Raw genomic sequence first — 195131 nt, forward strand, 5'->3', positions numbered from 1 at the left:
ACTCCACAGCCTGTCCAATATGGTGGTCGATCATTTTCTGTCGGACCTGATCGACTCGTCGGACGGGCGGGTAGCATTGCGGACGACGATGGGTGGGACGGGGGACGGCGCTGCGCCTTGCGTCGCGGGCCTGTCCCCGCGTGAGGAGCAACTGGCCGCCCTGCTGTGCCGTGGCTTGCAGAACAAGACGATCGCCTTCGAGATGGATCTGTCGGAAAATACGGTCGAAAATTACCTCCGCCGGCTTTATCGCAAGCTGGGGGTGCGCAACCGGGCGGGCCTCGTCTTCCGCATGACGCAGCGCCTGCACTGAGCGCGGGAAAGGGAGGACAGACCATGTTCCATGTCGATCTCAAATTGCTCCGCAGCTTTGCCGCCGTCGCCTGCGAATTGTCGGTCACGCGCGCGGCGGAGCGGTTGCACCTGACCCAGCCGACCGTGTCGGGCCAGATCAAGGAACTGGAGCAGGCGCTTGGTTTCTCGCTGTTCCATCGCACCACCCGCCATATCGCGCTGACGCCGGAAGGGGAGCGGCTATTGCCGCTGGTCCAGTCACTGCACCAGTGCGCGCAGGCGGTGCGGACGGAGGCGGAGGGCATGCAACATGCGATGAAGACCCGTTTTCGGCTGGGCGCGGCCATGTACAGCATGGATTTTCTGGACCGGGTCGAATTGATCGACGCTTTCGTCGCGGCCCGATCGGACGTGCGGTTGACGATCGACAATCGCCTGCAATCGGATCAGGTGCGCGACCTGCTGACCGGGAAGCTGGACGCTTCGCTGTTGCTGGGCGTGCCGCTCGACCGTCCGGTGGCGGAATTTCTGGCCGACATGAACCCCGGCGAGATCGCCAATGAGGTGCAATTTCCCGCGTCGCTGGAGCATGTCGTGCTGCGGCGGCGGCGGATCGGTCTGCTGGTGCCGGAGGATAGCGATCTGGCCCGTTATGATGTCATCCCCGTCAGCCAGTTGATCGGGCGCCGGGTCGCGATGATCAGCGCCGAACATGGCGAGGCGTTCGTCAACCCGATCGCCAATTTTCTGCTGCAATGCGGCGCTGTGCCCTCCGTATCGGCGGAGGGCAACGCCATGGCGGTGGAGCGCCATGCGCAGCGGCACGGCATTTGCGCGATCGGTATCGGCTGGTTCGCGACCCTGCCCGGCATGGTGCGGCGGCCGGTCGACGGCATGGATTTCCACATGGACCTGTCGCTGGTTCTGGGGACGTCGCCCAATCCTGCCGCACGGCGCTTCTTCGATTTCGCCGTCCGCTGGCAGGCGGCGCGCGATGCGCTGGGCACCGGTGGCGTGGCGGGCGATCATTTCGCCGACCCGCCGATCGCCAGTACGCAGATGGCGTTCGCTTGATCGGCGTCAGCCGAGTGCGAACACCGCCTTCACATGGGCGGAATCGCTATATTCCTTGACCAGGGCGATCCGATCGCCGGCAAAGCGGAACAGGAAGACGTAGCGATTGTCGTAGAGCGTCCCGTTTTTGAGCAGGCTGTGCGACGTCGCTTCCACGAACAGATGTTCGCCCGCTTCCATGATCAGGCCGGGGGTGACGTGGATGCCGTCCGCCATCTGGGCATGCAGTGTGCCAAGCAGCGTGTCGAATTCCGCCACGCTGATATCGATGCCGCCATTCCACCACCAGCGCGCATCGGCGGTGAACCGGTCCAGCGGAATGCTGCCGGTTGCGATGGCGGACAATATCGTGCGGGCAGTCTCTTCACGGCTGGATGGCATGCGGCGCTCCTTTTTCCTGCTCCGTCCAGCATGTCGGCGGCGGTCGGGTGACGCCAATCATATCGGCCGCCTCATTCATCGTGCGCGCCGATGACTGGTCCGCAAAGCCCGATTGGACCCGTTCGGGCAGCAGCTTCACTCTCCTCCCCAGTCAAAACAAAAGCATGTGAGGAGAGCCCATGTCGATCGCGCCGGCCGATCTGATCCATCCCACGCCCTTGCCCCGCCCCGAACAGGTCGATGCCGACTGGCTCAACAGCCTGTTGTCCGGCGACGGGTCAGTCGGCAAAGTGGCGGCCGTGACGGTCACGCCGGTCGGTGCCGGCCAGATTGGCGAGACGGCGCGCTTCGCGCTGACCTATGTACCGGGCGCGACCGGGCCGGCCAGCCTGATCGGCAAATTCGCCTCGACGGATCCGGCGAGCCGGGAGGTGGCGCGCGGCTGGTCGCTTTATGAGCGGGAATTGCGCTTCTATCACGAACTGGCGCCGCGCGCGGGCATCGCCACGCCGCGCTATCATGGCGCGCGGATGGACGGGGAGGGCAGCTTCATCCTGTTGCTGGAGGATCTGGCCCCGGCCGCGCCCGGCGACCAGTTCAAGGGGCTGGCGCGCGACCAGATGGGGCAGGCGGTGGCGGAGGCGGCGCGGCTGCATGCTGCCTTCTGGGACGCGGATGCCGATCCGGCGCTTGCTTGGCTCGATGCCGGGCATATCGCCCAGCCTTTCTACCAGCCGGAGATTTTTCGTGCGACCTGGCCCGCCTTTCGCGACCGCTATGGTGCGCAGCTCGAACCCCGGCACCTGCGCGTCTGCGATGCGCTGGCGGAACGCTATGAAAGCTATGCCGCGCCGCTTTCCAGCCCGCGCTGCGTCACTCATAACGACTATCGTCCCGACAATATGCTGCTCTTGCCGGATCGGCTGACGGTGGTGGATTGGCAGTCGGTGGCGCTCGGCTGGAATGCGGTGGACATCGCCTATCTGATCGGCGGCGCCTATGGCGCGGCGGAGCGGCAGGGAGTCGAGGATGACCTGCTGCGCCATTATCATGCCGAACTCACCCGCTGCGGCATCACCGATTATAGTTTCGCCCAGTTGCGCGCAGATTATCGCCATTTCACCTTCGCCGGCATCAATGTCGCGGTCGGCGCCGCCATGCTGGTCAAGCGCACCGAGCGCGGCGACCGGCTCTTCCTCACCATGCTCGATCGCTTCGTATCGCATGTGATCGACCAGGATGCGCTGGGCATCCTTCGCCAGCCCGCAGGAGTATGAAGATGGCCAGTCTTGCCGATCCCGCCTTCGCCATGTTGATAAATGGCTGCGCTGTCGATGCGTCGCAGACGATCGCTGTCGTCAATCCCGCGACAGAGGCTCTCATCGCCCATGTGCCCGATTGCGACGAGGCCGGGCTGAATGCCGCGGTGCGGGCGGCGCGCGGGGCTTTCCCCGGCTGGCGCGATACGCCCTATGCGCAGCGGCAGGCCGCTCTGCGCACGATCGGCGCGACGCTGGCGGCCCATGCCGATACACTGGCCGCGATCCTGACCGCCGAACAGGGCAAGCCGCTGGCGGCTGCGGTGGGGGAGATACAGGCCGCCGCCTGGTGGATCGGCGTAGTGGCGGAGCAGGAACTGCCCGTCCATGTCAGCGAAGCGCTGCCCGGTCAGCGCAGCGTCACGCGGCATGTGCCGCTGGGCGTGGTCGGGGCGATCGTGCCGTGGAATTTCCCGCTGCTGCTGGCGATATGGAAGATCGGCCCGGCATTGCTGACGGGCAACACGCTGGTCCTGAAACCCTCGCCCTTCACGCCGCTGGCGACGCTGCGGCTGGGGGCGTTGCTGCGCGACCTTCTGCCGCCCGGCGTGCTCAATATCGTGACCGGCGGCGATGCGCTGGGACCGTGGATGACGCGCCATCTTGATATCGACAAGATCAGCTTCACCGGCTCCACCGCGACGGGGCGCCGGGTGATGGAAAGCGCGTCGGCCAATCTCAAGCGGCTGACGCTGGAACTGGGCGGCAATGATGCGGCGATCATATTGGACGATGCCGATGTGGACGCGATCGCCGAGCCGCTCTTCTGGGCCTGCTTCGCCAATAGCGGGCAAGTGTGCGTCGCGGCCAAGCGCGTCTATGTGCATGACGCCGTCTATGATCGGCTGGCGGCGGCATTGGCCGACATTGCCGCGCGGATGACGGTGGGGGACGGCGCGGTGGACGGCTCGCAATTGGGACCGGTGCAGAACCGCGCCCAATATGACCGGGTGCGCGCGCTGATCGCGGACTCTGTGGCGGCCGGCCATCGCTTTCTGGCGGGCGGCGATGTGCCTGACGGGCAGGGCTATTTCATACCGGTCACCATCGTCGACAACCCGCCGAATGACGCGCGCGTCGTGCAGGAGGAAGCATTCGGCCCCGTCGTCCCGCTGATCCGCTACACCGATCTGGACGATGCGATCGCGCGCGCCAATGATTGCGACTATGGCCTGGGCGGATCGGTCTGGTCGAGCGACATGGACCGCGCGCAGGCGGTTGCTGCGCGGATGGAGACCGGGACGGTGTGGATCAATTCGGCGCAGGGCTTGTCGCCCTTCGCCGCCTTTGCCGGACATAAGCAATCGGGGCTGGGCGTCGAAAACGGCCCGGACGGCCTGCTGGAATTTACGACGCCGCAGAGCGTCTATCAGCCGGTGGTCGGCTGATGCTGCTGCGGGACAAGGTCGTGTTCGTGTCGGGCGCCGGGTCGGGGATCGGCCGGGCGGCGGCGATCCTCTTCGCACAGGAAGGCGCGCGCGTCGGCGTGCTGGACCGCGATGCGGACAGCGCTGCCGCAACGGTGGAGGCGATTGCGCAAACGGGCGGGGCGGCGATGGCGCTAGTCGCGGATGTGACCGATGACGCTGCGATCGAAGGAGCCATCGGCGCGCTGGTCGATCGCTATGGCGCGCTGCACGGCGCGTTCAACAATGCCGGCATCGAAATGGCGAACCGCTTGCTGCCCGATCTGACGGCGGCGGAATGGGGGCGGATGATGGCAATCAACCTGACCGGCGTCTTTTCCTGCATGAAATATGCGACCAAGGCGATGGCGCCGGGCGGTGGGGCCATCGTCAACAATTCGTCGGGCGACGGCATTATCGGCGCGCCCTATGCGGCCGATTATGTGGCGGCCAAACATGGCGTCATCGGCCTGACCCGCGCTGCCGCCTGCGAGGCGCGCCATACCGGCGTGCGCGTCAATGCACTGCTTCCCGGCCTGATCCTCACGCCGATGGTGGAGGAAAGGCTGATCGGCAATCCGGCGTTCGAAAAACAGATGGCGCCGATGGTCGAGCGCCACTCGATCGGCCGCTTCGGCAAGCCGGACGATGTGGCGGAAGCCGCCTGCTGGCTGCTGTCCGACCGATCCGCCTTCATCAACGGCGCGCTGCTGACGGTGGATGGTGGATATACGGCGCGGTGATGGAGCAAGATCAATGACAGGCATGCGGATCATCCGACTGGCGGCGCAACCGACGCTCGACACGCTGGCGGTCACGCGCGCGCCGATCCCGCAACCCGGCCCCGGCGAGCTATTGCTGCGCCTGCGCGCCTCGTCGCTCAACTTCCACGATTATCTGGTAGTCGCAGGCCATATCCCGGTTGCGGAAGGGCGCGTGCCTTTGTCAGACGGCGCCGGCGAAATCGCCGCATTGGGTCCGGGCGTATCCGGCTGGACGGTCGGCGACCGCGTAATGGGCGCCTTCTTCCCGCGCTGGATCGATGGACCGCCCAACCGCACGAACAACAACGCGATCAGCGGCGAAACGGCGAACGGTTTCGCTGCCGACCATGTCGTCGTGCCGGCCGCCTCGCTGACCGCCATTCCCGATGACTGGTCCTTTGCGGAAGCGGCGACCTTGCCCTGCGCGGGCCTCACCGCCTGGCGCTTCCTGGTGGCGGAGGGGCAGGTGCAGGCCGGGGACAGCGTGCTGCTGCCCGGATCGGGCGGCCTCTGCCTGTTCGCGCTGCAAATCGCCAAGGCGCTGGGCCTCACCATCTGGTCGACCACATCGTCCGATGCGAAGGCGGATCGGTTGCGGGCGATGGGCGCGGACCATATCGTCAATTATCGCGCCGATGCCGGCTGGGGCGGCACGATCCGTGCCGGCACCGGCGGGGAAGGGGTGGACCTCGTGCTCGAGATTGGTGGCCAGTCCAGCTTCGTGCAGTCCGTCCGCGCCTGCCGCATGGGCGGCAAGGTCGTTGTCGTCGGGACCACCGCCAACGGCGCGCCGGAACTGCCCCTGAGCGATGTGGTGATGCGCCATATCCGTGTCGATGGCATCGCCGTGGGCAGCGTGGCGCAACTGCGCGGCCTCGTCGCCTTCCTGACCGTGCATGACATCCGCCCTGTCATCGACCGGCATTTCCCGCTGGAACAGCTGGCCGACGCCTTCCGTTATCAGCTTTCCGGCGCGCATTTCGGCAAGATTATCCTCGACTTCTGACCGGTTGCGTAGCGTCGCCGGGCAAGAGACGGAAATCCGTCTGTCTTTTAAGATTGTCAGACGATATTGATCGACTATAAAGTCTGTACGAATCAAAAAGAACATGGAGAGGAGAGCATCATGGCTGTCGTCACAGGCCGGGGACCGGTGGACAAATGACGCTGGATTATGTGCGATTGCTGGAGGCGAACAACGCCATCCAGACCATCGGCGACGATACCTATTGGCTGTGCGTGACGCGTACGGTGCAGGAATCGAAGCTGTTTCCCGTGCCATCCTATATGCTGCTCTCCTATCTCTGCTGCTATTATCGCTACCCCGCCTTGCTGCGGAAGATCGAAGCCAAGATGAAGGCGGAAGAGATTGGCGACCGTGCGCGGGCCATGGGCGGCAAGTTCGGCAATCTGCCCGGCTGGGCGCTGCCGACCTTCTTCCTGCTGGGGCGCGAAACGCTGATCAACATGGGGCTTCAGACGCCGGCGGACGATGCCGAGGATGTCGCCTATGTCATGGACTTCTGGCGCCGCTTCAAACTGGCGCAGCAGCGCGAGGACGGGCATCTCAACGCCCGCGAGTTCGGCCAGCGCGTCCAGCTTCTGCCCGAACGGCGCATTCAGCGTTTTCACGCCGACCTGCATGCCTGCAAAAATGGCGACCGGCTGCACAAGGCGGCGCAGACTTTCCTCGCCACTATCTCCCAATATGGCTTCCTCGTGTCCTGCGAGAGCCGCTGCACGCTCAACAATAGCGGCCCCTATAAGCTGGCGGACAATCGCGAACTGGTGATCCGCGATTTCACCGATCTGGCGCAGGGCGACTATCCCTGGCTGGATGGCGTGGCCGACGCCATTCCCTATCCGAATCTGACCGTCACGATGGAGGCGACCGACTGCCATTTCTACCTGATGGACGATTGGGGCAGTTTTGAATCCAAGCCGGAATTCACGGCGGAAAAGCTGACCGGCGTGGGGCTTTATACATCGGACGCGCTGACCGAAAATTATGTGCCGGTGGGCATGGAGTCGCCCGATCAGCTGGCGGATACTTTCGAGAATCTGACCGACATCTTCCGTACCGCCACGGTCGAGCTGTGGAAGAATATGGCCGGCTGGTCGCGCGACCAGATGATGGACGCGGGGGCGCTGGTCTATTTCAGCCTGATCAAGGATTTCGCCCATGTCGCGGGCGTCTATGACGTCGACGACTGGATGAAGATCGACGAGCGGGCCGATCGCTTCCGGCCGCTGCTGAACGACGAATACGGTCGCGATTTCCTAGGCGAACTGGTGGGGCTGGTCGACCTGCCCAGCCAGCAACTGCACGATTATGCGATGATGATGCATAACGGCCGCCCGGCCCGCTATATCTCGCATATTCCCCATGGCGTGTTGAATGGCGACATTCCCGCCAGCACCGCGCATGTCGCGCCCGGCGTCACCCATCTGACCGAGAAGGTCGATCGCTATGTGACGAGCGCGGGGGCGCTGAGCCTGGCCGATTATAATGCGCGCGCGGCGGCATTCCGCCCGGCGCAGATGCAGCAACCCTATCGTTTCCTGTGCGACAGCAGCGTGCGCGGCGCGCCGGACAGTGCGGACGTCGCGGCGCTTTATGCGCTGGAACAGGAACAGTCGCGCCTCCTGAAGGGCAGGGGCGCCGGGCTGACACGCGACCAGATAGAAGCCCTGCGGGAGAATAAGGCATGAGCGGGCCGAAAACAGAGGCTGCGGCGCTGGCGGATATCGAGGCGCTGATCGCCGATTTCCAGGCATCGGGCATGCGCGAACTGCATGTGCGGGCGGGGGAATTTGAAATCTATCTGTCGACCGATGCGTTGGCGCCCGGATTGGGGGCGCAGGCCGTCGCCGTGCGGGTGGAGCCTATCGCCCCCGCTGCCGCTGCACCGGCGGCTGCGGCGCCAGCACCAACCGCTGCGCCGCCCATTGCCCCGGCCGCCGCGCCGTCCAGCCTGCCCGACAATGCCGTGATCGTCCGTGCGCCTTATCTCGGCACCTTCTATCGCGCGCCCAAGCCTGGTTCGCCAGTCTATGTCGATGTCGGATCGGTCGTCACCGCCGACACCGAAATGTGCCTGGTCGAGGTGATGAAACTGTTCACCGCCGTTCGTGCAGGGCTGTCGGGCACGGTTCATGCCATCCTCGCCACAGACGGCGCGATGGTGGAGGCCGACCAGCCGCTCTTCGCCGTCATTCCAGGGTAAAGACGATGGCCGTCAATCGCCTCTTCATCGCCAATCGCGGTGAAATCGCTCTCCGTATCGTCCGCGCCGCGCAGGGCCTGAACGCCGAAACCGTGGTCGGCATTTCCGACGCCGACCGGGGCAGCGCGGCGGCAAAGCTCGCCGATCGCGCGCTGGTCCTTGGTCCCGGCCCGGCGGCGAAATCCTATCTCGACCCGCGCCTCGTCGTCCATGCGGCCAAGGCGGCCGGTTGCGACGCGCTGCATCCGGGCTATGGCTTCCTGTCGGAGCGCAGCATCCTGCCGCGCCTGTGCGCGCAGCATGGCATCGCCTTCGTCGGCCCCGAACCCGACATGATCGACGCGCTGGGCGACAAGCTGCAAGCCCGCGCCATGGCGAAGGCGGCCGGCGTGCCGCTAGTGCCGGGCAGCGAGGAAATTGCGTCGGCCGCCGATGCCCGCCGTGAAGGCGACCGCATCGGCTATCCCGTGCTGCTCAAGGCATCGGCCGGTGGTGGCGGGCGCGGCATGGTGATCGCCAACAATGCGGACGAGGTCGAGGCCGGTTTCCATAAAGCCAGCGCCGAAGCGCAAGCCGCCTTCAACGACGGCCGCCTGTTCATGGAACGCTTCGTGCCGCAGGCCCGCCATGTCGAGGTCCAGCTGATGGGCGACGGCACCGGCAAGGTTGTCCATTTCGGTGAACGCGATTGTTCGGTCCAGCGCCGCTACCAGAAGCTGGTCGAGGAAGCGCCCTGCACCGCCATGCCGGACCGGGTGCGCAAGCAACTCCATGACGCCGCCGTCGCGCTCGCCGCCAGCGTCCGGTATCGCAATGCCGGCACCGCCGAATTCCTCTACGATGTCGCGCGGGAGGAAGTCTATTTCATCGAGGTCAACGCCCGCATCCAGGTCGAGCATCCGGTATCCGAAATGATCACCGGCTTCGATTTGGTACAGGAACAGATACGCATTGCCGGCGGGTCGCCACTGTCGGTCAGTCAGGCGGATGTCCGCGTCACCGGCCATGCCATCGAATGTCGCATCAATGCGGAGGATGTGGGGGAGGGGTTCATCCCCGTCCCCGGCCGCATCACCGGCTGGCAGGTGCCGACCGGCGAGGGGGTACGCCTGGACAGCCATATGTCGCAGGGTGCGATGATCCCGCCCTTCTACGACAGCATGATCGGCAAGCTGATCGTCCATGGGGCGACACGCGCCGATGCTGTGGCGAAGCTGACGGAGGCCCTCGACGCCTTCAAGGTGGAGGGCGTGCCCACGACCATCGACCTGCACCGCCGCATCGTGCGCCACCCCGACTTCATCGAAAACCGCATCCACACACGTTGGCTTGAGCAGACCTTGCTCGCTTCCCCGGAGTAACAGGCATGGCCCATATCACCTTCCTCGACGAAACCATGCGCGACGGGCAGCAAAGCCTGTGGGGCATGCGGATGCAGGCTGGCATGGCGCTGCCCGTCACGCCGATCATCGACCAGACCGGCTATAATATCATCAGCCTGGCCGGCTCCTCCCTGTTCGAAGTGCTGACCCGCCATTGCCAGGAAGATCCCTGGGCGGGCCTTGACCTGCTGATCGGCTCCATGCCCAATACGCCGCTGCGCGCGGGCTGTCGCTCCAACGGGTCGGTGACGTTCGGCTTCACGCCTGACGTGCTGATGGACCTTTGGGTGGATCGCCTGTGCATCCATGGCATCCGCAGCTTCTGGCTCTACGATGTGCTGTTCAACATCGACAAGATGCACCGGCTGGCGAAGATCGCCAAGGGCCATGGCTGTCAGGTCGCGGGCACGATGCTCTTCACCCTCTCGCCGGTCCATACCGACGACTATTATGCGGACAAGGCGGACAAACTATCGGCGCTGCCCGAAGTCGACAGCCTGCTGCTCTACGACACGGGCGGCGTGCTGGATCGCGATCGTATCTCCACGCTCGTCCCCGCCATCGTCGCCAAGGCGCGCGGCAAGCCGATCGAGATGCACGCCAACAACATGCTGGGCCAATCGGCCAAGACCTATATGGATGCGATCGAGTTCGGCGTGACCGTGCTGCATACCGCCGTGCGCCCGATGGCCAACGGCCCGTCCATCCCCTCGATCGAGATCATGACCAAGAATGTCGAGATGATGGGTCACACCCATAATATCGACACGTCCAAGCTGAAGCCCGTCGCCGATCATTTCGAGCGGGTGGGGAAGGCCGCCGGCTTCCTGGTCAACCAGCATTTCGAATATGATGTGACCGCGCTCAAGCATCAGATCCCCGGCGGGATGATGGGCACATTGCGCGCGCAGCTGGTGCAGCAGAATATGCTCGACCGGTTGCCCGACGTACTGGCCGAAGTGGCGCTTGTGCGGCGGGAGCTGGGCTATCCCGGCATGGCCACGCCCTTTGCGCAGCTGGTGGGCACGCTCGCCGTGCTGAACATTGTGACCGGCAAACGCTATTCGGTCGTGCCGGACGAGGTGATCCAATATGCGGCCGGCTTCTATGGCGATCCCGTCGCGCCGATCGACGGCGACGTGCTGGACCAGATATTGTCCAAGCCGCGCGCCAAGGAAATCCTGGCCAATCCGCCCGAACAGCCCGACCTTGCCGAACTGCGCCGCCGTCATGGCACCGGGGAGGATGACGACGAACTCATCCTGCGCGCGCTGGTGCCCGCGTCCGACATCGACCGGATGCGCAAGGCCGGCCCGGTGGCGCGGGATTATCCCACGCTCTCCTCGCCCGAACTGGCGCAGGTGCAAAAGCTGATGAAGCTCGCGACCGCGCCGCTGGTGCAGATCAAGTCGAGTGCGCTGGGCCTGACGCTGCGGCGGTAGGGCGCGCAATCATAAACAACGCCGTTCGTCCTGAGTAGCCATTGAGCGGAGCCGAAATGGCGTATCGAAGGATTGAGCGCGACGCCGGATGCTTCGATACGGGCCTTCGACTTCGCTCAGTCCCTACTCGGCACGAACGGGTGTCTGGGAGTTAACCCATGCGAATGATCGACTATTTCGATCGCGGCCTGCGCATCGCGCATGACAAGCCCTGCATGATCGAGGGCGACACGCAAAAAACCTATGCGCAGGTCGCGACCCGCGTGAATGCCATCGCCGCGCTGTTGATCGCGGACGGCTTCGCGCCGGGCGCCCATGCCGCCGTGCTGAGCGGCAACGCCATGGTCGCGTTCGAGGCGGTGCTGGGCATACTGCGCGCCGATGGCGTGTGGGCGATGGCCAATAACCGGGCCAGCACAAGCGAGAACGCCTATCTGTTCGACCTGCTCGATATCGACACTTTGTTCGTCCATTCCGAAGTGGCGGACCGCATCGTCGAGTTTCGGGCGCAATGCCCGAACATACGCCGCTATATCGCGCTCGACCGGGCGTTCGACGAAGCCGACTTCTTCCTCGAAGATCGCCTTGAACCAGACGCCCCACCAGTCCTGCAACGCCGCACCGGCGACCCGCAAGAACTCGGCTTCCTCGCCAATACCGGCGGCACCACCGGCCGGTCGAAGGGGGTGATGCTGACCAACGGCAATTGGCAGGCGCTCGTCTCCAGTCTGGTCGCGTCGATGCCGATGACCATGCCGCCTGTGAATATGGTGGCCGCGCCCATGACCCATGCCGCCGGCCCGCTCGCGCTGGCCAGCATGGCGCTGGGCGGCACGGTCGTAATCCTGCCCAAATTCGAACCCGGTCCGGTGATCGACGCGATCGAACGGCACCGCGTCACCTATATGTTCCTGCCGCCCACGGCGATCTACATGCTGCTCTCGCACCCCGGCGTGGCGCAGGCCGATTTCTCCAGCCTGCAATATATCAGCTATGCCGGCGCGCCCATGTCGCTCGACCGGCTGAGGCAAGCGATCGCCATCTTCGGTCCGGTCATGAACGCCAGTTTCGGCCAGACCGAAGCGCCCATGTGCGTCACCGCCATGCCGCCGCACGAACATCTGAACGCGGCGGGCGAGCTCGCCCATCCCGGCAGTTGCGGCCGCCCCAACCTGCTCTCCATCGTCGAGATCATGGATGATGAGGGCAACATCCTTCCCCCCGGCGAGCGCGGCGAGATCGTCGTGCGCGGGCCGCTGGTGATGGCGGGCTATTACAAGAATCCGCAGGCGACAGCCGAAGTCTCGACCCATGGCTGGCATCACACCGGCGACATCGGCGTACGGGACGAAGACGGCTGGTTCTATGTCGTGGACCGCAAAAAGGACATGATCATATCCGGCGGCTTCAACGTCTATCCGGCCGAGGTGGAAAAGGCGTTGCTGGCCCATGATGCCGTGCAGGATTGCGCCGTCGTCGGCATCCCCGACGAAAAATGGGGGGAGGCGGTGATCGCCTTTGTCGAGGCCCGCCCCGGCCACAAGCCACAGGAAGCGACCCTGATCGCCTTCGCCCGCGAGGCGCTGGGCGCGGTCAAGACGCCCAAGCGGATCGAGATCGTCCGCCAGCTGCCCCGCACCAACGCAGGCAAGGTATCGCGCGCGGAATTGCGCAAACCCTATTGGGAAGAGGCCGGAAGGAAAATCTGATGCGCGACGTCCATATCATCGGCGTCGGCATGACGCCCTTCGGCCGGCATCTCGACCGGATCCATAGCGACCTGGCGCAGCAGGCGGTCGGTGAAGCGCTGGCCGATGCCGGGGCGAAGGCTAGTGATCTCGGCATGGCGATATACAGCAATGTCATTCAGGGCTTCTTCGCCGGCGAAATGTCGATCCCCGGCGAATATGCGCTGCGGCCGCTGGGCATTCAGGGCGTGCGCGTGCTGCATGTGGAGGCCGCCTGCGCCAGCGCGACGATCGGCCTGCATGTTGCGGCAGACTATATTCGCGCCGGCCTGACCGATGTGGCGCTGATCGTGGGCGTGGAAAAGCTCTACAGCGCCGATCGCGCAAAGCGTTTCGCCGTGTTCCAGCAGCCGCTCGATGCGATCGAGGCGCAGCGCTATATCGACGGTACGAAGGGCATGCTGGCGCCCGCGCCGGATGGGCTGGACGGCCCCGGCCCCAATATCATGATGGACGCCTATGCCGCGCAGGCGCGTCTTTACATGGCCACATACGGCACGACCCAGCGCCAGATCGCGGCCGTCTCCGCCAAGAACCATAGCCATTCGCAGTTCAACCCGCTGTCCCAATATCGCAATGCCATGAGCATCGAGGAGGTGCTGGCCGCGCCCAATGTCAGCTGGCCGCTGACCGTGCCGATGTGCGCCCCGATCAGCGATGGCGCGGCGGCGGCGGTCCTGTGCGCCGGCGATTTGCTCGGCCGCTTTCCGCAGGCGCGCGCGGTCCGCGTGCTGGCGACCGAATCGCAGAGCGGCACCGACCGCGCGCCCGACGATTATGCCAATCATGTCACCCGCATCGTGTCGGCCCGCGCTTATGAGAAGGCCGGCATCGGCCCGCAGGACGTGCATGTCGCCGAAGTGCATGATGCCAGTTCATCGGGTGAAATCGTGCAAGTGGAAGCACTCGGCCTCAGCGCGCCTGGGCAGGCGGGGCATGATGCAGAGGCTGGCGTGACGGCGCTGGGCGGGCGCATTCCGGTCAATGTGTCGGGCGGCCTGGTGTCGAAGGGGCATCCGCTGGGCGCCACGGGGCTGGGCCAGATCCACGACCTGGTGACGCAGTTGCGTGGAGAGGCCGGCCAGCGTCAGGTGGACGGCGCGCGCGTCGCGCTGGCGGAAAATAGCGGTGGTTTTTATGGGGTTGAGGATGGGCTGAGCGCTGTGACGATCCTTACTTCATCCTGAAAAACTCGTCATTCCCGCGAAGGCGGGAATCCATCTCCGATGCTCTCCTCATGGACAAAGTTGGGAGATGGGTTCCCGCTTTCGCGGGAATGACGATTATTGGCGAACGGGTGAGCGGGAAGCCCTCACTCCACATCGAACGCCACGTCCGGCAATTCGTCCACCATCGCATTGGTTTGCGCAAACAGCGCCGCGACCGCTGCCTCCGCTGCCTCCACATCGCCATCATTCACCGTCTGCGCGATCGCCCGATAGCCTTCGGTATGCGAATCCTGCTGCGCGCGGGTCTGGTAGGGGCGGATCTGCGCACGGAACAGGTCGGCGCGACGCAGCGGCGTCACCCGCGGCAATTCCCGGTTGCCCGCCACCTCGAACAGGCAGTCGTAGAAGGCCTGCCGCACCGCGATATAGCTGCGATGGTCGCCATCCTCGTCATGCCGCCGTGCCGCATCCAGCGCCGCGTCCATCAGGCTGCGATTGGCATGGCCCGACGCCGCGCCCAGCCGTGCGGCCAGCCGCACCAACTGCTCCAGCACCTCCAGCAGGTCGCGCACCTCCCGCCGGGTCAGCCGGTTGATATGCGCGCCGCGATAGCGATGGATCGCGACGATCCCGTCCCCCGACAGATGCCGCAAAGCCTCCCGCAAGGACGATCGGCTGATCCCCAGCCGCAGCGTCAGTTCCGCCTCGACCAGATGCTGGCCCGGCACGAACTGGCCGGTGCGGATGCCGGATCGGATGGCGTCGGCGACCTTTTCGGTCGTGCCGATCGTGGCGGGCGCGTTCATGCTCCCACCGGTTCGGTTTCGAACAGTGTGCGGAAATGCGCCAGCTGGTCGTGCGCGGTCATGTCCAGCTGCATCGGCGTGATCGACACCGCATTGTCGCGCGCGGCGGCCAGATCATTGCCCTGTGCCGCGCCGCCGTCCGGGAAGGCGATCTTGATCCAATAATAGGGCACATGCCGTTCATCGATGCGCGGGATCGGGCGGAAGGAGCCGGGTGGGCGCATGCCTTGGCGAGTGACCCGCACGCCGCTCACCTCATCCAGCGGACAATGCGGGAAATTCACGTTGACGAAACTGCCCTGCGTCCATTCCAGACCAAGCAGCTGCGGCAAGATCTGCGCCGTATAATGGCGCGCCGTATCCCAATGCACCGGCGTCTGATAACTCCATATCTGGCTGAGTGCGATCGACGGAATGCCCAGCATCGCGCCCTCGATCGCCGCCGATGCCGTACCCGAATAGGTGATATCCTCCGCCAGGTTCGGCCCGCGATTGATGCCAGACAGCAGCAGGTCGGGCCGTTTGTCGCCCAGCAATTCATAGACGCCCAGCAGCGCGCAGTCGGTCGGCGTGCCCTTGACCGCGAAATGCCGCTCGTCGCGCTGCTTCACCCGGATCGGGTAGGATAGCGACAGGCTGTGCCCCGCACCCGACCGTTCCTCGTCCGGCGCCACCACCCATATATCGTCGGTGAACTGGCGCACCACCTCTTCCAGCAGCAGGATGCCGGGCGCGTCTATGCCATCGTCATTCACGATCAACACGCGCGGATTGGGCTTGGCGGTCACACATTCTCTCCCGGATCGACTTGTTTGACGCCCAAGCTAGATGAGTCGAAGTTTGCCGTCAATATCGTCCTACGATTTCATCTGTCAGATGCTTGACAGAAATGCTACGACCCGGCACATCGAGGGGGAGAGCGCAGACTCGTGAAAAACAGGAGAGATGTATGGGGTTGCCCATCGATAGCGCGCACAAGGGGCGCCCGCCGGCTTCGTCGCTGGTGGAGGCGACGCTGAGCCTTGTGCAGGAAAGGCTTCGCGACCGTTTCGCGCAATCGGGACAGGATTGGGACGGCTTTCGCATCAGCGGCGCGGCCCTGACCAAGGCGGATCTGGCGGATGTGGAGCGGCGCCTGCTCGCCACCGGCCATCGCTTCGACTGGTCGGCCGGCATTTCGGTCGCGGAACGGCCGGATATCTATAAATCGCGCGGCGATGGCGATCAGGTGGATGAGAGTTTCTCCCACCCCGACGCGCCGCAGGGTGATCCGGACGAAACCGGCCGTGCGCTCGCCGGCGTGGGCGACAATGTGGTACGTCATGACGCCGACATCACCGGTATCGCCCGCTTCATCCGCACCAATGAACGGGTGCTGGATTATCTGACCAACGGCGTTCCGCCCGGCATCATCGCGGTGATCGACGATAGCGGCGGCACGCTGACCGCGCCGATCATCGAGCAATTTACCGGCGTCATCTGCGCGGGCGGCACGGTGCGATCGCATTTGGGCATCCTGACCCGCGAATATAATATTCCCTGCCTGATGAACGCGAAGATCGCCGGCATCGCCGATGGCGACATGGTCACGATCGAAGCGACGGCCGCCGCCAAGACGACCGAGGATTATCAGCAGGGCGTCGAGCGCGTCGGCCGCGTCTGGCGCCTCGTAAAAGAGGAGGCGACGGCATGATAAATGACCGCGATCTGGTGTTCCACGGCGTCGCCATCAAACGCCACGCCGGCGCCGCCGCCATCGCCGCTCTGGTAGGCTTGCCCGAACCGCGCGTATCGACCCTGCTCGCCGACGCCGTGGCGACCGGCCGGGTGGTCGATACCGGTAACGCCTTCATCCTCGCCCCGCTAACCCGCGTGGCACTGGAGGCGCGCTATGGCCTGCACTTCGCGCCGCTGCGGCAGGACAAGGCGTTCGAGAATGCCTATCTCGCCTTCGAGCGGGTGAACAAGACCCTGAAACAGGTCATCACCGATTGGCAGACGATCAGCATCGGCGGCAACAAGGTCGCCAACGACCATAGCGACCGCGCCCATGACGAAGCGGTGATCGATCGCCTGGGCGAGGTGCAGGAGCAGGTCGAACCGATCCTGGCGGCTTTGTCCAAAGGCTGGCCGCGCATGAACTTCTACGCGCAAAAGCTGCTCGCCGCGCTCGAAGCCGCCGAAGATGGCGAGCATGAATGGGTCAGCGACATCCGACGCGACAGCTACCACACCATCTGGTTCGAACTGCACGAGGATCTGCTCCGCATCATGGGCCGGGTCCGGGAGGAATAAGCTGATGTCATCCAACTGGACCGTCCTGCTGGACGGCACGAGCCTGCCCGACCGCAGTCTGATCGGCGGCAAGGCCTGGTCGATCGCGCGGATGCGCGGCATGGACCTGCCCGTGCCCCCGGCCTTCGTGATCACGACGGCGGCCTGCAACGCCTATCTGGCGCAGGGCGATTTCCCTGAGGGGCTGGAGGCGGAGATAGAGGCGGGCCTCGCCTGGCTTAATGACGCGACCGGCCGCCATTTCGGTGGCGCGGACAAGCCGCTGCTGCTGTCGGTCCGGTCCGGTGCCGCCATTTCCATGCCCGGCATGATGGACACGGTGCTGAACCTGGGCATCGACGATGCGGCGGAAAGCGCGCTCGCCGCCGAATCCGGCCTGCCGGATTTCGCGCGCGACACGCATCGCCGCTTTCTTGAACTTTACGCCTCGATCGTGCTGAAGATGCCGGTCGAGCTGGATCATGACGCCAACCCGGCCGACTGGCGCACGCAGGTCGATGTGCCCGCCACCCCGCGAGAATGCCTGACCGGCGCCGTCCGCGCCGTGTTCGACAGCTGGAACACCCGCCGCGCGAAGAAATATCGCGAGCATAATGGGATTCCGCACGACATGGGCACCGCCGTCACCATCCAGGCGATGGTGTTCGGCAATCTGGACGATCGCAGCGGCACCGGTGTCTTGTTCAGCCGCAATCCGCTGACCGGCGAAGCCTTGCCCTATGGCGAATATCTGCCCCGCGCGCAGGGGGAGGATGTCGTGTCCGGCAAGTTCACGCCGCTCGCCCTCGACGCCATGCGCGATCTCGATCCGGCCGCCCACACCGCGCTGCTCGACGCGACGGCCCGGCTGGAGCGCGAGCATCGCGACATGCAGGATATCGAATTTACCGTGCAGAGCGGCACCCTCTATCTGCTTCAGGCCCGATCGGCCAAGCGCGCCCCCGACGCGTCGGTGCGCGCGGCGGTGGAGATGGTCGGTGAAGGGCTGATCGATATCGATCAGGCGCTGTCCCGAGTCAGTCCCGAACAGGTACGCGCGCTGCTGCTGCCGCGCCTGGGTACCGGCGCGCAGGATGCCGCCATCGTCGCGCAGGGGGAGGGGGCCTGCCCCGGCGTCGCCTGCGGCACGGTCGTCACCGATCCCGACGAAGCCGAACGGCGCGCCGCCGCTGGAGAGGCCGTGATCCTGGTCCGCGCGACCACCAGCCCCGACGATATCCATGGCATGATCGCGGCAAAGGCGGTGGTGACGGAGCAGGGCGGGTCCACCTCCCACGCCGCCGTCGTCAGCCGCGCGCTCGGCCGCCCCTGCGTGGTCGGCGTCGGCGATGGTAGGGGGCCGCAACCCGGCGCCCTCGTCACCGTCGATGGCGAAACGGGCCGCGTCTATGCTGGCGAATTGCCGGTCGAAATGCCCGATGAGGCGGGCGACAGCCGCCTTGCTCAGCTGATCATATGGGCGCGCGAACGCAGCCCGGTGCGCGTCCTGCGCCCGGCCGACGCTGCGGGCTTGGACGGGGTGATCGATATTGACGCGCTCTGGTCGGGCGGGGAGCCGGACGAACTGCCCGCGCTGCTGAATGGTGCGTCTGCCGCGCGGGGCGCGACGCTGGCCAATCCCGACACAGCCCGCATCGCCCGCGCGCAGGGGGTGCAGACCATCGTAACGGAGCCGGTGCTGCCCGCGCTGCTCGCCTTGCTGGGGGAAGCCGCATGACCGATATCATCACCGACACGCGCGCCCTGCTGCGCCTGTTCCGCCAGTCGGGCTATGCCGACATTCATCTACGCTCCGGCGACTATGAGTTGTTCGTCGCGACGCCCGGCGGCGGCGCCAACCCGCTCCATGCGCCGGTCGCTGTGGAGGCTGCGCCTGTGCCTGCCATACTGGTGGAGGCGGCCAAGGCGGAGCAACTCGTCAGCGCCCCGCACATAGCCTCCTTCGTGTCGGCTCTGGCCGTGGGCAGCGCCGTGGCGGCGGGCGATGCGGTGGCGCGGATCGAGTTGCTGGGTGAACCGATCGACCTTTGTGCCGATCAGCCTGGCCTCGTTACCGAAGTCCTTGCGGAACCCGGCGCCCTGATCGAATATGCCGCCCCGTTGGTACGTTTGCTGGCGGCGTGACGCCATCTAAGATCATATAGGCGTCTAACTTTCACCGTCACCCCGGACTTGATCCGGGGGCCCGCCTGTCTTCACCCATTATGTTCGGAAAGAAGCGGGATGCCGGGTCGCGCCCGGCATGGCGGGACATGGTGCAGAACGACAAGTCAGCGTGACGAATGAATAGGGCGGCACACTGTTACCCGTCTCCCTCAATTCCCGTCCGCATCCACCGTGAACACGACCGGCTTGCCGCGCGACGTCGGTTCCCATCCCGCCGCCAGCGCCGCGCGGATACCGCGTGAGACGATCGCGTCGTTGATCTGGAGCCGCCCGCGCTGCAAGCCCTTGAGCAGCCGCTTGGGCGGCGGAAATTCGAGCACTGCCTCGCGCTGCGTATCGGTCTGCAACAGGGCGATCGTCATGCCCCGCCAGCCGTCGGCGTCGCTCCATTGCGGCTCGCGCCGGAGTTCCCATTCATATGTGACCTCGTCGACGAGGACGGTCCCGGCCTGATTGTGCATGTTGAGCATCGCGCCGCCATAGCAGGCGCGGGCCGGCAAGCCAGCCTTATCGACCCGACCAAGCTGGTCATCGTGCGCCCGCGCCCGTTCGTCGCAACTGTCACGAGCAACCACAAGGGCTGTGCCACCCATCATCCCGAACAAGGAGGATGATGATAATGGCCAATAAAAGCTCGTTCCGGATCGCCGCGACCGGCGCCGCGCTCTTCGCCTGCGTTGCTGTCATGACGCCCGCCCATGCGCAGGCGGTTCTCGAAGGATCGGGCGAACACTCCACGCTCGACTGCGCGGCTGGCAAGGCGAGCGTGACGGGCACCGATAATCAGGTGACGGTCGAAGGGGCCTGCACCCATCTGACCGTCGAAGGCTCAGGCAACGTCGTCACCGCGCAGATGGCCGCCCAATCGACGATCAAGGTGGAAGGGATCAGCAACAAGGTCAGCTGGCGCACGCCCGGCAAGACTGCGCCCAAAGTCAGCAGCGCTGGCGTCGGCAACAGCGTGACGCGCGCGCGCTGACATATCATGCCGCCAAACACCGTTCGGACCGATCCTGTCGGTCGAACGGTGTTTGGCGGCGGACTCTATGACTGTCAGGCCGCCGCCATCGCCCGGCTCACCAGCAATTTGGTGTAGGCCGGCAGCACCGCGCCGAACGCCTTGAACCGCACGTCCGCCACCTTGCCGCTGGTGAAGAGATAGGCGCCCAGGGCGATGATCGCCGCGACCTTTGCCTGACCCAATACGGTATAGCGGGCGACGTCCACCGCCGTGCGGCCCGTGCCCTTCTCCCATTCCGCGATCATGCGTTCGGGCGACCACCATCCGGGTTGCTCGAACCCTGCATCGGCCAGAGATGCTTCCCCCTGATCATGGAACATCAATATATAGCCCAGGTCGAGCAGGGGTTCGGAAATCTGCGCCATTTCCCAGTCGAGCAGGGCGGTCAGCCGCCCCTGATGCCACAAACAATTCCCATGTTTGGGGTCGCCATGCACGGGAGTCGGTGCGCCTGATGGGCGTGGCGGCCGGGCGGTCAGATCCTCCAGCACGCCGATCAGGTCGGTGGTCGCCTCGGCGGAGCGGGCGACGTCCAGCCAATGCTGCGCCTCCTGCTGCACGGTCCGCCCGCCCGGCGGCATTTCGCGTACGGGCATAGTGTGCAGGCCGATCACCGCGTCGAACCATTGGCGGCAGATGCTGTCGGGCACCGCCACCGGATCGGCCTTCACCCAGTCGGGCGTGACATATTCGAAGGCATCGCCAGGCACACATTCCATCAGGAAAAACTCGTCGCCGATCACCGATGGATCGGTGCTGAGTTCCAGCATCGCGGGCAGCGGCACCGAAGGCGCATGCGCCTTCACCGCCGACAATACCGCATGCTGCCGCGCCATGTCGTACGGCGGCAACAGCCCCTCCTCGGACGGGGGCATACGCAATATTTCGTTCAGCCCCTCCACCAGATAGGTTTCGTTGCTGTGGCCGGCCGACAGGGTCTTTACCCCCGTAATGCCGGCGCCACGGGGCAGAAAGGCGCGCAGCCCTTCCGCAAGACGGCCGGTGTCGCGCGCCATATGCCAGGCCTCCTTACAGGATCGAATTGTCGGCGGTCAGGCCGATGTCGGGGTGGGCGCCATGGATGATCGTTTCCATGATGCCATGGCCGGTCGCGTCACCCTCCCGAACCAGGATCGGGCAATCGCGCAGCTGGCGCATGCGCTTCAATGTGGTGAGGTCGGTATAGTCGTCGAACTTTTCGCCCTCGACCTCCAGCGGTCCTTTCCAGGCGCCATGCTTCTTGCCGTCGAAGCCCAGATAGAGGCCCGGCCCCAGATGCACGGCGGTCGGCCCGGCAACCGCGATCTCGACCGTGTGGGTGCCGCCCTGCATCATGTCGAAATGCACCTTGCCGCCCAGCAGGCGCCGGCCGACATCGTTGAACGTCAGTTCCGGCCGCACCCGCGCGACCTTTTCCTGCCGCCCGTCGGGATGGTTGCGATAGCCCGACGAATAGAAGATGCGGCCCTGCTTCGCCATGAAGTAGAAATGATAGGCATGCTTGTCGCCATTTGGCGCAGTCAGCATGAAGGGCGACCAGAGCAGCACGAATTCGCCCTCGCCGAATTTGGCATCGCCAAAGTCGGAGGAGGGGCGCACGTCCGGGCTGTGCGCGCCGACGTCCAGCCGCTGGCCCCAGCTATGGTCGCGATATTCGGTCCATTCCTCGGGATTCACCTCGATCCGCTCACCCTCTATCTCGACCCAGCCCGACGGCACGCCGATCTGATGATAGCGCACCACGTCGGAGCCGATGCGGAACCCGTCCTTCTCGCGCTGCTTGTGCCGGTCCTCGAAGAAAGGCGGCATTTCCGACGTGAAGGTGATGTCGAAGGCGATCGGCTGCGCGTCGTTCTTTTCGAGCGCGTAGCGAACCTTGTGCAACGGCTCGATAATCTCGTAAATTAGCGGGCCGACCGTCGTTTCGGTGGGGTCGTCGCGCAATTCGCGATTGGCGCGCACGGTCCACTGGCTGTCGTCGCGCGCGACGGCGGCCCAGCCATCCATAACTCCACGGTTATGATAACGACCCAGGCCGAAATCGATCGACAGGCTGCCATCCTTGCGCACCAGCGCGGTCCAGATCTTCTCGGTCCAGCCCAGATCCGCCGTGGCGGTGGAGGAGAAGGTGTCGACGATCTGGTGGTTGAGCAGCTCGTCCAGCCCGATCAGCTGGCCGATATCGTCCATTTCATGACGCACGAAGTTCCGCATCGCATTCTCCCGGATTTTATGGTGTCAGGCGTCGATCAGGCTGCTGATCTGCAGCACCGGATCGACATTGGTGTAGCGGGGAGCGTCCCCCATCAGCGCCGCGCCACAGATGCCCATGGCGCGATCGAAACTGTCGCGGTCGTCGAAGATGAGTTCGCTGAGCGCCCAATAGGGCGGCGGCGCGCCGTCCAGCGCGGCGGTGCCGATCGTGATGCGCAGGGCGCGCAGACCGAGCGGTTCCAGTAGGCCGCGCGCGAAGGGGGCATGGCGGCCGACATAGTCGTCGCCATCGAAATGGCTGCCCGGCAGGTTCGGATAGGTGGCCGAAACGCGCAGCATGAAACTCTCCTGACCGATGCCCCGATTCGTTCGGGGTCGGCTGGAAGGCTAAATGTGTCTGACGATTTCGTCCAGCCAAAACATCGGCTAATCTACGCTGGCTGGGCTATGTCTAACCCGCAAGGCGCGGATTAGCCCATGGTCGGGAATATATCTTCCGGCAATTCGGTCATCGTCTTGCGCGTACCGTCGAAATGTTTCTTCACCGCCAAGTCGGCTTTTTTCGGGTCGCCGGCGATGATCGCCTTGGCGATCGGGCCATAGCCCGATGCATGGCGCTTGCGCTGCGTGTCGGACTGGACCGTCTCGATCTGCGCGCGGAACAGGTCGGTGCGGGACAGGGGGATGACGCGCGCCAGTTCGCGGTTGCCGCCCAGGTCGATCATCGCGTCGTAAAAGCGGCGCCGCGACTCCAGATAATGGGCGCGGTTGCCGGATCGTGCCGCGCGATCCAGGTCGGCGATCGCCGTCTCGATCTGGTTGCGCGCCGCGGCGCTCGTGCAATTTTCCGCTGCCAGTCGTGCCGCCAGCCGCGCCAGCGGCTCCAGCGTATCGAGCAGTTGCAAGGATGCCGTGCGGTCGAGGAGGCCGATATAGGCGCCGCGATAGCGGTTCAGCGTGACGATGCCGGCCGCCGCCAGATGCTTGAGCGACTCGCGTAGCGACCCCCGGCTGATGCCCAGGCGGCGCGTCAGGTCCGGCTCCAGCAAATGCTGCCCGGGCACGAACACGCCGGTACGGATGCCCTGGGTGATGGCTTCGGCCACCTTGTCGGTCGCGCTTTCATTCTCCGTCACGGGAAGGGAGTCTTTGGCGCTGGGTGCCTGTTTCGTCGCGGCTTTGGTCATCGTCGATCCATCAAGTTTCTGATCCGGCAATACCGTCCTGCGGGCGCCGCGTCCATATGGTGGCGCAAAGGGTCGAACTTCATGGTTCGGCGTTTTTCTCCGATAAAATCGTCGAACGATATTGACGAACAAGGCTGGATGTGAAAACACAAGCCATCCGGAGTGATTGGGCCTCCGGCACCGACCTGCACAGCAGGCACATTTCTGGAGAGGAAGACCCATGCGACTGATGTCCCCATCAGCCTGGCTGCTTGGCTGTTCGTTTACGGCCCTGGCGGCTGCTAATCCCGTGCAGGCGCAGGACAGCGGTGCGCCGCAATCCGCCGGAAACTATGCCGATATCATCGTCACCGCCAACAAGCGTGAGCAGAATATCAACGATGTCGGGCTCAGCATCACCGCCCTGTCCGCCGACGCGCTGGTCAACAAGGGCGTGGCCAGTTCGCAGGATCTGGCGCGCGTGGTGCCGGCCCTGACTGTGGCGGCGGCGGCGGACGGCACGCCGGTCTACACATTGCGCGGCGTCGGCTTCAATTCCTCCAACCTCGGCGCGCAGCCGACGGTCAGCATCTATCTGGATCAGGCGGCGCTGCCTTATGGCCCGATGACGCAGGGGCCGATATTCGACCTGGAGCGGGTCGAAGTGCTGAAGGGGCCTCAGGGCACCTTGTTCGGGCAGAACAGCACCGGCGGCGCGATCAACTATATCGCCAACAAGCCGACGAAGGATTTCACTGCCGGCGCGACCGGCACCTTCGGCCGGTTCAACACATTTCAGGGCGAAGCCTTCGTCAGTGGGCCTATCAGTTCCACCCTGTCGGCGCGGCTTGCCGTGGGCGGCACCCGGTCGGGCGACTGGCAGGAAAATTATACCCGCAGCGGCAGCATCGGTGCGCAGCGCAAGGTCGCCGGCCGCCTGCTGCTCGATTGGCAACCCAGCGATCGCCTGACAGTGTCGCTCAACCTCAACGGCTGGATCGACACGTCCGACAATCAGATCCCGCAATTCTTCGCCGCCTCGCCGCGCGTCGCGACGCAGGCCAGCCCCGCGCTCTTCACCCAGCCAAGCCCGCGCCGTAATGCGCGTCAGGCCGACTGGGATGCCGGCCGCGATTTCGAACGCGACAACAAGATGGGGCAGGCGATCCTGCGGGTCGATTATGAAGTGGCGGACAAAGTCACGCTCACATCCCTGTCCAACTATGCCTATGCCAAGATCCATAGCGTGTTCGATAATGACGGCACCAGCCTGGGCCTCAGCTACGTCACGACCAGCGGCCATGTGGAGGCGTTCAATCAGGAATTCCGTCTGGCGGGCCAGTTCGGCGGCGCGCTGGTGACGGTCGGCGGCAATTACAGCACCGACAACAGCTATGAAAGCTCGCTCCAGGATTTCGGCGGCATATTGTCCAGCACCACCAATGTCGGCGCGACGCCCGGCAATCCCGATGGCGTGGGCGACATATTCTTCAACGAGAATCGCGGCCGCCAGACCAACAAGAGCTGGGCGGCGTTCGGCAATGTCGAATATGCGGTGACCGACCAGATTACCCTGATCGGCGGTATCCGCTATACGTCGCTCAAGCACAGCAATCAGGCATGTAGCGCGGATGCCGGCGATGGCAGCTTTTCCAATGTCATCAACGGGCTGTTCGGCGGGCCTCTGACCGTGCCGGGCGGCTGCGTGACGCTGGACAATGCGACCTTCACCGCGCCATTCCCGGTGCAACGTTTCAAGGAGGATAATGTCAGCTGGCGCGCGGGCGTGAATTTCAAGCCCAGCCGCGATACGCTCCTCTATGCGCTCGTCAGTCGCGGTTACAAGGCGGGCAATTATCCCGTCATCAACGCCACGGCCCGGTCGCAATTCGCGCCCGTAAAGCAGGAACAGCTGACATCCTATGAAATCGGCACGAAGCTGAGCCTGTTCGACCGCATGGTTCAGTTCAACCTGGCCGGCTATTATTACGATTATCGCGACAAGCAATTGCTGACCAACACGACCGATCCGGTCTTCGGCCTGCTGCCCGTGCTGGCCAACGTGCCGAAATCGACCGTCAAAGGCTTCGATCTGGATGCCGTCGTCAAGCCGTCGGACGGGCTGACGCTGCGCGGCGCGCTGTCCTATGCGGACTCCAAGATCAAGAATTTCGCAGGTTTCGATGCGTTCAACATGCCGACCGACCTGTCGGGCAAGTCGTTCAACTTCTCGCCCAAATGGACCAGCACGGCCGATATCGAATATCGCCTTCCCATTCAGGGCGGTGGGACCGACCTGATCATCGGCGGCGACATGACCTATAACAGCGCCACCTATGCCGATCTGGCGCAGACGCCGTCCTTGCGCATCGATGCCTACACCTTGTTCGGCGCGCGGGTTGGGGTCGGGTCGCGGGACGGTCGCTGGTCCGCTACGCTGTGGGGCCGCAACGTCACAAACAAATATTATTGGTACAATGTGCAGGTCGGTTACGACACGATCTGGCGGTTGACCGGCATGCCGGCCACCTATGGCGTCACCGCCAGCTTCAAGATGTGAACCTATAAAAAGGCCCGCCATGGCAAGCCCATGGCGGGCCTTTTCGCAAGATCATGAAGGCGACCTGCAAGAAGCGGGCGCGAAATCTGGGAGAAGGACAATGGGCATGATCCGCACAAGCAGCATGGCATATTGCATCGGCGCATCGCTGATCGCACTGGTCGGCGGGACCGGCACGGCCGGCGCGCAGGCCGCCGATCCGCAGGCGAGCGGGGGCAGCAACAACGCTTATGCCGACATCATCGTGACCGCCAACAAGCGCGAACAATCGCTGTCGGACGTCGGCATTTCCATCACGGCAGAAACCGGCGACACGCTGCTTCAGCGCGGCATCAATTCGCCGACCGACCTCGGCAAGATCGTGCCGGGCCTGACCGTTCAGCCTTCGCCGTTCAACACGCCGGTCTATACGCTGCGCGGCGTCGGCTTCTACGAAACGACCCTGTCCGCCGCGCCGACCGTGGCCGTCTATACCGACGAAGTCGCGCTACCGTTCAGCGCGCCGACGCGTGGCGCGGCCTTCGATATCGAGCGTGTCGAAGTTCTCAAAGGGCCGCAGGGCACGCTGTTCGGCCAGAACACGACCGGCGGCGCGATCAACTATATCGTCGCCAAGCCGACCGATGATTTCAAGGCGGGGGCGACCGCCAGCTTCGGCCGTTTTTCCACCTATGACGTGCAGGGCTATGTGTCCGGTCCGATGAGCAATACTCTCAAAGCCCGCGTCGCGATACGCACCATCCAGTCCGGTCCCTGGCAGAAAAGCTTCACCCGGTCGGACGAACTGGGCAAGCAGGACATGCTTCAGGGCCGCGTGCTGCTTGACTGGCAGCCGAGCGACAAGGTCAAATTCCTGCTCAACGTCAATGGCTGGCGCGACAAGGGTGATACGCAGGCGGCGCAGATCGTGTCGGACAATTGCGCCGGATCGGTCGAGGGTACCTGCGGCAGCCCGGATGCCACCAATTTCAAAAATTATCCGCGCAGCCCGCGCACGCCGCGCGCCGCCGATTGGGGCTATGGCATTTTCGGTCGCCGCCCGGCCCGCGACGACAGTTTCTGGCAGGCCAGCCTGCGCGCCGATTTCGAACTGAACGACAATCTGACCTTCACCTCCATCTCCGCCTACTCCCATTACAAGACGGACTCGGTGCAGGATTTCGACGGCACCACCTATGCCTCGGTCGACACCAATACGACCGGCTATATCAAGGATGTCGCGCAGGAACTGCGCCTGACCGGGGAGTTTGACAGCCTGACCTTCATCGTCGGCGGCAATTACAACAAGTCCAAGACGTTCGACCGGCTCTTCTACAATTTCAGCGAAGGCCCCTCGTCCAATCCGCTCTGGATGATCCCCGGCGCGCCGCGCGGCATATTGACCTTCAACTATTCGCGGCAGGACGTGAAGAATCTCGCGGCCTTCGCCAATGCGGAATATAAGGTCACGCCCAACATCACCCTGATCGGCGGCATCCGTTATACCGACAGCAAGCGCAGCTTCGAAGGCTGCACCAATGATTTCGGCGGCGATACCGCGACATGGTGGAATGCGATTTTCGGCACCAATGTCCAGCCCGGCGGCTGCCTGACCTTCACGCCCAACTTCCCGGAGATTTTCGATCCGGCCGCGTTCGACAATCTGAACGAGGATAATGTCAGCTGGAACGTCGGCGCCAATTACAAGACGGACGGCGGCACGCTCTTCTACACCCGCGTCGCGCGCGGCTATAAATCGGGCAGCTTCCCGACCGCCTCGGTGGCCAGCTATTCGGGCTATGTCCCGGTGAAGCAGGAATCCGTCACTGCCTATGAAGTGGGTATCAAGGGGCCGCTGGCCGATCGCCGGATCGAATATGCGCTGGCCGGCTTCTATTATGACTATAAGGACAAGCAGTTGCGCGGTCGCAAGCCCGATCCGGTCTTCGGTACGCTCGATGGTCTGGTGCAGATACCCAAGAGCCGCATCTGGGGCGTAGAAGCCTCAATCGTCGGTCGGCCGGTCGATGGCCTGCGCATCAGCCTGGGCGGCACCTATATCAACACCAAGATCACCGAGTTCGAAGGCTATGATGCCTTTGGCGACCTGCGCAATTTTTCGGGTCAGAAATTCCCCTACGCGCCCAAGCTGACGGCAGTGGCGGACGCGGAATATCAGGCGCCGATCAGCAGTTCGGCGGAGGGCTTTATCGGCATATCCCTGACCTATAACAGCAAGACGACGACGGCGCTGGCCAACACCACCACCGCCTTCGTCGATGCCGATCCGCGCTTCGACATGAAGGCCTATGCGCTGGTCGACCTGCGCGCCGGTTTCGAATTTCCGGACAGCAATGTGCGGGCCGGCATCTACATCCGCAACGTCGGCAATACATATTACTGGACCAATGTGCAGGACAATCTGGCGTCGATCTCCCGCTTTGCCGGCATGCCGCGCACCTATGGCGTGCAGGTCAGCTGGCATATGTAACGCGATCCTCGCCCAAAGGATCAAGATGCGGACGGGGCGCTATGGTGCGCCGTCCGCCATGGGATATGGACGGTTGCACGTCTAACGTAATCGTCCTACGATGATAGCAAGATTCCCGGCTCGATCAGGAAGAAAAAGGAGAGGTCCATGACCGCCCGAACGCTAGCATTTGAAGCGGATTTCATTCCACAAGACGCCGTGCCTTCGCTGGCGCCGCTGGTCGATCGCATCCCGCCTATCCCGGAACGCAAGACGGTGCACGGTCCGCTGACGGCACGGCGGCTCTATCGCTTCTATGCGATGCTGGGCCTCGTCTTCCTGATCGGCGTGGCGCCCATGCTGCTGGGCATGAGCGCGCAGTGGAAGGCCTTCGGCTTCGGCCTGATCTTCCCCGGCGCGGGTTTCCTTTATGCCGGCGACGGTGTCGGTATCTTGGGCGCCGCGCTCTCCATGGCGGCTTTTGCCGTCATCATGTTCATCTGGTGGGCACGCGGCGTCATCCTCGCGCCGCCGGCGGTCCTGGTCGGCACGGCCCTGCTCTCGGCTGCGTGGATCGAGGGGCGCAGCGGCATATCATGGATGGAATGGGCCATCCCGGCCGCCGTGTTGGCACTCCATGGCTGGTTCGCGCTGGGTCGCCGCAAGGGCTTCGCCGCTGCCAAGGCGCGGGGCGCGCAACTCAACACCATCCTTGCCAAGACGCAGCCGGTCATGCGCGACGCGCCGATCACCGCCGAACCGGAAATGCCGCTGTCGCAGGTCGCCGAATTTCGGCGCATGATGGACTTGGCACTGCAACCGGTCGACAGCTGGAACGGCTTTTCGACCGAGGATACATGGCAGGACGGCGCGCTGCGCTATCAGATCTGCACCATGTCTTGGAACCTGTCGCTTGGCCAATATACGCGCCTGCCGGCCTTTCACGGCTATCTCAACACCGCGCAGGAAAATCTGATCCGCAAGCATATCGACCGCAAGACATGGAATTACTGGTATTGGGAAAGCCTGTGGGGCAATTTCAAGATCGAGAAGAACCCGGTCACGATCGACAATATCATGCTCTCGGGCTTTCTGGGCGTCTCGCTCGGCCTGTTCGAAACGGCGAGTGGCACGTCGCCCTTCACCGCGCCGGGATCGCTCACCTTCCGCTGGGATGAAAAGACCGCCTTTCCCTACAGCCATGAGAGCATGCTGGAAGAGGTGGTCAAGAATTTCAAACGCTATGATCTGGGCTGGTTCCCCTGCGAACCGCGCTGGATCTATTCCATGTGCAACCTGGTCGGCCGCACCTCGCTCGCGCTGCACGATGCGCGGCACGGCACCGACATGCTCGCCCGCGTCGGCGACCGGTTCGACCGGACGATGGAAGAGGAAATGATGATGGCCGATGGCCGCATCAAGGTGTGCACATCCTCCCCCTTCGGCTTTGAGGTGCCGAGCCTTTCCGGCCTGTTCGGCGAGACTTGGGGCGTACGTTTCATGACCCCCTATGATCCGGCCGGGGCGGAGCGGCTGTGGGAAGTGATGAAGCAGGATTTCATCAGCGTGAAGCCTGACGGTTCGCTCGACTTCCGCTTGCTGCCGCTGGGCTGGGATACCCGCAAGCCGGCCGATTTCTCGCGCTGGCCCGAACTCAACCCGCTGATGGTGACGCTGTGGGCCGCGCAGGAAATGGGCGACGATCGCATCATCGAAGCCACGATGAAAGCGATCGACCAGCGATCGGGCGAGGGTGTCGCCGCCTCGCAAAGCTGGGGCGGGCGCAACACGATCCGCGACATGGTGAACCGGGGCCTGCCCGACGCCTGGGCCAGGGGGCCGATCTTGGCCGATGCCGTCTATCCCGATGTGATCGTCGGCCGTGCGGTGACGGACGGCACGGCACTGGAACTGGTGCTGCATCCCGGCGCAGAAGCGGTGCGCAGCGACATCGGTCTCGACCGGCTGGTGCCGGGTCGCAGCTATCGCATCATCGAAACGGACGAGCGCTTCACCGCGGGTCTGGATGGCAAGGCGCGGCTGACCGTCGCTCTGGCCGGCCGTACGCCGCTGACGATCGTGCCGGTGGCCTGACATGGCCTGCTGCCTCATCGCCGCCTTTCTGGTCGCGCAGGCGATGGCGATGTTGCGGCGCTGGGCGGTCTTTTGGGGCCTGATGCCCGTGCCGGCGGGGGAGGTGGCCGACACCATCTTCACCCGCATCGCCGCCGTCCTGCGCCGCCCGCGCGTGCGGATGGCGGTGGCGGCGCTGCTGGTGGTGGAATTGGCTGGCGTGGGCATCTGGCTCTATCGCGACCATGGCACCCATATCGCCCAGCTGGCCGATATCGGCTGGTCGCGGCTGCATGGCCAGCATGTCGTCTATGCCGCCATGTGCGGCATGAACGGGGAACAGAGCGTGCGGCTGGTGATCGACGCCGACGGCACGCGCCATCGCACCATCAGCGGATAGGCGAGGGGACATGATGGGGGAATTTGCGGGCAAGACCGCCATCGTCACCGGCGGCTCCAGAGGCATCGGTCTGACCGTCGCGACCCTGCTGGTGGAGCGCGGCGCGCGGGTGGTGCTGGTAGGGCGGGATGGGGTTGCGCTGGCTTCGGCAGTTGAAGGCCTGGGCGAAGCCGCCACCACGATTGCCGGCGACATAGCGCAGGCCGACACGGCATCCCGCGCCGTCGCAAAGGCGATCGACCATGGCGGCGCCCTCGACATCCTCGCCAATATCGCGGGCATTTTCCCCACCGCTCGGATCGAGGAGACGAGCGATGCGCTTTATGCCGACACGATCGCCGCCAACCTGACCGGCACCATGACCTTCTGCCGCGCCGCCTTCCCTGTCCTGCGCGAGCGAAACGGCGCGATCGTCAACATGTCGTCCACCGCCGCCCGTTTTCCGACGCCGGGCCTGTCCGCCTATGCCGCTGCCAAGGCCGGGGTAGAGGCCTTCACTCGCGCGCTGGCGGCGGAAGGCGCTCCCCATATCCGCGTCAACGCGGTATCGGCCGGCCCCACCCGCACCGAAACCGTCGACGCGCTGATGGCGTCCGACACGACCGGCGCGGTTCACGCCGTGACCAGCGCCTTGCCGCTCGGCCGCCTCGCCGAACCGCGCGAGATCGCCGAAGCCGTCCTCTTCCTCGCCTCGTCCCGCGCCAGCTTCATCACCGGCCAGATACTCCACGCCAATGGCGGCGGGCTGATGGCCTGAACGATCATGCGTCCGGCCAGTAGCGCGCCCGCACGATCCGCTTGAGCAGCTTGCCATTGGGATGGCGCGGCAGGTTCGGGTCGAAATCAATCTGGCGCGGCAGCTTGATCCGCCCGATCCGCCCGGCCAGATGCGCCATCAATTCCTCGGCCAGCGCAGGGCCGGCCTCTTCCCATCGGGCCGGCTCCACCACCGCCACCACCCGCTCGCCCATTTCCGGGTCCGGCGCGCCGATGATCGCGACGTCGGCCACCTTGGGATGGATGATCAGCGCATCCTCTATCTCCTGCGGGTAGATATTCACGCCGCCCGATATGATCATGAAGCTCTGCCTGTCGGTCAGATAGAGGAAACCGTCCTCATCCACCCAGCCGACATCGCCCAGCGTCGTCCAGCCATGGCGATTGCGGCTCTGCGCGGTCTTGTCCGGGTCGTTATGATATTCGAATGGCGCCCCATCGGCAAAATAGATGGTGCCGATCTCGCGCGGCGGCAACCATTCGCCATCCTCGTCGCAAATACGCACCTTGCCCCAGATGGCGCGCCCGACCGATCCGGGATGGGTCAGCCATTCGGCAGGACCGATGCTGGTCAGGCCGTTGGCTTCGGTCCCGGCATAAAATTCATGCAGGATCGGTCCCCACCAGTCCAGGATCGCCTGCTTCACCTCGACCGGGCAGGGGGCCGCCGCATGGAAGGCCGTCACCAGCGAGGACAGATCATATCGCCGCCGCACCGCTTCGGGCAATTTCAATATCCGCACGAAATGGGTCGGAACGAACTGCGCATGGGTCACGGAAAAGCGCTCGATCAGCGCCAGAGTCGCTTCGGGATCGAATTTTTCCATCACGATCACCGTGCCGCCCAGCTTCTGGATCGACATGCACCAGCGCAGCGGCGCGGCATGATAGAGCGGGGCGGGGGACAGGAAGATGCTGCTTGCATCCATGCCATAGCTGGTCCGCCCATAGTCGGTCAGCGCGTTGCTCTGGTCCAGCGACCCTTCCGGCAAGGGCGGCTTTATCCCCTTGGGCCGGCCGGTCGTGCCGGACGAATAGAGCATGTCGTTCCCCGGCGATTCATCGGCGATCGGCGTCTCCGGCATGGCTGCCCGCTCGGTCAGGAAATCGCGGACAGCCGGTGCGAAGACGATCAGCCCCTCCGTCGGCAGGTCGGCCGGCACCGGCTGCGACGCGATCAGCAGGCGCGAACCGGAATCGGCCAGGATGAACGCGATTTCCGGCGTCGCCAGCCGGGTCGACAGGCAGGTATAATAAAGCCCCGCCCGCTGCGCCGCCCAGACGATCTCGAAAAAGGCCGGCCCATTGTCCAGCAGCAACGCGATGCCGTCGCCGCGCCGCAGCCCCAGCGCACGAAACAGATGCGCCCCCTGATTGGAGCGCGCCTCCAGTTGCGCGTAGCTGACGCTCTCACCGGTTCCGGCCATGGCATAGGCCGGCTTGTCCGGCGTCGTGCGGGCGTGGATGGACGGGTGCATATCTATGCGCCTTCGCCTGCATGAATGATGGGCATCGACCGCTCTCCCGGGCTATGGTTCTTGGCCTGTGAAGCTAGGCAGCCCGGTCCCGCCGTCCAATCGCGATTGCCCGCGCATCCATAGCGGCCGGCAATGAATGGGGTGCAGGCGGCCAAGTTGATCGACGCCCTCGATAAATAGCCCGCCATCGCCGATTGGACCGGCTCCCCTCCCGCTCCCAGAATTGCGGGCAAAGAGAGGAGACACGCCTGTGACGGACGCTTTGCCAGAGGATATTGACGACATCATCGTCGATCCGCGCACCTATGGGGACGAACATAGCTATCACCGGGCCTTCGCGGCGCTGCGACAGCATGACCCGGTCCATTGGGCGGAGCCGCGCGACTATCGGCCCTTCTGGGCGGTGACGCGCCATGCCGACATCATGGCGGTCGAATTGAACGCGAAGAATTTCCTCAATGATCCGCGCCAGTTTCTGGTGACGAAAACGGATGAGGACATGCTGCTCGCCCAGTCAGGCAGCAGTAATTTCGCCCGCAACCTCGTCGCCATGGATGATCCGGACCATCGCGCCTATCGCGCGCTGACCTCCGCCTGGTTCGGGGCCAAGAGCGTGCGCGCGCTGGAGGAGGAAATTACGGCCCTCGCGCGGGAAACGGTCGATCGCATGATCGAGAAGGGCGACAGTTGCGACTTCGCCAAGGAAATCGCCGCCTGGTATCCGCTGCGCACGATCATGATCGTGCTGGGCGTACCGCGCGAGGATGAGCCGCTGATGCTCGCGCTTTCGCAGAAGGTGTTCGGCGGCACGGACAGCGACAGCGGCGGCGGGGACGGGATGGCGTCGATGGTGGAGGCTTTCGAGGCCTTCAACCGCTATTTCAATGCCATCACCCTGGATCGCCGCACCAACCCGCGCAACGACGTCGCGACCATCCTGGCCAATGCGACGATCGATGGCCAGCCGATCGGCGAGAAAGAGCGCAACGCCTATTATCTGATCGTCGCGGCGGCGGGCCATGACACGACCAGTTCGGCCATATCCGGCGGTCTGCTGGCGCTGATCCAGAACCCGGACGAGATGGCCCGGCTACGCGCCAATCCCGATCTCATCGGCAATGCGGTGGAGGAATTCATCCGCTGGACCACGCCGGTGAAGCATTTCTTCCGCACCGCGCTGGGCGATTGCGAGGTCGGCGGCAAGGCGATCCGCGCGGGCGATTCCCTGATGATGTGCTACCCGTCGGGCAATCGCGACGAGGCGGTGTTCGACACGCCCTTCGCCTTTCGCGTGGAGCGGCCCGACGCGCGCAAGCATATCGCCTTCGGCTATGGCCCGCATCTATGCCTGGGCAATATGCTGGCGAAGCTGGAAATACGGATCTTGTTCACCGAACTGCTCGCCCGCATCGACGATATCCGGCTGGCCGGCGACCCCGCCTGGGTGGAGGCGAATTTCGTGTCGGGCCTCAAGCGGCTGCCCATCCGCTACACGGTCCGGACCTGACATGGTTCGGCGCCCCGTTATCCGGGGCGCCACCATTCACCGACCCAACCAGTTTGGCGCACGCTTCTCCGCGAACGCTTTTGGCCCCTCGACAAAATCCTCCGAAGCCAGCAGCGCCTTCATCATGGGATAGTCCCATTCCGCTTCCATCCCGTCCTGCACGGATATGGTCAGGCCGCGATGCGTCGCTTCCTTGGTCGCGCGGATCGACATGGGGCTGCACGCCAATATCTCGCCTGCCCAGCGACGGGCCGCGTCCAGCACATCGCCGTCCGTCACCTTCGTCACGAAGCCGAGCGCATGGCCTTCCTGCGCACTCACGCGCCGTCCGGTCAGCAACATGCCCATGGCGCGCTGCAAGCCGATGATGCGCGGCAATCGCTGCATCCCGCCCGCCAATGCGGCAATGCCCACTCGCGGCTCCGGCAGCGCGAACAGCGCGTTCTGCGACGCGACCACTATGTCGCACGCCAGCACGATTTCGAAACCGCCGCCCATCGCCACGCCATTGACGGCCGCGATGACCGGCTTGTTGAGGTCGAACCGGCTGGCCAGACCACCAAAGCCGGTGGGTGGTGTCGCAAAGCCGCCGCCCGATGCCTGCTGCTTCAGGTCATGCCCCGCGCAGAAGGCTTTCGCCCCCGCGCCGGTGATGATCGCGACCCACTGGCTGTCATCGGCCGCATAATCGTTGAACACATCCTGCAATTCCAGCTGCGCCGCCGCATTCAGCGCATTATGCGCTTCGGGACGGTTGATCGTCACGATCGTCAGCGGGCCTTCTCGCGACACATCGACATATTGGTAGGTCATGCGGCCATCTTTCCGGGCTGGCGTTGCAGAAATCCGGCCAGGCGACCGGCGATGATCCGCTCGGCGTCGCCGACGATCTGCGCCAGCAGATCCTGACAGGTCGGAATATCGTGGATCAGCCCCTGAACCTGCCCGGCCCAGACCAGCCCTGCGTCCAGATTGCCCGTCTCCAGCGCCTCGCGCCCCTTGGCCCCGGATACGAAGGGGCGGATATCCTCGAACACCGCCTCGGGCTGCTGGCTGATCGCAACGACCTGATCGGACACGCTGTTCTTCGCGACGCGACCGGTATTGTGGAACCGGCGGAAGATCAGGTTGGTCGCGCGCTCGTCATTGGCGACGATGAATTGCTTGATCGCGTTATGGATCGGCGCTTCGACCGTCGCGCAGAAGCGGGTGCCCATATTGATCCCCTCGGCCCCCAGCGCCAGCGCTGCTGCCAGCCCGCGCCCGTCGCCAAAACCGCCGCTCGCCAGCATCGGTATCTTCACCTTGTCCGCCGCCGCGGGGATCAGGATCAGGCCGGGGATATCGTCCTCGCCCGGATGGCCGGCACATTCGAAACCGTCGATGGAAATGACGTCCACCCCCATCCGCTCCGCCGACAGCGCATGGCGCACGGCGGTGCATTTGTGCAGCACGGTGATGCCATGACCCTTGAAATCCTCGACATGCTCCTGCGGCTTGTGCCCGGCCGTCTCGACGATCCGCACACCGCTATCGACGATCGCCTTGCGATAGTCCGCATAGGGCGGCGGCGTCACCGACGGCAATATGGTCAGGTTCACGCCGAACGGCTTGTCGGTCATGGACCGGCAACGGTCGATTTCCCGGCGCAGATCGTCGGGCGTCGGCTGGGTCAGCGCCGTCAATATGCCAAGCCCCCCGGCATTGGAGACGGCAGCGGCCAGTTCCGCCCGGCCGACCCACATCATGCCGCCCTGCACGATCGGATGCTCGATCCCCAGCAATTGGGTGATGCGTGTGCTGATCGCCATTACAGCGCCTCCACGATGGTCACATTGGCGATGCCGCCGCCCTCGCACACGGTTTGCAGACCGTAACGCTGGCCGCGCGCGCGCAGTTCATGCACCAGCGTCGCCATCAGCTTCGTGCCGGTCGCGCCCAGCGGATGGCCAAGCGCGATCGCCCCGCCATTGACGTTGAGCTTCTCCGGATCGGCGCCCAATGCCTGAAGCCATGCCATCGGCACCGGCGCGAACGCCTCGTTCACTTCATACAGGTCGATGTCGCCGATCGTCAGACCCGCCCGCTCCAGCGCCTTGCGCGTGGCAAAGATCGGCTCCTCCAGCATGATGATCGGGTCGCCGGCCGTCACCGTCATGTTCACAATCCGCGCGATCGGGGTCAGGTTATGGGCCTTCAACGCCCGTTCGTTGACGACCAATATGCCCGACGCGCCGTCGCAAATCTGGCTGGCATTGGCGGCCGATACCACGCCGCCGTCCTTCAGCAGCTTGACCGATCCGATCCCCTCCAGCGTGGCGTCGGCGCGAATGCCTTCATCCGTGACATGCAGGCCGTTTTCGGTTTCCAGCGGCACGATCTGCGATGCGAAGCGCTTGGCCTGCGTCGCGGCGGCGGCGCGCTGGTGGCTTTGCAGCGCGTAGCGATCCAGCGCGTCCCGATCGAAACCATATTTGGCGGCGATCATTTCTGCGCCCTCGAACTGGCTGAACGTCTCGACGCCGAAGCGCTGCTTGATCCGGTCGCTGAACGGCCCCACGCCCACGCCTTCGCGCTGATGATAGCTGATGTTGGAGAACATCGGCACGCGCGTCATGCTCTCCGCACCGGCGGCGATGACAACATCCTGCGTGCCGGACATCACTGCTTGTGCCGCGAATTGCAGCGCCTGTTGCGACGATCCGCACTGGCGGTCGATGGTGACGGCGGGCACGCTCTGCGGCAGGCGCGACGCCAGCACGGCGTTGCGGGCAAAGGCGAAACCCTGCTCGCCCGCCTGCGTCACGCAGCCCAGGATCACATCCTCGATCGCGGCCGGATCGATCCCGCTGCGATCGACCAGCGCGTTTAGCACCTCGCCGCCCATGTCGGCCGGGTGCCAGCCCGCCAGCGCGCCATTGCGGCGTCCGCCGGCGGTTCTGACGGCTTCAACGATATAGGCGTCGGTCATGTCATGCGTCTCCTGAAAAGTCTGGCTTGCGGTGGCCAAGGAAGGCGGCGACGCCCTCGCGACATTCGCCGCTGCCGCCTGCCGCGGCGATGCTGCGTGTCTCGCGCTCCAGCTGCGCTTCGAGCGGGCTGCTGGCGCTTTCCAGCAGCAGCGCCCGCGCGCCCGCGATCGCGCCGGTCGGTCCATCGGCCAGCATCCGGGCGGTCTTCGCCACCTCCGCCGCGAAATCATCGTCGGTCACGGTGCGCGTCACCATGCCGATCGCGGCGGCTTCGTCGGCCGTGACCTTGCGATTGGTCAGGATGATCTCCTGCGCGCGGCGCAACCCGACATGGCGGGGCAACAGCCAGGACATGCCGCCATCGGGCGTCAGGCCGACGCTGCCATAGGCCGCGATGAAATGCGCCGATTGCGCCGCGATCACGACATCGCCCGCTATGGCGAGGCTGAGGCCCGCGCCCGCCGCCGGGCCGTTCACCGCCACCAGCAAAGGCTTGCCCATCCGCAGCAACCGGCTCACCGCCATATGCAGCGTACCGGCCAGCCGGCTGAGAAAAGCCGGCACTTGATCGCCCGCCGCGTCGAAGGCGGATATGTCCCCGCCGCCGCAGAACAGCTTGCCATTGCCGGTCAATATGACGCAGCGAATGGCCGGATCATTGTCGCACAGGATCGCCGCATCCAGCAGCGCATCGGCCAGCGCCTGATTGACGGTATTGCCGGCCGCCGGCCGGTTCAGCGTCAGCGTGGCGATGGAGCCGTCGATCGCGACGGAGACAGGATTGGGCGGGACAGGCGTATCGCTCATGCGCATTTCTCCATGGATTGGCGCGCCAGCGCGGACAGGCGGGGCAGGGCCTTGGCCCGTTCGCGCGCATGGGCGGACGCCGCCGTGCCCCGGATCACACGCCCCTTGATGCCGTGGAAGATCGCCGCCAGCCGGAAATAGTTGAAGGCGATGTAGAAATCCCAATTGGCGATGCCGGTCCTCCCGGTCCGCGCGCAATAGGCCGCGACATAGTCCGCCTCGCTCGGAATATTCAGCGCGCCGATTTCCACGCCGCCCAGCCCCGCCACGATATCGGGCGGCATCTGGTACATCATCGCATGATAGGCGAAATCGGCCAGCGGATGGCCCAGCGTCGACAATTCCCAGTCCAGCACCGCCAGCACACGCGGTTCGGTCGGGTGAAAAATCATATTGTCGCAGCGGAAATCGCCATGGACGATGCTGCTTTCCTCACCCGCCGGAATATTCTCCGGCAACCAGGCGATCAGCGCATCCATGTCCGGATCGCGCCCGGCATCCTGATCCTCCAGATATTGGCGGGACCAGCGGCCGATCTGCCGCGCGAAATAATTTCCCGGCTTGCCATAGTCGCCAAGGCCGATCGCGGCATAATCGATGCCATGCAGCCCGGCGATCGCTGCATTCATCGCATCGAAATAGGCCGGTCGCTCCGCGTTGGAGACGGTCGGGAAGGTCGCGTCCCAGAAGATGCGCCCCTCGACCATGTCCATCACATAGAACCAGCTGCCGATAACGCTTTCGTCGGTGCACAGGCCAAAGACATGCGCCACCGGAAAGCCGACGCCGCCCAGCGCGCTCAGCACCCGCGCCTCGCGATCGACCGCATGCGCGCCTTTCAGCGTGTCACCCGGCGGCTTGCGGCGCAGCACGTAATTGCGGCCCGGCGTCACCAGCTTGTAAGTCGGATTGGACTGTCCGCCCTTGAACTGTTCGACGGTCAGCGGCCCCCGATAGCCTTCGACATGATCCGCCATCCAGCGCGCCAGTGCGGCCTCATCGAAACGATAGGCATCGCGCACCGCCGTGGTGCCGGCATTGGCATCGTCGCCCAAAGCGCTCATGCCACCGCCTCCTGCGCCTTTTTCCAGTCGCGCTTGATCTTCTTGGCCAGGCTCCATTTATGCACCTCGGTCGGGCCGTCATAAATGCGGAAGGCGCGGATTTCCCGGAACACCTGTTCCACGATCGTGTCGCTGGTCAGGCCCGTGCCGCCCATCACCTGCACGCATCGGTCGGCGACCCGCATCAGCGCTTCGGACACCGCAACCTTCGCCATGGAGCTTTCCGCCGTGCCGAGCGATCCGCCATCCAGCACGCCCGCGCACCAATCGATCATCAATTCGGCCTGTTTCAGGTCGATCAGATTGTCCGCCAGCATGAAGCCGACGCCCTCATGATCGATCAGCGTCTTGCCGAACGCCATGCGCCGATTGGCATAATCGCTCGCAATCTCATTGGCACGGATGCACGCGCCCAGCCAGCGCATGCAGTGCGACAGCCGCGCCGGGCTGAGCCGCACCTGCGCATATTGGAAGCCTTCGCCCGCATGGCCCAACATCTGGTCGGCGGGCACGCGCAGATTGTCGATGGTCAGCACGGCGTGGCCGCCCGGCATCGAACTGTCGATCGTGTTGGGAATATGGTCGATACGGATCGCCGGGTCAGGCAGGTCGACCAGGAACATGCAGGCGCCGTCCGCAGACTTCGCCATGACGATGCCGACCCCGGCCCCCTGTGCCCCGGTGATGAACGCCTTGCGCCCGTTGATCACCCAATGATTGCCGTCCTGGACGCAGGTCGTACGCATCATCGACGGGTCGGATCCGGCGCCGCCCTCCATCGCCGGCTCGGTCATGAAGAAGGCCGAACGGGTGCGCCCCTCCACCAGCGGCTTCAGGAAGCGATCCTTGATCTCCGCGCTGCCGACCTTGCCCAGCAGATACATGTTGCCCTCGTCGGGCGCGGCCGTGTTGCAGGCCAGCGGCCCCAGCGGCGACAGGCCGGTCTTTGCCAGCACGACTGCGGTTTCCCGCTGGTTGAGGTGGCTGCCGTCGCTCAGGATATGCGGCGTCAGCACGCCCGCTTCACGCGCCTTCTCCTTCAACTCGTCGATCAGCGCCTCGCTGGGGCAATCATGATGGTCCCTGCGCGGATCCTGCTCATAGGGGGCGACGATATCGCGGACGAAGGCTTCGACCTTCGCGGCGATGGCCGCCGTGCGCTCCGCGCCTGCCCCATTTTGGGTGCCGCTCATCGCGGTGCCATCCGGATCGCGCCGTCCAGCCGGATGACTTCGCCGTTCAGCATCGGATTGGCGACGATCTGCTCGACCATCAGCGCGAACTCGTCCGGCTGGCCGAGGCGCGTGGGGAAGGGCACCTGCTTGCCCAGCGAATCCTGCGCTTCCTGCGGCAATGTCGCGAGCAGGGGCGTCAGGAAGATGCCCGGCGCGATCGTCATGACGCGAATGCCGTAGCGCGCAAATTCGCGCGCGATGGGCAGGGTCATGCCGACGATGCCACCCTTGGACGCGCTATAGGCCGCCTGACCGATCTGTCCGTCATAAGCGGCGACGCTGGCGGTGTTGATGATGACACCGCGCTCCTCGACGCCCACCGTGTCCGCATCGATGATGCGCGCGGCGAATTTGGACAGGACGTTGAAGCTGCCGATCAGGTTGACGGTCAGGATTTTCGAGAAGTCTGCCAGCGGGATCGCCTTGCCGTCGCGGTCGATGACCTTGGCCGGCGGGCCGATGCCGGCGCAGTTGGCCAATATGCGCGCCTTGCCGTTCAGCGCTTCGGCCTGCTCGATCGCCTGTTCGATCGCCGCTTCATCGGTGACGTTGACCGGTACGAAGAGCGCGCCGATCGCCTTGGCATGGGCCTCGCCCATCTGCGCGTTCAGGTCGAAGATCGTGACCTTCGCGCCGGCTTTCGCCAGTCGTGCCGCCGTGGCGCCGCCCAGGCCCGAAGCCCCGCCGGTCACGATCGCGCCCACTCCGTTGATGTCCATCGGCAATCCTCTTCTCGCTTCGGTCGAATCAAGAAACTTGTTCGATCAATATGCACTCACGAGTGTATTGTGCTTCTACGGGTTTCCTGTCAATGGTCGGGCCATGCAGAATTCACCCTTCAGAAATGCGGCACAGAAAGAAGCGGACAGGGCGGCCAAGCGCGACGCCGTGCTGCGCGCGGCCGTGCGGATGTTCAACGAACGCGGTTTTTTCGCGACCTCGCTGGACGATGTGGCGGCCAGCCTCGGCATATCGAAACGCACCATCTACCATTATCTGGCGAACAAGGATCAGGTGCTGCTGGAGTGCATCACCATCGGGCTGGAGCAATTGCTGGCAGCGGCCGACGATGCGCGGGCGGAGCCGGGCAATGGCCGGGACAGGCTGGTGAAATTCCTGCGCCGCTATGTCGAAATCAATATGGACGATTTCGGCATCTGCGTGTCGCGCACCGGGGAGGAAGCGCTCTCGCGCGAAAGCCTGCCGCGCTATCGCGCGCTCAAGAAGAAGATCGACGTCGCCATGCGCCAGATCTTGACCGAGGCGGTGGAGGATGGATCGATCGGCCCGATCGACGTCAAGATGACCGCCTTCACCCTGGCTGGCGCGCTCAACTGGCCGGGCCGCTGGTATGATCCCAAGGGGGCGCTGACGCCCGCGCAAATTTCGGAGGCGATGGTGAAGGTGCTGATGGGCGGGCTGGACCCAAGGCCCAATTGATCCACGGAAATAGGAAAGGGGGCCGGCGATCGCGATCGCCGGCCCCCTTTATTTTTACGCTGCGCTCTTTGCCGATTGCGCCGCAGTGTAGCGATTGTCTGGCACCGGCAGGCCCAGATGCTCTCGGAAGGTCGTGCCTTCATAGTCGGTGCGGAACAGGCCGCGCGCCTGCAGGATCGGGATCACCTTGTCCACGAACAGCTCCAGCTGGCCCGGCAACGGCTCGAACAGGACGAAGCCGTCCGCCGCGCCGCTTTCGAACCAGGCCTGCAACCGGTCGGCCACCGTCTCGGCCGACCCGACAAAATCGCCGCGCGGGGTCGCCAGCCGCTCGGCGATCTGGCGCAGGGTCAGATTTTCCGCCCGCACCTGCGCCAGAATGCGCAATGTACCGCTCTGCTGGCTGTTGAGGCCGATATGCTCGACGTCCGGGAAGGGCGCGTCCAGATCATATTGGCGGAAATCATGGTCGTTGAAGGTGCGCGACAGATTGCCAAGGCCGGTGTCGATCGACTCCAGCGCCGCCAGTTCGCGATAGCGCGCCTCGGCGTCCTCGTCCGTATCGCCCACGATCGGCGCGACGCCCGGCAGGATGAACAACTGGTCGGCATCGCGACCAAAGCCCTTGGCCCGGCCTTTGACGTCGGCATAATAGGCCTGCCCATCCTCCTGCGTGGCGGCATGGGTGAAGATCACCTCCGCCCGCTTGGCGGCAAAGGCGCGGCCGTCATCCGACGCGCCCGCCTGGAAGATGACCGGCTGCCCCTGCGGCGTGCGCTTGATGTTCAGCGGCCCGCGCACCTGGAAGAATTCACCCTTATGATCCAGCCGATGCAGCTTGTCGGGATCGACGAACTGGCCGCTTTCCTTGTCCGCCACATGGGCGTCCTGTTCCCAGCTGTCCCACAACCCCTGCACGACATCCAGATATTCGCCCGCGATGCGATAGCGCACGGCATGGGCGGGATGTTCGGCCTTGCTGAAATTGGCGGCGGTATCGCCCAGCCAGGAGGTGACGACATTCCAACCCGCGCGCCCGCCGCTCAGATGATCGAGCGATGCGAACTGGCGCGCGACGTTGAAGGGTTCGGAATAGCTGACCGTCAGCGTGGCAACCAGGCCGATGCGCGATGTGGTGGCCGCCAGCGCGGACAGGATCGTGATCGGCTCGAACCGGTTGAGATAATGCGGGCTGGATTTCTCGTTGATCGACAGGCTGTCGGCGACGAACAGGAAATCGAACTTGCCGCGCTCTGCGGTCGCAGCCTGCTTCTGATATTGGGCCAGGTTGGTGCTGGCATTGCCGTCGCGATCGGGGTGGCGCCAGTCATTCCAGGTGCGCCCCACGCCATGCAGGATGAAGCCGAGCTTGATATGCCGCTGTTGGGCCATGGAGCGTCCTTTCCAGGAGAAATTGAAAGACGCAAATTAGGCCCCGGCCGGGCAAGGCACCAACGCGGACTGGTCGGTCATTTATGATTTGGATAAATACTAAAGGCCCTCCGCCTCCACCCAATGGGCGCTGGTCAATTCACGGGCCAACGTCCAGACCTGCCGCCTTATGTCCGGCACGGCGACGATTTCCCAATGGGCGCCGCGGGTCATCGGGCCGACGATATGCAACCGCGCCTGCGCGTCGCCATGGGCGGCGATGGCGCGGCACTGGCGATCCACATCGATGCCGATCGCCAAAGGATCGGGCCGGATGTCGCCCCGGTCGAACAGGTTGCGCAGCAACGGATCGGTCACGCGCCGCAGGTCGCCCAGCGGCCCGGTACAATTGACCACGCGCGCCACTTTCAACGTTTCGCTGCCCGTCGCGCCACGCGGCCGCAAACCTACTATCAGCCCGTCGCCATCGATCGTTGCCGTCGCCACCTTCGCGGCCCGCACCTCCAGCCGACCCTGTGCGCGCAACCCGTCCAGCCGTTCCGCCACGCCGGGTGCCACTCGATGGCGATGCACGTCCCAATAAGGACGCATATGGCGCAGGAAGCGGCTGCGTTCGTTCGCACTGGCCGCGCGCCAAATGTCGGGGGTGAAGGGGCGCAGTTCGTCGACGGCATTACGCCAGCCAATCTCGACCGCTCGATCGCGCACCGTGCGCACCAGCGCGGAGGCCGGGCCGACGGGGCGTTCCTGGCGCGCGGCATAGGGCTGGGCGGGGGCATGGGCCTGCGGGGCCAGGCCACGGCGCGACAAGGCGACGATCTTGCCCTTATAGCCCGCACTATCCAGGCTCAGCGCGCAATCCACGGCGGTCAGACCGCTGCCCAGCAGCAGCAGGACGTCGTCCTGCCCGAGGCCCGTGGCGATATCCGCCGCCCAGGGATCGTTGACATAAGCGGGGCGATCAAGCCCGACAAAGGCGGGCAGGTCATGCGGCGGCAGATTGCCCGGCGCGATCACCGCGACGTCCGCTTCCAGCATGTCGCCCGATCGCAGCGCGACAAAGGCGCCATCCTCCCGCACGGTCAGGTCGATCGCTTCATCGGCCAGGATGGCGAACCGCTCGCCCGCCGTTGCCCGCGCTTCGTCCAGCATCGCGCATAGATAAGTGCCATAATCGCGCCGGGTCGCGAAACTGCCCGCCTGACCCAGTCCCTGCGCCGCCAGCCAGTCCACGAAATGGCCAGGCTGGTCGGGCAGCGCGCTCATGTTCGCGGCGCGCACGTTCAGGATATGGTCCGCCTGCGCCGCGCCATAGGCCAGGCCGCGCCCCAGTCGATCGGGCCGCCGCTCCACCAGCGTCACGCGCACATTGCCATGGCGCAGCAGGTTGATCGCCAGCAACACGCCGCTGAACCCGCCGCCTATGATGGCGACATGATCGACCTTCAGCATGGATCAAGCATTTCTAATGGTTCCACCAGCATTGCTTGTGGGACATATCTCTACTGCTAAAATAGATAAAGTCCTATCTGCATTTGAAGGAAGGACGATCATGCCCCTGTTGCGTTCCCTGGCCCCGCGATGGGCGCGCCTGCGCGAAGCGGCACGCCGGGAATTTCTGCGCGATCCGGACGTCGTCCTGTTCGAACGCGCCGGCGGTCCGATCCGTGATGGTGCGCATGGTCGCTGATCGTCTGTCGCGGCGCGCGTTCATCGGCGCGGGTGCGGCCTCCTGCCTGATCCTGGCCGGATGCAGCGCGGGCAAGGATGGCAAGCCGAAATTGCGTATCTCCATCACCGGCAAGGGGGATGGCGATGCGCGGCTGTTGTTCAAGGCAGCGGGCATCGTGCCCGAAGGGTTCGACCTCGCCTATAGCGAATTTCAGTCCGGCCATCTGGTGGTAGAGGCGCTGAACGGCGGTTCGCTCGACTTTGGCGGAATGAGCGAAATTCCGCCCATTTTCGCGGCCGCCTCCACGATCCAGAGCTTTCGCCAGATCGCCGTCACCCATGGCGACGTCAATAATCAGGTCGTGCTGGTGCCTAAGGGATCGAAGGCGAAGGGCATCGCCGACCTCAAGGGCAAGCGTGTCGGATACGTCCGCGCCACCACATCGCAATATTTCCTGATCCGCATGCTGGAGGAGGTCGGCCTCAGCTGGGACGATATCACGCCGGTTGCGATGGGCGTGTCGGACGGCGCGGCCGCCTTCTCGCAGGGTGCGCTCGATGCCTGGGCGATCTACGGCTTCCCGATCCAGCGCGCCATCGCGACGGAGGGCGCGCGCGTGCTCAAGACCGCTTATGGCATATTGTCGGGCAATTATCTGGTGTCCGCCCATGTCGATGCCCTGGCCGATCCGGAAAAGTCGAAACTGATCGGCGATTATCTGGCGCTGCTGCAAAAAGCCTATGGCTGGGCGGTGGCGCATCAGGATGAATGGGCCGCCATCATCGCCAAGGATATCGGTGTACCGCTGGATTATGTGCTCGACCAGTTCAAGCGCAAGAGCGCCAGCTATGAACTGCGCCCTGTCACGGACGAGGCGATCGCCTCGCAGCAACAGGTCGCGGATCTTTTCTATCAGCAGAAGCTGCTGCCAAAAGCGGTCGATGTGCGACCGCTCTGGGACGCGCGCTTCAATGATGCCATTCCCGAGAGAGGCTGAACCATCATGGCCACACAGGCAATTCAGCAAGACGATGCGCAGATCCAGCCGACCGGCCCCCTCAGCGCGGACCAACTGGACCGACTGACCCGGCGTCTCGCCGAAAAAGCGGAACATTACGATCGCAGCGGCGAATTTCCCCGCGCCAGTTTCGATTATCTGGCGAGCGAAGGGCTGATCGGCCTGACCGTGCCGCGTGAACTGGGCGGCCGGGGCGCTGGCCTGGTCGAGGCGATCCGGGTGCTGGGCGCGGTGGCGAAGGGCGACCCGTCGACGGCGCTGATCCTCTTCATGACCTATCATTATCATGCCACGCCGACCCGCGCACGCACCTGGCCGCAGGAAATTTACGAGCGGCTGGCGCGCGATGCCGTGGCGGGCAGGGGCCTGATCGGCGGTCTGCGGGTTGAGCCGGAACTGGGCACGCCGGTGCGCGGCGGCCTGCCCGCGACCATCGCGCGGCGTACCGCCGATGGCTGGGCGCTGACCGGCACGAAAATCTATTCCACCGGCTCGACCGGCCTCGACTGGTTTTCGGTCTGGGCCAAGACGGATGAGGCAGAGCCGCGCGTCGGCAATTTCCTGGTCCGGTCGGACAGCGCGGGTATCGATATCGAACCCGCCTGGGATCATCTGGGCATGCGCGCCACGGTCAGCCATGCGGTGCATTTTACCGATACGCCCACGCCGCTCGACCATGCGGTCGATATCCGCCTGCCTGCGCAATGGGCGACAGGGGCGGGCGATCCGGGCCTTGCCATCTGGAACGCGCTGGCCATCTCGACCATCTATGATGGCGTCGCGCGGGCTGCGCGCGACTGGCTGCGCGCCTATCTCAACGATCGGGTGCCGACCAATCTGGGCGCGTCGCTCGCCACCCTGCCGCGCGTGCAGGAAAAATTCGGCGAGATAGAGGCGCTGTTGCAGGTCAACCGCACGCTCATCCGCGACGCCGCCGCCCGGCATGAAGCCGGCGATCCGCCCAGCGCGATCGAAGTGAACAACATCAAATATCTCGCCACCGCCAATGCGATCCGCGCGGTGGAAATCGGCCTCGAACTCACAGGCAATCCCGGCATCAGCCGGAAGAACCCGCTCGAACGCCATTATCGCGATGTGCTGTGCAGCCGCATCCATTCGCCACAGACCGACACCATATTGATCGCCGCCGGCCGGGCGGCGCTTGGGAACTGACATGTCATTGATCATCGCCAGCCAGCTTGACGCCGATTTCAACCAGGGCCTCAGCCAGCATCCGATTGCGCCCACCCTGATCGACGTGGCGGAGGATGAACCCTGGGCCGCCGCTGCCCAGGCGGATCTGCTGTTGATCCGTCCGTCGCCGTCCTGGCGGCAGCCGTCCATTCAACGTCCTCCCGCCTGGCCGGGCCGGCTGAAATGGGTCTATAGCGCATCGGCCGGGATCGATTTCTATCCGCAATGGCTGCTCGACGCGCCGCTCGTCACCTGCGGCCGCGGCGTCGCGTCGGACGAGATTGCCGACTATGTCATCGCCGCCATCTACGCCCATGCCAAGAATTTGGAGGCGATCACCGCCCGTTCGCGCGCGCAATGGGTAAACGTTCCGCTCGGCCGGGTGTCGGGCACCACGATCGGCATCGTCGGTCTGGGCGCCATCGGTCAGGCGGTGGCGAAACGCGGTCTGGCGCTGGGCGCACAGGTCGTCGGCCTGCGCCGCACGGGTGCGCAATCGGGCATCAGCGGCTTGGAGCATGTCGGCGATATCGACACGCTGGTATCGCGCGCCGACCATATCATCATCGCGGTGCCGGCCACGCCGCAGACGCGCCACCTGTTCAACGCGGAGCTGCTCGCCAAGGTGAAGCCCGGTGCGCATATCATCAACGTCGCGCGCGGATCGGTGATCGATCAGGACGCGCTGATCCAGGCGCTGGACGGGGAGGGCGGACCCGGCTTCGCGACACTGGACGTCACCGATCCCGAACCGCTGCCCGAGGGGCATCCGCTCTACACCCATCCGCGCGTACGCCTGACGCCGCATGTCTCCAGCAACCATACGCTGGTGCGCCATCGCCTGCTGGATAAGGTGCGCGACGATATCTCCCGCTTCGCGCGAGGCGAGGCGCCGAGCGACATCGTCGATCCGGCACGGGGATATTGAGGGCAGTAGAGGAGGCGATCCTCTGATTGATATGTAGCGTTCCCCGGCGCAGGCCGGGGTCCAGTTCAGACGGTGGATCTGGACCCCGGCCTGCGCCGGGGAACGTGAAGCTACAAGTTCACATAACGGCTTGTCGCTATCAGAGCGCCTCGACCGTCTCCCGCGCCAGTTCGGCCAGTCGGTTCGCGGCCTTGTCCAGCTTGTCGCCCGACCGCAGGATCGCGGCCACGCGCGGCAGCGGCGGCAACCGGTCATGCTCCAATGCCTGCGTCTCTTCCAGGAACAGATGCGTGCGGCATGTCACGCCCAATCCCGCGCCCACGGCGGCCTTCAATGTCGCCAGATTGGGCGTCTCCACCGCGATGCGCCATTGCAGCCCGGCATCCTCCAGCGCCCGGATAGCGGCCTCGCGGAAGCGGCACGGCTCTTCCAGCACGGCCAGAGGAATGACCTCCCGATCGACCAGATGCGTGTCGCCATACCAGCTCATCGGCGCGACCGTCACCGCATGCGCATCATTGGGCGCCGCAAAGCCCAGCACGATATCCAGCTCCCGCCGCTCCAGCAGCGCCTGCAACTCTGCCGTCCCGGCCACGCGTGCATAGATTTGCGCATCGGGGTGCAGTTCGGCAAAGCGCGACAGCAGCCCGGACAGCAGCGTGTCGGCGAAATCCTGCACCATGCCGATCCGCGCCGGCCCTGCGAAGCGCCCGGCACTGACCGCGGCAACCGCCTCGTCATGCAGCAGCAGTACGCGCCGCGCATAGTCCAGCAGTACCGTGCCCGCCGCCGTCAGGTTCAGCCGGCGCCCTTCGCGCAGGAACAGCGTCTGCTGCACCAGCTCCTCCAGCCGCTTGATTTGCAGGCTGAGGGCGGATTGCGTCACGAACACCTGTTCCGATGCGTTGAGCATCGACCCGGTGTCGACGATGGCGACGAAGCTGCGCAACAAGTTGGTCGGCAAATTGACCGGCACGATGAACCCCTTGATTTTTCGAAATGGGAGGAACCGATCCGATGCCGGAAACGGAATATGGCTTATCGCCGATGCTTATATATCAATCAAAATAGTAGAGATGTAAAAGCCCGAGGAAAAACTTGGCCAGAACGAGCCATGCCCGGAAAACCGCCTATTCCGGCGACAATGCGCCCCGCAACGGCGGTGAAATGCCACCTATGATCAATGCTGATAGGTCGACCAAGAAAAACTTAATTGAAACGGTAGACAATACATGATGGGCTTGTCCGCAGTTAGATAAAGGGCCGGACATGGCGGTTTTGACGATCAATGATACATCACAGGCGGCGCGGGGCCGGTCGGCATCGACGCGCCGGCCTTTCTCGCTGTCGCGCTTCGGCGGGCGCTGGCTGTCGCCGGTGCTGCTGCTGCTCTTGTGGGAGGCCGGCTCGCGGATCGGCCTGATCCCGGAGCGGACACTGGCGGCGCCGTCCGCTGTGCTGGGCACCCTGCTGGAGATGGTGATTTCCGGCGAACTGCCCTCGAACCTGCTGGTGTCCTTCGCCCGCGTCGCGGTCGGCCTGCTGATCGGCGTTGGTTTGGGCCTTGCGCTCGGCCTGATCGCCGGCCTGTCCCGCTCGGGCGAGCTGGCGGTCGATCCGCTCATGCAGATCAAGCGTACCATTCCCGCGCTGGCGCTGACCCCGCTCTTCATCGTGTGGTTCGGCATCGGCGAAACGCCCAAGGTCGCGCTGATCGCCTTCGGCACCATTTTTCCGGTCTATCTCAACCTCTATAGCGGCATCCGCAGCGTGGACCTGCGCCTGCTCGATGCGGCCAAGAGCTTCGGCCTCAGCCGCTGGGAGCAAATCTGGCACGTCGTCCTGCCCTCGGCCCTGCCACAACTGCTGGTCGGCCTTCGCTACGCCTTGTCGGTGTCGATCCTGGTGCTGGTCGTGGCGGAGCAGATCAATGCCTCGGCCGGCCTTGGCTATCTCATCAACAATGCCCGCGATTTCATGCGGACCGACATCATCGTCGTCTGCCTCATGGTCTACGCCATTCTCGGCCTCGGCGCCGACTGGCTGGTCCGTGCCATCGAAGCCCGCGCCCTGATCTGGCGCCCCAGCATAGTGGAGCAATAAGCATGAACGCTCACCTCGGTTTTTCCACGGTGGACCTTGCGGCTCACCAGTCCCATCCCGAACCCGTCGTTCGCCTGCGCGACTTTACGCGGCGCTTCGGCGCCAACACCATCATCGACGGTCTGGACCTCGACATTGCGCCGGGTGAATTCATCGCCCTGCTGGGTCGCTCCGGGTCCGGCAAGACCACGCTGCTGCGCACCCTGGCTGGCCTCGACGAAGTGCGCGGCCAGGATGTGGAAGTCCCCGACTCCCGCGCTGTCGTGTTTCAGGATGCGCGCCTGTTGCCTTGGAAGCCGGTGTGGAAGAATGTGTCGCTTGGCCTCAAGGGCAATAACGGTCGCGATCGCGCCGAAGCGGCGCTCAAGGAAGTGGGCCTCGGCCATCGCCTGGACGCCTGGCCGCTGACCCTGTCGGGCGGCGAAGCGCAGCGCGTGGCGTTGGCCCGCGCCCTGGTGCGCGAACCCAAGCTGCTGCTGCTGGACGAGCCGTTCGCCGCGCTCGACGCACTCACCCGATACCGTATGCACGACCTCGTCCTCTCGCTCTGGCGCGCGCACAAGCCCGCCGTGCTGATCGTCACCCATGATGTCGAAGAAGCGATCGCGCTGGCCGACCGGGTGCTGGTGCTCGACAAGGGCCGGATCGTCGCCGAGGAACGCATCACCGCTCCGCGTGGCGAGCGCGCCAGCTTCGCCGGCCGCCTGCGTGAAAAGCTGCTGTCCCATCTGGGCGGCGACGACCATGGCGAGGGCGTCGTGCCCTTCGCTATCGCTGCCGAATGAGCGCGCTTACCGCCCTCGACCGGCCGGTGACAGCACCCAACACGAACCGCCTGCGCGGTTTCGTGACCGCCTTCGCCGACCTGCTGGCCGCCACCCGTGACGAGCAGGCGATATTGGAAAGCGGCCGCGCCTTGCTCAGCCGCCTTATCGCCACCGACGACTGGCTGCCTGACGAATTCGCCCAGCCCAATCCCGACCGCTACCAGCAATATCTGCTCCACTGCGACAGTCGGGAACGGTTCAGCGTCGTCAGCTTCGTCTGGGGACCGGGCCAGTCCACGCCGATCCACGACCATAGCGTCTGGGGCCTGATCGGCATGTTGCGCGGGGTGGAGAAGGTGGAAAGCTTCCGCCGCCTGCCCAGCGGCGCGCTGGTCGATGAGGGCGAGGAACTGTTGCACGAAGGGGAGGTGGACGCCGTCTCCCCGCGCATCGGTGACATTCACCGCGTCACCAATGGCCTGACCGACCGGCCCTCCATCAGCATCCATGTCTATGGCGCCAATATCGGCGCGGTCGAGCGCGCGACCTACGCCCTCGACGGCACGCCAAAGACCTTCATTTCGGGTTACGCCAACAGCGTGATCCCCAACCTCTGGGACAGATCGAAACAGTCATGACCATCGACACGCTGGACAAGATTCAGACCGCCACGCCGCAGGATATCCGCCACGCCCTGCTGGTGGGTAGCGAAATCGCCGTCATCGACGTGCGCGAGGAACATGAATTTGCGCAGGGCCACCCGCTCTTCGCCGCGCAGATCCCCTTGCGCCGCATCGATGAGGAAGCCCGCTGGCGCATCCCGCGCCTGGCGACGCCGATCATCGTCTACGACAATGGCGAAGGGTTGGCGCACAAGGCCGCCGTCCGCCTCGAAGCGCTCGGCTATACCGACGTGCGCGAGCTGGATGGTGGTCTGTCGGCATGGCGCGACGCCGGCTATGAACTGTTCGAGGATGTGAACAGCTATAGCAAGGCATTCGGCGAGCTGGTCGAACATCGCCGCCATACGCCCAGCCTCGCCGCCGAAGATGTGCAGGCGCTGATCGATGAAAAGGCCGACATCAAGATCCTCGATGCCCGCCGCTACGACGAATATAATACGATGAGCATCCCGACCGGGACCAGCGTGCCCGGCGCCGAACTGGCGCTGCGTGCCCGCACCATCGCGCCCGATCCCGACACGACGATCATCGTCAACTGCGCCGGCCGCACCCGCTCGATCATCGGCACCCAGTCGCTGGTCAATGCCGGCGTGCCCAACAAGGTGTTTGCGCTGCGCAACGGCACGATCGGCTGGACGCTGGCCGGGCAGCAGCTGGAAACCGGCCAGACCCGTGTCGCGCCGGAAATCGACGATGTCGCTACGCAGGAAGCCCGCAGCCACGCTCGCGACGTCGCCTATCGCGCCGGCGTCAAGCGGATCGGCTGGGCGGAAGTGGAGGCTTTCAAGGCCGACACGGCTCGCACCCTCTACCTCTACGATGTGCGCCAGCCGCGCGAATATGAAAGCGGCCATCTGCCCGGCTTCCGCAATGCGCAGGGCGGTCAGCTTGTGCAGGAAACCGACCATAATGCTTCCGTGCGCGGCGCCCGCATCGTCGTGACCGATCCGACCGGCGTGCGCGCGGACATGACCGCATCCTGGCTGGCGCAGCTGGGCTGGGACGTATCCGTGCTGGACGTCGACTGGTCGGCGGCGACGCTGGAAAGCGGCCCGGACGGCGCACCGTCCCCGCGCGGACCGGAAGGCCGTTACAAGCGCCCCTATGAAGGCACCGACAACAAGGCCGCCGCCATGCAGGCCTATCTCGACTGGGAATATGGCCTCGTCGCCCAGCTGGAGCGCGACGGCACCCACGGCTTCTACGTGATCTAGCTCCCGCTGCCCGTTCGTTTCGAGCGAAGTCGAGAAACAGGAAGCCTTGCGCTTGCCGCTTCTCGACACGCTCGAAGCGAACGGATCGGGGCAATGTCTCGCATCAATTTCAAGGAGAGCAACCATGAGCGTCAAGTTCATCGGCTATATCGGTTTCAACAACGGGTCGGAAACGCAGGCGGCGGTGCGCAGCCGTGCGCTCGACACCGACTATGTCAACGCAGCGGCCAAGGCACAGGAAGAGGGCGGCTTCGACCGCGTCCTCATCCCCTTCGGCTCCAACAGCCCGGAAAGCCAGATCGTCGCGGCCCATGCCGCCGCCATCACCACCAAACTCGGCTTTCTGGTCGCCCATCGTCCCGGCTTCACCCAGCCGACGGTCGCCGCGCGCCAGCTGGCGACGCTGGATCAGCTGTCGGGTGGCCGCGTCGCCGTGCACATCATCACCGGCGGCGCCGATGAGGAAATGGCGCGCGATGGCGACACTAAGTCGGTCAAGGCGGAGCGCTATGCCCGCACCGACGAATATCTGTCGATCCTGCGGCAGGAATGGACGGAGTCCAAACCCTTCGACCATCAGGGCAAGTTCTACGACATCCGTCAGGCGTTCAGCGCGATCAAGCCCGACAATCTGCCGGTCTTCTTCGGCGGATCGTCGGAAGAGGCGATCGACGTCGCCGGCCGCCATGCCGACGTCTATGCGCTGTGGGGCGAAACATTGGAAGCGGTGCAGGACACGGTGCGCGCCGTGCGCAAATCGGCCGCGCGTTATGGCCGCAATCCGGGCTTCTCGCTTTCGCTGCGCCCGGTGATCGCCGATACGGAGGAAGCCGCCTGGAAGCGCGCGGCGGAGATCGAAGAGCAGGTGCGCGAAAACCGCACCGCTGCCGGCCTGCCGATCACCGGCCATCGTCCGCCCAATGTCGGCGCCCTGCGCCTGCTGGAAACCGCCAGCGCCAATCGGCAGGACAAGCGCCTGTGGACCGGCGTTGCGGCCCTGACCGGCGCGGCCGGCAACAGCACCGGCCTGGTCGGCACGCCTGAACAGGTGGCCGACGCCATGCTGGATTATTATGACATCGGCATCGACCATTTCCTGATCCGCGGCTTCGATCCGCTGGGCGATTCCATCCTCTACGGGCAGGAATTGCTGCCCGTCGTGCGCCGCCGGGTTGCAGAGCGCGAGGCGGCCGGCCTCGCACTGGCGGGCTGATCCATGCCTAAGAAAAACGTCGTCATCCTGTCGGCGTCCCTTATCGCGGTGGCGGGCCTCGGCCTTGCCGCCGCGACTTTTAAGGGCGGCGATGACAAGGTCTTGCGGGTCGCCAATCAAAAGGGGCAGGTGAAATCCATGATGATCGCGTCGGGCGTGCTGAACGGCGCGCCCTATACGGTCGAATGGTCGGAGTTTCCGTCGGCCCAGCCTTTGCTGGAGGCGGTCGGCGGCGGCGCGGCGGACTTGGGTCTGGCCGCAGACGCCCCCTTCATCTTCGCCTATCAAAGCGGCAGCCCGGTAAAGGCGATCGGTGTGCAGGCGCCCGCGCAGCAAGCCGGCGAAGCGCTCGCCATCCTGGTCAAGAACGGATCGCCGCTCAAAAGCGCGCAGGATCTGGTCGGCAAGTCGGTGGCGACCACGCGTGGATCGATCGGCCATCATCTACTGCTTCAGGCGTTGGAGCGCGCCCATATCCCGGCCGACAAGGTGCGCGTCACCTTCCTGCCGCCGGGCGACGCAAAGGCCGCCTTCGACAGCGGATCGATCGACGCCTGGGCGATCTGGACGCCCTATACCAATGTCGCGATCAAGGAAGGCGCGCGCGCCATCGTCGATGCGAAGGACTATGGCCTGCCCATCTATATCGACATCGCCCATGCCGACAGCATAGCGCCGAAACGCGCGCTGCTCGCCGACTTCCTGCAACGCGAGGCGAAGGCCGTCGCCTGGGCGCGCGCGCATCCTGACGATTTCGCGCAGGTGCTGGCGAAGGAAACCGGACTCCCGCTCGACATCGCCCGTGCCAGCTTCGACCGCAACAACCGGGTGTCGCAACCGATCGATGCCAAGATCATCGCGCATGAGCAGGATATTACCGCGCGGTTCCGCAACGCCGGGCTGACGGACGGCAAGCGCGACGTCGCCCAGGCCTTCGATTCCAGCTTCGGAAAAGCGGCCCTGAAACAATAAGTTTGAATGGGCAAAGATCATCTAAACTTTAGCGATACTCATGGATCTGGCTCCAAATTCATTTCTCAACTAAAGAAGTAGAAAATACTGAGGCCCCAAGAATTGTTGGGGGAATATGTCCATGAAGAACGCCGCTCTCTATCTCGCCTCGTCGGCGCTCACGGCTGTCGCACTCGCTGTCTCACCGGCGTCGGCACAGTCCGTCAGTTCGCCTGAGGATGCCGCCGCTGCGGACGCGGGGACGATCATCGTCACCGGTGTTCGCGGCGCACCGCGCACCATCGCCGAAAGCCCGGCGCCGATCGACGTGGTCAGCGCGGACAAGCTGCAGGCGACCGGCGCGGCGGAGTTCGGCGAAGCGCTGTCCAAACTGCTGCCCTCGCTCAATTTCGGATCGACCCATGCCGGCGTCTTTTCGGTCGGCCGACCCGTCACCAACCGGGGTCTGGCGCCGGCCTATACGCTGGTGCTGGTGAACGGAAAGCGCCGGCACAACGGCGCCTTCCTCAACAATTCTACCACCGACACGTCGGGCGCCAACCCGGTCGATGTCGATATGATCGCGACCAGCGGCATCGACCGGATCGAAGTGCTGAAAGACAGCGCCGCCGCCCAATATGGCACCGATGCGATCGCCGGCGTCATCAATATCCAGCTGGCGCAGAAGGAAGGGCTGAGCGGCGATTTCACCTATGGCACGCTCTATTCGGCCAATGGCAAGCCCGACAGCTGGAAGGGCACGATCCGCTACGGCACGAAGATCGGCGACGATGGCGGCTTCCTGACCGTTAGCGGCGACATTCGGAAACGGGGCGGCGCCTGGTGGAATCTGGCCGCGACCGACACCAACCTTTACGGCCTTCCATCGGGCCGCACGATCGACCAAGTCGTGGCCTCCAGCGGCCTGACCCGCGCGCAGGTGGAGGCGAACATCGCCGACGCCAATGCCCGCAACGCCGCCTGGAACCGCGACGGCGCCCATAATGGCGACCCGCAGATCAAGGCGTTCAACCTGGGCTATAACGCCCAGCTGCCGGTGACGGACAATGCCACCCTCTACAGTTTCGGCACCTATGGCGAGCGTGACGCCCAGATCGGCAACAATTTCCGCCGCCCCAACAGCACCGCCAATTTCACCGCGCTTTTCCCGAATGGCTATTATCCGCTCAACAATATCGACGAGACGGATTTCCAGTTCGTCGGCGGCCTGAAAGGCACGCTGATCGGCTGGGACTATGATATTTCCACCTCGTTCGGCCGCAACGCCAGCCGGCAATTTTCCAAGCTCTCCATCCGCCCGTCGCTCGGCCCGGACAGCCCGACCACTTGGCCCAATCTGGCCAATTTCGAATTCCGCCAGTGGACCCACAATGTCGATCTGCATCGCGAATATGACATCGGTTTCGCCAAGCCTTTGCAGGTGTCGATCGGCGGCGAATATCGCCTCGACCGTTTCCGCACCTTCGCCGGCGATCCGCTGGCCTATCAGCCGGCAACCTACACGTTCCAGCCGGGCGACCAGCAATATGACTGGAATGTCGGCCGTGTCGCCTCCCCGGTGGTGCAGGGCGCGATCGTCCTGTCGCCCGCCGACGAAGCCGACATCAGCCGCAAAGTCTATGCCGGCTATATCGACCTTGGCCTTTATCCGACCGACGCCTGGTATATCGGCGCGGCGTTGCGGGCCGAACATTATAGCGACGGCTCCGGCAGCCCGATCGGCCTGAAGCTCAACAGCCGCTATGAAATCTCCCCGGCGCTCGCCGTTCGCGGCACCGTGGGCACCGGCTTCCGCGCGCCGTCGCTGACGCAGATCGGCTATGCCCAGACGGACGGGCGCACCTCCTCCTTCTTCAACGCGGCGACCGGCCAGACCGAACTGCGCCCGACCGTCGCAAAGCTGGTGACGGCGGACAGCAATGTCGGCCAGTTGCTCGGCGCCAAGCCGCTCAAGGCGGAAAAGACCTGGAATGCGGGCCTTGGCATCGTCTTCACGCCCTTGCCTGCGCTCTCGATCACGCTCGATGGCTATTATATCAAGATCAAGGATCGGATCGAGCGCACCGGCCGCCTGTTCGGCACCGGCATTTCCGCGATCCTGGCCGCCAACGGCCTGTCCGATGTGGAGCAGGCGGAATATTTCATCAACGCCGCCGATACGGAAACGAAGGGCTTCGACCTCGTCGCCGACTATTCGACCGGCCTGGGCGATTTCGGCAAGCTCGGCCTCACCTTCGCCTTCAACTATAGCAAGACCAAGGTGACGGACATCGTCGCCACCCCGGCGCAGTTGTTCGCGGCCAATGGCACGTCCTTGCTGGGTGCCGGCTCGGTCTTCTTCGGCGGCGACAAGATCGGCGAGCTGGAAGTGCTTCAGCCGCACACGAAGCTGGTCAGTACGCTGAACTGGAGCAAGGGCATTTTCGGCTTCAGCCTGACCAACACCCGCTACGGCAAATATACGCAGCGCACCGCGGCGGGCGACGACCGCTATTTCGGCGCAAAGATCATCACCGACGCCAGCATCAGCGCGAAGGTGACGGACTTCGCCACCCTCTCGGTCGGCGCCACCAACCTGTTCGACGTCCGCCCCGAAACCAACGGGCCGGGCAATCCCCAGACGGGGCAGGGCTATTATGGCCCATCGCCCTTCAACCCAGCGGGTGGCTATTATTATGGGCGGATCGCTCTTGCTTTCTGATCGACGCACGTTCCTCGCCGGCGCCGCGGCGCTCGGCCTTGCCGCCTGCGGTGGGGCCGGGAAGGGCGCACGGACGAAGCTGGTCCTGGGCGATCAGGTCCACCTCCTCCAGTCGAAGGCGGAGGCGGCGGGTACGCTCAAGGATCTGGCTTACGACATCGAATGGGCCAATTTCGTCGGTGCCGCGCCCTTGCTGGAGGCGCTCAATGCCGGGGCGGTCGATACCGCGCCGGCGGGCGACCTGCCGGTGGTGCTGGCGGCGGCGGCCGGCGCCCCGCTCAAGATCGTCGCCGCTTCGGTGTCCTCCACTCGCGACATCGCCATCATCGTGCCGCCCGGTTCGCCGATCCGCACTGTCGCTGATCTGGCCGGCCACCGCGTGATCGTGTCCAGCGCGCGGGGCAGCATCTCCCATTATCTCCTGCTCGAAGCGCTCAAGGAGGCGAAGGTCGATCGCAAGGCGGTCGATATCGGCTTCATGCTGCCCAATGACGCCGCTGCCGCCTTCGCCGCCGGACGGATCGAGGTCTGGGCGACCTTCGGCACCTATCAACTGGCGGCGGAGCAGCGCGGCGCGCGGGTGCTGCGCGACGGGCAGGGGATCAACACCGGCCTGCTCCTGATCGCCGCGTCGCAGGCGGCGCTGGACGACACTGCCAAGCGGGAGGCGCTGACGAACATGCTCGGCCGCTTCCGCGCGGCCGGCCAATGGGCGCAATCGCATAGCGAAGCCTATGCCGGCGTCTTTGCCAAGGCGACGGGCGTGGACCCGAAGCTGGCGAAGCTGATCGTGGATCGACAAAGTTCGGTTCTGGTCGCGCCCGACGCGGCCGTCATCACGCCGCTGCAACGCGTGGTCGATCGATTCCATGCCGATGGCGAATTGCCCGTCCATGTCGACGTCGCAAGGATCGTCGATGCCAGCGTCTTCCCGGCATGAGCCACGCTCGTCCATCCATCAGACATTCTCATTGGGCGGCTCCCTGCCGCCTGCCTACATTTGCCCATAAAGGAGCATCCCCATGGCCACAGTCCTGAAAGACGATCGTTTTCGTGCACCCGGCATCAGCGAAGCGGAATGGAAGGTCCGTGTTGATCTCGCCGCTTTCTATCGCCTGTCCGCCCTCTATGGCTGGGACGATTTTCTCTATACCCATATCTCGGCGCGAGTACCGGGTCCGGATCATCATTTCCTGATCAACCCGTTTGGCCTGATGTTCGATGAAATCACCGCGTCCAGCCTGGTGAAGGTCGATCTCGACGGCAATGTCATCGGGGACAGCGACTATGGCATCAACTATGCCGGCTATGTGATCCATTCGGCGATCCACGCCGCGCGCGACGATGCCCATTATATCGCCCATTTCCACAGCGCCGACGGCATGGCCGTATCCGCCCATGCCGAAGGGCTGCTGCCGCTCAACCAGCGCGCGCTCGCCCTCATCCCGCGCATTTCCTATCATGATTATGAAGGCGTGGCGCTCAACCTGGACGAGCGGGAACGCATCGTCGCAGACCTCGGCGATACCAAGGTGATGCTGCTGCGCAATCACGGCACGCTGGCGCTGGGCGCTTCGCCCGGTGAAGCGTTCAGCGGCATTTATCATCTGGAGGAAGCCTGCAAGGCGCAGGTCCGCACGCTCTCCATCGGTCGCGACAATGTGTTGATCGCACCTGAAGCCGCGCAGGAAGAAGTGCGCCGCCAGATCAGCCGCGAACGCAAGCCGGTCGAAGGGGGCAAATCGCATCACGACCTGGTCTGGGAAGCTGCGTTGCGCAAGGCGGGCCGCCATTCGCCCGGCTTCGACGCGTAAGGACAGGGTAGGGGCATGTCGCAACGCCAGTTGAAACTTGGCCTCGTCCCGACCGGCGTGGGCGGCCCCGGCGACAGTAATCGCTGGCTGGACACGGACATTCCGATCGACGCCAGCGTCAATATCGACTGGTATATCGATGTCGTGCGCCAGGCGGAGGCCGCGAAGTTCGACCTCGTCTTCATCGTCGACAGCCAGTTCATCACCGCCCATTCGCCGCCCCATTATCTTAACCGGCTGGAACCGCTCACCCTCCTGTCGGCACTGGCCGTGGCGACCAGGCATATCGGCCTGGTCGCCACGCTCACCACATCCTATAACGACCCGTTCAGTCTCGCCCGCCGCTTCGCCTCGCTCGACCTGATCAGCAAGGGGCGCGCCGGCTGGAATGTCGTGACCAGCGGAGACGCCGGCACGGCCGGCAATTTCAGCCAGCCAGAGCATTTCGACTATGACACCCGCTATCGTCGCGCGGTCGAGTTCCTTGATGTGGCGCGTGGCCTCTGGTCCAGCTGGGAAGAAGGTGCACTGGTCCGCGATCGCGCGACCGGCCAATTTCTCGACCCCGACAAGCTGCACCGGCTGGATCACAAGGGCGAATTTTTCCAGGTCGTCGGCCCGCTCAATCTCCAGCGTTCGCCACAGGGCGAGCCGGTCATCTTCCAGGCGGGCGACAGCGATCAGGGCCGCGATCTGGGTGCCGGCATCGCCGACGCCATCTTCACTCACGCCGCCACGATCGAGCAGGGGCAGGCCTTCTATGCCGACTTGAAAGGCCGGGCCATACGCCAGGGCCGCAACCCGGATGAGATCGTCATCCTGCCCGGCTTTACCGTCTATGTCGGCGATACGGATGCGGACGCGCAGGATATCCAGCGCCGCTATCGCGAACTGGACCAGAGTTTCGATCAGGCGCTGGCCGAATTCGGCCGCCCGTTCGGCTGGCATGATTTCCGCCAATATGATCCCGACGCCCCCTTCCCGGTACAGGCGCTGGAAGCCGCGAAGAACAGCTTCTACACGCAGGCCAAGGCGGTCACGGATCAGGCCGTCGAACAGGGGCTGACCCTGCGGCAGGCGGTCGAGCGGGCGCGGGCCGGGCGCGGCAGTCCCTTCGTGGGATCGGCGGAAACGGTCGCAAACGAAATCCAGCGCTGGTTCGAAGGGCGCGCGCTCGACGGCCTCAACGTCCATCTGGGCCATCCGGCGCAATTCAAGCGTTTCGCGGCGGAGGTAGTACCGATCCTTCAGGACCGCGGCCTGTTCCGCACGGACTATGAAGCGGACACGCTGCGCGGCAATCTGGGCCTGCCGATCCTGCCCAGTCAGCACCGGCGGGAGGGCCGCCGCCGCGACGCAGCCTGAGCCAATCGCCTGAAACTATGAAAAATCTTCGATCCTCATCCGCCAACTCTCATTGGCGGCGATCGCCTACGCTTGCCATCATGGCCTCAACTCCAGGAGATCATGATGGCCACACTTCTCATTGAACCGCTCAAGGATCGTTTCGCCGCGTTGCAGGCGGATCGGGCGCGCAGCTGGGCGCCGGCACAGCTGGAGGCCAATGCGGCCGTGCGCCGCCAGCTTGTCGATCGGTTCGACCCTGCCGATGTGGCGCAGCCGGGCGACAGCCTGCCGCCCTTGTCCTTCACGGACGTCGGCGGCGATACGCTGACGCTGGACGCGCTGACCGCCGAAGGGCCCGCGCTGCTGCTCCTCTTCCGCTTCGCCACCTGCGCGGCTGACAATATCGCCTTGCCCTATTATGCGCAGGCGCTGGCGCCGGCCTTGGCCGATCGCAACATTCCGCTGCTGGCGCTCAGCCCGCAAATCCCCGATCGCCTGCGTGAGATCAAGCAGCGCCACGGCCTGCCTTTCCCGGTCGCGACCGATGCGGATAATGGGCTGGCGCGGTTGCTCAACGTCGCCTTCCGACCCGAAGATCGGCCTTCGCCACCGCCGGCCGGATGGATCGGCGAAGTGACCGGCACAGATAGCTGGGAATTGCCGCAACCCACGGCATTGCTGGTGGGGCCAGGCCGGATCGTCCAATGGCTCCATGTCAGCCCCGACTGGCTGGACCGACCAGAAGCGGCGGACATTCTTCGCCAGATCGACGGCAGGGTTTGAGATGAAAAGGGGGCGGAAAACGCCTCCTTTTCTTATCCCCGATCGGCCTTGAAGGCGGCATAGCGCCGCGTGGCGATCTCCGCCCCTTCGCGCAGCAATGGCCCCAATCGCCAGAAATCGCTCAAATGCCCTTCGCCCGGCGCGGCGTCCTGATCCCATCCATAATCATGGCGCAACCGCCCCAGCTGGCCGCCGTCCAAAATCGCCTGCGGCGTGATGGTCGGCCGGGCCAGCTGGTCGGGATCGACATAGATGGCGTCGGACTCGCAATAGAGCTCGCACATATAACAGGTCTGGCACTGGTCGATCCGGGCGATCACCGGGGCACCATCCGTCCGCGCGTCCAGCACATGGGTGGGGCAGGCGGCAACGCAGCTATTGCAGCCGTCGCACCGCTCCTCGAAAATATGGGCGATCATGCGGCGACTTCCTTTAATTGGGTCTGGGATATGGCGTGATCGAAGCGGGTCCAGACTTGCTCCAGCCCGCCGGTCAGCAGACGTCGGGCCTGCGCCGGATCGACCAGCGGCCTGTCCTCGCGCATATGCAGCCCCCGGCTTTCGTCACGCGTCAGCGCGGCGGCCCCGACCCAGCGCGCGCTGGCCAGCATCGCCGCCTGCTCGCGCAAGGCAACCCGGCCCAGACCCCGGGCATGGCCATGATCGGCCATATCCCGCCACAGTTCATCGAGCCGTTCCTGCGCCGCTTCCAGCTTGGCCGCGCTGCGCCAGAGCGTCCCGTCGAAGGCGATGGTGAAGGCCTGCACGGCCGGAACCACAGGTGTCAGGTCGATGGCGCGCACGGTCGCAGCCGGCCGCAATCCTGCCCGCCCGATCGCCTTGCCGGGTGCGGCTTTACCCATCCGTAACGCCGCCAGCGCGGCCGCCTTGCCAGCTACCCGGCCGGATGTCAGCGCCCAGGCGGCATTTTGCGCGCCGCCGCCGCTGGTCGCCCCGGCGATCAGTTCACGCGTCGCGCAATCGCCCACGGCATACAGGCCCTCGACGCTGGTGCGGCAATCCTCGTCGATAATCTGCAAGCCCCCGGTCCCGCGCACCGTCCCCTCACCGAACAGGCGGATGGGGAAGCGATTTTCGAACAGGTCGATCCCGCGCCGCTCGAACGGCGGCAACGATGCCGGCTGGATGCGGCGCAGCAATTGCTTCAGCAGGTCCGGCGCATCGCTCAGGTCCGCCAGCACCGGCCCGGCATCCATCGCCCGCGCCAATGCCTTCAAATGCGCAGCCTCGCCGCTCATCGGCGGCGGCACGTCCAGTTCCTGCCCCTCCGCATCGAAGAAGCGCGCCGCGAAATAGGGCAGGGTGCGCGTCGAATTCCAAGCGGGCGACAGCGAATAGGAGGCGGAAAATTCCATGCCCGACAGCACGGCCCCGGCCTCCGCCGCCATCAGCAGCCCGTCGCCGGTATTGCCATGGCTGCCGATCAGCCCCGACCGGAAAGCGCAGCCACCCGTCGCCAAAATCACCGCCGGCGCGCGCACGCGCCAGTCGCGATCGTCCAGCCGCGCATGACCAGCCGCACCGACGATGGCGCCATCATCATCCTGCAACAATTCCAGCGCCGGATGATGGTCCAGGATCGTCACGCCCCGATCGACCGCAAAGCGGCGCAGCGCCCGCATATATTCCGGCCCGCGCACGCCCGAATAGAAAGTGCCGCCCTTCCCATCGGTATCGAACGGATAATAGGGCGTCAGTTCGGGCAGCGCGCGCCATGTCTCCTCGATGATCCGCGCCATCCAGTCGCGCTCGGCCAGGTCGAAGGAGCGCGCATGCCGCTCTTCCACCGCCTGCGCCCGCTTGTCCGGCGCCACCGACCAATGATTGGGGCCGCCTGTCGCCGTGACGCCGCTGGTGCCGACAAAGCCCTTGTCCGCCAGCACGACGCGCGCCCCGGCTCGCGCGGCCGATGTCGCCGCCCAGCATGCCGCCATCCCGCCGCCGATGATCAGCACATCGGCGGTCAGGTCCAGCCCGTGCGGCTCGCTCATTCGGCCGCGATCGCCTGCGTCTGCCGCGCCGCCTCGCTATGGCGGTTCTCCGGCACCGGCAGGCCCAGATGGCTGCGCAGCGTGTCGCCTTCATAGTCCGTGCGGAACAGCCCGCGTTCTTGCAGGATCGGCACCACCCGTTCGCGGAACAGCGCAAAGTCGCCCGGCCGGGTGACGCGCAGAATGAAACCGTCTGCGGCGCGGCCGACGAACCAGCGTTCGATTTCCGCCGCGATGGTTTCGGGCGATCCCACGAAATCGGACTTCCACTGGCCGAACCGATAGGCCGCCTGCCGCAGCGTCAGCTTTTCCTCGGCGGCGACGCGGATGATGCGCTCGGCCTGCCCCTTATAGCTGTTGAGCGTCACGCCCGACAGGTCGGGGAAGGGGGCGTCCAGATCATAGACGGAAAAATCATGATAGTTGAACGCCCGGCCCACCTGCGTCAGCAGCTTGCCGATATCCAGCGCGCCCTGCGCCGCGGCGGCGATGGCCTGTGCTTCCTCGTCGGTTTCGGCGATGGTCGGCACCAGCCCCGGCAAAACCTTGATCAGGTCGGGGTTGCGACCCAGCGCGGCGGCCCGCGCCTTCAGGTCCGCATAATAGGCCCGGCCAGCCTCGAAATCCTGCGATGCGGCAAAAGTGCCCTCGGCGATCGCCGCGCCCAGATTGCGGCCTTCGCTGCTGTCGCCCGCCTGGAAGATGACCGGCTGCCCCTGCTTCGACCGGCTGAGCGCCAACGGCCCGGCGACCGAGAAATGCGCACCCTTATGATCCAGCCTATGCTGCTTGCTCTTGTCCAGGAAAGTCCCCGTCGCCCGATCGCGCGGGAAGGCGTCATCCTCATAACTGTCCCACAGGCCCTGCACGACATCCACGAATTCGCGAGCGCGGGCATAGCGGACCTTATGGTCGAAATGCTCCTCCCGCCCATAGTTGCGCGCCGCGCCCTCAAGGCCCGTCGTCACCACATTCCATCCGGCGCGGCCCCGGCTTATCTGGTCGAGCGAACCGAACTGGCGCGCCACATTATAGGGCTCCCAATAGGATGTGGTGAGCGTGCCGACGAGGCCGATATGGGATGTCGTCGCCGCCACCGCCGACAACAGGGTCAGCGGCTCCAGCCGATTGAGGAAATGCGGCGCCGTATCGGGCGTGATGTAGGGGGAATCGACGATGAAGACGAGGTCGAACTTGGCTTGTTCGGCAAGGCGCGCATGCTCGATATACCAGTTGATGTCGATGCTGGCATCGCTGGGCAGGTCGGGATCCTGCCAACTATGATGGTCCGCGCCGACGCCTTCCAATATCGCGCCCAGATGCAATTGCCGCTTTGCCTGCTCCACCATCTTCATATCCTCATATCTGTCAGAGGATCAGGCTAGGCGCACTGCATCGCCCTGAATAACGAGGGCTGCTCAATCGCTGCTGATTTTGTCCAATATTGCGGATCCTTCATCCGCGCTCGATCGCAATGGTCGGACGGGTGTTGGGATAGATGCGTTCGACCGCCGGTTCGCCCGCCGCCAGATCCGGCTTCTTCATCCCATAGGCGTTGACCGGCTGCGACCGGTTCACCCACAGCGCATAGTGAAGATGGTCGGCGCGCGGGTCGTCCGTATTGGGATGGATCAGGATCGTCAGCCCCAGGCTGTTGAGTTGCAGCCAGGGCAGGATGACCGGCTGCAAATCGGTGCCGAAACCGAAATAGAAGGACGGCGTGACATGCGGGCCGCGCGGTTCATGGTTCCAGTTGCCCAGTTCGATGGCGAACCGGTCGGCCGACCATTTGCGGATCAGCACGGCCTTTTCGTAGCTGTCCTCATCGAAATAGATATGGGCGTGATAGCTTTTGATGTCGGTAAAGGCGCGCGGCCGGTCCGGCAGGCCGTTTTCCTCACCCGGACGCACCGATTTGGGGCGCGGGGTCGGCTCCCGGTCCGTCTCATAGCCCCAGGGGCTTTTGCCGGTCCGCGCGGCGACGGCGGCGGGAGAGAGTTTGGGCGTCTGCTCGGCGGCAAAGGCCTGCCCCCCGATCAGGCCGGCGGTCGCGGCGATCCCGCCGCCGCGCAGCAGGTTGCGCCGGCTTGGCGACAACAGGTCGGCCCAATGCTGGTCTACAGGATCGATCATATCATGTCTCACATTGTCTGATGGGCTTGGCGACCTGCGCAATGTCTCCAGCGCCGGGCGGACGATGATGAGACAGCGACATGGACAGGTCTTTCGCAGGACGGGACGGATAAAGGACGACGACGCTTCCCGGCTGATCTCCGGGTCGCAATGAAGGGAAGGAGGGAAGCGTCGTCGTAGGAGGGCGACGCCCATCAACCGCAAAAGGGCACACGGTGCAGGGCGGAGCCGAACGGATCGTCTGTCTGATGGCCATCCCTTTTCTGGCCGGAAACTGGTCCACCGGAGGAGCAGTCCTTCCCCCGGCGGTTATTTATCTACTAATATGGTAGATTATTGAGACAATCGAGTTTTGCTCATGGTTGGGTGGCTACCGCCAAACTACTGTCCAACTCGCCGTCTCGCTTGCGCCGTTGCGCGCCATAGCGGGCATAGAGGGTGGGCAGCACGAACAATGTCAGCAGGGTCGCCGACAGCAGCCCGCCGATCACCACCGTGGCCAGCGGCTTCTGCACTTCCGCGCCAGCGCCGCTGCCGATCGCCATGGGCATGAAGCCCAGGCTGGCCACCAGCGCGGTCATCACCACCGGCCGCAACCGCTGCACCGCGCCCAGCCGCGCCGCCTCCAGCCTATCCATGCCTGATCGCATCAGATCCTGGATCGACGACAGCATGACCAGCCCGTTCAGAACGGCAATGCCGGACAGAGCGATGAAGCCCACCGCCGCGCTGATGGAAAAGTCCATGCCGCGCAGGAACAGCGCCAACACCCCGCCGACCAGCGCCATCGGCACGCCGGTAAAGACGATTGCGGCGTCCCGCACCGACCCCAGCGCGGCATGCAGCAGCAACAGGATCAGTATGAAGCAGGCCGGCACCACCAGCATCAGCCGGTCGCGCGCCGACGCCAGATTTTCGAACTGCCCGCCCCATTCCAGATAGCTGCCCGCCGGCAGGCGGACGTCCTTCGCGATGGCCGCCTGCGCATCGTCGACCACGCTGGCGATGTCGCGGCCCCGGACATTGGCCTGCACCACGACGCGGCGCTTGCCATTTTCGCGGCTGATCTGGTTCGGGCCGTCGATCACCCGGATCTGCGCGACGCTGGCCAGCGGCACGAAGCCGCCGCCCGCGACCGGCATCTGGATCTGGGCCAGGGCGGGCAGGTCCGCCCGCTGCGTGTCGGACAGGCGGATGACCACCGGAAAGCGCCGGTCCCCTTCGAAGATCATGCCCGACGTCCGCCCGCCGATGGTGGCGGTCACCACATCCTGCACATCCTGCGCCGTCACGCCGACCCGTGCCATCGCATCGCGATCGACGCGAATGTCCAGCATCGGCAGGCCGGCGGTCTGCTCCACCTTGACGTCGGTGGCGCCCTGCGTCTTGCGCAGCACGGCGGCGATCTTGTTGGCCGTGCGGTTCATGGCGTCGAAATCCTCGCCGAACACCTTGACCGCCACGTCGCCGCGCACGCCCGCGATCAGCTCGTTGAAACGCATCTGGATCGGCTGGGTGATTTCATAGGCATTGCCGGGAAACTGCGCCAGCTTCCCTTCCAGTCGCGCAATCAGATCCGCTTTGCTCAGGCGCGGGTCGGGCCATTGGCTGCGGGGTTTCAGGATCACGAACATATCGGTGGCATTGGGCGGCATCGGGTCGGATGCCAGCTCGGCCGTGCCCGTCTTGGAAAAGACGAACTGCACTTCGGGCTGCTTGCCGACCATCTGCTCGATCGGCTGCTGCATCGCCTGGCTCTGCTGCACCGATGTCGCCGGGATGCGCAGCGCCTGGATCAGCAGGTCGCCCTCATCCAGTTGCGGCAGGAACACTTGTCCCAGCGACAGGAACGCCGCGACCGCGACCGCGCAACCGGCGATGCCCGCGCCGATCGTCACCGTCGCCCGCCGCATCGCCCGATCGAGGCCAGGTTCGTAACGCGCCTTGAGCCAGGCGATGATCCGCCCGTCCTTCTCCTCGACCCTGTTCGACAGCCAGATGGCGATCGCGGCCGGCACGGCGGTCAGCGACAGGATGAAGGCGAAGGCGAGCGCGATGATGACCGTGGCGGCCATCGGCACGAAGCTCTTGCCCTCCACCCCGGTCAGTGTCAGCAGCGGCACATAGACCAGCATGATGATCGCCTGACCATAGACGGACGGCCGGATCATCTCCCGCGAGGCCAGCGCCACCATATGCAGCCGCTCATTCTTCGTGAGCAGCCGGCCCTGCTGATGCTGCGCCTCCGCCATGCGGCGCAGCGCATTTTCCACGATGATGACCGCGCCGTCGACGATCAGGCCGAAATCCAGCGCGCCCAGGCTCATCAGATTGGCCGATACGCCGATCTTCAACATGCCAAAGCCGGTGAGCAGCATCGTGACCGGGATCACCATCGCCGCGATCAACGCCGCGCGCCAATTGCCGAGCAGGGCGAACAGCACGACGATGACCAGCAGCGCGCCTTCGGTCAGGTTCTTCGCCACCGTCCCGATCGTCGCGTTGACCAGCGCGGTGCGATCCAGCACCGGCTGCACGATCACGTCGGGCGGCAGGGATGCGTTGATGCTCTTCAGCCGATCGGCCACGGCGGTCGCGACGGTCCGGCTATTCTCGCCGATCCGCATGACGGCGGTGCCGACCACGACTTCGGTGCCATTTTCCGACGCCGATCCCATCCGCACGGCCTGACCCGTCTTCACGGTCGCGACCTGGCCCAGCGTGATCGGCACGCCCCCGCGCGTCGATACGACGATGCGCGACAATTCGGTGGCGTTGCGGATCAGCGCGTCGGATCGCACCGCCAGCCCCTCGCCATTGCGGTCGATGAAGCCGCCGCCTACGGCCGTGTTATTGCGCTCCAATGCAGTGCCAAGGTCGGTCAGCGTCAACCCCAGCGCGGACAGCCGCTGAACATCGGGAATGACCATATATTGTTTGCTGTACCCGCCGATCGCATCGATCCCGGCCAGCCCCTTGGTGTTCTTGAGCAAAGGCGCGACGATCCAGTCCTGCGCCGTGCGCAAATAGGTCGCCTTGTCGATGTCGGTGGTCAGCCGGTCGCCCTCGGGCGTGATATAGCTGCCGTCGGGCTGCATCCCCGGTTCGCCGGGCAGATGCGTGTCGTCGCCGCGATGCTCCAGCCGCACCGTCCACATATAGACTTCGCCAAGGCCGGTGGCGATCGGTCCCATTTCCGGGCTGACTCCGGCGGGCAGGTTTTCGGCCACACCGTTCAGCCGCTCGCCCACCTGCTGGCGGGCGAAGTAGATGTCGGTGGATTCATCGAAGACGGCGGTGATCTGGGCAAAGCCGTTGCGGCTGATCGACCGGCTATGGTCGAGGCCGGCGATGCCCGCCAGCGCCGTTTCGATCGGATAGGCGACCTGTTTTTCGACCAGTTCGGGCGACAGGGCCGGGGCGCGGACGTTGATCTGCACCTGATTGTTGGTGATGTCGGGCACCGCGTCGATCGGCAGGCGATGCAGGGCGATGCCGCCGATGACGGCGGCGATGGCGGTCAGCAGCAGGACAAGCCAGCGCTTGCGGACCGCCCAATTGACGATAGGAGCGATCATGGCTCAATGATCCTCATGCGTGGCTTCGCCCTTGCCGAGTTCGGCCTTGAGCGTGAAGCTGTTGGTGGTGGCGATCGTTTCGCTGCCGTTCAGGCCCGACTTGATGATCACCATCGCGCCGCTGGTCTGGTCCAGTATGACGGGCACACCCTGGAAACCGCCGGGCGTCCGCACGAAGACCATCGGCTTGCCCTCGACCGTCTGGACGGCGGTGGATGGCACGGCGATCGCCTTGTCGCCGCCTTCGCCCGATAGCTGGACGGCCGCCGTCACCGGCTCCCCCGCGCGCCACTGGCCATCGCGATTGTCGAGGATCGCGATGACCGGCACCAGCCGCGTCTGCGCATCCAGCACCGGCGACACGAAGCGCACCCGCGCATTGGCCTGACGCCCGGCCGCCGTCACCGTGACGCTGTTGCCCGGCTTCACCCGCCCGGCATCGGCCGGCTGCAACTGAAGCGCGAGCGACACGGTGGACAGGTTGGCGACGCGATAGAGTTCGGCATTGGCATCGACCGTCTGGCCCAGCGCGACGCTGCGCGAAATCACCTGCCCGGACGCCGGCGCGACGATGCCGATCCGGTTGAGGCCGCCGCCACCGCCGCCGGTCGCGGCCAATTGGCCCGTCGCTTGGTTGTAGGCGATGCGCGCTTCCGTCGCGGCGGTGCGGGCTGCGATCAGATCCTGCTGCGGCGACACGCGCTGCGCGAACAGCCTTTGTTCGCGGGACAGGTTGCTGTTGGCCAGCGCCAGCCTTGCGCGCGAAGCCTCGACCTCGCCCTTCATCAGCGCCGCTTCCCGGCTTTCGATCACGGCCAGCGTCTGGCCGCGCCCGACCGTCTCGCCCAGATTGCGGGTCAGCGACACGATCCGCCCGCCGATCGCGGCGGACACGACCTGCATCGCCTGCGGATCGCTTTCGATCGTGGCGGGCAGTTCCAGCGTGCCGGACCCGCCGATGGTCGGCCGGCCGATCTGGATCGCGGCCGACCGGATCTGTTCGTCATTCAGGACGATCTTGCCCTCATCCGCATGGCCTTCCTCGCCATGCTCTTCTTCGCTGGCGGCCGTGGCATTGCTCGCCTCCGTGCCGCCACCACAGGCGGCCAGCATCAGGGCGAGGGGGACCGGCAGCAACGCCGCATACATAATCTTCTTCATGGTCAATTTTCCTCCTGCGGCGCGGGAGCGGTCAGCCGCTCCAACCGGGCCTGGGCATTATGATGGGCGGCGAGCGCGTCGATCGCGGCCAGCCTATTGTCGGCCAGCGTCCGCTCGGCATCGAGCAGGTCGAGCTGCCCGAACTTCCCCTCGCGGTATCCGATGCGGGCGATCCGCGCGGCCTCCTGCGCGGCGGCCATCGCCGGCCCCTGTGCGTTGCGGGCGAGCGTGGCGGTGATATCCGCTTCGGCCTGCGCGTCGGTGATCGCTTGCTCCACGTCCAGCGCGGTCATGCGCTTTAGCGCCTGCGCCATCTGCTGCTGCGCCCGTGCCTGCGCCACGCCGGCGCGGCCGGCATTGAACAGCGGGATGGGCAAGGAGACGCTGAATACCGCCGCGACATCGTTGGTGGCCGACAGGCGCCGCACACCCGGTCCGACCGTCAGGTCCGGCACGCGTTGCGACCGGGCGAGGCGGACACCGGCGTCGGCGGTGGACAGGTCGGCATCGGCCGCCGCCATCGCCAACGTACCGCGACTGTCCAGCTGCTGCGGCCCCTGAACCGCGACGGGCAGCCGGTCGAGCAACCCCTCGTCCAGCGGCGCGTCGATCGGCTGGCCGATCCGCCGGACCAGATTGGTGCGCGCCGCCATGGCCAGCCGCTGCGCCCGGTCGGCATTGGCCTGCGCATTCAGGCGGGCGACATCGGCGCGCTGCTCCTCGATCGGGGAGGCACGCCCCGCCCGGACCCGCAGCGCGGCGGCATCATAGGCGTTGCCGGCAATGCGCAGCTGATCGGCGGCGATGGTGCCGCGGCGCTGCGCCGCCACCGCCTCGATATAGAGCAATGTCACCTGAAGCCGGACATCGGCCTGCGCGATCGCCGCGCCCAACAGGGCACGATGTGCCTGCGCATCGGCCACCGCCACGCGCGCCGGCCGCTTGCCGCCCAGTTCGATGGGAATGCTCAGCCCGACCGTGGTTTCGGCCTGATCGAAGCCGTTATAGGCGCCCGACCCGCCGACATTTTCCAGCTCGGTCTGGATGGTGGGATTGGGGCGCAGGCCCGCGACGGTGCGGGCGGCCTGCGCCGCCTCTACGCCGGCCTTTGCGGCATCGGCGGCGGGTGCGCTGGCGCCGGCCGCGCTCAGCGCCTGTTCGAGGGTGAAGGCTATGGCGGCAGGGGCGGATGTCGATGCGACATCCGTCTGCGCCTGCGCCATCGCGACGCAGCTTGTGGCGGCCCAAAGGACCGCGATGATCTTGTGCATTGGAAAACATCCTGATCGAATCGCATCAGGCCGCGATCCGCAACTGCGGTCACGGCCGGTGAGACAGGATCAGGCGATGGGCGGCCGCAAATCGGGGCCGGAAATCCAGCGACCCAGCGCGGACCGGTCCTGCGGTCGGGCGGGGCTGTTCAGGAAGGCGAAGATATTGGGTGCTGTGCTGCGGGCGGGTAGAAAAGCGGCGGCGCCATGGCAGCTGCCATGATGATGGGTCACGGCCTGATCGCTGTCGCCCGGTGCGCGATCCTCATTCGTATCGCTATGCACATAGCCGGAACATTCGATGTCGAACGCCCCGGCCTGTTCGCGCGCATGGATCGCCGTCGCCATGGTCAGCGACGCGAGCAATATGCACATGAACAGGAAGGCCCCGCGAAACATCGCCGCCGTCCTAGCCGATTTTCCTACCCCTGTCATCGCATACCCATGGCACCCCAACGTCACCATGTGCCGATTTCGGTGCTGGACGCGGGACAATCTATGGAACATAAAGTGAACATAGTGAGCGATTCGAGATATGGCAGGCAGGGTTCCCATATATGGCACAGGTCCGTCAGGACGACAGGCGCCAGCGACGCAAGCGTCCTTCCGGGCGCTTGAACGGGGGCATTTGCATGAAATTCACGCCGCCGCGCCGGATCGGGCGGCGGCGCTGGCCTTCGCCCTTTCGCATGGTGCGTCCCAAGCCGTGTCTCAGGGCATGGGCGCGCAGGCAGGGGCGATCTTCGCCCTGCGCGCGACGCGGCGGCAGCGTTTGCCCACGCTCTTTTCCGGCGACGGGCTGGCCCTGCTGGGGATCGATCCCGGCCGCCTGACCCTCGTGGAAACGGGCAGCGAAGTGGAGATGCTGCGCGCGGGGCTGGAGGCCGCGCGCTGTCCGGGCGTTTCTATGGTGCTGATGGAAAGCGAGGGACGCTTTGCCGACTATGATCTGACCGCCAGCCGCCGGCTGGTGCTGGCGGCCGAAGCCTCCGGCGTCACCATTCTGCTGCTGCGCGGCGATGCGGAACAGCGATCGAGCGGCGCGCAGACCCGCTGGTCGATCCGCAGCGCGCCCTCGGTCCCGCTGGAGGCCGATGCCCCCGGCCTGCCGGCGGTCGAGGCCGAATTGCTCCGCTGCCGAAGCGGGCCTGCGGGCGGGCGCTGGTTGCTGTCATGGGATGCGGAACATGGATGTTTCAGGGATAGGGACGCAGGCGAGAGGGACGGGCAACCGTCTGTGCCTGGCGCTGTGGTTCCCTTTTCTCGCCTGCGAACGGATGCAGGCAGCGACAGCCAGCGACAGGTCGCCTGACGCGGAACCGGCACCCTTCGCTCTTGTCGCGCGGGTCGGCAATGCGCTGCGGCTGGCCTCGGTGGACAGGATCGCGTGTCGGCAGGGCTTGGCGGCCGGCATGACGCTGGCCGATGCGCGGGCGCGCTGCCCCACGCTGGTCACGCACCCGGCCGATCCCCCCGCCGACGCGCGCGAACTGGATCGCTTGCTGGAGGCGATGCGCCATTTTACCCCGATGGTCGCGCTTGATGCGCCCGATGGCCTGATCCTGGATATCAGCGGCTGCACCCATTTGTTCGGCGGCGCGCAGGCGCTCGCGCGGCAGGCGCGGGCCATGGCCGGCTATGCCAGCCGCCCCGGCTTCGGCACCAACGCCATGGCCGCCCGCGCGCTGGCGCGTCATGGCCGGGCGGACGGCGATATCCACGCCCTGCCGGTTGTGGCGCTCGATCTGGACGATGGCGCTCTGGCCGCCCTGCGCCGGGCGGGACTGCGCAGCATCGGCGATCTCGCCCGCCGGCCCATGGGCATGATCGCCGCACGGTTCGGGGAGCAGGCCGTCACCCGCCTGCGCCAGATATTGGGCGAAGCGCCCAGCCCGATCGCGCCGCGCCGCCCATCCGCCCCCATCCGCGCCGAAGCCCGCTTCCCCGAACCCATCGCCCGGACCGAGGATGTGATGGACGTGATCGAAGATCTGCTGGGGCAGGCGGCGCGGCAGATGGAGGCGCGCAAACTGGGCGGGCGGCGCTTCGTCATCCGCCTGCTCCGCAGCGACGGCGCGCGGCAGGGGTTGGCGATCGAAACGGGCCAGCCGGTGCGCGATCCCGCCGCCGTGCTGCGCCTGCTGCGCGAACGGATCGATACCATGGCCGATCCGCTCGACCCCGGTTTCGGCTTCGACGCGGTGCTGCTGGCGGTCCCGCGCGTCGAGCCGCTGGTCGAGCGCCAGCAGGCGATGGAGGGCGAAGAGGCCAGGGCTGGCGAGGAGAGCATCGTCGCCCTGATCGACCGGCTCGGCATCCGCCTTGGCCCGGACAAGGTCCGCCGTCTTCAGCCCCGCGACCGCCATATCCCCGAAAGCGCGCAGGCCTTTATACCCGCGACACAGGCAAAGGCGCATCCATGGCCGGCAACCTCGCATCATGCTCCCCGGCCGCTGCTGCTGTTCGACCCGCCCCAGCCGGTGGCGGTGATCGCCGGCGTGCCCGACGGCCCGCCCCAGCGCTTCCGCTGGCGCGACCAGCTGCATGAAGTGCGGCTGGCCGAAGGGCCGGAGCGGATCGCGGCCGAATGGTGGCGCCGGCGCGACGGGCATCAGCCGGGTGGGGCAGGGCGCACCCGCGACTATTACCGGATCGAGGACAAGGATGGTCGCCGCTACTGGATGTTCCGCCACGGCCTGTTCGGCGAAGAATCCGACATAGGCTGGTATCTGCACGGCCTGTTCGCATGACCGGCTTTGCGGAAATCGTCGCCGCCACCAATTTCAGCTTCCTGCGCGGCGCCTCCCATCCCCGCGACATGGTGGTGCAGGCCGCGCATCTGGGCATGACCGCCATCGGCATCGCCGATCGCAATACGGTCGCCGGCGTCGTCCGCGCGCATCAGGCGATGAAGGATCTGGGCGCTCTCGCCGGCGGCATGCGCCTGATCGTCGGCGCGCGGCTGGTGTTCGCCGATGGCACGCCCGATATCGTCGCCTATCCGCGCACGCGGTTCGGCTGGGGCCGGCTGACCCGCCTGCTGACGCTGGGCAACCGGCGCGCGATCAAGGGTGACTGCACCCTCAACCTGCCCGACCTGATCGACCACGCACAGGACATGGCGCTGATCGCCATGGATGGCGACGCCGCGCTGCTGGCGCAATTGCGCACGGTGACGCCCCATCTCTGGCTCGCTGCGACCATGGGCCGGTCCGGCCGCGACGCGCGGATGCTGGCCCGGCGGAAGGCGCTGGCCTTGCAAACGGGTGTCCCGCTGATCGCCACCAATGACGCGCTCTATGCAGAGGCCGACGACCGCCCGATGCAGGATATCCTCACCTGCATCCGCGAAGGGCTGACCATCCAGACAGCCGGCAAGCGCCTTGCCCCCAATGCCGAGCGCCATCTGAAGCACCCCGATGAAATGGCACGGCTCTTCACCGCTTGCCCGCAGGCGATCGCCGCGACGCAGGATCTGCTCGAATGCATCGCCTTCACGCTCGACCAGCTCGTCTACGAATATCCGCACGAGCCGGTGCCCGAAGGCTGGGCGCCGCAGGACTGGCTGGAACATCTGGTCATGGAAGAGGCGCAGGCGCGCTTCCCCGACGGCTTGCCGCCCCGCTATCGGGAAACGCTGGATGAGGAATTCACCCTGATCCGCAGCCGAAAATACGCCTATTATTTCCTAACCGTCCACGACATCGTCGCTTATGCCCGCAGCCTGAACCCACCGATCCTGTGTCAGGGGCGCGGGTCCGCCGCCAATTCGCTGGTCTGCTACCTGCTGGGTGTCACCCCGATCGATCCCGTCAAAGAGAAACTCCTCTTCTCCCGCTTCCTCTCCGAAAACCGGCATGAGCCACCCGATATCGACGTCGATTTCGAACATGAACGGCGCGAGGAGGTGATGCAATATATCTACCGCCGCTACGGCCGCGAGCGGGCGGGCATCGCCGCGACCGTCATCCGCTATCGCTCCCGCAGCGCGCTGCGCGAAGTCGGCAAGGCGCTGGGCCTGACCGAGGATGTGACGGCGCGCCTGTCCGGCACCATCTGGGGCAGCCATAGCGGGGAGGATGTGCCTGAAAGCCGCGTCAGCGAAGCCGGCTTCGACCCCGCCAATCCCGAACTGGCGCGATTGCGCGACATGGCGAGCCGACTGCTCGAATATCCCCGCCATCTCTCGCAGCATGTCGGCGGCTTCGTATTGAGCCAGAGCCGGCTCGACGAACTGGTGCCGATCCACAATGCCGCCATGCCCGACCGCACCTTTATCGAATGGGACAAGGATGATCTCGACACGCTCGAACTGATGAAGGTCGATATCCTGGCGCTCGGCATGCTGACCGCGATCCGCAAGAGCTTCGACCTGATGCGCCTGCACGGCCTTGGCGACCTGACGCTGGACCGCGTTCCGGTAGAGGATGAAGCCACCTACAAGATGCTGCAAAAGGGCGACAGCATCGGTACCTTCCAGGTCGAAAGCCGTGCCCAGATCGCCATGCTGCCCCGCATGAAGCCCAAAGTGCTTTACGACCTCGTCATTCAGGTCGCGATCGTGCGACCCGGCCCGATCCAGGGCGGCATGGTCCACCCCTATCTGCGGCGGCGTAACAAAGAAGAAGCGCATGATTATCCGGGGCCGCCCGGTAATCCTTTTGAATTGAAGGATGTGCTGGAAAAAACGCTGGGCGTACCCCTGTTTCAGGAACAGGCGATGAACCTTGCGATCAAGGCGGCCAAATTCACGCCGGCCGAGGCGGACGGCCTGCGCCGCTCCATGGCGACCTTCCGCAATCGTGGCGACATTGGCAACTGGCAGGAAAAATTCATCACCGGCATGACTGTGCGCGGCTATCCGCTCGATTTCGCCGAACGTTGTTTCGAACAGATTAAGGGGTTCGGCGAATATGGCTTCCCCGAAAGCCATGCGCAGGCGTTCGGCTGGCTCGCCTACGTCTCCTCCTGGCTGAAATGCCATTATCCGGCCGTCTTCACCTGCGCCCTGCTCAACAGCCAGCCCATGGGCTTCTACGCCCCCGCGCAACTGGTCCGCGACGCGCAGCAACATGGCGTGGAGGTCCGGCCGATCGACGTGCAGGCCAGCGAATGGAACAGCAGTCTGGAGGGCGAGCGGATATTGCGCCTCGGCCTCGACCGGATGGATGGTTTCCGCGAGGAATGGGCGAACGCCCTGATCGCCGCGCGGACGCAGGCGCCGATCCGCGACATGGAGGATCTGGCCCGCCGCGTCGGCCTGCCGTCGCGCGCGCTGCATCTGCTGGCCGATGGCGACGCGCTCCGTTCGATCGGTCAGAGCCGGCGCGAAGCCGGCTGGGAAGCGCGCCGCGTGCCCTCCGCCCAACTCCCGCTGTTCGCGGCGCAGGATTTGCCCGAACTCGGCCGCGAAGCCGACGCCGCGCTCCCCGCCATGCCCCTGTCGGAGGAAGTGGCGGTCGATTACGCCACCCATCGCCTGTCGCTGAAGGGCCATCCGATGCAATTTCTGCGCCGCCATTTCGCGTCCCAGGGCGCGATCGACTGCGCCGGCGTCAATGCGGCAAAGGACGGTGCGAAGGTCCGGGTGGCGGGCGTGGTGCTGATCCGCCAGCGGCCGGGCAAGGGCAATGCGGTCTTCATCACGATCGAGGATGAAAGCGGCATCGTCAACGCGCTGCTCTGGACCCGCGACATGGAAAAGCAACGCCGCGCCGTGATGGCCGCCCGCCTGATGCTGATCGACGGCGAAGTCCAGCGCAGCAAGGAAAATGTCGTCCACCTGATGGTCGATCGCGTAACGGATGCGAGCGAGACGCTGGCCCGGCTGAACGAAGGGCAGGACAGTGGGAAGCCGGAACGGCCGTCCCCACGCAGGCACCCGCGTGACGTGCGGATATTGCCGAAGTCACGGGATTTTCATTGAGGTCGGAGGGGGCAGCTTTGGTTGGAAACAAGACATAAGCCCCTCCCCTTCAGGGGAGGGGTTGGGGTGGGGGAACGCCGCGTCAGCGGCGCTCTATACTGAGAGATTGAAGCTCGCTTCGCTCGCACCCACCCCAACCCCTCCCTTGAAAGGGAGGGGCTAATTATGTCCATTTCTAGCAGCTTGCTGCCTTAGGGGGTAGGGAGAACCTCGCGACAATATGCCACACTCGCGCCGACCTCCGCCTCAACTTCCTGTCAAAATCACCTACTCACCCAGCTTCATTGACCCAATCCTCAACGCGCAGGCCGGGCACGCGGTCGAATTCGCGCAGATTATTGGTGACGAGGATCATGCCGCATGAGCGGGCATGGCCAGCGATCATCTGGTCATAGGGGCCGATCGGCGTACCTGCGCGTGTCAGTTCTGCACGCAACTGCCCTGTATGGGCGGCAGCCTCCCGGCCGTAGTCAAGCACCTCCAGCCGCGCGGCGAAGCCTTCCACATCCATGAGATTGCGCTGTGGATTGGCGGATTTTTCAGCGCCGTAAATCAGCTCCATCAAGGTGACGGAACTGATGCACATCTGGTCATGATGCCGTTTGAATGCCGCGCGCACCTCTTGCGGCCTGTTCTTGATCGTGAAGATGCAGATATTGGTGTCGAGCATGAATTTGAGCATCAGAAGGCTTCGCGCTCCTGATGATCCGGCTGCTCGCGATCTGTCATGAAGTCGGCGGTCACCCCTGCGCCGTCGAACCAGCTATCCCAGGCTTCGCCTGCCGGGGTGATGATCCGGGTGCGGCCCAGAGCAATCACATCGACCCGCTTCACATCGTCGGGCAGGGCGACCGCCTTGGGCAATCTTACCGCCTGGCTGCGGTTGCTCTGAAATATAGAGGCTTGTGGCACGACATATCTCCTAGATCATCCCAATTTAGGAACCGCATGGGATATGTCAATGGGATATGCCGGCCATCCGGTCGCGTCCCTCCAACATCCTTCCAAAGTAGGATTTCTTCTGATCTATCCTTGCGGATGCACCCCATTCGCCAGCCCTTGCCCCCCAAACCCGATCGGTTGCGATCCGGGCGCAAGGCGGTCGCGTTCCCGTCGCGGCCCTCTGACCTAAGTGGCGCGTTGCAGGCGCGGGCCTGTGACCCAGATGGCGCGCACCCGTCGCCTTCCTGTCGCATTCCGGGTGTGCGCCTGTCGCAACTCGCCGATTTTGCCCTGCAACAGTGTGAACTTCGCCCTGTCGCGTCGAAATGCGCCGCGTCGTCTCTCGCCCTATCGCTTCAACGCGAACCAGATCACATGGCGCGGCCCCTTGCCATTGTCGCGCGCCTTGACCGCCACTTCGTCCACCAGAAAGCCCGCATTGCGCAGGCGATTGGCGAAGACATCGTCCGATCCGGCCGACCATACCGCCAATATGCCGCCCGGCTTCAACGCCGCCTTGGCCGTTTGCAGTCCCGCCCGCGAATAGAGCCGGTCGTTCGCCGCCGCCGTCAGCCCGTCCGGCCCATTGTCCACGTCCAGCAGGATCGCATCATAGGTGCCATGGCCCGCCGCGATCACCGGTACGACATCGTCGATCACCAGGTCGACGCGCGGATCGTCCAGGCATCCGGCCATCAGGTCCACCATCGGCCCGCGCGCCCATTCGATGATCTTGGGCACCAGTTCGGCCACGGTCACTTTCGCCGCCCCATCCAGCACGCCCAGCGCCGCGCGCAGGGTAAAGCCCATGCCATAGCCGCCGATCAGAATATGCGGCGCCTTGCGCCCGCGCAGCCGTTCGATCGTCATCAGCGCCAGCTGCTTTTCCGATCCGCTCATCCGGCTGCTCATCAATTCGTTGCGGTCCAGCACGATCATATGATCGGCGCCGCGCCGATAGAGTTTCAGCTCCTGCCCGCCCGGCACCTGTGCCGAATCCAGATATTCCCGCGGGATCATGTCACGTCCTTCCATTCATCGCACAGCCTGTCGCGCGGCACGCGCATGGCAGCTTGGCTTCCGTCACGCAAATGCTACAGGCACCCGGGCATCGCATCATCCTACCACGGCAGGCAGTTTCTTCCTTCATGCGCTATTTTCTCGACACCGAATTTAACGGCTTTGGCGGCACGCTCATCAGCGTCGCGCTGGTCCCCGAACATGAAGGGGATGAGGAATTCTACGTGTCGCTGCCGCTGCCCGACGATATCGAGCCTTGGGTCGAAAAGCATGTCGTCCCCTATCTGCGCCATGTGCCGCCCGCCATCGACCTGCAACTGGGCCGGGTCGAAGCGGCCGACCATGTCGCCGCCTATCTGGAGGGGGATAGCGATCCGGTCATCATCGCCGACTGGCCGGAGGATCTGGCCCATTTCTGCGCGTTGCTTGTCACCGGGCCGGGGCGAATGGCGGGGGTCGATTTCGGCCTGCGCCTCGAACTCATCAACGCCGCGGGTTTCAGCGCGGCGGCCAACAGCCGCGTACCGCACAACGCCCTGCACGACGCACGGGCGCTGCGCGACTTCTACATGGCGGATTGAAGGAAGGGGCGGCTCAGAAGCCACCCCAATAGGTCTTGCTGCCGGCGAAATCGACCACTCGGCCGACCTCCTTCAACTTGGCCTGCACTGCCGGCGCGGCGCGGGCCGCATCCATCACGCCATTCAGCCGCGCGTCGAAGGTGGAGGGCATGGGCGACTGGCGCGACCGCACAAACAGGCCCAGCGCGGCCATGCGGTCGTCCGGCTTGTCCAGCCGATCGACCAGCAGCGTCTCGATCATTTTTTGATCGCCGCGACAGGCTGCCGCCATGGACACGGCCGCCTTGTTGTCGTCCTGCGTCGCGGTCAGCTTATCGTCCAGCGCTTTGGCCTCATCGGCGCGGTTCAGCGTCCGCAGCGCGCAGGCCTTGCCCGCCCACATCCACATCTTGCCATATTGGCTGGCCTTGCCGCCATATTTCTCGTCGGCCTCGGTCATCGCCGCCAAAGCGCGATCGGGCATGTCGGCATGGTTGAACATCTCCGCCCGATTGATGAGCTGCGACACCAGAGCGGGATATTGGTCGATCCCCAGCGCCAGCACCGCGTCCATCTGGGCGATGGCGTCCGCATGCCGGCCCGCATCGGCTAGGGCGGAGGCATATTCGTTGACGAACCAGAAGGCCGGCTCCCCCGTCGCCTCGATCCGGTCGCGCCCGGCGCCCAGCTTCTTGCCCGCCGCGATCGCCTCCTGCGGCTTGCCGGCGGTGCGTAACGCCCGCATCAGGGCGGTGGCCGCGCCGAAATCGTCGGGGGCCTTGTTCGCGGCGGCGCGGGCCAGGGAGACGGATTGATCGATGCTCCCTGCAAACCCATCGGCCTGCGCCTTTGTCAGATCCGGCCAGACCGCCTGATAGCGTTTGTCCATCGCCAGCCCAACCAGCGTATCGGGCGAGGGTTGCAGTGCGATCAACCTGCGTGCCTCGGCGACGTTGCCGCGCTTGAGATGGGCACGAATGGCGCCGCCCAGCACGCTGACGCCTTCGTCGGTCCGCGGGTCCATCCGCCATCCGGCCGCTGCTAGGATGACATTGAGTTCGTCCCGCGCGTCCTGCCGCTTATCGGCTGGCATGAGATTGATGCGCTGAGACAGATATTGCATCCAGTTGAGGTCGAATGCCTTGATCAAATCGGGCTGCTTGTCCTGCGCGATCTTCATCGTTTTAAGGATGACAGGCGGTTCGTCGCCATTGAGTTGCAGCGCGATCAGGGTCTGGATCATGTCCGCATTGCCCTGATATTGTTCGATGCTCGATTGCAGCGCGGTCTTGGCAGGGGCGGCCCTGTTGAGGCTCGTCAGGATCAGCCCCTTCAGCCCGTCGAACAGGCCCGCGACTACGGATGGGCGTTCGGGCTTGTCGGCGATGCGATTAATGATCGACAGCGCCTCGATCCGCGATGCCTGATCGCTTTTCTCGCCGGTCAGTTCCACGATCCGGTCTAGATCAGCGCGATAGGCTTGCAGGTCGGCAGGGTCGATCGCACCCACCGTTTCCGATGGGCGGCTGGACTTGTCGATGAAGAAGCGCAGGCCGTTCTCATCGCCGATTTTCTCGCTGATCGCATAGATAGCGGCGGCCTTTTCGGCCGGCACGACAGAGTTGTCGTCACTGACGAGCGTGTAGGTCATGCGCACGCCATCGTTATCGCGTTCCGACTTGCGCGTGAAATGGACACCGTCGGCCAGCATGTCGATATCGTCGGGCGCCCAGAGCCGACGGTCCTTGGCACGGACCTCTATCACCTGATTACGGTGGATATTGGCAGGCAGATAAAGTGGCTGCTTGCGTGGGCCGGACTGTTTGCCGGGCAGCAGGTCGTCGACCGCATAGGCGGTGGTGTTAAGGTCGGACAGGATCTTGCCCTTGTCGAACTCGACCTTGGTCAGACTGTAATCTTCACCCAATATGACGATATTGGCGTCGCGATCGTCGCTGATCGCCAGCGCCTTGCCTTCTGCCAGGCCCGGAAAGCGCTTCTGATAATATTCCAGATTGCCGCGCGCCACCTTCGCTGCCGATTGCGATGCCAGACGCCCGCGCATCCAATCGGCCATGCTGCCACTATAGCGCGTCTCGACACGCAACGTCAGCGCGGTTGCCGCTGCCTCATCCACGTCATAGCGTTCCACCACATCCATCGCCCCGGCACGGGCGGGATAGCCTTCCATCTTCTCCAGCGCCTGCTGCCCGTCCCGCACCGGCAGGGCATAGCCAAGGTTGGACGGGGTGATGGCCAAGCCGCGCCCGCCGCGATGGGTGGCGGTGGGGTCGATCCATGTCGTCTGCCCGTCGATCGCGACGCGTACGATCACATGGTCGAACATCAGCGGCGACGCCAGCCGATCGGGCAAATCGCGGCCCGGCCGCGTCGATACCAGCGCCGGCACCGCGTCGATCCCCAGCAGTCGCAACGCGACGGTCAGCAGCAGGCTCTTGTCCTTGCAATCTCCATAGCCCCGCTCCAACACCAGTTTCGGCCGGCGCGGCACGTAAGATCCTTCTCCTAGTTCCTCTCCGACATAACGGATATTATCCTGTATATAGCGGCTGATTTCGGTCAGCCGGTCCTGCGCTTTGGGCCAGCGGGCGGCGATATCGGCCAGCTTCTGCTCAAAGTCCGGGGTCAAGCTGTCGTCGCCGGCATAAAGCGGCACGGCCCAGCGCGCGACGGTCGCCCAATCGGGCATCGTGGATACATCGACCCGGCCATATTGCGGATGCCAAGCTGGCACATTGTCTTCACCCGGACCGAACGGCCGGTCGCGTCCGGTCCATTCCCAAACGGTCATGTCGCCCAGCGTCTGCTGGGTGAAGGTAATGTCGCTATTGGTCGGCTTGAACCGCAACGGCTGGCTGGTGGGCCATACGAATCGGATCGCGCGCAGCCCCAATGGCTCGGAAAAGCGGTCGGTGAAGCTGGTAAAATAATGGCCAGGCCACAATGCGGTGCGAACATGCTGGGTCATGCCATAATCCACGATATCGCCGACGCGCACATCCTTTAGCGTGGCGATGGCGCGGAGCGATCCGCTGATGATGCCGTCGTCCAGATCATCCTCTCGCTCGACCACGCGGAAACTGGCGTCGGCCGTTCTGTCGATGGTTTTGCCGTCGCGGATGATGTGGACGAAATTGAGCGCAACGGTTTCGAACGCCGGGTCGTAGCTGGCGGAGATGCGGCCCGTATCCTCCAGCCCGCTGCGATCCACCACCTTGGTCGCGATACGATAATAGCTGTCATAGCCCTCCGCCGTGGCGCGCACCTGCCAGTCGGTAAGGACGAAGGCGACGCCGTCCTGTGCATGTGCCGACTGGTCGGCCGTCAGCGGAGGCAGCGCGCGAGGGGCCAGCCACTCGGGGCTGACTTCGCGCAGAACAACAGGAGCCTGTGAGGTGGCTTGTGGTGTCTGAGCGATGGCAGCACCGATGCTGGCGATGGAAAGTCCCGCGACGGATGTGGACAGCAAAAACAGGCAACCGCCGGTCGCCGACAGGAAACGCATTGAAATAACCCCCGTTTTCGGACCGAACGGTCCGGTCCCCTTGCTATGGCGCAGAAGAAGCGGATGCAAGGGCGCTGCGCGACTGCTACATGGCGGATTGATCGGGGACCGGCATTCGCCGTCCCAGCCGCGACCGTTCCAGCCACCAGAGCAGCGCGCTCGCCGCCAGCCAGGCAAGCCAGGTCGCCCATATTGGCCAGGCAGCAGCGGGCATGGTCGCTGCCGCAACGGACGGCACATCGCTGCGCAGCATCGCCATCGCCTGCCTGTCGCGCGCCGCGCTCATCACCGGCAATGCGTCACGCGGCTGCACGTAGAAGGGGCGCGTTTCACCCTTCGTGCGCAGCCTATGCCAACCTGGCTTGGCCGCCCAGAAAGCACCACAGCCGGCCACCGGCAGGACACGCGCCTGTGTGCCATCCGGCGTTTCGACGCGAGCATCCCCGGTCAGGCCGCACAGCGCCATCCGATCACCGACCCAGACCGTATCGGTCGCCATGCGGCTGGCCGGAGCAGGGCGGGCGACCGTGCCCAGCATATCGCTCCACCAATCGCCATACAGATCGCCACGCCCCGTCAATGTCAGCCCATAGCTGTCGATCGCGGTGAACAGCGCGACACGCCCCGCGCCGATGGCGCGCCATGCCGCCAGGCTGGTACCGCCCGCATCCTGCAACAGGGGCACCGCATCGCTGCCACCGGGCACCAGGCCGACGCGGCTGATATCGGGCGCCAGTTCTTCCGGCAGCGCCATGTCCACTGGCGCGTCGACGCTGCCGATGCCATGGCGCGTGCGGGCGATCGCCTGCTCGGGCACTTTGGGCAAAGCCAGCGGCGCGATGCCGCCCGGACCGCTCAGGCCAAAGCCCAGCGCCTGCCATTGCGATCGGGTCGCGCCGTCGATCGCCCCGCCCGCGCGCAGCACCAGCCCCATGCCGCCCCGCACCGCTGCCAGCATCGCGCCGCGCGCGCCGGGCCAGCTGCGTTCGTCCACCACCGCCACATCGAAACGGCGCAGGCTGCCCGCATCCAGCGCGACCGGCGCATCGCCCAGCGCGATCCCGCCGCCCGCGCTCATCTGCGTGGTGACATCATATCCGGCATCGCTCGCCCAGCGGCGCAGATATTTGACCTCCGGCCCAGGCGCGCCGGCCAGGATCAGCAAGCGGGGGCGGGCGTTTTCGACAATCCAGACCGGCACGTCCGCCTGTTCGACGATCCGCCGGCCCGATCGCACCCGCACGGTGAAGCCGACCGACCCGGCCGCGCGCGCCGTGCCGGCCAGTTGGAAATGGCTGTCCTTGTCCGCTGCGCCGCTGTCCGTGACGCGCCCGGCCGGGTCGAGCAATTCTATCGTCGCGTCTGGTAATCCATTGAGCGTCCCGCCCATGATGAAGCGCGCGCCCGGTGCGACCTCTGCCGGCGGCGCGATGTCCACGATCCCCGGCCGCATTGGCGGCGGATCGAACCGCACCGCCAGCCCTTTCGCGACATCCATGTCGCGCGGTTCCAGCCCATGGCCCAGCACATGGATCTGCGTCACGCCGGGATGGCGGCGCAGCGCGGTGGACAGGTCCGGCACCGCTTCGCCGCCGCCGATGGCCGGGGCTTCGGGCAGCAGGATCAATGGCGCCCCCGCCTGCGCCCCGATCATGCGAGACGTGCCCGCCGTCGCGATCCGCAGGCTGGCCGCCTCTCCACCAGCCACGGGCGGGAATAAAGCGAGATATAGCAAGCCGGCGCAAAGCGGCTGGAGCAACGCCAGCGCCCCGGTCCGGCCGGTCGAAGCCTGCCCGCTCGTGATCGCGGCCCGATGCCATAGTCCCAACCGCACCCAGCCCAACAATATGGCAAGGCTCAGGATCAGCGCGACGGCGATCTCCATGCTCATGGCGTCCCCCCGATCGCGTCCAGATAGCGGGCGCCGGTGGCGTCGGCCGGGCGCCGTCGCGCCGGGCGAGCGGTCCGCTCCATCGCCGTCCACAACAAGGCGCGCAGCTTGGTGCGGCACGATTGGCAAGCAGGATCGCTGCGCACCGTATCGATCGCCCCGCTCAGCGCCAGCGCATCGGGCAGCCGCGAGGCATTGGCCCGTGCCCAGCCTTCCAGCGCGCCGAGCGCGATCGGTCCCCGGATGGCATCCGGCCCGTCGCCCAAGGCCCGCCATGCAGCGGCGGCCGGTCCATCGTCGCCCTCGATGGGGGCGATCGGCAAGGCGCGGCTTTCGAGCCCCTCGCGCTTGCCGGTCATGCGGCGGCTGGCGTCGATCGGCGGCAATTCCGGCCCGACCCGCGACAGGAAGATACGGGTCGCCTGCTGCACCTCCTTGATGAAGCGCAGCGCCTTATAAGCATAGGGGAGCGCGGCATCGGGATGGCCGGTCTTGAGTTCCCGTTCGGACTGCCACATTTCATCGACCGCCTGCTTCAATATCGCGCGGGTTTCGGGGTCCAGACTGGATGCGGGGCTTTCGTCATGCGGATGGCCGAATTCCGCCAGCACATCTTCCTTTTCACCAAAGACATTCGGCTTGGCGACCGGCGGGCCATGGTCGTGACCGTCGCCGTCCTGATGTCCGTCCGCATCGGCGGTGGGCAATTGCGGTTGGCCTTCACTCTCGCCGCCCAGAAACTGGCTGTATCGGCCGCGCAATATCTGCTGGTCGCCGCCAATCGCGGCGGAGCGGGACAGGGTGCGGTCAGGCGCCAGGCCGCGTTTTTCCTTCAACAGCTTTTCGATATCGATGATGATCTGGCGCTGGCTGCGGAAATAGGCGGGCAGGGTGGTGTTGACCATGCCGGTCAGGCCACTGCTTTCGGGTGCCTTGGGTGAGGGCCAGCGCAGGATCAGGCTGGGGCCGCGCACCTCCTGCGGATTGGGCGATCGATTGTCGCGCACGATCAACTGCACCACCATGTCGCCGCCAGCCGAAAAGCCGAAGGTCGAGAAATCGAGCCGGGGCGCAAAGCGACGATCGCGCGCCGGGCCGGTCCCGGTGACGGCGATTTCCCGCTCGCTGAACGTCACATTCTCACCCTCGCCAATGGCCAGCGTCACGCGCAGCCGTGCGGTGGCGGCCACGCCATAATCGTCGGTCGCGGCGAAGACCGGGCTCCAACTGCGCTGGCCGGCGCCGACCATGGTCAGGCTGGCGGCGGGGGAGAGCGCCTTTATCTGTGGCGGGTTGTCGGTGATGGCGTCGATCCGGTGCAGCGGCGGCGTAACGCCATTCGCAGCGCCGGGATCGACACGGTAAAGGAAGGAGGCGTCGAGCATCCGGCTGGCGATCCATGTATCGCCTTCGCGGCGCAACGGGATCGGGGTGCCGCCGGGCAAAGTGAGAGCCGGCGCGCTGGCCTGCGGATCGAAGCGCAGCGTCCATTCCAGCCGCGACCCCGACGGCGCACGGGTATCGAGCGTGGCGGAATCGCGCACCGGCAGGCCGGTATAGGCCGGTGGAATGACGCGCAGATTTTGGGCGATCAGGCGCGGGATGCCGGGGCGGATCGGCAGGCCTTCCTGTGCGGGCGCCAATGTCGGCGGGCCTTCGCCCGCGCGGGGCCAGAGCAGGGCAGCCGCGATCAGGCCGGCGGCTATCAGGCTGAGGATCAGAATGGCCCGCCGCGACCAGAGCGGGGCCAGATCCTGCGGGTCGCCCTGATCCAGCCGGACGGCGATGCGGTTGCGCTGGAGCGCGTGCAGCGGGGAGGTCGGCGGTGCGTCTGCGAAGAGGAGGGCGCTACTGTCCTCCAGTTCGGGGCGCGTATCGTCCAGGCGGCGGATCAGCCAGGGCCGGTCGAAACGGGCCGCGCGCCGCCGTGCGACACTATATGCGACAACGAGTGAGACAGCTGCAATGACCAGCGCGGCGGCGGGGCCGGCCAATCGCCAGCCGATGGCCGTCAGGGCAAGCAGCACCGGCGCGGCGATCGCAAGCGTGTCGGCAGTGCGCCGGCGGCGGGCGGGCGTGACCCATTGGGTGAACAGGATATCGCCGCTCATGGCGCGATGCTCCGGCTGCGGCGGGTGGCGATCCAGCGTTCGACCAGAAGCAGCAAGGCGATCAGCAATGCCAGCCAGGAACGCAGCGATTGCGGCGGCTGATCATAGGCGCGGTCACCGGTCAGAGGGGCATAGTCGGCAGCGGCGACGCGACCAGGCGTTGCCGCAGGCGTCAGCAGACTACGCAATTGTGTAGGAAAGTCCGCTTCCAGCAATTCGGGCATTTGCGACGGCATCAACGGACGCGTGAAGCGGATCAGGCGACCACGGCCCAATGCCCGCGCTTCCGCCAGCGGCAGCCCCTGCGCATCGCGCCAGACCGGCACCATCGCCCGATCGGTCGGGACCATGGCATCGCTGGCGACGATCATCGTCCCGCCGCTCCGAACCCATTTGACAGCGCTGTCCAGCAGCGTGCCGCCTGCAAGCCAGACCAGCAGATGGTCTTTATCCGGCAAGGGCTTGTCCGTCGGAAAGCTGTCCAACTCGCTGTCTCTTTTCATCGATGCCAGTGCAGCGGCACGGATGTAGCGCAGGGCCGCGCGATGATTGTCGTCGTAGCGGATCGACAACTGCGGCGTCGGCAGGGGCTTGGCTGTGGATGTCATGGCGCCATCGGTGACGCGCCACGTCACCTTGCGCGACAGGCGCAGGCGGTCCGCATCGGCGCCTTCGATAATGGCGGGCACCACTATCGTCAGCGGGGTGTCGGCCGGCAGTTCTGCGTCGATCTGGCGGATCAGGCTGGCGAGCGGGATGGGGCCGGCAGGCTGGGGGGCAGGTTGGGCCCGGTCGATCGCGGGAAAGCCCGGCGCCAGCCAGTGTAGCCGGCTATCCTTGTATGCTGCTGCATCGAAAGTGGCGCCGGGCACGATCGCGACATAAGGGCTGCGATCGGCCGCGCCGAACAGCACGGGCTGGGCCAGCCACAATGTCGCGAGCGCCAACAGCGTCAGCCGGATCAGCAGCAAGGGCCATTCGTCGAACCGCAGCCGCGATCGCGGCCGGGGCTTTTGCCGCAACCAGCGTAGCGCGGCAAAGTCGGTCGGCACCTGCTCGCTGCGCCGGGCGATGTGCAGGATCAGGGGGACGATCAGCGCCGTCAGCGCGGCCAGGGCCGCCGGGAAAAGCAGGGCCATGCTCATCCATATTCCGCCGCTTCATGGGCCGCGAACAAGCGGCGCAGGGGAAGGTCGACCGGCTCGTCCAGGACATGCGCCGCGTGGCGGATGCCGATCGCCTCCAGCCGTCCGTGCAGCGCCACGCGCGCCTCAGCAAAACGCGCCAGAAATTCGGCGCGCAGGGCGGCGCCGTCTGCCAGCAATTCGTCGCCCGTTTCGGGATCGCGGAAACGATAGCCGCCATCGAAGGGGAAATCCCGTTCCGCGACCGTCAGCATCTCAACCACCAGCGTTTCGCGCCCCGCCGCCGCCAGCTTCTCCGCCAGCGCCACCGCGCCTTCGTCGAAACAGTCGGACAGCAGGATCACCAGATCATGTGCGCCGATCCGTTCCCACACCGGCCCCAACTGGCTTTCGGGCGCAAAGCCGCGCGCGGGCTGGACGTTCAGCAATTCGAGCAACAGCCGGTCGCGCTGGCGCAGGCCGGTGGCGGGGGGCAACAACGTCAGGCCACCGTCGCCCAGCGCCATGACGCCGAAGCGATCGCCCTGTTGCATCGCCAGTTCGGCGATGGCGGCGGCGATGCTCTTGGCTGCGTCGAGCCGGCTATAGTCGGGGCGTGTCGCGTCGGCTTGCCCCATGGAGGCGCTGGCGTCGATCAATATCCAGACCGCGACCGGGCTTTCGCGCTCGGCCTCCCGCACGAAGAATTTGTCCGACCGGGCATAGAGTTTCCAGTCGATCTGGCGCAGCTCGTCGCCCGGCTCGTAGGCGCGATACTGGGCGAATTCCAGCCCGGCGCCCCGGCTGTGGCTGCGATGCAGGCCCAGCCCATGTGACCCCACCGCCCGGCGCGTGACGAGGCGCAGGCCGCGAAGGCGGCTGCGCACGTCTGGAGGAAGAAGGTCGACCATGGCGGAAGGATCAGGCGAGCGGGACGGCGCGGATCAGGGCGGCGACCACATCGTCGGCGCTGCGGCCTTCGGCTTCGGCGGCGAAGGACAGCAGGAGGCGATGGCGCATGACCGGCGCGGCCAGCGCCGCGATATCGTCGCGCGTCGCGGCCAGACGACCATGGAGCAAGGCCCGCGCCTTGGCCGTGAGGATCAACGCCTGTCCCGCGCGCGGGCCGGCACCCCATTTCACATATTTGCGGATATCGTCCGGCGCGCCATCGCCGGGGCGGCTGGCGCGGACGATCCGCGTCACCCAGCCGAGCAGGTCGTCGCTCAGATGCACGTCGCGCACCAGCTTTTGGAGCGCCAGCACCTCTTCGCCCGCCATCACGGCGGGTACCGTGCCAGGCGCTGCACCGGTGGTCTGGGCCAGGATCGCGCGCTCTTCCGCCTCGGTCGGATAATCGACCCGGATATGGAGGAGGAAGCGGTCGAGTTGGGCTTCCGGCAGGGGATAGGTGCCGGCCTGCTCCAGCGGGTTCTGCGTCGCCAATACGAAGAAGGGCTTGGGCAGGACATGGGTCACGCCGGCATAGCTGACCGTCTTTTCCTGCATCGCCTCCAGCAGCGCGGCTTGCGTCTTGGGCGGGGTGCGGTTGAGTTCGTCGGCCAGCAGCAGATTGGTGAAGACCGGGCCCTGTTGAAAACGAAAACTGCGATGGCCGGTGCCATGATCCTCCTCCAGCAATTCGGTGCCGAGAATGTCGCTGGGCATCAGGTCGGGCGTGAACTGGACGCGGCGGAAATCGAGCTTCAGCGCTTCGCCGAGCGAGCGGACGAGGAGCGTCTTGCCAAGGCCCGGCACGCCCTCCAGCAGGCAATGGCCGCCCGCCAGCAGGCCGATCAGCAGCTGCTCCACGACGTCGCCTTGTCCGACGATCGCCTGGCCGATCGCGGCGCGCAATTGGGTCAGCGCGCCAAGGCGGCTCTGGATGTCGGCTTCGGTGAGGTCGGTCATGTCATGTCCCTTGCTGGGGAAAATATGCTCCGTCATTCCCGCTGAGGCGGGGATGACGAAAGTGGGGCGGGGCGAAGGCATCACACCGACAGCGCGTACATCACGATATTGACCGCGAATTTGGTATTGTCCTCGGCCAGGAAACGCTTGTTGCGCCAGTCATAATCCCATTCGCAGCCATAATCCTTGTTGCTGTATAGAAGGCCCAGCCGCCCGTTGACCTCTATCCCTTTCAGATAGTCGTGGACCAGATCGTCGCCCCAGCCATTCAATTCCAGCCCGGTATTGGGCGGGCCATCGAACTTGAAGAAGCTGCGATAGAGGCCGTGGCTTTTGGGCAGTGCCTTCAAAGCTTTCGGTCCGAAAATCTTCGCCATCTGCGCCTCGAAGGAGCGGGCGAACAGGCCGTCTATGTCATGGTTGCAATCGTCCACCATGACGAAGCCGCCATTGCGGACATAGCGTTCGAAATTGCGCCGCTCGGCGGGCGAAAATTCCACCAGCTTGTGCCCCGCCATGTAGCAGAAGGGCGCGGTCAGCATCTTGGGGTCCGAAAGGGCGACGACATGCTCCTTCGGATCGACGCGCAGGGTCGTGTAGTCGATCAGCGAAGTGATGATGTTCGACGGCGCGCGCTGATCCACGTCCCAATCGCCACTGTCGTAGCGCAGGCGCGTGAACCAGAAATCAAACCCTCCGGCAGCGGCAAGGGGGCGGGCCAGCAAAGTGCTGGCCAGACCACCTGCCATCAATCGAAGAAATTCGCTGCGTGTCATGAAAACCGATCGGGCCCGGCCATGCTCCATCCTGCGGCATGGATCGTTCCCCGGCGAAGGCCGGGGTCCAGATTGGGCCGTGGAACTGGACCCCGGCCTTCGCCGGGGCACAGATTGGTCATGGCAGGCCCTGTCGTCACACCGCGTCCGACAGCGAGGTGAAGGTGAAGTCGCGCAGTTTCATCGGCGGCACGACGATGTTCATCGACACTTCGTCCGGCGGCACGCGGACCGGCTTGCCCAGCTCTTCGACATTGTTGAGCATGATGACCGGGCTTTCGTTGAACCGGAAATTCTTGATCGGATATTTGATCTGCCCGTTCTCGATATAGAAAGTGCCATCGCGGGTCAGGCCGGTCAGCAGCACCGTCTGCGGATCGACCATGCGGATATACCAGGTGCGGGTGACGAGTACGCCGCGCTCGGTCGATCGGACGAGGTCGGCGGTCGACTTGGTGCCGCCCGTCATCAGGATATTGCCCATCTGGCCGGCAGCGGGCTTGCCCTGTTTCTGCGCCCAGTAACGGCTATAGTTGAGGTTGGTGATCTTGCCGTCCTTGACCATGTCCATGCGCTGGCGGGCCAGGCCGTCATCGTCCCATGGTTCGCAGGCCGCGACCGGATCCCAGGGATCGGTGTAGAAATTGACCTGCGGACCGAACACCTGCTCGCCCAACTTGTTGCCGCCGCCCTTCTTCGACAGGAAGCTGCGGCCTTCATCCGCTTCGCGCGCGCCGAAGAAATAGAACATGAAGCCGATCAGGCCTGCGGCCGCCATCGGTTCCAGGATCACCGTATATTTGCCCGGCTCCAGCGCCTTGGCTTCCGAAGAGGCCGACGCTTTGCGCATGGCGATCTGGATGTCGGCGTCCGCCTTGAAGCGGGTGGCGTCCTGCGTGTCGGTGCCGACCCAGCCGGAACCCCGGCCATCTTCGGTCCGGACGGTGCAGGTGTAATCGAGCACGGTCGAGCGCTGGTAACCGAAATTGCCCTTGCTGTTAGCGATCGCCTTGAAGCTCTGACCGTCCTCCAGATAACCGGCCGCGATCAGCTTCTGCGACTTGCAGGCGTTGATCGAGGTAGCGGCGACCTGCGCACGATAAGCGGGCGTGATGTCGGCGGTGGACTGGGCGAAGGTGGGGCTGGCCTTATAGGCTTGCTTGTCGACGGCCGGCATGAATTCAGGGTTGTCGGGTGCCAGTTGCGCCAGCGTTTCGGCCCGGCGCACGACGCGCTCCAGCGCCGCGTCGTCGAACTGGTTGATGGTCGCGGTGCCGACCTTCTTGCCATAGGCGACCTGCACGGCCAGCTCGATATCATCGGTCTGGCCAGCGGTGGACACATTGTTGCGGGCGAAGCGGATATTGCCCTGGATCTTGCCGGTGAGTTGCGCGGTGCATTCGTCGGCCTTGGACAGGGCGACGACCTTGGTCAGGATGGCCTTGGACTGCGCTTCGGTAAGGATGCTCATGTTATTTTCTCCCCTAAGCGATCAGCCGAGCGAACGCGCGGTGTTGATGACGTTGATACCGTTGAAGCGCGCGGTCGACGACCCGTGCGACACGGCGGAGACTTGTGCCGGCTGGCCCTTGCCATCGAAGAAGGAGCCGCCCAGGCGATAGTCGCTGGCGTCGCACACGCCCACGCAGGCGTTCCAGAATTCCGGGGTGCGGATCTGATAGGCGACATCCTCGATCTGCTGGGTGATCTTGCCGTTCTTGATCTCGTAGAAGAGCTGGCCGCCGAACTGGGCGTTGTAGCGCTGCTGGTCGATCGAGAAGCTGCCGTCGCCCACGATGTAGATGCCGTCCTCGACACCCGCGATCATGTCGGCAACGCTCTTCTTGGCCTTGCCCGGCTCCAGCGACACATTGGCCATGCGCTGGAACTGAACGTTGGACCAGCTGTCGGCATAGGCGCAGCCGTCCGATGCGGCCTTGCCCTCGATATGGGCCTGATCGCGGATCGCCTGATAGCCGACCAGCTTGCCGTCGCGGATCAGATCCCACTTCTTGGTCTTGATGCCTTCATCGTCATAGGCGACCGCGCCCAGGCTGCCTACCTGCGTCTTGTCGGCGACGATGTTCACATTGGGGCTGCCATATTGGAAATGGCTTTCCAGCTTGTCCATCGTGGCGAAGCTGGTGCCGGCATAATTGGCTTCGTAGCCCAGCACACGGTCCAGTTCGAGCGGATGGCCGACCGATTCATGGATGGTAAGCCAGGTGTGCGACGGGTCGAGAACCAGGTCGTACTTGCCCGGCTTGACCGAAGGCGCCTTCAGCTTCGCGCGCGCCTGCTTGGCGGCGGCGATCGCATCTTCCTTCATGTCATAGCTGTTGCCGTAGACGATCACGCCATTGGGCAGCACGGTCTTGCCCGACGCGGCGCCGTCCAGATATTCGTAGCCCAGACCCATCGGGGCCGACAGGCCTTCGCGCGTCCGGAACTTGCCGGTGGTCTTGTCGACCGCCGTGATGGTGGTCGGCGCCCAGATGCGGTGGACGTCCTGGTCGATATAGCTGCCGTCGGTGCTGGCGAAATATTTCTGCTCGTTGACCAGGAACAGGATGGAATTGATGAAGTCCGCGCCCGCGTCCATGGCGGCGGCGTTGACGTCCGTCAGAAGCGCCACCTTATCCTTGATGGGTACGGCCATCGCGTTCTTGACGATCGGCGTCTTCCAACTGACTTCGCCCACGCCCTTGGTCGGGGCCAGCTCGACAGGCGCGGTCTGCGCCGGGGCGTTGGCCTTGGCGATGGCGACGGCCTGCTGCGCGGCCTTGGCCACGGCGTCGGCGGTCATTTCATTGGTGGCGGCAAAGCCCCAGGCGCCATTGGCGATGACGCGGATGCCGACGCCCGACGATTCTGTGTTGACGATATTTTCGACATTGCGTTCACGCGTGATGACGAACTGGCGCAGGTAGCGGCCGACGCGCACGTCGGCATAGCTGGCGCCCGCACTCTTGGCCGCGTTCATCGCGGTGTCGGCCAGGCTCTTCTTCGCCGCCACGTCGATGGCGCTGTTCAATTCTTCTGCGGCAATAACTTTGCCGAACATCGAAGGAAGGACGAGTCCCCCCACGCCCATGGCCCCGAAGGCCAGAAAATCGCGTCTGTGCAAGGCTTGTCTCCCGCCTGATATGCCCGCCTGTCTGCGGGTCGGATTGTCGCTGGATTGCGGCAGGTCGCCGCACCGGCTTGATGGGGCGGATCATTGCGGCGTGGACAGGCCGGGTCAAACATCTTTTACGGATGCACAAGAACCATCCGCATAGTTTCGACACATGTCATCTGTCGAAAAATTGCACCGGTTGCACACCGGGCTGGAGGGAGAGCAGACGCAAAAAATCGGCGGCGATGGCTATGCCATCCCGCTGATAATTTGCTTCTTCCTGTGAAGAAAGTTGGTCGGGGAAAGAGGATTCGAACCTCCGGCCCCTGCCTCCCGAAGACAGTGCTCTACCAGGCTGAGCTATTCCCCGACCGATGCCGAAGCCGCTTTGTGGGCGGCCCCGTAAGGCAGGAGTGCGCCTATAGAGAGGGGTTTGTGGGCTGGCAAGCGGGCAATGACGTTTTTTTGCAATGATCGCAAAATCATCAGAGCAGCCCCGCCGCGCGGAAGCTGAAACGGGCGGGGCCGGCCTGAATGACATGGTCGGCAAGCTGCATGTCGAGCGGGCGCAGGCGGCGGGCGAGCAGGCGGGTCAGCATGATGTCGTCGGGGCGGGGCAGGGAACTGGCGCCGGCGGCGCGTTGCTGGATCAGGGCCAGCCAGCGGCCATCCGTTGCCAACAGCCGGCCGAACGTCCCGCGCCAATCGGATTGCAACGGAATGACGCCGTTCGGCCGCCAGTCCGCATCGAGCAACGCCAGCAGGAAGGTGTCGCGATCCGTCATGGCGGCAGCATGATGGAACGGGCAGGGCGCATGCCAGCACAAGTTGATCCATTATGGTGGAGTGGACATCGGCGATCGCCCAGGATTGGGGTGAGGACGATGTCGACTTATGGCCCGCCCATCCAGATTCGCATGCCCATATATCAACTGTACCGGCATCGGTACGCGGTCGATCCTGAGCGCCAAGATGTGATTCGCGCCAGGCCCAGATCGCGCCAGCCACTCTTTCACCGGCTGAAATGTGGCGGACGCTTCGCCAAAAGGGCTGCTGCCCTGCCACATTCACGCCGCCCGATGGTCAAGCGCAATCAATGGGCGTCGGGTAATCGGACGTCGGGCTGCGATTGTGCGTTTGATATCGTGTTTGCATGCGCTCTCCCTTATACAGGCGACTGTTGGTAGCGGAGGCATTTGAGTTGGTAGCGCAGAACGGGCATCCCGAGGGTCAATATCTGGACCTGATGCGACATATTCTGGAGAATGGCGACGAACGTGTCGACCGGACGGGCGTGGGTACGCGCTCAGTCTTTGGAGCGACGGCGCGATTCGACCTGTCGGACGGGACTGCGCCGATCATCACCACGAAGCGGGTCTACTGGAAGACCTCTATCAAGGAGATGCTCTGGTTCCTGAAGGGGGGCACGAACATCCAGGATCTGCTGCGCGATAATGTACGGATCTGGAGCGATTGGCCGCTCGCCACCTACCGGCGCGAGACTGGGGAAGACATCGATCAAGACGCATTTGAGCGCCGTATCGTCGAGGACGATGATTTTGCTGCGCGCTGGGGTGAATTAGGGCCTGTCTATGGCAAGCAATGGCGGCGTTGGGCCGGCCCTGACGGGCAGGAGCATGATCAGATCGCTCAACTCGTCACGACGCTCAAGGACAATCCATCTAGCCGCAGGATGTTGTTCCACGCCTGGAATGTGGCCGAGTTGGGCGAAATGGCGCTTCCCCCCTGCCACATGGTCTATCAATATCATGTCACCTCGGACGGGCGGCTGAACTGCCTGATGTTTCAGAGGTCCGTCGATGTCCTGTTGGGGCTGCCCTTCAACCTGGTGGGCGCCACGGCTCTTCAGATGATGCTGGCGCAACAGGCCGATCTGCTTCCCGGTGAGTTTGTGTGGATGGCCGGCGATGCCCATCTCTATCTGAACCACCTCGATCAGGCGCGAGAGCAACTGACGCGAGAGCCGCGGCCTTTCCCCAAAATGCGCCTGGTCCGCCGGCCTGATAGCATTGATGGCTACAGGATCGATGATTTCGAGGTCGAAGGCTATGATCCGCACGCTGCCATCAAGGCCGACGTGGCCGTCTAGCTTGTAACGCCCTGCTACATGGTCATGCTGGTGCGGCGACCGTTCGGGCTTGGGCGAGAGTTCGCTCGCATGCCCGGACGACGCATCGCCATGGATCGTCTCGGCCGTGTCGCTCGACAATTATCGCCCTGGTCGCAAAGAACCCATCGATCGCTCGAGAGTTATCCCTGCGATGAACGGACGGTCGCATCCTGCGGTCGCCAAGATCCAAAGGACATGATCGATGCCGCTCAAGGCCCTGGCGCTCAATTGCACCCTCAAGGCGGATACCGGCGAGGATAGCTCGACCGATGCCATGATCGCCGTTCTGGCAAAGGCTTTCGGGGAGAAGGATGTTTCCGTCACCGAAACCGTTCGGATCGCCGCGCTCGATATCAAGCCCGGCGTCACCTCCGATGAAGGCGATGGCGACGCCTGGCCGGCGCTGCGGGAAAAGATCCTGGCCCACGATATCCTGATCTTTGGCGGGCCCATCTGGATGGGCCAGATCAGCAGCGTCGCCAAGCGCGTGCTGGAGCGCATGGACGCTTTCCTGTCCGAGACGGACGACCAGGGACGAATGCCCAGCTATGGCAAGGTCGCGGTCGCGGCCATCGTGGGCAATGAAGACGGCGCACATTTCTCGTCGGCCCAGCTTTTCCAGGCGCTCAACGATGTCGGCTGGACCATTCCGGCGGTCGCAGCCTGCTATTGGGTCGGCGAAGCGATGGGATCGACCGACTTCAAGGATCTGAAGGACACGCCCGAAATGGTGACGAAGACCGCCAAGATGGTGGCAGGCAATGCCGCGCATCTGGCAGGTCTGCTGCAATCCAGCCCCTATCCGGGTTGAGCCGCATGGCGGGTCTGTCGGGCAGGTTTCGCGAGAATATAGTTCTATACGGCGCCCTGCTAGCTAATGTCGGAATCGCTATCGCCAAATTCGTGGCGGCGGCGATCAGCGGCTCCTCCTCCATGCTGACCGAAGGCGTGCATTCCCTGGTGGACAGCGGCAATCAGTTGTTGCTGCTTTATGGACAGGCCAAGGCGAAGCGTCCCCCCGATGCCAGCCACCCGTTCGGCTATGGGCGCGAACTGTATTTCTGGGCCTTCGTCGTTGCGATCCTCATCTTCGCGGTGGGGGCTGGTGTATCGATCTATGAAGGCTGGGTGCATATCGCCCAGCCGGAGCCGCTGCGCGATCCGACGATCAACTATGTAGTGCTGGGCGTCGCCGTGCTTCTGGAAGGGACGAGCTGGGCCATCGCCGTGCGCGAATTCAACGGGAAGCGCGGTGCGAGCAGCTGGTGGCAGTCGATTCGCCGGTCCAAGGATCCGGCAGGGTTCATCGTTCTGTTCGAGGACAGCGCGGCCCTGATCGGGCTTGGTATCGCCGGTGTCGGCGTCTGGGCCAGCCATCATTATGCCGATCCCCGCATCGACGGTGTGGCGTCGATCGCGATCGGCCTGATCCTGGCCGGTGTCGCCGCCCTGCTCGCGCGCGAGGCCAAAGGGCTGTTGATCGGCGAGAGCGCCGACCCCGCCATCGTCGCTGTTGTCTGGGCGATCCTCGACAAGCGGCCGCAGATCAGCGCGGTCAACCATGTCCGTACCATTCATACCGCGCCCGACGCCGTATTCGTAGCGATCAGTGCCGATTTCGTCGACGATTTGCCGATGGGTGAGGCGGAAAGCCTGATCGAGGATATCGAGCGCGAGATGAAAGCACGCGTGCCGGAGCTGACTTCCATCTATATCCGGCCGGAGAAACAGGCCGATGCGATCCGCCAACCGCCGCCGATCTAGCTTTTCTCGTCCGCCTCCATTGGCGGGATGAAGCTGACCTGCGCCAGTCGCCAGGCTCTATCCTCATCGTCGGGCCAATAATGTCGGGGATGGCGACATTCCGATGGTGGGTGGGTATCATGTACTTCGGCCCGGATCAGCCGCCCGGTTTCGCGCAGCCGGACGGTGGCATCGGGAAATTCCGCCTGCAACCGATCGCACACCTTCTGCGCGTCCTGGGACAGGTCCGTGCTGGACAGGGCGCGCGGCGCGCCGTCGACCAGTTCGGCGGTGGAGGAGCGTAGAGCCTTGATCCCGTCATTGAGCACATCGACTGAAATGATCGCCGCCGCGAGCGAATCCGCCCACCACCAGCCAAGGCCGAGGCCGATGATGCCGGCCAATCCCGCCGCGCCCGTCAGCCAGTTGGCCTTGTTCATCAGCGCGTCGGTATGGAGCAGCTTGTCATTGAGCTGCTTTGCCAGCGGCAATTCCTTGCGGCCGATGAACAGGGGCGGGATCAGCGAATAGATTTGCGCAGCGAGCATCAGCCAGCCGAGCCACAGATCGTGCCCCAGAATGACGATCGAGCCGACGGTCGCATGCTCCTGCGTGCCGAGCGCCATCAGCGCATTATAGAGCAACAGCGCGCCGACCGCCGTCAGCGCGACCGCCGCCACGAAAAACCCAAGCCCGTTGACCCGCTCGAAGCCGAAAGGGAAGCGGCGCGAGCGATGGCTGTGGCGCTCCATATGCGCGGCGATCAGGAACATGATCGGCGGGACGAGACCCAGCGTGTCTTCGATCCAGGCGGTCTTCATCGTCTCGCTCTGACCCAGCACCAGCCCCATCGTGACGATGATGGTGAGCGTCCAGAAGATGTTCCAATATTCAAGGCGGATCGCCCTGGCCATCGGCTCGCGCAATTCCTGCGGCAGGCTGCTCTGGCTCATTGGTCGCGTGCCTCCCGCGATATCGCGCGGCTGGCGCGCTCGACCGTCATGATCCACCGATTTTCGCCGTTACGGATCGCTGCTTTCAGCTCGATCGGCGCGTCTTTGGTGCCGCTTGTCGAAAGGGCAGGCGCGAAGGCGACGTCCGCCGCCCATGGGCTGTCCGCCGTGAAGCGGCCGATGACGAGGTCGATCCTGCCTTCGTCCAGTTGCTGGAACAGAGGCTCTCCCGAACCGCTGCGCCATTGCGCGCGCGCTTTGGTGCGCCGCTCGATTTCTTCGACAAGCCTGCCGACCTGCGGCGCGGAGCGAAGGGCGGGATCGGCCAGTGCTACGGTGAAGATGCGGTTACGCTCGATCCGTGCCGATGTGCCGGCCGGGTCGCGCGGCAGCGCGTCGCAGGCGCCGAGCAAAAGTAGCGCGAAGGCGGCTCCTCGCATCATTCGGCAGCTTCCTTGTGCGCGGGGCTTCGATCGAAGCGAGACATGGTTTCTTTCTGGATCGTTGCTAGCGAACAACGCGCGAAACGACGAAAGGGCCACATGGCATGCACAGCAGCAGCTCTAGATAGCAGCGGCCGATCGAATTTTTGCGATGGATGCGCTTGCCTTGGCCCGGATCGCTGGCAGATCTACTCGCACCAACTGGCCGTCGCGCTTGTGCGCAACGCCGTCGATCAGGACGAGCGACACATTGTCGGGGCGGGCGGCATGGGTCAGCAGCGATGGCAGATCGGCGGCGGGTGCGGTGTTCAGCGCATCCACCCGGACCGCAATGATATCGGCGCGCATGCCCGGCGCCAGCGCACCGACCTGCTGCCCCATACCCAGGCTTCGGGCGCCATCTATCGTGGCCCAGCGCAGGGCTGTCATGTCCTCCATCAACAGCGGATTGCGAGAGAGCCCGCGCGCAAGATCCGTCGACAGGCGCATCACCGAGAACATGTCTGCCTGTCCCGCCAACACCATATTGTCGACGGACAGGCCAAGCAGCAGACCCGCGGCGATCATGTCGGCTATGGGAGGCACGCCATAGCCGACCTCCAATTCGGTCCAGGGGCTGATCGACACGGGCGATCCTGCCTGTGCGACGCGATCCATGTCGGCGCGCGATGCGGCGGTCAGATGGACGAGTTGTACGTCGGCCCCCAGGCCTTCGCGCGCCGCCAGTGCCGCGATGCCGCCACTTGCGGCCGATTTCGGATCGGACGCCATATGTGTGGAGATCGGCAGCCCAAGCCGGCGAGCGACGTCCCATTCCGCCTGCCAGACAGACGGGGCCGAACGATCCGGGCCACGCGCGCAGATTCCGATGGAGACGAGATCCGATGGCGGCCGACGTGCGATCGTGGACAGATGGTCGAAGTCCATCGGCTGGTCCTTGCCGACATCTTGGGCGTAGCCATAGGCGAAGCGACCGCGAACGCCGGATCGGATCATGGCGGCGATTTCCGCATCCGCATGGGCGGGGCTGCGCACATTATGCGCCCAGTTGTGCACGGTGGTGATGCCGCTGTTCACCGCCTCGGCGAGCGCCAGATCCACGCCGATCGCGACGTCGGCAGACGTAAAATGGGGCGATATCGCGGCCATGGTCGGCATGAAGCCGCCCTTCGCGCTGCGCCATAGCCCACGCGCGGCCGTGTTCCACATATGCCAGTGGGTATCGACGAAACCGGGCATCAGGACATGGCCGGACAGATCGATCACGTCCGCATCGCCTGCAGGCAGGCCGGGACCGATCGCCTCGATCCGCCCTTGGTGGACCAGCAGGTCCGTTTTCGCGCGCGGCGTTTCGGTCATCGTCAGCAGATGATCCGCACCACGCAGCAGCAGGCGGCGAGGGGGTGCTGCTCGCGCCGGTATGGTCATCCCCCATGCAGCGGTCGCCAGCATGGCGCTTGCCTGTCTGCGGTTGATGATGGTCGACAATGGCAATCCTTTCCGGTCGGGCAAGCTCATGGTTCAGCAAAAGCGGCGGCGATCGCGTCGATCTGATCCGGCGGAATCCGGCGCGCGATGACGGCCATGCCATCTGCGGGCTTGCGCGCGTCGACCACGGTCGGATCGCCCTGCCATTGGCGCAGGCGGGCGGCGAGATAGGTGCGTTTTTGGCCGGATAGCGCAGGCGCGTCCTTGCCGGGCGCATGGCAATTGCTGCAGGCGGGAAGCTGCCGTGCAGGATCGCCTTTCGCTATGATGGGCAAGGTCGGGATGGGCCGCTGTGCAAGCCCCGGCATGGCGGCGAAATGCGCTGCCAGCCGCTGCATCTCTTCCTCGGTCAGTGTCGCAGCAGCCACCTGCATCGGCGCGCTCTTGCGAGTGCCGGACGCATAATTGCGCAGAGCCGCAAGAAGAGAGGCCGGTTTCTGGCCACCCAGCACGGGAATATCGGGCTGGCCACGACCGCGCCCGTCGCTGCCATGGCAAGAGGTGCAGGCGGCCAGCGTGCCGGGACGTGTGCCCGGCAGATCGACGGGCAAGGGTTCCTCAATCAGCGCGCGATATCGTTCCGGCGTCATGCCGGGCAGGCGGCGCACGAAACCGACCATTCGCCAGACCTCGTCATCGCGCTCCGTGGCGGGCCAGGCTGGCATGGCGGTGAATTTGACGCCGTGCCGGATGATCCAGAACAGTTCGCGATCGGTCCATTCCTGCGCGGTGACGGACAGGTCCGGGGCAGGGGGCGTGGACGCCTGCATGACGGGGGATGGCTTCACGCCCGGCGCACCGTGGCAGACCTGGCAGGCCTGACGGAAATGGCCGGCGGCGCTGACCAGGTCGCGATCGGGCGCCTGGCCTTTTGGGGTCTGGAACGTCGAATAGGTCCGCACCGAATTGCGCATGACCCAGTGCAGGAACCAGTCGGTGACTTTCCAGTGGCCCGAGGACGCCGATATCTGCATCGCGCCCGACCAGGCGAAGACCATGCCCGCCGCGAACAGGATGGCGATCGTCAGGATCACGCGTTTCCAGGTGATACGGATGGTCATGCCGGCGCGTCCTCCCTTGCCGTGAGCAATCCGGCGAGCAGGACGAGGCCGCCGATCATGTAGCTAGCGCCGCCGATGACGAGCATGATCACGCCGCCCAATTGCTGGTCGGCCAGCGTATCGAGGCCGAAATAGGTGCCGTGATGGGCGTAGAGCGGGCGCGGCGCGAGGCCGATCAGGACGCCCAGCAGGGTCATGTGCATGGAGGTCAACAGCAAGGCGCCGATGCCGGCGATCCGCTGTGGCGCATGCAGGACGGATGACCAGAGCAGCAGGCCAGCTACGAGGAAGCAGGCCTGTTCGATCGCCATGACCATCCACGATCCATGGGCGGCGGCGCGCAGGGCGGGCAGGTGCCAGAGCCAGACGGTGGCGAGTTCGACCAGCATCATCGCCATGGGAGAAACGACGTGCGGCAAACGCATCGCCGGGTCGGCGCGCGTGCCAGACATGCCAAAGGCGATCAGCGGCGCGGCGACAGCCACGGCGGTCATGTGGGCAACCATATGCCCCGTCATGCCCATGTCGCTGGCGATCAGGCCCAATGGCAGGAGCGCGAGGCCGGTGAAGAGACACACCTGCTTCACAGGCAATCTCGCAGAAAGATGACGGGTAGGGACGTGAAGAGCACGCCCACGAAGCTGAGGCACGCGAGCAACAGCGTCGATTTCGCAAGGAAGCGCTGCCGGTCGATATCCGTCGCATCCTCATGCGGCGGGCTGGCACCGGGTATGCGGCCTTGGTTCCAGGCGATCCAACCGGACAAAGCGATCAGGATGAGGGCAAGAACAGTGCCGACGACGAACAGCGTAGGGAAGGTCGCAAAGGCGCCCGCCTTCGCGCAGGATACGGCCGCCCAGAGATAGGAGAAGAGGAAATGTCCGGCCCAGATGGTCGGCGGCACGATCAGCGTCCACAGCGTGACCTTCAATCGTTCGGACCAATGGGGGCGGCGATCCTTCATGACAGGTTCGGGAACAGGCCGATGGTCGCATAGGCGACGATGGCGGTGAGGGCGAAAAAGTGCATGTAGACGGTGACGTTTCGGATGTCGGCGTCATGCTGCGGGTCCATGCGGCGGGCGATGCTGCGGGCCAGCGCGTAACTCTGCATGATCGCGGCGATGCCGGCATGGGCGACCGTCCAGACGGTGAGCGTCCACACGATCGCGGGGTAGCTATGGTTTTCCGGGTCCATGCCGTGGGTCCATGGCCCGGCAAGCCCTGCGGCGATCCCGGCGAGGCTGGTCGCTATGCCCAGCATCAGCAACAGGCGCGCGATCCCGACGTCGCCCCGCGCATGGACTTCACGCGCGGCGATGGTGGCGAGCCAGCTTGCCACGCCGAGCACCAGCGCCACCATCGGCCAGTACATGCCCGGCCCGTCCGCCATGGCCATCGGTGGGAAATCGGCATGTCGGGTCCAGAAGAAATAATAGCCGAAGACGAGGCCGGAAAAGGCGGTCGCATCCGCCATCATGGTGATGAACATCGCCCACCATCCCGGCGCGGCGGGGCCGGAGATGTAGAGCGGCAGTTCGATCCCATGGCCGATCGGCTTGCACGGCTTTTCCGGGATTTCGGCCGTGCCGGTCCACAGCCACCATATGGCGCAGGCCAATGTCGCAACGGCGCAGACAAGCGCCGCCCAGTAGAGATGATAGGTGGTCAGGATGAAGACGCCGCCAAGCGACAGGGCGGTCAGGATCGGAATGACGCTGGGCGTGCCGAGGCGGATGACCGCGAGCGGCCGGGCGTCGAGCACGGTCGTCACGATCGTCTCGCGCCGGCCTTCCTCTGCGTCGGGCAGGAAGAAGCGGCCTTCATCGACCTTCTGCACGAAATCCTTCTGGTCCCAGATCGGGTAGCGGCTTTCGATAAGTGGAATGGATCGGATGCCCCAATCCTCGTCATCGGGATGCGCCAGCCATTCGAGCGTTCCGGCGCCCCAGGGATTGCGCTGCGCCTTCGCCCGGCGGGGCGAGAGGCACAAGTCCACGCAGATCACCGCCACGCCCGCCGCGAATAGCCATGCCCCCAAGGTGGACGCCATGTTGAGGCCGCCCAGCCCGAGTTCCGCCGGATAGGTGAAAACCCGGCGCGGCATGCCCATCAGACCGGAGAAGTGCATGGGGAAGAAGGTCAGGTTCGCGCCGACGAACAGCATCCAGAAGGCGATGCGGCCGAGGCGATCGGACAGCCTCTTTCCGGTAATCAGCGGCCAATAATAATAGAGGCCCGCAAACAGCGGCAGCAATGTGCCGCCGATCAGGACATAGTGCAGGTGCGCGACGATGAAATAGGTGTCGTGCGCCTGCCAGTCGAACGGCGCGACGGCGACCATCACGCCGGTCAGGCCGCCGATGACGAAGATGGCGAGGCTGCCGGTCGCATAGAGCAAGGGCGTCGACCAGGTGACTCGGCCTGCCCATAAGGTCGCGATAAAGGCGAAGATCTGCACCGCCGTCGGGATGGCCACGGCCTCCGATGCGGCCGAGAAGAAAGCGAGGCTGATCTTGGGCAGGCCGGTCGTGAACATGTGGTGGACCCACAGGCCGAAGGACAGGAAGGCGGTGCCCACCGCCGCCAGCACGATCCACGGATAGCCCAGCAAATGGCGGTTGGAGAAGGTCGGCACCAGCATCGCGAACAGGGCAATAGAGGGCAAGAAGACGATATAGACTTCCGGATGGCCGAAGATCCAGAACAGGTGCTGCCACAGCAGCGGGTCGCCGCCCCGGCTCGCGTCGAAGAAGGGCCAGTTCAGCAGCCGCTCCATCTCGAACAATATGTCGCCCGCGATCAGTGGCGGAAAGGCGAACAGGATCATCACCGCCACCACCAGGATGTACCAGGCGTAGAGCGGCATCAGGTTCAGCCGCATGCCCGGTGGCCGGCATTTGAGGACGCCGACGATCAGTTCGACCGCAGCGGCGACCGACGACACTTCGATGAAGGATAGGCCCAACATCCAGATGTCGGCGCCAAGGCCGGACAGGTCCGTCCGCGTGGTGAGCGGGGGATACATGAACCAGCCACCATCGGGCGCGGCATTGAAGAAAATGGAGCCGCCCACGAACACGCCGCCCAGAAGGAAGGACCAGTAGCCAAAGGCGGAGAGGCGCGGAAAGGGGAGGTCGCGCGCGCCCAGAAGCTGAGGCAGCAGGATGATCGACACCGCCTCGAACATCGGCACGGCGAATAGGAACATCATCATCGAGCCGTGCAGCGTGAACAGCTGGTTGAACGTGCCTGCGCTCACCAGATCATTGTCCGGCACGGCCAGTTGCGTGCGCATGATGAGCGCCAGCACGCCGGCGAACAGCATGAACGCAAAGGCGGTCAGCACATACCAGACGCCGACCCGATTATTGTTGCAGTCGGTCCAGCGCAGGAACAGGCCGCTGGGCGGCTTCCATACCGCGCGGAGCCGGTCTTCCTGTGCGGCGCGGAGCGCGGGATCGTCCTGATCGTGCAGGCTCATCGCATGCCCTTGAGATAATGGGCGATGGCGCGGGCTTCCTCTTGGCTGAGTTGCGGATAAGCAGGCATGCGCACGCCGGGCTTGCTGGCCTGCGGCGCGCGGATGAAGGTGGCGATATTGTCGATGGTGGGAGGCAATATGCCCGCGCCCAGCGTCCGCCGCTCGCCGAAGCGGCTGAGGTCGGGGCCGATGGTGCCGGCATGGGGCGTGCCCCGGACGCCATGGCAGGCGCCGCATCCCTGGGCATCGAACAGGGCGCGGCCGGGCGTGGCGACAGCTGGAATTGGCCCGATGGCACGGGCGTCGGCCATCCATGTGTCGAAGGCTGCCGGCTCCATCGCGATCACGTCGAACGCCATGAGCGCATGGCTGAGGCCGCAAAACTCCGCGCATACGCCGCGATATCGTCCCGGCTTCTCGGCTTTCACCACCAGCCGGTTGGTGCGGCCGGGGATCATGTCCATCTTGCCGGCAAGACCAGGGATCCAGAAACTGTGGATCACGTCGGTCGCGCCAAGTTCGAACAGCACCGTACGACCGACAGGCAGGCGGATCTCATTGGCGGAGAGGAGCGGCGTGGCTTCGCTCGGCGGTCGATAGGCGACCCGCCACCAAAATTGTTCGCCCTCTACCCGGATGACGAGATCGGCAGCGCTGGCGGGGCGCGGCCGCATCGCGGGCAGGGCGTAGAGCAATAGCGCCGTCAGGATCAGCGTTGGTCCGATCGCGCCGACCCACAGGATCATGCGCATACCCTGATGATGGTCCAGGCTATGTTCGGGCGCGCGGACGGCGCGGATGTAGAGCATGGTCGTGATCGCGAGGATGACGACCGCTCCGACGGTCAGCACGATGGCGATATGCCGGATATCGCGTGCGTCTGCACCAAAGACGGACAGGGTCGATTGCTGCGCGTTGCAACCGCTCAGGCATAGGAGCGCGATAATGAGAGTGCAGGCGCGTGCCATCGTCTGGCTGAAGTCCCCCGATTGCGGCTGTAATCCTTCCAACCCGCAAAAGCGCTGGAGGTTCAAACATTTCTGCACCGCAATAAAGTGCGGACAATCATGCCCTATCCATTTCGCAACCGGAACCGATGCCGTGCCGGGATGTTCTTACATTAACTATTCACGAAGGGGATCATATGTCGGACGCCATCTCGACGCAGGACGCACCTGCCAGCCTGACCGACTCGGCCTTCAAGGGCGAGCTTAGCCGTGTGATCCCCCAATTGCGTGCTTTTGCCCGCAGCCTTTGCGGTAATCACGATCTGGCCGACGACCTTGTCCAGGAAACGATGCTCAAGGCATGGGCGGCGCGGGACCGCTATATGGCCGGCACGAACTTCCGCGCCTGGTCCTTCACGATCCTGCGCAACCATTATTTCAGCCTGACCCGTCGCCTCCGCTTCACCGGGGAGTGGGATGATCTGGTAGCGGACCGTGTTCTGGCTGCGCCGGCTTCGCAAGACACCAGCATCCAGTTGCGCGACCTGATGCGTGCGCTCATGCAACTACCCGAACCGCAGCGCGAGGCCCTGATCCTCGTCGGTGCTGGCGGGATTTCCTACGAAGAGACGGCCGATATCACGGGTGTCGCCGTCGGGACGGTCAAGAGCCGGGTTGCGCGGGCGCGCGCGGCGCTGGAAGCCCTGATGAACGGCGGCGTTCTGGAAATCGCGCGCAGCGACTTCGACGTTACGGAAGATGCGGTCGTCAGCATTTTTGCCTATCTCGACAGGATCCAGACCCGCCAGGCGGGGCGACCGGGTGTGTCGGGCCTGCTGGCACTGGCCGCCTGATCGGATGACGAGGCGAAGCACGATCCAGCCCGGCTTCGTTTCTTCGATCCGTCAAAGCCGTAGTCGATGACGTCTGACCCGGATCAGCCTTCGGCGGATGATCCCAGCGTCCCTGACGATGCTCTGTCGCCCGATGAGGCACAGGATGTCCTGCGGCGTCAGGCCAGTTCCCATATGGTCGTGCATGAAGCCGTGCGGCTTCAGGGCGAAGAGGAACTGGCGCGGCCGGTCGTCGCCCTTCTGCTGTCTGGGCTCGCCGCGGGCCTCGCCATCACCATATCCTTTCTGGCCGAACTCTATCTGCGCATGCGCCTGCCGGACGAGCATTGGGCCGAACTCGTCTATCTGCTGGGCTATCCCGTCGGCTATGTGATCGTCATCATGGGGCGGCTTCAGCTGTTCACAGAAAGCACCGTCACCGCTGTGCTGCCCGTTGCGGCGCGGCCCAGCATCACCGGCTTGGCGAAGCTTGCAAGGCTATGGTCCATCGTATTGACCGCAAATCTGATCGGTGTGCTGATCGTGGTCGCGCTGATGGCGGGTGAGGTCATCATTACCCATGAGCAGCGGCTCGTCGCGATCGATATCCTTCAGAAGCTTCCCGCGCAGGGCGGCATCAAGACGCTGACGCTGGGTATTCCGGCCGGCTTCCTCATGGCGTCCATCGCCTGGCTTCTGCCCAATGCCAAAGGCAGCGAGTTCTGGGTCATTTCGCTGCTGACATATGTCATCGCGCTCGGTGGTTTCAGCCATGTCGTGACCGGCTTTTCGCAGACGGCCTTTCTCTGGCTGAATGGTCTCATGACCCTGACGGAGATGCTGCGCGACTTTCTTTTGCCCGCGCTCGTCGGCAACATTATCGGCGGCACGGGGCTGTTCGCCGTGCTGGCACATGGCCAGATGCGGGGCGACAGCGAAGCGGCGGAAGACAAGCGCTGAGAGGCGACGTCCCGCTCGCCTGCGCTTGAGATTGTCATTCCTGAAAATAGACCTGGGTTGCGGTACTGGTCATCTGCGCGAGGCGCGCGGCATCCCAGTTGCTCAACCGGACGCAGCCATGGCTTTGCGAGCGTCCTATCCGGGCCGGTTCCGGCGTTCCGTGAATGCCATAATGGGGTTTGTTGAGGTCGATCCAGACCACGCCGACGGGGTTGTTGGGGCCGGGCGGTAATACGGCTTTCCCGTCGCTTTCGGCCGCGTCCCAGAACAGATCCGGATTATAATGATAGGTCGGAAGAAAGGCGATGGCGTCTATGCTCCATTTGCCGATCGGCAGGGGATCATGCGCGCTGCCTGTGGTCGCGGGAAATTGCGCAACCAGGCGATCCTGGCTGTCATAGACTTTGAGCAAGCTTTCGGATTTGTCGACGACGATCTTCGCCGCCTGGGGTTGCCGTGCGCCGATGTTGAGGGTGGCGAGCGTGTCGCGCCATTGCGGTGACAGGCTGACGTCATAGGCGCGATCGGCCGGGATGAGGCTGGGCAGTCGCAATTCCATACCGGCCTGTGGCGCCCTTAGTGCCGGATTGAGCGCGAGCAGAAGTTGCGGCGTCGTATGGAAGCGCTCGGCCAGTCGTTCCACGATATCGCGATATCCCAGATGGGGCAGCGCGGCCTGATCTACGATCTTGGGAGGGATGTCGGGTGTGAAGTCAGCGGTAAGCGCATCGTCCTTCAGCACCATGGTCATGAGCGCGGGGGCGGCATCCTTGTCCAGGGCAGCGCGCGTGCCGCCGTCAAGCTCTCCAGATTGCGGCAGTCCCTGGGCGGCCTGATACCCCTTCAAAGCTGCTGCGAAGAAGCGACCCTTTCGCCCGTCGATGACCCCAGGGCCAAAGCCCGCCCGGTCTAGCTGGACCTGAGCGCGAAATATGGCGGCGTCGATATTCGCGGGCAAGGACGCGGCGTGCGTCGCTTCAGCCGTTTTGGAGGATTGCCCGGCTGCTTGGGTCGACACAAGACCAGCGGTGGCCAAAATCAGACAATGCCATGGAACCCGTCTTTTCATTCGGTAAATGCACCCTATATCTCAGTGAGATAAGCAACGCGCGGGTGCGGCTTTATCTCCCTGACGCGATTTCGGGACGAACGACTTACATGATGATGGATAGACGGGCGGTGCTGCTGGGCGCCGCCGCTTGTGGTGCATCGCAGCTTTTTCCTGCCACCACATGGGCCGCTCTGCCCGAGAGGCGCCTGTTGTTTCGCAATGCGCACAATGGGGAGAAGGTGGATGTCTGCTATTATTCCGGTGGACGGCTGCGCGCTTCGGGCATTGCAGAGCTCAATCACTTCCTGCGCGATTGGCGTACCGGCGAAGTGACCCGCATGGACACCGATCTGTTCGACACGCTGGTGCAGTTGCATGCGGCGACCGGGGCGGACAAGCGAGCCTATTTTACGCTCATTTCCGGCTATCGATCACCCAAGACCAACGCGCGGCTGCATCGCGACAGTCATGGCGTTGCGTCCAAGAGCCAGCATATGCGGGGCAAGGCGGTGGACATCCAACTGCGTAATGTCCGCCTTGCCAGCCTTCAGAAAGCGGCGCTTTCTTTGAAGGCTGGCGGCGTCGGCTATTATCCCGATGACGGGTTCGTCCATGTCGATACGGGGCCGGTGCGTCGCTGGAACGGCAATTAGGGTTCGGCTTTAGTCGGCCATCACGGACCGATGTCGGAGCCGGCGCCGCGCAGCCGCGCACCGCTGCCGGCCTTGAAGCCGAGCGCGACCGAAATTCGGTCGTTCCAGCCATAGGGGTCGGCGCGCACCACCGGTTCACCCTGATCATCGAACAGGACGGTCTGGTACAGCATGCGAACCGGTATCTCGCGGGGTAAGGGGACGAAGCTTTCCTTCCCCGTCGCACGGGCCTTGTTCCATTCGTCCAGGATCCCGGCGTCCTGCGCCAGCATCGCGGCGAAGCCCTCCGCATCCTCGACCCGGACGCAGCCATGGCTGCGCTGGCGCTGCACCTGCGCAAACAACTGCTTCGCTGGGGTATCGTGCAGATAAATCTGATGCTCGTTTTTCATGTCGAACTTGACGAGGCCAAGCGAGTTTTTCGGTCCGGGCTGCTGGACGATCCATCCGTCCTTTCGCACCATATTGTTGCGCCGCAGATAGGCCGCGCCCTTGCCGGCAATTTCCTTTCGCTCGATCGAGCGGGGGACTGTCCAGGTCGGGTTCGCCACCAGGCGATAGATGGGCGATCCCAACTGCGGCGTTTCCGTGTCGGGCTCACCGACCACGACCTTGCGGACATTGGCGAGCTTGCCATCGCGCCAGTAGCTGAGCCGCGCGGCGGCCAGATTGACGTCGATCCGCGTGGCGGGCGGAGTGCGATCGAGCCAGCGCGTGCGCTCCATGGCGACGGCGATGGCCCGTGCGCGGTCGGCATCGGACAGGTTAAGGATTTCCAACGCCTGGTTGCCGATCGAGCCGTCCGGCTTGATGCCGAAGTCCTGCTGCATCCGCTTGACAGCCTGCACCATCGGCTCGCTATAGCGCTCGCCGCCCGCCTGCCCCTTGTCGAGATAGTCGGACGCGACCAGTTGCCGCGCGATGGCAGGCACGCGGCTATCGCTCTGTCCCGGTTCGATGGCCTTGCTCGTGGCGGGAATGGCTGCGGCGGGTGCCTTGGCTTGGCGGGTCAGCACGAGATAGGCTTTCGACAGCGCCCTATATTCGTCGCTTTGGGGAGCGAGGCTCTCCAGCCAGTCTGACAGCTTGCCCTCGGCCATCGCCTTGGCAAGGCCTGCGCGCAGATCGGGGTTGGGGCGCGCGACGGTGTAGACGTCGTAAAGCTTCGTCGGATCAGTAGCGCCATGGGCCAAGGCTGCAGCATAACGTAGCGCGACCTCCGTCTGCGCCTCTGGCCCGTTATCCTTCGCATCGAAATTCAGATGGTCCAGACCATGCTGGGCACGACGATCGATCGCTTCACGCAACTGGCGCAGATTGGCGTCCGTCCACTGCGCCTCGCCAGCCGGGGCCGTGCTGTTCTGGGTCGCTACATTGTCGCAGGCGACGAGGGGGAGGGACAGGGCAAATATCGAACCAGCAATCAGAAGTCGGCGCACATCATATCCCTTTTCACGTCAGATATGGTCAACGCGCCACGGCGCTTTGCGCTCCGTCATGCCGCCTTATCAGGGCGATGCGGGACCATGATCAATGTCCTTCCTTCGACGCGCCAGGAAGCCAACTGCGACAGGAAATTCATGCCCAATATGTCGATCGGGCCGAGGGCTGGGGATATGACCGTTTTCAGGTTGCGCGCCTCGATCGTGCCGACGGTGAGCCGGTCGATCGAGCCGGTTTCCGCGCGCACGGCGCCATTGGCCGTTTGCAGGATCACGGGCATCAGGCCGGCCCCCTTGTCCACATCGGCCTCCGCCGCGGTTTTTTCGGAAATCGCCGATATGGTCGCGCCGCTGTCGATCAACATGCGCCGTTGGATGCCATTGATCGACACGCGTGCCCAGAAATGTCCGTCAGGGCTCATGGCGATGCGCACATCCCGGCCCGTCACGCGTTGATCGTCGAGGCCAAGTTGCGACTTTATCCGCGAGAGCGTGGGATCGAATGGTGCCTGCTGAAACAGAAAGAAGAGGCAGAGCGCGAGCATCCCGACCGAGAACAAAGCGCGGAAGATGCGGCCGACGAACGGAATGTTGAACAGGATGATGAGGATGATGGCAGCACCGACGGCATAGATCGCCAGTTGCTGCCATTCGGGATTGGCGCTGATCTCGACCGGCCCGCGCCAGCGCAGGGCTGCGATCATCGTGCAGGCGCGGGACGGGCGGGGGCTACCCGCCAGACGGTGTTCGACAGGTCGTCGGCCACGATGAGGCTCCCGCGCGACGGATCATAAGTCACGCCGACCGGGCGGCCGCGCGCATGGCCATGCTTGATGAAGCCGGTCAGGAAATCGACAGGCTTTCCTGCCGGCCGACCATTGGCGAACGGCACCCAGACGACCTTGTAGCCCGACAGATCCTGCCGGTTCCAGCTGCCATGCTGCCCGATAAAGGCACCCTGTGCGAACGACGGACCAAGGCCGGCCCCGGTCACGAAACTGAGGCCGAGGGCCGCAACATGAGAGCCCAGAGCATAATCCGGACGGATCGCCTTTTCGACCATCTTGGGGTTCTGGGGGTGGACGCGCGGATCGACATGGCGGCCCCAATAGCTGTAGGGCCAACCGTAGAAGCCGCCGGGACGCACGGACGTCAGATAGTCCGGGACGAGCTGCGGCCCCAGTTCGTCCCGCTCGTTCACGACCGACCAGAGCGCCTGCGTCTGCGGATTGATGGCAAGGGCGGTGGGATTGCGGATACCGCTGGCAAAAGTGCGATGCGCGCCGGTCGCGCGGTCGATTTCCCAGATGACGGCGCGATCCTCTTCGACCGCCATCCCGCGCTCGCCCACATTGCTGTTGGATCCGATGCCGACATAGAGTTTCGTGCCATCCGCGCTCGCGGTCAGCGCCTTGGTCCAATGATGGTTGAGGCGGGATGGGAGCGTGGTGACTTCCTGACCGGGCGTGGCGATCCGCGTCATGCCGTCACGATAGGGGAAGCGCAGCAGGGCATCCTGATTGGCGACGTACAGGCTGCCGTCCACGAAAGCGAGGCCGTAGGGCGCATTGAGGCCATCGATGAAGGTGGTGCGCACCTCCGCCTTGCCGTCACCATCCGCGTCGCGGAGCAGCGTGATGCGATTGCCGCCCTTGACCGGCGTCTTGCCCATGCTCTTGATATAGCCGGCGATCACATCCTTGGGGCGCATGGGCGGCGCGCTGCCGCCTGACCCTTCTGCCACCAGAATGTCGCCATTGGGCAGGACGAGCGTCTGGCGTGGTATTTTGAGGTCGGTCGCCAGTGCGGTCACGGTAAAGCCTTGCGGCGCGGTCGGGCTTTCGCCACCCCACCCCTCTGGCGTGGCGATCCTGATCGGCGGCACCAGCGTCTGGCGCTGTTCCGGCAGGTCGGGATTGGCGCCGGTCTGATCGAGTCCGGGCTGGCTGTTGCCGCAGCCGGCAAGCGCGAGGGCGAAGATGGCGGCGCAAAGGCTGCGCGGGCGAGCGATGCTCATCAAGCAATCTCCCTGACGGTGCGGTGAGCGACCCAACTGGCCGACAGGGCGAAGACCATGCTGATGATCGACAGGATGAGGCCGGTGACGTCGACCGAACTCCAGGCGTCCTGACTATGCTGAAACGCGTTTATCAGGCCCGCAATCCACATGATGGCGATCAGCAGCGCGTAGATCAGAGACGGCTGCCGATGAGTACGGCGCCGGGCGCCGATCGCCAGAATGATGCTCCAGATCAGCACCAAACCGCCACCCAGCAGGGCGCCCACGATCAACCATGAGGAGAAATTGGTCCACTGGATTTCCGCGGTCTGAAGATAGGTGATGTCGGTCAGCAGCGCGACCGTGAACAGCGCCACCGGAAAAGCGAGGAGCAGGCCGTGCAAGGGATGCAGCAAGGGCCTGACGCCCGTAGGTCTATTGGGCAAGGATGCTCTCCTGCACGAAGGGGAATAGGGGGGTAATGCGCCGGCTGCTCAAATGGTTGCGCGCCACTGACGCATCGCAGCAGGCCGTCATCTGTGGCAATTAGCGAAGGCAGTCCCCATCTCCGGCCAAATGGAGGAATTGATGGCGATCGCCGAAAACATGGACGCACGGGTTTCGGACACAGGCAGTGCCCGGAAGGAGGGGGTGGCTTGACCAGCCTTGCCGAGACGATCGGGTATATCGGGTTGCTCGAAGACGAGGATATCGAGTTGGACAGCGCCGCGCTGGCGCTCAGTTCGCTCGATCATGAAGGGCGGGATCTTGAGCCCTATCTGGATCAACTGCGCCACATCAGCGAAGCGGTCGAGGCTGCGTGCGAACAGCGCCTCGACGAAGATCTGGCGTCTGGCGAAGCGCAGGGCGCGTTGCTTGCAGAGGTGATTGGCGAGACTCTGGGTTTTGCCGGCGATCGCGACAGCTATGACGCACCGCTCAATGCCGACATGATCCGGGTTCTCGACCGGCGCCGCGGTTTGCCGGTCAGCCTCTCCATCCTGTACGTGGCGGCTGCGCGCCGCATGGGCTGGCGATCGGACGCGCTCAATACGCCTAGCCATGTGCTGGTGAGCATAGGGCCTGAGGGCGCGCCGGCCCTGATCGATCCGTTCAACGGCGGCCGGCTGGTCACGCCCGAGCAGTTGCTCGCCTTGCTCGAACAAGTGTCGGGTGCTGGCGGTTGGCCGAGCGAGGTGCATGTCGCCCCCATGTCGAACCGGATGACGCTCGTGCGCCTGCTCCTCAATCAGGCCAGCCGCGCAGAGCAGGCGGGCGACACGATTCGCGCCAAGGCGCTGTACGAGCGCATGACCGTGATGGCGCCCGATCATGACGCGGGCTGGTGGGAATTGGCGCGGCTTCAACTCGTCCATCGCGAAGTCGATGCGGCGCGAGCCAGCCTGGGGGCGATGCTGGAAGTGACTCGGGATACCGAGCGCCGCGCCCACATCCATGCCGCGCTGGCTCAGTTGACGACGGGCGGTTGATCGAAAAAACAGGGTCGATGAGGCATTAAGGCTTTTTTGCCGGGAACCGCAAAGCGGGCCGCTGGTTATTGAAGCTGTCGGACGCATCATTTTGCCCCCCGCTCGATCCGTCCGACCTCCATAGAGGCCCCGCCATCCCCCCGGCGGGGCCTCCTTCTTTTGGGGCAAAAGGGTCAGCCAGCATCCGCATCACTGTAGGCGCAGATGAACAGGCTTCCATCCGGCATACCGAAATTGCGGATCAATCGGTGGCCTTCGCGTATTTTCATTTATCGCATCGAAGATTTCGAAGTGAGCGATTACGCGCCGCTGACCCATATTTCCGCGGCGATCATTGTCCGACAGCCGTCAACGAGACAGCGAGTTGGACAGTCGATCGCATAGAAGACAGGAAAAATGGGTAAGGAAGGCTTGCCTTTCGTGGTGTTGTAATTTAATAATTGCCGCAAGCAATATTATTGCAATGCACCATAGGAGGCAGGATGAGCGATCCCATCGGATCAGGCGTCACTGAAGGGCAGGCCGGGCGGAACCTTCCGCCGTTGCGCCTGCATGTGCCAGAGCCGCCAGCGCGGCCCGGCGAAAGCGCCGACTTCACCCATTTCGACATTCCGGCCGCCGATGCAGCGCCGCGTCCCGATGAGACGGCGCAGCCCGGCGACATGCGCGACCTGGCCTATGGCCTGGTCCGCGTGCTGGATGAGGACGGTGCGGCCGTCGGGGCCTGGAACCCCAAGCTGCCGCCTGAGACGCATCTGCGGATGCTGCGCTACATGGCGCTGACCCGTGCGTTCGACGCACGCATGTTCCGCGCCCAGCGGCAGGGCAAGACCAGCTTCTACATGAAGTCCACCGGCGAGGAGGCGGTGTCGATCGGCGCCGCTCTGGCCCTGGCGCGCGACGATATGTGTTTCCCCAGCTATCGCCAGCAGGGCATCTTGCTCGCCCGCGACTGGCCGCTGGTCGACATGATGAACCAGATCTATTCCAACACTGGCGATCGGCTGAAGGGCCGCCAGTTGCCGATCATGTATTCGGCGCGGGAGGCGGGCTTCTTCTCCATCTCCGGCAACCTGACCACCCAATATCCCCAGGCGGTGGGTTGGGCGATGGCCAGCGCGGCGCGGGGCGACACCCGCATAGCGGCGACATGGTGCGGTGAGGGATCGACGGCGGAGGGCGATTTCCATTCCGCTTGCACCTTCGCCAGCGTCTATCGTGCGCCGGTAATCATGAATGTCGTGAATAACCAATGGGCTATCAGCAGCTTTTCAGGCTTTGCCGGAGCCGAGGCGACGACCTTCGCCGCGCGCGCCGTGGGCTATGGCATTGCTGGACTGCGGGTAGATGGCAATGACATCCTGGCGGTATATGCCGCGACGCGCTGGGCCGCGGACCGGGCGCGGGCCAATGGCGGGCCGACGCTGATCGAGCATTTCACCTATCGCGTCGAAGGGCATAGCACGTCGGATGATCCGACCGCCTATCGCTCCGCCGAGGAAAGCAGCCTCTGGCCGCTGGGCGACCCGATCGCGCGGTTGAAGGCGCATTGCATCACGCTCGGCATCTGGGACGAGGATCGCCACGCCGCGATGGACAAGGAACTGGCCGAGCTGGTCCGCGACGCTGCCCGTGAGGCGGAGAAGAACGGCATATTGGGCCATGGCCTGCATCATCCGATGGAATCGATGTTCGAGGATGTGTTCGAGGAAATGCCCTGGCACCTCAAGGAACAGCAACAGCAGATGCTGGACGAATGGAAGGCGGCTGGGCTGTGAGCGCGCCCGCTTTTTCCTCGCCCCTTCAGGGGAGAGGATACCGAAGCCTGACGGCTTGCCGTCTGGCGAAGGTTGGAGAGGGGGCATCCAAGGGCCACCTTCTCGCCATTCCCCCCCTCCCAGCTTCGACTAGGCAGCAACCTGCCAAGTCTTCGCAACCCTCTCCCGTGAAGGGGCGAGGGGAAGGATATGTCCATGACTGACACTCTGATCGAAACGCCTGCCGACGTGCAGCAGATGAACATGATCCAGGCGATCAACAGCGCCATGGACGTGATGATGGATCGCGACCCCACCGTGGTCGTGATGGGTGAGGATGTGGGCTTTTTCGGCGGTGTGTTCCGCGCCACCGCCGGCCTTCAGGCGAAACATGGCAAGAACCGCGTGTTCGACACGCCGATCACCGAATGCGGGATCATCGGCGTGGCGGTGGGCATGGGGGCCTATGGCCTGCGGCCAGTGCCGGAAATCCAGTTTGCCGACTATATCTATCCCGCGCTCGATCAGCTGGTGTCGGAAGCTGCGCGGCTGCGCTACCGGTCGGCCGGCGAGTTCATCGCGCCGATGACGGTGCGGTCGCCCTTTGGCGGCGGCATTTTCGGCGGCCAAACCCACAGCCAGTCGCCCGAAGGCATCTTCACCCATTGTTCGGGGATCAAGACGGTGATCCCGTCCACCCCCTATGATGCCAAGGGCCTGCTGATCGCCGCGATCGAAGATAATGATCCGACCATCTTCTTCGAACCCAAGCGCATCTATAACGGCCCGTTCGACGGCCATTATGATACGCCGGCGAAGAGCTGGGCCGGCCATGCAGACGCGCAGGTGCCGGCCGGCTATTATCGCATCCCGCTGGGCAAGGCGCGGATCGCGCGGGAAGGGCAGGCGCTGACCATCCTGTGCTATGGCACGATGGTGCATGTGGTAGAGAATACGGTGGCGGCGCATGGCGTCGATGCTGAGATTATCGACCTGCGCAGCCTGGTGCCGCTGGATATCGACACGATCGAGGAATCGGTGCGCAAGACCGGCCGCTGCCTGATCGTGCATGAGGCGACCCGGACGTCCGGCTTTGGCGCCGAATTGCTCGCCCAGGTGCAGGAGCGTTGCTTCTATCATCTCGAAGCGCCGATCGAGCGCGTCACCGGCTTCGACACGCCCTATCCGCATAGTCTGGAATGGGCCTATTTCCCCGGCCCGGTGCGTATCCGCGAAGCTATCAACAAGATCATGAAGGACTGATCAGTCATGGCACTGTTCACATTCAAGCTGCCGGATATCGGCGAAGGCATCGCACAGGCCGAAATCGTCGGCTGGCACGTCAAGGTGGGCGACCGGGTCGAGGAAGACCAGCCGATCGCCGACATGATGACCGACAAGGCGACGGTCGAGATGGAAAGCCCGGTCGCGGGCACGGTCGTGCGGCTTGCCGGCGAACCGGGCGACCAGATTTCGATCGGCGCGATGCTGGTGGAGATAGAAATGGACGGCGAAGCCGCCGCTACGCCGCCGCCGTCGGTCGAAACGATCGAGGCGGAAGTGCCGGGCGATGCTGTGGTTGCGGAAGCCGCCGAAACGCCCCTCCCTATCAGGGAGGGGCCGGGGGTGGGTGGCGAGCGTCGCGAGCCTTCTGCCGTTGCGGACGTTGAACCGCCTGCGGCGGTACCCACCCCCAACCCCTCCCTGAAAGGGAGGGGGGAAGAAGTGGTTTTAGCCTCTCCCGCCGTGCGTGCGCGTGCCAAGGAACTGGGCGTCGATCTTGCCCAGGTGAAGCCTGCCGGCGATCATATCCGCCATTCGGACCTCGACGCCTATCTGCTTTATGGACAGGGGCAGGGCTATCGCCCGGCTGGCCGGTCCGCCAAGCGCGCGGATGAACAGGTCAAGGTCATCGGCATGCGTCGCCGCATCGCTGAGAATATGGCGGCGTCCAAGCGCAACATCCCCCATTTCACCTATGTCGAGGAAATCGACGTCACCGCGCTGGAGGAACTGCGCGAGCAGTTGAATGCCCAGCGCGGCGACCGGCCCAAGCTCACCATGCTGCCGCTGCTGATCGTGGCGCTGTGCAAGGCGCTGCCGGATTTCCCGATGCTCAACGCCCGTTATGACGATGAGGCGGGCGTGGTGACGCGGCACGGTTCGGTGCATCTGGGCATGGCGACACAGACCGACGCGGGCCTGATGGTGCCGGTGATCCGCGACGCGCAGGATCGCAATGTGTGGCAGCTGGCGACCGAAATCCGCCGTCTTGCCGACGCTGCGCGGAGCGGCAAGGCAAAGTCGGAGGAACTGTCCGGATCCACCCTGACGCTGACGTCGCTGGGGCCTTTGGGTGGCATTGCCACCACGCCGGTCATTAATCGGCCCGAAGTCGCGATCATCGGTCCCAATCGCGTGATCGAACGCCCGATATTCAAGGGTAAGGAGATCGTCGCGGCGAAGCTGATGAACCTGTCGATCAGTTGCGACCATCGCGTCGTCGATGGATGGGACGCGGCCAGCTTCGTACAGGCGGTGCGCAAGCTGCTGGAGGCGCCGGCTTTCCTGTTCGTGGATTGAGTATCAGGGCAGGGGCGGGCGGCACGATGTCGCCCGCTTGCCCATTCAGCGCATAACCGCGCGATAGCTGAGGCGGCCGGCGCGGCCGGGCTGAACCATGTCGGGCAATTGCCAGCGTATATGGGTCACATCCTCTGCCACGGCGCGGCGCACGCCACCGAGCGGCGTGGGGAGCCATATCTGGTCCAGGCGGCCCCAATGGCTGCCGCCATCGACAGACACCATCATCGCCGGATCGCTGATTTCCGGGCGGATGCGGCGCGGCACCGGACGGGTGATGGCGGAATCGCGCAGCGCATGGCTGCCGTCATTGCGCCAATGGACGATGACGATCAGCGTATCGCCCGGACTGACCCGGTCGGCGCTCGCCAATGTGCGGCGTGCGCGGCCGTTAATGTCGGTCGATACCCGCTCCACGAACATCTGCGTGTCGAGGCGCATCGCCGGCTGCGCTGCAGCCACGCCTGTCATGCTGCCCATCGCCATGCCCGCCGCCCCGGCGAGCCTGGCCAAAAGCCTGCGCGTCATAGTCTTCCCCGTTCCTTCGTCCCCTTGGCGTCCGGACATAGCAATCGAGCGCAAATATTTGGTTAAGCCGGCCTTTTCCTTATGCACCGTCCGCTGACGCCCTTTGTAAATTGACGCTGCGCCCCCGGCAGCGCACATCGGGGTGAACGAAAGGGGAATCGGGCGTGCCATTGACGGAGTTGCAAGAGGTCAACCGGCGTCGCGACCGGCTGCTGGCGTCGATCGCGCTGACATCGGGTATCGGCCTCTTGCTGGCGCTGCCCTTCGCGTTACGGGCGGGGGCGGAGTTTTTCCTGCCGCTGACGGCCGCGCTGGTCGTCGCCATCGCGCTGGTGCCGCTGCTGGAATGGATGGAGCGGCGCGGGCTGCCTTCGGGATTTGCGGCGCTGATCGCGGTGGTGGGCTTCCTGGTTGTCGCCAATACCGCCTTGGTGCTGATCGTCGTGCCGGCGACCGAATGGTTCGTGATATTGCCGCAGCGCCTGCCGCAAATTCAGGCGAACCTGGCGCCGCTGATCGACTTTTACGCCAATCTTCAGCGCTTCGTGGATGAAACCGTGCAGATGCTGGCGACCGGCCCGGTGGCGGCGGCGCAGACGGCCGCGGTGGAGGCGCCACGATCCCTGCTGCAATTTGCCGCCACGTCGGCGCCCTCGGCCATCATCCAGATGGTGTTCGCGCTGCTCATCATCTATTTCTTCCTCGCCGGCTGGACCCGGCTGCGGCGGCGCACGATCAACAGCCGGGGCAGTTTCGACGGCGCGATGGCGGTGGCGCGGGTGATCCAGAATGTGGTCGATGCGACGTCGGCCTATGTCATCACCATCGCGATCATCAACCTGTCGCTGGGCCTGGCCGTGGCGGTCGCCCTGTGGCTGATCGGCATGCCTTCGCCGCTGATGTGGGGCGGCATCGTGGCGCTGCTCAACTTCGTACCCTATTTCGGGCCGATGCTGGCCGCCGTGCTGTTGGGGCTGGGCGGCCTGATGGTGTTCGACGACGTCTATGTCGCGCTGTTGCCGGCCGGATTGCAGGTCGGCTTCCATCTGGTGGAGGCCAATGTCATCACCCCGCTGCTGCTGGGGCGCCGGCTGACGATGAACCCGCTGCTGATTCTCCTGTCGCTGACCTTTTGGGGGTGGGTATGGGGCACACCCGGCGCGTTGCTGGCGGTGCCGTTGCTGATCATCATCCAGACGGTCGTGTCGGCCGCCGGCACCCCGGATATTGCCGGTTTCCTGTTCGAGCAGGGCACGTTGACCGTGTCGCCCCGCAAAGAAAATGACGAGAAAGATGAAACTGATGTTGCGGACGGTTGACAGCATCGCAGGACGCTCATAGACGGCGCTTCCACACCAAACGCGGGTGTAGCTCAGTTGGTTAGAGTGCCGGCCTGTCACGCCGGAGGTCGCGGGTTCGAGCCCCGTCACTCGCGCCACTTTCCTTGACCGGAGGGTGGATATGGTGTTCCAGACTGCATCGTCTGGTGGTTGAAAAACCGCAAAAGATGTCGCCCTGCGCGGGTGTAGCTCAGTTGGTTAGAGTGCCGGCCTGTCACGCCGGAGGTCGCGGGTTCGAGCCCCGTCACTCGCGCCACCTTCCTTGACCGGAAGGTGATTTTCCCAGATATTGCATCATCTGGCGGCTTTTGAGCCGATAAGGATGCAGCGCCTACGCGGGTGTAGCTCAGTTGGTTAGAGTGCCGGCCTGTCACGCCGGAGGTCGCGGGTTCGAGCCCCGTCACTCGCGCCACCGCTTCTATGAAGCGGTGGGAATATGTTCAGCGCCAGCGCCCGGTTTCCATCCAGGCCAGCAGCCGCCGCAGCGGCAAGACCCAGATCCACACGATCCCCAGCACGACATAGACCGGCACCTGCGCCCACATCGGCAACGCGCCGATCAGGCCGGACAGGCTGCCCACCATGATAGCCCACAACGCGATCAGCGTGACGATGGCCAGCATGCCCACAGGCTTGCGCCAGCTGGGCTGATGATAATGGCGCGGGTCGATGCTCACAGGCCCGGTCCTTCGATCAGTTCGACTTCGGTCATGATGATGTCCAGCGGCAGATCCCACGGATCGGCAGGCACCGCGTCCAGTTCCTGCGCGGACCAGGCGATGCCCACGCGCAGCGCGTCGGGGAAGCGGGCGAAGGCGCGGTCATAATAGCCGCCCCCCTGGCCCAGCCGGTTCATCGCCCGGTCGAAACCGACCAACGGGGCGATGATGACGTCGGGCGCGACCGGCCCGTCCTTGGGTTCGGGATGGCTGGTGCGGAACAGGCCGGGCACCAGATGATCCTCCGGCTCCCAGGGCAGGAAATCCATGCTGCCCAGCCGGTCGAGTACGCGCGGCAACGCCACGACCTTGCCCATCGCCTGCAACTGTCCGGCCATGCGCTGGGCCGGTGCCTCGTCATCCAGGCCCATATAGAGCGCCACGACCGCGGCATCGGCGATCCGGCGGGCCAGTGGGGAGGGGACGACCTTGAACGCCAGTCGATGCGCCAGCGGGTCCAGCGTGGCGACGAAGCCGCTGCGTCGTTGCCGGGCGATGGCGCGCAGGCTGTTCTTGTCGGCGGCGGGTGTCTCGTCGCTCATGATGACCTTATCGGATCGGAAGAGGGGTTGGGGAGGGTGACGGGACCGCCTCGGCCGTGTGCTGGAATATCCTCTGACGCCTCAACGTCAGGTGGGGACCATGTAGAACGGGCCGGAGCCCGCCCAGGGACAGCCCCCTTGGATGTGATTATCGCCTCAGGGATGTTCGCTAAAGCTCGTACCGCGCAGTACCCGTCACCGATCAATCTAGGCGTTGTCGGCCCGGCCGGCAAGTCGTTCGCGCAGCTTTTCTATGCGCCCGGCCAAAGCCTCGATCGCCTGAACGCTTGGTTCGTCGTCGCCGTCCAATTGCAACCGGGCCTGTCGGCCGGCATTGTCCCGCTTCAATTCGTTCAGTTCGTCGGCCAGGAACAGCGCAGCGAACAGCAGGGTGCGCACCTCCGTCAGACCCGGCGTGCTTTGCTGGGCGACCCGCGCCTTATCCTCGATCAGGCTTGCCAGATGCGCCAGATGCGCTTCCTCGCCATCGCGGCAGCGGATTTGATAATGGCGGCTGGCGATCACCAAATTCGTTTCAGCCATGGGCATGCCCTTTCAGCGTGTCGATAAGATCGTCCAGCGAGCGCAGCGCGGCGCGCGCGGCTTTCTGGTCCACGGCGGGGAGGGGATCGGCCGGGGCTATCAGACCCGCCACATCCTGTTCAAGCCGGCTCACAGCACGCTCCAGCGTGCCGATCGCCTGCATCATGCGGTCGCTTGCCATCGCCCATCCATAGCGAAAGAAAAGGCCCTGCAAAAGCGCTCTTTGGGGCAGCTGACCCCGCTCTTGGCACCCGTGCGGTTGACGCATGGGGCTTGACGCGACAAAGGGGGCGCGATCTCGACTCGCCTGCATGCGCGCGGGCGCCGTCCTTTGCCACGTTCAGGAAAGACGCCAGCCCAGATGACCGTTTCCGAAAAGTCGCTCGCCAACGCCATCCGGGCGCTGTCCATGGACGCCGTACAGGCCGCCAATAGCGGCCATCCGGGCATGCCGATGGGCATGGCCGATGTGGCGACCGTGTTGTTCGGCGATTATCTGAAGTTCGACCCGACCCAGCCCAAATGGGCCGACCGCGACCGTTTCGTCCTGTCGGCCGGCCATGGGTCGATGCTGATCTATTCGCTGCTGCACCTGACCGGCTATGCTCGTCCGACCATCGAGGACATCGCCAATTTCCGCCAGCTGCACAGCCCGTGCGCCGGCCACCCCGAGAATTTCGAGCTGGCAGGCGTGGAGGCCACGACCGGTCCGCTGGGTTCGGGCCTGGCCACCGCCGTCGGCATGGCGATTGCCGAGCGTCACCTGAACGCGCAGTTCGGCGACGATCTGGTCGATCACCGCACCTGGGTGATCGCGGGCGACGGCTGCCTGATGGAAGGCATCAACCATGAAGCCATCGGTCTGGCCGGTCACCTGAACCTGGGTCGCCTGATCGTGCTGTGGGACGATAACAAGATCACCATCGACGGCGCCGTCGACCTGTCGAGCAGCGAAGATGTGCTGGCCCGCTATGCCGCGACCGGCTGGCATGTCGTGTCGTGCGACGGCCATGACGTCGCCGACGTCCGCCGCGCACTGGCCGAAGCGGTTGCCGACAGCCGCCCCTCGATCGTCGCCTGCGCGACCAAGATCGGCTATGGCGCGCCGAACAAGGCCGGCACGTCGGGTGTTCACGGCTCGGCGCTCGGCACGGATGAAGTCGCCGCCGCGCGCGAGTTTCTTGGCTGGACCGCCGAACCGTTCGTCATCCCGGCCGACATTGCCGACGCGTGGAAGGCCATCGGCGCCAAGGGCCGCGACGTTCGCGCCGCCTGGGAAGGTCGCCTTGCAAGCAACGAGAAGGCGGCGGAATTTACCCGCCGGATGGCTGGCGAACTGCCCGCCGACTTCTCGCTGGAAACCTATATCGACAGCCTGATCGCCAATCCGCAGAAGGTCGCGACCCGCAAGGCGAGCGAGCTGGCCCTCGGTGCCATCAACGATCTGTTGCCCGAAACGCTGGGCGGCTCGGCCGACCTGACCGGTTCGAACAACACCAAGACCAAGTCGACCGGTCCGCTGACCAAGGACGATTATTCGGGTCGTTACGTCTATTATGGCATCCGCGAATTCGGCATGGCCTGCGCGATGAACGGCATGGCGCTGCACGGCGGCGTGATCCCCTATGGCGGCACCTTCCTGGTCTTCTCCGACTATATGCGCGGCGGCATCCGTCTCGCCGCGCTTCAGCAGCAGCGCGTCATTCACGTCCTGACTCATGACTCGATCGGTCTGGGTGAAGACGGCCCGACCCATCAGCCGATCGAGCATGTCATGTCGATGCGCATGATCCCGAACCTGGACGTCTATCGCCCGGCCGACATCGTCGAAACGGCGGAATGCTGGGAACTGGCGCTGAAGGATGCGACCGGCCCGTCGGTGCTGGCGCTGACCCGCCAGAACCTGCCGCAGCTGCGCACGGAAAAGAGCGAAAATCTGTCGGCCAAGGGCGCCTATCGCCTGGTCGCCGCCACCGCCGCGCGCAAGGTTGTGATCCTTGCCACCGGCTCGGAAGTCGAAATCGCGGTCAACACCGCCAAAACTCTGGAAGATCAGGGCATCGGCACCGACGTCGTCTCCGTCCCCAGCTTCGCCCATTTCGATGCGCAAGACGCGGCGTACAAGGCCGACATCCTGCCTGCCGATGTACTGCGCGTCTCGATCGAGGCGGGCACGACCTTCGGCTGGGAACGCTATACCGGCCTTGACGGCCTGCGCTTCGGCATCGACGGCTTCGGCGCGTCGGCCCCGGCCGAAGACCTTTACGATCATTTCGGCCTGACCGCCGCCAAGATCGCGCCGCAGATCGCGGCTGCTCTCTAAACCGCTTGCGCGCGCCGCCGGTTGGTGGCGCGCGCTGGCGGAGACCCTATAACCGAACAACACACCCCAGGAGGCTAGTGCAGTGGCAACGAAGGTAGCAATTAACGGTTTTGGACGTATCGGCCGCCTGGTGGCGCGCGCCATTCTTTCGCGCACCGACCATGATCTGGAACTGGTCAGCATCAACGATCTGGGCGACGTCAAATCCAACGCCCTGCTGTTCAAGCGTGACAGCGTCCATGGCAATTGGGCCGGCGACGTCAGCGTGGACGGCGATTTGCTGGTCGTCGATGGCAAGAAGATCAAGGTGACGGCCGAGCGCGATCCCGCCAACCTGCCGCACGCAGCCCTGGGCGTCGAAATCGCCCTGGAATGCACCGGCATCTTCACCACGAAGGACAAGGCAAGCGCGCACCTGGCCGCCGGCGCCAAGCGCGTGATCATTTCCGCGCCGGGCACCAATGTCGATCGCACCGTCGTGTTTGGCGTCAACCATGACGCGCTGACCGCCGACGACATCGTCATTTCGAACGCCAGCTGCACCACCAACTGCCTGGCCCCGCTCGCCAAGGTGCTGAACGATGCGATCGGCATCGAAAGCGGCTTCATGACGACGATCCACAGCTACACCAACGACCAGAATACGCTGGATCAGCTGCATAGCGACATGCGCCGCGCCCGCGCCGCTGCCCTGTCGCAGATCCCGACCTCGACCGGCGCCGCCCGCGCGGTGGGTGAGGTTCTGCCCGAATTGAAGGGCAAGCTGGACGGATCGTCGATCCGCGTGCCGACCCCGAACGTTTCGGTCGTTGACCTCAAGTTCATTCCCAAGCGCCCGACCACGAAGGACGAGGTCAACAGCCTGCTCAAGGCTGCGTCGGAATCCGGCCCGCTCAAGGGCGTGCTGGGCTATTCGGACGAACCCTTGGTATCGATCGACTATAATGGCGATCCGCGCAGCTCGACCGTCGACAGCCTGGAAACGGCCGTGGTCGACGGCAAGCTGGTCCGCGTGCTCAGCTGGTACGACAATGAATGGGGCTTCTCGAACCGCATGATCGACACCACCGGCGTCGTCGCGAAGTTCCTGTAAGACAAAGGTTGAAGGGCAGGCGAAAGTCTGCCCTTTCTCGTCATCCCAGCGAATGCTGGGATCTCGCTTTCTTCCTCGGCGTGGGAAGGGGAGGGAGATCCCAGCCTTCGCTGGGATGACGTCTATTCAGATTAGGGGAAGATATATGACCAAACCCTTCAAGACGCTCGACGATATGGGCGACATCACCGGCAAGATCGTGCTGGTGCGCGAAGATCTGAACGTGCCCATGCAGGACGGTTCGGTCAGCGACGATACCCGCCTGCGCGCAGCGATGCCGACCGTGCTGGAACTGGCCGATCGCGGCGCAAAGGTGCTGATCCTCGCCCATTTCGGTCGCCCTAAGGGGCAGAAGAACCCGGAATTTTCGCTGTCGAAGATCACCCGTCCGTTGACGCAGGTGCTGGGCCGCGACGTGCAGTTCATTCCCGACTGCCAAGGTGAAGCAGCGACGGACGGCATCGCCGTGATGCGCAACGGCGACATCGCGATCCTGGAAAATACCCGTTTCCATCCCGGCGAGGAAAAGAACGACCCGGCATTGGTCGATGCGATCGCCGCCATCGGCGACCTCTATGTCAACGACGCCTTTTCCGCCGCGCACCGCGCCCATGCCTCGACCGAGGGACTGGCGCACAAGCTGCCGTCCTTCGCGGGTCGTTCGATGGAAAAGGAACTGGACGCACTTCAGGCGGCGCTCGGCGAACCGGTGAAGCCGGTGGCCGCCGTCGTGGGCGGCGCGAAGGTGTCGACCAAGCTCGATGTTCTCAATAATCTCGTCACGCAGGTCGATCATCTGATCATCGGTGGCGGCATGGCCAACACCTTCCTCTATGCCCGCGGCGTCGATATCGGCAAGTCGCTGTGCGAGAAGGATCTGGCCGAAACCGCCGAAGCGATCTTCGACAAAGCGGAAGCTGCCGGCTGCATCATCCACCTGCCCTATGACGTCGTCGTGGCGAAGGAATTTGCCGCCAACCCGCCCAGCTTGCGCACCTGCAACGTGCATGAAGTCGCGGAAGACGAAATGATCCTGGACGTCGGCCCGGCTGCTGTCGAGGCGCTGGGCGATGCGCTCAAGAACTGCCGGACCTTGGTGTGGAACGGCCCGCTCGGCGCGTTCGAGATCGCGCCGTTCGACGCGGCGACCGTTGCGCTGGCGAAGACGGCGGCCGCACTGACCAAGGAAGGTCAGCTGACGTCGGTGGCTGGCGGCGGTGATACGGTCGCGGCGCTGAACCATGCGGGCGTGGGCAGCGATTTCAGCTTCATTTCGACCGCTGGCGGTGCCTTCCTGGAATGGATGGAAGGCAAGGAACTGCCGGGTGTGAAGGCGCTGTTCGTCTAAATTGCAATCGGCAGGGGCGTCAGCGTGTGAGGCTGGCGCCCCGGTCGAACAACAGGAAGGCGAGGGTGGCGACGCCGCCGATCGCCGCACCGGCCAGCGCGCTGGCACTCCAGCCGCCCGCTTCATAGGTGACAGAGCCGATCACCGATCCCAAAGCGCCGACCAGGAACATCACCGTCACATAGGCCGCGTTGATCCGTCCGCGCGCATGGGGATCGAGCGAGAAGATCAGCTTCTGCCCGGTGATCTGGCTCATCTGCACCGCGCCGTCGATCAGCACCGCCATGATGGTGAAGCCGATCAGGCTGCCCGCCGCCACGGTCCAGTCGGCCAGCAGAAAGCCCGCCGTAAGCCCCGCCAGTCCGATCAGCGAAGCGGGACGGGTCAGGCGGCGATCCGCCATCCATCCCGCAACCGGCGCCACCAGCGCGCCGCCGGCCCCTGCCAGAGCAAAGGCGCCGATGCCGGCATGGCCCAGATGAAATTCGTGGATCAATGCGAGCGGCGCGGCGGTCCAGAACAGGTTGAAGGCCGCGAACATCGCCGCCTGATAGAAAGCGCGCATCCGCACGACGCGATGCACGACCAGTTGCGAGAAGGTCGACGCCAACACCTGCCCATAATGCATGCCGCCCTTGGGCTGGCGCTTGGGGCAGGCGGCGAGCAGCGCGATGCCGACCATCGCCATCACGATCGCCGACACGATGAAGGTCGCGCGCCAGCCGACCGATCCGGCCAGGAAATTGGCGACCGGGCGGGACAGCATGATCCCGAACAGCAGGCCGCTCATCACCGTACCGACCACGCGCCCCTGCTTTTCCGGGCTGGCGAGGTGAGAGGCGAGGGGGACCAGCACCTGCGCGCCGGTCGCGCCCACGCCGGTCAGGATCGATGCGACCAGAAAGCTGGTGGGACCGGATGAAAAGGCGATGGCGAGGCAGCCGATGATCGTCGCCACGATCGAGGTCAGCACGATCCGCCGATTTTCGAACAGGTCGGCCAGCGGCACGACCAGAAACAGGCCGACGCCATAGCCCAGCTGCGTCAACGTGGTGATGAGTCCCGCCACGCTGGCCGACATGCCGATTTCCGGCCCGATCACGTCGATCAGCGTCTGCGCATAATAGAGATTGGCGACCATCACGCCGCATCCGACGGCCATCAACAGGATGGCGAGGGGGGAGAGGTCGGCGGGCTTGGCGGCGGCGATGCTGGTCATGCCGTGCCCTATGGGTTCCATGTCGCAACCTTTCAACCCGTGCCGGCGCGATTCATGGTGCGATGCAGCAGTTTGCCCGCCGAAATCCGGGCAATCGTCCTTGCGATGCGGCATGGGACTGGCTACCAGCCCGGATACCGGCGATCATCGTCAGACGGTCGCGCAGGGTAGGCAGATGATGGAGCGTCTGCCGACAATCGATTATGGGCCGCGATATGGCGGCGCCCAAGGGAAGGTATGTGCAGATGCTGGATCAGGACATGAAGCAGAAGATCGCAACGGGCGAAGGCTTTATCGCCGCGCTGGACCAGAGTGGCGGTTCCACGCCCAAGGCGCTCAAGGGCTATGGCGTCGAGGAAAGCGCCTGGTCGAGCGAAGAGGAAATGTTCGGCCTGATCCACGCGATGCGCAGCCGCGTCATCACCGCGCCGCCCTTCACCGGCGACAAGGTGCTGGGCGCGATCCTGTTCGAACGCACCATGGATGGCACCGTCGACGGCAAGCCGACCCCCACCGCGCTGATCGAACGGGGCGTCGTCCCCTTCATCAAGATCGACAAGGGGCTGGAGGATGAGGCGAACGGCGTGCAGCTGATGAAGCCCAATCCCGGCCTCGACACGCTGCTCGCCCGCGCCAAGGGCCTGGGCGTGTTCGGCACCAAGGAACGCTCGGTCATCAATCTGGCCAATCGCGAAGGCATCGCTGCCGTCGTCGCGCAGCAGTTCGAAGTCGGCATGCAGGTATTGGCCGGCGGTCTGATGCCGATCATCGAGCCGGAAGTGAACATCAAGTCGCCCGAACGCGCCGAAGCCGACCAGATCCTGCTGGAAGAAATCCTCAAGAATCTCGATGCCTTGGACGAAGGCGTTCAGGTGATGTTGAAGCTGTCGCTGCCTGCCAAGGCCGGCCTGTTCGACCCGCTGGTCGACCATCCCGCCGTGCTGCGCGTCGTTGCCCTGTCGGGCGGTTTCGCGCGTCCCGAAGCCTGCGTCGAACTGTCGAAAAATCGCGGCATCATCGCCAGCTTCAGCCGCGCGCTGCTGAACGATCTGCGCCATCAGATGACCGACGCGGAATTCAACGCCTCGCTCGGCGAAGCGATCGACGAAATCCATGGCGCTTCGGTCGCCAAGCAGCCGGTCGCGGCCTGATCGGATTTGGGGCCGGGCGGCTATAGGGCTGCCCGGCCTTTTCCATGAGAAAATGACCCGTTCGTTTCGAGCGAAGTCGAGAAACGGAAAGCGCGGTTCTCGCGGCTTCTCGACTGGGCTCGAAGCGAACGGTTATCGGGCGTTTTGGCGCTTCACCATCGGCAGCACCTTGTCCAGCGGCAGCGCTTCCGCCGTGCCGCGATGACCCACCACTGTCTGCGCCTTGAACAAGGCGTTCAGCACGGCCTCCTCGGTCGCTTCGATCGTCGCCTGAAACAGCGGTGATACCCGGTCGTTGGGCATATCCTCCACCGCCGCCACGGCGTTGCGCTTCGCCGCCGTCCGCCGCACCGCTACATTCGTGGAAAAAGCCACGGCATAGTCGCCCGACCCGTTGGAAAAGCTGGACCCCGTCCGCGCGATCCCGCCAAAGGCGCGCTCGGCCACGCGGCGCAGATTGCGGTCCGACAGCGGGGCATCGGTGGCGATCACGATCACGACGGATCCGTCCGCCTTCTTTTCTTCCACCTGCTGCCGATAATCATATTGGCCCAGCTTCACCCCTACCGGCACGCCCGCAATGGTCAGCACGCCGCCATAATTGGCCTGCACCAGCACGCCGACGGTCCAGCCTCCCAGCGAAGCGGGTAGTTTGCGCGACGATGTGCCGATCCCGGCCTTATATCCGAAGGCGATGGTGCCGGTGCCCGCGCCGACCGCGCCTTCCTCCACCGCACCGTCCTTCGCCGTCTCGATCGCCCGGTGCGCGTCGGCGATCGTCACATGGCGACCGCGAATATCGTTGAGCGTGCCGTCATTCGTCTCGCCCACCACGGCGTTGACCGATCGCACCTCTTCATTGCCCGGCTGGGCCAGTGTCCATTCGACCGAGGCCGCTGCGGCTTCCGCCACGTTCAGCGTGTTGGTCAGCATGATCGGCGTCTCGACCTCGCCCAGTTCGGCCAATTGGGTCGACCCCATGAATTTGCCGAACGCATTATAGGCGACGAAGCCCGCCGGCACCTTGTCCTGAAACAGGTTGCCGCCATGGGGCAGGATGGCGGTGACGCCGCTATTGACGTCATGGCTGCGCGGCAAGGTGACCTGGCCGACTTTCACGCCCGCCACATCGGTGATCGCATTGAGCGGTCCCGGCTGGAGGATGCCGACCGTGACGCCGGCCTCCCGCGCGCGGGGGCGAGGCGTTTCCTTAGCCGCTTCCTTGGCCAGCAGCGGCGCACCGGACAGCAGCAGGATGGCGGCGATGGCATGGCGCATGATGGGTTCCCTGAAAACGATCCGCCCCTCTATCAAGCGCGCACGCGCCTCGCCACACTTGGCGCGCGCGCCTGAATGGCTATAAGGCGCGCATGACCGATTTTACCGATGAAGAGCTGGCGCTCGATCCGCATTTTGCCGACCAGTTCGAAGCGGGCTTTCGCCCCGCCTGCCAGCTTTACCTGATTTCCCCGCCGAGGATCGGTGACGATTTTGTCGATCGACTGGCGCAGGCCTTCGATGGGGGTGAGGTCGCTGCCTTCCAGTTGCGATTGAAGGGGCTGGATGACGACGCGATTGCCGCCGCCGCCGGGCCGTTGCAGGCGCTCTGCGCCGAGCGGGAAGTCGCCTTCATCATCAATGATAGCGTGGCGCTGGCGCAGCGCCTTGGCGCGGATGGCGTCCATCTGGGGCAGGGCGATGGCGACCCCAAGGAAGCGCGCAAGCTGCTGGGGCCGAAGGTGCAGATCGGCGTCACCTGCCATGACAGCCGCCATCTGGCGATGGAAGCGGGTGAGGCGGGGGCCGATTATGTCGCGTTCGGTGCCTTCTATCCCACCACGACCAAAGAGGTGACGCATCATGCCGAACCGTCGGTTCTGGGCTGGTGGACGACGCTGTTCGAACTGCCCTGTGTGGCGATCGGCGGCGTGACGGCGGACAATGCTGGTCCGCTGGTCGCGGCCGGCGCCGATTTCCTGGCAGTGAGCGGCGCGGTGTGGAACCATCCGCAAGGCCCAACGGCCGGCGTGGCCGCATTCAAGGATGTACTGGCCAGCAAGGCCCCGCCGCCGCGCTAATGTCTATCTGTTCCCCCTCCCGTGTGCGGGAGGGGACACGTATCGCACCCTTACGCCCTTTCGCGCGTTCTCTCCTCACAACGATGGAGAGTAGCGCCTTGAAAAATCATCTATTGCTTGCCGCCCTGCTGTGCAGCGCCTGCAATGTGAACGTCACTGACGCCAACGAAAGCCAGCCCGCACCCAACGCCGCACAGCCGGACAATAGCGCCGCTGCACAAATGGCCGTGAAAAAGGCGGCCTATGATTTTGAGGTCGTGCAGGAGCAGAACCCGCAGCAACCCAGCCGCATCCTGATGGCGCAGGTGGCGCTTGATCGCTGGGGTTTTTCGCCCGGTATCCTCGATGGCAAGGATGGCATGAGCTATAAGGCGGCGTTGCGCGGCTTTCAGGCGGCGCATGACCTGCCCGTGACCGGCCAGTTCGACCAGAAGACCGGCGCCGCCCTGCTGGAAGGGGAAGCGCGGCCGACCACCTATCTGGTGAAAATCCCCGATGATTTCGCGCGCGGGCCGTTTTTCGACATTCCCAAGGGGCTGAACGAGCAGGCCAGCCTGCCTGCGCTCACCTATCGCAACCTGCCGGAGAAGCTGGCCGAGCGATTCCATACCACGCCCGAGGCGCTGGTCGCGCTCAACACGCCGGGCACGAAGGTCGCCGCCGGCGCGACCATCCGCGTGCCCGCGATCGACAATCAGCCGATGGCGCAGATCGATGGCGACGCGCGCGGCTGGGGCGAGACGCTCGCCAGCCTGGGCGTGGCCAAGGATCAGCCCCAGGCCGACCATATCGTGGTCGACAAATCCGAAGGGCTGCTGAAGGTCTATAATGCGCAAAACCGCATGATCGCGCAGTTTCCGGTGACGACCGGATCGCAGCATGATCCGCTGCCGCTGGGTGAATGGACGATCAAGGGCGTCAGTCGGAATCCTGATTTCCACTATAATCCCAACCTCTTCTGGGACGCATCCAGCAAGGATCAGAAGGCGGTGCTGAAGCCCGGTCCCAATGGTCCGGTGGGCGTCGTGTGGATCGACCTGTCGAAGGATCATTATGGCATCCATGGCACGCCGGAGCCGCAGACGATCGGTCGCACCGAAAGCCACGGTTGCATCCGCCTGACCAATTGGGATGCCGCCCGCCTCGCCCAGATGGTGAAGAGCGGGGTCAAGGCGAAGTTTCAGGCATGAGCAGGCGGGCGTGGGCAGCGGGCGTAGCGGCGGCGCTGCTCTGCGCGGCCTTCGCCCATTTTTGCGTGCGGATCGTGCCGGCCGATGCGCCGTCCGCACCCGCGCCGCCGCCCCAGGCCGCTCGCCGGTCGGACAACGGCCCGCTGTTGATCCCGGTGGAGGGCGTGCCGGCCTCCGCGCTTACCGACACATTCACCCAGGCACGAGCCGGCGGCGCCCGACCGCATGACGCGATCGACATCATGGCGGCGCGGGGCATGGCGGTGCTGGCTGCCGCCGACGGTCGCGTCGAAAAGCTGTTCTGGAGCCAGGATGGCGGCCGCACCCTCTATCAACGATCGTCCGACGGACGGTTGATCTATTATTATGCGCATCTGGATGGCTATGCGCCCGGCTTGCAAGAAGGGCAGGTGCTACGGCGCGGCCAGCGCGTCGCCACGGTCGGCAGTACGGGCAACGCCGATCCGTCCGCGCCGCACCTGCATTTCGCGGTGAATGTGATGCAACCGGGTGAGGCTTGGTATGGTGGCCGCGCGATCAACCCCTATCCGCTGCTGGTACGGCACTGACCTGTCCTACAAGGCACAGCTTATGCTAGGTTCCGTTCCGAACGGCGGTGGGGAGGGGCGCCTTTCCGAAAATATCCTATGTAGGACACGCAATTTCACGATTTGCGGGAAAAGTGCGAAGTTAAGGCCCGACCCGGCTCCCTCTTGCCCTTCGCGCCCGCCCGCTGTAAAGGCGCGCCCAGCCTCAAAGAGGCCGGCTCTTTTCCACCTTCAGACATATAGGCAGGCTCTTCCCATGGCGAAGATCAGCGGCGTGGACATTCGTCCCGGCAATAATATCGAATATGAGGGCGGCCTGTGGCGCGCCGTCAAGATCCAGCACACCCAGCCCGGCAAGGGCGGCGCCTATATGCAGGTCGAACTCAAGAACCTGATCGACGGCCGCAAGAATAACGTGCGTTTCCGTTCCGCCGAAAGCGTCGAGCGCATCCGCCTCGACACGAAGGATTTCCAGTATCTCTATGCCGAAGGCGACATGCTCGTCTTCATGGACAATGAGAATTACGAGCAGATCAACCTGCCGTCCGAACTGCTGGGCGAAGCCGCCGACTTCCTGCAGGACGGCATGGAAGTGACGCTGGAAATGTATGAGGAACGGCCGATTTCGGTGCAGTTGCCCGACACGATCGAAGCGACCGTGGTGGAAGCCGACGCCGTGGTGAAGGGGCAGACCGCCTCTGCCAGCTACAAGCCGGCGATCCTGGACAATGGCGTGCGCGTCATGGTGCCGCCGCATATCGTCAGCGGCACGCGCATCGTCGTGGACGTCTATGCCCGCGAATATGTGAAGCGGGCCGACTGATGCGGATCGGGCGCAACATGGCACTGGCCGCTCGTCTGGCAATGGGCCTCGCGATCGGCGCTTTGCCCGTTGCGCTCCCCGTTTCGGCAGCTGCGCAGACGACGGCGCGGGCTACGCCGACCAAGGCGCAACTCGACAGCGCGGCGTTCACGCTGCGCATCGTCATGACGGCGCTTCAGTCGAACGAGGTCGAACAGCCGGTCAAGAACGCGCTGTTCGATTGCCTCTATTCCAATTCGATCGGTGAGATCAGCGCCGCGAGCGACAAGGTGATCGCTGCCAACGCCGGCAAGGTCGATCGCAAGGATGCGTCGCAGATGCTGGCGGTTGTCGCGGGCACCTGCGGCTATCGCCCCGGCGCCGCTGCTGCGACCAAGCCGGCCGCCAAGCCCGCCCCGAAGAAATAACCAACCAGGCCGTTCCCGCTGGGAGCGGCGGAGAAAAACTATGGCATCGCATTCCGGTCTTCTTACCGTCATGGAGCGCGCCGCGCGCAAGGCGGGCAGCAAGCTCCGCCGCGACTTCGGCGAAGTCGAACATCTTCAGGTCAGCCGCAAGGGGCCGGCGGATTTCGTGTCCAAGGCCGACCATCAGGCGGAAAAGACCCTGGTGGAAGAATTGCAGAAGGCGCGTCCCGACTGGGGCTTCCTGCTGGAAGAGGGCGGCGTGATCGAGGGCGACCCGAGCAAGCCGCGCTGGATCATCGATCCGCTGGACGGCACCACCAACTTCCTGCACGGCATCCCGCACTTCGCGATCTCGATCGCGGTCGAAGAACCGCTTTATGGCGGCAAGCGGGAAGTCACGACCGGCCTCATCTACCAGCCCGTCACCGACGAAAGCTATTGGGCGGAAAAGAGCCGGGGCGCATGGCGCCATGACCAGCGCCTGCGCGTGTCGGCCCGCCGCGACCTGGCCGATTGCGTGATCGCGACGGGCATCCCGTTCATGGGCCATGGCAATATGGCCGAATGGACTCGCGTCTTCGGCGCGGTGGCTCCTTCGGTCGCCGGCATCCGCCGTTTCGGCGCTGCCTCGCTCGATCTCGCCCATGTCGCCTCCGGCCGCTATGACGGTTATTGGGAAAGCGGTCTTCAGCCCTGGGATGTCGCTGCCGGCTTGTTGCTGGTCCGTGAAGCGGGCGGTTTCGCCAGCGATTTCCGCGGCGGCGATCAGGCGATCGAACGCAAGGAAGTCATTGCCGGTAACGACGCAATTCACAGCAAATTGCACAAGCTCGTTGCTGGCGCATTGCGCTAAAGTTCAATGGGGCCAAGCTCTTCAAGGGCTTGGCCTTTTTGCGATTCATTCTCACAGCGTTGGCCCCTTGCTTCGCATATGCAGCAGGCCTAAAGCGCGCCCCAAGATACAATTTTCGCCCAGGGGATTCCATTGGTCGATCTCGCCCAATATCTGCCGATCCTGATTTTTCTCGGGATTGCCTTGCTGCTTTCCAGCGCATTCGTCTTTCTGCCGATGCTGGTTGGCCGTCTCACCGGTGCGCACAAGCCCGACCCGGCGAAGCTCTCGGAATATGAATGCGGTTTCCCCGCATTTGAAGAGCCGCGCAGTCAGTTCGACGTGCGTTTCTATCTGGTCGCCATTCTCTTCATCATCTTCGATCTTGAAGCGGCGTTCCTGTTTCCCTGGGCTGTAAGCCTCGACCAGATCGGCTGGGCCGGCTGGGCAACGATGATGATCTTCATAGCGGAGCTGGTGCTTGGCCTCGTCTATGCGTGGAAGAAGGGAGCACTCGATTGGGAGTAGAACTCTATAACCCTGCGCCCGGCACCTTGCCCCCGCAGGGCACGCAGCCCGATCAGGATTTCTTCAACGCGCTGAACGGCGAAGTGAACGACAAGGGCTTCCTGGTCACCTCGACCGAGGAACTGTTCCAGTGGGCGCGCACCGGCTCGCTCTGGTGGATGACCTTTGGCCTCGCCTGCTGCGCTGTGGAAATGATCCACGTCAACATGCCGCGCTATGACATGGAACGCTTCGGCGCCGCGCCGCGCGCGTCTCCGCGTCAGTCGGACGTGATGATCGTGGCCGGCACGCTGTGCAACAAGATGGCCCCGGCGCTGCGCAAGGTTTACGACCAGATGTCCAACCCGAAATATGTGATTTCGATGGGCAGCTGCGCGAACGGTGGTGGTTATTATCATTACAGCTATTCCGTCGTCCGTGGCTGCGACCGCATCGTGCCGGTCGACATCTATGTGCCGGGTTGCCCGCCGACCGCCGAAGCGCTGCTGTACGGCGTGATGCAGTTGCAGCGGAAGATCCGCCGCATCGGGACGATCGAGCGTTAATATGGCCCATTCCGCACCCAAGATCGTGAACCCGCAAGGCATCGCCGAGGAAATCGGCGCGCTGCTGGGGTCCATGCTGATCGAAACCGTCGATCATGCCGACGAACTGACCTTCACCGTCGTGCGCGACGACCTGGCCAATGCCATGGTCGCGCTGCGCGACATGGGTCATTATCAGCAGCTGATGGAAATCGCCGGCGTCGACTATCCGGAACGCCCGGAACGGTTCGAAGTCGCCTATCATCTGCTGAGCGTCACGCGGAACCATCGCGTTCGCGTGAAGGTATCGACCGACGAAGATACGCCGGTGCCGACCGTCACGCACCTCTGGCCGGTTGCCGGCTGGCTGGAGCGCGAAGTGTTCGACATGTATGGCGTCGTTTTTGACGGCAATACCGACCTGCGTCGCATCCTGACCGATTATGGATTCAAGGGGCATCCCCAGCGCAAGGACTTCCCGCTGACCGGCTATGTCGAGCTGCGTTATTCCGAAGAGGATAAGCGCGTCGTCTATGAGCCGGTGAAGCTGGCGCAGGACTTCCGCAGCTTCGACTTCATGTCGCCGTGGGAAGGCGCGCAGTACGTGCTGCCCGGCGACGAAAAGGCCGCTGCGCCTGCCGCCCCGGCTGCACCTGCCGCTGCCCCGACGCCCAAGGCGACCGAGAGCAAGGCCGATACCGGTGCCGGCGACGCCGCCAACAAGAAGGCAGAGGACAAGTCGGGCGACGCCCCGGCCAAGCCGGCTGCCGCCACCGATGAAGGCAAGGGCGCTGCCAAGCCGGAGGACAAGGCATAATGTCCGATTATCTGGAAAAGCTGGACCATGTCACCGACGCGGCCGACCCGGCCTATGGCGACACGGAAATCCAGAATTATACGATCAACTTCGGCCCGCAGCATCCCGCGGCGCACGGCGTTCTGCGTCTGGTCATGGAACTGGAAGGCGAAATCGTCGAGCGCTGCGATCCGCATGTCGGCCTGCTGCATCGCGGCACCGAAAAGCTGATCGAATATAAGACCTATATGCAGGCGCTGCCCTATTTCGACCGGCTGGACTATTGCTCGCCGCTCGGCATGGAGCATAGCTATGTGTTGGCGGTCGAAAAGCTGCTGAACTTGGAAGTGCCGGTGCGCGCGCAATATCTGCGCGTGTTCTTCGCGGAACTGACCCGCATCTGCAATCACATGCTGAACCTCGGATCGCATGTGATGGACGTCGGCGCGATGACGCCGAACCTGTGGCTGTTCGAAATTCGCGAGGATTGCCTCAACTTCTTCGAGCGTGCTTCGGGCGCCCGCATGCATTCAGCCTATTTCCGGCCGGGCGGCGTGCATCAGGATGTGCCGCTCAAGCTGTTGACCGACATTGCCGACTGGCTCGACACGCGCCTGCCGCGTCTGTTCGAGGACGCCATGAGCCTGGTGGTCGACAACCGCATCTTCAAGCAGCGCAATGTCGACATCGCCATCGTGAGCAAGGAAGATGCGCTCAAATGGGGCTTCTCCGGCCCCATGCTGCGCGGTTCGGGCATCGCCTGGGACATCCGCAAGGCGCAGCCCTATGATGTCTATGACCGCATGGACTTCGACATTCCAGTCGGCACCGCTTACGATTGCTATGACCGATTCATGGTCCGCGTCGAGGAAGTGCGACAGTCGGCGCGCATCATGAAACAGTGCCTCAACGAAATGCCCGAAGGGCCGATCGCCAGCTTCGACCGCAAGGTGTCGCCGCCCAAGCGCGGTGAGATGAAGCGGTCGATGGAAGCGCTGATCCACCACTTCAAGCTTTATACCGAAGGCTTCCACGTCCCGGCGGGCGAAGTCTATGTGGCGACCGAAAGCCCCAAGGGCGAATTTGGCGTCTATCTGGTCAGCGACGGCAGCAACAAGCCCTATCGCTGCAAGATCCGCCCGACCGCCTTCTCGCATCTGCAAGCTATGGACTTCATGATGAAGGGCCACATGCTCGCCGACACCACCGCTGTACTGGGCGCGATGGATATCGTGTTCGGAGAATGTGACCGATAATGGCTGACGCAGTTCATATCCCCGATGAGGCCGAAACCCGTGCGCGCTGGGGCGCGTTCGAGTGGACCGCCGACAATGCCGAACAGGCCAAGAAGGTCATCGCGCGCTACCCCGCCGGTCGCCAGCAGTCGGCGGTGATGCCGCTGCTCGATCTGGCCCAGCGTCAGGTCGGTGCGGAAACGCAGACCAATGGCTGGCTGCCCGTGCCGGTGATGGAATATATCGGGCGTCAGCTCGATATGCCGTACATGCGCGTGTATGAAGTCGCGACCTTCTACACCATGTACAACCTCGCGCCGGTCGGCCGCTATCATGTGCAGGTATGCGGCACGACGCCGTGCATGCTGCGCGGTTCGGACGACGTCTTTTCGGCGTGCAAGAACAAGGGGCTGGTCAAGGGCGGTACGACCCCCGACGGCCTGTTCACGCTGACCGAAGTCGAATGCTTGGGCGCCTGCGCCAACGCGCCGATGGTTCAGATCAACGATGATAATTTCGAAGATCTGACCTATGACAGCATGAGTGCGATCCTGGAGACGCTGGCCACGGGTGGTCAGCCCAAGATCGGCCCACAGATCGACCGTCAGACGAGCGCGCCCGAAGGTGGCCCGACCACGCTGAAGGACATGGTCACGGAAAATCACGACTATCGGGGGGATTGGGCATGACCGACGCACCCGCACCAGCGGCGCCGCCGCCCTTCGTCGGCCCGCTGACCGACAAGGACCGGATCTTCACCAACGTTCACGGTTTCCAGGATTGGGGCGTGGACGCCGCGATGAAGCGTGGCGATTGGGATAATACCAAGAAGCTGATGGAAATCGGCCAGGATGGTATCATCGACATCATGAAGGCGTCGAATCTGCGCGGCCGTGGTGGCGCTGGCTTCCCGACCGGCCTGAAATGGTCGTTTATGCCCAAGGAAAGCAAGGACGGCCGTCCCAGCTTCCTGGTCATCAACGCCGACGAATCCGAACCGGGTTCGTGCAAGGACCGCGAAATCATCCGCCACGATCCGCACAAGCTGATCGAAGGCGCGCTGATCGCCGGTTTCGCGATGCGCGCGCGCGCCGCCTACATCTACATTCGTGGCGAGTTCATCTACGAAGCGAAGGTTCTCTTCGCTGCCGTCGAACAGGCCTATGAAAAGGGCTTCATCGGCAAGAATGCTTGCGGGTCGGGCTATGATTTCGACGTCTTCGTCCATCGTGGCGCGGGCGCCTATATCTGCGGCGAGGAAACCGCGCAGATCGAAAGCATCGAGGGCAAGAAGGGGCAGCCCCGCTTGAAGCCGCCGTTCCCGGCGGGTGCGGGACTCTATGGTTGCCCGACGACCGTCAACAATGTGGAATCGATCGCGGTCAGCCCGACGATCCTGCGGCGCGGTGCGGCCTGGTTCAACGGCTTTGGCCGTGAGAACAACCGCGGTACCAAGCTGTTCCAGATCAGCGGCCATGTGAACAAGCCCTGCGTCGTCGAAGAATCGATGTCGATCCCGTTCCGCGAACTGATCGAACGTCATTGCGGCGGCATCCGGGGCGGTTGGGACAATCTGCTGGCGGTCATCCCCGGCGGGTCGTCGGTCCCCTTGGTTCCTGCGAAGGAAATCATGGACGCGCCGATGGATTTCGACGGGCTGCGTGCGCTCGGCTCCGGCCTTGGCACCGCCGCCGTTATCGTCATGGACAAGTCGACCGACATCGTTCGCGCCATTTCGCGTCTCTCCTACTTCTATAAGCATGAGAGCTGCGGCCAGTGTACGCCGTGCCGCGAAGGCACGGGCTGGATGTGGCGCGTGATGGAGCGTCTGCGCACCGGCGACGCCGACCAGAGCGAAATCGACATGCTGTTCCAGGTGACCAAGCAGGTCGAAGGCCACACCATCTGCGCGCTTGGCGACGCGGCGGCATGGCCGATCCAGGGGCTGATCCGGCACTTCCGTCCGGAAATCGAGCGTCGGATCAATGAGAACAAGGGTAGTGCCCCCGTCATGGAGGCAGCGGAGTAACCATGCCGAAGGTCAAAGTAGACGGCGTAGAACTGGAAGTCCCGGCCGGGGCGACCGTTCTTCAGGCTTGCGAGCAGGCGGGGAAGGAAATCCCTCGTTTCTGCTATCATGAGCGCCTTTCCATCGCGGGCAATTGCCGCATGTGCCTGGTCGAGGTGAAGCCCGGACCGCCCAAGCCGCAGGCGTCCTGCGCGCTTCCGGCGACCGAAGGTCAGGAAATCCGCACCGACAGCGAAATGGTCAAGAAGGCCCGCGAAGGGGTGATGGAGTTTCTGCTCATCAACCACCCGCTCGATTGCCCGATCTGCGATCAGGGCGGCGAGTGCGATCTTCAGGACCAGTCGGTCGCTTATGGCCGTGGCGCGTCGCGCTATGACGAAAACAAGCGCGCCGTGACCGAGAAGAACATGGGTCCGATCGTCAAGACGGTCATGACCCGCTGCATCCAGTGCACCCGTTGCGTGCGTTTTGCGGAGGAAGTCGCGGGCGTGCCGGAAATCGGCGCCATCTATCGCGGCGAGAATATGCAGATCACCACCTATCTCGAACATGCCGCCAAGAGCGAGTTGTCGGGCAATGTGGTCGATCTCTGCCCGGTCGGTGCGCTCACCGCCAAGCCCTACGCCTTCGAGGCGCGTCCGTGGGAGCTCAAGAAGACCCATGCGATCGACGTTATGGATGCGCTGGGCACCAATATCCGCCTCGACAGCCGTGGTCGTCAGGTGCTGCGCGCCGTGCCGCGCATCAATGATGACGTGAACGAGGAATGGGCAAGCGACAAGACCCGGCATAATGTCGACGGTCTGGTCCGCAAGCGCCTCGACAAGCCTTATGTCCGCAAGGACGGCAAGCTGGTGCCTGCGACCTGGGCGGAAGCCTTTGCCGCCGTCGCAGCGGTCCAGCATGGTGGCAGCGTGGCTGCGATCGCGGGCGACCTGCTCGATTGCGAAACCATGTTCGCGGGCAAGGCGCTGGTCGAAAAGCTGGGCGGTTCGCTGCTCGAAGGTCGTCAGACCGGCCTTTCCTACGATGTGTCGAGCCTGTCTTCGGTGGTGTTCAACACGCCGCTCGCCGACCTTGAAACCGCTGACGTCATCCTGCTGGTCGGCACCAACCTGCGCTGGGAAGCGCCGCTGGTGAACACCCGCATCCGCAAGGCGATCAAGAAGGGCGCGAAGATTTTCGCGGTCGGGCCGGAAGTCGATCTGACCTACAAGGTCGAATGGCTGGGTAATGATGCCTCGCTGCTGGCGAAGCTCCCCGAAGCCGTGCTGGAAGCGTTCAAGGGTGCGGCCCGTCCGGCGATGATCGTCGGCGGCGGCGTGCTGGCCAAGGACGGCGCGCATGGTGACACGCTGGCGCTGGTCGAGACGCTGGGCCTCGTGAAGGATGGCTGGAACGGCTATAACGTCCTGCACTTCGCGGCGGCTCGCATGGGCGGCCTGATGCTCGGTTACGCGACCAAGGGTGGCATCAAGGCGGTGGCGCAGGCCGCGCCGAAGCTGCTGATCTCGCTGGGTGCGGACGAAGTCGATTATGCGGCGTTCGAAAACAGCTTCAAACTCTATGTCGGCCATCATGGCGACAAGGGCGCGCATGCGGCGGACGTGATCCTGCCGGGCGCAAGCTATGCCGAAAAGGCGGGCACCTACGTCAATCTGGAAGGCCGCGTGCAATTCGGTGAAAAGGCCGTGTTCGCGCCGGGCGATGCCCGCGAGGACTGGTCGATCCTGCGTGCGCTTTCCGAAGCGCTGGGCGCCAAGCTGCCGTTCGACAGCTTCGAACAGCTGCGCGCCGAAATGGTGAAGGCGGTTCCGGCGCTGGGCGTCGAGGGTCTGGCCGATTATGGTTGGTCCGTCCCGTCGCTGCCGACCGGTGCGACCGGTGAGTTCGGTTCGCCGATCAAGGATTTCTACCTCACCAACGCCATCTGCCGTGCCAGCCCGACGATGCAGCAATGCTCGGCCGAGCTGATCCATGGCGTTGAGTATGCGGAGGCCGCAGAGTGACCGCTTTCTTCCAAGGCCTCGGCCTGCCTTTCGAGGGCGCCTGGCTGCTTTCCACCATCGTCGGCATCTTGGTCATTGCCCTGCCGCTGATGCTGGCCGTTGCCATGATCATTTACGCCGACCGCAAGATCTGGGCGGCGATGGCGCTGCGCCGTGGTCCCAACGTGGTTGGCCCGCTCGGTCTGCTTCAGTCCTTTGCGGACGGTTTGAAGGTCTTCCTTCAGGAAACCATCATTCCGTCAGCCGCGAACAAATCCCTGTTCCTGATCGCGCCGATCATCACCTTCACCGTGGCGTTGATCGCCTGGGCGGTGGTGCCCTTCGGCGTGGGCGTGGTGGTGTCGAACATCAATGTCGGCCTGCTCTACATTCTCGCCGTGTCGTCGCTGGGCGTTTACGGCGTGGTGCTGGCGGGCTGGGCGTCCAACTCCAAATATCCCTTCTATTCGGCGATCCGCGCTTCGGCGCAGATGATCAGCTATGAAGTCTCGATCGGCTTCATCCTGATTACGGTCGTCCTGTGGGCCGGCAGCTTCAACATCAGCGCGATCGTGGAAAGCCAGAAGGGCTATTACGGCTTCCTGAACGGCAACGGGTTCAACCCGCTGCTCTTCCCGATGGCGATCATGTTCCTGATTTCGGCCATGGCGGAAACGGCGCGCGCGCCGTTCGATCTGACCGAAGCGGAAAGCGAGCTGGTCGCGGGCTATCAGACCGAATATTCGTCGATGGCCTTCGCCCTGTTCTGGCTTGGCGAATATGCGAACGTCATCCTGATGTGCGCGCTGAACGCGATCCTCTTCTGGGGTGGCTATCTGCCGCCGTTCGATTGGGCGCCGCTCTATCTGGTGCCGGGTATCATCTGGTTCCTGGCCAAGATCCTCTTCTTCTTCTTCGTCTTCTCCTGGGTGAAGGCGACGGTGCCTCGCTACCGTTATGACCAGCTGATGCGGCTGGGTTGGAAAATCTTCCTGCCGACCTCGCTTCTGTTCGTCTTCCTGGTTTCGGGCTTCCTCATGCTGACGAGGTATGGGGGATGATGGCTACCGCTCTGCTTCTTCAAGCTGCTGTTCCCGTCGCTGCACCGCCGCTTTCGGCCAAGCAATTGACGATGCCGATTGTGGACGCGACCTGCAGGATTTCTGATCCTGACGGGCACTATCATGATTTGAAAATCCGCCAGACAGGTGGGCGTGGATATGATGTGACGCGCAATGGCTCGACACACAGGGCACGCACCGACATAAAGCAGACCATTTTGCAGGACACTGCTAATGTGTTTGGCGGTTTCGATTTTCAGATTGGTCCCCGTGAAACTTGGCCCGGCGAGGTGAAGGCCTTCAAGCGGCCCGGTCAGACGTTGCAGATGCAGACATTCGGGACGGATCGCGACGAGAAGTATGCGATCCTGGTGCGCCGGAAATGGCCGAACTCCAATGTCGATCTGCTCGGTTATTGCGATGTGAAGAAAACGCCCCAGGCCCCGCTGAACGCGGCGGAGACGGAAGAGGCTATCAGGCAATGAGTATTGGTTACTACGTCAAGAGCTTCACCCTCTGGGAGTTCGTGAAGGCGCACTGGCTGACCTTGAAGTATTTCTTCAAGCCCAAGGCGACGATCAACTACCCGTACGAGAAGAACCCGATCTCGCCGCGTTTCCGTGGTGAACATGCGCTGCGCCGCTACCCCAATGGGGAAGAACGTTGCATCGCGTGCAAGCTGTGCGAGGCTATCTGTCCGGCGCAGGCGATCACCATCGAGGCGCAGCCGCGCGACGATGGCAGCCGCCGCACCACGCGCTACGACATCGACATGACCAAGTGCATCTATTGCGGTTTCTGTCAGGAAGCCTGCCCGGTGGATGCGATCGTCGAGGGACCGAATTTCGAATTCGCGACCGAAACCCGCGAGGAGCTGATCTACGACAAGAACAAGCTCCTGGAAAACGGTGACAAGTGGGAGCGGGCGATTGCCGCAAACCTTGCCGCCGATGCACCCTATCGTTAAGCCGCCGGCATCAAGGGGAATATGATCCTGTGATCCACGTTATCGCCTTCTACCTGTTCGCCATTTTGGTGGTGAGCAGCGGCGCGCTCACGATATTGTCGCGCAACCCGGTCCATTCGGTCCTCTGGCTGATCCTGGCCTTCTTCAACGCTGCCGGTCTGATGATCCTGCTCGGTGCCGAATTCATCGCGATGCTGCTTGTCATCGTCTATGTCGGCGCGGTCGCGGTGCTGTTCCTGTTCGTCGTCATGATGCTCGACATCGACTTCGCCGAACTGCGGGCCGGCTTCGTCGATTATCTGCCCTTCGGCCTGCTCATCGCGCTGGTACTGCTGGCGGAAATCATCTTGGGCATCGGCCTGTGGAGCGCTGGCCCGATCGAACTGGCGCAGCGTGCCGCTCCGGCGAACCCGGAACTGTCGAACATTCAGGCGATCGGCGGGCTGCTTTATACCCGCTACATCTTCCTGTTCGAAGCGGCGGGCATCGTGCTGCTGGTCGCCATGATCGGCGCGATCGTCCTGACCCACCGCGCTCGCGGCGGCGTGAAGGGCCAGAATGTCGCCAAGCAGAACCGTCGCCGTCCGCAGGACGCGACGCGTAACATCAATCAGCCCGTCGGGCAGGGGGTGGAGCTGTGATCGGCCTTCAACATTATATGGTGGTCAGCGCCATCCTCTTCGTGATGGGGGTGCTGGGCATCTTCATCAACCGCAAGAATGTCATCATCATCCTGATGGCGATCGAGCTGATCCTCCTCAGCGTGAACATCAACCTCGTCGCCTTCAGCGCCTTCCTGGGCGATCTGGTGGGGCAGGTCTTCTCGATGTTCGTGCTGACCGTCGCGGCGGGTGAAGCGGCCATCGGCCTTGCCATCCTCGTTATTTACTTCCGTGGTCGCGGCACCATCGCCGTCGACGATGTCAACCGGATGAAGGGCTGAGCCTCCTGACATGATTCAGTATATCGTCCTTCTTCCGTTGCTGGCTGCTGCCATCGCCGGCCTTGGCAACAAGGCCCTTGGCAAACTGCCCGCAAAGATCGTCACCACCGGCGCGCTGTTCATCGCATGCGCGCTGAGCTGGGCGACCTTCATTCCCTTCCTGCTCGGCGAGGCGCAAGCGTCGGTGACGCCGCTATTTACCTGGATCGAAAGCGGCAGCTTCGATGCCCAGTGGGCGCTGCGGGTCGACACGATGACGGCGGTCATGCTGGTAGTCATCACCAGCGTGTCGAGCCTCGTCCACCTCTATAGCTGGGGCTATATGGACGAAGAGCCGGATCAGCCGCGCTTCTTCGCCTATCTCTCGCTCTTCACCTTCGCGATGCTGATGCTCGTGACCGCGAACAATCTGCTTCAGATGTTCTTCGGTTGGGAAGGCGTCGGCCTGGCGTCCTACCTGCTGATCGGTTTCTGGTTCCGCAAGCCCAGTGCCAATGCGGCCGCGATCAAGGCGTTCGTCGTCAACCGCGTCGGCGACCTTGGCTTCATGATGGGCATTTTCGGCACCTATCTGGTGTTCAACACCATATCGATCCCGGAAATTCTGGAAGCCGCGCCTTCGATGGCCGGTTCGACCATCGGTTTCCTCGGCTATCGTTTCGACACCATGACCGTCCTTTGCCTGCTGCTGTTCGTCGGCGCGATGGGCAAGTCGGCGCAGCTTGGCCTGCACACCTGGTTGCCGGACGCGATGGAAGGTCCGACCCCTGTGTCGGCGCTGATCCACGCGGCCACGATGGTCACCGCCGGCGTGTTCATGGTTTGCCGCTTGTCGCCGATGTTCGAAACGTCGGAAACGGCGCTGACCGTCGTCACCTATGTCGGTGCCGCGACCTGTCTGTTCGCCGCGACCGTCGGTACGGTGCAGACCGATATCAAGCGCGTCATCGCCTATTCGACCTGTTCGCAGCTGGGCTATATGTTCTTTGCGGCCGGCGTCGGCGCCTATGGCGCGGCGATGTTCCACCTGTTCACGCACGCTTTCTTCAAGGCACTGCTGTTCCTGGGTGCCGGCTCGGTCATCCATGCGATGCACCATGAGCAGGACATGCGTTATTATGGCGGCCTGCGTAAGAGCATCCCGATCACCTTCTGGACGATGACGTTGGGTACGCTCGCCATCACCGGCGTCGGCCTGCCGATCGTCGGCGTGGGCTTTGCCGGCTTCTATTCGAAGGACGGTATCCTCGAAGCGGCCTATGCGGCTGGCGGTGCGGGCACCGGTGCGTTCATCGTCGGCGTGTTCGCCGCGCTGCTGACCAGCTTCTACAGCTGGCGCCTGGTGTTCCTGACTTTCTTCGGCAAGCCACGCTGGACGCAGTCGGAACATATCCAGCATGCGCTGCATGACGCCCATGACCACGGCCATGACGATCATGCACACGACGATCACGGGCATGACGATCATGCGGCGCACGCCCATGATGCCCATGGCCATGACGATCATCATGCGCATGATGCCGGCGATGGTACGGGTGGCTATCACCCGCATGAAAGCCCGCTGGTCATGCTGATCCCGCTGCTGGTGCTGAGCCTGGGCGCCGTCTTCGCAGGCTTCGTCTTCCACGATCAGTTCATCGGTCCGGAAGGCGGCATCGAATTCTGGAAGGGCGCGCTCGCGTTCGACAGCCACTTGATGCACGAAGCCCATGAAGTGCCGACCTGGGTCAAGTTCTCGCCGTTTACGGTGATGCTGACCGGTCTGGTCATTGCCTGGCTGAGCTACATCAAGAATACCGACTGGCCGCGCCGTTTCGTCGCGACCTTCGGTGGCCTCTACCAGTTCCTGCTGAACAAGTGGTATTTTGACGAGCTGTACAACTTCCTGTTCGTCAAACCCGCCTTCGCCATCGGCCGCTTCTTCTGGAAGTTCGGTGACGTCGGCTTCATCGACCGCTTCGGCCCCAACGGGCTGGCTGCTCTGGTCGTGCAGGGCAACAAGATCACCCGTCGGCTTCAGTCCGGCTACCTCTACACCTACGCGCTGGTGATGCTCATCGGGCTCGCCGCGGCAGCAACCTGGGCGATGACACGATAATGGACGGCTTCCCCATCCTTTCCCTGATGATGGCAGTGCCGATGGCCGGGGCCATCGCCTGCCTGTTCGCGGGCGCCAATAATGCGCGCTGGATCGCGTTGATCGCGACGCTGGTCGATTTCGTCTTGGGCATCGTCCTGTGGATGAATTTCGACCAGGGCGGGCTGCAATGGCAGTTCCAGGAATATGCGCCGATCTTCGGTCGTTTCGCCTGGGCGCTGGGTATCGACGGTATCGCCCTGATGCTGATCGCGCTGACCGTGTTCCTGATGCCGATCTGCATCGGTGCCAGCTGGAACGCGATCAACAAGCGTGTCGGCGAATATATGGCGGCCTTCCTGTTCATGGAGGTGCTGATGATCGGCGTCTTCACGGCGCAGGATCTCTACCTCTTCTATATCATGTTCGAAGCCGGCCTGATCCCGATGTATCTGATCATCGGTATCTGGGGTGGCGCGGATCGTATCTACGCTTCGTACAAATTCTTCCTCTACACGCTGTTCGGCTCGGTTCTGATGCTGATCGCGATGATGTGGATGGTGCATGAAGCCGGTTCGACCGAAATTCCGGTCCTGATGGCCTATAATTTCGATCCGCATGTCCAGACCTGGCTGTTCCTGGCCTTCTTCGCCAGCTTCGCGGTGAAGATGCCGATGTGGCCGGTCCACACCTGGCTGCCCGACGCACACGTTCAGGCGCCGACTGCTGGTTCGGTCATTCTGGCCGGCGTGCTGCTGAAGATGGGGGGCTACGGCTTCATCCGCTTCTCGCTGCCGATGTTCCCGGAAGCCTCGGCGCAGCTTGCGCCGCTGGTCTGGGGCCTGTCGATGGTCGCGGTGGTGTACACCTCGCTCGTCGCGCTGGTTCAGTCGGACATGAAGAAGCTGATCGCTTATTCGTCGGTCGCGCATATGGCGATCGTCACCATCGGCCTGTTCGCCTTCAACCAGGCGGGTATCGAAGGTGCGATGATGGTCATGCTGGGCCATGGTCTGGTCGCTGGCGCTTTGTTCCTGTGCGTGGGCGTGGTCTATGATCGCCTGCATACCCGCGAGATCAACCGCTATGGTGGCCTCAGCATCAACATGCCGCGCTATGCCGTGCTGTTCCTGTTCTTCACCATGGCATCGGTCGGCCTGCCGGGCACGTCCAACTTCGTCGGTGAATTCCTGTCGCTGATGGGCGTTTATCAGGCATCGAGCTGGGTCGCCCTGGTCTGCACCACGGGCATCATTCTAGGCGCAGCCTATATGCTCTACCTCTATCGCCGCATCTGCTACGGCGATCAGGTAAACGCCGATGCTGCGGCCATGCCCGACCTGTCGATCCGGGAATTCTGGTTGATGGCGCCGATCGCAGCCGTTGTGCTGTGGATGGGTGTCTATCCGGAAAGCTTCCTGGCCCCGATGCGGTCCGACATCCAAGCGCTTGAAGCGCGTCTCGCCCCTGCGGCTCCCGCAGGAGATTCCAAGATCAAGATGGGTGCGCCCAAGCCTAAAAGTGAGGGCCACCATGAAGAAGCATCCGCGCACGGGGAGGCGCACTGATGATTGACTCCGCTTCCCTTCTGGCGGTCGTGCCGGAACTCATCCTGACGGTGGGTGGCCTGGCGCTGATGCTGGTCGCGGCCTTTGGCGGCGACGGCTCGGCCCGGATCGTCAACTGGCTGTCGGTCATCGTGCTGGCGATCGCAGGCGTTTCGCTGTCCTGCTCTCTGGCCCACGGTCCTAACGCCTTCGATGGTCTGTATCGCGCAGACGCCTTTTCCGCCTTTGCCAAGGCGCTGATCTATGGCGCGGCGGCGGCGGCTATCCTGCTGGCTCCACGCTTCTTCTCGGTCGGCGGCAATCCCCGCCCCGAATATCCGGTACTGATCCTGTTCGCTGCCATCGGCATGGGTATGATGGTGTCGGCGGGCGACATGCTGACGCTCTATGTCGGCCTGGAAATGAACAGCCTTGCCTCATACGTGCTGGCCAGCTTCATGCGCCAGGACGTGCGTTCCTCCGAAGCGGGCCTGAAATATTTCGTGCTCGGTTCGCTGGCGAGCGGCATCCTGCTCTACGGGATCTCGCTGCTGTACGGCTTCACCGGTAGCACCGCATTCGATGGTATCTCTGTGGCCTTGGGCGACGGCGTGTCGAAGGGCGAGCTGTTCGGTCTGGTCTTCGTGCTGGCAGGGCTCGCGTTCAAGATCAGCGCCGTGCCGTTCCATATGTGGACGCCTGACGTCTATGAAGGTGCGCCGACCCCGGTCACCACCTTCTTCGCCAGCGCGCCCAAGGTCGCGGCCATCGGCCTGACCGTCCGCGTGGCGATCGAGGCGCTGGGTCCGGCCGGTCTGGACTGGCAGCAGATCGTGATCTTCGTCGCGCTCGCGTCCATCCTGTTCGGCGCCGTTGCCGCCATCGGTCAGACGAACATCAAGCGCCTGATGGCCTATTCGTCGATCAACAATGTCGGCTTCGCGCTGATCGGCTTGGCTGCGGGTACGCCCGCCGGTGCGGCCGCGACGATGAGCTACATGGCGATCTACGTCATCATGACCATCGGCGGTTTCGCATGCATTCTGCAATTGCGCGATGCGGACGGCAAGCCGGTCGAAGAGATCGCCAAGCTGGCCGGCCTGTCGCAGTCGCGCAAGGGGCTGGCGGCCGCGCTCGCCATCTTCATGTTCTCCATGGCTGGCATCCCGCCGCTCTTCGGCTTCTGGGCGAAGTTCCTGGTGTTCGATGCGGCGGTGGCGTCCGGCCTGACGGCGCTGGCGGCCTTCGGTATCGCCATGTCGGTGATCGGTGCCTTCTATTATCTCAAGATCATCAAGACGATGTATTTCGACGAGCCGGTCGCCACCTATGAGGCGAAGGGTGGCCCGGTCGAGAACATCATCCTGACGGCCTGTGCCGTGGTGATCGTTCTGGGTTACCTGCTCAACCCCATGCTGGATCAGGCGAGCGCTGCCGCGGCGGCGTCGCTCTTCTGACGCTGCTCCGCTTCGTCGAGGAAACCGGCTCCACCAACGCCGATATGCTGGCGTTGGCGGAGCAGGGGGGCGCTGACGGTAGCTGGCTGCGCGCCGCGCGCCAGACCGGGGGGAAGGGGCGCATGGGTCGCGCCTGGGAAAGCCCGGACGGCAATCTTTACTGTTCTACGCTGGTCCGGTTGCAGCCGACCGATCCGTTGCCCCACACGCTGGCGCTGGTTGCGGCCAATGCGGTCCATGCGCTGGTCGCGCCGCTGTGCACGGGCCAGGCGCGGATCAAATGGCCCAATGACATATTGGTCGATGGCGCCAAGATCGCCGGCATATTGCTGGAGCGGGCGGGCGACGCGATCGTGGTGGGCATCGGCATCAATGTGACCGGCCATCCGGTCGGACTGGACCGCCCCGTCACCAGCCTGGCGGCGCAGGGCGCCAACGACGCCACGGCCCAAGCCCTCTATGATCGGCTCGCCCAGCTTTTCGCCCATTGGCTGTCCATCTGGCGGGCGCAGGGGCTGGACCCCATCCGCACCCACTGGCTGCTCAACGCCCATCCCACCGGCACGCCGATGCGCGTGATCCAGCCCGATGGCGGGCAGGTCGAGGGGACATTCGACACGCTCGACCGTCAAGGCATGTTGATCCTGCGCTTGGCGAATGGGGACAGCCGTGCCATTCACGCCGGCGACATCATTCTCAACTGAGGGACCGGCCATGCTTCTCGCGATCGACGCGGGTAACACCAATGTCGTTTTCGCGCTGCTCGACGGGCGCGAGATCAAGACACGCTGGCGCATCGCCACCGATCCCCGGCGCACGGCCGACGAATATGTCGTCTGGCTGAACCAGCTGTTGCAGCTGGAAGGCTATGCCATCGCGGATGTTGATGCGGTCATCATCGCTACCGTCGTTCCCCGTGCGCTCCATAATCTTCAGGTGCTGGCCGAGAAATATTTCAAGACCACGGCGCTCGTCGCGGGACAGGCGCCGGTGGATTGGGGCATCGAACTGGACGTGGCCGAGCCTGGCTCTGTCGGCGCGGACCGGGTTGTAAATGCGATCGCCGCGCACCATCTTTACCAGGACGATCTGATCGTCATCGATTTCGGGACGGCGACGACCTTCGACGTGGTCGATTATAGCGGTGCCTATAAGGGCGGCGTGATCGCGCCGGGCATCAACCTGTCGCTGGACGCGCTGGTCGCCGCCGCGGCCAAATTGCCCAAGATCGCGATCGAGCCGCCGGAAAACCGGTCGGTCATCGGGCGAACGACGGTGGATGCTATGCAGATCGGCGTCTTTTGGGGCTATGTAGCGATGATGGAAGGGCTGGTCGCGCGTATCCGCGCTGAGATCGGCCGTCCGGCCAAGGTAATTTCGACCGGAGGACTAGCCGTCCTCTTCAATGACAATAGCGATATTTTCGATGCGATCGCACCGGACCTCACCATCTTGGGGCTGGCGCTGTTGCACGAGCGGAGTTTGAAAACATAATGATACCCAAGGATGAACTGATTTTCCTGGCCCTTGGCGGCTCGGGCGAAATCGGCATGAACGTGAATCTATACGGCTGCCAGGGCAAGTGGGTCATGGTCGATCTCGGCCTGACCTTTGCCGACCCCAATTATCCCGGCGTGGAACTGATCCTGCCGGACCTGAGCTTCATCGAGGATCGGCGCGACGACCTGCTCGGCATCGTCCTGACCCATGGGCATGAAGATCATATCGGCGCCATCCCCTATCTGGCCGCCGACCTTGGCGTGCCGCTGTATGCCACGCCCTTCACGGCGGGTCTGATCCGGATGAAGCTGGAAGAAGAAGGCCTCAGCAAAGATGTGAAGCTGCATGTGATCGAGAATGAAGGCAGCTTCAATCTCGGTCCGTTCGGTTTCCGCTATGTGCCGCTTGCCCACTCCATTCCGGAGGGCAATGCGGTGCTGATCGACACGCCCTATGGCCGCATCTTCCACACCGGCGACTGGAAGCTGGACGACCAGCCTTTGCTTGGCCAGCCCTCCACCCCGGCGGAACTGACCGCCATCGGCGACGAAGGTGTGCTGGCGCTGGTATGCGACAGCACCAACGTCTTCAACGACAAGGCCAGCGGCTCGGAAGGCGATGTGCGCGAGGGGCTGATGCAGGCCGTCGCCGGCGCCAAAGGCCGCGTACTGGTCACGACCTTTGCGTCGAACGCCGCGCGGGTGCAGACTTTGGGAGAGGTTGCGACGGCAATGGGGCGCAAGGTTTGCGTTGCAGGCCGATCGCTCGACCGGATCATCGGCACGGCGAAGGCGGCCGGCTATCTCAAGGATTTTCCGCCGACCGTCGATTGGGACGATGTCATGAGCCTGCCGCGTGACGAGGTGATGATCATCGCCACGGGCGGACAGGGTGAGGCGCGGGCTGCGCTGTCGCGCATCGCGTTCGACAGCCATCCGATCAAGTTGGCGGAAGGGGACACGGTTGTCTTCTCGTCCAAGCAGATCCCCGGCAATGAAATCGCCATCGGCCGTATCCAGAATGCGCTGGCGCAGAAGAATATCCTGATGATCACCGATCGCCAGGCCGAAGTCCATGTGTCGGGTCATCCCGGCCGACCGGAACTGGAAGCGATGTATCGCTGGATTCGGCCCGAGATATTGCTGCCGGTCCATGGCGAGCGCCGCCATATGGCGGAGCAGGCGCGGCTTGGCATTACCACGGGCATCCGCCATGCAGTGGTCCAGTCCAATGGCGACGTGCTGCGTCTGGCGCCCGGCGCGCCGCAGATTATCGGCCAGCAGGAAACGGGCCGACTGGTGCTGGACGGCGACGTCATCCTGCCCGCCGACGGATCGACCATGAACGAGCGGCGCAAGCTGGGCCTGCATGGTCAGATCAGCGTAGCCGTGGCGATCGACCGCAAGGGCAAGCTGATCGGCGATCCCATGCTGCGCACGCAGGGTGTGCCGGTGGAGGAAGACAAGGCGGCTTTCCTGGCGGAAGCGGCCGAGGAAGCCGCCGCCGCCATTCCCAAGGGATCGCTGGAGGAAGAGGCTTTGCGCGAACGTCTGCGTCTGGCCGTGCGCCGTACCGCGACGCGCTGGACCGGCAAGAAGCCGATAGTGGACGTGCTGATCGTTCGCGCTTAAACAGGCGCGATGAACTGGTACGCTATCTTCGCCATCTATTTCCTGATGTGGGTCATCAGCGCCTTCATCATGCTCCCCTTCGGCATCCGCACCCCCAATGAAACGGGTGAAGTGCTGCTGAAGGGGCAGGCGGATAGCGCGCCCAGCAATTTCCGTCCCGCTGTGGTGATGCTGCGCGCGACCATATTGGCCACGATCCTGTTCGGCCTCTATTATGCCAATTATGTACAGGGCTGGGTGACGCTCGACATGCTGCCCGGCTATCGCGTCACGCGATGAGCGAGGCTGCGGAGCGGATCGTTCGCGCCGCTGCCGTTCACCTGGAATCCTGGGCGCAGATACGCGCCGCGCTCTGGCCGGATGCCAGCGTCGCCGATCATCAGGATGACATTACCGCTATGTTGGCGAATGAGGGCCTGATCGCCTTTGTCGCATTGGACGGGCAGGGCGATGCTATCGCCTTCGTCGAGGCCGCCCTGCGCCATGATTATGTCAATGGCTGCGACACCAGCCCGGTTCTGTTCGTGGAGGGGCTTTATGTGGCGGCAGATGCGCGACGGGGCGGGTTGGCGCGCGCTTTGATCGATGCGGTGGCGGCATGGGGGCAATCCCAGGGCTGCACCGAAATGGCATCTGATGCCGACATCGCCAATCTCTCCAGCCACTGCTTTCACCAGGCCGCCGGTTTCACCGAAACCGAGCGGGTGGTCTATTTTCGCAAAATGATCGGCTGAGCCGCTGCCTTATTGCCGCAACCGCTCGATCGCCTGCGCGAGTGCGACATAGAGTTTGCCCATGTCGGACGAGAGGACGGCGACGCCCAGCGCATTGCCATCGCGCGCCGACAGGATGATCCGCAGCATCGCTTCGAAATCATGGATGTAGCGGTTCACATGATCGCGGAATTCCGCGTCATTATCATAATGGAGTGCGATTTCACGCGACTCGCCGGCATCCAGCAACTTGACCGCGCGGCGAGTGAAGACGCCGCGGTCGCCCTTCAGATAAGCGGCCCAGGCCGAATCGGTCACATCGTTGGACAGTAGCTTGGCGACGTCGATCGCGGTGCTGTTGAGCGATTCGATCAGCAGCGCCGAACGCCGCGCGAAATGGTCGCGGTCGCGGGTTTCGGACGCGCGTTCGGCTTCCTCGATCCGTTGTTCCACGCTGGCGCTGGTGTCGGCGATCGTCAGCAACTGGCGGGTCAGGCGTTCGGATGCCTGATGCGCGGCCTTGACCGCTTCTTCCGCTACGCGTGCGACCTGCTCGATCTGCGCCGTCACCTTTTCGCCGATCACACCTTGCAACGCTTCATCGCTGGCCTGCGCCAGCTGCTGCGCCGCGTCGGGAATGGCACGCCCCAGGGCTTGCCGCGCGCGCTCTGCGGCCTGATCGGCCGTGTCCTTGACCCGCAACAGCGCGGTGACGAGCAGCGGCCCGGCGCCCTCGGTGATGCGGGTCGCATCCTGATGCGCCCCGTCCAGCGTCGTGCGCAGCCGTTCGACCAGTTCGCGATTGGCCTCCAGCCCGCCCTGCGTGCTCTCCAGCCATTCGGTCAGGCGACTGCCTTGGCCGCGCAGCATTTCCTCCGCTTCTTCGGTGCGTCCGACCAGCGCCTCCGAAATGGCTTCCAGCCTTTCCATTTCCGGTGTCGTGCTGCCGAGCAGGGTACGGCTCTGTTGCAGGCGCGCGTCGAACCGTTCCAACGCTGCCGGATAGGTTTCGTCCAGTTCCCGTACGCTCGAATCGAGGGCGACCAGCAGGGTTTCGGCGCACCCGATCAGCTTTTCGGCCGTCATGCCGCCAGCCGCCAGCGCCTTGTCGATGCGCTGCGTTTCCTCCGCCATGCGCGTCAATGCGCCGGTGAGCCGTTCGCCGCGCGCCAGGGCGCTGTCTTCCAGTGCGGCGAAGCGGCCATCCGTGCTGGCGATCGTATCGTTCAGACTGTTGTGCAGGCTCGCCATCAGGCTGCGCTGGCCTTCGATCATTTCGTTGATCTGGTGCAGCCGGCTTTCGACGTCGCCGATCGTATCGCTGAGGCCGGCGACCGTGTCGTCGCCAATCGCCGTCAGGCTCTCGCGTGAGCGGTTGACGAGCGCGTCGAGCGATGCTGCCTGGCTGCTGAGGCCGCCGTCGGTGACGGCCAGTGTCTCCTTCGCCCGTTGCAGCGCGGCGTCGAGGCGACGACGCAGGTCCGTCTCCATCGCTTCCATGTCGCGCTCCAGCACCGCCAGTGCGTCCTCGCTGGCCTGCCCGATGCCTTTTTCGGCAGCGGACACCAGCGTTTCGAGCGCATGGGCGCGCCGGGTCAGCGCTTCATCGGTCGTGGCCATGGCCGCCTGTATCGTCCGCTGGGCATTGTCCAGACGGGTGCGCAGCTCCGCTTCGGCCGCATTCAGATCCTGCGTCAGGGTCTGACGCACCTGCGCGCTCGTGTCCGCAACCCCGGTCTGCGCCGCGTCGATGAGAGCGGTGAGGGCGGCGGCATGGGCTTCGATATCGCCCCGGCTGCGATCCATCGCCTGCCGCGCACCTTGCGCGGTCGCGTCGATCCGGCTCGATGCGATATCGGCCATGCCGGTCACTTCTTCGGAGGCCGAACGGGTGGCTTCCTGCAACTGCGTCAACTGGCTCGCCAGGCTCTTGGTCGCGGCCAGCGTGCGGGCGCGCGCGTCGTCAGACAGTTCGCCCAATGCATGTAGTCGCGCTTCCAGCGTGTCGATCCGTTCGGCCAGCGCATGGCCATTGTCCATCATCTGCGCGGTCATGCGACCGGTGCGATCTTCCAGTTCGGGGATCGATCCGATCAACTGATCCATGCGCGATACCAGCGCCAAGGCGGCCCGCTCGGCGGTTTCGGCCTTGTCGGCGGTTGTCTGGGCGCGGCCGGCGATGAGTTCGGCGGAGGCTTCCATATTGCTGCTGGCAGCTGCGCCATAGCTGTCGAGCAGTTCGGCCTGATCCTGCATCGCCTGTCGCGCATTTTCCAACTGGCTGCTGATCCGGCCAAGCCGCAATTCCAGCAGGTCGGCCTCCGTCCGCAGGGCGCGGGCGGTGTCGAGATAGCGACGCGATTCGGTACGACTGTTGCGGACCAGCAGCAGATAAGCGACGGCCAGCAGAATGAGTGGAATGGCTATGGTGACGATGGCATTGGCCCAGGCGAAGGGCCCTGCGGCCAGATTGCCGGACGTAGCGATGGCCCAACCGGCAAAGCCGACCCAGCCAATTGCCAGCACCAGCAAGGCCCAGCGGAGCCGCTTGACCGTGGTTTCGTCGGCACCTTCTGTCGCTTCGCCCTCGTCTATGTCGAGAACGGCCTGTTTCAAAAGCAAAATATCGTCCATCTGCGACTCGTTGCCGGTCGCGGTTTGTTCGTCTCGCCAGAACTCGACGATGGTGCTGCCCCCTGTCATGTCCTCATCCTAGCATCTTTTCCGGCCGCGGAAATGCCTTGTTACCAAAACTTAACGCAAGCCCGATAGCGTTTGTCCCATGTCCTATGATCCTGGCGCCCTCCATACCGCTCTGGCAGCCGCCGTCGGCGATGATAGCGCGTTGATCGCAGATCTGCGCGTGGCCTTTCTGGAAAGCGCCAACCGGCAGGTCGATTTGCTGGGGCGGGCGCGTCGCGACGCCAATTGGGAATTGGCAGCCTGGCGTTTGAAGGGGCTGGCGGCCAGCTTTGGCCTGACCGCGCTGATCATATTGGCCGACGAAGCCGCAGCAGCGGCACCGGGCGATCCACGCGTGTTACGAAAGTTGCGGGCGGCGTTGCAGGCCCTGGATCAGGCCTGATCGTTTAGGCTTATCGCACCGCTTGCGCGAAACGCGCGCGCTTGCGACAAGGTCGCCGCACAACAATCGGGTCACAAGCGTAACAATATGAGCTTCGCCGCTATTCTCAGCGCCAGCCGGGCATCGGGCGATTCGCCGCCGGGCTTACGTGCGAGCCTTTATTTTGCCGGTCAGACCCTTGTGGAATATCAGGCGCGACAGGCGGCTCAAGCCGGCGCCGACCGTATCATGATAGTGGTGAGCGTCATCACGCCCGCTCTCTCGCAGGCCGTCGATCGGTTGAGTGCCGACGGCATCGCCGTCGCGCTGGTGCGCGACATGGTGTCGATGGTGCGCGATGCGCCCCGTGATAGCGACGTGCTGCTGGTCGCGGACGGCGCGATCGTGTCGCAGGCGCATTTCGATGGCATGGGCGCGGCGGACGGCAATGTCATGCTGGTGACTGATGACAGTCGCGCCAGCACGCCGTTCGAGCGGATCGACGCGGGACAGCGTTGGGCGGGACTGGCGCGAATCAGTCCGGACCTGCTGTTCGGCACGCTCGACATGATCGGCGATTGGGATCTGGCGCTGACGCTGGTGCGGACGGCCGTGCAGAAGGGCGCACGGCGGATCACCGTACCTCAGGACGACCTGCTGGAAGGGCGCGTGGCACTGGTCGAAACGCAGGCGCAGGCCGATCTGGTGGCGCAGGCCGTGACGGCCGTGGGAGCGGTACAGGCGCAGGCGCGGGGTGGGATCGAACATTATCTGCTGGCGCCGGTGGCGCGCATCGTCAGCCCATCGCTGATGCGGATGCAGGTTCCGGCCATGCAGGTCCGGATCGCGGCGATCGCGCTGGGCGCCGTCGCGCTGGTGCCGATCGAACTGGGCTGGCCGCTGACCGGCTTCTTTCTGCTGTTGGTGGCCTTGCTCCTGTCCGAAATCAGCGATCGATTGGGCGATTTGGCCCTACGCGCGCCATTGATGAACTGGCTGGCTTTCTGCGTGCCGGCCATCGTGCTGGCGGGCATGGTTTTTGCCGGTGGTACGACGATGGCGGCCGACCTGGCGTTGCTGCTGGGCATCGTGATGGTGGCCGATCGTTGGGGCAGGACCGGCACGGCGCGGCCGTGGATGATCTTCACGCCCGGCACGGCGCTGTTGCTGCTCATCCTCACCGGCTTTCTAGGATTGATGGTACAGGGTTTCCGCATCGCCATATTGCTGGCGATCGCCTCTATCGCCGCCATGTTGCTACGTCGGCCGGAATGACGATTTTGCCCGGCAGGGTTTAGTGCATTTTAACGACGTGCGATTATTCTGACCGGCATGAGCGTCCATTCGTCCCCTACCGGCATGATCAACGACCGGCCGATGGCGCGCGCCAAGGCAGGATTATCCGCCGTTCCGGTCGGTCATGCCATTGATCTGGCATTCTTCTTCCCCGACGAAGTGCAGTCCAGACCGGACGCGTTGATCGTGGAGACGCGGCGCCATCTGGGCGGCTGCATCGCTGCGATCGAAATGGCCCTGCGCCTGTCGCTGGACCATGCGCCGGACATCGCCGCCGCGCTCGATCATTGGCCGGCGCCGCTCGCCTGGTCGATGATAAGGGCGCAGCCCACATTGCTTGGCTCCGATCTTCTGGCGCATATGCAGATGCGGGCTGGCGTGACGTTGATGCTGCGCCAATTCGGGCAGGCCGATGTCGAACAGTTCGACGAGGGGCAGGGCGACCTCATCCCCGCGACGGACGATCCCGAACTGGGTAGGGCGGTGTCGGCATTGGCTCTGGCCGAAGGGCGCTGGCTGGCTCTGGCCGGCGAGGATGCGCCGATGAAGCCGGACCTGCCGGCCGAACATTTTGCCGATCTGCTCTGGACGGTGGCCGCCTGCCTTCATGTCGTTTCGCAGCGAACCATGGTGGACGGGGGCGATCGGTCGTTGGCGGCCTTCGATCGATCGGGCTGGGCGCTGCTGCGCGATCATGATGAAGCGGCTTGCCCGATTGCCCAGGCCGACAGGTTGGTGCGCGGCATGGGCGAACGCGCGGACGCGCCTGAATTGCTTGGTGCCCTGTTGGGACAACGGCGATTCTTGCTGTTTGCAGCGGTCGCTGCACGGCGGTTGCGGATGGGCAGTCAGCAATTGGTCGCCATGCTGGTCATGGGACCGGTGGCGCAATTGGCCAATCTGTGCCGCGCGCTTGGCGGATCGGCCGCGGACTATCGTATTCTGCTGCTGGCGTTGCGCCCGGTGCGGCCTTTACTCTCGGACGCCGCGATCGTGGCGGAGGCGGAGCGCTATCAGGGTGTGAGCGAGGAACAGGCGGATAGCGCGATCGGCGCCTTGCGCACCTCATCCATATTACGCGCCAAGCTTGATCATCTACGCACGGTGGCCGGCACATGACTATGCCGTCGCGGGCCATCGTCCGAGCTACCCTGTCTGCCGATGGCCGCCTGCTGAGCGCGGATGCCTTGTTGCTGACGCTGCAACAGGAGGCGGGCGCGGATCTGGGGGAGGCCTTTGCGGTGCCGCAACTGGTGGCGATCGCCCGGTTGGCGGCGCGCCTTGGCGTCCTGGTGTCGCGTCCCGTGGTCGCGGCGGCGCAGCGCGGCGATATCGACATGTGGGTGCGGGCCAAGCCGGACGATCAGGGCGTCAGCCTGTCGATCGTGGACTGGCGCGAGCGGCCATCGGCACCCACGCTGCCCGATGACGGCCGGCGCGACGCGGATATCGCGGCGTTGGCGGACGGTTGGACCTGGCAGATCGACACGCAATTGCGGTTTCAGATGGTGCTGGCGGGAGGCGGCGACAGCGGTGCGTTGCCGGCCAATCCGCCAGTGCCGGGCGCGCGTTTTTCCAGCTACTTCCAGCTGGAGGCCGATAGCGATGGCGATATGGCGATGCTGCGCGGCTTTGCCCAGCGCCGCGCTTTTCGCGATCAACAGGCGATATTGGCCAGCGATGGCGAGCAGCGCTTTCGCCTGTCGGCCTTCCCCATGTTCGACCATGCTGGCCAGTTGACGGGGTATCGCGGCACGGCCTTCCCATTGGAAAAGGCGGTGGTGGCACCGTTGGCGGACGAAGCGCCATTATCCATCTATCCGGCAGAGTTCGGGCGCCGGCTTGATCGTTCGCTGCGCCAGCCCTTGGGCCGGATCATCGCCAATGCGGACACGATCAGCGCGCAATTGGAAGGGCCGTTGCGGCCTGACTATGCCGGCTATGCCAATGATATCGCGGCGGCGGGGCGGCATCTGATGGCGTTGGTGGACGATCTGGCCGATTTGCAGGCGATCGATCGACCGGATTTCAGTGTGATTTCCGAAGAGGTAGACCTGGCCGATCTGGGGCGTCGCGCGGCGGGCCTGTTGACGGTAAAGGCGCTGGACCGGCGGATCACCATCGTCGCGCCGCCAGCTGACGCAAGCTTGCTTGCGATCGGAGAGTTTCGGCGCATTTTGCAGATATTGGTCAATTTGATCGGCAATGCCGTCCGCTATTCGCCCGAAGGCACCGAAGTGCGTGTGGCGACCGAATGGGAAAACGGACAGGCGCGAATTGCGGTGATCGATCAAGGGGCGGGCGTAGCGCAGACGGACCGGGAACGCATTTTCGAGAAGTTCGAGCGACTGGGCCGGGACGACGCTAGTGGCAGTGGCCTTGGCCTCTATATTTCCCGTCGCCTCGCGCGCGCGATGAAGGGCGACATTCGCATCGGTGGCGCACCGGGCGAAGGCGCGCGCTTCATCCTCTCCCTGCCGGTCGGCAATTGATATAAAAAAAACGGCGCCCGATCGGGGCGCCGTTCTTTTTTGCGATGGTCTGGCGCTCTTAGCGCTTGTCGACCGATACATAGTCGCGCTGTGTCGGGCCGGTGTACAGCTGACGCGGGCGGCCGATCTTCTGCGCTGGGTCCGAAATCATTTCGTTCCACTGCGCGACCCAGCCCACGGTGCGGGCGAGGGCGAAGAGCACGGTGAACATTTCGGTCGGGAAGCCGATAGCCGACAGGATGACGCCCGAGTAGAAATCGACGTTCGGGTACAGCTTCTTCTCGACGAAATAGGGATCGTTGAGCGCGATCTGCTCCAGTTCCTTGGCGACGTCGAAGACCGGGTCGTTGACGCCCAGCTTTTCCAGAACATCCTTCGCGGTCTTCTGCATCACGGTCGCGCGCGGATCGTAATTCTTATACACGCGATGGCCAAAGCCCATCAGGCGGAACGGATCGTCCTTGTTCTTGGCACGGGCGATATATTCCGGGATGCGATCGACGGTGCCGATTTCGCGCAGCATGTTGAGCGCGGCTTCGTTCGCGCCGCCATGTGCCGGACCCCACAGGCAGGCGATGCCGGCCGCGATGCAGGCGAACGGATTGGCGCCCGACGAACCGGCGAGACGCACGGTCGAGGTCGAGGCATTCTGTTCATGGTCGGCGTGCAGGATGAAGATCTTGTCCATCGCGTCCACGATCACCGGATCGGGGATATAATCTTCCGCCGGGACCGAGAAAGTCATGCGCAGGAAGTTGGCGGTGTAGGACAGGTCGTTGCGCGGATAGACGAAGGGCTGACCGACGCTGTATTTGTAAGCCATGGCAGCGATCGTCGGCATCTTGGCGATCAGGCGATGGCTGGCGATGCGGCGCTGTTCCGGATCGTTGATCTCGGTCGAGTCGTGATAGAAGGCCGACAGGGCGCCGACGACGCCGACCATGATGGCCATCGGATGCGCATCGCGGCGGAAACCGCGGAAGAACGCGCTCAACTGCTCATGCACCATGGTGTGGCGCGTGATGGTGTTGGTGAAGTCGTCCAGTTCGGCCTTAGACGGCAATTCGCCGTTCAGCAGCAGGTAGCAGACTTCCATGAAGCTGGATTCTTCGGCCAGCTGGCCGATCGGATAACCACGGTGGAGCAGGATGCCCTGGTCGCCGTCGATATAGGTGAGGCCCGATTCACAGCTGGCGGTCGAGGTGAAACCCGGATCGTAGGTGAACATGCCGGTATTGGCGTAGAGCTTGCGAACGTCGATGACCTGCGGACCAACGGTGCCATCCATGATGGCGTAGTCCTTGGCGTCTCCCCCAACGGTCAGGTTGGCTGTGTTATCCGACATATTTTTCTCCTTGTACGTCATCAACCGGCCGCTGCGTGCCCTGCGGCGGCCAGTCGTTCCAAGCTCGCCTCTTTCCCCAGAAGGAAGAGGACATCAAAAATGCCTGGCGAGGTCGTGCGGCCGGTGAGCGCCGCACGAAGCGGTTGCGCCACCTTGCCCAATCCCAGGCCGGCATCCTCTGCCACGCGGCGTATCACGTCTTCGATCGCTTCGACCGTCCAGGACTGGACGGGCTGGAGAGCGTCGGCTGTCTTGTCGAGCAGCGCGCGCGCGGAGTCGTCTAGCAGAGCAGTGGCCTTCTCGTCAAAATCGAGCGGGCAACTTTTGAACAGGAATTCTGCTCCCTCGGCAATTTCGTTAAGGTTCTTGGCCCGGGGCTTCAGCGATGCCATCGCCTGGGTCAGAAGCGCTAGATTGGTATCCGATATAGCGATTTCAAGGCGCTGTTCGACCCGTGGCGCGACGAGTTTTGCAAGGCGCGCATCGTCGGCTTCGCGGATATAATGGCCGTTCAGATTTTCCAGCTTCTTGATGTCGAAGCGTGAGGGCGAACGGCCGACACCATCGATATCGAACAGTTCGATCGCGCGGGCGATCGTGATGATTTCCTCGTCGCCATGGCCCCAGCCCAGGCGCAGCAGATAGTTCAGCACCGCTTCGGGCAGCATCCCCATCTCGTCGCGATAGGCGTCGACGCCGAGCGCACCGTGGCGCTTCGACAGTTTCGCGCCGTCCGACCCGTGGATCAACGGGATATGGGCGTAGATCGGCTCTTCCCAGCCCATCGCCTTGATGATGCTGAGTTGGCGGAAGGCATTGTTGAGATGATCGTCGCCGCGAATGACATGGGTGACGCCCATGTCATGATCGTCGACAACGACGGCCAGCATGTAAGTGGGCGTGCCGTCCGAACGCAGCAGGATCATGTCGTCCAGCTCGGCATTCTGCACGACGACGCGGCCCTGCACGGCATCCTCGATCACGGTTTCGCCGGTCCGGGGCGCCTTGATACGGATGACGAAGGGCGCACCTTCCGGCGCTTCTTCGGGCGAGCGGTCGCGCCAGCGGCCGTCATAGCGCATCGGCTGCTTGGCGGCGCGCTGCTGTTCGCGCAGTTCCGCCAGTTCCTCGGGCGTGGCGTAGCAGCGATAGGCATGGCCGGCGGCGAGCAGCTGGTCGGCGACTTCGGCATGGCGTGGGGTGCGTTCGAACTGGAACACGGCCGGCTCGTCACCGCCCAGGCCCAGCCATTCCAGACCGTCGAAAATGGCGGCCACGGCTTCCTCTGTGGAACGGGCCCGATCGGTATCTTCGACGCGGAGCAGGAACTTGCCGCCATGGTGGCGCGCGAACAGCCAGTTGAAGAGGGCGGTGCGGGCGCCGCCAATGTGGAGGAACCCCGTTGGGGACGGGGCGAAACGGGTCACCACCTGCTTGTTCATTCCCGTTGCACTTACCGTCATATTCTTCGACATTCGCCTTAGCAGATCCATGGATGCGACGCCCCCTAGCATGGCTTTTGAGCCACGACAAACCTCCCTTGGTCGGAGGGCGGCGGGACTGTCCCGAAGCGGGCTGGGAGCGATGGAAAGCTGGCTGGAACAGGAGCGAGAACAGATCGGCCTGTGGGTGCCGATCGCGCTGGGCAGCGGCATCGCGGCCTGGTTCATCCTGCCTCATGCGATGGCCTGGCTGGCTTTTTGCTGTGGCGCATTATCGCTGGCCTGCATCGGCATGATGCTGCCGGACGGCGGGCGATTGCGGCGCATGCTTGTCGCCGGCGCAATATTGGCTTGCATGGGCTGCCTGCTGGTGTGGGGCAAGGCGACGTTGCTCGGGCAGCCGCCCCTGACGCGGGCGCGCTTCGTGCAGATGACGGGCGATGTGACAGCGGTGCGGCCGGTGCCTGCGCAGGCGATGGTGCGAGTGATGATCCGGCCAGTCGATACGCCGGACCTGCCGGCTGTGGTGCGGGTCAATATCGCCGATGCCGATGTGCCGGTGGGATTGGGGGAGGGCGCTCGGATTCGCTTTCGCGTGCGGTTGATGCCCCCTGCGCCGCCGAGCGTGCCGGGAGGCTATGATTTTGCCGCGCGGGCCTATTTTCAGGGCATCGGCGCGACGGGCAAGGCGCTGAAGCCTGTTGAGGTGTTGACCCCGTCGACTGCGGCCCCGCCGCTGCGGTCACGTCTGTTCGGCCATATATTGGAACGGGTCGACGGGCCGGCGGAGGGGATTGCGGTAGCGCTCGCCACCGGGGATCAGGGCGCCATTCCGGAGGCGGATGCGGAAGCGATGCGGCGCAGCGGGCTGGCGCACCTGTTGTCGATTAGCGGGCTGCATGTGACGGCGCTGATCGGCGCGGTGATTTTCCTGCTGATGCGGGTGATGGCGCTTAGCCAGCGAGCGGCACTGGGCTGGCCATTGATGCTGATCGCGGCGGCGGGCGGCGCGCTGGCGGGGATCGGCTATACGTTACTGACCGGAGCGGAGGTGCCGACGGTGCGGTCCTGCGTCGCGGCGTTGCTGGTGCTGGGCGGACTGGCGATGGGGCGGGATGCGGTGACGCTGCGGCTGGTGGCGACCGGTGCACTGGTGGTGTTGCTTTTGTGGCCGGAGGCGTTGGCAGGGCCGAGTTTCCAGATGAGTTTTGCGGCGGTGACGGCGTTGGTGGCGCTGGCGGAGCATCCCCGTTTTCGAGCCTTTGCCGCTGCGCGGGATGAAGGGCGATTGCGCAAGCTGGGGCGAAATCTGGCCGTGATGCTGGCGACCGGCATTGCTGTCGAACTGGTGTTGATGCCGATCGCGCTGTTTCATTTCCACAAAGCGGGATTGCTGGGCGCCTTCGCCAATCTGATCGCCATTCCGCTCACCACCTTCGTCGTCATGCCGTTGGAGGCGTTGGCGCTGCTGCTGGATGTGGCCGGACTAGGGGCGCCGGCCTGGTGGCTGACCGAGCAGTCGTTGAATTTCCTGCTGTTGCTGGCCCATGGCGTCGCGACCAGTCCCATGGCGAGCCTGCTGGCGCCGACCATGGGCATGGGGTTGTTCGGCATCGCCATGATCGGCCTGCTCTGGTGCCTGCTCTGGCGAACGCGCTGGCGCTGGCTGGGGCTTCCGCCGGTCCTGATCGCTGTGGCAGTGACCTTTGCCGCAACGCCACCGGATATTCTGGTGACCGGCGACGGTCGCCATGTGGCGGTGCGGACCGGAAAGGGCATGGCGATATTGCGCGATCGGGCGGGGGATTATGTGCGTGACGTCCTGTCCGAAAGCGCTGGCTATGATGGCGAACTGGTGGCGATCGCCGACTTGCCGGAGGCGCGTTGTTCCGTCGATCTTTGTGCTGTCCGCCTAAAGGACGGCAAGGGGCGCACTTGGAGGCTACTGTTCACGCGCAGCGATGTGCTGATCGCGCGGCATGATTTCGCGCGAGATTGCGCGGCGGCGGATATCGTCGTCAGCGATCGCGGGCTGCCGCGCTGGTGCCGGCCGCGCTGGATGAAGATAGACCGCCGGTTGCTGGCGCGCACCGGCGGTCTGTCGATCGGTCTGGAAAAGGGCGAAGTTCACACCGTCCATCGGCCGGGCGACGCCCATCCCTGGATCAGTCGCCCAAGGCCCCGACCAAGAGCCGCGGCCCCTTAATTATAGCGGCGCAACAGCCCCGCCAGCTTGCCCTGGATGCGGACCTGCCGTGAATCGTAGATTTGCGGCTCATAGGCGCTGTTCGCCGGGTCGAGACGCACGCGGCCGCCGTCGCGGCGGAAATATTTGAGCGTCGCTTCCGCTTCGTCGATCAGGGCGACGACGATCTGGCCTTCTCGCGCGACATCTGTGCGCTGGATCAGCGCGAAGTCGCCGTCGAGAATGCCGGCTTCCATCATCGAGTCGCCTGAGACTTCCAGCGCATAATGATCGCCAGCGCCTAGCAGAGCGGCAGGGACGGAGAGCATGGCCTGCCCCTCCATCGCCTCGATCGGAACACCCGCCGCGATCCGGCCGTGCATCGGGATTTCGATCACGTCATTGGCCGCGATCGGCAGGAGGGGCGGCGGCGTCACCAGCTTGGGCTTGGGCGGCACGATCGGCGTGGGCGCGCGGTGCATCGCGTCGGGAAGCTTCAACACTTCCAACGCGCGGGCGCGATTGGGCAGGCGGCGGATGAAGCCGCGCTCCTCCAGCGCATTGATCAGACGATGGATGCCGGACTTGGATCGCAGGTCCAGCGCGTCCTTCATTTCCTCGAACGAAGGCGACACGCCGCCTTCGTCCAATCGGGTCTGAATGAAGCTCAGCAATTCCTGCTGCTTGGGCGTCAACATTGCGGTCCTCCGTGGAACGTATGAGGAACGCATAGGAAACAGATGAAGGTTAGTCAAGCGTTCCGCGCATCAAAGCGGCAGGATGGTCACGCGTGTTCCGGGCGTGGCAGGGGGCGATCCGGCCGGGCGCAGGATCAGGCAGTCGGCCTTGGCCATGGCGGCGGTCGCGGCGCTGTCCTGCGACGTGACGGAGACGATGCCGTCGGGCGCGCGCCAGGCGCGCAGATAATCGTCGCGATCCCCGGTCTGCGGCAGGGCGGAGGCGAGTGTGGCATCGCTCGTCAATGGCAGCGGATCGTGCGCGCCGCTGATATGACGGACGAGCGGCAACAGAAAGAGCGTCGCCGTGACGAAAGCGGAGACGGGATTGCCAGGCAGGCCGAGGAACAGTGCGTTGCCAAGCTTTCCCGCCATCAGCGGCTTGCCGGGACGCATCCGTATCTTCCAGAAATCGAGCGTGCCGCCTGCCTGGAGAAAGGCAGGTCGGACGAGGTCATGATCGCCCACCGAAGCGCCGCCGGTCGACACGATGATGTCGGCGTCGCTGGCACGATCCAGCGCGGTGACCATCGCATCAAGATCGTCCGGCACGATGCCGAGGTCTATGACGTCGCAGGGCAGGGCGGCGAGCAGGGCCGCCAGCATCGGCGCATTGGAGGAGGGCAGCAGGCCAGCGGGCGTCGGCGTACCGGGCGGCACCAGTTCGTTGCCGGTGGACAAGATGGCGATCCGGGGACGGCGGGTGACCGGCACGGTGCCATGGCCACCCAGCACAGCGAGGGCGACCTGCGCCGGGCCGAGGCGGCTGCCGGCATCCAGCAGGATCGCATTTTGCGCGAAGTCGGAGGCGGTCGGGCGGACATGGCGGCCGGGCATCAGCGGGTCGGCGCTGGCAGTCAGGCGATCGCCTTCGCGGGTCGCATTTTCCTGGATCAATATCGCGTCGGCACCGGGCGGCAGCGGCGCGCCGGTGAAGATGCGGCTGGCCTCACCCGGTCCCAACGCGGGTTGAAGGCCAGTTCCTGCCGCGCTTTCGGCGGTGACGCGCCAGGGACCGGGCATTTCGCTCGCGCGGACCGCATAGCCATCCATTGCCGACAGATCGGCCCAGGGCTGGTCACGCAGGGCGGCAATATCCTGCGACAGCCAGCGGCCGACGGCTTGCGCAATCGGAACGGTTTCCACCGGCAGCCGGTCGGCCAGCGCGAACAGGCGAGCCTGCGCTTCTGCGACCGGCAACAGGCTCATGGGACGCGGCGCCAGTCGCCGGACTTGCCGCCGGTCTTGGATTCAAGCTGGACCGCGCCGATGACCATCGCCTTGTCCAGCGCCTTGGCCATGTCGTAGATGGTGAGCAGCGCCACCGAGGCAGCGGTCAGCGCTTCCATCTCCACGCCGGTCTGGCCGGCGGTCCGGGCGGTGGCGGTCACGGTGACGCCGCTATCGTCAGGCAAGAAATCGACCGTCACGGCGCTGAGCGCGATCGGGTGGCAGAGCGGGATGAGGTCGGCCGTCTTCTTCGCCGCCATGATGCCGGCGACCCGCGCCACGGCAAGGACGTCGCCTTTCTTGACCAGCCCATCGGCGATGGCCTTGGCAGCGTTCGCGCTCATATCGATGCGGCCGGAGGCGACGGCTTCGCGTGCCGTCACCGCTTTTGCCCCGACATCGACCATGCGCGCCGCGCCATCATCGTCCAGATGGGTGAGGCCGGTCATGCCCCGGTGAGCAAATTATGGGTCGCGGCCTCCACATCGGCCTGCCGCATCAGCGTTTCGCCGACCAGGAAGCAGCGCACGCCGTGGTCGGCCATGGCAAGGAGGTCGGCATGGCTGCCAAGACCGCTTTCGGCGACGAAGGTGCAGCCTTCTGGCGCCTTGCCCACCAGTTCATAGGTGCGGGCGAAGTCGACCGAGAAATCGCGCAGGTCGCGATTATTGACACCGATCAGACGCGAGCGCAGCTTCAGCGACCGCTCCAGTTCCGCTTCGTCATGCACTTCGATCAGGGCGTCCATGCCCAAGCCAAGGGCGGCGTCCTCGATTTCCTGCATCTGGCCATCGTCCAGCGCGGCGACGATGATGAGGATGGCGTCCGCGCCCAGCGAGCGGCTTTCGAGCACCTGCCAGGGATCGACCAGGAAATCCTTGCGCAATACGGGGATGGCGCAGGCCGACCGGGCGGCCATCAGATAATCGTCATGCCCCTGAAAATAAGGCTCGTCGGTCAGGACCGACAGGCAGGCCGCGCCGCCTGCCGCATAGGCCTGCGCATGGGCGGGGGGATCGAAGTCCGCGCGGATCAGACCCTTGGATGGGCTGGCTTTCTTGATTTCGGCGATCAGGCCGAAGCCGGCGCGTGCTGCATCGTCCAGCGCTTTGCGGAAACCGCGTGGCGGGGTCTGCTCGCTGGCGCGGGCGTGTAATGCGGCGATGCTGGTCGCTGCCCGGCGGCGTGCGACATCCTCGCGCTTGAAATCGCAGATTTCGATCAGCTTGTTGGTCATTGATAGGCAATCCAGCAATTGAGCAAGGCGTTGGCAAGGCCACGGTCGATGGTTTCGGCCGCTTCCTCCACGCCCTCGCGCAGATCGGTTGCGGCGTCGGCGACGACAAGGGCGGCGGCGGCATTTAGCAGCACCGCGTCGCGATAGGGGCCTTCCTCGCCTTGCAGCAGGGCGCGGAGAGCAGCGGCATTATGGGTTGCGTCGCCGCCGCGGATCGCATCGACCGGATGGGTGGAGAGGCCAAGTTCTGCGGCAGTCAGGCGGCGCATGGCGACCAGCCCGTTGCCGGTGACTTCGGCGATATCGTTGCCGCCGGCCAGCGACAGTTCGTCCAGCCCTTCGTCGCCCGACACGATCATCGCCCGGTCCGCACCCAGTTCCGCCAGCGCTTCGGCATAGATGGGAACATAGGCCGGACGTGCGATGCCGACCAGTTGGCGGCGGACATTGGCCGGATTGGCGAGCGGCCCCATCAGGTTGAAGATGGTGCGTTCGCCGATCGCCTTGCGGATCGGGCCGAGGCGTTTGAGTGCCGGGTGGTAATTTTGCGCGAAGAGGAAGCAGATGCCGAGATCGGCAAGGGTGGCTTCGGCGGTCGCGGCGGCCTTGTCCAGGTTCAGGCCCAGCGCCTCCAGCGTGTCGGCGGCGCCGGCTTTCGAAGAGGCGGCGCGGTTGCCATGTTTGGCGACCGGCACGCCGGCGGCTGCGACAACGAGTGAGACAGCGGTGGAGACGTTGAGCGTATGGTGCCCGTCGCCCCCGGTGCCGCACACGTCGATCGCGCCAGCCGGTGCGCTGACCGGGATCATGCGGGCGCGCATGGCGCGGGCGGCGGCGGCGATTTCGGTCGCCGTCTCGCCGCGCCGGGCCATGGTGACGAGGAAATCGGCAATGGCCTCGTCGCTCAGGTCAGCGTCGAACAGCAGGTCGAAAGCCTGAGCGGCGGTATCGGCCGACAGCGGCGTAGTAGGATCGGGCAGGCTGGTCATCGCATCCGCCTTAGTCGGCAGGGGGGCGGTGAGTCGAGGGGGCGTCGATCCTTAACTTCGCACTTTTCCCGCCGATCTTGACATTACGTTTCCTATTCCGGACATATTCGCAAAGCGGCTATGCGCAATTTAGTCCTTTCGTGCTGGATAGGACAGAGGTTCGGCGAAGCCATCAAGCGCCTGTTCGGCCGTGACCTGGATCACGGTATCGCGGCCGGGGCCAAGCAGATAGTCGTTGGCTTGAACGCAGACATAGGGACGGTCCGGCAGATTGTCCGCATCGCGCATCACGACCGGCCATTTGCCGGCGCAATCGGACGTTCGGCATCGGCAGACTATGGCTTGCGACGGATCGGCCTCGACTGCGTCCAGCCGTTCGACGAAAATCCGCTCCGGATGATGTGCTTCCGGTATCTTTGCGAAAGCGGATCGCGGGGCGATCAGGCGGGAGAATTTGCGTCGGGCGTCTTTCTGCTGCCGGGGTGCGATGCCGTCGGGTTCGCTGAGACGGAGGAAAGCGGCCTTGTCGCGCGTAGCCAGGGCTGCGAACAGGGTGTGCGCCGCACTGCGCATGGCGGGCAGCTTGTTCGAATGAACGGGGGCTTCGACGATGCCGCGCCGCTCCGCCGGGACTTCGGCTTCCGTCAGGCGAACGGGCCGTGTTGTGTCGATCGGGCGTATCGCGGACGGCGCGATATAGGTGGCGAGCGAGGTGTGGCAGTAGCCCGATACCATGATGATCCGGTCGGGTTGGTCCGCCGACATTTCCGCCACCACATCATGCGCGGCCCGGCAACTGCCGACCCGGCCAATGACATCCACCATCATCGGGCGATTGCGGGGCAGGCGCGGCGCCTTGCGGTCAGGAAACATGATGATGGATCGGCGAGCATCCTCTCCAAGGGGCGTGTCGTCGTCCGTCAGTGCCTGCCGGTCGGCATAGAGTTGGCTGTCGATGCCCAATCCCCGCACGCGCACGCATTTGCCCGCCCATATCGAATAGTCGGCCTGTATGGCCTCTATGCTGGTGGCGGTGGCGTTCGCAGTCGTGCAGCGCTGTTCGGATCGGGCTGGCGCGGCCGGCGCCCATGCAACCAAGGCGGCGAACAGGATCATACATCCGGTTCGTCCACTCATGTCCATGATCAGGCCGCTTCGCGTTCCCGCACCGGCAGGCCGGCGATCGCCATAAAATTGGCCAGCATGTCGTGGCCATATTCGGTGGCGATGCTTTCTGGGTGGAACTGCACCGAATGGATCGGCAGGGTCGCGTGGCGGAAGCCCATGACGGAGCCGTCCGCGCTGGTGGCGTTGACGACCAGGTCGGCCGGAATATCCTCCACGATCAGCGAGTGATAGCGGGTTGCGGTGAAGGGCGAGGGAAGCCCTGAGAACAGACCGGTACCGTCATGGGTGACGGGCGATGTCTTGCCGTGCATCAGGCCGCCACGCACCACCTTGCCACCGAAATGCTGACCGATGGACTGATGGCCCAGGCACACGCCTAGCAGCGGCGCACCAGCATCGGCGCAGGCCGCGACGAGGTCCAGGCTGACGCCCGCTTCATTGGGGGTGCACGGACCGGGCGAAAGCAGGAACGCCTTCGCGCCGCTGGACAGGGCCTGGCCCGCCGAAATGGCGTCGTTGCGGACGACCTCTACCTCAGCGCCCAACTCCATCAGATAATGGACCAGGTTCCAGGTGAAGCTGTCATAATTGTCGATGACGAGGATCATGCGCAGAGCCTTAGCGCGGGATGCGCGCGGGGGGAAGTGGGCAGCGATAGAGAGCGGTTGGGCGATTATCTGCCTTGCCCATTGGCATCCTCAGCAGAGGCTTTGTCCTGCTCGCCAAGTCCATGGCTTGAAAAAGCCTTCGTTTGCGCCCATATGGGTCGGGCCGGGTTCGCCCGGCTATGGTGATAAAGTGTGTCGTATAATAGACGCAGCGGACCCGGGGGCAGTACCCGGCGGTTCCACCACATGTCCCGTGACGGCCCAGCCGGAACGGGGTGTCTGATGGGGCCGAACTAGGATCGACGTGTGTTCAAAGGCGATATTTTTACCCGGCCCGTGTAAGCCGTTAAACTGTGCAAAACTCACAAGTGCCAACGATAACGAAGCACTCGCCATTGCAGCGTAATTGAGGGCCTCACGGCCTGACATTACTCTAAAATAGCGCGGTTGAACCCACCGGGCAACAGAAGGGAATTCAGCGGTTTCCAGGGCGCCGGGCAACAGAAGTCCCTGGACCTTCCTTTCATCGTCATGATCGATGTCGTCCGACCGGGCGATGATGGCGCTTGTTTCGTGGTTCGTTTGATTCGAATCGGGCGCGGCTAACCTGTTTTTTCAATTACGATTTTATGACAGTATGAAGTAAAATTCATATCACACTGATTTTAAAGCAAAGAAACTTGTTTCCCTATAGATCATGCTATCTTGTTCCGATGTCATCTAAATGAAATACGTCTGGCTATGTTAGGAAGTTTTTTCGAGGAGATCGGGACATGAAGAAGGCCGCTATCATGATGGGTCTGGCGCTGGCGGCTATGACGCCCGGCATGGCCCAGGCGGCGCCCGAGGAGATGGTCGTGGTCGGCGCGCCGGATGGCACGCTGGCGGCGACTGCGCTCCAGGCCGGCCGCTTCGTGGATGCGCAACGCAAGCTGGCGTCGATGCCGGTCTATGGCGAGAATGATCCCGCCCGCCTCATCAACCTCGGCAATGCCTATGCCGGCCTTGGCAAGATGGCACAGGCACGCGAAGCCTATCGCTCCGCCCGTTTCGCGCCGGAAGTAACGCTGGTGCTGGCCAACGGTAACGAAGAATCGTCGCGCGATGTGGCGGTGCGGGCGTTGAGCCGTCTCAACCCCAGCTATGCGATGAACTGATCGGGGCGAGCCGGAACAAGGCAGCAAGGGGTAGGGAGCAGGGGCGTCGTCCGGCAAGGACGGCGCCCCTTCGCTTAGAATGTGATGACTGCACCTTGATTGGAAAGCAAAACGGCCGGGTTTCCCCGGCCGTTCGCTTGTCTGCGATGTGGTGACGATCAGAGCGCGCCGCGTTGAATTGACGCTAGTCGCGCGCTCTGAATTTTTACTGTCGCATCGTTTTGAGCGGAAAACCGGTTCCCACTTTTCCGCACGATGCTTCAGAAGGCCACGGTCATCGATGCGGCGATGGTGGTGCCGATCTTGTACCGGTTATAATAGACCTTGTTGTCGCCGGCCTGTTGGAACTCCTGGAACTTGCGGCCTAGGATGTTGCGGGCCTCCAGCTTGAATTCGCTGTTGATCCCGCCGGGCAGCTTCACACCCTGACGCGCGACGAAGTCCAGCTGGATACCCGGCTTTTCCTTGATGTCGGGCTGAAGGTTCGGACCGCGGCTGGTGACGCGCGGGCTGGCATAGGTCAGCAACAGCGTCTGCTGCGACAGCTTTTCCGTATCTTCCAGACCCAGCTGCAGGTTGACCAGATGGTCCGACTGACCCGTCAGCGGCACGCCGTTCAGGAAATAGTCCGACGCGGCAGGCAGGTCGCCGGTGGTGTAAGTATAGGGGATGGTCGTGTCCCCATCCTTCACCTTCAGCTTCGACTGGGTGTAGGTATAGTTGCCGATCAGCGCGACGCGACGGTTGGCGAAGAAGTCGCCGTCCGACAGGCCGTCGAGCGGGACATATTTCTGCGCTTCCAGTTCGAAACCGTAGAGCGACGCTTCCGGTGCGTTGGCGAAGCTGGTCGTCACCGCATAGGTATCGTTGATCGTGGTGAAGGTTTCGATCGGATTGTCGATCTTCTTGTAGAAGGCCGCCACGATCAGTCGTTCGTCACGCCCCATATACCATTCGGCGCGAATGTCCGCGTTCCACAGCTGGCTGTCCTTCAGGAAGGGGTTGCCGCGGAAGAAACGGTTGGATTCGGTGTCGAGATAGGGCTGGGCGATCAGCTCGCGGAATTGCGGGCGAGCGATGGTCTTGGACGCGCTAGCCCGGAACTGCACACCCTTGGCCGCTTCGACCGTCACGGTCAGGGCAGGGAGCCAATAGTCCTTCTTGATCTGATTGAACGGGGTGACGCCGGTATTGTAGACGTCCACGCCGGTGACGGACTGGTCGCCCTTTTCATAACGGACGCCCGCATTGAAGCTGAGGCCCGGAACGATCTGCGCCTGCACCTGCGCATAGCCGGCATGAACGCGCATGGCGGCGTCATAGACCGGATAATTGCCCGAAAATTCCAGCAGGCTGATGTCGTACAGCTGGATCGTGGCATCCGACGTCAGATAGTCGGGGCGCAACTGCTGCACGGCGAGCGGCAGGTTGGTGGCGTCATAGTGCAGTTCGTAGCGCGACGAGGTGCGCTTCGTGTCGGTGAAGGCATAGCCCGCCGTGACGGTGAAGTCGGGCGAGAATTTGTAGCTGAGGTCAGCGCCGGCCGACCAGAGATCTTCGTTGAGATCGCTGAACGTGACCGAGGCGTCGCCGCGCTGGCGGTTCAAGGCGTTGATGAAGCGATTGCCGACCGGATCTTCGGCCAGGGCGCGATTGGTGCGCACATAGACGAATTCGCGTTCATAGGGCGCTTCACGCTGCGAGTTGGAGAAGCCACCACGCACGTCCAGGCTGAGCGCGTCGCTCAGCTTGAATTCGCCCACCAGATGCGTGTCGATCAACTGACGTTCATACCAGGCGGTATTTTGCGTCATATAATCGGCGCCCTGGATCTGGCCGTCATTCTGGCCGACCGACAACGCGCTGCGCTTCAATGTGTCGCGGATGTAGAGGTTGGTCCAGCGCAGCTTCTGCTGCCCAAACTCCAGCCCGATGCCCAGCAGGGCGTTGACCGTGACTTCATTGTCGGTGCTGATCTGCTGCGTATTCTTGCCCGCGCCTTCGGCCGGGTTGAGCGACGCCTGCTGCAACGTGTCGCGCGTGCGCCACTTGTTGCTGTAGGAGCCGGTCGCGATGATGCCCAGGCGACCGTCGCTGCCGACATCGACCGCCGTGCCGGCATTGATCGATCCGGAGAAGTTGAAGGGCAGGCTGTTGGTGCGCTGAAGCAGGGTGGTGTCGGCGTTCAGAAACTGCATCGCGATGTTGCGCAGGTCGGCGCGCGGCATGTTCGGGAAGGGCTTGCCGCTCTTGATCGCTTCCTGCAGCAGCGGCGGAACGTCGCGCGAGCTGTCGTCGAAGCCGGTCCAGTCGGACTTGGCGCCATAATGGGTATAGCCCATCTGGCCGGAGGTTTCGGTGTTGGCCGAGCTGCCGACGCCGAGTTCCAGATAGGATTCGGTCGGGATCGCCTTGGTCGTCAGGTTGATGACGCCGCCGCCGAATTCACCGGGGAAGTTGGCCGAGAAGCTCTTTTGCACCAGGGTCGATGCGATGACGCTGGTCGGGAAGATGTCCAGCGGAACGACGCGCTTGAGCGGTTCCGGGCTGGGCAGGGGCGAGCCGTTCAAAAGGGCGAGCGAATAGCGATCGCCAAGGCCGCGGACATAGACATAGCCGCCCGACACGACCGACAGGCCGGTCACGCGCTGGAGCGATCCGGCGATGTCGCCTTCGCCCGTACGTTTGATGTCGGCGGCGGACAGGACGTTCACCACCTGCGGCGCTGCCTGCGAAATATTGGCGGTGCGGCGGCCGGTGACGACGATGTCAGCGCCCGGGATCGACACGTCGACATTGCCCTCTTGCGCGTCGGCCTCATCGGCGGCGCTGGGCGTGGTCGTCATGCCGGCGTCACCAGCTTGAGTCGGGTTGGTCTGCGCCATCGCCATCGGGGCGACCAGCGCGGTGGAAATCAGGAGCAGGCGCGCCAGGCTGAGCGGCTTCGACATGCTATTCGTCCCCCTTGGGAAAATTCGGTGCAAAAGGATGCGGGCAAAAGAAGGCGGGGAAGCGTAGATTACGCTCCCCCGCCCCTGTTGAGGTCAGGTGCCGATCAGCGGGGGATGACGGTGCAATTGCCGCTGGTCGAACCGAAGCTGGCGGTCGCCGAGTTGCAGGTCCAGCCAGCGTACCAGGTATCGGCGCTGTCCTTCACCGCACCGATATAGTTGGTGGTGGCGAAGTTGGTGTCGATGGTCTTGGGATCGATGGCGGTACGAGCGGTTTCGGTCGGGCCGTTGATGAACAGGCTGGTCAGCGACGGGGTGTAGCTGATGGTGCTGTTCGCGCCGGCTTCGAAGATCGACTGTACGGTGGCGGCGTCGACGCCGCGGCTGCCCTTGTACGGCGTGCTGTTGCACTGCATCACGACGGAGATGTAGCGCGGCTTGCCGGCGTCCTGAAGCGCCGTGTCGGCGTCGCGGACGGTCGGCGTGCTGTCGATGCGCAGGCAGCTCTGGGTCGGGCTGACGATGATGCCGTTCACCAGCGCCAGGTCGGCGCCGCCGCGCAGCAGCATGGCCGCACCGTTCGAACCGGTGGTCGCACGGTTGATGGCGGTGAAGTTGGCAACCTTGAGGTACTGACGCGGCAGGGCGTCTTCGCTGGCGTTGCTGTTGGTGCCGCCATTCGAGTCGGTTTCGAGGAAACCGTCGCCGATGTCGTTGTTCGCGCGCTGGATGCTCAGCAGGAACTGGACGGTGCCGCGATAGCCCATGTCGGTGTCGAGGTTATCGTCTTCGTTGCCGGTCAGGACCAGATAGCGCGGGTGAACCGAACCACCGAAGATTTCGATGCCGTCGTCCGAGCTGTTATGGACCTGGATATGGTCAAGCACGGTGCCGGTGCCGACGCCCGAGGGGGTCAGGCCCTGCAATTCGCTCGAACCCGAAAGGACGAAGCCCGAATAGCGGATCTGGACGTAGGACATGCGACCCGAATTGTCGGTGTCGTCAGCGCCGCCATACAGCGCGCCGCTGGCGCCTTCGGTGTCGCGTTCGCACGCCGTGGTGCCGGGTGCGGCGGCCGGGGCGAGACAGTCGGTGATCTTCGCACGGCCGAGCAGCACGACGCCGCCCCACTGGCCCGACGACTGGTCGGTGCTGGTGCCCAGGACGTTTTCACGGCTGGTGAACACGATCGGCTGGGTCGCGGTGCCGACGGCGTTGATGCGGTTACCGCGGTTGACGGCCAGGAAGGTGTTGCCGGTGCCGGCGAAGATGGTGACGCCCGGATCGATCGTCAGCGTGACGTTGTTGCCGGTGCTGGTCGCGCCCTGATCGGTGCCGACATCGACGCGGCCAGGCATCGAGTAGATGACGCCGGTCTGCTTCGAAATGGCCGTCGATGCGGTGAAACGCGCCGGGAAGGCGCAGTTGCGCCAGGTGTTGGTGCCGTCCGTGATCGTGCCTGCGTCGGTCAGCTGCACCGAACCTGCGATGGTCGGGCAGTTGGCTGCCGGCGTCACGGCCGTGGGGGTCGGCGTCGGGGTGGGCGTGGGGGTCGGCGTCGGCGTAGGGGTCGGCGTGGGGAGGACGATCGTGCCTTCGCCGGGCGAAGCGATGTCGTCGGCGCCGCAGGCGCTCAGGCCCACGCAGGCGCAGCCCGCCATCAGGATCGTTTGGATACGGTTAATCTTGGCCATGTCGTCTCCGCTCCGGTCTTGCCGGGATGGTTGAAGTGCGGAGCGCAGGGGAATTTCGATTCGGACAACGCCCCCTGTCGCCCTCGGATCGGGCAATTAGGCGCGCCAGATGACATGGTGATGCTGGTTCTGTGACATTGCCAAGACTGTCATGTGACAATTCAGGGACTCTCGTGGCATTTCCATGAATGGTGCGGCCATGATAAAGGACATGTTCATCGCGGGGGCGTCGAGAGGAAGCTGGATTTGCAAGCGGAAATCGAACTCAAGCTGGAACTGTCTGCGCAAGCGGCTGAAATCTTTGCGCAATGGCCGCCCTTGCTGGGGTTGGACGGCGAGACGGCGACATTGCATGCCACCTATTTCGACACGCCCGATCATCGGTTGGCCCATCAGGGCGTGAGCCTGCGCATTCGCCGATCGGGGCGGCGGCGCATCCAGACGGTCAAGGCGAATGGACGTGGCGGGGCTGGGCTGTTCGCGCGGGATGAGTGGGAAAGGCCCGTGCGTGGCGATACGCCGGTGCTGGATGAAGGCAATCCGGTGGCGGCGCTGCTGGGCGATGCGGTGGCCGATGTCGTGCCGGTCTTTGCGGTGATCGTGGAGCGGCGGACTTGGCTGGTGCCGCAGGATGGCGCGCTGATCGAACTGGTTCTGGACCGTGGCGTGGTGCGGGCTGGCGATCGGGAGGAGCCGATCTGCGAAATCGAACTGGAGTTGAAAAGCGGTGCGCCGGCGACCTTGTTCGCGCTGGCGCGGCGGATCGACGCGGATGTGCCGGTGCGGACCGGGGTGTTGAGCAAGTCGGAGCGTGGCTATCGACTGACCAAGGCCTTGCCCAAGGCGCACAAGGCGGAACCGATACGGCTCGATCCCGATGCGACGACCGGCGATGCCCTTGGGCGGATCGTGGCGCTATGCCTGCGCCATTATCGGTTGAACGAGGCGCTGCTGCTGGAAGGCTATGTGCCCGCCGCGCTGCATCAGGCGCGGGTTGCGATCCGCCGGTTGCGCACGGCGTTGAGCGTGTTCGGGCCGCTCCTGCGAGCGGAGGAGGTGGCGGGGTTCCAGGGCGAGTTGCGCTGGCTGGCGCATGTGCTGGGCGAGGCGCGCGATCTGGACGTGCTGTCGGTCGATGATGCGGCCGGGCATGCGGTGTTGGAAGCGGCGAGGACGCAGGCGCATGCACGCGTGCGGCAATGGCTGGGCTCGGCGCGGGTGCGCATGTTGATGCTCGACCTGACGCAATGGCTGGCGGATGGCGCGGGTCTGGGCGACGAAGCCGCGCAGCCTATCGCACCCTTTGCGGCGGATCGGCTGCGCAAACGCCGCAAGCGCGTCGCCAAAGGCGGCAAGCATATGAAGCGGCTGAGCGACGAGGCGCGGCATGCCGTGCGAAAGGATGCGAAGAAGCTGCGCTATGCTTCTGAATATTTTGGCGATCTTTTTCCCGTCAAGACGGCGCGGCGGTACAAGCGCTTCATTGGGAAGCTGGAAGCGATGCAGGACAGGCTGGGCAAGCTCAACGATCTGGTGACGGCCCCCGCCACGCTGGCGCGGATCGGGCTGGCGAGGGAGGCGGACATGGCGGACAAGCCGAAACTGCTCCGCGCTGCGGCGAAGGCGCATGGCAAGTTGGTGGAGGCTCAGACTTTCTGGGCTTGATTACCCCCAAGTGCGTTCCCGATACCATTTGGTGATGACGTGTTTCACGCCGGTTCGCACCTTCATGCCATGATGGATGCTGGCGGGATTGGGTTCGCCTGAACTCAGGCGATTATTCCATATCAGCAATTTGCCCGTTTCGGGCTGGACCGTCTTGCCGATCTTCGTGAAACGGGTGGCGCCGCCGGCGGCCGGTTCGTTCAAATAGATCATCAGCGTCCAGGTGCGGTTGCCCGCGACCGAGCAATAGCGCGTATAATCCGCGCCCTTGGGGTCGAAATAATCGGTATGCGCCTTGAATTCCTGCCCGACATCATAGCGCTGACCCTGGATCGGTTCGCCATGGGCCGTGGCGATGCCGGCAAAGGCGTCCAGCCGCGCATTGATCGCGGCGACGAAGGTATCGGCATGGTCGAGGTCGCAGGTTTCGCTGGTGCGGAAATAACCGTCGCCATTGGCGTCCGCGATGGTCGAAGGGCGGCGGCTGGCGTCGATCCGCTCGACCAGCGCGGCACAATCCTGCACATTCAGAAAATCGCGCTGGATGAACAGCGTCAATTCCTTGCTCGGCACGCGCTGGATGCGGGGGTGGGACGCGATCCAGGCAGGGTCGGCATCGATATTCAACGGGGCGTCGATCTGGTTCGTCATGGGCGATCCGAAAAGGCGAAGATGATGGAAAGACGTCGCCACGCCTATCTTCCGTCGTTGAAAATGCAAGTCGCGGGACACCGCTATTACGCCATGTCATATATCAGTCATATAACTGTCATTCTGGAGTAAGATCACCCGCCTAGCTGGCCCCTAGGGAATAAACGGGGGCGTGCTTCACCATCATGCGTGTGCCACTTGGCGATAGGATGCGCGGTTTCAGGCGCGAACGGTCGGTATCGCTCCCGGCGATCGACTGGCTGGCGCTGCTCGAAAAGCTGCTGCTGGTGGTGCTGGCGCTGCAACTTGTGCGCCTTGTCTGGGCCGTGGTGGTGCCGGTCGGCAGCTTTGGCCCGTGGGAAGGGCGGCAGGCGCAGACGCTGTCTCCCGCCGCACGCCAGGCGCTCTTCGCCAGCTTCGACCCCTTCTTCCGCAGCGGTGCGCCGCAACAGGCCGGCAGCGGTGTCGTCACCTCGCTGGCGCTGACCCTTTACGGCATACGGCTGAATGAAGGGTCGGGGCTGGGTTCGGCCATCATCGCTTCGCCCGACGGGGTGCAGAACAGCTTCGCCGTGGGCGATGAGGTCATGCCGGGCGTGGTTTTGAAAGCCGTTGCCTTTGACCATGTCACGATCGACCGGGGCGGGGCGGAAGAGCAGATTTTCCTCGACCAGTCGACCCCGGCGCCCGAAGCGGAGCCTGCTCCGTCGAGCGGCGAGGGTTGGCAGAGCGCCGCGCCACCGCCGCCCGCGCCGCCTGGTGCCGGCCCTAGCGTCGACAGCCTGAAGCGCGACATCGGCTTTGCCCCGCGCTTGCAGAATGGCCGTGTGACGGGGCTTGCCGTCCTTTCAAAAGGGCCGGGCTTTGCCGGCGTGGGGTTCAAGCCTGGCGATATCGTCAGCCAGGTCAATGGCCAGCCGATCGGATCGGCCGGCGATCTTCAGACCCTTCAGAACCAGATCGCGCCCGGCGCGCGCCTCTCCCTGACCGTCGAGCGCGGCGCCGCCGTCGCATCGGTCAATATCATAGTGCAAGGCCAATGACCCGCAAACTCCTCCTCTCCGCAGCCACCGCGCTCGCCCTTGCCACGCCCATCGCCGCGCCTTTGATGGCGCAGCAGACGCTGAACGTGCGTGATGCCGATATCCGCGCCTTCATTCAGGATGCGGCGCGGGTAACCGGGCGCACCTTCATCATCGACAATAAGGTGCAGGGGAAGGTGTCGGTCGTGACCGATCGGCCGCTGTCGCGCTCCGAATATTTCGAGATCGTGCTGTCGACCCTGCGCGCCAATGGTCTGGTCGCGGTGCCGGCACCGGGCGGCGCCTATCGCATTCAGCCGGCCGATGGCGCGGCCGGCCAGCCCAGCAGCGTCGGCCGTGCGGCCAATCGCAACAGCTTCGTCACCGAAGTCTTCCGCCTGCGTTCGATCGACGCCGCGAGCGCGCTGGAAACGCTGCGCCCGCTGGTCAGCAAGGAAGGCTCCGTCACCGCCAACCGCGCCGGCAACAGCGTGGTCGTGGCCGACTATGCCGACAATATCGCCCGCATCCGCCAGGTGATCGCCCGTATCGACCGCGACACGGCGGCGACACAGATGGTGATGCTGAAAAATGCCGGCGCGCGCGAAATCGCGACGTCCTTGCAGGCGTTGGTGGCTAGTGGCGGCGGCGAGAATGCCGCGCCTTCGGCCGCGACCGTGGTGCCGATCGACAGCAGCAATGCGGTCGCGATCCGGGGTGATGCCAATACCGTCGCCCGGCTGGTGGCGATGGCGCGCCAGTTGGACCAGCAGGCGGCAAGCGGCACGGAAATCCGCGTCTACTGGCTGGAACATGCCGATGCCGAAAAGCTGTTGCCAGTGTTGCAGCAGCTTGTGGGTCAATCGACCAGCCAGCCGGTGACGGCCTCCACCCCGGCGGCCGGCGGCGCGGCGCCTGCGTCTCAGGCAGCGGCACCGGTGGCGGCAGCGTCCTCCTCTTCGTCGCCCAGCGGCGGCGGGATATCCACGCGTGGCCCGGCGATCGTCACCCGCTATGAAGGCGCCAACGCCATCATCGTGGCGGCCAATAGCGATGTGCAGCGGATGCTGGGCGAAACCATCCGTCAGGTCGATACCCGCCGCGAACAGGTGCTGGTCGAAGCCATCATCGTGGAGATCAGCGATGCGGCGGCCAAGAAGCTGGGCGTGCAATTCCTGATCGGTAGCACGAAGACGGGCTTTGCCGCGACCAATTACAGCAACGCTTCCCCCAATTTGCTGACGCTGGCGGGCGCTTATGGTGCGACGCAGTTGGGCACGACAACGACCACGGTGGTCGCGGCCGACGGTACGCGGACCACGACTGAGGTGCAGAATAGCGGCGACCTCGCCAGCAGCTTGCAGGAGGCCGCACTCAGCAGCCTGCAAAGCGCGACCGGGATCATCGGTGGCCTTGGCACGCAGATCGGCAAGAACGGTATTTTCGGCGCGATCATCAATGCGGTGAAGTCCGACACGGAAAGCAATCTGCTCTCCACGCCATCGGTGATGACGCTGGACAATCAGAAGGCGTCCATCCTGGTCGGCCAGCAGGTGCCCGTCACCACCGGCGAGGCGCTGAGCCAGAATTTTGACAATCAGTTCCGTACCGTCCAGCGCCAGGATGTCGGGATCAAGCTGGAGGTGAAGCCGCAGATCAATACCGGCGGCGCGATCAAGCTGTTCCTGAAACAGGAAGTGTCGAGCGTGGCCGGGCCGGTCAGCAACTCCAGCAGCGACCTTATCATCAACAAGCGTGAGATCGAGACGACCGTCACCGTGGACGATGGCGAGATCCTCGCGCTGGGCGGTTTGCTGGACGATAATGAGCGCAAGACGATCGAGCGCATCCCGTTGCTGTCCGACATTCCGGGGCTGGGCGAACTGTTCAAATCGCGCAGCCGCAGCCGGTCCAAGACCAATTTGATGGTCTTCATCCGCCCGACCATCCTGCGCACCAAGGAAGATGCGCAGCGGTTGACGCAGCAGCGCTATGGCTATGTGCGCGGCATGCAGTTGCAGCGCAATCCCGACATGGAGCCGACCATCGACGAACTGGTGCGCGACTATATGGGCGCGACCCCGCCGGTCGCGGCGCCGCCGGGCGATGCCGTGGTGCAGCCCGATGCGGGCGCGACGCCATCGCAGGTCATCGAACCCAGCGTCCGCCAGTCGAGCGGCGTGGTGCGACCGGTCGAGATACCGGCAAGCGGAGAGAAGAAGTGAGCGATCAGTCGCAAGCTGTTGAATTTCCTTCGGCGCCATCGCGGCCGATCGACATTCCCTATGTCTTCGCGCGCAAACATGGCGTGGTCATGCTGCCGGTGGAGGGCGATCGGCTGACCATCGCCGTGCGCGAGGGCAGCGATCCGCGCATCCTGCTGGAAGTCCGGCGCCATCTGGCGCGCAGCTTCGACGTCATCTTCGTCGCGCCGGGCGAGTTCGACCGGCATCTGTCCAACCATTATGCGATGGAGGGCAGCGCGGCGGCCATGGCCGGATCGCTGGAGGTCGGCGCGGACGAGCTGGATATTCTCGCCGCCGATATTCCAACCGCCGACGATCTGCTCGACAGCGCGGACGATGCGCCGGCGATCCGCCTGATCAACGGCATCATCGCCGAAGCCGCGCGGCAGGGCGTGTCGGACATTCATATCGAACCCTATGAAACCGGCCTGATCGTGCGCATGCGCGTAGATGGCGTGTTGCGCGAAACGCTGCGCATGCCGCCCCATGTCGCGCCGGTGGTGGTCAGCCGCATCAAGGTGATGGCGCGGCTGGACATCGCCGAACGGCGCGTGCCGCAGGACGGGCGCATCGGCCTGACGCTGGGCGGCAAGCTGCTCGACGTGCGTGTATCCACCCTGCCGAGCCGGGCGGGCGAGCGGGTGGTGCTGCGCATATTGGATAAGGAAAATGCCGGCATTACGCTCGACCTGCTGGGCATGACAGGCACACCGGACCGGATTTTCCGCGAAGGGCTGAGCGAACCGAACGGCATCATCCTGGTCACCGGGCCGACCGGGTCGGGAAAGACCACGACGCTGTATGCGGGCCTACGCCAGTTGAACGATGGGTCGCGCAATATCCTGACCGTCGAAGATCCGGTCGAATATGCGATGGAGGGCGTGGGCCAGACGCAGGTCAATGCCAAGGTCGGCCTGACCTTCGCGGCGGGCCTGCGCGCGATCCTGCGCCAGGATCCCGACGTCGTCATGGTCGGCGAAATCCGCGATCGCGAGACGGCGGAGATTGCGGTGCAGGCGTCGCTGACCGGGCATCTCGTCCTGTCCACGGTCCACACCAATGATGCGGTCGGCGCAATCACCCGTATGCGCGACATGCGGGTCGAACCCTTCCTGCTGGCCTCCACGCTGCGCGCGGTCATCGCCCAGCGCCTCGTCCGACGCCTTTGCCAGAGCTGCCGTGAGCCGGTACAGGCGGACAAGTCGGCCAGCGCGCTGCTGGGCTTCGATCCGGGCACCATCATCTATCGGGCCCGCGGCTGCGACGCGTGTAACGGCTCCGGCTATAAGGGCCGGATCGGCGTGTTCGAGGCGATCCGGGTGGACGACACCATCCGCCGCCTGATCAACGACGGCGGCGACGAATCGCTGATCGCGCGTCACGCCTTCCTGAATGCGCCGAACCTGGGGTCCGCCGCGCGGGCGCTGGTGCGCGATGGGCAGACTACGGCGGAGGAGGCGATCCGCGTGTCGCGCCGCGATTCGGTCGAGGCGGAAACCATCGCCGATGGCTGATTTCGATTATAGCGTCATCGACCCGGCCGGGCGGGAACGCAGCGGTAGCATGAAGGCCGCCACGATCGAGGATGCGCGCGCCAAGCTGGATGCGCGCAAGCTGTTCATCGTGCGGATCGAGCCGGGCGCGGTCGAAACGGCGCGCAAGCGGGCGGGCCTGTCGCTGCGCACGCCGCGCCTGTCGGCCAAGGAATTGACGCTTTTCACCCGCCAGCTGTCGACGCTGATCCAGGTCAGTCCGCTCGAAGAATCGCTGCGTACCATCGGCAAGCAGAGCGAGCAGGATCATGTCCGCGCGATCGTGGGCAAGGTGCATGGCGGGGTGCTGGAAGGGCGGCGGCTGGCCGATGCGCTGGGCGCCGAACCCAAAAGCTTCCCGCCGCTCTTTCGCGCGATGATTTCGGCCGGCGAAAGCTCCGGTAGCCTGCCCACCATCATGGAACGGCTTTCCGACCTGATGGAACGGCAGGCGGTGATGCGGTCCAAGGTTTTGACGGCGATCGCCTATCCGTCCGTGCTGGCGACCTTCGCCATATTCGTGGTCGCGGCGCTGATGATCTTTGTCGTGCCCAAGGTGGTGGAGCAATTCGACACGGTGGGGCAGGAATTGCCGCTATTGACCCGCATAGTGATGGGCGTTTCCGCCTTCCTGGCCGCTTATTGGTGGCTGCTGCTGATCCTGATGGTGCTGGGCGGCGTGGGTTTCTGGCGCGCGATGAAGGTGGATCGCTTTCGCTATCGCTTCGACGCCATGCTGCTTGGCCTGCCCTTGCTGGGCCGGCTGATCCGGGATCTGCATGCGGCACGGATGGCGCGCACCCTGTCCACCATGATCGCCAGCCGCCTGCCGCTGATGGAGGGCCTGTCGCTGACCGCCAACACCGTCCACAACCGGGTGCTGCGCAAGGCGTCGGACGAGATTGTGGAAGCCATCCGGGGCGGTGGCAGCCTGTCGGCCGCGCTGCGCCGGGCTGGCGTGTTTCCGCCGCTGCTGGTCTATCTGGCGGCCAGCGGCGAAAGTGCCGGGCGGCTCGACACGATGCTGGAGCGCGCCGCAGACTATCTGGAACGCGAATTCGACAGCTTCACCTCCGCCGCGCTGGCGATGCTGGAGCCGATCATCATCATATTGATGGGCGGCATCGTCGCCGTCATCATCCTGTCCATCCTGCTGCCGATTTTGCAGCTGCAAAGCCTCACCGGGGCTTGAAGGAGTTGAATATGAAGCAATTTTCTATCCGCACCCTGTTCCCCGGCGAAGGCCGGGGTCCAGATGACGCAGAACAGCGTCAAGGCCCTTGGGCCCCGGCCCGCGCCGGGGGGCGCTCATCATCCGATGAGCGCGGATTTACGCCCTTGAGGCGTTCCGCCGAAAACGGCTTTACGCTGGTCGAACTGATGGTCGTGATCGTCATCATCGGCCTGCTGGCGACGATCGTGGCTATCAATGTCATCCCGGCGACCGACACGGCGCGGGTCGAGAAGGCGAAGGCGGACATCGCGACGATCGAGCAGGCGCTGGAGCAATATCGGCTCGACAATCTGACCTATCCGGCCGGGTCGGACGGGTTGCAGGCATTGCTGAACCCGCCGGCGTCGCTGGCGCAGCCGCAGCGCTATCGCCGGGGCGGTTATATCAAGAAGCTGCCCGACGATCCTTGGGGTCGCGCCTATCTCTACACCGTGCCGGGGCGCAAAGGCGCTTTCGACATCAGCTCGCTGGGCGCGGACGGCCAGCCGGGCGGCGAGAGCGAAAATGCGGATATCTATTCCAGCGAGCTTTGAGAAACTGTTCCCCGGCGAAGGCCGGGGTCCAGAGAGGCGTGCGCGGCGCCCGATCCGCTGGGCCCCGGCCTGCGCCGGGGCGCGTTCGCGTGCCGACGAACGCGGCTTCACGCCCTTGAGGCGTTCCGCCGAAAACGGCTTCACGTTGGTCGAGCTGATGGTCGTGCTGACGATCATCGGCTTCATTTCTGCTGCCGTCGTGCTGGCCATTCCCGATCCGCGCGGACGCGTGATCGAGGATGCCGATCGCTTTGCCGCGCGCGTTGCCGCCGCGCGCGACGAAGCGGTCGTGACCGCGCGGCCGATGGGTCTGTGGGTGTCGGCATCCGGCTACGGCTTTCAGCGCCGCGAAGGTGGCCAGTGGACACCGCTGGAGGACAAGCCCTTCGTCACCGCCAACTGGAAGGGCGGCACCCGCGCGCTGGTGGGCAAGGATGGGCGCCAGCAAATCGCCTTCGACGGTACCGGCTTGCCCACCGATCCCCTGACCGTGACGCTGGCCCGCGAAGGCGAGCGCGTATCCGTGACCGTCGATATGGCTGGGAAGGTCATGGTCGGTGGGTAAGGGTCGGGAAACGGAGCGAGGCTTCACGCTGCTGGAAATGCTCGTGGCGCTGGCGGTGTTCAGCCTGGCCGCGCTGGCGCTGGTGCGGTTGCAAGGCGTGACGCTGCGCACCGCCGCCGATCTCGACAGCAAGGCGCTGGGCCAGATCGTGGCGCGCAACCTGATGGTGGAGGTGCAGAGCGATCCCGTGCCGCCGTCCATCGGTGACGAGGATGGCGATGTCGATAATGGCGGTCGTCGCTGGCACTGGAGCCGCACCGTCAAGCCGACCAACGACCAACGGCTGTTGCAGGTCGACCTGGCCGTCGACGGCCAGCCCGGCGCATCGCCGGTTGTGCTGAGTTTCGTGCGGGTGGTCGAATGAAGGGTCATGTCGTCTCAAATGTCCCGTTCGTTTCGAGCGAAGTCGAGAAACGGGTAAGCTGTTCCAGTCACTTCTCGACTGCGCTCGAAGCGAACGGGTGTGGATATGTGGGGCGCGTTTCTCCACCTGCGCAGTCTGCGGAGCAGGGCTTCACGCTGATCGAGCTGCTCGTGGCCCTCATGATCTTCGCGATGCTCGCCAGTGCCGGCGTGTTGCTGCTGGGCAACAGCGTGTCCGCGCAGGCGCAGGTGAAGGCGCGGCTGGACGATATGGCGGCGGTGCAGCGGGCCGGCGGCGCGCTGGCCGGCGATCTGGGGCAGGCGGTGCCGCGCATCACCCGGACGGAGGCCGGCACGCTCGCCCCCGCATTCTGGGCGCATGATGGTGGCGAGGCCGCGCCGGTGATGCAATTCGTGCGGGGTGGGTGGGACAATCTGGGCGATCTGCCCCGGCCGTCGCTCCAGAAAGTCGAATATTGGGTGCGGCAGGGGCGGTTGGAACGGCGCACCTATGCGCAACTGGACGGCGCAGCGGGCGACGAACCGGCGGCCTTGCTCGACAATGTCGAAACGGTCGTGCTGCGCTTTCGCGACGCACAGGGCAAATGGCAGGAGGTCTGGACGCCAAGCCAGCCGGACCTGATGCCCCGCGCCGTCGAGATGATTCTGACGCGCACTGGCGAGCCGCCGATCATGCTGCGCTTCCTGGTCGCGCCCGGCCCGGCGGAAAAGCTGGAGGGGGCGGCCGGTGCCTGATCCCCGCAAGGATAGCGAACAAGGCGCCGCGTTGCTGACGGTCCTGCTGCTGGTGGCGGTGATGGCCGTGGTGGCCGCGACCGCGCTGGAGCGGCTGGCGCTGGCGACCCGCATGACCGGCAATGGCGGCGCGGTGGATCAGGGGCGGGCCTATGCCGATGCCGGCATGGAGATGGCACGACTGCGCATTGCCGACCTGACCGCATCCAATCCGGCGAAGATCACGCTGGCGGGCGGTTGGATGGGCACGCCGCAGTCCATCCCGGTCCCCGGTGGCGTGGCGATCGCGCGGGTGACCGATGGCGGCAATTGCTTCAACCTCAACAGCGTCGTCAGCGGCGAGACGGAGGCAAACCTGAAGGTCCGCCCGATCGGCGTCTTGCAGTTTCAGGGCCTGCTGGAGGCATTGGGCGTGGACGCGCGACAGGCGCAGGTCGCCGCCGCCAGCCTGGCCGACTGGATCGACACGGACAGCGTGCCGCAGCCCGGCGGTGCGGAAGACGAGACTTATGCGGCGATGGAGCGGCCCTATCGCCCCGCCAACCGCATGATGGTGGACGCCAGCGAATTGCGGGCGGTCAGCGGCATCAGCCCGGCCATCTATGATCTGGCAAAACCGTGGATTTGTGCGCTGCCGGTCACGACTCTGTCGCCGATCAACATCAATACGCTGCTGCCGCAGCAGGCGCCCTTGTTCGCCATGTTGCTGCCGGGGCAATTGAGCGTCGCACAGGCGCGGCAACTGCTGGCGCAGCGGCCGGCGGACGGCTACGGCAGCACGGTGCAGTTCTGGGCGATGCCTTCGCTGGCCGGCTTGTCGCCGGACGCGGAAGTGGGCGCGCAGGTGAAATTGACGACTGGATTTTTCGGAGTGGACGTTTCGGTGGATGTCGGGGGAACGCAGGTGGTGGAGCGGGCGCTGATCGACGCGCGGGAAAGCCCCGCGCGGCTGGTGCGGCGCAGCTGGGGCGCAGGGGCATGAGCAGTCGCGATGCGCTGATCGTCTTTCTGCCCGAGGCGGCGGAGGGTGCGCCGCGCTGGATGCGGGTCGTCGATGGTGTGCTGACCCAGTCAGGTGAAGGCGCCAACTGGCTGGCGGCCTGCGGTCTTGCCGCGCTGCCGGATCAGGCGCGCGTGCTGCTGGTGCCGCCCGCTGCGCTGGTGACGCTGCATTGGACGGCCCTTCCCGACCTGCCGGCGCGGCAGGGGCGGGCGGCCGCGCGACTGGCGGCGCTGGCGGGCGGGCTGCTGCCGGCCGACCAGTTGTTTGCCGTTGCCGACGCGAATGAAGATCCGGCCCGGCCGCATATCATCGCCGTGGCGAGCCGCGCCGACATGCAGCATTGGCTGCTCTGGGCGCAGCATCACGGGCTGGACCCGGACATCATCGTGCCGGCCGCGTTCCTGCTGCCCGAACCGGAGCAGGGCTTCACGCGCGGCTTGATCGGTGGTGAAACGGTATTGCGCGGTATCGACATGGCGTTGACCGGCGATATGGCGATGCCTGAACTGATCGCGGAAGCGCCCATCGTCGATGGGACGCCGGGGCTGATCGAAGGACGGGCGATCGCGGCGCTCGATACGCCGCCGCTCGACTTGCGGCAGGGGGACTTTGCCAAGCGGGTACGGCGCGCGATGGATGGCCAGACGTTGGGCCGCATCATGCTGTGGAGCGCACTGATCCTGCTCCTCAGCCTGTTGATCGCGCTGATCGGTGTCGCCAAACAGCATATGGAAGCCAATCAACTGGACGATGACAGCCTGGCGCAGGCGCAGCAGGTGCTGCCGGGCGCGACCGACGCGACGCAGGCCTTGGCCGAGATGGAGGGCAAGCTGGCGGCGCGGGGGGCTGGCGGACGGGCCTTCACTGCGCCGGTCGCCGCTTTGCTGAGCGCGATGCAGGATGCGCCGGGCGTGGCGTTGACCACCCTGTCGCGCGATCCCGACGGCATGGTGCGCGCCACGCTGGCGGCGGCCAAGGCGGACGACATCAATGTCGTGCTGCTGGCGTTGCAGGCGGCGGGCTTCACGATCACGGCGACGCCCTCGCAGGAGCCGGGCGGACGGACGCTGGCAGATATCACGGTGCGCTCATGATGGAACGGATAGCGACATATTGGTCGGAACGATCGACCCGCGAACAATGGATGCTGGGCGTGATGTTCGCGCTGCTGGCTATCGTGCTGCTCTGGTTCGGGGTGGCGATGCCGCTCGATCGGGCGCAGCGATCCGCGCGCGAGACTTTGCTGGCGGCGACCGACCGTAATGCGGCGGTGCGAGTGGCGGTGAAGCAGTTGAAGACGCTTCCCCGCGAAGCCGCCGCTACCGGTCCTGCCACGCCGATCGACCAGTTTGTCGGCCAGAGCGCGGGTGAGGCTGGGCTGACGCTGGAACGAGCGCAAGCGCAGGGTAGCGACCGGATGGACATCGCCATCGCCTCGGTCCGGCCGGTCGCGCTCTTCTCCTGGCTGGCGACGCTGGAGGCGCAGGGCGTGCGGGTCGACACGATGAGCGCGCGCCCATCCGCCACGGCGGGCAGCATATCGGTGCAGGCCGTGCTGGTGCGGGGGGCAGGGCAATGATGGGCCTTATCCTGTCGCGGCGGATGCGCATCGTCCTGATCCTGGCGCTGCTCTTTGGCCTGTTGCTGTTTCTGCCGATGCGCGTGGCGCTGGGCGTGGCGGGGTTGGAGCGTCTGGGCGTCGCCGCTCGCGAGGTGCGCGGCAGCGTGTGGAGCGGGCGGATCGACCAGCTGATGCTGGGCAACATGCCGCTGGGCAGCGTACGCGCCGGCCTGTCCCCGGTGTCGCTGCTGATGGGGCGTGCCCGTTTCGATATTGCCCGGACAAAGGGGCTGGCGGACGATATCCGTGGTGCGCTGACGGTCGGTTTCGGTCGGATCGGTGTAGATGATGTGACTGGCGCTGTGCCGCTGGGTCGCACCTTCGCGCCGCTGCCGGTGGGCAGTCTGATGCTGGAGGATGTCAGCGCTTATTATAGCGGCGATCGCTGCGGCCATGCCGAAGGGCGGGTGCGGGCACGGATGGCCGGGCAAATGCCGGGCCTGAACCTCAGTCAAGGGCTTTCGGGCGTCGTCACCTGCGATGGTGACGCGCTGCTGCTGCCATTGGTCAGCCAGTCGGGCATGGAAAAGATCAGTCTGCGGATCTGGCGGTCTGGTCGCTATACGGCGGAAATGCGGGTGGAAACCGCCGATCCTGCTCTGTCCGCGACGCTGGGGCAGGCCGGATTCGCGTCGATCGGTGGTGGGCAGGTGCTGAAGGTCGAAGGCACATTGTGATTCAGTCGGTCGCGGCGCTGATCGGTGCGCTGTCCGGTGCGATCGCCGGCAGTTTTCTGAGCACGATCATATTGCGCTGGCCCCAGGGGTGCAGCGTCCTGCGTGGTCGTTCGGCCTGTGACGGCTGTGGCCGGACGTTGGGTGCCCGCGATCTGGTGCCATTGCTGAGCGCGATTGTCCAACGCGGCCGGTGTCGCACCTGTGGCGCGCGGATCGACCCGCTGCACGGCCGGGTAGAGGCCGCATGCGCAATCATCGGCGCGCTGGCGATAGGCGGCTTGCCCGACCTGGGCGGTGTAGCCTGGGCCTTGCTTGGCTGGCTGCTGCTGACGCTGGCGATATTGGATTGGCGTCATTTCTGGCTGCCCGATGCGCTGACCCTGCCACTCGCCTTTCTGGGCCTGACCGTAGGAATTTGGGCGACGGATGTCAGCTTGCCCGACCGGATCATCGGCGCGGCGATCGGTTATAGCGCGTTGCTGGCCATCGCGCTCAGCTATCGGGTTGTGCGCGGGCGCGACGGGTTGGGGCTGGGCGATGCGAAATTGCTGGGCGCTCTCGGCGCCTGGTTCGGCTGGCAGGCCTTGCCCTTCATCCTGCTGATCGCGTCCATATTGGGGCTTGCGGTCATGCTGATCACCGGCCGCGCGAAACAGCGCACGGCCCGCGTGCCGCTTGGCAGCTTTCTGGCGCTGGCGGTCCTGCCCGCATGGATCATCGTCCTGCGCCTGTTTTGACCATGCACGTATAGGCCATGACCTGTGGGGCGCTACTGCCCCACAGGATTGGATAGGTTTTGGCCGTTACAGCTTTTCGGTAAGTTCAGGCACGATCTTGAACAGATCGCCGACCAGTCCGATGTCGGCGACCTGGAAGATCGGCGCATCCTCATCCTTGTTGATGGCGATGATGGTCTTGCTGTCCTTCATGCCAGCCAGATGCTGGATCGCGCCGGAAATGCCGACTGCGATATAGACTTCGGGCGCCACGATCTTGCCGGTCTGCCCGACCTGATAGTCGTTGGGCACATAGCCCGCATCGACCGCCGCACGGCTCGCACCCACCGCAGCGCCCAGCTTGTCGGCCAGCGGGAAGATGGTCGCCTCGAACGTCTCGCCATCCTTCAGCGCCCGGCCGCCCGACACGATGATCTTGGCGCTGGTCAGTTCGGGACGTTCCAGCTTGACGATCTCGGCGCCGACGAAGGACGACAGCCCCTTGTCGCCGGTCGAGGCCACGGCTTCCACCACGCCCGAACCGCCCTCGCTCGCCGCCTTCTCGAAAGCGGTGCCGCGAACGGTAATGACCTTCTTGGCATCCTTCGACTTCACGGTCGCGATGGCATTGCCGGCATAGATGGGACGCGTGAACGTGTCTTCACTCTCCATCGACAGGATGTCGCTGATCTGCATCACGTCCAGCAGAGCGGCGACGCGCGGGGCGATATTCTTGCCATTGCTGGTGGCCGGCGCGACGAAGGCGTCATGATGCCCCATCAGTTCGACGATCAGCGGC

180 protein-coding genes, 4 tRNA genes and 2 other RNA genes (1 of these 186 cut by a window edge) are annotated in these 195131 nt (G+C 64.5%); 109 read left to right on the forward strand and 77 right to left on the reverse strand.

The features are described 5' to 3' along the window. A protein-coding gene (locus tag F4U94_RS06815) for a helix-turn-helix transcriptional regulator (protein WP_120250332.1) crosses the window boundary here: on the forward strand, window positions 1-313 show its end. The gene continues 431 nt to the left of window position 1, outside the view; only the last 313 of its 744 coding nucleotides appear in the window; the start codon falls outside the window, past its left edge; it ends in the stop codon at window positions 311-313. A gap of 23 nt (window positions 314-336) precedes the next feature. Further along, entirely contained in the window at window positions 337-1368 is a 1032-nt protein-coding gene (locus F4U94_RS06820; RefSeq protein WP_120250331.1) for a LysR family transcriptional regulator, read from the forward strand. A 6-nt stretch (window positions 1369-1374) separates the two neighbouring features. Here the strand turns inward: F4U94_RS06820 and F4U94_RS06825 are convergent, their stop codons facing one another. Further along, on the reverse strand, window positions 1375-1749 hold the full coding sequence (locus F4U94_RS06825) for a nuclear transport factor 2 family protein (protein WP_120250330.1): 375 nt from the start codon (window positions 1747-1749) through the stop codon (window positions 1375-1377). Further along, window positions 1733-1888, reverse strand: coding sequence for a hypothetical protein (locus F4U94_RS24750; protein ID WP_211363294.1), 156 nt, complete (start codon window positions 1886-1888; stop codon window positions 1733-1735). The genes F4U94_RS06825 and F4U94_RS24750 overlap by 17 nt, the downstream gene beginning before the upstream one ends. A gap of 40 nt (window positions 1889-1928) precedes the next feature. On the opposite strand from F4U94_RS24750, the gene F4U94_RS06830 reads away from it, so the two are divergent. The 10 genes from F4U94_RS06830 to F4U94_RS06875 all read left to right on the forward strand — a co-directional run bounded on the left by F4U94_RS06830 (window position 1929) and on the right by F4U94_RS06875 (window position 14224). Further along, a complete protein-coding gene (locus F4U94_RS06830; RefSeq protein WP_120250329.1) occupies window positions 1929-3026 on the forward strand; it encodes a phosphotransferase in 1098 nt (365 codons plus the stop codon). 2 nt (window positions 3027-3028) lie between these two features. Next, window positions 3029-4456 carry an aldehyde dehydrogenase family protein gene (locus tag F4U94_RS06835; protein ID WP_120252081.1) on the forward strand — a complete coding sequence of 476 codons (1428 nt, stop codon included), beginning with the start codon at window positions 3029-3031 and terminating at the stop codon, window positions 4454-4456. After that, window positions 4456-5217, forward strand: coding sequence for an SDR family NAD(P)-dependent oxidoreductase (locus F4U94_RS06840; protein WP_197716440.1), 762 nt, complete (start codon window positions 4456-4458; stop codon window positions 5215-5217). Before F4U94_RS06835 ends, F4U94_RS06840 begins: the two co-directional genes overlap by 1 nt. A gap of 13 nt (window positions 5218-5230) precedes the next feature. After that, on the forward strand, window positions 5231-6244 hold the full coding sequence (locus F4U94_RS06845; RefSeq protein ID WP_197716439.1) for a zinc-dependent alcohol dehydrogenase family protein: 1014 nt from the start codon (window positions 5231-5233) through the stop codon (window positions 6242-6244). Window positions 6245-6399: 155 nt separating this feature from the next. Next, entirely contained in the window at window positions 6400-7950 is a 1551-nt protein-coding gene (locus tag F4U94_RS06850; RefSeq protein ID WP_120250327.1) for a hypothetical protein, read from the forward strand. Next, window positions 7947-8465 (forward strand): acetyl-CoA carboxylase biotin carboxyl carrier protein, encoded by a 519-nt coding sequence (locus F4U94_RS06855; RefSeq protein WP_120250326.1) that lies wholly within the window; start codon window positions 7947-7949, stop codon window positions 8463-8465. The genes F4U94_RS06850 and F4U94_RS06855 overlap by 4 nt, the downstream gene beginning before the upstream one ends. A 5-nt stretch (window positions 8466-8470) precedes the next feature. Continuing rightward, on the forward strand, window positions 8471-9826 hold the full coding sequence (locus F4U94_RS06860; protein ID WP_120250325.1) for an acetyl-CoA carboxylase biotin carboxylase subunit: 1356 nt from the start codon (window positions 8471-8473) through the stop codon (window positions 9824-9826). A 5-nt stretch (window positions 9827-9831) separates the two neighbouring features. Continuing rightward, window positions 9832-11289 (forward strand): pyruvate carboxylase, encoded by a 1458-nt coding sequence (locus tag F4U94_RS06865; protein WP_120250324.1) that lies wholly within the window; start codon window positions 9832-9834, stop codon window positions 11287-11289. A gap of 158 nt (window positions 11290-11447) precedes the next feature. Next, window positions 11448-12998 (forward strand): class I adenylate-forming enzyme family protein, encoded by a 1551-nt coding sequence (locus F4U94_RS06870; protein WP_120250323.1) that lies wholly within the window; start codon window positions 11448-11450, stop codon window positions 12996-12998. Beyond that, window positions 12998-14224 carry a thiolase family protein gene (locus F4U94_RS06875; RefSeq protein ID WP_120250322.1) on the forward strand — a complete coding sequence of 409 codons (1227 nt, stop codon included), beginning with the start codon at window positions 12998-13000 and terminating at the stop codon, window positions 14222-14224. Before F4U94_RS06870 ends, F4U94_RS06875 begins: the two co-directional genes overlap by 1 nt. 125 nt (window positions 14225-14349) lie before the next feature. Here the strand turns inward: F4U94_RS06875 and F4U94_RS06880 are convergent, their stop codons facing one another. Together F4U94_RS06880 and surE are read right to left on the reverse strand one after the other, a co-directional pair. Further along, window positions 14350-15012 (reverse strand): GntR family transcriptional regulator, encoded by a 663-nt coding sequence (locus tag F4U94_RS06880; protein WP_120250321.1) that lies wholly within the window; start codon window positions 15010-15012, stop codon window positions 14350-14352. Beyond that, window positions 15009-15800 (reverse strand): 5'/3'-nucleotidase SurE, encoded by a 792-nt coding sequence (gene surE, locus F4U94_RS06885; protein WP_120250320.1) that lies wholly within the window; start codon window positions 15798-15800, stop codon window positions 15009-15011. The genes F4U94_RS06880 and surE overlap by 4 nt, the downstream gene beginning before the upstream one ends. A gap of 161 nt (window positions 15801-15961) precedes the next feature. Between surE and F4U94_RS06890 the strand changes: the two genes are divergently transcribed. From F4U94_RS06890 to F4U94_RS06905, 4 genes are read left to right on the forward strand one after another with little or no spacing between them, the layout of a single operon-like run. Further along, entirely contained in the window at window positions 15962-16705 is a 744-nt protein-coding gene (locus tag F4U94_RS06890) for a PEP-utilizing enzyme (RefSeq protein WP_120250319.1), read from the forward strand. Beyond that, window positions 16702-17307 (forward strand): hypothetical protein, encoded by a 606-nt coding sequence (locus F4U94_RS06895; RefSeq protein WP_120250318.1) that lies wholly within the window; start codon window positions 16702-16704, stop codon window positions 17305-17307. The genes F4U94_RS06890 and F4U94_RS06895 overlap by 4 nt, the downstream gene beginning before the upstream one ends. A 4-nt stretch (window positions 17308-17311) precedes the next feature. Continuing rightward, window positions 17312-19024, forward strand: a complete 1713-nt coding sequence (locus F4U94_RS06900) for a pyruvate, phosphate dikinase (protein WP_120250317.1) — start codon at window positions 17312-17314, stop codon at window positions 19022-19024. Then, window positions 19021-19431 carry an acetyl-CoA carboxylase biotin carboxyl carrier protein gene (locus F4U94_RS06905; RefSeq protein WP_120250316.1) on the forward strand — a complete coding sequence of 137 codons (411 nt, stop codon included), beginning with the start codon at window positions 19021-19023 and terminating at the stop codon, window positions 19429-19431. Before F4U94_RS06900 ends, F4U94_RS06905 begins: the two co-directional genes overlap by 4 nt. A gap of 191 nt (window positions 19432-19622) precedes the next feature. Here F4U94_RS06905 and F4U94_RS06910 read toward each other — a convergent pair whose 3' ends face one another. Next, window positions 19623-19943 (reverse strand): hypothetical protein, encoded by a 321-nt coding sequence (locus F4U94_RS06910; RefSeq protein ID WP_120252079.1) that lies wholly within the window; start codon window positions 19941-19943, stop codon window positions 19623-19625. A 149-nt stretch (window positions 19944-20092) separates the two neighbouring features. Here F4U94_RS06910 and F4U94_RS06915 point away from each other — a divergent pair, with 149 nt between their 5' ends. Further along, window positions 20093-20452: a DUF3060 domain-containing protein gene (locus tag F4U94_RS06915; protein ID WP_170271914.1), complete on the forward strand. Its 360-nt coding sequence runs from the start codon at window positions 20093-20095 to the stop codon at window positions 20450-20452. Between the two features lie 74 nt (window positions 20453-20526). On the opposite strand, the gene F4U94_RS06920 is transcribed toward F4U94_RS06915, so the two are convergent. From F4U94_RS06920 to F4U94_RS06935, 4 genes are all read right to left on the reverse strand, one after another. Further along, the gene (locus F4U94_RS06920; protein ID WP_120250314.1) at window positions 20527-21510 is read right to left on the reverse strand and encodes a phosphotransferase family protein; all 984 of its coding nucleotides are present in this window, start codon (window positions 21508-21510) and stop codon (window positions 20527-20529) included. A gap of 13 nt (window positions 21511-21523) precedes the next feature. Continuing rightward, window positions 21524-22708: an Rv3169 family protein gene (locus F4U94_RS06925; protein ID WP_120250313.1), complete on the reverse strand. Its 1185-nt coding sequence runs from the start codon at window positions 22706-22708 to the stop codon at window positions 21524-21526. Window positions 22709-22732: 24 nt separating this feature from the next. After that, window positions 22733-23047 (reverse strand): EthD family reductase, encoded by a 315-nt coding sequence (locus F4U94_RS06930; protein ID WP_120250312.1) that lies wholly within the window; start codon window positions 23045-23047, stop codon window positions 22733-22735. 131 nt (window positions 23048-23178) lie between these two features. Then, window positions 23179-23895, reverse strand: coding sequence for a GntR family transcriptional regulator (locus F4U94_RS06935; RefSeq protein WP_170271915.1), 717 nt, complete (start codon window positions 23893-23895; stop codon window positions 23179-23181). A 220-nt stretch (window positions 23896-24115) separates the two neighbouring features. Here F4U94_RS06935 and F4U94_RS06940 point away from each other — a divergent pair, with 220 nt between their 5' ends. From F4U94_RS06940 to F4U94_RS06960, 5 genes are all read left to right on the forward strand, one after another. Further along, window positions 24116-26434, forward strand: a complete 2319-nt coding sequence (locus F4U94_RS06940) for a TonB-dependent receptor (protein ID WP_120250310.1) — start codon at window positions 24116-24118, stop codon at window positions 26432-26434. Between the two features lie 106 nt (window positions 26435-26540). Then, window positions 26541-28904 (forward strand): TonB-dependent receptor, encoded by a 2364-nt coding sequence (locus tag F4U94_RS06945; RefSeq protein WP_232015984.1) that lies wholly within the window; start codon window positions 26541-26543, stop codon window positions 28902-28904. 147 nt (window positions 28905-29051) lie between these two features. Further along, window positions 29052-30977, forward strand: coding sequence for a linalool dehydratase/isomerase domain-containing protein (locus F4U94_RS06950; protein ID WP_120250309.1), 1926 nt, complete (start codon window positions 29052-29054; stop codon window positions 30975-30977). A 1-nt stretch (window position 30978) separates the two neighbouring features. Continuing rightward, window positions 30979-31356, forward strand: a complete 378-nt coding sequence (locus F4U94_RS06955; RefSeq protein WP_120250308.1) for a hypothetical protein — start codon at window positions 30979-30981, stop codon at window positions 31354-31356. Between the two features lie 10 nt (window positions 31357-31366). Further along, window positions 31367-32113, forward strand: coding sequence for an SDR family NAD(P)-dependent oxidoreductase (locus F4U94_RS06960; RefSeq protein WP_120250307.1), 747 nt, complete (start codon window positions 31367-31369; stop codon window positions 32111-32113). A 4-nt stretch (window positions 32114-32117) separates the two neighbouring features. On the opposite strand, the gene F4U94_RS06965 is transcribed toward F4U94_RS06960, so the two are convergent. Beyond that, window positions 32118-33611 carry an acyl-CoA synthetase gene (locus tag F4U94_RS06965; RefSeq protein WP_120250306.1) on the reverse strand — a complete coding sequence of 498 codons (1494 nt, stop codon included), beginning with the start codon at window positions 33609-33611 and terminating at the stop codon, window positions 32118-32120. A 250-nt stretch (window positions 33612-33861) separates the two neighbouring features. Here F4U94_RS06965 and F4U94_RS06970 point away from each other — a divergent pair, with 250 nt between their 5' ends. Next, window positions 33862-35118 carry a cytochrome P450 gene (locus tag F4U94_RS06970; RefSeq protein WP_120250304.1) on the forward strand — a complete coding sequence of 419 codons (1257 nt, stop codon included), beginning with the start codon at window positions 33862-33864 and terminating at the stop codon, window positions 35116-35118. 36 nt (window positions 35119-35154) lie between these two features. On the opposite strand, the gene F4U94_RS06975 is transcribed toward F4U94_RS06970, so the two are convergent. Genes F4U94_RS06975 through F4U94_RS07005 form a run of 7 tightly spaced genes read right to left on the reverse strand, consistent with a single transcriptional unit; the run spans window position 35155 to window position 41915 of the window. Further along, window positions 35155-35931 (reverse strand): enoyl-CoA hydratase-related protein, encoded by a 777-nt coding sequence (locus F4U94_RS06975; protein WP_120250303.1) that lies wholly within the window; start codon window positions 35929-35931, stop codon window positions 35155-35157. Further along, complete coding sequence (locus tag F4U94_RS06980) at window positions 35928-36929, reverse strand: NAD(P)H-dependent flavin oxidoreductase (RefSeq protein WP_120250302.1); 1002 nt, start codon at window positions 36927-36929, stop codon at window positions 35928-35930. The genes F4U94_RS06975 and F4U94_RS06980 overlap by 4 nt, the downstream gene beginning before the upstream one ends. Next, the gene (locus F4U94_RS06985; protein WP_120250301.1) at window positions 36929-38089 is read right to left on the reverse strand and encodes an acetyl-CoA C-acetyltransferase; all 1161 of its coding nucleotides are present in this window, start codon (window positions 38087-38089) and stop codon (window positions 36929-36931) included. The genes F4U94_RS06980 and F4U94_RS06985 overlap by 1 nt, the downstream gene beginning before the upstream one ends. Window position 38090: 1 nt before the next feature. Next, window positions 38091-38897: an enoyl-CoA hydratase/isomerase family protein gene (locus F4U94_RS06990; protein WP_120250300.1), complete on the reverse strand. Its 807-nt coding sequence runs from the start codon at window positions 38895-38897 to the stop codon at window positions 38091-38093. After that, on the reverse strand, window positions 38894-39961 hold the full coding sequence (locus F4U94_RS06995) for a phosphotransferase (RefSeq protein ID WP_120252077.1): 1068 nt from the start codon (window positions 39959-39961) through the stop codon (window positions 38894-38896). Before F4U94_RS06995 ends, F4U94_RS06990 begins: the two co-directional genes overlap by 4 nt. After that, the gene (locus F4U94_RS07000; protein WP_120250299.1) at window positions 39958-41154 is read right to left on the reverse strand and encodes an acyl-CoA dehydrogenase family protein; all 1197 of its coding nucleotides are present in this window, start codon (window positions 41152-41154) and stop codon (window positions 39958-39960) included. The genes F4U94_RS06995 and F4U94_RS07000 overlap by 4 nt, the downstream gene beginning before the upstream one ends. Beyond that, window positions 41151-41915, reverse strand: coding sequence for an SDR family NAD(P)-dependent oxidoreductase (locus F4U94_RS07005; protein ID WP_120250298.1), 765 nt, complete (start codon window positions 41913-41915; stop codon window positions 41151-41153). Before F4U94_RS07005 ends, F4U94_RS07000 begins: the two co-directional genes overlap by 4 nt. A 103-nt stretch (window positions 41916-42018) precedes the next feature. Here F4U94_RS07005 and F4U94_RS07010 point away from each other — a divergent pair, with 103 nt between their 5' ends. Next, window positions 42019-42636, forward strand: a complete 618-nt coding sequence (locus F4U94_RS07010; protein ID WP_120250297.1) for a TetR/AcrR family transcriptional regulator — start codon at window positions 42019-42021, stop codon at window positions 42634-42636. A 54-nt stretch (window positions 42637-42690) separates the two neighbouring features. On the opposite strand, the gene F4U94_RS07015 is transcribed toward F4U94_RS07010, so the two are convergent. Both F4U94_RS07015 and F4U94_RS07020 read right to left on the reverse strand, forming a co-directional pair. Then, complete coding sequence (locus tag F4U94_RS07015; RefSeq protein WP_120250296.1) at window positions 42691-44028, reverse strand: LLM class flavin-dependent oxidoreductase; 1338 nt, start codon at window positions 44026-44028, stop codon at window positions 42691-42693. A 99-nt stretch (window positions 44029-44127) separates the two neighbouring features. Continuing rightward, on the reverse strand, window positions 44128-45480 hold the full coding sequence (locus tag F4U94_RS07020) for an FAD/NAD(P)-binding protein (RefSeq protein WP_120250295.1): 1353 nt from the start codon (window positions 45478-45480) through the stop codon (window positions 44128-44130). A gap of 100 nt (window positions 45481-45580) precedes the next feature. On the opposite strand from F4U94_RS07020, the gene F4U94_RS24325 reads away from it, so the two are divergent. From F4U94_RS24325 to F4U94_RS07035, 4 genes are read left to right on the forward strand one after another with little or no spacing between them, the layout of a single operon-like run. Further along, window positions 45581-45718, forward strand: coding sequence for a hypothetical protein (locus F4U94_RS24325; RefSeq protein WP_170267481.1), 138 nt, complete (start codon window positions 45581-45583; stop codon window positions 45716-45718). Next, window positions 45708-46697, forward strand: a complete 990-nt coding sequence (locus F4U94_RS07025) for an ABC transporter substrate-binding protein (protein ID WP_120252076.1) — start codon at window positions 45708-45710, stop codon at window positions 46695-46697. Before F4U94_RS24325 ends, F4U94_RS07025 begins: the two co-directional genes overlap by 11 nt. A gap of 6 nt (window positions 46698-46703) precedes the next feature. Beyond that, window positions 46704-47891: an acyl-CoA dehydrogenase family protein gene (locus tag F4U94_RS07030; RefSeq protein WP_120250294.1), complete on the forward strand. Its 1188-nt coding sequence runs from the start codon at window positions 46704-46706 to the stop codon at window positions 47889-47891. Between the two features lies 1 nt (window position 47892). Beyond that, window positions 47893-48840, forward strand: a complete 948-nt coding sequence (locus tag F4U94_RS07035) for a D-isomer specific 2-hydroxyacid dehydrogenase family protein (RefSeq protein WP_120250293.1) — start codon at window positions 47893-47895, stop codon at window positions 48838-48840. 139 nt (window positions 48841-48979) lie between these two features. On the opposite strand, the gene F4U94_RS07040 is transcribed toward F4U94_RS07035, so the two are convergent. After that, complete coding sequence (locus F4U94_RS07040) at window positions 48980-49816, reverse strand: LysR substrate-binding domain-containing protein (RefSeq protein ID WP_120250292.1); 837 nt, start codon at window positions 49814-49816, stop codon at window positions 48980-48982. 401 nt (window positions 49817-50217) lie between these two features. On the opposite strand from F4U94_RS07040, the gene F4U94_RS07045 reads away from it, so the two are divergent. The 11 genes from F4U94_RS07045 (at window position 50218) to F4U94_RS07095 (ending at window position 62437) form a co-directional block, all read left to right on the forward strand. Continuing rightward, on the forward strand, window positions 50218-50943 hold the full coding sequence (locus F4U94_RS07045) for an ABC transporter permease (protein ID WP_197716448.1): 726 nt from the start codon (window positions 50218-50220) through the stop codon (window positions 50941-50943). A gap of 2 nt (window positions 50944-50945) precedes the next feature. After that, window positions 50946-51728 carry an ABC transporter ATP-binding protein gene (locus tag F4U94_RS07050; RefSeq protein WP_120250290.1) on the forward strand — a complete coding sequence of 261 codons (783 nt, stop codon included), beginning with the start codon at window positions 50946-50948 and terminating at the stop codon, window positions 51726-51728. Then, a complete protein-coding gene (locus tag F4U94_RS07055; RefSeq protein WP_120250289.1) occupies window positions 51725-52348 on the forward strand; it encodes a cysteine dioxygenase family protein in 624 nt (207 codons plus the stop codon). Before F4U94_RS07050 ends, F4U94_RS07055 begins: the two co-directional genes overlap by 4 nt. Continuing rightward, window positions 52345-53607: a rhodanese-like domain-containing protein gene (locus tag F4U94_RS07060; protein WP_120250288.1), complete on the forward strand. Its 1263-nt coding sequence runs from the start codon at window positions 52345-52347 to the stop codon at window positions 53605-53607. The genes F4U94_RS07055 and F4U94_RS07060 overlap by 4 nt, the downstream gene beginning before the upstream one ends. Before the next feature lie 124 nt (window positions 53608-53731). Beyond that, on the forward strand, window positions 53732-54820 hold the full coding sequence (locus F4U94_RS07065) for an LLM class flavin-dependent oxidoreductase (RefSeq protein WP_120250287.1): 1089 nt from the start codon (window positions 53732-53734) through the stop codon (window positions 54818-54820). Between the two features lie 3 nt (window positions 54821-54823). After that, window positions 54824-55792, forward strand: coding sequence for an ABC transporter substrate-binding protein (locus tag F4U94_RS07070; RefSeq protein WP_120250286.1), 969 nt, complete (start codon window positions 54824-54826; stop codon window positions 55790-55792). A gap of 121 nt (window positions 55793-55913) precedes the next feature. Further along, window positions 55914-58493, forward strand: a complete 2580-nt coding sequence (locus F4U94_RS07075) for a TonB-dependent receptor plug domain-containing protein (RefSeq protein ID WP_170271916.1) — start codon at window positions 55914-55916, stop codon at window positions 58491-58493. Further along, window positions 58483-59433: an ABC transporter substrate-binding protein gene (locus tag F4U94_RS07080; protein ID WP_197716438.1), complete on the forward strand. Its 951-nt coding sequence runs from the start codon at window positions 58483-58485 to the stop codon at window positions 59431-59433. The genes F4U94_RS07075 and F4U94_RS07080 overlap by 11 nt, the downstream gene beginning before the upstream one ends. Before the next feature lie 82 nt (window positions 59434-59515). Then, entirely contained in the window at window positions 59516-60307 is a 792-nt protein-coding gene (locus tag F4U94_RS07085) for a class II aldolase/adducin family protein (RefSeq protein ID WP_120250283.1), read from the forward strand. A 15-nt stretch (window positions 60308-60322) separates the two neighbouring features. Then, complete coding sequence (locus F4U94_RS07090; RefSeq protein WP_120250282.1) at window positions 60323-61672, forward strand: LLM class flavin-dependent oxidoreductase; 1350 nt, start codon at window positions 60323-60325, stop codon at window positions 61670-61672. Between the two features lie 102 nt (window positions 61673-61774). Further along, the gene (locus F4U94_RS07095) at window positions 61775-62437 is read left to right on the forward strand and encodes a peroxiredoxin-like family protein (protein ID WP_232015982.1); all 663 of its coding nucleotides are present in this window, start codon (window positions 61775-61777) and stop codon (window positions 62435-62437) included. A 32-nt stretch (window positions 62438-62469) separates the two neighbouring features. On the opposite strand, the gene F4U94_RS07100 is transcribed toward F4U94_RS07095, so the two are convergent. The 8 genes from F4U94_RS07100 to F4U94_RS07135 form a co-directional block, all read right to left on the reverse strand. Then, window positions 62470-62856 (reverse strand): 4Fe-4S dicluster domain-containing protein, encoded by a 387-nt coding sequence (locus F4U94_RS07100; protein ID WP_120250281.1) that lies wholly within the window; start codon window positions 62854-62856, stop codon window positions 62470-62472. Continuing rightward, on the reverse strand, window positions 62853-64448 hold the full coding sequence (locus F4U94_RS07105) for an FAD-dependent oxidoreductase (protein WP_150411877.1): 1596 nt from the start codon (window positions 64446-64448) through the stop codon (window positions 62853-62855). Before F4U94_RS07105 ends, F4U94_RS07100 begins: the two co-directional genes overlap by 4 nt. Further along, complete coding sequence (locus F4U94_RS07110) at window positions 64445-65797, reverse strand: LLM class flavin-dependent oxidoreductase (RefSeq protein WP_120252074.1); 1353 nt, start codon at window positions 65795-65797, stop codon at window positions 64445-64447. Before F4U94_RS07110 ends, F4U94_RS07105 begins: the two co-directional genes overlap by 4 nt. A 106-nt stretch (window positions 65798-65903) precedes the next feature. Further along, the gene (locus F4U94_RS07115; protein ID WP_120250280.1) at window positions 65904-66581 is read right to left on the reverse strand and encodes a DOPA 4,5-dioxygenase family protein; all 678 of its coding nucleotides are present in this window, start codon (window positions 66579-66581) and stop codon (window positions 65904-65906) included. Window positions 66582-66937: 356 nt separating this feature from the next. Next, on the reverse strand, window positions 66938-70159 hold the full coding sequence (locus tag F4U94_RS07120; protein WP_120250279.1) for an efflux RND transporter permease subunit: 3222 nt from the start codon (window positions 70157-70159) through the stop codon (window positions 66938-66940). 3 nt (window positions 70160-70162) lie between these two features. Beyond that, on the reverse strand, window positions 70163-71320 hold the full coding sequence (locus tag F4U94_RS07125; RefSeq protein WP_150411878.1) for an efflux RND transporter periplasmic adaptor subunit: 1158 nt from the start codon (window positions 71318-71320) through the stop codon (window positions 70163-70165). Window positions 71321-71322: 2 nt separating this feature from the next. After that, complete coding sequence (locus F4U94_RS07130; RefSeq protein ID WP_120250277.1) at window positions 71323-72591, reverse strand: TolC family protein; 1269 nt, start codon at window positions 72589-72591, stop codon at window positions 71323-71325. Window positions 72592-72660: 69 nt separating this feature from the next. Next, window positions 72661-72990 (reverse strand): hypothetical protein, encoded by a 330-nt coding sequence (locus tag F4U94_RS07135; RefSeq protein ID WP_120250276.1) that lies wholly within the window; start codon window positions 72988-72990, stop codon window positions 72661-72663. Between the two features lie 229 nt (window positions 72991-73219). On the opposite strand from F4U94_RS07135, the gene F4U94_RS24960 reads away from it, so the two are divergent. Genes F4U94_RS24960 through F4U94_RS07145 form a run of 3 tightly spaced genes read left to right on the forward strand, consistent with a single transcriptional unit; the run spans window position 73220 to window position 78517 of the window. Next, a complete protein-coding gene (locus F4U94_RS24960; RefSeq protein ID WP_232015972.1) occupies window positions 73220-73903 on the forward strand; it encodes an ImuA family protein in 684 nt (227 codons plus the stop codon). Next, entirely contained in the window at window positions 73869-75341 is a 1473-nt protein-coding gene (locus F4U94_RS07140) for a Y-family DNA polymerase (protein WP_249042033.1), read from the forward strand. The genes F4U94_RS24960 and F4U94_RS07140 overlap by 35 nt, the downstream gene beginning before the upstream one ends. Continuing rightward, window positions 75338-78517 carry an error-prone DNA polymerase gene (locus F4U94_RS07145; RefSeq protein ID WP_120250275.1) on the forward strand — a complete coding sequence of 1060 codons (3180 nt, stop codon included), beginning with the start codon at window positions 75338-75340 and terminating at the stop codon, window positions 78515-78517. Before F4U94_RS07140 ends, F4U94_RS07145 begins: the two co-directional genes overlap by 4 nt. Window positions 78518-78788: 271 nt before the next feature. Here F4U94_RS07145 and vapC read toward each other — a convergent pair whose 3' ends face one another. The 3 genes from vapC to F4U94_RS07160 form a co-directional block, all read right to left on the reverse strand. Further along, window positions 78789-79187: a type II toxin-antitoxin system tRNA(fMet)-specific endonuclease VapC gene (gene vapC, locus F4U94_RS07150; protein WP_269462536.1), complete on the reverse strand. Its 399-nt coding sequence runs from the start codon at window positions 79185-79187 to the stop codon at window positions 78789-78791. Window positions 79188-79198: 11 nt separating this feature from the next. After that, entirely contained in the window at window positions 79199-79429 is a 231-nt protein-coding gene (vapB, locus tag F4U94_RS07155; protein ID WP_120250273.1) for a type II toxin-antitoxin system VapB family antitoxin, read from the reverse strand. Between the two features lie 378 nt (window positions 79430-79807). After that, the gene (locus F4U94_RS07160; protein WP_120252073.1) at window positions 79808-80479 is read right to left on the reverse strand and encodes a spermidine synthase; all 672 of its coding nucleotides are present in this window, start codon (window positions 80477-80479) and stop codon (window positions 79808-79810) included. A gap of 128 nt (window positions 80480-80607) precedes the next feature. Between F4U94_RS07160 and F4U94_RS07165 the strand changes: the two genes are divergently transcribed. Further along, window positions 80608-81060, forward strand: a complete 453-nt coding sequence (locus tag F4U94_RS07165; protein ID WP_056689729.1) for a hypothetical protein — start codon at window positions 80608-80610, stop codon at window positions 81058-81060. Window positions 81061-81073: 13 nt separating this feature from the next. Here F4U94_RS07165 and F4U94_RS07170 read toward each other — a convergent pair whose 3' ends face one another. The 11 genes from F4U94_RS07170 to F4U94_RS07220 form a co-directional block, all read right to left on the reverse strand. Further along, the gene (locus tag F4U94_RS07170) at window positions 81074-84565 is read right to left on the reverse strand and encodes a DUF3857 domain-containing protein (protein ID WP_120250272.1); all 3492 of its coding nucleotides are present in this window, start codon (window positions 84563-84565) and stop codon (window positions 81074-81076) included. 85 nt (window positions 84566-84650) lie between these two features. Continuing rightward, the gene (locus F4U94_RS07175) at window positions 84651-86456 is read right to left on the reverse strand and encodes a carboxypeptidase regulatory-like domain-containing protein (RefSeq protein ID WP_120250271.1); all 1806 of its coding nucleotides are present in this window, start codon (window positions 86454-86456) and stop codon (window positions 84651-84653) included. After that, window positions 86453-88567, reverse strand: coding sequence for a DUF4175 family protein (locus F4U94_RS07180; RefSeq protein ID WP_120250270.1), 2115 nt, complete (start codon window positions 88565-88567; stop codon window positions 86453-86455). Before F4U94_RS07180 ends, F4U94_RS07175 begins: the two co-directional genes overlap by 4 nt. Then, complete coding sequence (locus F4U94_RS07185) at window positions 88564-89706, reverse strand: BatA domain-containing protein (RefSeq protein ID WP_232015970.1); 1143 nt, start codon at window positions 89704-89706, stop codon at window positions 88564-88566. Before F4U94_RS07185 ends, F4U94_RS07180 begins: the two co-directional genes overlap by 4 nt. A gap of 2 nt (window positions 89707-89708) precedes the next feature. After that, a complete protein-coding gene (locus F4U94_RS07190) occupies window positions 89709-90602 on the reverse strand; it encodes a DUF58 domain-containing protein (RefSeq protein ID WP_120250268.1) in 894 nt (297 codons plus the stop codon). A 10-nt stretch (window positions 90603-90612) separates the two neighbouring features. Then, window positions 90613-91602, reverse strand: coding sequence for an AAA family ATPase (locus F4U94_RS07195; RefSeq protein WP_120252072.1), 990 nt, complete (start codon window positions 91600-91602; stop codon window positions 90613-90615). A gap of 80 nt (window positions 91603-91682) precedes the next feature. After that, window positions 91683-92378 (reverse strand): DUF4159 domain-containing protein, encoded by a 696-nt coding sequence (locus tag F4U94_RS07200; protein ID WP_120252071.1) that lies wholly within the window; start codon window positions 92376-92378, stop codon window positions 91683-91685. A 136-nt stretch (window positions 92379-92514) separates the two neighbouring features. After that, entirely contained in the window at window positions 92515-93849 is a 1335-nt protein-coding gene (locus F4U94_RS07205) for a TldD/PmbA family protein (protein ID WP_120250267.1), read from the reverse strand. Window positions 93850-93870: 21 nt separating this feature from the next. Next, window positions 93871-95505 carry a TldD/PmbA family protein gene (locus F4U94_RS07210; protein WP_120250266.1) on the reverse strand — a complete coding sequence of 545 codons (1635 nt, stop codon included), beginning with the start codon at window positions 95503-95505 and terminating at the stop codon, window positions 93871-93873. Between the two features lie 284 nt (window positions 95506-95789). Then, a tRNA-Pro gene (locus F4U94_RS07215) sits at window positions 95790-95866 on the reverse strand. A gap of 115 nt (window positions 95867-95981) precedes the next feature. After that, window positions 95982-96281: a hypothetical protein gene (locus F4U94_RS07220; RefSeq protein WP_120250265.1), complete on the reverse strand. Its 300-nt coding sequence runs from the start codon at window positions 96279-96281 to the stop codon at window positions 95982-95984. Between the two features lie 368 nt (window positions 96282-96649). Here F4U94_RS07220 and F4U94_RS07225 point away from each other — a divergent pair, with 368 nt between their 5' ends. From F4U94_RS07225 to F4U94_RS07235, 3 genes are all read left to right on the forward strand, one after another. After that, the gene (locus F4U94_RS07225) at window positions 96650-97606 is read left to right on the forward strand and encodes a thymidylate synthase (RefSeq protein ID WP_120250264.1); all 957 of its coding nucleotides are present in this window, start codon (window positions 96650-96652) and stop codon (window positions 97604-97606) included. Between the two features lie 223 nt (window positions 97607-97829). Continuing rightward, complete coding sequence (locus F4U94_RS07230) at window positions 97830-98438, forward strand: flavodoxin family protein (RefSeq protein ID WP_120250263.1); 609 nt, start codon at window positions 97830-97832, stop codon at window positions 98436-98438. Between the two features lie 5 nt (window positions 98439-98443). Then, complete coding sequence (locus F4U94_RS07235) at window positions 98444-99391, forward strand: cation diffusion facilitator family transporter (protein WP_120250262.1); 948 nt, start codon at window positions 98444-98446, stop codon at window positions 99389-99391. Here the strand turns inward: F4U94_RS07235 and F4U94_RS07240 are convergent. The 8 genes from F4U94_RS07240 to coxB all read right to left on the reverse strand — a co-directional run bounded on the left by F4U94_RS07240 (window position 99388) and on the right by coxB (window position 107766). Continuing rightward, complete coding sequence (locus F4U94_RS07240) at window positions 99388-100323, reverse strand: cation efflux transmembrane domain-containing protein (protein ID WP_120250261.1); 936 nt, start codon at window positions 100321-100323, stop codon at window positions 99388-99390. The genes F4U94_RS07235 and F4U94_RS07240 overlap by 4 nt on opposite strands. Beyond that, window positions 100320-100766, reverse strand: a complete 447-nt coding sequence (locus F4U94_RS07245) for a type 2 periplasmic-binding domain-containing protein (protein WP_120250260.1) — start codon at window positions 100764-100766, stop codon at window positions 100320-100322. Before F4U94_RS07245 ends, F4U94_RS07240 begins: the two co-directional genes overlap by 4 nt. Before the next feature lie 120 nt (window positions 100767-100886). Further along, the gene (locus F4U94_RS07250; protein WP_120250259.1) at window positions 100887-102284 is read right to left on the reverse strand and encodes an amidohydrolase family protein; all 1398 of its coding nucleotides are present in this window, start codon (window positions 102282-102284) and stop codon (window positions 100887-100889) included. Further along, window positions 102281-103315, reverse strand: a complete 1035-nt coding sequence (locus tag F4U94_RS07255) for a c-type cytochrome (protein WP_150411880.1) — start codon at window positions 103313-103315, stop codon at window positions 102281-102283. The genes F4U94_RS07250 and F4U94_RS07255 overlap by 4 nt, the downstream gene beginning before the upstream one ends. Further along, on the reverse strand, window positions 103312-103902 hold the full coding sequence (locus F4U94_RS07260; protein WP_120250257.1) for a cytochrome c oxidase assembly protein: 591 nt from the start codon (window positions 103900-103902) through the stop codon (window positions 103312-103314). Before F4U94_RS07260 ends, F4U94_RS07255 begins: the two co-directional genes overlap by 4 nt. Further along, window positions 103899-104279, reverse strand: coding sequence for a hypothetical protein (locus tag F4U94_RS07265; protein ID WP_120250256.1), 381 nt, complete (start codon window positions 104277-104279; stop codon window positions 103899-103901). Before F4U94_RS07265 ends, F4U94_RS07260 begins: the two co-directional genes overlap by 4 nt. Further along, window positions 104276-106798, reverse strand: a complete 2523-nt coding sequence (gene ctaD / locus F4U94_RS07270; protein WP_120250255.1) for a cytochrome c oxidase subunit I — start codon at window positions 106796-106798, stop codon at window positions 104276-104278. Before ctaD ends, F4U94_RS07265 begins: the two co-directional genes overlap by 4 nt. Continuing rightward, complete coding sequence (gene coxB / locus F4U94_RS07275; RefSeq protein WP_120250254.1) at window positions 106795-107766, reverse strand: cytochrome c oxidase subunit II; 972 nt, start codon at window positions 107764-107766, stop codon at window positions 106795-106797. The genes ctaD and coxB overlap by 4 nt, the downstream gene beginning before the upstream one ends. Window positions 107767-107942: 176 nt before the next feature. Here coxB and F4U94_RS07280 point away from each other — a divergent pair, with 176 nt between their 5' ends. After that, a complete protein-coding gene (locus tag F4U94_RS07280) occupies window positions 107943-108599 on the forward strand; it encodes a sigma-70 family RNA polymerase sigma factor (protein ID WP_120250253.1) in 657 nt (218 codons plus the stop codon). A 66-nt stretch (window positions 108600-108665) separates the two neighbouring features. Then, window positions 108666-109538, forward strand: coding sequence for a formate/nitrite transporter family protein (locus F4U94_RS07285; protein ID WP_120250252.1), 873 nt, complete (start codon window positions 108666-108668; stop codon window positions 109536-109538). 34 nt (window positions 109539-109572) lie between these two features. Here the strand turns inward: F4U94_RS07285 and F4U94_RS07290 are convergent, their stop codons facing one another. Further along, window positions 109573-110556: a L,D-transpeptidase family protein gene (locus F4U94_RS07290; protein WP_249042034.1), complete on the reverse strand. Its 984-nt coding sequence runs from the start codon at window positions 110554-110556 to the stop codon at window positions 109573-109575. Window positions 110557-110696: 140 nt separating this feature from the next. Here F4U94_RS07290 and mepK point away from each other — a divergent pair, with 140 nt between their 5' ends. Beyond that, the gene (mepK, locus tag F4U94_RS07295; RefSeq protein WP_120250250.1) at window positions 110697-111242 is read left to right on the forward strand and encodes a peptidoglycan L,D-endopeptidase MepK; all 546 of its coding nucleotides are present in this window, start codon (window positions 110697-110699) and stop codon (window positions 111240-111242) included. Between the two features lie 20 nt (window positions 111243-111262). Here the strand turns inward: mepK and F4U94_RS07300 are convergent, their stop codons facing one another. The 4 genes from F4U94_RS07300 to F4U94_RS07315 are packed head-to-tail and all read right to left on the reverse strand — an operon-like array spanning window position 111263 to window position 115129. After that, complete coding sequence (locus F4U94_RS07300; protein ID WP_120250249.1) at window positions 111263-112681, reverse strand: L,D-transpeptidase family protein; 1419 nt, start codon at window positions 112679-112681, stop codon at window positions 111263-111265. 56 nt (window positions 112682-112737) lie between these two features. Beyond that, window positions 112738-113388 (reverse strand): retropepsin-like aspartic protease family protein, encoded by a 651-nt coding sequence (locus F4U94_RS07305; RefSeq protein WP_120250248.1) that lies wholly within the window; start codon window positions 113386-113388, stop codon window positions 112738-112740. Beyond that, window positions 113385-114701, reverse strand: a complete 1317-nt coding sequence (locus F4U94_RS07310; RefSeq protein ID WP_120250247.1) for a PQQ-dependent sugar dehydrogenase — start codon at window positions 114699-114701, stop codon at window positions 113385-113387. The genes F4U94_RS07305 and F4U94_RS07310 overlap by 4 nt, the downstream gene beginning before the upstream one ends. Then, window positions 114701-115129, reverse strand: a complete 429-nt coding sequence (locus tag F4U94_RS07315; RefSeq protein WP_120250246.1) for a DUF2231 domain-containing protein — start codon at window positions 115127-115129, stop codon at window positions 114701-114703. The genes F4U94_RS07310 and F4U94_RS07315 overlap by 1 nt, the downstream gene beginning before the upstream one ends. A 210-nt stretch (window positions 115130-115339) precedes the next feature. Between F4U94_RS07315 and F4U94_RS07320 the strand changes: the two genes are divergently transcribed. The 5 genes from F4U94_RS07320 (at window position 115340) to F4U94_RS07340 (ending at window position 120513) form a co-directional block, all read left to right on the forward strand. After that, window positions 115340-116173: a SirB1 family protein gene (locus tag F4U94_RS07320; protein WP_120250245.1), complete on the forward strand. Its 834-nt coding sequence runs from the start codon at window positions 115340-115342 to the stop codon at window positions 116171-116173. Between the two features lie 204 nt (window positions 116174-116377). Then, the gene (locus F4U94_RS25445) at window positions 116378-116557 is read left to right on the forward strand and encodes a hypothetical protein (RefSeq protein WP_331852619.1); all 180 of its coding nucleotides are present in this window, start codon (window positions 116378-116380) and stop codon (window positions 116555-116557) included. Between the two features lie 98 nt (window positions 116558-116655). Next, window positions 116656-117951, forward strand: coding sequence for a 3-methyl-2-oxobutanoate dehydrogenase (2-methylpropanoyl-transferring) subunit alpha (locus tag F4U94_RS07330; protein ID WP_150411881.1), 1296 nt, complete (start codon window positions 116656-116658; stop codon window positions 117949-117951). 237 nt (window positions 117952-118188) lie between these two features. Beyond that, window positions 118189-119193: an alpha-ketoacid dehydrogenase subunit beta gene (locus F4U94_RS07335; protein WP_120252070.1), complete on the forward strand. Its 1005-nt coding sequence runs from the start codon at window positions 118189-118191 to the stop codon at window positions 119191-119193. Window positions 119194-119199: 6 nt separating this feature from the next. Next, entirely contained in the window at window positions 119200-120513 is a 1314-nt protein-coding gene (locus F4U94_RS07340; RefSeq protein ID WP_120250243.1) for a dihydrolipoamide acetyltransferase family protein, read from the forward strand. Window positions 120514-120558: 45 nt separating this feature from the next. On the opposite strand, the gene F4U94_RS07345 is transcribed toward F4U94_RS07340, so the two are convergent. After that, window positions 120559-120999 carry a hypothetical protein gene (locus F4U94_RS07345; RefSeq protein ID WP_120250242.1) on the reverse strand — a complete coding sequence of 147 codons (441 nt, stop codon included), beginning with the start codon at window positions 120997-120999 and terminating at the stop codon, window positions 120559-120561. A gap of 206 nt (window positions 121000-121205) precedes the next feature. Between F4U94_RS07345 and F4U94_RS07350 the strand changes: the two genes are divergently transcribed. The 4 genes from F4U94_RS07350 (at window position 121206) to F4U94_RS07365 (ending at window position 122793) form a co-directional block, all read left to right on the forward strand. Continuing rightward, the gene (locus F4U94_RS07350; protein ID WP_120250241.1) at window positions 121206-122360 is read left to right on the forward strand and encodes an AI-2E family transporter; all 1155 of its coding nucleotides are present in this window, start codon (window positions 121206-121208) and stop codon (window positions 122358-122360) included. A 42-nt stretch (window positions 122361-122402) separates the two neighbouring features. Further along, window positions 122403-122479 (forward strand) — tRNA-Asp (locus F4U94_RS07355). Window positions 122480-122560: 81 nt separating this feature from the next. After that, window positions 122561-122637, forward strand: a tRNA-Asp gene (locus F4U94_RS07360). Between the two features lie 79 nt (window positions 122638-122716). Beyond that, window positions 122717-122793: transfer RNA gene (locus F4U94_RS07365), tRNA-Asp, on the forward strand. A gap of 28 nt (window positions 122794-122821) precedes the next feature. Here F4U94_RS07365 and F4U94_RS07370 read toward each other — a convergent pair. The 5 genes from F4U94_RS07370 to F4U94_RS07385 form a co-directional block, all read right to left on the reverse strand. Then, window positions 122822-123058 carry a DUF2842 domain-containing protein gene (locus F4U94_RS07370; protein ID WP_120250240.1) on the reverse strand — a complete coding sequence of 79 codons (237 nt, stop codon included), beginning with the start codon at window positions 123056-123058 and terminating at the stop codon, window positions 122822-122824. Beyond that, window positions 123055-123642 carry a 5-formyltetrahydrofolate cyclo-ligase gene (locus F4U94_RS07375; RefSeq protein ID WP_120250239.1) on the reverse strand — a complete coding sequence of 196 codons (588 nt, stop codon included), beginning with the start codon at window positions 123640-123642 and terminating at the stop codon, window positions 123055-123057. Before F4U94_RS07375 ends, F4U94_RS07370 begins: the two co-directional genes overlap by 4 nt. A gap of 38 nt (window positions 123643-123680) precedes the next feature. Then, window positions 123681-123837: non-coding RNA, 6S RNA (gene ssrS, locus F4U94_RS25535), on the reverse strand. 12 nt (window positions 123838-123849) lie between these two features. Next, window positions 123850-124185, reverse strand: a complete 336-nt coding sequence (locus F4U94_RS07380) for a cell division protein ZapA (RefSeq protein WP_120250238.1) — start codon at window positions 124183-124185, stop codon at window positions 123850-123852. After that, entirely contained in the window at window positions 124178-124366 is a 189-nt protein-coding gene (locus tag F4U94_RS07385) for a hypothetical protein (RefSeq protein ID WP_120250237.1), read from the reverse strand. Before F4U94_RS07385 ends, F4U94_RS07380 begins: the two co-directional genes overlap by 8 nt. 180 nt (window positions 124367-124546) lie before the next feature. On the opposite strand from F4U94_RS07385, the gene tkt reads away from it, so the two are divergent. From tkt to F4U94_RS07400, 3 genes are all read left to right on the forward strand, one after another. Next, a complete protein-coding gene (gene tkt / locus F4U94_RS07390) occupies window positions 124547-126508 on the forward strand; it encodes a transketolase (RefSeq protein ID WP_120250236.1) in 1962 nt (653 codons plus the stop codon). An 82-nt stretch (window positions 126509-126590) separates the two neighbouring features. Next, entirely contained in the window at window positions 126591-127601 is a 1011-nt protein-coding gene (gene gap / locus F4U94_RS07395; protein ID WP_120250235.1) for a type I glyceraldehyde-3-phosphate dehydrogenase, read from the forward strand. A gap of 145 nt (window positions 127602-127746) precedes the next feature. Next, window positions 127747-128949, forward strand: coding sequence for a phosphoglycerate kinase (locus tag F4U94_RS07400; RefSeq protein ID WP_120250234.1), 1203 nt, complete (start codon window positions 127747-127749; stop codon window positions 128947-128949). Window positions 128950-128968: 19 nt separating this feature from the next. Here F4U94_RS07400 and F4U94_RS07405 read toward each other — a convergent pair whose 3' ends face one another. Next, the gene (locus tag F4U94_RS07405) at window positions 128969-130168 is read right to left on the reverse strand and encodes an MFS transporter (RefSeq protein WP_120252069.1); all 1200 of its coding nucleotides are present in this window, start codon (window positions 130166-130168) and stop codon (window positions 128969-128971) included. Window positions 130169-130413: 245 nt separating this feature from the next. On the opposite strand from F4U94_RS07405, the gene F4U94_RS07410 reads away from it, so the two are divergent. Then, complete coding sequence (locus F4U94_RS07410; RefSeq protein WP_120252068.1) at window positions 130414-131319, forward strand: fructose bisphosphate aldolase; 906 nt, start codon at window positions 130414-130416, stop codon at window positions 131317-131319. A 132-nt stretch (window positions 131320-131451) separates the two neighbouring features. On the opposite strand, the gene F4U94_RS07415 is transcribed toward F4U94_RS07410, so the two are convergent. Continuing rightward, window positions 131452-132597, reverse strand: coding sequence for a DmpA family aminopeptidase (locus F4U94_RS07415; RefSeq protein ID WP_120250233.1), 1146 nt, complete (start codon window positions 132595-132597; stop codon window positions 131452-131454). A 92-nt stretch (window positions 132598-132689) separates the two neighbouring features. Between F4U94_RS07415 and thiE the strand changes: the two genes are divergently transcribed. The 26 genes from thiE (at window position 132690) to aac(6') (ending at window position 156214) form a co-directional block, all read left to right on the forward strand. Then, a complete protein-coding gene (gene thiE, locus F4U94_RS07420; RefSeq protein WP_120250232.1) occupies window positions 132690-133397 on the forward strand; it encodes a thiamine phosphate synthase in 708 nt (235 codons plus the stop codon). 83 nt (window positions 133398-133480) lie between these two features. Next, window positions 133481-134587, forward strand: a complete 1107-nt coding sequence (locus tag F4U94_RS07425; protein ID WP_120250231.1) for a L,D-transpeptidase family protein — start codon at window positions 133481-133483, stop codon at window positions 134585-134587. Next, on the forward strand, window positions 134584-135156 hold the full coding sequence (locus F4U94_RS07430) for a M23 family metallopeptidase (RefSeq protein WP_120250230.1): 573 nt from the start codon (window positions 134584-134586) through the stop codon (window positions 135154-135156). The genes F4U94_RS07425 and F4U94_RS07430 overlap by 4 nt, the downstream gene beginning before the upstream one ends. 235 nt (window positions 135157-135391) lie before the next feature. Further along, window positions 135392-135958: an elongation factor P gene (efp, locus tag F4U94_RS07435; RefSeq protein WP_120250229.1), complete on the forward strand. Its 567-nt coding sequence runs from the start codon at window positions 135392-135394 to the stop codon at window positions 135956-135958. Further along, complete coding sequence (locus F4U94_RS07440) at window positions 135958-136365, forward strand: hypothetical protein (protein WP_120250228.1); 408 nt, start codon at window positions 135958-135960, stop codon at window positions 136363-136365. Before efp ends, F4U94_RS07440 begins: the two co-directional genes overlap by 1 nt. A gap of 40 nt (window positions 136366-136405) precedes the next feature. Then, on the forward strand, window positions 136406-137218 hold the full coding sequence (locus F4U94_RS07445) for an inositol monophosphatase family protein (protein ID WP_120250227.1): 813 nt from the start codon (window positions 136406-136408) through the stop codon (window positions 137216-137218). Window positions 137219-137350: 132 nt separating this feature from the next. Further along, window positions 137351-137725: an NADH-quinone oxidoreductase subunit A gene (locus tag F4U94_RS07450; protein WP_062117306.1), complete on the forward strand. Its 375-nt coding sequence runs from the start codon at window positions 137351-137353 to the stop codon at window positions 137723-137725. Further along, window positions 137716-138270 (forward strand): NuoB/complex I 20 kDa subunit family protein, encoded by a 555-nt coding sequence (locus F4U94_RS07455; protein ID WP_120250226.1) that lies wholly within the window; start codon window positions 137716-137718, stop codon window positions 138268-138270. The genes F4U94_RS07450 and F4U94_RS07455 overlap by 10 nt, the downstream gene beginning before the upstream one ends. A gap of 1 nt (window position 138271) precedes the next feature. Then, window positions 138272-139066, forward strand: a complete 795-nt coding sequence (locus F4U94_RS07460; protein ID WP_120250225.1) for an NADH-quinone oxidoreductase subunit C — start codon at window positions 138272-138274, stop codon at window positions 139064-139066. Next, complete coding sequence (locus tag F4U94_RS07465; RefSeq protein ID WP_120250224.1) at window positions 139066-140301, forward strand: NADH-quinone oxidoreductase subunit D; 1236 nt, start codon at window positions 139066-139068, stop codon at window positions 140299-140301. The genes F4U94_RS07460 and F4U94_RS07465 overlap by 1 nt, the downstream gene beginning before the upstream one ends. Further along, window positions 140301-140969, forward strand: a complete 669-nt coding sequence (locus tag F4U94_RS07470) for a complex I 24 kDa subunit family protein (protein ID WP_120250223.1) — start codon at window positions 140301-140303, stop codon at window positions 140967-140969. Before F4U94_RS07465 ends, F4U94_RS07470 begins: the two co-directional genes overlap by 1 nt. Continuing rightward, the gene (gene nuoF / locus F4U94_RS07475; protein WP_120250222.1) at window positions 140966-142309 is read left to right on the forward strand and encodes an NADH-quinone oxidoreductase subunit NuoF; all 1344 of its coding nucleotides are present in this window, start codon (window positions 140966-140968) and stop codon (window positions 142307-142309) included. The genes F4U94_RS07470 and nuoF overlap by 4 nt, the downstream gene beginning before the upstream one ends. A 2-nt stretch (window positions 142310-142311) precedes the next feature. Further along, entirely contained in the window at window positions 142312-144318 is a 2007-nt protein-coding gene (gene nuoG / locus F4U94_RS07480; RefSeq protein WP_120250221.1) for an NADH-quinone oxidoreductase subunit NuoG, read from the forward strand. Next, window positions 144315-145358, forward strand: a complete 1044-nt coding sequence (nuoH, locus tag F4U94_RS07485; RefSeq protein WP_120250220.1) for an NADH-quinone oxidoreductase subunit NuoH — start codon at window positions 144315-144317, stop codon at window positions 145356-145358. The genes nuoG and nuoH overlap by 4 nt, the downstream gene beginning before the upstream one ends. Next, window positions 145355-145843 carry a hypothetical protein gene (locus F4U94_RS07490; protein WP_120250219.1) on the forward strand — a complete coding sequence of 163 codons (489 nt, stop codon included), beginning with the start codon at window positions 145355-145357 and terminating at the stop codon, window positions 145841-145843. Before nuoH ends, F4U94_RS07490 begins: the two co-directional genes overlap by 4 nt. After that, window positions 145840-146325, forward strand: coding sequence for an NADH-quinone oxidoreductase subunit NuoI (gene nuoI, locus F4U94_RS07495; protein ID WP_120250218.1), 486 nt, complete (start codon window positions 145840-145842; stop codon window positions 146323-146325). Before F4U94_RS07490 ends, nuoI begins: the two co-directional genes overlap by 4 nt. Window positions 146326-146354: 29 nt before the next feature. Beyond that, entirely contained in the window at window positions 146355-146966 is a 612-nt protein-coding gene (locus F4U94_RS07500; RefSeq protein WP_120250217.1) for an NADH-quinone oxidoreductase subunit J, read from the forward strand. Continuing rightward, on the forward strand, window positions 146963-147268 hold the full coding sequence (gene nuoK / locus F4U94_RS07505; protein ID WP_004211745.1) for an NADH-quinone oxidoreductase subunit NuoK: 306 nt from the start codon (window positions 146963-146965) through the stop codon (window positions 147266-147268). Before F4U94_RS07500 ends, nuoK begins: the two co-directional genes overlap by 4 nt. 10 nt (window positions 147269-147278) lie before the next feature. Then, entirely contained in the window at window positions 147279-149366 is a 2088-nt protein-coding gene (gene nuoL / locus F4U94_RS07510; RefSeq protein ID WP_120250216.1) for an NADH-quinone oxidoreductase subunit L, read from the forward strand. Beyond that, complete coding sequence (locus F4U94_RS07515; RefSeq protein WP_120250215.1) at window positions 149366-150913, forward strand: NADH-quinone oxidoreductase subunit M; 1548 nt, start codon at window positions 149366-149368, stop codon at window positions 150911-150913. The genes nuoL and F4U94_RS07515 overlap by 1 nt, the downstream gene beginning before the upstream one ends. Beyond that, window positions 150913-152349, forward strand: coding sequence for an NADH-quinone oxidoreductase subunit NuoN (nuoN, locus tag F4U94_RS07520; protein ID WP_120250214.1), 1437 nt, complete (start codon window positions 150913-150915; stop codon window positions 152347-152349). The genes F4U94_RS07515 and nuoN overlap by 1 nt, the downstream gene beginning before the upstream one ends. A 2-nt stretch (window positions 152350-152351) precedes the next feature. Further along, complete coding sequence (locus F4U94_RS07525; RefSeq protein ID WP_120250213.1) at window positions 152352-153053, forward strand: biotin--[acetyl-CoA-carboxylase] ligase; 702 nt, start codon at window positions 152352-152354, stop codon at window positions 153051-153053. A 10-nt stretch (window positions 153054-153063) separates the two neighbouring features. Beyond that, window positions 153064-153843 carry a type III pantothenate kinase gene (locus tag F4U94_RS07530; protein ID WP_120250212.1) on the forward strand — a complete coding sequence of 260 codons (780 nt, stop codon included), beginning with the start codon at window positions 153064-153066 and terminating at the stop codon, window positions 153841-153843. Continuing rightward, window positions 153843-155480, forward strand: coding sequence for a ribonuclease J (locus tag F4U94_RS07535; protein ID WP_120250211.1), 1638 nt, complete (start codon window positions 153843-153845; stop codon window positions 155478-155480). Before F4U94_RS07530 ends, F4U94_RS07535 begins: the two co-directional genes overlap by 1 nt. Before the next feature lie 9 nt (window positions 155481-155489). Next, complete coding sequence (locus F4U94_RS07540; protein ID WP_120250210.1) at window positions 155490-155759, forward strand: DUF1467 family protein; 270 nt, start codon at window positions 155490-155492, stop codon at window positions 155757-155759. Continuing rightward, complete coding sequence (gene aac(6'), locus F4U94_RS07545; protein WP_120250209.1) at window positions 155756-156214, forward strand: aminoglycoside 6'-N-acetyltransferase; 459 nt, start codon at window positions 155756-155758, stop codon at window positions 156212-156214. Before F4U94_RS07540 ends, aac(6') begins: the two co-directional genes overlap by 4 nt. A gap of 9 nt (window positions 156215-156223) precedes the next feature. Here aac(6') and F4U94_RS07550 read toward each other — a convergent pair whose 3' ends face one another. Next, window positions 156224-158896, reverse strand: coding sequence for a coiled-coil domain-containing protein (locus F4U94_RS07550; RefSeq protein WP_120250208.1), 2673 nt, complete (start codon window positions 158894-158896; stop codon window positions 156224-156226). 79 nt (window positions 158897-158975) lie between these two features. Between F4U94_RS07550 and F4U94_RS07555 the strand changes: the two genes are divergently transcribed. The 4 genes from F4U94_RS07555 to F4U94_RS07570 all read left to right on the forward strand — a co-directional run bounded on the left by F4U94_RS07555 (window position 158976) and on the right by F4U94_RS07570 (window position 163045). After that, window positions 158976-159278, forward strand: coding sequence for an Hpt domain-containing protein (locus tag F4U94_RS07555; protein ID WP_120250207.1), 303 nt, complete (start codon window positions 158976-158978; stop codon window positions 159276-159278). Between the two features lie 87 nt (window positions 159279-159365). Further along, window positions 159366-160532 (forward strand): hypothetical protein, encoded by a 1167-nt coding sequence (locus F4U94_RS07560; protein WP_120250206.1) that lies wholly within the window; start codon window positions 159366-159368, stop codon window positions 160530-160532. Window positions 160533-160589: 57 nt separating this feature from the next. After that, entirely contained in the window at window positions 160590-161672 is a 1083-nt protein-coding gene (locus F4U94_RS07565) for a hypothetical protein (protein WP_120250205.1), read from the forward strand. Further along, a complete protein-coding gene (locus F4U94_RS07570; protein WP_120250204.1) occupies window positions 161669-163045 on the forward strand; it encodes a sensor histidine kinase in 1377 nt (458 codons plus the stop codon). Before F4U94_RS07565 ends, F4U94_RS07570 begins: the two co-directional genes overlap by 4 nt. A gap of 58 nt (window positions 163046-163103) precedes the next feature. On the opposite strand, the gene gltA is transcribed toward F4U94_RS07570, so the two are convergent. Beyond that, window positions 163104-164390: a citrate synthase gene (gene gltA / locus F4U94_RS07575; protein ID WP_120252067.1), complete on the reverse strand. Its 1287-nt coding sequence runs from the start codon at window positions 164388-164390 to the stop codon at window positions 163104-163106. A 20-nt stretch (window positions 164391-164410) separates the two neighbouring features. Then, window positions 164411-165832 carry a glutamate--tRNA ligase gene (gltX, locus tag F4U94_RS07580; RefSeq protein WP_120250203.1) on the reverse strand — a complete coding sequence of 474 codons (1422 nt, stop codon included), beginning with the start codon at window positions 165830-165832 and terminating at the stop codon, window positions 164411-164413. A 142-nt stretch (window positions 165833-165974) separates the two neighbouring features. Between gltX and F4U94_RS07585 the strand changes: the two genes are divergently transcribed. Continuing rightward, window positions 165975-168038, forward strand: a complete 2064-nt coding sequence (locus F4U94_RS07585) for a ComEC/Rec2 family competence protein (protein WP_232015960.1) — start codon at window positions 165975-165977, stop codon at window positions 168036-168038. On the opposite strand, the gene lexA is transcribed toward F4U94_RS07585, so the two are convergent. The 7 genes from lexA to F4U94_RS07620 all read right to left on the reverse strand — a co-directional run bounded on the left by lexA (window position 168035) and on the right by F4U94_RS07620 (window position 173946). Then, window positions 168035-168715: a transcriptional repressor LexA gene (lexA, locus tag F4U94_RS07590; RefSeq protein ID WP_120250202.1), complete on the reverse strand. Its 681-nt coding sequence runs from the start codon at window positions 168713-168715 to the stop codon at window positions 168035-168037. The genes F4U94_RS07585 and lexA overlap by 4 nt on opposite strands. Before the next feature lie 69 nt (window positions 168716-168784). Beyond that, window positions 168785-169963: a molybdopterin molybdotransferase MoeA gene (locus tag F4U94_RS07595; RefSeq protein ID WP_120250201.1), complete on the reverse strand. Its 1179-nt coding sequence runs from the start codon at window positions 169961-169963 to the stop codon at window positions 168785-168787. Continuing rightward, on the reverse strand, window positions 169960-170433 hold the full coding sequence (moaC, locus tag F4U94_RS07600; protein ID WP_120250200.1) for a cyclic pyranopterin monophosphate synthase MoaC: 474 nt from the start codon (window positions 170431-170433) through the stop codon (window positions 169960-169962). The genes F4U94_RS07595 and moaC overlap by 4 nt, the downstream gene beginning before the upstream one ends. After that, window positions 170430-171221 (reverse strand): indole-3-glycerol phosphate synthase TrpC, encoded by a 792-nt coding sequence (trpC, locus tag F4U94_RS07605; protein WP_120250199.1) that lies wholly within the window; start codon window positions 171219-171221, stop codon window positions 170430-170432. The genes moaC and trpC overlap by 4 nt, the downstream gene beginning before the upstream one ends. Then, complete coding sequence (gene trpD, locus F4U94_RS07610) at window positions 171218-172210, reverse strand: anthranilate phosphoribosyltransferase (RefSeq protein ID WP_120250198.1); 993 nt, start codon at window positions 172208-172210, stop codon at window positions 171218-171220. Before trpD ends, trpC begins: the two co-directional genes overlap by 4 nt. A 129-nt stretch (window positions 172211-172339) precedes the next feature. Further along, window positions 172340-173326, reverse strand: coding sequence for a hypothetical protein (locus F4U94_RS07615; RefSeq protein ID WP_120250197.1), 987 nt, complete (start codon window positions 173324-173326; stop codon window positions 172340-172342). Between the two features lie 29 nt (window positions 173327-173355). Further along, window positions 173356-173946 (reverse strand): anthranilate synthase component II, encoded by a 591-nt coding sequence (locus tag F4U94_RS07620; protein WP_120250196.1) that lies wholly within the window; start codon window positions 173944-173946, stop codon window positions 173356-173358. Between the two features lie 123 nt (window positions 173947-174069). Here F4U94_RS07620 and ssrA point away from each other — a divergent pair. Together ssrA and F4U94_RS07630 are read left to right on the forward strand one after the other, a co-directional pair. After that, window positions 174070-174424: a transfer-messenger RNA gene (gene ssrA, locus F4U94_RS07625) on the forward strand. 295 nt (window positions 174425-174719) lie between these two features. Beyond that, window positions 174720-175103 (forward strand): tetratricopeptide repeat protein, encoded by a 384-nt coding sequence (locus tag F4U94_RS07630; protein ID WP_120250195.1) that lies wholly within the window; start codon window positions 174720-174722, stop codon window positions 175101-175103. A gap of 260 nt (window positions 175104-175363) precedes the next feature. Here the strand turns inward: F4U94_RS07630 and F4U94_RS07635 are convergent, their stop codons facing one another. Further along, a complete protein-coding gene (locus F4U94_RS07635) occupies window positions 175364-178054 on the reverse strand; it encodes a TonB-dependent receptor domain-containing protein (RefSeq protein ID WP_150411882.1) in 2691 nt (896 codons plus the stop codon). A gap of 104 nt (window positions 178055-178158) precedes the next feature. Continuing rightward, window positions 178159-179748 carry a hypothetical protein gene (locus F4U94_RS07640; RefSeq protein WP_170271917.1) on the reverse strand — a complete coding sequence of 530 codons (1590 nt, stop codon included), beginning with the start codon at window positions 179746-179748 and terminating at the stop codon, window positions 178159-178161. A 246-nt stretch (window positions 179749-179994) separates the two neighbouring features. On the opposite strand from F4U94_RS07640, the gene F4U94_RS07650 reads away from it, so the two are divergent. Then, entirely contained in the window at window positions 179995-181413 is a 1419-nt protein-coding gene (locus tag F4U94_RS07650) for a CYTH and CHAD domain-containing protein (protein ID WP_150411883.1), read from the forward strand. Here F4U94_RS07650 and F4U94_RS07655 read toward each other — a convergent pair whose 3' ends face one another. Next, a complete protein-coding gene (locus F4U94_RS07655) occupies window positions 181414-182064 on the reverse strand; it encodes a prolyl hydroxylase family protein (RefSeq protein ID WP_120250190.1) in 651 nt (216 codons plus the stop codon). 185 nt (window positions 182065-182249) lie between these two features. On the opposite strand from F4U94_RS07655, the gene F4U94_RS07660 reads away from it, so the two are divergent. The 13 genes from F4U94_RS07660 (at window position 182250) to F4U94_RS07720 (ending at window position 194353) form a co-directional block, all read left to right on the forward strand. Beyond that, a complete protein-coding gene (locus F4U94_RS07660) occupies window positions 182250-183107 on the forward strand; it encodes a type II secretion system protein N (protein ID WP_120250189.1) in 858 nt (285 codons plus the stop codon). Continuing rightward, window positions 183104-185311, forward strand: coding sequence for a type II secretion system secretin GspD (gspD, locus tag F4U94_RS07665; protein ID WP_120250188.1), 2208 nt, complete (start codon window positions 183104-183106; stop codon window positions 185309-185311). Before F4U94_RS07660 ends, gspD begins: the two co-directional genes overlap by 4 nt. Further along, complete coding sequence (gene gspE / locus F4U94_RS07670) at window positions 185308-186846, forward strand: type II secretion system ATPase GspE (protein ID WP_172598765.1); 1539 nt, start codon at window positions 185308-185310, stop codon at window positions 186844-186846. The genes gspD and gspE overlap by 4 nt, the downstream gene beginning before the upstream one ends. Then, on the forward strand, window positions 186839-188056 hold the full coding sequence (gspF, locus tag F4U94_RS07675; RefSeq protein ID WP_120250187.1) for a type II secretion system inner membrane protein GspF: 1218 nt from the start codon (window positions 186839-186841) through the stop codon (window positions 188054-188056). The genes gspE and gspF overlap by 8 nt, the downstream gene beginning before the upstream one ends. Window positions 188057-188202: 146 nt before the next feature. Beyond that, window positions 188203-188631 (forward strand): type II secretion system major pseudopilin GspG, encoded by a 429-nt coding sequence (gene gspG, locus F4U94_RS07680; RefSeq protein WP_120250186.1) that lies wholly within the window; start codon window positions 188203-188205, stop codon window positions 188629-188631. A 115-nt stretch (window positions 188632-188746) separates the two neighbouring features. Next, window positions 188747-189196: a GspH/FimT family pseudopilin gene (locus tag F4U94_RS07685; RefSeq protein WP_269462534.1), complete on the forward strand. Its 450-nt coding sequence runs from the start codon at window positions 188747-188749 to the stop codon at window positions 189194-189196. Then, complete coding sequence (gspI, locus tag F4U94_RS07690; RefSeq protein WP_269462533.1) at window positions 189189-189560, forward strand: type II secretion system minor pseudopilin GspI; 372 nt, start codon at window positions 189189-189191, stop codon at window positions 189558-189560. The genes F4U94_RS07685 and gspI overlap by 8 nt, the downstream gene beginning before the upstream one ends. A gap of 107 nt (window positions 189561-189667) precedes the next feature. Further along, entirely contained in the window at window positions 189668-190315 is a 648-nt protein-coding gene (gene gspJ / locus F4U94_RS07695) for a type II secretion system minor pseudopilin GspJ (protein ID WP_232015958.1), read from the forward strand. Further along, window positions 190308-191297, forward strand: coding sequence for a type II secretion system minor pseudopilin GspK (gene gspK, locus F4U94_RS07700; RefSeq protein WP_120250183.1), 990 nt, complete (start codon window positions 190308-190310; stop codon window positions 191295-191297). Before gspJ ends, gspK begins: the two co-directional genes overlap by 8 nt. Further along, a complete protein-coding gene (gene gspL, locus F4U94_RS07705) occupies window positions 191294-192412 on the forward strand; it encodes a type II secretion system protein GspL (protein ID WP_120250182.1) in 1119 nt (372 codons plus the stop codon). The genes gspK and gspL overlap by 4 nt, the downstream gene beginning before the upstream one ends. Next, window positions 192409-192897, forward strand: coding sequence for a type II secretion system protein M (gene gspM, locus F4U94_RS07710; RefSeq protein WP_120250181.1), 489 nt, complete (start codon window positions 192409-192411; stop codon window positions 192895-192897). The genes gspL and gspM overlap by 4 nt, the downstream gene beginning before the upstream one ends. Then, a complete protein-coding gene (gene gspN / locus F4U94_RS07715; protein WP_120250180.1) occupies window positions 192894-193616 on the forward strand; it encodes a type II secretion system protein N in 723 nt (240 codons plus the stop codon). The genes gspM and gspN overlap by 4 nt, the downstream gene beginning before the upstream one ends. Beyond that, window positions 193613-194353, forward strand: coding sequence for a prepilin peptidase (locus F4U94_RS07720; RefSeq protein WP_120250179.1), 741 nt, complete (start codon window positions 193613-193615; stop codon window positions 194351-194353). Before gspN ends, F4U94_RS07720 begins: the two co-directional genes overlap by 4 nt. Window positions 194354-194419: 66 nt before the next feature. Here F4U94_RS07720 and F4U94_RS07725 read toward each other — a convergent pair. Then, window positions 194420-195131 (reverse strand): electron transfer flavoprotein subunit alpha/FixB family protein (locus F4U94_RS07725; protein ID WP_150411884.1); only part of this gene is annotated, 712 nt, incomplete at its 5' end.

The sequence above is a fragment of the Sphingobium limneticum genome (assembly GCF_008710155.1).
Taxonomy (GTDB): Bacteria; Pseudomonadota; Alphaproteobacteria; order Sphingomonadales; family Sphingomonadaceae; genus Sphingobium; species Sphingobium limneticum.

What these genes read in the sequence shown, in the direction of transcription:
- F4U94_RS07060 (WP_120250288.1), top strand. Translation starts at nt 52,345, where the DNA reads ATGACCATCGACACGCTGGACAAGATTCAGACCGCCACGCCGCAGGAT.
- F4U94_RS07145 (WP_120250275.1), top strand. Translation starts at nt 75,338, where the DNA reads ATGACCGGCTTTGCGGAAATCGTCGCCGCCACCAATTTCAGCTTCCTG.
- F4U94_RS07415 (WP_120250233.1), bottom strand. Translation starts at nt 132,597, where the DNA reads ATGCGCCATGCCATCGCCGCCATCCTGCTGCTGTCCGGTGCGCCGCTG.
- trpD (WP_120250198.1), bottom strand. Translation starts at nt 172,210, where the DNA reads ATGACCAGCCTGCCCGATCCTACTACGCCGCTGTCGGCCGATACCGCC.
- F4U94_RS06865 (WP_120250324.1), top strand. Translation starts at nt 9,832, where the DNA reads ATGGCCCATATCACCTTCCTCGACGAAACCATGCGCGACGGGCAGCAA.
- F4U94_RS07375 (WP_120250239.1), bottom strand. Translation starts at nt 123,642, where the DNA reads ATGAGCGACGAGACACCCGCCGCCGACAAGAACAGCCTGCGCGCCATC.
- F4U94_RS07120 (WP_120250279.1), bottom strand. Translation starts at nt 70,159, where the DNA reads ATGATCGCTCCTATCGTCAATTGGGCGGTCCGCAAGCGCTGGCTTGTC.
- F4U94_RS06925 (WP_120250313.1), bottom strand. Translation starts at nt 22,708, where the DNA reads ATGCGGAACTTCGTGCGTCATGAAATGGACGATATCGGCCAGCTGATC.
- F4U94_RS07160 (WP_120252073.1), bottom strand. Translation starts at nt 80,479, where the DNA reads ATGATCCCGCGGGAATATCTGGATTCGGCACAGGTGCCGGGCGGGCAG.
- F4U94_RS07205 (WP_120250267.1), bottom strand. Translation starts at nt 93,849, where the DNA reads ATGAGCATCCTTACCGAAGCGCAGTCCAAGGCCATCCTGACCAAGGTC.
- efp (WP_120250229.1), top strand. Translation starts at nt 135,392, where the DNA reads ATGGCGAAGATCAGCGGCGTGGACATTCGTCCCGGCAATAATATCGAA.
- F4U94_RS06820 (WP_120250331.1), top strand. Translation starts at nt 337, where the DNA reads ATGTTCCATGTCGATCTCAAATTGCTCCGCAGCTTTGCCGCCGTCGCC.
- F4U94_RS07440 (WP_120250228.1), top strand. Translation starts at nt 135,958, where the DNA reads ATGCGGATCGGGCGCAACATGGCACTGGCCGCTCGTCTGGCAATGGGC.
- F4U94_RS06895 (WP_120250318.1), top strand. Translation starts at nt 16,702, where the DNA reads ATGATAAATGACCGCGATCTGGTGTTCCACGGCGTCGCCATCAAACGC.
- F4U94_RS07025 (WP_120252076.1), top strand. Translation starts at nt 45,708, where the DNA reads ATGGTCGCTGATCGTCTGTCGCGGCGCGCGTTCATCGGCGCGGGTGCG.
- F4U94_RS07115 (WP_120250280.1), bottom strand. Translation starts at nt 66,581, where the DNA reads ATGATCGATCCTGTAGACCAGCATTGGGCCGACCTGTTGTCGCCAAGC.
- nuoI (WP_120250218.1), top strand. Translation starts at nt 145,840, where the DNA reads ATGAGTATTGGTTACTACGTCAAGAGCTTCACCCTCTGGGAGTTCGTG.
- F4U94_RS06830 (WP_120250329.1), top strand. Translation starts at nt 1,929, where the DNA reads ATGTCGATCGCGCCGGCCGATCTGATCCATCCCACGCCCTTGCCCCGC.
- F4U94_RS07100 (WP_120250281.1), bottom strand. Translation starts at nt 62,856, where the DNA reads ATGATCGCCCATATTTTCGAGGAGCGGTGCGACGGCTGCAATAGCTGC.
- F4U94_RS06840 (WP_197716440.1), top strand. Translation starts at nt 4,456, where the DNA reads ATGCTGCTGCGGGACAAGGTCGTGTTCGTGTCGGGCGCCGGGTCGGGG.
- F4U94_RS07070 (WP_120250286.1), top strand. Translation starts at nt 54,824, where the DNA reads ATGCCTAAGAAAAACGTCGTCATCCTGTCGGCGTCCCTTATCGCGGTG.
- thiE (WP_120250232.1), top strand. Translation starts at nt 132,690, where the DNA reads ATGACCGATTTTACCGATGAAGAGCTGGCGCTCGATCCGCATTTTGCC.
- F4U94_RS07220 (WP_120250265.1), bottom strand. Translation starts at nt 96,281, where the DNA reads ATGACGGATCGCGACACCTTCCTGCTGGCGTTGCTCGATGCGGACTGG.
- F4U94_RS07245 (WP_120250260.1), bottom strand. Translation starts at nt 100,766, where the DNA reads ATGATGCGAGGAGCCGCCTTCGCGCTACTTTTGCTCGGCGCCTGCGAC.
- F4U94_RS07465 (WP_120250224.1), top strand. Translation starts at nt 139,066, where the DNA reads ATGTCCGATTATCTGGAAAAGCTGGACCATGTCACCGACGCGGCCGAC.
- nuoG (WP_120250221.1), top strand. Translation starts at nt 142,312, where the DNA reads ATGCCGAAGGTCAAAGTAGACGGCGTAGAACTGGAAGTCCCGGCCGGG.
- F4U94_RS07125 (WP_150411878.1), bottom strand. Translation starts at nt 71,320, where the DNA reads ATGAAGAAGATTATGTATGCGGCGTTGCTGCCGGTCCCCCTCGCCCTG.
- coxB (WP_120250254.1), bottom strand. Translation starts at nt 107,766, where the DNA reads ATGGCACGCGCCTGCACTCTCATTATCGCGCTCCTATGCCTGAGCGGT.
- F4U94_RS07015 (WP_120250296.1), bottom strand. Translation starts at nt 44,028, where the DNA reads ATGGCCCAACAGCGGCATATCAAGCTCGGCTTCATCCTGCATGGCGTG.
- F4U94_RS06845 (WP_197716439.1), top strand. Translation starts at nt 5,231, where the DNA reads ATGACAGGCATGCGGATCATCCGACTGGCGGCGCAACCGACGCTCGAC.
- F4U94_RS07540 (WP_120250210.1), top strand. Translation starts at nt 155,490, where the DNA reads ATGAACTGGTACGCTATCTTCGCCATCTATTTCCTGATGTGGGTCATC.
- F4U94_RS07445 (WP_120250227.1), top strand. Translation starts at nt 136,406, where the DNA reads ATGGCATCGCATTCCGGTCTTCTTACCGTCATGGAGCGCGCCGCGCGC.
- gspN (WP_120250180.1), top strand. Translation starts at nt 192,894, where the DNA reads ATGATGGGCCTTATCCTGTCGCGGCGGATGCGCATCGTCCTGATCCTG.
- F4U94_RS07335 (WP_120252070.1), top strand. Translation starts at nt 118,189, where the DNA reads ATGAACATGATCCAGGCGATCAACAGCGCCATGGACGTGATGATGGAT.
- F4U94_RS07630 (WP_120250195.1), top strand. Translation starts at nt 174,720, where the DNA reads ATGAAGAAGGCCGCTATCATGATGGGTCTGGCGCTGGCGGCTATGACG.
- gspM (WP_120250181.1), top strand. Translation starts at nt 192,409, where the DNA reads ATGATGGAACGGATAGCGACATATTGGTCGGAACGATCGACCCGCGAA.
- F4U94_RS07615 (WP_120250197.1), bottom strand. Translation starts at nt 173,326, where the DNA reads ATGATCCTGTTCGCCGCCTTGGTTGCATGGGCGCCGGCCGCGCCAGCC.
- F4U94_RS07345 (WP_120250242.1), bottom strand. Translation starts at nt 120,999, where the DNA reads ATGGCGATGGGCAGCATGACAGGCGTGGCTGCAGCGCAGCCGGCGATG.
- F4U94_RS07050 (WP_120250290.1), top strand. Translation starts at nt 50,946, where the DNA reads ATGAACGCTCACCTCGGTTTTTCCACGGTGGACCTTGCGGCTCACCAG.
- F4U94_RS07515 (WP_120250215.1), top strand. Translation starts at nt 149,366, where the DNA reads ATGGACGGCTTCCCCATCCTTTCCCTGATGATGGCAGTGCCGATGGCC.
- F4U94_RS07405 (WP_120252069.1), bottom strand. Translation starts at nt 130,168, where the DNA reads ATGACCAGCATCGCCGCCGCCAAGCCCGCCGACCTCTCCCCCCTCGCC.
- nuoF (WP_120250222.1), top strand. Translation starts at nt 140,966, where the DNA reads ATGACCGACGCACCCGCACCAGCGGCGCCGCCGCCCTTCGTCGGCCCG.
- F4U94_RS06950 (WP_120250309.1), top strand. Translation starts at nt 29,052, where the DNA reads ATGACCGCCCGAACGCTAGCATTTGAAGCGGATTTCATTCCACAAGAC.
- F4U94_RS07225 (WP_120250264.1), top strand. Translation starts at nt 96,650, where the DNA reads ATGCGCTCTCCCTTATACAGGCGACTGTTGGTAGCGGAGGCATTTGAG.
- F4U94_RS06915 (WP_170271914.1), top strand. Translation starts at nt 20,093, where the DNA reads ATGGCCAATAAAAGCTCGTTCCGGATCGCCGCGACCGGCGCCGCGCTC.
- gltX (WP_120250203.1), bottom strand. Translation starts at nt 165,832, where the DNA reads ATGAACAAGCAGGTGGTGACCCGTTTCGCCCCGTCCCCAACGGGGTTC.
- F4U94_RS07135 (WP_120250276.1), bottom strand. Translation starts at nt 72,990, where the DNA reads ATGTTTCGCGGGGCCTTCCTGTTCATGTGCATATTGCTCGCGTCGCTG.
- F4U94_RS06920 (WP_120250314.1), bottom strand. Translation starts at nt 21,510, where the DNA reads ATGGCGCGCGACACCGGCCGTCTTGCGGAAGGGCTGCGCGCCTTTCTG.
- F4U94_RS07250 (WP_120250259.1), bottom strand. Translation starts at nt 102,284, where the DNA reads ATGAGCTTGCCCGACCGGAAAGGATTGCCATTGTCGACCATCATCAAC.
- F4U94_RS07585 (WP_232015960.1), top strand. Translation starts at nt 165,975, where the DNA reads ATGGAAAGCTGGCTGGAACAGGAGCGAGAACAGATCGGCCTGTGGGTG.
- F4U94_RS06960 (WP_120250307.1), top strand. Translation starts at nt 31,367, where the DNA reads ATGATGGGGGAATTTGCGGGCAAGACCGCCATCGTCACCGGCGGCTCC.
- gspL (WP_120250182.1), top strand. Translation starts at nt 191,294, where the DNA reads ATGAGCAGTCGCGATGCGCTGATCGTCTTTCTGCCCGAGGCGGCGGAG.
- F4U94_RS07400 (WP_120250234.1), top strand. Translation starts at nt 127,747, where the DNA reads ATGACCAAACCCTTCAAGACGCTCGACGATATGGGCGACATCACCGGC.
- F4U94_RS07230 (WP_120250263.1), top strand. Translation starts at nt 97,830, where the DNA reads ATGCCGCTCAAGGCCCTGGCGCTCAATTGCACCCTCAAGGCGGATACC.
- F4U94_RS06880 (WP_120250321.1), bottom strand. Translation starts at nt 15,012, where the DNA reads ATGAACGCGCCCGCCACGATCGGCACGACCGAAAAGGTCGCCGACGCC.
- F4U94_RS07065 (WP_120250287.1), top strand. Translation starts at nt 53,732, where the DNA reads ATGAGCGTCAAGTTCATCGGCTATATCGGTTTCAACAACGGGTCGGAA.
- F4U94_RS07255 (WP_150411880.1), bottom strand. Translation starts at nt 103,315, where the DNA reads ATGACCATCCGTATCACCTGGAAACGCGTGATCCTGACGATCGCCATC.
- F4U94_RS07175 (WP_120250271.1), bottom strand. Translation starts at nt 86,456, where the DNA reads ATGAGCATGGAGATCGCCGTCGCGCTGATCCTGAGCCTTGCCATATTG.
- F4U94_RS06980 (WP_120250302.1), bottom strand. Translation starts at nt 36,929, where the DNA reads ATGGCGATCAGCACACGCATCACCCAATTGCTGGGGATCGAGCATCCG.
- ctaD (WP_120250255.1), bottom strand. Translation starts at nt 106,798, where the DNA reads ATGAGCCTGCACGATCAGGACGATCCCGCGCTCCGCGCCGCACAGGAA.
- F4U94_RS07655 (WP_120250190.1), bottom strand. Translation starts at nt 182,064, where the DNA reads ATGACGAACCAGATCGACGCCCCGTTGAATATCGATGCCGACCCTGCC.
- F4U94_RS07030 (WP_120250294.1), top strand. Translation starts at nt 46,704, where the DNA reads ATGGCCACACAGGCAATTCAGCAAGACGATGCGCAGATCCAGCCGACC.
- F4U94_RS07425 (WP_120250231.1), top strand. Translation starts at nt 133,481, where the DNA reads ATGGAGAGTAGCGCCTTGAAAAATCATCTATTGCTTGCCGCCCTGCTG.
- F4U94_RS25445 (WP_331852619.1), top strand. Translation starts at nt 116,378, where the DNA reads ATGAACAGGCTTCCATCCGGCATACCGAAATTGCGGATCAATCGGTGG.
- F4U94_RS07075 (WP_170271916.1), top strand. Translation starts at nt 55,914, where the DNA reads ATGAAGAACGCCGCTCTCTATCTCGCCTCGTCGGCGCTCACGGCTGTC.
- F4U94_RS07095 (WP_232015982.1), top strand. Translation starts at nt 61,775, where the DNA reads ATGATGGCCACACTTCTCATTGAACCGCTCAAGGATCGTTTCGCCGCG.
- F4U94_RS07280 (WP_120250253.1), top strand. Translation starts at nt 107,943, where the DNA reads ATGTCGGACGCCATCTCGACGCAGGACGCACCTGCCAGCCTGACCGAC.
- F4U94_RS07660 (WP_120250189.1), top strand. Translation starts at nt 182,250, where the DNA reads ATGCGTGTGCCACTTGGCGATAGGATGCGCGGTTTCAGGCGCGAACGG.
- F4U94_RS06965 (WP_120250306.1), bottom strand. Translation starts at nt 33,611, where the DNA reads ATGCACCCGTCCATCCACGCCCGCACGACGCCGGACAAGCCGGCCTAT.
- F4U94_RS07000 (WP_120250299.1), bottom strand. Translation starts at nt 41,154, where the DNA reads ATGAGCGGCACCCAAAATGGGGCAGGCGCGGAGCGCACGGCGGCCATC.
- F4U94_RS07560 (WP_120250206.1), top strand. Translation starts at nt 159,366, where the DNA reads ATGAGCTTCGCCGCTATTCTCAGCGCCAGCCGGGCATCGGGCGATTCG.
- F4U94_RS07010 (WP_120250297.1), top strand. Translation starts at nt 42,019, where the DNA reads ATGCAGAATTCACCCTTCAGAAATGCGGCACAGAAAGAAGCGGACAGG.
- F4U94_RS07490 (WP_120250219.1), top strand. Translation starts at nt 145,355, where the DNA reads ATGATGGCTACCGCTCTGCTTCTTCAAGCTGCTGTTCCCGTCGCTGCA.
- gspD (WP_120250188.1), top strand. Translation starts at nt 183,104, where the DNA reads ATGACCCGCAAACTCCTCCTCTCCGCAGCCACCGCGCTCGCCCTTGCC.
- gltA (WP_120252067.1), bottom strand. Translation starts at nt 164,390, where the DNA reads ATGTCGGATAACACAGCCAACCTGACCGTTGGGGGAGACGCCAAGGAC.
- F4U94_RS07235 (WP_120250262.1), top strand. Translation starts at nt 98,444, where the DNA reads ATGGCGGGTCTGTCGGGCAGGTTTCGCGAGAATATAGTTCTATACGGC.
- F4U94_RS07130 (WP_120250277.1), bottom strand. Translation starts at nt 72,591, where the DNA reads ATGCACAAGATCATCGCGGTCCTTTGGGCCGCCACAAGCTGCGTCGCG.
- F4U94_RS07020 (WP_120250295.1), bottom strand. Translation starts at nt 45,480, where the DNA reads ATGCTGAAGGTCGATCATGTCGCCATCATAGGCGGCGGGTTCAGCGGC.
- F4U94_RS06870 (WP_120250323.1), top strand. Translation starts at nt 11,448, where the DNA reads ATGCGAATGATCGACTATTTCGATCGCGGCCTGCGCATCGCGCATGAC.
- F4U94_RS07595 (WP_120250201.1), bottom strand. Translation starts at nt 169,963, where the DNA reads ATGAGCCTGTTGCCGGTCGCAGAAGCGCAGGCTCGCCTGTTCGCGCTG.
- F4U94_RS07035 (WP_120250293.1), top strand. Translation starts at nt 47,893, where the DNA reads ATGTCATTGATCATCGCCAGCCAGCTTGACGCCGATTTCAACCAGGGC.
- F4U94_RS07105 (WP_150411877.1), bottom strand. Translation starts at nt 64,448, where the DNA reads ATGAGCGAGCCGCACGGGCTGGACCTGACCGCCGATGTGCTGATCATC.
- F4U94_RS07620 (WP_120250196.1), bottom strand. Translation starts at nt 173,946, where the DNA reads ATGATCCTCGTCATCGACAATTATGACAGCTTCACCTGGAACCTGGTC.
- F4U94_RS07190 (WP_120250268.1), bottom strand. Translation starts at nt 90,602, where the DNA reads ATGGTCGACCTTCTTCCTCCAGACGTGCGCAGCCGCCTTCGCGGCCTG.
- F4U94_RS07170 (WP_120250272.1), bottom strand. Translation starts at nt 84,565, where the DNA reads ATGCGTTTCCTGTCGGCGACCGGCGGTTGCCTGTTTTTGCTGTCCACA.
- F4U94_RS07055 (WP_120250289.1), top strand. Translation starts at nt 51,725, where the DNA reads ATGAGCGCGCTTACCGCCCTCGACCGGCCGGTGACAGCACCCAACACG.
- F4U94_RS07200 (WP_120252071.1), bottom strand. Translation starts at nt 92,378, where the DNA reads ATGACACGCAGCGAATTTCTTCGATTGATGGCAGGTGGTCTGGCCAGC.
- F4U94_RS06990 (WP_120250300.1), bottom strand. Translation starts at nt 38,897, where the DNA reads ATGAGCGATACGCCTGTCCCGCCCAATCCTGTCTCCGTCGCGATCGAC.
- F4U94_RS06860 (WP_120250325.1), top strand. Translation starts at nt 8,471, where the DNA reads ATGGCCGTCAATCGCCTCTTCATCGCCAATCGCGGTGAAATCGCTCTC.
- lexA (WP_120250202.1), bottom strand. Translation starts at nt 168,715, where the DNA reads ATGTTGACGCCCAAGCAGCAGGAATTGCTGAGCTTCATTCAGACCCGA.
- tkt (WP_120250236.1), top strand. Translation starts at nt 124,547, where the DNA reads ATGACCGTTTCCGAAAAGTCGCTCGCCAACGCCATCCGGGCGCTGTCC.
- F4U94_RS07555 (WP_120250207.1), top strand. Translation starts at nt 158,976, where the DNA reads ATGTCCTATGATCCTGGCGCCCTCCATACCGCTCTGGCAGCCGCCGTC.
- F4U94_RS06955 (WP_120250308.1), top strand. Translation starts at nt 30,979, where the DNA reads ATGGCCTGCTGCCTCATCGCCGCCTTTCTGGTCGCGCAGGCGATGGCG.
- nuoL (WP_120250216.1), top strand. Translation starts at nt 147,279, where the DNA reads ATGATTCAGTATATCGTCCTTCTTCCGTTGCTGGCTGCTGCCATCGCC.
- F4U94_RS06975 (WP_120250303.1), bottom strand. Translation starts at nt 35,931, where the DNA reads ATGACCTACCAATATGTCGATGTGTCGCGAGAAGGCCCGCTGACGATC.
- F4U94_RS07535 (WP_120250211.1), top strand. Translation starts at nt 153,843, where the DNA reads ATGATACCCAAGGATGAACTGATTTTCCTGGCCCTTGGCGGCTCGGGC.
- F4U94_RS07265 (WP_120250256.1), bottom strand. Translation starts at nt 104,279, where the DNA reads ATGAAGGATCGCCGCCCCCATTGGTCCGAACGATTGAAGGTCACGCTG.
- F4U94_RS07330 (WP_150411881.1), top strand. Translation starts at nt 116,656, where the DNA reads ATGAGCGATCCCATCGGATCAGGCGTCACTGAAGGGCAGGCCGGGCGG.
- F4U94_RS07530 (WP_120250212.1), top strand. Translation starts at nt 153,064, where the DNA reads ATGCTTCTCGCGATCGACGCGGGTAACACCAATGTCGTTTTCGCGCTG.
- F4U94_RS07565 (WP_120250205.1), top strand. Translation starts at nt 160,590, where the DNA reads ATGAGCGTCCATTCGTCCCCTACCGGCATGATCAACGACCGGCCGATG.
- F4U94_RS07340 (WP_120250243.1), top strand. Translation starts at nt 119,200, where the DNA reads ATGGCACTGTTCACATTCAAGCTGCCGGATATCGGCGAAGGCATCGCA.
- F4U94_RS07640 (WP_170271917.1), bottom strand. Translation starts at nt 179,748, where the DNA reads ATGGCCAAGATTAACCGTATCCAAACGATCCTGATGGCGGGCTGCGCC.
- F4U94_RS06855 (WP_120250326.1), top strand. Translation starts at nt 7,947, where the DNA reads ATGAGCGGGCCGAAAACAGAGGCTGCGGCGCTGGCGGATATCGAGGCG.
- F4U94_RS07195 (WP_120252072.1), bottom strand. Translation starts at nt 91,602, where the DNA reads ATGACCGACCTCACCGAAGCCGACATCCAGAGCCGCCTTGGCGCGCTG.
- F4U94_RS07410 (WP_120252068.1), top strand. Translation starts at nt 130,414, where the DNA reads ATGCTGGATCAGGACATGAAGCAGAAGATCGCAACGGGCGAAGGCTTT.
- F4U94_RS06850 (WP_120250327.1), top strand. Translation starts at nt 6,400, where the DNA reads ATGACGCTGGATTATGTGCGATTGCTGGAGGCGAACAACGCCATCCAG.
- moaC (WP_120250200.1), bottom strand. Translation starts at nt 170,433, where the DNA reads ATGACCGGCCTCACCCATCTGGACGATGATGGCGCGGCGCGCATGGTC.
- F4U94_RS07090 (WP_120250282.1), top strand. Translation starts at nt 60,323, where the DNA reads ATGTCGCAACGCCAGTTGAAACTTGGCCTCGTCCCGACCGGCGTGGGC.
- F4U94_RS07185 (WP_232015970.1), bottom strand. Translation starts at nt 89,706, where the DNA reads ATGGCCCTGCTTTTCCCGGCGGCCCTGGCCGCGCTGACGGCGCTGATC.
- F4U94_RS06935 (WP_170271915.1), bottom strand. Translation starts at nt 23,895, where the DNA reads ATGACCAAAGCCGCGACGAAACAGGCACCCAGCGCCAAAGACTCCCTT.
- F4U94_RS07430 (WP_120250230.1), top strand. Translation starts at nt 134,584, where the DNA reads ATGAGCAGGCGGGCGTGGGCAGCGGGCGTAGCGGCGGCGCTGCTCTGC.
- F4U94_RS06890 (WP_120250319.1), top strand. Translation starts at nt 15,962, where the DNA reads ATGGGGTTGCCCATCGATAGCGCGCACAAGGGGCGCCCGCCGGCTTCG.
- F4U94_RS07380 (WP_120250238.1), bottom strand. Translation starts at nt 124,185, where the DNA reads ATGGCTGAAACGAATTTGGTGATCGCCAGCCGCCATTATCAAATCCGC.
- F4U94_RS07470 (WP_120250223.1), top strand. Translation starts at nt 140,301, where the DNA reads ATGGCTGACGCAGTTCATATCCCCGATGAGGCCGAAACCCGTGCGCGC.
- F4U94_RS06945 (WP_232015984.1), top strand. Translation starts at nt 26,541, where the DNA reads ATGATCCGCACAAGCAGCATGGCATATTGCATCGGCGCATCGCTGATC.
- F4U94_RS06825 (WP_120250330.1), bottom strand. Translation starts at nt 1,749, where the DNA reads ATGCCATCCAGCCGTGAAGAGACTGCCCGCACGATATTGTCCGCCATC.
- F4U94_RS07005 (WP_120250298.1), bottom strand. Translation starts at nt 41,915, where the DNA reads ATGGACATCAACGGAGTGGGCGCGATCGTGACCGGCGGGGCTTCGGGC.
- F4U94_RS06905 (WP_120250316.1), top strand. Translation starts at nt 19,021, where the DNA reads ATGACCGATATCATCACCGACACGCGCGCCCTGCTGCGCCTGTTCCGC.
- F4U94_RS07550 (WP_120250208.1), bottom strand. Translation starts at nt 158,896, where the DNA reads ATGACAGGGGGCAGCACCATCGTCGAGTTCTGGCGAGACGAACAAACC.
- vapC (WP_269462536.1), bottom strand. Translation starts at nt 79,187, where the DNA reads ATGCTCGACACCAATATCTGCATCTTCACGATCAAGAACAGGCCGCAA.
- F4U94_RS06910 (WP_120252079.1), bottom strand. Translation starts at nt 19,943, where the DNA reads ATGCTCAACATGCACAATCAGGCCGGGACCGTCCTCGTCGACGAGGTC.
- F4U94_RS06930 (WP_120250312.1), bottom strand. Translation starts at nt 23,047, where the DNA reads ATGCTGCGCGTTTCGGCCACCTATCCGAACCTGCCGGGCAGCCATTTC.
- F4U94_RS07165 (WP_056689729.1), top strand. Translation starts at nt 80,608, where the DNA reads ATGCGCTATTTTCTCGACACCGAATTTAACGGCTTTGGCGGCACGCTC.
- gspF (WP_120250187.1), top strand. Translation starts at nt 186,839, where the DNA reads ATGGCTGATTTCGATTATAGCGTCATCGACCCGGCCGGGCGGGAACGC.
- F4U94_RS06835 (WP_120252081.1), top strand. Translation starts at nt 3,029, where the DNA reads ATGGCCAGTCTTGCCGATCCCGCCTTCGCCATGTTGATAAATGGCTGC.
- F4U94_RS07310 (WP_120250247.1), bottom strand. Translation starts at nt 114,701, where the DNA reads ATGAGCATCGCTCGCCCGCGCAGCCTTTGCGCCGCCATCTTCGCCCTC.
- trpC (WP_120250199.1), bottom strand. Translation starts at nt 171,221, where the DNA reads ATGACCAACAAGCTGATCGAAATCTGCGATTTCAAGCGCGAGGATGTC.
- F4U94_RS07305 (WP_120250248.1), bottom strand. Translation starts at nt 113,388, where the DNA reads ATGATCGCAGCCCTGCGCTGGCGCGGGCCGGTCGAGATCAGCGCCAAT.
- F4U94_RS06995 (WP_120252077.1), bottom strand. Translation starts at nt 39,961, where the DNA reads ATGAGCGCTTTGGGCGACGATGCCAATGCCGGCACCACGGCGGTGCGC.
- F4U94_RS24325 (WP_170267481.1), top strand. Translation starts at nt 45,581, where the DNA reads ATGCCCCTGTTGCGTTCCCTGGCCCCGCGATGGGCGCGCCTGCGCGAA.
- F4U94_RS07180 (WP_120250270.1), bottom strand. Translation starts at nt 88,567, where the DNA reads ATGAGCGGCGATATCCTGTTCACCCAATGGGTCACGCCCGCCCGCCGC.
- F4U94_RS07140 (WP_249042033.1), top strand. Translation starts at nt 73,869, where the DNA reads ATGCAGGCAGCGACAGCCAGCGACAGGTCGCCTGACGCGGAACCGGCA.
- F4U94_RS06940 (WP_120250310.1), top strand. Translation starts at nt 24,116, where the DNA reads ATGCGACTGATGTCCCCATCAGCCTGGCTGCTTGGCTGTTCGTTTACG.
- F4U94_RS07460 (WP_120250225.1), top strand. Translation starts at nt 138,272, where the DNA reads ATGGCCCATTCCGCACCCAAGATCGTGAACCCGCAAGGCATCGCCGAG.
- F4U94_RS06985 (WP_120250301.1), bottom strand. Translation starts at nt 38,089, where the DNA reads ATGACCGACGCCTATATCGTTGAAGCCGTCAGAACCGCCGGCGGACGC.
- nuoN (WP_120250214.1), top strand. Translation starts at nt 150,913, where the DNA reads ATGATTGACTCCGCTTCCCTTCTGGCGGTCGTGCCGGAACTCATCCTG.
- F4U94_RS06875 (WP_120250322.1), top strand. Translation starts at nt 12,998, where the DNA reads ATGCGCGACGTCCATATCATCGGCGTCGGCATGACGCCCTTCGGCCGG.
- F4U94_RS07085 (WP_120250283.1), top strand. Translation starts at nt 59,516, where the DNA reads ATGGCCACAGTCCTGAAAGACGATCGTTTTCGTGCACCCGGCATCAGC.
- F4U94_RS07285 (WP_120250252.1), top strand. Translation starts at nt 108,666, where the DNA reads ATGACGTCTGACCCGGATCAGCCTTCGGCGGATGATCCCAGCGTCCCT.
- F4U94_RS07635 (WP_150411882.1), bottom strand. Translation starts at nt 178,054, where the DNA reads ATGTCGAAGCCGCTCAGCCTGGCGCGCCTGCTCCTGATTTCCACCGCG.
- F4U94_RS07240 (WP_120250261.1), bottom strand. Translation starts at nt 100,323, where the DNA reads ATGAGCCAGAGCAGCCTGCCGCAGGAATTGCGCGAGCCGATGGCCAGG.
- F4U94_RS06900 (WP_120250317.1), top strand. Translation starts at nt 17,312, where the DNA reads ATGTCATCCAACTGGACCGTCCTGCTGGACGGCACGAGCCTGCCCGAC.
- F4U94_RS07570 (WP_120250204.1), top strand. Translation starts at nt 161,669, where the DNA reads ATGACTATGCCGTCGCGGGCCATCGTCCGAGCTACCCTGTCTGCCGAT.
- F4U94_RS07110 (WP_120252074.1), bottom strand. Translation starts at nt 65,797, where the DNA reads ATGGTGGAGCAGGCAAAGCGGCAATTGCATCTGGGCGCGATATTGGAA.
- mepK (WP_120250250.1), top strand. Translation starts at nt 110,697, where the DNA reads ATGATGATGGATAGACGGGCGGTGCTGCTGGGCGCCGCCGCTTGTGGT.
- F4U94_RS07385 (WP_120250237.1), bottom strand. Translation starts at nt 124,366, where the DNA reads ATGGCAAGCGACCGCATGATGCAGGCGATCGGCACGCTGGAGCGTGCT.